This is a genomic window from Cellulosimicrobium sp. SL-1, assembly GCF_011033075.1.
GTDB classification, from domain to species: Bacteria; Actinomycetota; Actinomycetes; order Actinomycetales; family Cellulomonadaceae; genus Cellulosimicrobium; species Cellulosimicrobium funkei.
Genome location: NZ_JAACJC010000004.1, coordinates 228,199 through 397,744, shown reverse-complemented (window position 1 = coordinate 397,744; position 169,546 = coordinate 228,199). Strand labels below are relative to the sequence as shown.

Below are 169,546 nucleotides of genomic sequence, written 5' to 3'. Positions count from 1 at the left end.
GGATGGCCCAGCCGGAGCCCTGGACGCCGGCGGCGACGGCGGCGAACTGCTTCTTGAAGGCGTCGAAGGAGCCGAAGTGCTCGTCGATCGCGGCGCCGATCTCGCCGGTGGGCTCGCCGCCGCCCTCAGGGGAGAGGTTGGTCCAGAAGGCGGAGTGGTTGACGTGGCCGCCGAGGTTGAACGCGAGGTTCTTCTCGTGGAGGTTGATCGCGGCGAAGTCGCCGGACTCGCGGGCCTCGGCGAGCTTCTCCAGGGCGGTGTTCGCGCCGGTGACGTAGGCCTGGTGGTGCTTGGAGTGGTGCAGCTCCATGATCCGCCCGGAGATGTGCGGCTCGAGCGCACCGTAGTCGTAGGACAGCTCGGGGAGAGTGTAGACAGGCATGGTTCCTCAGGTTCCTTCCGTCGGTATGCAGCCACGCTAGGACCTCGACCACGGTTGAGGTCAAGGACGGCGCGCTGTGATCTTGCAGGTCGGACGGGTCGTCCCGCGCGTCGAACGGCTGCGCCGAGCACGCGGTCCGCGATCGGAAGGGCGCCTTTCCGGTCGCTCGTCCCGTGCTCGACGGACGGTGGTCGGTCAGGGGGCCGGGGTCCGAATCCGTTGGGCTGGGGGGTCCTCGTCGGGCACGATGGACGGATGCCCGACGACGCCCGCCCCGGCCTGCGCGTGACGACCGCACTGGTCGTCCCCGAGGCGGAGCTGTCGTGGCGGTTCTCGCGCTCGTCCGGCCCCGGCGGGCAGGGCGTCAACACGACGGACTCGCGCGTCGAGCTGTCGTGGGACGTCGCGCGGTCGGCGGTCCTCACCGACGCCCAGCGCGCGCGCCTGCTGGACCGGCTGGGTCGCCGCGTCGTCGGGGGCGTCGTCACGGTCGCGGCGTCCGAGCACCGGGAGCAGCGGCGCAACCGCGAGGCGGCGCGCACCCGGCTCGCCGCCCTGCTGGCCGCGGCCGTCGCGCCGCCCGGGCCGTCGCGGCGGGCGACGCGGCCCACGCGCGGGTCCGTCGAGCGGCGGATCGCCGCCAAGAAGCGGCGGACGGACGTCAAGCGCCTGCGCCGCCCGCCGCAGGACTGACCCGGCTGGCACGCCTCACCGACCACGACCCTGCGCACGGTCGAGCACGGGCCTCCTGTCGTTCTCGACGCGAGAGCGACGGCAACCTCGTGGTCGGCGGGGTCAGAGGCGGCGCGCGAGCTCCGGGTAGTCCACCACGAGGCCGTCGGCGTCGACGGTGAGGTCGGCCGTGAAGTCCCGCGTCGCGCTCGTGTACGTGACGACAGCCTGCCCGGTCGCGGGGTCGAGCGGCGTGCGGGCCGCGTAGACCTGGTCGCTGCGCAGGACGCGCAGCGACGGCACCTCGACCCAGGCCATGACGAGGTGCGTCTCGTGCGCCGGCGGGTCGTCCCCGAGCAGGCCGAGCCGCAGGATCGGCATCGTGTTCGTCACCGGGCAGAGCGCGATGTCGCAGTCCAGCGCCCCGTCGAGCGTGGCCGGGTCCTGCACCCCGGGCGCGGCGAGGCCCGACGGCGGCGTCCCCGCATCGCGCACGTCGGCCCGCCACGCGCCGTCGGGCATCCGGGCGAGGTCGAGGTGCCGCGACCACCCGAGGCCCCGCACCGACACGTCGAGGTGCTCCGTGACCCAGCCAGGCCCGGTGCGCAGCGCCCACGCCGTCGCGTAGGTGGTGGCACGCGAGGTGCCGAGCGCAGCCAGGCGGTCGCCGCGGACGGTGACCGTCGCCGCCTCGAGGCGGTCGGGGTCGTCGTCCCAGCCGGTCCATGCGACGTGCCTCGTCCGTGGGCTCACGCCGGTCAGTGTGGGCCGAAAAGCCGGTGCCCGCGCGGCGAGCGCGTGGCAGGGTCGCGCCATGACCTCTCGCATCTCCCACACCACGTTCGACGCGCGGGACGCCTACGCGCAGTCCGTCTTCTGGGCCCAGGTCCTCGGGTACACCGACGTGCCCGGCGACCCGAACCTCCCCGGCCACGAGGAGTGCATGATCGTCCCGCCGGCCGACGCGACGACGCCCGCCGAGAGCCGCGGGCACGTCCTGTTCGTCGAGGTGCCCGACGACAAGCAGCTGAAGAACCGCGTCCACCTCGACCTGCGGCCCACCGACAGGTCGCGCGAGGAAGAGGTCGAGCGCCTGCTCGCGCTCGGCGCGACCCAGGTCGCCGACCGCCGCACGCCCGACGGGATGGGCTGGGTCGTGCTCGCCGACCCGGAGGGCAACGAGTTCTGCATCCTGCGCAGCGACGCCCAGGTCGAGGCGGACGCGGCGCGCTAGCGGTCGGTCATCCGGATCCAGCCGCGCTGCGCGGCCCGGACGCCGGCCTCGAACCGGCTGGTGGCGCCGAGCCGTCCCATGAGGCCGGCGGCGTGACGGCGCACGGTGCGGGGCGAGACGCCGAGCCGGACGGCGACGGCGGTGTCGGTCTTGCCCTCGGCGAGCAGCCGCAGCAGCGTGTCCTCGCTCGGGGCGAGGGCGTCGCCGTCGGGCCGTGCGCGGTCCCACTCGGACTCGGCGAGGGCGCGGAGCGCGGCGACGGCGTCGCGGTCCGTCACCGCGCGCGTGCGCCCGGGGCGTGCCACGAGCACGACGGTGTCGTCGAGGGCGACGAGCGACACCGGGAGGGAGGTCGCGACCCGTCGCTCGACCGCGGGGGTGCCGCCGCTCGTCTCACCGGGCCGACCCGCCGCACGGTGGGGACCGCGGTCCTGCGCGGGTGCGCCGTCCGTGCCCTCGCCGCGACCCGCACCGACGGCGCCGGCGCCGAGCGTCACGACGCGGAGGCGTGCGGCGTGGCGGACGCGCTCGCGGACCCGGAGCCACAGGGGCTCCGGGCAGGCCTCGCTGCCGTCGTCGAGGACGAGGACGTCGTGCGCGCGGCGCAGCGCGAGGGCCCGCGCGGAACGGCGGGCCCCGAGGACCGGGTCCCGCTCCGTCGAGGTCACGCCGTGTGACTGTAGTCGACCCCGGCAACGGTCCCGGGCCGTCCCGCGGTGCGGACCGATGTGACGGGTTGCGGTCGAGAGAAGGCATTTGTCCTCTTCCGGCCACGTGAATTTGTTTACACCGCGAGCAACCGCTGCGAGGCTTCCCCCGGACCGCCGGGGTGGGGCGTGTGCTTCCTGGCGTCCGCGTGCGTCGGGACGGTCCCGGCGCCGGCGAGCAGGGGGCGACGTGGGCGTGCTGCCGGACGACCGGACTCTCGTGGACCTCGTCCGCGACCACGTGCGCGAGCGCCCGGACCACCCCGCGGTCGTCGTCGTGCCGGAGGTGGGGGAGCGGCGGACGCTCACCTACGCCGAGCTCGACGCGCAGGCGGCGGCGCTCGCAGCCCGCCTCGCCGCCCGCCACGAGCCCGGCGACCGCGCGCTGGTGCTCTACTCGGCCACCGCGTCGTTCGTCGTCGGGCTCCTCGCGTGCTTCTCCGCCGGGCTGGTGCCCGTCCCGTCCCCCCTCCCGGGCGGGCAGGCGTACCAGCGCGAGCGCGTGCGCGGCATGCTCGCGGACTGCGACGCCGCCGTCGTCCTCGTCGACCCGACCGCCGCGATCGAGACGACGGAGTGGGCCGTGCCGCTGCGGCGCGCCGACGGCGGACCGGTCGCCGTCACCGTGGTCGACGGCGCGACGGACGGCCTGGCGCGGCGGGACCGCCCGGACCCGCAGGACGTCGCGTTCCTCCAGTACACCTCCGGGTCCACGAGCAGCCCCAAGGGCGTCGTCGTCACGCACGCGAACGTGCTGCACCACCACGACACCTTCACCACGACGCTCGGCCTCGTCCCGGACGACGTCTTCTGCAGCTGGCTCCCGGGGTACCACGACTTCGGCCTCGTCGGGATGCTGCTCGTGCCGCTCGGCCTCGGGGCGACGGCGGTCGTCGTGCCCTCGACGTCGTTCCTCAAGCGCCCCGTCCGCTGGCTCTCCGCCATCACCGAGACGGGTGCGACGGTCACGGCGTCGCCGAACTTCGGCTACGACCAGTGCGCGCGGCGCGTGCGCGACGACCAGCTCGCCGAGCTCGACCTGTCCCGCCTGCGGTGGGCGCTCGGCGGCGCCGAGCCGGTCGACCCGGCCGTCCTCGACGCGTTCACGCGCCGGTTCGAGCCCGTGGGCTTCCGGGGGTCCGCGCACGGCCCGGGGTACGGCCTCGCGGAGGCGACGCTGACGGCCACGTACCCCGACAGGCGGCTCCCGCTCGTCGTCACGGCGGACGAGACGGCGCTCGCCGACGGCCGCCTGGTCGTGACGGAGGAGGCTTCCTATCTGTCCGCCCTCCCCGACGCCGCGGCGGTCGAGGGGCCGGGGGCGCGCCTCGTGTGCTGCGGCGTGCCGAGCGGGGTGGAGCTGCGGGTCGTGGACGGCGAGGGCGCCACCGTGCCGGACGGCGCGGTCGGCGAGGTCTGGCTGCGCGGCGACAGCGTCGCGGCCGGGTACTGGGGCGAGGCGGCGGCGACCGCGACGGCGGAGACCTTCGGCGCCGTCGCCGCGGACGGCACGGGACCGTGGCTGCGGACCGGCGACCTGGGGGCCCTGCACGGCGGCCAGCTCGTCGTCACGGGCCGCATCAAGGAGCTGCTCATCGTCGCGGGCCGCAACCTCTACCCGTACGACCTGGAGCGCGAGCTGCGCCGCCTGCACCCCGGGGCCGAGGGCCGCCCGGGCGCGGTGTTCGAGGCGGACGGCCGACCGGGAGCGCTGTGCGCGGTCCAGGAGTTCCGCCCCACGCGGGGCGCCCGGGCGGGCGGGGCGGCGAGCGCCGAGGAGGAGCTGGACGCCGTCGTCCGGCAGATGGCGGCCCACCTCGCGACGGTCTCGGGCGCCGCGGTGCACGACGTCGTCCTCGTGCGTCCCGGCCAGGTGCCGCGGACCACGAGCGGCAAGATCCAGCGCGGCCGGGCGCGCGACCTGCACGGCCGGGGCGACCTGGCTGCGCTCCACTCCCTGCGCGCTGCCCGGGACCGCGCGCACCCCGAGCTCGCAGGGACCCGACCATGACCGCACCCCGCCCCGACGCCTTCGACGACCTCGTGCTGCGCCACGTCGCCACCGCGCTCGGCGTCGCCCCCGCCGACGTGGACGCGGGGGCCGACCTCGCCGGGCTCGGCCTCGGCTCGGTCCAGGTGCTGGCGCTGCTCGGCGACCTGGAGGACGCGCTCGGCGTCGACCTCGACCCGGAGGCCGTCGTCGACAACCCGACGCCGCGCGCGCTCGCGGCGCACCTGCGCAGCGTCGTCGACGTCCCAGGGACGGCGGCATGACGACCCTCGTCGACGTCGGCGCGCACGTGCCCGCGACGCGCGTGCCGATCCGGGACCTCGCCGACGAGCTCGGCCTCGACCACCTCGAGCTCGGCGTGTTCGAGCGGTTCTTCGGGCTGCGCGAGGTGTGCACGGCGCCGGGGCAGACCCTCACCGACCTGCTCGTCGCCGCGGCGCGCGCGGTGCCCGGGCTCGCGGGCAACGAGCACCGCGTCCGGTACGTGCTGGGGGCGCGGACCATCGCGACGGTCGCCCCGGTCGGGGTGAACCCCCTGCACGACGCCGCGACGCGCCTCGGCCTGGACCACGCGGTCGTGTGGACGCTCACCCAGCACGCGTGCGCGTCGGCGCTGCTCGCGGTCGACCTCGCGGGGCGTCTCCTCGCGTCGGACGGCGACCCGGACGCGCTCGCGCTGGTGCTCACGGGGGAGAAGGCGTTCAGCCCGGGCTCCCGGCTCATCGAGGGCACGACGATCATGGGCGAGGGCACGGCGGCGTGCCTCGTCGCGGCGTCGCGCCCCGCAGGCTCGTGCGCCGACGGGGCCGCGCCGGGCAGCCCCGTCCTCGCCTACGCGACCCGCACGCTGGGCGAGTACCACCAGGTGCCGCTCCCCGAGGACCTCGCAGGCCCCTTCGGCGTCGCGTACACCGAGGTGCTCGCCGAGGTCGTGCTGGAGGCCGTCGGGCGCGCGGGCCTCACGCTGGACGACCTCGCGCTCGTCCTGCCGCACAACGTCAACCGCGTGTCCTGGCGTCGGCTGTGCACGCGCCTCGGCCTCCCGCTCGCGCGCGTCCGGCTCGACGACGTCCCGGTGACCGGCCACTGCTTCGGGGCGGACTCGTTCATCGGCTACGCCGCCGCGCGCGCCGAGGGTCGGCTGCGGCCCGGCGACCCGTTCCTCATGGTCGCCGTCGGGCTGGGCGCGACGTTCTCCGCCATGGTCCTGCGCCACGAGGGCTCCGAAGGCGCCACGGTCCACGACACGAAGGAGCAGGCATGACGGTCGAGCAGGTGACGGGGACCGCCCCGCACACCACCACGACGGCCGGCCGCGAGCCGTTCCTCGCGCGGACGAAGCGCGCGCTCGCGGGCGCGCCCGACGCGCCGCTCGTGCTGCTGGGGAACGTCGAGGTCGAGGACGCGTGGGCGGCCGGGGAGGTCAGCCTGCCCGCCGTCGGCGGCGCGTCGGCGACGGCCGCGCTCGTCCACCGCATGGACGAGCTCGCGCTGCTCCTGGCGGGCCCGCGCGACCACGTCGTGCTCAAGGCCGAGCCGGACCCCGACCACCTCGCGCACCTGGACGCGCTGGGCGTCGGGCTGCCCACGGTGCACGTCGTCGGGTCGAGCGACCCGCTGCGCACGGTGACGCTCGACGCGCTCGACTCGCCCGCGCTGCTCGCGCGCCTGGGGGAGCTCGCGGCGGACGGCGTGCGGCTCCTCGCGCACGGGACGTCGTCGGCCGAGGAGGACCTCGCGACGGCGACGGGCCTGCGCTCGGTGCTCCCCGACGCGGCGACGACCAAGACCGTCAACAGCAAGGTCTACAGCCGCGGTCTGTGCGACGAGCTGGGCGTCGAGCAGGCGCGCGGCTGGGCGTGCCGCACCGTCGAGGACTTCGAGCGCGCGTGCGCCGAGGCCGCGCGGCTCGTCGCGGACGGCGCGACCGTCGGCGTCAAGGACGCGTACGGCGTCTCCGGGAAGGGGATCCTCGTCGTCGACGACCCGCGCCGGCTCGACCAGCTCGTGCGCATGGTCGCGCGCCGGGCCGCGCGCTCGGGCGACGACCGTCTCGCCGTCGTGGTGGAGGTGTGGGCCGACAAGGCGACGGACCTCAACTACCACTTCACCGTCGCGCGGGACGGCTCGGTCGCGTTCGACTTCGTCAAGGAGGCGATCACGGAGGGCGGCGTCCACAAGGGCCACCGCATCCCGTCGCGCCTGCCCGCGGACCAGGTCGACGCGCTGGCCGAGCTGTCGGGCCGCCTCGGCGCGCGGCTCGCGGCCGACGGCTTCCACGGCCTCGTCGGGGTCGACGCGCTCGTGCGCACCGACGGCCGGCTCCTGCCCGTTCTCGAGATCAACGCGCGCAGCAACATGTCGACGTACACCGTCCCGCTCCAGGAGCGGTTCCAGCCCGACGGGTGGGTCGCGCTCGCGCGCCAGTACCCCCTGGTGCTCGACGCGCCGCTCCCGTTCGCGGCGCTCCACGACCTGCTCGGCGACCTGCTGCCCGGCGCCCCCGGCGAGGCGGGCCTCGTGGTCCAGGGGACCGGCACGGTCAACGCGGGGGCGTCGGGCGCGTCCGGGCCGACGCCGGGCACGACGTTCGCGGGCCGGCTCCACGGCCTCCTCGTCGCGCCCGACGAGGACACCCTGACCCGCCTCGACCGCGCCGTGACGGAGCGGCTGGCCTCGCGGCCCACCGGCCGCCCCAGCGAAGGAGACGCCCGATGACCACGACCCCGACCCGGCCGACGACGCCCGGGAGCGCCGACCTCGCCGCGGTCGCGGAGCGGTACGGGACCCCCGTGTACGTGTACGACGGCGACGTGCTCGCCGCGAACTACCGGGCGCTGCGCGAGCGGCTGCACCCCGCGCTGGGGATCTTCTACTCGCTCAAGGCGAACCCCAACGTCAGCGTCTGCGGGCTGCTGCACGCGCTCGGCGCGAACGCCGAGGTGTCGTCCCTCGCCGAGCTGCGCACCGCGCTCGCCGCGGGCGTCGCACCGCAGGACGTCCTGTTCCTCGGCCCCGGCAAGAGCCGGGACGAGCTCGTCTCGTGCCTCAACACGGGCGTGCGCGCGATCATCGTCGAGTCGCTCCCCGAGCTCGCGCTCGTGGACGAGCTCGCGCAGGCGGTGGGACGGCCCGCGCGCGTCGTGCTGCGCGTCAACCCGTCGTTCTCGGTCAAGGGCTCCGGGCTCACCATGGGCGGCAAGCCGCGCCAGTTCGGCATCGACGAGCAGCAGCTCCTCGACGCGCCCGACCTGTGCGACGGCCTCACCGCGGCCCGCGTCGTGGGCGTCCAGGTGTACATGGGGACGCGGATCCTCGACGAGGGCACGATCGTCGAGAACACGACGCGGATCTTCGAGCTCGCCGAACGGCTCGCGGAGCGCCTGCGGTTCCCGCTGGAGCTCGTCGACGTCGGCGGCGGCCTGGGCGTCGCGTACTTCGAGCGCGAGCGCGACCTCGACGTCGAGGTCCTCACCGCGGCGCTCAACCCCGTCGTCGAGGTGTTCGTGCAGCGCCACCCCCGGACCGACCTCGTCATGGAGCTCGGCCGCTACCTCGTGGCGCTGTGCGGCACGTACGTCGCGCGCGTGCGGTACGTCAAGGAGTCGATGGGCGAGCGGTTCGCGGTGGCCGACGGGGGCACGAACCACCACATGGCGGCCGTCGGCATCGGGTCGTTCGTCAAGCGCAACTTCCCGATGCGCCGCGTGGGGCCCGCCTCGACCGCCGAGGACGTCGCGTGGAACGTGACGGGCCCGCTCTGCACCCCCAACGACACGATCGGCAAGGCCGTGTCGCTCCCGGCCGACCTCGCGCCGGGCGACCTCGTCGCGGTGGATCGCTCCGGCGCGTACGGCGCGACGGCGTCGCCGGTGCACTTCCTCAGCCACGGGTACCCGGCCGAGGTGCTCACCCTGGGCGACGAGACGTTCCTCGTCCGGCACGCGGACACGCCCGACGACCTCCTCGCGCGACAGGTGTTCCACGACCTCGGCGCGCGGGTCGAGCCCGTCGCCGTCGGCGCCGTCCCCTGACCCACCGCCCGTCCGCCGTCGTCCAGCCACCGCCCGCCCCGCGGGCGCCGACCCACCACCCGGAGGAACCATCGTGAGCACCAGCACCGAGCCGCAGGAGGCCCTCGGCCGCGAGCGCGTCGTCGGGGCCGTCGTCGAGGCCCTGTCGAGCGTCCTCGGGCGACCGCTGCCTGACGTGACTGCGGCGACGCGCCTGTTCGACGACCTCGACCTCGACTCCACGAGCGTCCTCGGCCTGCTCATGGCCCTCGAGGACTCGCTCGACATGGAGGTCGACCCGGAGTCGCTCGAGCAGCACCACCTCGAGACGGTCGGCTCGCTGACGGACTTCGTCGTCGAGCACTCGACCCGGAACTGACGTGCCGCTCGGGGGCAGCGGTGCGGGGCCCGGAGCCTCGCCGGTGTCGGGTCCGCGCGAGGACGCGCTGCGGGTGCGGGCCGTCGTGGACGTGCCGGTCGACGACCTCGCGCCCGTCGGGGACGGGATGCGGCGGTCGGTCGCGGAGGACCTGCGGTACGTCTACGGCGAGGACCAGCCGACGGACTGGCTCGAGGACGGGCCGGGCCGCGACTACCCGACGATGATCCGCGCGGCGCGCGCGGCGCTCGACGGGCGTGGGCTGCTCGACGACGTGCGCCTCGTCGTGCTCGTCGTGACGACTCCCGACCTCCAGCACGAACGGCTCCTCGGCGGGTTCGTCGCGGACCTGTTCGACGGCGGCCCGTCCACCTTCTGCGTCACGGAGCAGGGGCTCGCGGGCCCGTTCACCGCGCTGCGCCTCGCGGGCGAGCTGCTCGCCGACGGCGGGCCGGGTGTCGGGCCAGCCGGCCGGCCGGGGGATGCCGGGCGCGCGGGGACGGCCGTCGTGCTCGTCCTCGAGCAGTGCACGCTCCCGCCCACGGCGACGCGCGTCCCGGCGCGGGACCGCGTGGTGGCGCTCGTCGTCGCGCGCGACGGCGCGGGGCGGCCCGTCGAGGACCTGTCGGTCGCGCGCGCCCCGCGGGGTCCGCGCCCCGCGGGCCCTGGCGCGTCGGCGAGGTCGTCCGACGCGCCCCGCGAGGCGGGCCCGGACGTCCGGCGCGTCGTCCTCGGTGTCGACGTGGACCCGGCCGACGTGCCCCTGCTCGACGGCGACGTCGTGCGGCACGCCGACCCCGGGGCCGCGGCGACGGGCGTCTGGGAGGTGCTCGCGGACGACGACGCCCCGGACGCACCCGTCGTGCTGCACGAGCGGTGCGTCGAGCTCGGCTACCGCTGCTCGCTCGCCCTCGGTCCGCGGTCGGCCGCGACGGCGCCGGAGGCCGGCGGCCGCGCCCGCGAGGCGGTGCTCGCATGAGCGCGGGGATCGTCTCGCGGGGCGCGGGCACGGTGGGTGTCGACGTCGTGGCGACCGGGGTCCCCGGGGTGCGCGACGTCGCGCGCGAGCAGGGCGCGGTCGCGGCGCTCGTCGCGCTCGCCGCGGTGCTGCCTGTCGCGGTGCTGCCGGGGGAGTGCGTCCTGCTTCCCGACGACGTCGCCCCGCCGCCCGGGTCGGCGCTGCTGGGCGAGGTGCTGTCGGACGCGGGCCCGCTGCTCGCCTGGCGCGCGGCGGCGTCCGGGCCGGTGGACGACCGGCGCGACCGTGCCGCGGACGCCGCGTGGCGCGTGGGGGTGGCGTGGGCGCGGACGGGCCTGTGCGAACGGCTGGCCGACCGTGCGGTCGACCGGCTGCGCGGCCGGAGCGTCGGCGGCACGGCGACGGTGAACCTGCCGCCGGTCCGCCTCGTCCTCGCGGACGCCGCGCTCGCGCACCTGGAGGCGCAAGCGCTGCTGGCGCGCGTGACCGCGGAACCCGGGGAGCGGGCGGACGACCGACCGGTGCCCGCCACGACGCTCGCGCGCGTCACCGCGGTGCTCGACCGCACGTCGCGCACCGTCCACAACCTGTTCGGCGCCTCCGGGTTCGTCGACGGCGACGCGGCCCGGCTGGCCCGCACGATCGACCTGCTCGGCCATGCGAGCGGGACGCTGCCGACCGGGGCGACCCGCGGCGGGGAAGGGCAGGACGCATGACCACCGTCGACCTCCTCGCGCTGCGGGACCACCTGCGCCCCGTGGCCGTCGCGCTCCGCGAGCGCGCGCTCGCGGTCGACGCCGACCCGGGCGCCCTGCACACGCTCCTCGACGCCGGCGTGCTGCCGTACCGGCAGCTGGGCGGCTTCCCGCCGGGCTATCTCGACGACCCGCTGCGCGTGCGGGGCGTGCCCGTGCTCGTGCGGACGTGCGTCGAGCGCGCCGTCGTCGCGGAGACGCTCGCGTGGGGCGACGCGTCCGTCGTCGTCGGGGCGCCGGGGCCGTCGATGTCCGGGGTCGTCGTGGACGACCTCGCGGACGACGAGCAGCGCGACCGCTTCTACCGGCACGTCGCGCAGCCGCGCACCTGGACGTTCTTCGGGCTCACCGAGCCCGACCGCGGCTCGGACGCCGCCGCGCTCGAGACCGCGGTGGTCGCGGGAGGCGTGCCCACGGGCGGCGCGACGGCGGATGGCGCGACCGAGGGCGGTGCAGCTGCGGACGACGGGAGCCCGGGCGCCGTTCTGCGCGGCCACAAGAAGTACGTCGGCAACGTCGCCCGGGCGAGCCTCGGCGTCGTGTTCGCACGGCACCGCCCGGGCCCGCTCGGGGTCGGGGTCTACCTCGTCGACACCGCGCGCCCGGGCTTCGACGCCGCGCCGCTCGTGACGACGGGCATGCGGGCCGTGCAGCTCGGCGAGGTCCGGCTCCGCGACGTGCCGCTCCGCCCGGAGGACACCCTGGGCCGGCACCTCTCGCCGTCGCGCCGTGGCCTCCTCGGGGCGGTCCGCACGTTCAACCGGCTGCGGCCCGTCGTCGCGGCGCTCGCCGTGGGTGTCACGCAGGCGGCCCTCGACTACGTGCGGGCCGCGCGGTCGTCGTTCCTGGCCGACGAGCGCCTGCTGTTCGAGACGTTCGACGACCGTCTCCACGCGGCCCGGGCCCTCGTGCTCCAGGCGGCGCGCGGCGCCGACGCCGACCCGGCGGACGGGACGCTGCCCGCGGCGGCGAAGGCCACGGCGCTGGACCTCGCGGAGGAGGTCACGCGCGCGGTGCCCGCGCTGCTCGGCCCCGGCGCGCGGTGGGAGCACCCGTACCTCGACAAGCTCGTCCGCGACGTGCCCGGCCTGGAGATGATGGAGGGCACGCGGACCGTCCAGCGGCTCACGCTCGCCCAGGGCTGGCTGCAGGGCAGGGCACGGCATGTCGAGCTCGTCTAGGGAGGCAGGAACGGCACCGGCCCTGCCCGTCCCCGGGCCCGATCCTGACGCCGCGCCGCCGGGCGGGTCGGGGCTGCCGGGCGCGTCGGCGCCGTCGGTCGCGGAGCTGCGCCGACGCGTCCTGCGGCTCGCGGGCCCGATCTGCGCCGCGCTCGTCGTCGGAGCGCTCGCGCAGCTCGTCGTCGCGGCGCTCCTCGGGCACATGGGTGACGACGCCCTGTACGTGCGCTCGCTGTTCATCCCCGTGACGTTCCTCGTCCTCGCCGTCCAGGAGGGTCTCGACGTCTCGACGCAGGTCGGGTTCGCGCGACTGCGCGGCGCGCGCGGCCGGGACGACGTACCGGCGTCCGCGACGACGGCGCTCCTGGGGCGGTTCGTCGCCGCGGGCGGTGCGGTGCTCGGCGCCGTGGCGCTCCTCGTCGTCCTCGCCGCCCCGGCGCTCGCGACCGTGCTCTCCGTGCCGGGCCCGCTCGTCGCGGAGTTCGTGGCGTTCGCGCGCTGGACGGTGCTCGCGAGCGTCCTGTCCGTGCCGACGGCGGTGGCGGCCGCCGCGCTGCGCGGCTGGGGCCGCACGGGCGCGTCGGCGACCGTGGCGCTGCTCGTCGCGGGGCTCCAGGTGCTCGTCGTGTGGCTCGTCGGGCTGGTCGGCGGGTTCGGCGTCCTCGCCGTCCCGGTCGCGATCGCCGGGTCGACGCTCGTCGGCGCGGGCGTCGCGTGGGCCCTCCTCGTGCGCGCGCGCCTTCTCCCGCGCCCGGGGCGGCCGACGCGCGGCGCCTCGCGACCGGGCGCGGGGGACGGCCGGGGCGTCGACGTGCGCGCGCTCCTCCTCGGCGTCGGCCTGCCGGTGGGTCTGTCCTACCTCCTGCTCACCGTGACGAACCTCGTGATGGTGTGGGTGCTCGGGCCGTCGGGGACCGACGTCGTCGCCGGGTTCGGCGGCGCCGCGACGGTGCAGACGCTCGTCGTCGTGCCGGCCATCGGCCTCGCGGCCGCGGTGAGCATCGTCATGAACCAGCAGTGGGGCGCAGGTGCGCTCGGCCTCCTCCCGCGCACGTTCCGTGCCGGGACGGTCGTGGTCGCGGGGACGTACGTCGTCGTGGGCGCCCTCGTCCTCGCGGCGGCGCCCTTGCTCGCAGGGCAGCTCTCCGCCGACCCGGAGGTCGCCGCGCAGGCGGCGCTGTACCTGCGGGTCGTCGGGCCGTCGTACGCGGGGGTCGGCCTCGTGCTGTACCTCGTGACGCTGCTGGAGCAGCTCGGGTACGGGCGCGTGGCGGTGACGCTCAACGTGCTGTACCACGCGGTGTCGCTCGGGGTCGGCGGGGCGCTCGCCCGGGCGGGCGGCGGGCCGACCGCGCTGTACGCGACGATCGCGGTGGCGAACGTCGTCGGGCTGGCCGTCCTGCTCCCCGTCGCGGTGCGTCTCGTGCGACGACGCGCGGGCGGCGGCCGGGCGCGGCAGGTCGCGTCGTGACGGCCGGACCGGTGGTCGTGCGCGCCGGGGAGCCCGGGCCGGGGCGGGTGGCCGCGCGGGGCGAGGTCCGCGACCCGGTGCTGAGCGTCGTCGTCATGCACCACCCGGCGCGGGGCGACGTGTCCGCCCTCGTGCGCGCGTGCGCGCCGCTGGACGTCCGCGTCGTGGAGGACCCCGACCCGGACGGTCCGCCCAGCCCGCTGCGCACCGCGAAGCGCGCCTGGGCCGCCGTCGCGCCCGGTGCGACGCACCACCTCGTGCTCCAGGACGACGTCACGCCCGTCGCGGGCTTCGCGGAGCTCGTCCGGCGCGCGGTGCGGGCCCGGCCGCGGCACGCCGTCGCGCTGTACTCGAACTGGAACAGCCCGCGCAACGCCTACCTCGTGCGCGCCGCCGCGGCGGCGGGCCAGGCCTGGGCGCCGCTCGGTCACGACGAGTGGGTGCCGACGCTCGGCCTCGTGCTCCCCGCCGACGGCGCCCGACGGCTCGCCGCGCACCTCGCGACCCTGCCCGACGACGCGCGCGACGACGACGAGGCCGTCGTGACCTTCTGCGCGCGCGAGCGGTACCCCGTCGTCGCGACGCTGCCACACCTGCTCGAGCACGGCGACGGCCCCAGCCTCGCGGGCAACGACGCGCACGGCGCCCGGCACGCCACCGTCCCGGCGGACGACGTCGTCGACCCGGACGCGTGGGACCGGCCCGGGCCGGAGCGCACGCCGGCGCGCGTCCCGGCGACCCTGCGGCCGGTCGCCGTCACGCTCGAGCGGTCGCGCTGCACGCTGCGCGTCCTGCGGCCCGCCGCGGGCGAGCCGCTCGAGCACCCCTTCGGGTGGGCCTGGGACGCCTGGGCGGGGTGGCTCGGCGTCGACCCGGCGGTCGTCGCGCACGACGTCGCGGCGCTCGCCGCGGGCGTCTGCCCGCGGCTGGGGGGCGTCGCGCCCGCCGCGCTCGTCGAGCTCGGCGCGGCGTGCTGGCTGCTCGGGTCCGACGTCGCGCGGACCGCCTGGCCACCGGCTGCCGGCCCCGGCACGACGGCGCACCGGGCGGCCGCGGTGCGGACGTGGGTGCTCTCGGGGCTGCTCCCCGCCGACCGCCCCGAGGACCGCGTCGACGAGCTCGTCGCGTTCGGTCTCGACGCGCTCGCCGCGGGCGCGGCCTGGGCGACCACGGCGCAGGATGCCACGGCGGGCGGCGCGTACCCCGCGGGGCCCGCCCGGCCGGATCTGGCCGCGCACGACGACCGGCTCGACCCGGCCACGCTCGACACGGTGCGACTCCTGGCCGAGCGGGACGCGGCCGTCGTCTGCCGCGCGGCCGGTCCCGCGGTGCCGGTGCGGGTCGTCGTGCACGACTGCGCGTCGTGCGGCGCGCAGGCCGCGGACGCCGTCGCCGACCTCGCCGCGCACGGCGACCTCGACGGCGCGGCCGAGCACCTCGTGGCGGACGAGCAGGACGTCGTGGACGAGCGCGGCGTAGCGGCGACCGCCGTCGGGTCGGACGACACCGCGTCCCCCGCGGTCGACGGGACGGGTCGCCCTCACACGGCGCCTGGCGGCCCCGCGCCCGCGCACGGCGACGGGCGGACAGCGGCCGCCCGGGCGACGGTGGAGGTCCTCGCGTGCGAGCGGTTGGAGGTGCGCGGGTTCCTCCGCCTCGTGCCGGGCGGACGGCACGTCTCGCGCGGGCTGTGGGCGGCACGCCGCGCATCGACCGCGGGCGGGGAGCGGCTCGACGCTGCCGACCTCCTCGTGGCGCTCGCGGACGAGGCGGCCGGCCTGCCCGTCGTGGCCCGCGCGGTGGGCGAGCCGCTCGGCCGCCCGAGCCGCGCGCCGCTCGGCCTCCAGCATGCGACGGGTGCCGCGCAGGAGTACGCCGACCGGTACGCCGCGGCGCGGTCCGCGCGCGCGGCGGAGCTGCTGTGAGCGGCGGCCCTGCGGGCGTGTGGCGGTGGCGCGGCGACGCGCTGCTGCTCGACCTCGACGGCACGCTCGTCGACTCGTCCGCCGCGATCGAGCGCCACACGCTCGCGTGGGCCGCCCGCCTCGGGCTCGACGGCGAGGCCGTCGTCGCCGCGTCGCACGGACGGCGTGACGTCGAGGTCGTCCGCCTCGTCGCGCCGGGTGCCGACGTCGTGCGCGAGGTCGCGTGGCTGCATCGCCTCTCGTGCGACGACACCGAGGGCGTCGTCGCCGTGCCGGGCGCGGCCGAGCTGCTCGCCGGTCTGGACCCGCGCACGTGGACCGTCGTGACGTCGGCGGCGCGCGAGGTCGCGCTCGCGCGCCTCACCGCGGCGGGGCTGCCGGTGCCGGGGCGCCTCGTGTGCTCGGAGGACGTGACGCGCGGGAAGCCCGACCCCGAGGGCTTCCGCGCCGGGGCCCGGCTGCTCGGCGTCGACCCGCGGCGGTGCCTCGTGCTCGAGGACTCGGCGGCGGGCGTCGCGGCGGGGCGCGAGGCGACGGCGGCCGTGCTCGCCGTCGGGCCCGAGCCCGTGCCGGGGGCGCACCACCGCGTGCCGGACCTGCGGCCGGTGGCGGCACGACCGCTGCGCGGCGGGCTGGAGGTCATCGTGCGGGCCGACCGCCCCCTGCGCGTCGCGAGCCTGGAGGTCGTGGCATGAGCGGAGTCCTCGACGTCGAGGCCTGGTACGTCGACACGACGGTCCCCGTGCTCGGCGGGGACGCCCTGCTGGGCGCGGCGGAACGGGCGCGGTCCCGGCGGTTCGCGGTCGCCGCCGACGCCTCCCGGTACGTGCACGCCCACGTCGCCGCCCGGGTGATCCTCGCGCGACGCGCGGGCCTGGCGCCCACGGACGTCGGGTGGGAGGTGGGGCCGCACGGGAAGCCGGGGCCCGTCGTCGGGCAGCGGTGGAACCTCAGCCGGAGCGGGGGGCACGCGCTCGTCGCGCTCGCGGCCGACGACGTGGGCGTCGACGTGCAGGTGCGCGACCCCCGCGTGGACGTCGCCCGCGTCGCGGCGCGCTATCTCGCCCCTGCGGCACGGACCGCGGGAGCCGCCGACGACTGGCGTCGCCTCGCGCGCCTGGAGGCGTGTGCCAAGGCGGTCGGCGGGCGCCTGCTCGACGTGCTCGGGCTCGACGTCACCACCCCCGGGGTCGTGCGGGCCGACGACGGCGCGTGGCGCGGGCAGGAGTGGTGGGTGTCCGACGTGCCGGCCCCGGACGGAGCCGTCGCCGCGTGCGCGACGCCGGGCGCGCGCCCGCACGTGTGCCGCGTCCGGGCGTGGCCGGGGGAGCAGCGCGACCGCCCGGTCCGCGTGCCACGACCGGTCGTCGCAGGGGAGGGGGCCCGATGAGGGTCGTGCACCGGGTCGAGGTCCGCGGCAGCGCGGGCGAGGGGCCCGCCACGTGGGGGCAGACCGCCATCCGGCGGGCCCTCGTGGCGCTCGCGCCGCAGGACCACCAGTTCAACCTCGTGTGGGGAGGTCCTCTCGACCGTCCTCTGCCCACCGCCGCGGCGGTCGAGGTGGTGCGCGCGCTCGTCGAGCGCCACGACTCCCTGCGGACGCGGATCCACGCGCGGGGCGACGGCTTCGCCCAGGAGCTCTGCGGCGCCGGGACGGTCGAGGTGGTCGAGGAGCGCGTCGACGACCTCGCCGCCGTCGCCGTGCGCGGCGCACGGATGCGTCACGAGCTCTGGGGCCGGGCGTTCGACTACGCGACGGACCTGCCCGTGCGCGCCGGTCTGGTGACCGTCGACGGCGCGGTGCACCACACCGTGCTCGTCGTCGCGCACACGGCCCTCGACGGCTGGGGCCTGCCCGTGCTCGACGCCGACCTCACGGCCCTCGCCGCGGGGAGCGCCCCGCCGGAGCGGGCCGCATGGACGCCGCTCGACGAGGCGGCCTGGCAGACGTCGCACGACGGCCGCCGGCACGACGCCGCCGCCCGAGCCCGCACCCTGCGCACGATGCGGGCGGCGCCCGTCGTCGTCTTCCCGCGAGGGAGCGCCGAGGGCCCGGACGGCGGTGCGGCGGGAGAGGCGGTGGCCGCCGCGCGGCCGCGCTACCGGCAGACCGTCCTGCGCTCGCTCCGCCTCGGGCCCGCCGCGGAGCGCGTGGCGGCCCGGTGGCGCACGAGCACGTCCGGGGTGCTGCTCGCGGCGTCGTGCCGAGCGCTGGCCGCCGCCGCGGGCCGCGACGACCTCGCCCTCCAGGTCATGGTGAGCAACCGGTTCCGGCCGGCGCTCGCGGACGCCGTCGTGACGACGGCGATGGAGGGGCTGCTCCACGTCGACGGCCTCGACGCCCCGTTCGAGGAGGTCGGGCCGCGCGTCTGGCGGGCCGCGATGACCGCGTACCGCTCGGCGTACTACGACAAGGACCTGCTCCGACGCGAGGCCGCCGCCGACCCGACGACCGTGCACGACGGGACGTGCTGGTACAACGACCGGCGCGGCACCGGGCCCGACCGGACGCTGCGCGCACGACCCACGCGGTCGCGGCGGCTGGCGTGCGCCGACGCGTCCGACGAGCAGGGCGGCGTCACGCTCACGCTGCACCTCGTGGACGCGCCGGACGGCGGCGTCGACGTCGTGCTCACGGCGGACGCGGCGCGCCTCGACGACGCGACCGCGGCGTCCGTGGTGCGGGACGTCGAGCGCACGGTCCTGGCGGCATCCCGGGCCCCGACCCCGTCGTCGCCCCGACGCGGCCCTCGGCCTACCGCCCCCTGACCGGCGCAGCGAGGGCCACGCCCGCGCGTCGGGCGGTGTGACGTCCGCAACGGGGTGCGGGTGAGACGGCGCCAGCGCGTGCGAGGAGTGCCGGAGCCTGGGAGTGTTCACGTCCGCAGGGAAACCGACGTATCGGAGGAGTACTCATGGGTTGGATCGCGTACATCGTCCTCGGCCTCGTGGCCGGTCTCATCGCCCGTGCCGTCCTGCCGGGCAAGCAGACCGGTTCGGTGATCATCACCATCCTGCTGGGCATCCTGGGCGCGCTGCTCGGTGGGTGGCTCGGCTCGGTGTTCTTCGGGACCTCGCTGGGCGACCTGGGCGACTTCCGTACCTGGCTCCTCGCCATCCTGGGTTCGCTCATCACCCTCGGCGTGTACGGTGCGGTCACCCGGAACAACCGGGGCTGACCGTGCGCACGGCGCACCGTCGGTGACGTCGGGGACGGGAGCGTCGTGGGGAGCACTGGCACCGGGGGAGTCCGCGTCGAGGACGGCGGCCGTCGCTGGGTGATGTGGGGCCAGATCGACTTCGCGGTCACCCACGCCGTCAAGGCTCGGCTCGCCGCCACGATCGACGGCCGCCCCAAGACGGTCGACCTCTCGGCCGTGACGTTCATGGACTCGTCGGGGCTGCACCTGCTCCTCATGAAGGTGACCGAGGAGTCGCGACCGCGGCTCCTCGGCGTCCCGCCCCAGGTGCTCGAGATCCTGGAGTTCAGCCACGCCCTCGACCTCGTCGAGATCGTCGGCCCCGACGAGGTGCCCCCTCCCGACGAACCGGCCGGTGCGCTGGCTGGCTGACCGACGCCCGCGGCGCGCGACGTGCTATCCCAGCGCGTCGCGCGCCGCGCGTGCGACCGCCGTCGCGAGCCGGTCGAGCGAGGCGGAGTGCAGCCGCCACTGCTGCCAGTGCTGCGGCACCTCCACCGCCCGCTCGTCGTCGAAGCCGACGAGGCGCCCGGCCCGCTCGGCCCGGGCGCTCTGGAGGTCGGGCAGCATCGCCCACGCCATGCCGAGCTCGACGGCCCGGCGGAACTCGTGCGACGCGGGGACGTAGTGGCGCGGCGGGTCGAGCGCGGTGTCCGCCTCCTGCGCCCGCAGCCGCAGGTAGCGCTCCTGGAGGTCGTCCTTGCGGTCGAACGCGAGGACGGGCGCCCGGGACAGCGCGGCGGCCGTCGGGCCGTCGGGGAACCAGCGCTCGACGAACGCCGGGCTCGCGCACGGCCGGTACCGCATCCGGCCCAGGAGGGTCGACCGGCAGCCCGGCACCGCGTCCGCGACCGACGTCACGGCCGCGACCGCCGTCCCGTCGCGCAGGAGCCCGATCGAGTGCTCCTCGTCCTCGCGGAGCACCTCCAGCCGCGCCCACCCCGCCGCCTCGGCGAGCGCGGGCAGCGCCCACGTCGTCAGGGCGTCCCCGGAGACGACGAGCGTGATCTCGGGCAGCGCCGCCGGGTCGCTCGCGTCCTGCCCGTCCCGCCCGATGCCCAGCTCGGCGAGCACGTCCGCCTGCTGGAGCGCGAGGTGGCGTGCGTGCCGCACGAGCACGCGCCCGGGCGGGGTCAGCTCTGCGGGCTTGCCCCGCCGCACCAGCACCTGCCCGACGGCGGACTCCAGCGCGCGCATGCGCTGGCTCACGGCCGACGGCGTGACGCCGAGCCGGCGCGCCGCGGCGTCGAACGTGCCGGTCGCGGCGATCGCCTCGAGCGCGCGGAGCTGGTCGGGCTGCAGGTCCACCATGAGGGGATCTTACGGTTCTGCAGAATCTGTCGCTGTACTTCACTGAGCGGCGTCCCTACCGTCGAAGGGTGCTCGCCCTCCTCGCGCCCCTTGCCGCCGGCCTCGCCGCCGGGCTGTCCCTCATCGTCGCGATCGGCGCGCAGAACGCGTTCGTGCTGCGCCAGGGGCTCCGGCGCGAGCACGTGCTGCCCGTCGTCCTCGTCTGCGCGCTCTCGGACCTCGTGCTCATCGCGGCCGGGACGGCCGGCCTCGGCGCGCTCGTCACGGGTGCGCCCGTGCTCCTCACCGTCGTGCGCTGGGGTGGCGCCGCGTTCCTCCTGACGCTCGCGGCGCTCGCCGCCCGGCGGGCGCTGCGCCCCGGAGGGCTCGACCCGGCGTCGGGCGCGGGGGCGACGTCGGCGCGGTCGGCCGTGGGCACGTCGCTGGCCCTCACGTGGCTCAACCCGCACGTGTACCTCGACACGGTCCTGCTGCTGGGGTCGCTCGCCGCGGGCTACGCCGCCGCCCACGCGGGAGGGGCGGGGGCCGGAGGCGCCGACACCGCCCGGTGGCTGTTCGGCACCGGGGCGATGGTGGCGAGCGTCGTCTGGTTCACCGCGCTCGGCTTCGGCGCGCGGCTGCTCGCGCCGGTCTTCGCCCGGCCCGGGGCGTGGCGCGTGCTCGACGGCGTGATCGCCCTCGTCATGGCGACGATCGGGGTGTCCCTGCTGCTGGGTGGCTGAGAGGCTGGGGGCAGGTCACCGCGCGCGGTCACGCGGGGGTACGGGGCGGTGGGGCCGCGGCGTCAGGGCGTCGCGTCGAGCTGGTAGAACGTGCGGATGCGCTGCTGGGTCGCCGGGTCGATGCGGCGGCGAGGGCTCGTCGAGCCGCCGGCGTGCACCGCGATCCACGAGCGCAGCACCGTCGGCTGGACGTCGACGACGCGCGCGAACTCGTCGACGGTCGGCCATGCGGGCTGCGGCGTCCGGACGCGCGGGCCGCTCGCGGCGAGGTGCAGGTCGTCGCCCCAGGCCATGGCCTCGGCGGTCGACGGGAAGCCGCCGATGCGGCCCGGCGTCGGGAACGGCTTCTCGAGGCACCACTCCGTGCCGCGCGCGACGATGCGGTAGACGCCCTCGGGCGCGTGCGCCTCGTACACGTCCGGCCCGGTGTTCCCCCAGTTCAGCCCCATGGGCCACATCTTCAGCGGAAAGCGCTGTCAGCGGAAGGGACCTTCGTCAACTTCACCCGCTCCTGCTACTGGACGCTTGTCCAGTTCGCATCTAGCGTGAGGGGCAGCCGGTGCCGCATCTCTGCCCCCTGCTGGTGCGGCACCGGCAACCACCCCCTCACCCCCGCGGCAGGCGCTCGACGTCCCGGCGGTAGAGCGCGGCGTGCTCCCGCAGGTCGTCGCGGCCCGTCGTCCGGGCACGCTCCTCGGTCCAGTCCGCGAGGTCGAGCAGGCGCTCGCGCATCGTGCGGAGCACGTCGGCAGCCCCCGGCGCCGCGTCCGGCCCGTAGGCCTCCAGCAGGTGCGCTAGCCGTTCTTCGGGCCGGGCGTCCGCGGGAGCGGGCATGTCCTCGCACCACCCGCACATCCGGTAGGCCAGGTAGGCGAGGTCCCACGCGCGCGGCCCAGGTGCCGCCATGTCGACGTCGATGAACCCGACGACCCGTTCGCCGTCGTGCACCATGTTGTACGGCGCGACGTCGTTGAGGCACACGACCTCCGCGGGCTCGCGCTCCGGCGAGCGCCACACGGCTCCCGGGGGAGCGAAGCCGACCGAGGCGTCGTGCACCGCGCGCAGCATCCGGGCGGCCTGCTCGCGCGCCGCGGCTGTCCACACCCAGTCCGGGACGGGCCAGCCGCCCGTCTCGCCGGGGATCCAGCCGAGCACCTCGCGGCCCTGCTCGTCGAGCCCGAGCGGGGCGGGCACGAACGAGACGCCCTGCGCACGCACCCACGCCAGCAGCGCCTGGACCGTCGGGGTCCACGGACCCGCCGAGCGCCGCACCGTGTCCCCGCGCCGCACGACGTCGTTCACGTTGCCGCCGGTGAGCTCCTGCTCCGTCATGTCGTCCACGGCCCCGATCCTGCGCGGTGCGCGGAGCGTGGAACAGCGATTTACGGCCCGTCTCAGCACGCCCCAGGTGCGGTCCCGAGGCCCCGGCGCCCACTACGATGCGGAGGTGAACGCGGACGCGAGCTGGTTTGACGAGGCGACGTCGGGCAGCGACGTCGGTCGCCTCGCTCGCGAGGTCGCGTGGGCGGACACCCCGCTGGGGGAGCCCGCGACCTGGCCGGTCGCCCTCCGCCACGCGGTGCGGCTGTGCTTCTCCACCCGGTTCCCCGCGATGATCGTGTGGGGCCCGGAGCTGACGCTCCTCTACAACGACGGGTACCGGGACCTCCTCGGCACCGACAAGCACCCGAGCGCGCTCGGCGCGCCGGTCCGTGCGGTGTGGCCGGAGATCTGGGACGACATCGAGCCGCTGTTCGACGTGGTGCTCACCGAGGGCCGGTCCACCTGGAGCGAGGACATGCCCCTCGTCATGAACCGCTCCGGCTTCGACGAGGAGACCTACTTCACCTTCTCCTACAGCCCCCTCGTCGACGACGACGGACGGATCGCCGGCGTCCTCGACATCGTGACGGAGACGACGCGCGAGGTCGTGAACCAGCGCCGTCTGCTCACGCTCGGGGAGCTGCACGCCGTCCTGCCGACGACGGCCGGCAGCCTGGCCGCGTTCGCCCGCCCGGTCGTCGAGGTGCTCGCCCGCAGCGCCGACGTCGCGCGCGTCGCGTTCTACGCCATCGACGGCCCGCGCCCGCGCGTGCTCCTCGAGGCGGGCGCCGCGGCCGACGGTACGGAGGCCGAGGCCGTCGGGCGCACGCTCACCACCGGGCAGCGCGAGGTCGCGGCGGGCCGCGTCGTGAAGCCCCTGCGGGACGCGAGCCCGCGGGGCGCCGCGGGCGTGCTGGTCCTCCAGGCTGCGCCCGGGCGTCCGTGGGACGACGACTACGCGCGCTACCTGACGGGTCTCGCCACGACCATCGGTGCGGCGCTGCGCGACGCCGCGCGGATGCGGACGACCCTGGACGAGCTGCGCCGTCGGGCCGAGCGGTCGGAGGAGGAGACGGCGCGCGCACGCGAGCTCGCGCTCGTGCTCCAGCAGGCCGTGCTCACCGAGCCGCCGCAGCCCGAGGACCTCGAGGTCGCGGTGCACTACCAGCCCGCGACCCACGACCGCGACATCGGCGGTGACTGGTACGACGCGTTCGTGGCGTCCGACGGCGTGACGACCCTCGTCATCGGGGACGTCGTCGGGCACGACCTCGGCGCCGCCGCGACGATGGGCCAGCTCCGCGGCCTGGTGCGCGCCATCGGCTGCGACAGCGGTGCGACCCCGGCCCGCCTGCTCGAGCGCGTGGACGCCGCGATCGACGGCCTCGCCCTGGGGATCAACGCCGTGGCGACCGCGGTCGTCGCCCGCATCGAGCAGAGCGACGACGAGCGCTCCCGCGGCGTGCGCACCGTCCGCTGGTCCAGCGCGGGCCACCTGCCCCCGGTCGTCGTCCGCGCGGACGGCGCGGTGGAGGTGCTCACCGTGCGCAACGACCTCCCGCTCGGGCTGCGCCCCGGTGCGGGCCGGCACGACCACACGGTCGAGCTCGGCACCGACGACACCCTCGTCCTGTACACGGACGGCCTCGTGGAGCGCCGCGGGCACAGCATCCGCGACGACGTCGCCGCGCTCGCCGACGCGCTGCGGGGCCTGGCGGGCGCGAGCCTGGACGACGTGGTGCGGACGGCGCTCTCCCAGGTCCTCCCCGGCGACGGGGAGGACGACGTCGCGCTCGTCGCGCTCCGCACCGGACCGCAGGCAGCGGTCGTGCGGCGCGAGGTGCCCGGCGCCCCGGTGACCGTCTCGGTCTGAGCCACACCCTGCCGCCGGGCCCTCCTGGCCGGGGCGCCCGGGCCGACGCGTGCGGTCAGGGGCGCACGATCTCGAACCAGAGCGGGAAGACGTCGAACAGTGCGAAGAGCTTGGCGAGCGGAGCGACGTCGCCCGTGACGGCGAGATCGCCCGCGGCGACGAGCTCGTCGACGGACCTGTCGCCGAACAGCGCCTGGGCGAGCACGACCTTCGTGGACCGGACAGCGACGTCCGGCGAGTCGTGGTGCGCACCGGCGGTGTAGACGAGCACCCCGTTGCGCACCTCGACGACGTAGTCGGTCGATCCGCCGTCGGCCTCCTCGACCGTCCACGTCACGGTGAGCGAGAGGTCCTCGGCGCGCGTCGCGTCGAGCCGGATGCCCGCGTAGTCGAGCAGCATGTCGGGCGTCATCGCGGCGAACACGTCAGGGGTGGCGAGCTGGATGCTGCCCAGGTCGCGCACTCCCTGGCGCAGCTCGAGCGCCGCCATGAGGTACTCGTTGCGCCAGGTGGCGTTCTCGGCCTGGTAGCCGAGCTGTTCGAGCGCGTCCGCCTGGAGCTCCGCGGCGGCACTGTTCCCCGCGTCGGCGAAGACGACGTGGGTCAGCACCTCGGCGACCCAGCGGTAGTCCCCGTCGTCGTACGACGCGCGCGCCTTCTCCAGCACCGCGTCGGCTCCGCCCATGTACTCGACGTAGCGCGGTCCGACCTGCGTGGGTGGGAGGGTGTGCAGGTGGGCGGGGTGCGAGTCGTACCAGCCGAGGTAGCGCTGGTACACGGCCTTGGCGTTGTGGTTGAGCGACCCGTAGTAGCCGTGGCTGTACCACTGCCGGTCGAGCGACGCCGGGAGCCGGAGCTCCTCGGCGATCTCCGTCATCGTCCCGCCGAGGTTCGCCCGCCGGAGCGTCTGGTCGTGGATGAACTTGTACAGGTCTCGCTGGTCGCGCAGGTACTCCCGCACGTCCTCCGCGCCCCACCGCGGCCAGCCGTGCTGCCCCACGACGACGTCCGTCGTGTCCCCGAAGAGCCGGACCGTCTCGTTGAGCGTCTTCCACCAGGTCGCGGCGTCGCGCACCTGCGCGCCGCGCAGCGTGTACAGGTTGTGCATGAGGTGGTTGACGTCCTCGGCCGCGCAGAGCACGCGCCGCGCGGGCAGGTGGACCAGGAACTCGGCCGGTGCCTCCGTGCCCGGAGCCATCTGGAAGACCATCTCGACGCCGTCGACCGTGCGCGTCTCGCCGGTGCGCGTGACGAGGTCCGTGGGCGGGACGAGCGTGCTGCTCCCGCCGCTCGCCAGGGCGTTCGCGAGGCCGGCGTCGACCTGCCCCTGCGGGCCGACCGGGAGCATGGGTCCGTACATGTAGATGCCGCGCCGGGTCATCGCGGTACCGGCGAAGACGTTCTCCGCGACGGCCTCGTACACCATGCCCTCGGGTGCGATGACCGGGATGTCGCCGGCGCCCTCGACCACGGCGCGCGACCCGCCGTAGTGGTCGCCGTGGCTGTGGGTGTAGACGACGCCGACGACAGGGCGGTCGCCACGGTGCGCGCGGTAGAGGCGGAGCGCGGCAGCCGCCGTCTCAGTGAACGACAGCGGGTCGACGACGACGACGCCGGTGTCACCCTCGATCAGCGTCATGTTCGCGAGGTCGAGGCCGCGTACCTGGTAGACGCCGTCCACCACCTCGAAGAGGCCGTGGTGCGCGTTGACGCGCGCATGCCGCCACAAGCTCGGGTGGACCGTGTCGGGTGCGTCCTCCGACACCCCGAGGAACGCGTGCGAGGACACGTCGATCACCGGCTGCCCGTCCGCGCGGCGGATCACCGGGTCGTCGATCGTTCCCACGAGACCGCGGGCCGCGTCCTCGACGTCCCGTCGGTCCGCGAGGGGGAGGGTGTCGCGCGCTGCGCGGTTGGCCGCCCGCGTGTGCTCCGTGGCCGGCTTCGAAGCCGGACCTGCCGTACCCGCCATCGTGGTCTCCCGTCCGGCGCGCGCAGGGGGCACGCCCTCAACGGCAACGTAGTGAGAAGACCCTCGGAGCGCACGACGACGGACGCGCGCCGGCACGGAGGCCACCCTCCGACGGTGGTCCGGCCCGGGAGGCCGGTCGCGGCAGGCGCCGTGACGACCACCGGGAGCTCGCCCTCACGGCCGCGGGTCGACCCGGCGCCACGGCTTCTCGTCGCGCCGGGCGCCGGTCCCGGCGGCGCAGCGGCGGCAGACGGACGTGACGGCGTCGGCGTCCCGCCCGGTCGCGGGCTGGACGTCGGCCCACGTCACGTGGGGGAACCGCACGAGACCCTGGCGGCTGAGCTGCAGGCGGCACACCGTCGCGTTGGTGCCGCGCTCCCACGCGTGGACCTCGCCTGCGGGCATGCGGACGCCGTCCGGGTCGACCCACGTCCCCGTCGCAGCCACCGCGGCCCCTGAGACACGTCTCGGCATCGTCGTCACCTCCGGCTCCCATCCTCGGCCGGGCCGCGCGCGGTCGCAGCCCTGGCCGGCGGTGCGGTCAGGTGAGGTGGTCGAAGTCGCCGCGGACCCAGGCGGCGTGCCGCTGCGCGGAGCGGAGCACGACCGCCCGGGCGTCGGCGGGGATCACGCCCTCGAAGTTGTTGTAGAGCCGCTCGAACGGGCGCCGCGCCACACGCTCGGCGACGCGCAGCACGACGGCCGCCGAGAGCGGGATGCGGTTCGGGTAGGACCGCATGAAGCTCACGGACGTGCGGTCGGGGTTGGCGAAGATCGTGTCGCCCGAGAGCAGCACGCCCCGCCCGTCGGCGCCTGCGGCCCAGTGCACGACGGCGCTCCCGGGGAAGTGGCCGCCCGGCTGCGAGAGCACGACGCCGGGCAGCACCTCGCGCTCGCCGGTCCAGGTCTCGATGACCGGGTCCGGTCGCGCGACCCAGTGCGCGTCCGCCTCGGCGACGAGCACGGGGACGTCGCCGAGCGCACGGCTCCACTCGACCTGGACGCCGAACATGTGGGGGTGGCTCGCGGCGACCGCGACGACCGGGCCGAGCGCGCGCACCTGCTCGACGGCGGCGTCGTCCACGTAGCCCGGCGGGTCCCACAGCAGGGTGCCTGCCGGGGTGCGCACGATCTTGGCCTGCTGCCCGATGCCGACGGTCGGCTCGCTCGTCAGGCCGAACAGGTCGGGCTCGAGCTCCTCCAGCACGAGGCGCTCGCCCGCCGCGGCGAGCTCGGCGAGCGTGGTCCACGCCTGGCCCGTCGCGGGCACCCACTGGCGCTCGTCGGCGCAGATCGCGCACACCGCGGGGCGCTCGGCGTGCTCGACGGCGCACGTGCGGCAGATCCACCAGCCCGCGTCCGGGGTCGGGACGGGGGAGGGCGCGGGCGTCGTCGTCATGGCACAGGTCTACCGTGCCCCGCCGACACGCGTCTCCTGAGAGACTGTCGCCCCCATGATCTCCACGCTCCTCGTCGCGCACCCCTGGATGTCGCCGCTCGCGCTCGCGGCCCTCGTCGTCGTCGGCCCGCTCGCGGGCGCGTGGCTCGTCGGGCGCCGTCGGCTCACCGGCGCGCTGCTCGCCCTGTCCCTCGTGCCGCTGCTCCTGCTGACGCTCGTGCCGGTCGACCGCGAGCTGTACGCCGTCTGCACGGTGGGGTGGGCCGTGCCGACGCCGGCCCGGGTCGAGCTGTTCGCGAACGTCGTGCTGTTCGTGCCGCCGGTCCTCCTCGCGGCACTGCTGCTCCGCCGCCCGCTCGTCGCGCTGCTGGGCGGGGTCGTCGCGTCGGCGCTCGTCGAGGCGTTCCAGGCGCTCGTCCCGGCGCTGGGACGGTCGTGCGACACGAACGACTGGCTGTCCAACTCGATCGGCGCGCTCGTCGGCGCGGGGATCGCCGTCGTCGCGCTGCGCCTCGCCGCCCGGCGGGTACGCACGACGGACGGCGACCGCGTGGCCGCGAGCCGCGCCTCCTGACGACGCGGTCGCGCGCCCGACCGCGGCCGGGGAACTCCAGCGCGGACACGGTGTGGGAACGCTTCCACGGAGCGCGGTCCCCGGGTTAGCGTGGTGCTCCGGGCGCGTCGCCCGTCACCGCCGACACGACCCCGCCCAGGAGAACGCCATGCCGACCACCACGCTCGACGACGTCGCGGCCGCCGCGCGCGTGTCGCGGTCGACGGCGTCGCGCGTCGTGCGCGGGGCGGGCCGCGTGTCGGACGAGGCGCGCCGCGCCGTCCTTGCCGCGGTCGACGAGCTGGGCTACGTGCCGCACCCGGGCGCGCGGGCGCTCGCGAGCGGGCGGGGCGAGCGCGTCGTGGTCGCGGTCGGGTCGCCGTCGGCGGACCTGCTCGCCGATCCCTACGTCGCGCGCGTCGTCGCGGCGGCGAGCCGCACCGCGGACACCCAGGGCGTCGGGGTGGCGCTGCGCTGGCTCGGCCGCGATCCCGGCGAGGAGCTGCGACGCCTCGCGCGCGACCCCGGCGTGGGCGGCGTGCTGCTCGTCGACTACACGGCCGACGTGCTCGCGAGCGTGCCGCGCGAGCTCGTCGCGCGCGTCGCGGCGATCGGTCCCGCGGACGGCCGCGTCCCCTCGTACGACGTCGACGCTGCCGCCGGGATCGCCGCGCTCGTCGAGCACGTGCTCGCGGCCGGGCGGCGCGACGTCGTCATGCTCACCGGTCCGGGCTGGCTGCCCGGCTCGCGGCGCGCCGTCGAGGCGTACGAGGACGTGGTCCGGGAGGCGGGGGTCCCGGCGCGCGTCGTCGCGGCCGACCTGTCGTGGCTCGCGGGCGCCGAGGCCGCGCGCGAGGCGCGGCGGCGCTGGCCCGGCGTCGACGCGCTCGTCGCGATGAGCGACACCCTCGCCGTGGGCGCGATGCGCGCGCTCGCGGAGGACGGCGTCCGCGTGCCCGACGACGTCGCGGTCACCGGGTTCGACGACCAGCCGTTCGCGGAGCAGGCCGGGCCCGGCCTGACGACGGCCACGCACCCGGTGGAGCGCATCGCGGCCGCCGCGACCACGGCCCTGCTCGGGCGGCGGCACGACGACGAGCGAACGTTCCCGTCCGTCGTCGTGCGGCGCACGAGCGCCTGACCCGGCCGTCGGGACTGCGCTCGCCCGCTCGCCAGGGGGTGGCGCCTCAGGCGGGGAGGTCGTGCGCGAGCAGGTCCTCGCGCAGGTGCCGGGCGTACCCGCCGGGCGTGCGTCCGACGAGTCGCGCCGACGTCAGGACCTCCCCGGCCGCGTCGGCGACGACGCGCGCCCCCGCGGCCCGGGCGCGCTCCACGAGCCCTACGTCCTCGTGCTCCGCGACGGGCGCGAACCCGCCCGCGGCGTCGTACGCCGTGAGGCGGACGCCCAGGTTGGCGCCGTGCACGTGCCCGTTGGCCGTGCCCGGCCGGTGCGTCGCGAGCCATGCGCGCGCCCGGTCCGGCGAGAGCGCGGCCAGCTCGGGGCGGACCGTGCCGACCACGACGTCCGCGCCGGCGTCGGCCAGGTCGAGCTGACGCGTCAGCCAGTGCTCGGGCACCGCGGAGTCGGCGTCGGTGCACGCGAGCCACGTGCGCGACGCGGCGCCGTCCCGGCGCACCTGCAGGTCGGCCACGCCGGCGCGCACCCCCGCCCGACGGGCGCGCCCGACGTTGCCGTACGCGACCTCCACCACGCGCACGCCCGCGGCCCGGGCGACGCGCGCGCTCCCGTCCGTGCAGCCGTCGAGCACGACGACGACCCCGACCCGCACGTCCGGCCGGTCCCGCGCGACGACGGCCGTCGCCCGCCCGAGCGCCGCCAGGCAGCGGGGCAGCAGCTCTTCCTCGTCGCGGGCGGGGACGACCACGACGACGCGCTCGACGGCACCCGCCGACCCGCCCGGGGTGCTCACAGCAGCCCCGTCGCGTGCGCGACCGACACCGCCGGACGGCGGACGAGCACGTCGAGGACGAAGTCCTCCTCGACGTGGTGCGCGAGCCGGTCGAGCTCCGGGCGGGCGGCGAGACGCGCGTGCACCTCGTCGCCGCCCAGCGGGTACTCGACGACGTCGTGGCGCCAGTGGCACGCGACGAGCACGCCGTCGGCGGCGAGCGACGCCGTCGCCCGGTCCAGCGCACGGTCGAGGTCGTCGCGACCGTAGTAGTAGAGGACCTCCGAGAGCACGACGAGGTCGAACGTGCCGTCGGGCCACTCGTCCGGGGTGTCGAGACGCAGCAGCTCGACCTCCGGCCCGAGGCGGCGCCGCGCCTGCGCCAGCGGAGCCTCGGCGACGTCCACGCCGACCACGCGGTCGCAGCGCGCGGCGAGCTCGGCCGTGAGCACGCCCGTCGAGCACCCGAGCTCGAGCGCGGCCCGGAACCGCGGCCGCGGGAGGCTCGCGAGGAGGACGGCCCGCTTGCGCTGCTCGTACCAGCGCGTCTCGAACCCCCACGGGTCGCGCCGGCCCGCGTAGAAGCGCTCGAAGAACCCCGCGCCGAGGCTCGCGCCCGGGTCCGCGGGCTCCTTCGCGACCCGGCGGCCCGACGCGTCGACGAGCACCTCGACCCCGCGGTCCGCGTGCCGGAGCATCTCCGGGCCGAGCGTCGCCTCGTCGCCGGGCGCCGCCGACAGCGGCTCGACCTGCGTCACGTGGGCGGCGAGGGCGCGTCGCTTGGCCTCCCTGGCCTCCGCGCCCAGCGGCAGCGCGCGCAGGGTCGGCCACGGCACCGCGTCGTCGCCCGGGTCCGCCCAGTGCCACAGCCACACGGGGTACTCCAGGAGGCGCAGACCGAGGCGGTCGGCGACCTCCGCCGCCACCTCGCCCGCGATCCGGTGGTCGCGGTGCCCGTCGCCGCGCCACGGCGCGCACAGCACCACCGACGACGGCGGCACGCCCTCGCCGCGCGCCCCGGCCAGCACGTCGTCCAGCACGTCGCCGAGCACCCGGGCGAGGTCGTCGCGGTGCTCGCGCAGGCCGCCGTCGGGCAGGCCGGGCAGCACGACCCGGGCCACGGGCGCCAGGACGGCCACCGCGTCGGCCACCTCCGCGCGGCGGACGGCGCGGAGCCGCTCGGGCGAGATCGTCGCGGAGCCCGCGTGCGACGCCTCGCCGTCCGTCGCGACCACCACGGTGACCGCGGCGCCGCGAGCGGCCAGCTCGTGCACGAGTCCCGCCGCACCGAACGACTCGTCGTCGGGATGCGCGGCGAGCACCACGAGGTGCGCGACCTCGCCCACGTCGAGGCGCGGGACGTCCAGGATCCCGGCGCGCACCCAGGCGTCCTCCGACGTGCCGGGCTCGCGGTGGTCGAACGTCACCACGCCGTCGTCCCGTGCGCGAGGAGGGCGCGGCCGAGCGACGCGTCGTCGCGCTCCGCGTGGTGCTGGCGCACGTACAGGCCGAGGTCCGCGACGCGTCGCGCGAAGCGCTCGTCCGTGGTCAGCGGGCCCGGGCCGAGCGCGTGGGCGCAGCGGCGCTGCACCTCCTCGACGACCTCCGCGACGACCCCGCGCACGCGGCGCGCCAGCAGGGAGGCGTCAGAGCCCTCGACGCCCGCGTCGACGGCGCTCGCGGCCTCCGCGAGGACCGCCCGGCCGGCGGCGAGCGCGCGGTCCGTCGCGCCGAGGTGCGCGAGCGCGAGCTGGTCGGGCTCGCGCGCGGCGAGCGCGTCGCGCTGCGTCCGCGCCAGCCCGACGGCGCCGCCCCACCAGCACGCCGCGACGCCGATGCCGCCCCACGCGAACCCCGGCCGCTCCAGGTACCAGCCGGGCGCCCCGACCGGTACGGCCGGGACGTCGTCGAACCGGACCGCGGCGCTCACGACCTGGGCGAGCCCGCGCGCGACCCACGGCCCGTCGGCGGGGACGACGCCCGGCGACCGCAGCCCGACCGCGAACAGCCGCCGACCGGCGTCGGTCCACGCGGTGACGAGCGCGTGCGAGAGGTCGGCGGCGAGGGAGCACCACGGCTTCGTGCCCGACAGCACCCACGCACCGTCGTGCTCGTGCGCCTCCAGCCGGACCCCGGGACCCTCGGCCGCGTACACGCCCCACGTGCTGTCCGGACCCGCCCCCACGGCGTCGAGCGCCACGGGGACCGGGACCTGCCCGAGGATCGCGAGGGCGTCGAGGTGCGGCTCGACGACGCGCGCGGCACCCACGTCCGCCGCGGCGAGCGAGGCCAGCGCGCCCCAGAGCTCGGCCGTCCGCCCGTCGCCGGGGAACGGTGCCCGGGCGCCGATCGTCCGCGCGAGGTCGAGGAGGGCCGCGACGTCGGTCCCGGCCGCGTCGATCGCGGCGAGCTCGTCGGACCCGACGAGCGCGGGTCGGCCGGCGAGCGGGGTCGACGGCGGGCCCAGGTACAGCGGGACGAGGCCGGAGGTGGTGGGTCGAGCGAGGTCGGGCATGTCGCGGCTCCCGGGGGTGGAGGACGGGCCTCGTCTCGACCCGCCACGACCGTAACCGCGGGCGCGTCGCCGGGCGCGCCCAACCCGGGTCGGGCCGTGTGGGAAGACGAACAGGGCGCGCAGGCAGCCGGGCGGAGCGGGCGGACGACGGGCCGCCGGGCGCGGCGGCCCGTCGTCGCCGGTGAGCTCAGTCGCGGCGCGGCGTCGTGCCCGGGTCGGTGGCGTCGTCGTCGGCGCTCGTGCGCCCGGTGCCGGGAGAGTCGGTGTCGGTGTCCGTCGACCGGCCGTTCGACTCGCGGAGGGCGCGCGCCTGCTCGACGGCCTCCTCGCGCTTGGCGGCCTTCTTCTCGCTCGCGCGCGTGTCGCGCGGCGGGAGCTGGATGCGCTCCTCCGCGGGCATGCCGCTCTGCAGCTCGCGGCTGCGCTCGACCTCCGCGTCGAGCTCGGCGCCGAGCAGGAGCGCGAGGTTCGTCAGCCAGAGCCACAGGAGGAAGATGATGACGCCCGCGAGGGTGCCGTAGGTCGCGCCGTAGTTGCTCAGCCCGCTGCCGAGGTAGAGGCCGAACGCCGCCGAGGCGACGACCCAGACGAGGATCGCCAGGATCGCGCCCGGGCTGACCCAGCGGAACTTCGGCTGCTTGATGTTCGGCGTGAGGTGGTAGAGCAGCGCGACGAGGACGACGACGAGCAGGAGCGCGACCGGCCACTTCGCGACCTGCCAGACGGCGATCGCGGTGTCCCCGAGGCCGACGAGCTCGCCCACCTGGCGCGCGATCGGCCCGGACAGGACGAGGCTCCCGACGACCAGGCCCGCAAGCAGCACGGTGATGACGGTGACACCGAGCATCACGGGGCGCAGCTTCCAGATCGGGCGCCCCTCCTCGATCTCGTAGATGCGGTTCATCGACCGGGAGAACGCGCCCACGTAGCCGGACGCCGACCACAGGGCCAGCACGACACCGATGACGAGCGCGAACCCGGCCTTGTCCGTGTTGGCGGCGTTCTCGACGAGCGGCTTGATCATGTCGAGGGTGGTCTGCGGCACGACGCCCTCGACGCTCTTGAGCACCGACTCGACGGCCTTCTCGCCGTCGCCCACGAGCCCGAGGATCGACACGAGCGCCAGCAGCGCGGGCGCCGACGCCAGCACCGCGTAGTACGTCAGCGCGGCGGCCAGGTCGGTGCACTGGTCGTCCATGAACTCGCGCACCGCGCCCTTGACGGCGAAGCCCCACGACGGCTTGCGCAGGTCCGTGGGGGAGTCGGGCTTGTGGTCGGCGTCGGGGGCGGGCCGCGACTCCTCGTCCCGTGCGGTGCCGGACGCGTGGCGTCCGCTGCTGTCGGTCATGGCGGCCTCCTCGGTGGGCGTCGCCTCGGCGCACGACGCTCGCGTCGGTGGACGGCCTCACGGCGCGTCCCGGACGAGCACCACGCTCCGTGCGCCGGGCTCCACCCGCAAGCGGAGGGGCCTGGGGCCGGCGGCTACTCGAGCCCGAGGTCCTGCTGCGCGGCGTGCAGGGCGTCGGCGGACGCGCGGAGCTGGCGCTCCTCGGCCGCCGACATCGTGAGGTCGAGGACCTGCTGGACGCCGCCGGAGCTGATGACGCTCGGTACGGAGAACGCCACGTCGCCGATGCCGCGGTAGTCGTCGTGCACGGTGCCGACGGGCAGCACGGCGTGCTGGTCGCTGACGACCGCCTCGACGATCCGGGCCCCCGCGAGCCCGATCGCGTAGTTCGTCGCGCCCTTGCCCTCGATCACCCGGTACGCGGCCTGGCGCACCTGGTCGGTGATCTCGTCGAGCTCGCCGTGCGTGAAGTGGTGGCCGTCGGGGGAGACCCAGTCGAGGATCGGGACCGGCCCGATGCGCGCCTGCGACCACAGCGCGAACCCGGTGTCGCCGTGCTCGCCCACGATGTCCGCGTGCACGCTCGTCGCCGCGACCCGGGCCTTGTCGGCGATCAGGCGCCGCAGCCGGGAGGTGTCGAGCACCGTGCCGGACGAGAACACGCGCGACGTCGGCAGGCCGCTGATCTGCTGCGCGGCGACGGTCAGCACGTCGCACGGGTTGGTGACGATGCAGTAGACGGCGTCCGGCGCGTGCTCGAGGAGCTGCGGCAGCAGCGTCTCGAGGATGCGGACGTTCGTGCCCGCGAGGTCCAGGCGGCTCTGGCCCGGGTCCTGCTTCGCGCCGGCCGTGATGACGACGACGTGCGACCCCTCCGCGACTGACGGGTCCGCACCGCCGACGACCTGGCTCGCCCCCGTGAACTGCGTGCCGTGGGCGAGGTCGAGCACCTCGGCCTCGACCTTCGCGCGGTTGATGTCGTAGAGCGCCACCGTCCGTGCGGAGCCACGGATCAGCGCGGCGTACGCCAGGCTGGTCCCCACGCTCCCGGCGCCCACCACCGTGACCTTCGAGCTCTCGACGCGTGTCATGGGCACCACGCTACGCAGACGGCGCCGCCGCGGCTCGTGCGCGGCGTCCGGGGGCGGTGCCGGAGGGCCTGGGGCATCATCGGCAGTGCTCCTCGGCCCGCCCGGGGAGGCCCGACCGCCAGGCCGGGCAGGGTGCGAGGCGAGGACGGTCATGAGAGCTCTGCGGTCCCGGGTCGCGGCGGTCGCCGCGGCGGGTGTGGTGCTGGTGTCGGTCGGGGCCTGCTCGGCGGACGAGCCGAGCTTCTGCGACGCCGCCCGGTCGTACGAAGCGACCGTCAGGGCCAGCACGGAGTCGCTCACGCGCGACGAGGCCGCGGACGCGTTCGCGCAGGACGCGGAGGCGATGCGCGAGGTCACCGCGCCCGACGCCCTCAGCACGGACTGGGAGCGCGTGACGACGACGGCCTCGGACGTCGCGGAATCCCTCGCCGACGGCGGCGACGGGACCGAGCTCCTGCTCGACGACGACTACCAGGACTCGTTCAGCGTGGTCACCGAGCACGTCGAGAACAGCTGTAGCTGAGACGGCTCGCGCGCGAAGGTCGGTAAGGGTGGTCGTGGCTCTGGGCTGACGCCAACGAGTGCCGCAGAACCCGGGAGCGACGAGCCCCGACCGGCTCAGGGGGCAGCGACAGAGGCGTCGTCGTGCCGTACCCCTGCTCCTGGGGCTCGCGATCGCTCGACCGCGACAGACGCGTGCGTGGGTCGTCGCGACGGTCGGAGCGGCGCTCGCGCTCTTCGTCGTCCTGCTGGTCGTGACCTGAACCACCCCGACTCGCCGCCGGACGATGTGTCTCAACCTCTCGGCGGGCTCGTGCGTTGTCGTGGGTGGCAGGAGGGTCGATGGCGGAGGTGCGGGTGGAGCAGGGGGTCGGGTCGAGCGGCGTCGAGGTCGAGGCGTCGCTCCCGCTCGCGGTGGGCGACCGGTCGTCGTCGGTCGAGTTCGAGGCGTTCGTGCGCGACTCGGCGAGAGCGCTGGCCACGACGGCCTACCTGCTGGTCGGCGAGCGGCACCGGGCCGAGGAGCTGACGCAGCATGCGTACGAGCGCGTGTGGCGGGCGTGGCCGCGGGCACGCCAGGACCCGCTGCCGTACGCGCGACGCGTGCTGGTGAACCTCCGGGTCGACCACTGGCGCCGACGGCGGCGCGAACGGCTCGTCGACGTCGTCCCCGAGCGCGCGCACGCGGCGGGCGACGACGCGGTGGTGCTCCGTGACGAGCTCGTGCGCGCGTTGATGACCCTGCCACCACGTCAGCGCCGGGTCGTCGTGCTGCGTCACCTGCTGGACCTGTCGGTCGAGCAGGTGAGCGTCGAGCTGGGCGTCACGCCCGGCACCGTCAAGGCTTCCGCGTCGCGCGGCCTCGCCGCGTTGCGCGTCGTGCTGGGAGAGGAGCACCCGTGAACGACGACGACCTCGCCGCCGCACTGCGCGACCGGTTGCGCGCCGCGCCGTGGGACCCCGACCTCGACCCTGCTGACGTCCTGACCCGCGCGCGGCGGGCCCGCACGCGCCGTCGTCTCGGCGCCGTCGCCGGGTCCGCGGTCGCGTTGGTCGCCGTGGTGGCGTTCGCGGTCCCGGCCGCGCTCGGGACGGCGGGCACCGAGCCCAGCACCCGGCTGGACCGGCTCGTGCCGGCAGGTCCGAGCGACGCGCCGCACACCGACCCCACGACGAGCGCGCCGGAACCGTCCACGCCCGCGCGCGACACGAACGGCGTCCGGGTCTGCGCGAGCTACGTGGCGCAACCGAGCGGGAACACGGTGACCCAGTACCAGCCCGACGGCACGACGTACGAGATCGGCGGGCTCGAGGGCTGGTGGAACGCGATCCCCGCCGACCCCGACGGCGGCTACCTCCCCGTCGAGAAGTGGCCCCAGCAGGTCCTCGACCACCCCGCGACCGCCACGGTCGAGACCGTCAGCGGCACCGTCCTGGAGTCCTTCGACCGGCGCACCTGCGGTCCCGTCGAGGGCTACGTGCCCCCGCCGCCCGAGACGCTGCCCGCCGACGCGATCGTCGTCCTCGACGCCCGGACCGGTGAGGTCCTGGCCGAGCAGGTGCTCAACACCCCCACCACGCCCTAGACCGACGCCGGGGGGAAGCGGGGTCCGATCCGTGAACTCACGATGGCCCGTCACAGGCACTCGTCCTGCCTCGACCCGCCGCGAACCAGGGCGGCGACAAAGAACAACATCATTCGATTGGCCCAACCGTGAAGGGTGGGCCATTTGGAGTATCCCTCGGGGCTCAAAAAATGCACTAGGATAAGATGCCTCGGTGGCGCCAGTTTCTCTAGCCGGTCCATGTTCACATGGAGCGCGCCAAGGCAGGGGTTGCGTGGAACCCAAGCGGAAGAGACGAGCGATTGTGGGGAGGCTGTAAGGCTCCAAAATGAACACGTCTGATGCCATTAGAGAACTAGCTCTCTTCGAGGGTGAGTTTGGCGATCTCTCGCGGGAGTTGGGACAGAAGGGTGACGCGGCATACCTATTGGTTCGTGATCCACAACAGCCTGGTCGCTGGGCTGTGATCGCGACCCCCGGCGACCGATGGTTCTCTCTCGAGGTCGCCGGCGGCTATTCAATCGACCAATTCGAGGAGGATGTTACGGACGAAGACATGCGTTGCACCATAAAGAAGTACGTGCAGGTCGCTCTTGCATATTTCCGGGACAGTCCCGCTCCAGTTCGTGGGCGCCTCACTGGCCGTTCATCCTTGAGGGTTGAGACAAAGTCCGGCGATGTCATGCTTCGAAAGTCGCTCGCCGACGACCTGCGGGATCGACTACGTCGGCGTCGCTCCTCGTGAACTCGGCTGACGTTCACCCGAATGCAGCTCGTGCGGGGGCCCGAACGCTGCTCGTTCGACCAGTAGCGGGTGGCTCGCGATGTTCGCGGTCGTCACCGTGTCGGCCGCAGGCATCGGCTAGTACGACCCGCTCGTCCATCCTGACGGCGACTGCGCGCCGTAGTGCGGATCGACCGGTGGCGGCGGGATCGTCTCGCCGGAACGTCAGCAGCAAGTCGACGATAAGGGCGACGGCGAGGACGCCTGGAAGATACTGAATCGGAGTCCGTCCGCACGGAGTGGAATCCAGAGGCTGGCGTTGCCCACGTCTTGGTAGATTCTGTCTTTTCAAGAGTGCAGAACGTCGTCGACGGACCAGTGGGCATCGCCATTCACGAGGCTAGTGTTGGAGTCCTTGACAAGACTGGGTTATCCAGTGTGGCCGATGTCGTCCTCGAGTCGATGGACGAGCGGTTGCGCCTCCACGGCCCCAACGATTCTGTGTCTTTGGTGGTCCAGTCGGCCGAGTCTGACTTGTTGCGCGTGCACGTCTTCGTGGATGACGAGGAGTATGGCGAACGGGCAATCGTGCTTCTCGGATGGTTGTCTGTGACTCACTGACCCGCTCAGATCTCCGTGGCGCTCGACCGGGCCCATCTTGTATCGCAGCCATATGTGACTGCAATGCGCGCGACGCCGTAGACCGACACGCGCGCGGGTCCGGCCGGGATGACACCGACCTCTGCCAGACTCCTCAGGCATGGACGACGGACGAGGCTGGACGTGGGGCTTTCGCGCTGCGCGCCCGGCCGTCGAGCTGTTCGCGATCGCGACCGTCCTGCTCTGCGTCGCCGGCGCGCTGCCCGGCCTGGTCGTCGCCGCGGCGGTGACGGAGTACCGCGACGAGGCGCCCCGTGCGGCAGCGGCGTCACCGGAGCTCCTCGCGGAAGTGCAGCAGCTCTCCGCGTTCGTAGGTGGTGTCGGGGCGGTCCTCGCCCTGGCGTGCGGGGTCCTCGGCTGGCGCCTGGTCCGGGGCTGGGCCCGCGGCTCGTCCGACGTCGAGGCGCCCCGGGCCGCCGCGACAGCGGCGACCCTGAGCGCCGCCGCGATCGTGGGGGCGTTCTTCACCGCTGCGAGCGGGTCGGGCGTGGCTGAGGTGTGCGCGGCCGGGGCGGCTCTGCTCGTCGTCACGTCGCTCGCCGTGCTCGGGTCCACGCAGGTGCGCGCTGCACGGCGCGAGCCGGCTGGCTGATCGGCCGGCGGCAGGGCACGCGGACGACGCTCGGGCCCTACGGGTGGGTCGTCGACGGCCGGTCCGTGCTCGGAGGTGATCAGAGCGTCCAGCCCACCCGGGCTTCCATCGGGCCGCCGCACGCTTCCGACCCTCCGACGCGGACCCAGTCGACGGACTTCTCGGTCTCGGTGAGGACGGTTCCGGTCTCGTCGAGGGCGCGCAGCCCGACCGGGTTCGTCTGCAAGAAGAGACTGAAGGACCAGGTGTCGCCCTCCCGCGAGGTCGCGACGGCCGGCTCCTGGGCGTCGGGACCCGTCGGCAGCGGTGGTTGCCACACCTCGCCTCCGCCGTCGCGCACCTGAAGATGGTGCACCTCCTCGGTGTCGCCGGTCAGCACCACCTCGAGAAGATCGGCGTACCCGATCGCGGGGCAGACCTCGGCGCCGCCGGAGAGCCGCGAGACGAGGAGCGCCACGACGACCAGCGCCCCGACGACCACGAGGCTCGTCCCCGCCCAGACGGGCAGGCGCACGCGCCGAGGTCTCGTCGGCCGGTGCGCCCGGTCGACGTCCTGCTCCTCCATGAGTGCCCCCCTCGTCGCGGGACCGGTCCCGGTACCGTGCACGTCGCGGAGGACGACCCTGGCCGCGCGCGACATCGAGGACCATCATGGCCGATCCGCCGCCCGGTCAGGCGGTGCGCACCCGTCCCCGCAGGTCCGCGTCTCCTCGCGGAGCCGGGTGTGGCGGCGTGGACCCCACCCGGTTCGCCCGCCGCGGGTGATGCCGCGCCTCGCTCGTCGTCCGTACGGTCGAGCCGATGCCCTCCGCCGCGCCGTCCTGCTGCGCGCCGGTCGGCGACGACGTCGCACCCGCCCACCGCACCTCGGCAGGTCCGCACCCGAGGCGGGCCACGGCGTCGGTCCGCACGGCCCAGGAGAGACGGGAGAGCGTGGATGAGCACCGAGCCCCGCCGGACGGTCGTCGGACCGCCGCTGCCCACGGAGCGGTCGTTGCCGTTCCCGCCCCGCCGCTCCGGCAGCGTCGCGGGCCGGACGATCCAGGAGTCGACGTACTCCCCGCGCCCGCCGGAACGCCACCTGCCCCCCGGCACGCCGAACGTCGTCGTGATCCTCATCGACGACGCGGGGCCGGCGCTCCCGACGACGCTCGGGGGCGCCGTCCGGACCCCCACGCTCGACCGGGTGCGCGCGAACGGCATCGGGTACAACCGCTTCCACACGACCGCGATGTGCTCCCCGACGCGCGCGTCCCTGCTCACCGGGCGCAACCACCACCGCGTGGGCAACGGCCAGATCGCGGAGCTCGCGAACGACTGGGACGGCTACTCGGGGCACATCCCGAAGAGCAGCGCCACGATCGCGGAGGTGCTGCGCCAGTACGGGTACGCGACCGGCGCGTGGGGCAAGTGGCACAACACCCCGGCGGAGGAGACGACGACGGCCGGCCCGTTCGACCGCTGGCCCACCGGGTACGGGTTCGAGTACTTCTACGGCTTCCTCGCGGGCGAGGCGTCGCAGTACGAGCCGCACCTCGTGCGCAACACGACCCCGACCCTGCCGCCGAGGACCCCGGAGGAGGGCTACCACCTCAGCGAGGACATCGCCGACGACGCGATGCGGTGGCTGCGCGACCACAAGGCGAACGCGCCGGACAAGCCGTTCTTCGTCTACTGGGCCACCGGCGCGCTGCACGGGCCGCACCACGTCATGAAGGAGTGGGCGGACAGGTACGCCGGCGCGTTCGACGACGGGTGGGACGCCTACCGGGAGCGGGCCCTCGCGGGAGCGAAGGCGGCGGGCTGGGTGCCCGACGACGCGGAGCTCACCCCGCGCCCGGAGAGCCTCGCCGCCTGGGACGACATCCCCGACGACCAGAAGGCGTTCCAGGCGCGGCTCATGGAGGTCGCCGCGGGGTTCGGCGAGCACGCGGACGTGCAGGCCGGGCGCCTGCTCGACGAGGTGGAGCGGCTCGGTTACGCGGACGACACGATCGTCGTCTACATCTGGGGTGACAACGGCTCGTCGGGGGAGGGGCAGAACGGGACGATCAGCGAGCTGCTCGCCCAGAACGGCATCCCCTCGACGGTCGAGCAGCACATCGCAGCCCTGGAGGAGCTCGGGGGCCTCGACGCGCTCGGCACCCCCGCGACGGACAACCAGTACCACGCCGCGTGGGCGTGGGCCGGGTCGTCGCCGTACCAGGGCATGAAGCTGCTCGCGTCCCACCTCGGCGGCACGCGGAACCCGATGTTCGTGAGCTGGCCCGGGCACATCGAGCCCGACCCCGTGCCGCGCACCCAGTTCCACCACGTCGTGGACCTGGTGCCGACGATCTACGAGATCCTCGGCATCTCCCACCCGGAGACGGTGAACGGCGTCCCGCAGGACCCGATCGACGGGACGAGCCTCGCGTACTCGATCGACGACGCCGGGGCCGAGGGCCGCCGTCGGACGCAGTACTTCGAGATCATGGGCAGCCGGTCGATCTACTCCGACGGCTGGATGGCGTCGGCGACCGGCCCACGCCTGCCGTGGGTCCAGGGGATGCCGGCCGGGATCCAGACGTGGACCCCGGACCAGGACCGGTGGGAGCTCTACCACCTCGACGAGGACTGGAGCCAGGCGCACGACCTCGCCGCGGAGCACCCCGAGAAGCTCGCCGAGCTCAAGGAGCTCTTCGCGATCGAGGCGGCGCGCAACGACGCGCTCCCGGTGGGCGGCGGGCTGTGGGTGCCGGTCATGCACCCCGAGGACCGGATCAGCCCCCCGTACACCGCGTGGGACCTCTCGGGGGACACCGTGCGCATCCCGGAGTTCTGCGCGCCGGCGCTGGGCAACCGCCCGAACCGGGTCGAGATCCGGCTCTCCGTCCCCGACGCCGCGAACGGCGTGCTCTACAAGCTCGGGGGCGCGGGCGGCGGGCTGACCTGCTTCCTGCTCGACGGCGTCCTCACCTACGAGTACAACCTCTTCCTCGTCCAGCGGACCGTGGTGCGGTCGGCCGCGCCGCTCGCGGCCGGCGACCACACGGTCGAGATCGTCACGACGTACGTCGAGCCGCGGCCGGGCGGCCCGCTCGACGTCGTGCTGCGGGTGGACGGCGAGGAGGTCAGTTCCGGCACGGTGCCCGTGAGCGCGCCCCTGCTGTTCTCCGCGAACGACTGCCTCGACGTCGGGCGCGCGTACGGGGGCGCGGTGTCGCGCGCGTACGCGGACCGGATGCCGTTCGCGCTCGACGGGCGCATCGACGGCATGCACGTCGCGTACCTGTGACGCGACTTCACACTTCCCGGGTGAGGACGGGGACGGGGCCCGGGGGCCAGCCTGGGGGTCGAGCCCGTGCGCCGCGCGGGACGGACGCGGGGAGGACGCGACGATGACGCAGGAACTCAGCGACGGGCCTGGTGCAGGGCTCGACGACCTCCGGGAGAGCGGGCCCGTCGACTTCCTCGTCGTCGAGCTCCCCACCGACCGCGCGACGGGTGACCGCGCGTTCCCCTACCTCGTCGACCTCGTGGACCGCGGCATCATCCGCGTGCTCGACCTGGTGGTCGTGCGCCGCGAGGACGACGGCGGCGTGACGGCCGTCGGGCTCGAGGAGCTCGACGACGGGTCGACGGAGCTCGCGGTGTTCGAGGGCGCGCGGTCGGGGTTGCTCGACGACGACGACCTCGCGCAGGCGGTGGACGCCGTCGAGCCCGGCATGACGGCCGTCGTGCTGGTGTACGAGAACGTGTGGGCGGCGCCCTTCGCGACCGCGCTGCGCCGCAACGGTGCCCAGCTCGTCGCGAGCGGGCGCATCCCGGTCCAGGCGCTCATCGCGTCGCTGGACGCCACCGAGCCGGTCGGCTGACCGGCGCCAGGAAGGAGACCACCGTGCCAGGACTGCTCCGCGGCGTCGCCCGCACCGCCGTCGTCGCCGGGACGGCGACCGCCGTCTCGAACCGTGTCTCGCGCCGCCAGGCGGGCCGCTGGGCCGCCCAGGAGTCGGCGCAGGAGCCGCAGTACGCGGCCCCGCCGCCGCAGTACGCCGCGCCGGCACCCGCCCCGGCGGCCACGGACGCGCGCATCGAGCAGCTCACGCAGCTCGCCGCGCTCCGAGACCAGGGCGTGCTCACCCCGGCAGAGTTCGAGGCCCAGAAGGCCCGCATCCTCGCCTGACACGGCCGGTCCGCCGTCGCGCGGGCCGGCCCGGCACGGCGGAAGGACGAGCATGACCCGGACCCGCACCGCCGACCCGGGGCGTCGTCTGCGGCGCGAGGCCTGGGGGTTCGCGGCCGGGTCGCTGTGCTTCCTCGTCGGCGCGCTCCCGCCGTACGCGGGCGCGGTGGGCGCCGTGGCGACCGGGGTGACGTTCGTCGTCGGCTCGGTGTTCTTCACGGCCGCGGCGTTCGTCCAGCTCGGCCTGAGCGGGCGCCGCCCGCCCCGCACGGGCACGCCGCCCGCCGACCGCTGGGACTGGTGGTCCGCGGCCGTGCAGCTCGTCGGGACGCTGTGCTTCAACGTGAGCACGACGGCGGCCCTCGTCGCGGCCGTGAAGGCCCCGACCGCGCTGTGGGTGGGGTGGAGGCCGGACGCCTACGGCTCGGTCGCGTTCCTCGTGTCGTCGGCGCTCGCGGTCCTCGCGACGCGCGACCGGGGCCACCTGTGGGACGCCGACGCGCGCACGTGGCACGGCACGTGGCTGAACATGATCGGTTCCGTCGCCTTCGCGGCGTCCGCCGTCGGGGCGTACGTCGACCCGTCCACGGGCACGTACCTGAGCGCGTGGTGGGACGACGCCGGGACGCTCTTCGGCGCCGTCTGCTTCCTCGCCGCCGCGCTGCTCTCGCGCCGGTCGGCCGGTGCTCCCGCCCGCACCGACGCCGTCCCGGCCGGGTGACGCCCCCGCGTCACCCGGCCGGGCGCTCCCTGGGTCAGGAGCAGTCGGCCGCCGCGTAGTCGGCGTCCACGGCCGCCGTGGCCGTCCCGGCGCTCGCACTCCCGGCGTCGACCGACGCCGCGCGGACCGCGAACGACTGGTACGCCGCCCGGCCCGGCTGGACGCCCGCCACCGTGCGCTCGCCGTACGGCGTGCGCAGCGTGACGTCGGCGGGCTCGTCGCCGGTGTTGCGCGCCGTGACCGCGACGTACGCGCTGCCGGCGAGGCAGCGGCTGGTCGCCTGGACGGCGAGCGCGGCCGGGGCGGCGGCGAGCTCGACCGTCGGACCGTCGAGCTCGACGACCGTCACGCTCGACCCGGAGGTCGAGGTCCACGTCGTGGCGGGCGTGAACGACCCGCGGTCGAGGTCGGCCTGCGTGACGACGTGGTGCGCGAACGTGCACGTGTACGACCCCTCGGCCGGAAGGTTCCGGTACCGGCAGTTCTGCGCGGCGTTCGCGGGGTCGAGCCCGGCGAGGTTGCCCGTCGGCACGACCTGGGTCGCGGCCGTCGAGAGGTTGCGCACGTCGAACGTGAAGCTCAGGCGGTCGCCCACGGCGTACGACGGCTGCGGGTTCGCGTGCGTCCCGCGCACGCTGATGTTCCCGGGCGCCCCGAAGTACACGCCGGGACCCTCGTGCTCCACGGTGGTGACGGTCGTGCCGGACGTCGACGTCCACGCGGTGCGCGGGGCGAAGTAGCCCGCGTCGAGGTCGGCCTGCGTGATGGTGTGCCGGGCGGACGTGCACGTGTACGCCGCGCGCGCCCCGAGGTTGCGGTAGCGGCAGTTCGGCGCGCCCTGCGCGGGGTCGAACCGCTCGAGGTTCCCCGTCGGCGAGACGGTCGTCACGGCGTCGGACAGGTTGGTCACCGTGAACGAGTAGGTGACGACGTCGCCGACCTTCCAGCCGCCGGCCGGGGTTGCGCTCGTGACGCTCGCCGCGGTGACCTCGATCTCGCCCGGCGTGCTGCTGGGGGCCGCGAGGAGCCAGTCGTGGTCGAGCTTGGCGAACCGGATGCCGCCCCCGCCGCCGCCCGGCTCGTAGAGCAGGCCGACGGTCCCGTCCGCGAGCGTGGCGAGCGTCGAGTACGCCATGCCTCCCGGCTGGAAGACGCGCGCGACGGGCCACGTCTCGCCGTCGTCGTAGCTGACGCGGACGGTGCCGTTGACGCGCCCGGTCTGCGACGCGGCGTTCGAGAAGAGCAACACCTTCGCCTCGGCCGACCCCTGGGGCGCGTTCGGGTACGCGCGCACGATCGACGCGTTGTTGGTCGGGTCGGGCAGCTCGGTGTCGAGGGTGACCGGCCCGTACGTCACGCCGCCGTCGGTCGAGTACGCGACCTTGCGGTACTTCGACCCGGCGGAGTCGCGCGAGTTGAGCATGACGCGCCCGTCCGAGAGCTCTACGGTCTTGTTCTCGTCCATGCCCGTGCCGACGGGCTGCCCGACCTGCCACGTGGCGCCGTGGTCGTCGGAGTAGACGGACACGGCCTGGAACTGCCCGGACCCGTTGATGATCGTGTACTGCTGCACGAGCCGTCCCGCGTGGGGGCCGTACCGGAGCTGGATGCCCTGGCCCGACGCGGCGAAGCGCGAGCGCCACCCGAGGTCCGCCGTGACGTCGGCGGTGATGGTGCGGTGGGTCCAGGTGCGGCCGTCGTCCGTGGAGGCGGAGACGTTGGCGTGGATGACGTCGCGCGCGGTCGGGTCGACGCCCGGCCGGGACCCGCCGAAGCCCTGGTCGTACGACTTCACGTGGAAGTTGAAGATCGTCCCCGTCTCCCGGTCGACGACGTAGCTCGGGTCGGAGTAGCCCTCGATCGGCGCGGTGGTCTTCCCGGCGGCGACGACCTCCTGCGGCCCCCACGTGACGCCGTCGTCGGTGGAGCGGCGCTGGAGGATCGAGTTCGGCCCGGGGGAGTCGGCCGCGGTGGGGCGGCCGTCGTACGAGGCGAGGACGTCGCCGTTCGGCGCCACGGTGAGCGCGGGGATGCGGTAGTTGGGGAAGCCGCCCTGGCCGTTCGTCGCGAGCTGCTGCTCGGTGTACGAGCCCGGTCCGCCGGTGGCGGGCGCGAGGTCGAAGTCGGGGGCGAGGGTCGTGTGGTGGGCCGACGCCGTCGTGACGGGGGCGACGACGCCGCCCACCGCGAGCGCGAGCGTCGCGGCGACGGTCACCGCGCGGTGCGCGGGTCTGCGGAGGTGTCCGATCATGCCGTTCCTTCCGGTCGGTGCTCGGCGCGGGCGGACGGTCACGGGGGAACGCGGCGACGCTGCCGAGAACGCTTGAACAGATGATGTCAGATGTCTGACGTCAGGAAGGTATCCCGGCGGGTCGGCAGGGTCAAGGGCGGCGCGCGGACAGCACGACGCCCGCCGGCCGCGCGGGGTGCGCGGCCGACGGGCGTCGGGGTGGGTCGGAGCTCTCCGGCGGCTCAGCCGCGGCGGGTCCGGCGGGACGCGATCACGACGGCGGTGCCCGCGGCGGCGAGCACCGCGGCGATCCCGGCGTACAGGGCGGCGCTCACGCCGGTCTCCGCGAGGCCCGGGTTCGCCGCGGAGGCGCTGACCGTGCTCGAGACGGGGACGACGCCGGCCGGGTCGCCCAGCCCGGGCGGGTTCGTCGCGCAGTCGGGGGACGCCGGCGGGTAGACGGTCGTCACGACGACGTGGGGGTTGACCTCGAAGCGGACGTCGACGGAGGGGCGCACCCAATCGTACTCGTCGCCCTCGACCCACCGGCCGTCCTCGAGGCGCCAGCCGGGCCAGTCGACCCCGCGGCCGGAGTCGTCGACGACCGCACCGGGCCACAGGAGGCGGCCCGAGAGCGGGAGCCCGCTCTGCACGACGCTCTCGCCGTCGGGGTTGATCCACGTGACCGTCGCGGTGTCGTGGTCCGTGCCCTCCACCTCGATCGCGTAGTCGAGGTACGCGGCGTCGCTCTCGCACACGGGCGCGAGGGTCGTGAGGCGCATCGACGGCTCGGTCGGCACGTAGGTGTCGCCCTCCGCCGCGTGGGCCGGCCCCGCGAGGAGCGCGGCGGTGGCGGCGAGAGCGGCGGCGGCGGTGGCCCGCCCGGCGGCGCGGCGCCCGGTCGAGGTGCTCATGGTGGTTCCCGTCGGGTCGTGGTCGGTCGGGTCTCGGCGGGCGTCGTCCACGGGCGCCGCCGTACCCCCGCGGACCAGCGGGACCGGAGCAGCAGGGGCACGGGCGTGTCGGACACGAGAGGCGGCACCGCCGTCGTCGCCGATGCCCGCACCTGCAGGGGGCTGTGGTGCGGGCATCGGCTGGGCCTCAACCTAGACACCCAACTGGACAGGCGTCCAGTTCTCGAGCGGGTGAAGTCCGGGCGGTGTCGAGCCGCCCGGGCGGCGGGCTAGAGGCCCTGCCAGTCGGGCTTGGACGCGTACGTCTGGCGGTAGTAGTCGCCGAGCTGCAGGCGCGAGGCCGCCGCGTCGTCGACCAGGACCGTGGCGTGCGGATGCATCTGCATGATCGTCGCGGGCCACATCGCGCTCACCGGGCCCTCCACCAGCTGGTGCACCGCCTCCGCCTTGCCCTTGCCCGTGGCCAGCAGCACCAGGTGCCGCGCCGACATGATCGTCGCCAGACCCTGCGTCAGACAGTGCCGCGGCACCCGCTCCACGTCATCCCCGAAGAACCGCGCGTTGTCCTCGCGCGTCTGCGCCGTCAACGTCTTGATCCGCGTCCGCGACGCCAACGACGACCCCGGCTCGTTGAACGCGATGTGCCCGTCCGTCCCGATCCCCAGGATCTGCAGGTCCACACCCCCCGCCCCCGCGATCGACTCCTCGTACGCCGCGCACGCCGCCACCAGGTCCGCCGCGTTGCCGTCCGGACCCTGCACCGCACCCGGAGCGAAGTCCACCCGCGAGGCGATCTCCGTCTCGATCACGTTGCGGTACCGCTGCGGATGATCGACCGGCAACCCCACGTACTCGTCCAGCATGAACGCCCGCACCCCCGCGAACGACAACCCCTCCTGCACATGACGCCGCACCAGCTCGTCATACACCTTCAACGGCGACGACCCCGTCGCCAACCCCAGCACCGCCCCCGGCCCCGACCGCACCACCGCCTCCACGGCATCCGCAGCCAGCACCGCCAACCGCTCCGCCGGAGCGATCACGACCTCCATCAGACCCTCGCCTCCTCGGGCACCGTCCGGTGCTCCACCGCGACCACGTCGCCCGTCTCGACCGAGCGGTACGCCGCGTCGATCACGGCGAGCGATGCGCGCGCCTCCTCGATCCCGTAGTCCGGCCGTCCGCCGGCCAGCACCGCCCCGACCACGTGCCGCAGGTACGCCGCCGCGGCGACCTGGCCCGCGTCGGCGGCGATCGCCGTGCGCCCGTCCGCGCCGAACCGCGCGACGGCCGGGGCGTCGTCGTCCGCGACGGCGTGGCCGTGCGACCCGAGCAGCCGCACCGACGACGTGGTGGGCGTCCCGCCGGGCGCGAACGGGACGCGCCCGAGGGTGATCGTCGCGGTCACGCCGCGCTCCAGCTCGAGCGTGACGACCGCCGTGTCCTCGACCCCGGCCTCGCGGTGCGGCTCCAGGAACAGCGACCCCGCGAACGCGTGCACCTCGACGGTGCGCAGCCCGGTGAGGTGGTGCGCCGCGTCGGCGCAGTAGCCGAGGAAGTTCAGCAGCTCGCCGCCCCCGGAGAGCGCGCGGTCCACGACGAGGCCCGGGCGCTCGACCGACGTCGCGAAGTGGGCGCCGGACGCGAGGAACTCGAGGTCCAGGTGGCGCGGCAGGCCCACGTGGCCGGCGTCGACCCACGCGCGCAGGCGGCGCAGCGCGGGCGCGTGCGTGCGGTTCACGACGGCGCACGTCCGGCCCGTGCGGGCGGCGAGCGCGACGAGGTGGTCGGCGTCGGCGAGGGTCGTCGCGACGGGCTTGTCGACGAGCACGTCGAGGCCCGCCTCCAGCAGCGCGGCGGCGAGGCGGGCGTGCCGGGTCGGCTCGGCGCACACGACGACGAGGTCCACCGCGCCGCCCAGGGTCTCCGCGACGGACGCGACGTCGGTCACCTCGGCGTACGGCATCCCGGTGCGCTCGGCGACGGCGCGCGAGTCGTCGCGCACCCAGCCGGGCGCGTCCGCCTCCTCGACGACGCCGACGAGCTCGACGCGGTCGTCGGTGGCGAGGAGGCGCAGGTAGTCGGCCGCGTGGCGCACGGCCGACGCGAACGCGACGCGCAGGACGGTGCTCATGCGGCCACCCCCGTGGTCGCGTAGCCAGGGACGTCGGCGACGCGCTCGCGCCGCCCGGAGACGAGCGAGCGCTGCGCGGCGAGCGCGGTCGCGAGCGCGGCCCGCACCTGCGGCGTGGTGACGACGGGCGCCGCGTCGCCGCGCACCACGTCGAGCCAGTGCGCGAGCTGGAGCCCCAGCGCGCCCTCGACGGAGACCGGCGGGGCGGTCGTGGCGTCGGAGTGCAGGCCGTCCTCCTCGGTGGTGGAGTGCGCGAGCGTCCCCTCGGTCCCCACGAGCACGACCCGGCGCACGAGCTCGCCGCGGCGGCGCAGCGCGTAGCAGAGCTCGAGCGTCGCGAGCGCGCCCGACGCCGTGCGGAGCTGCACGTGGAACGAGTCGGGCGACTCCATGTCGGGCGAGAACGTGCGGAAGCCGCGCGCGAAGACCTCGACCGGCTCGTCGTCGAGCAGCCACGTCGCGGCGTCCATGATGTGGGTGCCGTTGTGCACGGGGTGCCCGCCCGAGAGCTCCGGGTCGAGCTGCCAGCCGCGCCACCCGGCGGGCCACGCGTGGCCCGTGTACCAGGAGATGTGCGCGAGCCGCGGGGTGCCGATCTCGCCCCGGCGGGCCGCGGCGGCGAGCGCCGTCACGGCGGGCTGGAAGCGCACGGTCTGCCCGACGACGAGCGTCGTGCCCCGGCCGTCGGTCGCCGCGACCATCGCGTCGAGCTCGGGCAGCGACAGCGCCGCCGGCTTCTCGACCTGGACGTGCTTGCCGGCCTCGCCCGCGGCGATCGTGTCGCGCGCGTGCGTGGGCGTCGCGGTGACGACGTCCACGGCGTGCACGGCGTCGTCCGCGAGCGCCTCGTCGAGGGCGGTCGTCGCCCGGGCACCGGGGACGAGCGCCGCGAGCGCACGGGTGCGCTCCAGGTCGTGCCCGACGACCCAGCGCACGTCCGCGCCGTCGAGCGCCGCGAGGGCCGTCAGGTGCTCGCGCGCGAACGCCCCGATGCCCACGACGGCGATCCCGACGGGGCGGCGGCTCGACGGTCGCCCGGCCGGGGGGAGGTGCTGGGGTCTCACGCGGTCGTCACCCCGAGGGCCCGGTCGATCGGCTGGTAGTGCGAGGCGACGGCGGCCCGGAACGCGTCGACGTCGCCGGCCTCGGCGGCGTCGAGCATCGCGCCGTGCGCGCGGGCGGTCTGGTCGAGGTCGGCGGCGACGGAGAGCCCGAGCTTGGGGATCACGGCGGTGTGCACGTCCCAGAACGCGGCGACGAGCTGCCCGACGAGCGAGTTGTCGAGCCGCGCGAGCAGGCCGGTGTGGAAGGCCCGGTCCTGGGTGGGGAACGACTGGCCCCGCGACGCCGCGGCGACCATCTCGTCGACGAGGGCGTGCAGGTCGGGGTTCGACGTCCCGGTGAGGCTCGCGACGATGCGCTCGGCCATGGCGAGGTCGAGGGACTGGCGCACCTCGACGACGTCGCGCAGCGCCCGCAGGTCGTCGCCCGGGGACAGGACGCCGCGGAAGACGAGCGCCTCGACGAGCGCGTCGAGCGACATGCTCCCGACGAACGTGCCGTGCCCGTGGCGGACCTCGACGATGTCGAGGGTCGACAGGGTGCGGATCGCCTCACGCACGCTCGACCGGGAGACGCCGAGGTGCTCGCACAGCTCGGCCTCGGTGGGGAGCGGGTCCCCGGGCCGCAGCCCTTCGCCGAGGATGAAGTCCTTGATCCGGTCGGCGGTGGTGGTCCGCCGCGGTGCGGTCGCACCGGTGCTGCCGGCTCTGGAGGCGTCGAGCGTCGCGAAGCTCCTCCGCCGTGGTGTCGCCATCTTGACCCCTTCGGTTTCTGGTCCTAGTGTCATGCTACACAACGTCAGACATCAGACATCTTCTCTCCGGAAGAGTGTCGGTCTCATGTCAGGAGAACCAATGAAGCTTCACGTCAGCTCACCTCCCCGTCGCCGGGGAGTCGCTGCGGTCGCCGCGGGCGTCGTGCTCGCGCTCGGCCTCGCGGCGTGCTCGGGTGGCGACGCCGCGCAGGACGACCCGACCGAGGGCACCGCCGCCCAGGGCGAGATCGACCAGGACGCCGTGATCGAGGCGGGCATCTCGTACTCCCTCTCCGGTGGTTTCGACCCGATGATCACCACCGGTGCCGTGACAGTAGCCGCGAACTGGCACGTGTTCGAGGGACTCACCGAGCTCGACCCCGCGACGCGCGAGGTCTACGCGGCGCTCGGCACCGACCTCCCGGCGCAGGTCGACGACACCCACTACGAGGTGGACATCCGCGAGGGCGCGGTCTTCCACGACGGCACGCCCGTCACCGTCGACGACGTCGTCTTCAGCTTCGCGCGCGTCCTCGACCCGGCGAGCGAGTCGCTCTACGCCGGCTTCATCGACTTTATCGAGTCCGTCACCCCCGTCGACGAGGACACGGTCTCGATCAACCTCAAGTACCCGTTCAGCCTCGTCCCCGAGCGCGTGTCGGTCGTCAAGATCGTCCCGAAGGCGCTCGTGGAGTCCGACTACGAGTCGTTCAACGCCCTGCCCGTCGGCACCGGCCCGTTCAAGATGACCCAGGCGACGCCCGACGACAAGATCACGTTCGAGCGCTTCGACGACTACAACGGCCGTCGTCCCGCGCTCGCCGCCGGTCTCGTGTGGAACCTGCTGTCCGACCCCGCGGCGCGCGTCACCGCGATGAGCTCCGGCACGGTCAGCGCGATCGAGGACGTCCCCTACATCGACGTCCCGACGCTCGAGGGCGCCGTGGACGTCGAGTCGGTCCAGTCGTTCGGCACGCTCTTCATGATGTTCAACACCGACCTGCCGCCGTTCGACGACGTCCGCGTGCGCCAGGCGTTCTTCTACGCGCTCGACATGGACAAGATCATCGACAACGGGCTCCTCGGCAACGGTGCCGCGGCCACGAGCTTCCTGCCGCAGAGCCACCCGAACTACCACGAGGCGTCGACCGTCTACTCGTACGACCCGGAGAAGGCGAAGTCGCTGCTCGCCGAGGCCGGCGTGAGCGACCTGTCCATCACGCTCCTCACCACCGACACCGGCTGGGTCGCGGACATCGCGCCGCTCATCAAGGAGAACCTCGACGCGATCGGCGTCGACACGACGCTCGACATCGGCCAGTCCGGCGGCCAGTACACCAAGGTCGACAACGGCGACCTGCAGGTCATGGTGGCGCCCGGCGACCCGTCCGTCTTCGGCAACGACCCCGACCTGCTCATGCGCTGGTGGTACGGCGACAACGTGTGGTCGCAGTCGCGCTACCGCTGGAACGACGACCCGAAGTTCGCCGAGCTCCAGTCGATCCTCGACGCCGCCGTCCGCACGTCGGGCGACGAGCAGCAGGAGCTGTGGGACCAGGCGTTCGACCTGATCTCCACCGAGGTGCCGCTCTACCCGCTGCTGCACCGCAAGCTGCCGACCGCGTGGGACGGCGACACGCTCTCCGGCTTCAAGCCGCTGCCCATCACGGGCCTGTCGTTCCTCGACGCCGGCCTCGTCAAGTAGCCGCGGGCGCGTAGCCCTCGGCGCCGACCGACCCCGGGCCCCTCGCCCGCCCCGGCGAGGGGCCCGGTACCCGCCCGGCACCCAGAACGGACAGACCATGCACCGCACCCCCGACGCACCAGGAGGTCGACCATGAGCGCGCTGCTGCGACTCGTCGGACGCCGTCTCCTGCAGCTGCCGATCATGATCCTCGGCATCACGTTCCTCGTGTTCCTCGTGATGTCGTTCTCGCAGGTCGACCCCGCGATCCAGGCCCTCGGCGAGGGCGCCTCGGTCGAGGCGCGCGAGGCGTACCGCGAGGCGAACGGGCTCAACGACCCGCTCCTCGTCCGGTACGTCGCGTTCCTCGGCGGCCTCCTGCACGGGGACCTCGGCACGTTCAGCGCACGCCAGGTGCCCGTGGCCGACGAGGTCGCGCGCGCCCTGCCGATCACCCTGCAGCTCACGCTCATGGGCCTCGTCATCGCCGTCGTGGCGGCGCTCGTCATGGGCATCCTCGCCGCGCTCTACCGCGACCGCTGGCCCGACAAGGCGATCCGCGTCGTGTCCGTCGCGTCCCTCGCGACGCCGTCGTTCTGGCTCGCGGTGCTGCTCATCCAGGTCGTCACGCTGAGCGCCGGGTGGCTGCCCGCGAGCGGCCCCCTGCCCGACCCGTCCGAGGACCTCGGCGGCTACCTCGCGCGCATGACGCTGCCCGCGCTCGCGCTCGCGATCCCCGTCGTCGGCCAGCTCACGCGCGTCGTGCGCACGTCCGTCGTCGAGGAGCTCGACAAGGACTACGTCCGCACCGCGATCGGCGCGGGCATCCCGCGCCACGTCGTCGTGGGGCGCAACGTGCTGCGCAACGCGCTCATCACCCCGATCACGGTCCTCGGCCTGCGCGTCGGCTACCTCATCGGCGGCGCCGTCGTCATCGAGATCATCTTCGCGCTGCCCGGCATGGGCACGCTCATCCTCAACGGCGTCACCAACAACGAGCCCAACCTCGTGCAGGGCGTGACCCTCACCGTGGCGCTCGCCTTCGTGCTCATCAACATCGTGGTCGACATGCTCTACGTGCTCGTCAACCCGCGGATCAGGACGGTGTGACGTGCGTCGACAGCTCACCGAACGACTCTCGACCCCCGGGCTGCGCCTGCGCGCGCTGCCCCTCGGGTCCAAGATCTCCCTCGCGTTCGTGCTCCTCGTGGCGCTCGCGGCCGTCTTCGCGCCGCTCGTCGCGAGCCACGACCCGCTCGCCACCGGCACGCCCGTCCAGCCCCCGAGCGCGGAGAACTGGTTCGGCACCGACCGCCAGGGGCGCGACATCTTCTCCCGCGTCGTCTACGGCGCGCGGTACTCGCTCGTCATCGGCCTCGGGGCCACCGCCATCGCGCTCGCCGCGGCCGCCGTGCTCGGCGCCGTCGCCGCGACTGCCCGCAAGAGCGTCTCCGAGACGCTCATGCGCGTGCTCGACATCGTCATGTCGTTCCCCGGCATCGCGCTGGCCGCCGTGTTCGTCTCGGTCTTCGGCCGCTCGCTGCCCGTGCTCGTGCTGACGATCGCGTTCCTCTACACGCCGCAGCTCACGCGCGTCGTGCGGGCCAACATCCTCGACCAGTACGGCGAGGACTACGTCGCCGCGACCCGCGTCATGGGCGCCCGCACGGCCTGGATCCTCGCGAAGCACGTCGCCCGCAACTGCGCGGCGCCCGTGCTGGTGTTCACCACCGTGCTCGTGGCCGACGCGATCGTCTTCGAGGCGTCGCTCTCCTTCATCCAGGCGGGCGTGCCCGACCCGGAGCCCTCGTGGGGCAACATCATCGCCGCCGGCCGCGACCTCGTCATGGGCGGCTACTGGTGGGCGACGTTCTTCCCGGGCCTGGCCATCATGCTCACCGTCCTGTGTCTCAACATCCTGTCCGAGGGCATGACGGACGCGATGGTCGCCGCCCCGCGGGCGACGCGCGCCACCCCGGCGAAGGCCGTCGCGACCCACTCCGACGACGCGGCCGTCGCCGCGGAGCTCACCGCGATGGACGCCGACGAGCCGGTCGAGACGGCGGACGAGGCGCGCCTCGCCGAGTCCGAGCCGGTCGTGCCGGACGTCGAGCCGCAGGTCGCGCACGTCGGGCGCGCCGTGCCCCTCGCCTCGCGCCTCGCCACGCTGCGCGCCGCCGAGTCGGCCCGCACGGACCGGCCCGTGTACGACGGCGACGCCGAGCCCCTGCTCGAGGTGCGCAACCTGTCCATCCGGTTCCCGCGCCACGGCGACGTCGCGGTCGTGGACGACGTGTCGTTCTCCGTGCGGCCCGGCGAGACGATGGCGCTGGTCGGCGAGTCCGGCTGCGGCAAGTCGATCACCTCGCTCGCCGTCATGGGCCTGCTGGACCCCTCCGCGCAGATCAGCGGCGAGATCCGCTACGGCGGCAAGGACCTGCTCGCGATGGGCAACCGCGAGCGCGCGGCGCTGCGCGGCACCGAGATCGCGATGATCTACCAGGACGCGCTGAGCTCGCTCAACCCGTCGATGCTCGTCCGGGCGCAGATGAAGCAGCTCACGCGCCGCGGCGGGACCCGCACGGCCGAGGAGCTCCTCGAGCTCGTGGGCCTCGACCCGGAGCGCACGCTCAAGAGCTACCCGCACGAGCTCTCCGGCGGGCAGCGCCAGCGCGTGCTCATCGCCATGGCCCTCACGCGCGACCCGAAGCTGGTCATCGCGGACGAGCCGACGACGGCGCTCGACGTCACCGTCCAGGCCCAGGTCGTCGCGCTGCTCGACGAGCTGCGCGTCAAGCTCGGCTTCGCGATGGTGTTCGTCAGCCACGACCTCGCGCTCGTCGCGCAGATCGCGCACCGCATCACGGTCATGTACGCGGGCCAGGTCGTCGAGCAGGCGCCGACGAGCGAGCTGCTCACCGACCCCCGCCACGAGTACACGCAGGGCCTGCTCGGCGCGGTGCTCTCGATCGAGCAGCGCTCCACGCGCCTGCACCAGATCCCCGGCACCGTCCCGTCGCCGCGTGACTTCCCGACGGGCGACCGGTTCGCGCCGCGCTCGTCGCGCCCCGACCGTGGCCTCGACGTGCGGCCCGTGCTGCGCGCCGTGGACGCGGACGGGCAGCACCTCGTCGCGATGCCGCCGGACGAGCCGCTCGGCGCCGTCGCGGGCGGTGGCCCCGCCCCGATCACCACCGGAGGGACGCGATGAGCGCCACCGACCAGACCCCGACCGCCGCGGAGCGGGGGTCCGTGACCGACCACGACACCCCCGTCGTCGAGCTGCGCGGCGTGCACGTCGTCTTCAAGGCCCGCACGGGCACGCTCTTCAAGGCCAACCGGGTGCACGCGGTGAACGACGTCAGCGTCGCGGTCCGCCGCGGCAGCACGCTCGGGATCGTCGGCGAGTCCGGCTCGGGCAAGTCGACCATGGCGAAGGTGCTCGTCGGGCTGCAGGCGCCGACGTCCGGCGAGATCCGCTTCCGCGGGCAGCCGGTCGACAAGTACACGACGCGCGTGCGGCGCGACGTCGGGCGGGTCGTGTCCGTCGTCTTCCAGGACCCGGCCACCGCGCTCAACGCCCGCATGCGCGTGCGGGACGCCCTGCGGGACCCGCTCGACGTGCACCGCGTCGGCGACGCCGCGTCGCGCGAGGCGCGCGTCCGCGAGCTCGTGCACCTCGTCGGGCTGCCCGAGTCGGCGCTCGACGCGCTGCCCGGCCAGCTCTCCGGCGGGCAGCGGCAGCGCGTCGCGATCGCGCGCGCCCTCGCGCTCTCGCCCGACGTGATCGTCGCCGACGAGCCCACGTCCGCGCTCGACGTGTCCGTGCGCGCCCAGATCCTCAACCTGCTCGCCGACCTCAAGGCCACGCTCGACCTGGGGATGGTCTTCATCTCGCACGACATCCAGACGGTGCGCCACGTCTCCGACGAGATCGTCGTCATGCAGGGCGGCCGCATCGTCGAGTCGGGCCCGGCCGCGCGCGTGCTCGACGACCCCCAGGACGACTACACCCGCACGCTGCTCGCGGCGGCGCCCGCCCTCCTGTGAGCGGCGCCGCGCCCCTCGCGACGCGGGGCACCACCCAGACCGAACCATCGCTGAACCCAGAACCGGAGCTCCTCGTGACCACCCCCTTCCGCGGGATCGTCCCGCCCGTCCTCACCCCGCTCACGACCGAGGGCGAGGTCGACGTCGCGTCCCTCGAGCGTCTCGTGGACCACCTCGTCACCGAGGGCGTGCACGGCCTGTTCGTGCTCGGGTCGACCGGCGAGGTCGCCTACCTCACCGACGCGCAGCGCGACGTCGTCGTGCGAACCGTCGTGCGCGCTGCCGCCGGTCGCGTGCCCGTCATGGGCGGCGCCATCGACCTGACGACGGCGCGCGTCGTCGAGCAGGCGAAGGCGCTCGTGGCGGGCGGGGTGGACGCGGTCGTCGCCACGGCCCCCGTCTACGCGCTCAACGACCTCGACGAGATCGAGCGCCACCTGCGCGCCGTCGCGGCCGCCGTCGACGTGCCGCTGTTCGCGTACGACATCCCGGTGCGCGTGCGGACGAAGCTCCCCGCGGACCTGCTCGTCCGGCTCGGCACCGAGGGCGTCCTCGCGGGCGTTAAGGACTCGTCGGGCGACGACGTCGGCTTCCGCCGCCTCGTCGCCGCCAACGCGGCGGCCGGCTCGCCCCTCGCGCTCTTCACGGGGCACGAGGTCGTGGTCGACGGGATGCTGCTGCTCGGCGCCGACGGCGTCGTGCCGGGCCTCGCGAACGTCGACGCGGGCGGCTACGTGCGCCTGTGGGACTTCGCCCAGGCCGGGAAGTGGGACGATGCCCGGGTGGAGCAGGACCGTATCGCCGCGCTGTTCGAGATCGTGTTCCAGGCCCGCGGCCGCTCGGGCGACGCCGCGGGCGTCGGGGCGTTCAAGGTGTCCGCGCAGCGCCAGGGGCTCATCGCGACCGAGACCCTCGCGTTCCCCGTCGAGCCGCTCGCGGACGACGTCGCCGCGCGCGTCGAGGAGATCACGCGCGCCGCGGGGCTCCTGCGTGGCTGACGCCTCCCCGGACGCCGCCGCGCCGACGGTCGTCGTCGGCGTCGACCTCGGCGGCACCAAGACGGCCGCGGCGACCGTCGCGGCCGACGGGACCCTCGGTCCCGTGCTCGCCGTGCCGACCCCGGCCGCCGGCGGCCCCGACGCGGTGCTCGACGCCGTCGCCGGGGTCGTGCGCGAGGTCGTCGCCGCGCTGCCGGGCGCGGCGCGCCTGCGCGCGCTCGGGGTCGGCACGGCCGGCGTGGTCGACGTCGGTCGCGGCGTGATCGTCTCCGCGACCGACACCCTGCCCGGCTGGCCCGGGACCGACGTCGCGGGCGGCCTGCGCCGTCGGCTCGCCGACCTCGCGGCGGACGCCGACCTGCCCGTGTTCGTCGAGAACGACGTCGACGCGCACGCCGCCGGCGAGGTGTGGCGCGGCGCCGCCGCGGGCGCGCGCAGCGCGCTGCTCGTCGCCGTCGGGACCGGGGTAGGGGGTGCCGTCGTGCTCGACGGGCGTCCCCTGCGCGGCGCGCACCACGTCGCGGGCGAGCTGGGGCACGTGCCCGTCCCCGGCGCCGAGCTCCTGCGCTGCCCGTGCGGACGCACCGGCCACCTGGAGGCCATCGGGGCGGGCCCGGCCGTCCACCGCCGCTACCTCGCGCTCGGCGGGGACGCGACCAGCCCCGACACGCGCGACGTCGTCGCCCGGGCCGACGCGGGCGACGAGCTCGCGGCCTCGGTCGTGCGCGACGCCGCCCGCGCCGTGGGCCGCGCCGTCGCCGGGGTCGTCACCGTGCTCGACCCGGAGGTGGTCGTCGTCGGAGGCGGCATGGCCGGCGCGGGCGACCTGTGGTGGTCCGCGCTCGAGGACGCGCTGCGCGCGGAGGTCGTCGACGTGCTCGCCGACCTGCCGCTGCGGCCCGCCGCGCTCGGGAACGTCGCGGCGGTCGTCGGCGCGGCGCGCGGCGCGTGGAACCTGCTGGACGACCGCACGACCGACGGAGGAGCGCGATGAGCGCGGAGCAGCACGACCGGACCCCCTGGACGCGCGACCGCGTCCTCGACGCGATGCGCGGACGCCTCACGGTGTCCTGCCAGGCCTACCCCGGCGAGCCCCTGCGCGATCCGCGCACGACGGCGCAGATGGCACGCGCCGTCGTCGCCGGGGGAGCGGCCGCCGTCCGCGTGCAGGGCCTGGACGACGTCGCGGCCGTCGTCGCGGCGGTCGACGTGCCCGTCGTCGGGTTGTGGAAGGACGGCGACGGCGGGGTCTTCATCACCCCGACCCTGCGGCACGCCGTCGCGGTCGCGGACGCGGGCGCGCACGTCGTCGCGCTCGACGGCACGCGCCGGCCGCGCCCCGACGGGCTCACGCTCGCCGAGACCGTCGCACGCCTCCGCGAGACGACCGACGCGCTCGTCATGGCGGACTGCGGGTCGCTCGACGACGCGCTCGCCGCCCAGGGCGCGGGCGTCGACCTGCTCGGCACGACCCTCTCCGGGTACACCGGCGAGCGGCCCCGGACCGACGGCCCCGACCTCGCGCTGGTCGACGAGATGGTCGCCGCCTGCACCCTCCCGGTCGTCGTCGAGGGTCGCGTGCACACCCCCGCCCAGGCCGCGGAAGCGATGGCGCACGGCGCGTTCGCCGTGTGCGTGGGGACCGCGATCACCCACCCCACGACTCTGACGTCCTGGTTCGTCGACGCCGTCGCGCCGCCCGCCTGAGGCGGTGCGGCAAGAGGTCCGCTCGAGGGGGCCGGGCAAGATCTCTGTCGAGGCGCCCTAGGCCCACGGCCGGTGTGTACGCCCGGCCAAGCCTGGTGTGTGCTGCTGTCCCGAGCGATGCGGCAGGATGTCGCGCATGACGTCCTCGGGGGGTGGGCTGGAACCAGTCGGATATGCCGAGCTCCTGGCCGAGCTGAAGGCGCGAGTCCGCGCGACGCAGTTCCGCGCAGCGCGTGCGGCGAACACCGAGGTGCTGCGTCTGTACTGGTCGGTCGGGCGCGACATCCTCGACCGACAGCGTGCGGCGGGCTGGGGGAGCAAGGTCGTGACGTCGTTGGCGGCGGACCTGCAGCGCGAGTTTCCCGACCAGCGCGGCTGGTCACGGTCGAACCTGCTCTACATGCGCCGAGCGGCGGAGGCGTGGCGGACCGAGGACGAGTTCGTCCAACAACCCGTTGGACGATTGCCGTGGGGGCACGTCACCGTCCTGCTCGATCGGCTCACGACCCGCGAGGAGCGTGACTGGTACGCCGCGCGTGCGGCCGAGTACGGCTGGTCTCGCGCGGTGCTCGAGCACCAGATCAAGGCCGACCTGCGGCGCGCCGTCGGTGCTGCGCCGACGAACTTCACCGAGGCGCTCGAGGCCCCGGACTCTGAGCTGGCGCAGCAGCTGGTCAAGGACCCGTACGTGTTCGAGCACCTCGCGATGGTCGAACGGGTGGCCGAGCGGGACGTCGAGCAGGCGCTGATGGACCGGCTGCAGGACACGATGCTCGAGCTCGGGCGGGGCATGGCGTTCGTCGGGCGCCAGGTGCGTCTGACCGTGCCGGACGACGCGAGCGATCGGGTGGACGAGTTCTACGTCGACCTGTTGTTCTTCCACGTTGAGCAGCTGCGGTACGTGGTGGTCGAGCTCAAGATCGGGCCGTTCGAGCCGGCCCATGTCGGCCAGCTCGGCACGTACGTCGCGATCGTCGACGACCAGTTCCGCCGGTCCGAGATCCATGCCCCGACGATCGGGATCCTGCTGTGTACGGGCAAGACCGGCCCGACGGTGCGGTACGCGTTGGCCGGTACCCGGGTGCCGATCGCTGTCGCGGACTACCAAGGTCTGCCCGAGGACGCCCGCGGCGTGCTGCCGAGTGCGGCCGAGCTCGAGGCGGTCATCGAGGACGAACTCGACCACCGGGGATGAGCGCCCGAAACCCCTTCTGAACAGCGCAGACGCAGCGCCGATAAGCTACCTTATGTCACGCGCCGATGTTGAACGGCTCTCTGAGAATCTCTTCGCACCCCTCACTCGATCAGCCGTAGCAGCTCTCGAACACCACGGCGGGTCGGGCCAGGCTCTCGACGGCATGCCGAGCTACTGGCGACTGGCTCCGGGGACCGGTGCACAGACGATCAACCAGGACGTGTAGTGCTCGACGACGCGCCCTCCGAGGTCCGCGACGGCCGCCGCGACCTCGTCGACCTCGTCCCGGCTCCAGTCGCTGAACGTGCTGAAGAGCCCGTGAATCTGGTCGGCGTCGAGCTCGATGCTCCAGCGGTACTTACCGATGTCCTCGACGGCGAACAGCCCGGAGGCAGTCAGCCGTGCTGCGGTCGACCTGACGTCCTCGGGGCTCCCGGCGCGCGGCGGCCTGCTCCGCCGCGCGACGATCCGCGCGACCCGGTCACGGAACGCGGTCGGTTCCGCCGCGGGGTCACCGAAGACGTGCCGCCAGACGAGGAACCGCCCGGCTGGCACCAGGGCGCGATGGAGCCGGGGCAGGAGCGCGTCGAGGTCCATCCAGTGGATCGAGGTCGCGGCGACCGCCAGGTCGAACGCGGCTCGTCCGAGCTCGGCGTCCTCGGCCCGTGCGACGACCACCTCCGCCGTCGGGTGACGGGCGGCGAGCACGGCGGCGAGCTGCGTGCCCGGTTCGACGGCGACCACGTCGACCCCCGCTGCGAGCAGCGGCCCGGTCGCCTCCCCGGTGCCCGCGCCGAGGTCGACCGCTCGCCGGCCCGGCGCGACCAGGCCGGTCCGACGCACCCGCTCCCACAGCTCGGCCGGATACGGCGGACGGGCGGACCCGTAGGAGTCCGCCAGCGCGTCGAAGTGCGTCGGGTTCCCCATCGTCCGACCCTACGACCGCAGATCCTGGCGCTCGGTCGCGCCTCGCTCGGCGATCCCGCGCTGCGTCAGGCGCGGCCGGCGCGGCCGGTGCGCTCGAGCACCCCTCGGAGGTAGGCGGCCTGGCCGGCGTGCTCGAGGGCGTCCACCGCGACGCTCACGAGCCGGACGCCCAGCGTCACGGGCGGGTCCCACGCCTCGTCGACGACCCGGTGGAGGTCGCGGGCGGTGAGGGACGCGAGCACGTCGCGGGACTCGACCTGGACCGCGTGGACGTAGCCGAGCAGCAGGTCGTCGCGCGCGCGGACGCGCGCGACGTCGTCGGCCGACTGCCCGTAGCCGGTCGCGCCGTCGTCGAACGGCAGGTCGAACCGGCGGGCCCACCCGTCGCGCGTCCACACCTGGTCCCGCCCGACGGCGCCCGCGACCTGGGCGTCCTGCCCGCGCGCGAGGTGCCACGCGAGCCACGCGATCGTGTTGGCGCCCGGGTCGACGCGCGCGGTGAGCGCGTCCTCGCCGAGGCCGTCGACCGCGCGCGTCGCGGTCGGCCCGATCCTCCCGAACAGGTCCTCCAGCACGGTGATCGCGTCCACGGTCCTCCCTCTCCTCGGGTGCCCGGCGGTTCGTCGCCTCTGGCAGCGTCTCCGGACCGCGGGCCGCTCGCGACCGGAGCGGCTCCACCCCGAGACGCACCGCGGCAGGCACGGGCGAAGGTCCAGGTCCGGGACGTGCGGACCGTCTCCTGCCCCTGCGACGCGCAGCACTCCGTGATAGATGTCGGGAGGTCGCGTCACGACGGAGAGGCACGAGCAGGGGGAAGAGACTTTGACGACGACCGACGCGCTCCAGGACGAACGCACGCGGGTCCTGGCGCTCCAGCGGCTCGGGGTGCTCGACAGCTCGCCCGAGGAACGGTTCGACCGCGTGACGCGGCTCGCGCAGCGCCTGTTCGGCGTCCCGACGGTGAGCATCACGCTCGTGGACACGGACCGGCAGTGGCGCAAGGCGTTCGTCGGCCTCGACGGCCCGGTCGCGCAGCGCGAGGGTGCGTTCTGCGACGTGACGATCCGTGCGGACCGCACGCTCGTCGTCGAGGACGCGGCGCAGGACGCCACGTTCGCCGACAACCCGTTCGTCGTGGGCGACCCGCACCTGCGGTTCTATGCCGGGCACCCCATCGCGGCGCCGGGCGGCGAGCTGGTCGGCACGCTGTGCGTCATCGACACCCGGCCGCGCCGGTTCGACGACGCCGACCGCTCCCTGCTGCGCGACCTCGCGCTGTGGGTCCAGGGGGAGCTTCAGCACGACGTCGAGCTCGACCGGGCGGGCGCGGTGCAGCGCGGGCTCCTCCCGCGCCGCGCCCCGGAGCTCGACGGCTACCGGGTGGCCGCGCGGTGCCTGCCGGCCCGCGGCGTCGGGGGCGACTTCTACGACTGGACGACGACGGCCGACGGCGCCGGGTTCGTCGTCGCGGACGTCATGGGCAAGGGCATGCCTGCCGCGATCGTGGCGGCGTCGGCACGCGCCGCGCTGCGGCCCGCGCTCCGGTCGCCGTCGCTCGCGGCGGGCGTCGAGACGGCCGACGACCTGCTCGCCCCGGACCTGGAGGAGGTCGGGTCGTTCGTCACGGCCTGGTGCGCCACGGTCGAGCGGGACAGCGGCCGGCTGGCGTACGTCGACGCGGGCCACGGCCTGGCGAGCGTGCTGCGGCCCGACGGCGGCATCCACCGCCTGGAGGCGGACGGCCTGCCGCTCGGCGTCGCGCCGGGCACCGCGCGGGTCGTCCACCACGTGACCCTCGACCCGGGCGACCGCCTCGTCGTCGTGAGCGACGGGCTCGTCGACCTGCTCGCCGACCTCGGGGTCCCGGGCGGGGACCCGCGCCTCCTCGACCCGGACGTCCCGCTGCCCGTCCCGGACGGGCCCGCCCTCGCGCGTGCGGCCCGCGAGGTCCGGCAGGCCGGGGACGCCGCGGCGACGCTCGAGGTCCTGGTCGGGCTCGCGGAGGGGCGGTACGTCGGGGACGACCTCACGGTCCTCGTCGTCGAGCGGGTCGCGGCATGAGGGGCTCCGCGCGGCGGCTCGTGCTGATCCGCGTGCTCGTCGTGCTGGCGCTGGTCACGGGCGTCAACTACGTCGCGTGGCGGTGGCTCGACTCCGTGGCGTGGTCGCACTGGTGGATCGCCGTCCCGCTCGTGCTGGCCGAGACGTACAGCCTCGTGGACACCGCCCTCTTCGGCGTGACGATGTGGCGCCTGCGCGAGCGGGGCGAGCCGCCGCCCGCCCCGGAGGGCGTCACGGTCGACGTCTTCGTCACGACGTACGACGAGCCCGAGGAGCTCGTCCTCGCGACCGCCCGCGCGGCCCGCGCCATCCGGTACCCGCACCGCACGTGGATCCTCGACGACGGCGCGCGCGAGAGCATGCGGGCTGCCGCCGCGGAGGCGGGCGTCGGGTACCTCACGCGCAGCGCGAGCTGGGCGGGCAAGCCGCGGCACGCGAAGGCGGGAAACCTCAACAACGCGCTGTTCCAGACGGACGGCGAGCTGCTGCTCGTGCTCGACGCCGACCAGGTGCCCGACCCGGCGATCCTCGACCGCACGGTCGGGTACTTCACCGCGGACGAGCGCGTCGCGATCGTCCAGACCCCGCAGTGGTTCGTCAACGTCGACGACGCCGACCCCCTCGGGAGCCAGGCGCCGCTCTTCTACGGGCCGATCCAGCAGGGGAAGGACGGGTGGAACGCCGCGTTCTTCTGCGGCTCCAACGCCGTGCTGCGGCGCGAGGCGCTCATGCAGCTGGGCGTCGTCGGGTACGTGCGGGGCGTGACGGTCGGCGTGCGGCGCGCGCTGCGCACCGCGGGCTCGGTGCTGGCCCGGGCGGCGCGCTCGCCGGAGGCGGCCGACCCGGCGGTGCGGACCGCCGTCGAGCGGCTGCGCGCGGAGGCCGACGAGGCCCGCCGCGCCCTCGCGGCGGGGGAGCCCGCGGCCGACGTCACCTACCGGTTCCAGCGCCGCGTCGACGAGGCGTCGCGCAGCGTCGTCGCCGGCCAGGTGGAGGCGCTGCGGGCGGAGCTGGCGACTGTGGAGCCCGAGCTCGTGTCCGGCGGCCCGCTCCAGGTCGACGAGGAGATCGGCCAGCTCGTCGTCGACGAGGAGGCGCTCGACCGGCTCGCGCGGCGCGACCTCTCGCCCCTCGTCGCGGTCGAGGCGGTGCGTCGCCTCGCGGACGCGGTCGACGTCGGGCGCAGCGACGAGGCGCAGGCCGTCATGCCGATGGCGACGATCTCCGTCACCGAGGACATGGCCACCGCGATGCGGCTGCACGCGCTCGGCTGGCGGTCGGTCTACCACCACGAGGTCCTGGCCCACGGGCTCGCCCCCGAGGACATGCCGACGATGCTCCAGCAGCGCCTGCGCTGGGCGCAGGGCACGGTGCAGGTGATGCTCCGGGAGAACCCGCTCACGGTGCGCGGGCTGCGCGTGGGGCAGCGGCTCATGTACTTCGCGACGATGTGGAGCTACCTCGCGGGCTTCGCCGCCCTCGCGTACCTCGCGGCGCCCATGGTGTACCTGTGCTTCGGCATCCTCCCGGTCCAGGCGTTCGGGACGGACTTCTTCGTGCGCTTCGTGCCGTACTTCGTGCTCAACCAGCTCTTGTTCCTCGTCGTGGCGCGCGGGGTGCGGACCTGGCGGGGGCAGCAGTACTCGCTCGCGCTCTTCCCGGTGTGGATCCGGGCCTGCTGGACGGCGTTCGCGAACGTCGTCCTCGGCCGCCCGCTCGGGTTCGTCGTGACGCCCAAGACGCGGACCGGGGAGCACCGGCCGGCCTGGCGCACCATCTGGCCCCAGCTCACGGCCATGGTGCTGCTCGTGGTCTCGGCCGTCGTCGGGACGGTGCGCCTCGTCGCGTTCGACGCCGACCTCGGCGCGACCCTCGTCACCCTCGCCTGGGTGGCGTACGACCTCGCGGTGCTCGGGGTGCTCGTCCCCGCCGCGCGGTACTCCGGCCCGCGCCCGCCGCGCGAGCCCGTGCCGGAGACGACGATGACCGGACGACGGACGGAGGACCAGTGAAGCTCGACGTGACACCGCTCGAGGAGACGGGGGCGGTGATCGTGCCGCGGGGGCGGCTCACGCTCACCACGGCACCCCAGCTGCGCGACGCGGTCACTGACCTCGTCGAGGCGGGCCGGACCCGGCTCGTCGTCGACCTCGGGAGCCTCGAGTTCGTCGACTCCTCGGGCCTCGGCGCCCTCGTCGGCGGGCTGCGCACGACGCGCGCGGCCGGCGGAGACCTGCGGCTCGCGAACGCCGCGCCCTCCGTGGCGACGGTCCTGCGACTCACGAACCTCGACCGCGTGCTGCGCGTGCACGACGACGCGGCGAGCGCGTTCGCCGACGGGTGACCCCCGCGTGACCCCGCCGGACGACGCCCCGCTCGTCGTGCTGAGCGCGACCGCGTCCCCGCCGTGGCTCGACGCCCTCCCGGACGCGTTCGCCGCGCTCTGGGGCCAGGCGCCGTGGGTGCCCGCCGACGACCGGCTCGCCGTCGAGCTCGCCACGACGGAGATCGCCGCGAACATCGTGCGGCACTCGCCCGCACCCGAGACGGTCGAGGTCCGGGCCGAGCTCGACGCCGGGGCGGGACGCGTCGTCGTCGTGCTGCGCGACACCGCGCCCGCCGCCGACGTCGACCTCGACCGCACCATGCCGCCCCCCGAGGCCGAGTCCGGGCGCGGGCTCGCGCTCGCGCGGGCGTGCGTCGACCGGCTCGAGCACCGCTGGGTCGCGGGGACCTCCGGCAACGAGTGGCGCCTCGAACGCCGCGTGCGCACCGCCGGGGGCGGCCCCGGCGGCTAGCGTGGGGGCGTCCCGCGCGCGCCGACCCGGGCGCGGCGCCGGTAGCCGGAGGTGCAGATGGAGTTCCCGTTCAGCCTGACCGAGGAGCAGATCCTCTCCCTCATCGTCGTCGGGACGCTCGCGGTCGTCGCGATCGTCGGGGTCAACGCCTTGGCGCCGAAGGCGGGCGTGGCCGCGCCTCTCGTGCTCGTCGCGGTCGGCGTCGTCGTGAGCTTCGTGCCCGCCGTCCCCGAGATCGAGTTCGAGCCCGAGTGGATCCTCGCCGGGATCCTGCCGCCGCTGCTCTACTCGGCGGCCGTCGGCCTGCCCACGATGGACTTCCGGCGGGACTTCACCGCGATCAGCGGTCTGTCGGTCGTGCTCGTCCTGCTCAGCACCGCGCTCCTCGGCTACCTCTTCACGTGGCTCATCCCCGGCATCCCGCTCGCGGCGGGCTTCGCGCTCGGCGCCATCGTCAGCCCGACCGACGCCGTCGCGACGTCCATCGTCAAACGGCTCGGCGCGTCACCCCGCGTCGTCACGCTGCTCGAGGGCGAGAGCCTGCTCAACGACGCGTCCGCCCTCGTCCTCCTGCGCTCCGCCATCGCCGGGATCGGGATCGCCGTCGCGACCGGGGAGTCCGCCACCCGCGTGTCGCTGTGGTCGGTCGCGGGCGACTTCGTGTTCGCCGTCGTCGTGGCCGTGCTCGTCGGGTTCCTCGTCGGGTTCCTCGGCCTCTTCGTCCGGCGCCGCCTCGCCAACCCCGCGCTGAGCACCGCGGTGTCCTTCGTCGTGCCGTTCCTCGCCTACCTGCCGTCGGAGGAGCTCGGCGCGTCGGGCCTCGTCGCCGTCGTCACCGCGGGCCTCGTCACCGGCAACGGCGCCGCGAAGTACCTGCGCCCCCAGCACCGGCTCGCCGAGGAGTCGAACTGGCGGACCGTCGAGCTCCTGCTCGAGGGCACCGTCTTCCTCCTCATGGGGCTCGAGCTGTTCGCGCTCGTCACCGACGTGCAGGAGGCCCACGGCAGCCTGTGGCGCGCGGTCGGTGTGGCGGCGCTCGCGGCCGTCGTCATCCTCGTCGTGCGCTCCGCGTACGTCGCGACGCTCCTGCGGTCGCTCGCGCGACGCGCGCGGCGAGGAGAGTCGATGCGCGGCGTCATCGCGGGCATGCAGGAGAAGCTCGACGCGCGCTTCGCGGCCGACGGGACGCCCGTCGCGCCGACCGTGCCCGCCCCGGCCAGGCCGGCGCCCGGGACCGCGGAGCGACGGGGCGCCGAGATGGTCGCCAAGGCGCCCCCTGAGCGGGTGGGCCGGCTGCGGTCGTCGCTGCGGCGTCGTGCCGCCGACATCGACTACCTGACGGCCGAGCGGCTCGGGTGGCGCGAGGGCACGCTCCTCGTGTGGGCGGGCATGCGCGGCGTCGTGACGCTTGCCGCGGCGCAGACCCTGCCGCTCGACACCCCGCAGCGCTCGTTCCTCGTGCTCGTCGCGTTCGGGGTCGCGGCCGGGACGCTCGTCGTGCAGGGCGGCACGCTCCCGTGGGTCGTGCGCCGGCTCGGCCTCTCGGGCGGGTCCACGCGCGCCGACGAGGACCGCGGCGCCGTGCGCGCCGAGCTCGACGGCGCGGCCGTGGCCGTGATCGACGCGCCCGACCTCCGCCGCGCCGACGGCACCACCTACGACGGTGCCGTCGTCGCCCGCGTGCGCCGCGACGTCGTGCGCGAGCTGGAGAACCGCGACACCGACGCCGCGACGTCGGCCGACCTGTTCGCGCAGTACAAGGAGCTGCGGCTCCGGGCGATCGCCGCGCAGCGCGTCGCGCTGCTCGACGCGCGCACGTCCGGCGCGTACAGCTCGCAGGCGCTGCGGCACGCGCTCGACCTGCTGGACGCCGAGCAGATCGACCTCGAGCTCCGCCGCGGGCCCTACGTGCCCGGCGACGACGACTGAGCCGCCCCCTTGCGGCTGTCCCAGGGGAAGGCCCTAGCGTCGCGGGCATGGACGAGTACACGACGGGTCAGGTGGCGCGCGCCACGGGGCTGAGCGAGAAGGCCGTCCGGATGTACGTCGACCGCGGGCTCCTCGACGCGCGCCGCACCTCCGCGGACGGCCCGCGGCTGCTCGACGGCGGCCAGGTGGAGCGCGCCCGCCTCGTCCGGCTCCTGCGGGGCGTCGGGCTGTCGCTCGCCGAGGTGGGCGACGTGCTCGCCGCCCCCGACCCGGTCCCCGCGTTCGACGCCGTGTGGAGCGACCGCCGCTCGGCGCTCGCGGCGTCGCTGACGGCGGCGGAGTACGTCCGGTCCGCGCTCGTCGGCGCGCCACGGCTGGACGTCGTGGTGCACCGACGGCACGTGCCGGAGCGGCTCGTGCTCGGGACGGAGCGCCGCGCGACGCTCGCCGAGCTGCCGTCCGTGCTCCCCGAGGCGACCGGAGCGGTCTTTGCCGTGCTGCGCGCCGCCGACGTGCCCCTCGCCGGCCACCCCTACGTCGAGCTCCACGAGCGCGCGACCGAGGGGTACGCCGCCCGCCTCACGCTCCGGGTGCCCGTCCCCGCGCCCGTGCGGCCGCCGTCGGGCTTCGCCCTCACGACGGACGACGCGCACGAGGAGGCGTACGTCGCGCTCACGGCCGCGGAGGCCCGCGACCAGGAGCGTCTCGTTCTCGTGCACGACTACCTGGCGTCCGGGCGGGCGCTCGCGGGCGGTGTGCCCGCAGGGGACGACCGGGAGGTCTACCTGCCGACCTGGGAGGCAGGCGGTCCCGGCCCGGTGATGGAGGTCGCCGTGCCGGTCGCGGCTCGCCGACCCGGGGCGTAGCGCCGCTCTGACCGCCCGACGGCCTTCCCCCGGGCTGCGGCGAGGATCCCGGCCTCCTGCGCGACGGCGACGGCCTCGCGCCGGCTCGACACGCCGAGCTTGCGGTACAGCGTGCGGATCTGGGTGCGGATGGTGTTCACCGACACGTTGAACCGTGCCGCCGTCTGCTCCGCCGTGTAGCCTTCGCTGAGCGAGCGCAGCACCTTCCTCTCGCGCGGGGAGAGCCGGCTCGCGAGCGTGACCGGGGGTGTGTTGCGGGCCTCGACGGCGCCCCGGGGCAGCACGTCCGCGGTGTCCGCGAGCTCGGCGAGCGTGCGCCGCTCGTCCGGCTCGAGCGCGAGGAACGGGGCGGCGTGCTCGGGAGACGACCGCAGCCGCAGGGCCTTCTGGAACCAGCTCCGCGCGCGGTCCTCGCGCCCGGCGCGGAGGTGGGCGACCGCGAGGACGACGTGGAGGTCGAGCGCGTCGGTCGGTGACAGGGACGTCTGGTGGATGGCGGACGAGGCGAGGCCGATCGCCTCGTAGTGCTCGCCCACCGACAGGTGCGCCCAGGCGTGGTGGTTCGCGAGCCACTCGGTCGTGTCCTCCTCGGAGCCGTGCGCCAGGTGCAGCACGCGGCCCGCGCCGCCGGCGCGCAGGAGCAGCTTCGCCTCGGCCCGCAGGAGCACCCGCCCGACGAACGACCCCGGGTCGGGGTCGATCGTCCCGTGCACGAGGCGCACCTCGTCCAGCTCCCGCAGACCCTGGAGGGGGTCGCCGTAGAAGGCGGCGTGGCTTGCGCGCGCTGACGCGAGGAACGCCCACAGCTCGCCCGCGGCCGGGGAGGTCGGGTCCATCGCCTTCAGGATCCGCTGCGCCGTCGCCGGGTCGCCCTCGTGGATCGCGAGGTGCGCCCGCGCGAGCGCCTCGCCGCGCAGGTGCGCTCCGGCGATCCACCGGGGGAACGGTGCGGCGTCGCGGACCACGGCGAGCTGCTCGCGCGCGAGGTCGTGGTGGCCGCGGTAGGCGGACAGGAGCGCGAGGTTCGACGCCGCGCTCACCCGAGCGAAGTGGCCGTGGGGCTCGTCGCCCGCCTCGTCGGCCGCGCGGCGCAGGTGCTGGGTCGCCAGGTCGGTCGCACCCGCCAGCATCGCGGTGATCCCGCGCTGCGCGCTCAGCCAGCCCGGCCGCGCGTCCGGGCGCCCCGCGGTCCAGGGGAGCGGGCCTCCGGTCATGAGGAGCGTCGTCCGCTGCTCGACCCACGCGCCGACCCGCGTCGAGGCGTCGTGGTCGCGCCGGTGCCGCAGGCCCACGACGGCCGCGGTGCCGGCCGAGAGGACGTCGTGCAGGCGGGTGAACCCGTTGAGCCGCCTGCTGTGGCGCAGACCGGCCCGCGAGTAGTGCCGCACGAGCCGGGACATGCTGCGTTCGTCGTCGTGCTCGTGGTCGCGTCGTCTCTGGGCCAGCAGCACGAGGTGGCCGAGGCGCGGGCGACGGTCGAGCACCTCGGGAGGAACCCGTGCGAGCGCTGTCAGGAGCTCGCGCGCGAAGCGGTCGGGGAGGTCGTACCAGAGCCTGTCGAACACGGTCTCCAGGCCGTCGAGGTCGCCGGCGTCGAGCGTCCGGAGGATCTTCTCCCGGCTCCGTGGGACGTCTCTGGCGCCTGTCATAGCCGTGATCCTGGCGGACGTCCCGGGTTCTGCAAGCGTGTCTCGCAGGCCGGGTGAATTCCTTCACGGAACTGGTGATGGGACAGGTGATTTCCCAGGTCACGGTCGTCATAGGTCTCGGTGGCACGGGTCCTATGGGGTGACGACCGTGCACGCGAGGGGCGCGTGCGCACGACGAAGGGGACCCCATGCAAGGTTTCGAGCGAGACGCCGCGGCCGCGGCAGGCGGGCGACCCGCCAGGCACGCGGCACCCCGCGGCGCCCGGCACGCCCGCACCGGTTCGTGGTGGCGAGGAGCGCGTGCACGTCGCCTGATCGGTGGCGTCACGGCCCTGGTCCTGGGAGGCGCGGGGCTCACGGCTGCGGCGCTGCCCGCGACGGCGGCGACCGTGTACGAGCTCGAGGGGTCCTGGGCCGACTCCACGCCCGCGACGCTCGAGACCGGTGACGCGGTCTCGGCGGAGTGGTGGTTCAACCTCAACGACGACGCGGCGGCCCCCGGCAACGCGCCGGTGGAGAACGTCACGGTGACGATCACGGCGCAGGGCGCGGTGTTCGACGCGCTCCCGCCCGCGTGCCTCGTGGACGGCGTGGACCCCGCGTCGAGCGTCTCCGAAGACGGTTCGACGCTCGTCTGCAACGTCGGGACGCAGACCGAGGGCACGGCGTTCTCGCTGACGACGCCGATGCGCGTGACGGCCGTGACCGGAGAGACCGTGAGCGCGGGCGCGACGATCGCCGACCAGCAGACGTCGCTGCCCGAGCTGCCCGTGCAGAACGGGTTCGTGCAGGACATCCACTGGGTGGAGAGCGTCTCCGGGAGCACGCGAAACGACACCTCCCGCGACTTCCTGTTCAACTGGACGCTGTTCCACGGGACGAACAGCCCCGCGGGTCAGGACCCCGTCTCCTACAACCTCACGGTGTCCAACAGCCTCGGCGCGGTCACGCAGGTCGGGCCGCAGGCGTGCTCGGCGTTCACGAGCGGGGCGGCGACCGGCCACCCGTGGTCGGGCGGGACGCACGACGCGAGCCAGGTGGCGCCGTCGGTCGGGTCCTGCACGCTCACGCGCAACAGCTCGACGTCGTACACGCTGACGCTGGCCGGGATCGACTACAGCCACGCGCAGGTGCCGACGACGGACTCGGCCGGGAACCCGCTGCCGACGGACCGCTTCGCGGTCGCGTCCGGGCAGATCCAGCTGCGGGTCGTCACGACGGCGGGCGCAGGGCAGATCTCGGTCACGTCCAGTGCGCCGACCTACACCGCGGTCGACGGGCAGACAGCGAACGACGACCCCGCGAACAACACCACGGCGAAGAACTGGACGACGGGTGTCTGGTCGCACGCGTGGCAGCCTTCCTACACGGGGTCGAGCGCGAGCGTGTGGAGCGACACCTACCGGGTCGCCCCGGAGTCGGAGCTCGGCTCGGCGGTCCGCGTGCTCTACCCGAACGTCCAGAACCAGAGCTCCACCCAGGGCGGCCTGTGCCAGGTGCTGGACACGCGGTACGTCGAGTTCACGGGCGCACTCACCCGCTTCGACGACGGGACGACGGGTGAGCCGGCCGGCCTGCCCGTGGCCTACTACGTCGGCACCTCGGCGCTCGTGGACCCGGCGAGCGGGTCCTACAACCCGAACGCGTTCACGTGCGACGGGACGACCGGCTGGACCACCACCCGCCCCGCGGACCTGTCGACCGTCAAGGCGGTCCGGGCCACCTACTCGATGACGGCCGCTCGATGGCAGCGCACTCTCGTCCTGCAGGTGACGCAGCAGCTCCTGCCCACCGCCGCCGTCGGCCAGGACGTGTGGAGCTGGGGGTCGTACATCAACCCCTCGTCCGCGACGAACGCCTGGGTGAACCCGGCCCGTTCGACCTCACCGGCCGACGCCGGGCCGTCCGCGACGCTGACCCCGGACGCGCGCTACCCGTACACGGTGGGCGGTCGTGACATCGTGCGGATCGTCGGCGTCACGCCGGACGTGGCGAAGTCGGTCCTGCCGACGACCGTCGACCCGGGCGGGCAGGCGACCTACACGCTGAGCTACGCCGCGAACGGGACGGGCGCGGTCGCGCCCACCGTGGACGACTACCAGCTCGTGGACACGCTGCCGCTCGGCACGACGTACGTCCCGGGCTCGTCGAGCCCTGAACCGGTCGCTACGACGAACGGCTCCGGTCAGCAGGTCCTCACGTGGACCCTCGACGGGGTGCCCACGAACACTCCGCAGTCGCTGTCCTACCAGGTGACGTACCCCGACGACGTCGCCGGCGGTGAGCGGCTGGTCAACACCGTCACCGCCTCGGCCGAGGGCGTGCAGTCGGACTCCGCGACCGCGACGGTCGTGGTCAACGAGTCCGGGCTGACCAGGATCATCAAGACGGCGGACCAGGCGTTCATCCCCAACCTCGCCGGCGACGGCGCGGGCGCGGGCTCGTGGACCGTGCTGGTGCGCTCCGAGGATCCCCTCCCGCAGGAGTTCGTCGACGTGATCGACATCCTCCCGTACGTGGGTGACGGCCGCGGGACCGCGTTCTCGGGCTCGTACCGGCTCGACGGCCCGGTGACCTCCTCGGTCGGGGGGACCGTCTACTACACGACCGCCGACCCGGCGACGCTCACCGACGACCCGGCCGACGCCACGAACGGCTCGGCGGGCAGCACCACCGGCAACACCGTCGGGTGGAGCACCACGTACACCCCCGACGCCACCGCGGTGCGCGTCATCACCGGCGCCCTCGCGGCGCGGGGCGAGCTGACGCTCGACGTCCCGGTCGTGACCGACGGCATGGTCGGTGGCGACGTCCTCGTGAACCGCGCGCAGGGCCGTGCGGAGAACACGCGCCTCGTCATGCGCACGTCGGCGTCGACCTCCATCGCGAACTACTACTCGGCGTCGCTGAAGAAGTACGTGCAGGACGCGGACGGCGAGTGGCGCGACGCGAACGACCCGCTGGACTACCCGCGGTTCCGCGTCGGCGACACGGTCCGCTACCGGATCGTCGTGGAGAACACGGGTCAGGGGACGCTGACGAACGTCGCGGTCTCCGACGACCTGCAGCCCGAGCTGGGGTCGTTCACGATCGAGTCCCTCGCCCCGGGAGCGACCGAGAGCCACGAGTTCGAGATCGAGCTCACCGAGCCCGTCGCCGACTCCGTCGTGAACACGGCGTGCGCGGACGCGGACGTGCCGGCGGACTCGGGCGTCGAGCCCACGATCAACTGCGACCCGGCCGGGTTCGTCGTCGTCGGTACGCCGACGCACACCAAGGAGGTCGTCTCGGCCACCCCGGTCGGCGACGGCCGGTGGGAGGTCGTGTACGAGGTCGTCGTGTCGAACACGCAGACCCCGTCGACCACCTACTCCCTGACGGACGCGCTGCACTTCACGGACCAGGCGACGATCGTCTCCGCGACGGTGACGCAGGCGCCCGACGGCGTCGTCCTCGCCGACCCGGCGTGGGACGGCCAGGGCAACACCCTGGTCGCGGCAGACGTGCCGCTGGCCGGGAACGACGACGAGGGCTACGCCCCGCACGTCTACCGCGTCACCGTCCTCGCCGACGTGCCGCTGCAGCTCGACGGCGCCGGCTCCGGCGCTGACGCACCGACCGCCTGCCCCGCTGAGGGGTCCGACGCGGACCAGGGGTTCAACAACACCTCCGGGCTGACCGGCCCGGAGGGCGAGACGGAGGAGGACCAGGCGTGCGCGCCGATCCCGTCGATCGACATCGCGAAGACGGTCTCCGCCGGCCCGACGCCGAACGGTGACGGGACGTGGACGGTGACCTACGACGTCGTCGCGACGAACGCGGGCGCTGCGGACGGCACCTACGAGGTGACGGACCGGATGACGGCCGACGGTGACCTCGAGGTCCGCTCGGGCGCCGTCGTCACCGCCCCGGACGGTGTGACGCCGAACGCGGCGTGGACGGGCCTGGGTGCCGAGGGCGCCCCGGAGAACGTCATCGCCTCCGGCGTCGTCCTGCCCGCGGGCGGGACGCACACCTACCAGGTCGAGGTCGTGCTGGGGATCGCCGAGGGCGTCGAGGGCGCGCCGGTGATCACGCCGTGCTCGGCCGAGCCCGGAGCTTCTCCGGGCGGCCTGTCGAACGCGGCGACGGTCGAGCACAACGACCTGACCGACGACGCGACGGCGTGCGTGGCGATCGCGTACATCGTCGTGGACAAGTCGATCAGCGCGGGCCCGACACCGAACGGCGACGGGACCTGGACGATCGTCTACGACGTCGTGGCCGAGAACGTCGGCGGCGAGTCGGGCGAGTACGACGTGTTCGACCGCCTGCACTACGGCGACGGCATCGAGATCGTCGACGCCGCGGTCACCGCGGCCCCGGACGGGGTCGAGACGAACGCGGGGTGGACCGGCCTGGGTGCGGAGAACGCCGCACCGGAGAACCTCGTGGCGTCCGGCGTCGAGCTCGCCGCGGGCGCGTCGCACACCTACCAGGTCGAGGTCACGGTCCAGATGGACGAGGCCACGATCGACCCGGCAGACCTGCAGTGCCCGCCGCCCGGGTCGGGTGCGGACGGTGGTCTGGCGAACTCGGCGAGCCTGGACCACAACGGGATCGTGGCCGAGGACGGCGTGTGCGCGTCGCTGCCGCTGATCGGCATCGAGAAGTCGATCTCGGCGGGCCCGACGGGCAACGGTGACGGGACGTGGACCATCACCTACGACCTGGTCGCCACCAACACCGGCCAGACCGCGGGCGACTACGACCTCGTGGACCAGCTGCTCTACGGCGAGGGCATCGTCGTCGAGTCGGCGGCGGTCGCCACGGCGCCGGAGGGCGTCGAGCCGAACGCGGGCTGGACCGGTCAGGGCGAGGCAGGCTCGGAGGAGAACGTGGTCGCCACGGCGGCCACGCTCGAGGCCGGTGCGACGCACACCTATCAGGTGCAGGTCGTGGTCTCGCTCGATGCCGCGACGGTCACGCCGGACACGCTCGCGTGCCCCGAGCCGGGGTCCGGTGAGACCGGTGGTCTCGCCAACGCCGGCACGCTGACGCACAACGGCGAGACGCAGGACGACGACGTGTGCGCCACCCTCCCGCTCCTCGACATCACCAAGTCCCTCTCGGGTGCGGTGACGCCGGTCGAGGGCGAGGACGGCGTGTACGACGTGGTGTACGAGGTCACGGTGACCAACCGGGGCCCGGGTGCCGGGGTCTACGACCTGGACGACACGCTCGCGCCGGGCGAGGGCGTGACGGTCGTCGGTGTCCAGGGTGTCGTCACCGACGCGCCGGAGTCTGTGGGCGTCAACGAGGGCTTCGACGGCCTCGAGGACGTCCGGATCGTGACCGGTCAGCCCATCGCGGGTGCCGGCACGGGCCCGGTCGTGCACACCTACACGGTCACGGTGCGGTACGCGGCGGACCTGTCCGATGTCGAGATCCCGGACACGGACGTGTGCACCACGGACGGTGGCACGGTGCCCGGCGGGCTGAACAACGTCGCGGCCGTGGACTGGAACGGCATCCCAGGGCAGGACGAGGAGTGCGTGCGTCCGGGCAAGCCCACCCTCGACAAGGCGCTGGTCTCCGCTCGACCGACCGGCGACGGGACGTGGGAGGTCGTCTACGACCTCACCGTCGGCAACGTCGGCGGGGAGGCCACGACCTACGACCTGGACGACGAGCTGCTCTTCGCCCCGGTCATCACCGTCGACTCGGTCGCGGTGACCGGTCCGGACGGCGTCACCCTGAACGACGGGTTCGACGGCGACACCGACCGGCGGATCGCCACCGACGTCGTGATCGGCGGCCTGGACGACGAGGGGTACGCCCCGCACGTCTACCGCGTCACCGTGGTCGCCGGCGTGCCGCTGCACTTCACGGACGTGGAGGACGACGGCACGGGCTCGCCCGCGTGCACCGCGGCTCCCGGGGGCGACCTCACCGAGCAGGGGCTGAACAACGCGGCGACGCTCACGGACGAGACGGGCGGGACGCAGACCGACACCGACTGCGCCCCCGTGCCCTCCGTCGACATCACCAAGTCGACGGACGGCGCGCCGGTCAAGGGTCCCGACGGGTCGTGGACGGTGGCCTACACCGTCACCGCCACGAACGACGGCGCCGCCGCCGGGGTCTACGACCTCACCGACCGCCTGCGCTACGGCGCCGGCATCGAGGTCCGCAGCGCGACGGTCACCTCGGCGCCCGACGGCGTCACGCCGTCGGGCTCGTGGACGGGCCAGGGCGCGCCGGGCGACCCGGCCAACGTCGTGGCGACCGGTGTGAGCCTCGCCGCGGGCGCGGTCCACACCTACCGGGTGGAGGTCGTCGCGACCCTCGACACGGAGCAGGTGGACGACACGACGTTCACCTGCCCCGAGCCGGGCTCCGACGGCAGCGGCGGGTTCGCGAACACCGCCGGGATCGGGCACAACGGGCTGACCGACGCCGCCCAGGCGTGCGCGACGCCTGACCGACCCGGCGACCCGGGCACGCCGGGCAAGCCCGGCGGGTCGCTGGCCACGACCGGCGCGACGCTGGCGTGGGTCGCCGGCGCGGCAGCGCTCCTGCTGCTCCTCGGCCTCCTGGCCCTGGCCGCGGCCCGGCGCCGGAACGCCGTCGGCTGACGGCGCGACGAGGAAGGCCCTGCCCACGACCGTCCCCACCGGTCGTGGGCAGGGCTGTTCGTCAGCCGTCTCTCAGCGCTGCGCGCGGGCGGCGGCCCGACGGCGCAGGACGCGCGCCGTCGTGACGAGCGCGAGGCCCGCGACGAGGAGCGTCCAGGCCGCGACGACGTGGAACGCGGTCGCGACGCCGGTGACGGCGAGGACGGGGGCGGTCTGGGCGAGGGTCGAGTTGTACATGGCTGCTGTCCTTCCGGGACGGGTGAGGGCATGCCGAGGACGTCCCGGTCGCGTGCGCGGCGGGCGGGTCGGCGAGGGGAGGGGAGGGGTGAGGGTCAGGCGGTGGCGGCGACGTGGTTCCACGTCGTCTGGCGCCGCGTGACGAACAGCGCTGCGGCGTGCAGGAACGCGCGCTGCAGGGCGAGGTCGTAGAGGAGCTCCGGCAGCACGAGCGCGGCCAGCAGCCGCGCGCGCCGCCCGGCGCCCCAGACGGTGACGAGGCGCTCCGCGGCGAACACGAGCCCGACGGCCGCCCACAGCGGGGACAGCGTGAAGGTCCCCGTCACGAGGGTGACGGCCGTGAGGAGCAGGTAGGCCGCCATCATGAGCGTGCCGACGGCGAGCATCACCTGCTGGCCGACGTAGCGCCACGTGGTGCGCGTGAGCCCGTACTCGGCGAGGTTGTCGAGCATCCCCTTGTACCAGCGGACGCGCTGCCGGTGCAGATCGCCGGCCGTCGGCATGAGCTCGGTCGTGCAGCTCATGGTGACGGGGGAGCGCAGCTCGTGGCCGAGCGTGCGCAGCGCGAGGGTGAGCTCGGAGTCCTCGGTGATCGCGTGCCGGTCGTACACGTCGCCGCGCTCGCCGGGCAGGACCGAGCCGCGGGCGTCGGCCACCTCCTGGAGCGCGGTGCGGCGCACGAGCGCGGCGGTCCCGGTGAGCACGGCCGTGCGGCCGGTGAGGTCCACCTGCACGCCGTAGCGCGTGTACTCGTTGGCCTGGCAGTGCTGCAGGTAGCCCTGCGGCGGCCGCCCGCGGAACACGCCGCCGACCGCGGCGACCTCGGGCGCCGAGGCGAGGACGGCGAACCCTTCCTCGACGAACGTCGGGGCGATCGTGGTGTCCGCGTCGAGGACCATGACGACGTCCTCCGTCGTGGTCGCGATCGCCTGGTTGAGCGCCCCCGCCTTGCGGGCCGTGTTGCCCACGGTCTCCATGACGTCCGCGCCGGCGGCGCGGGCGACCGCGACGGTCGCGTCCGTGCTGTTGTCCGAGACGACGAGCACCCGGTCGGGGCGGCGCGTCTGGGCCGCGAGCGAGGCGACGGTGGCGGGGAGCGCCTGCTCCTCGTCGTGGGCGGGGATGACGACGACGACGCGCACGGCGGGCCCGTCCGCGGGACGGGCGGCCGCCTCGGCGCGGTGGCGGGGGGTGTGCGGGGCAGTGGTGTTCACCGGAGGCTCCAGGTCGACGAGTGCTGTCGACAAGGAGCCTCGGGCGGTCGCCTCAGCGTTCCCCCGGGGGTGGCGCAGCGGTCGGCGAGGTCTGGCTCAGCGTTCCGGAAATCTGATTGAGAGTTCAAGCAGAGGAATTCCTGAGGTTCGCGCCGCCCTCGCGGCGCGGACGCGGTCAGACGTCGGCGGCCGCGAGCGCGCCGTCCACCCCCACGACCCCGAGCTCGAGCCGCGCGATCCCGTCCACCGGCACCGCCGACGACGCGCCCAGGCCCGACGAGCTCCCCGCCTCCGTCGAGGACCACGTGGCCACGACCGAGCGCGTGCCGTCGTCGTCCACGAGCACGAGCTCGTACGTCGCGCCGTCCTCCCAGACCCCGGCCGGGTACGAGCACGACCAGTCGAGGCGCGTGCCCCACGAGGCCGGGGTGAGCGTGAGCTCGGCGCGCACGTCCGCACCCCCGACCGGCTCGAGCGCGACCTGGGTCGTGCCGGACGTCGCGGGGGGCGGGACGTCGTCGGACCGCGTTACCGCCGCGCCGCCCGCGGCGCCCGCGACGACCAGACCCACCGCCGCCACGGACAGGAGCGACCGCCGTCGGGTGCGGCGGCGCCGGGCGCTCGCGGCCACCACCGCGAGCGGCACGACGGCGCCCCCCGCCCCGCCGGACGCCTCGGCCGGGTGGTCGGTGCGCGCGTCGTCCACGAGCGCGTCCGCGTGCTCGGCCGTGAGCATGCCGAGGATGCCCGGCATGCCCGCGAGCTCCGCGACGGCCTCGCGGCACGCCGCGCACGTCGCGAGGTGCTGCTCGAACGCGCGCCGGTCGCGCGGGCTGAGCGCGCCCAGCACGTAGGCGGCGTCCCACTCGCGGTACGGGTCCGGGGTAGCGGTCATGACGAGACTCCCTTCTCCTGCAGCGCGAGCCTCAGCGCGCGGAGCGCGTAGTGCATGCGGGACTTCACCGTCCCGGGCGGGACGCCGTGCGCCGACGCCATCTCGGCCACGGAGCGCCCGTGGTAGTACGCGTCGACGACGACCGCCCGGTGCTCCGGCGAGAGCGAGACCAGCGCGTCCGCGACGAGCCACGCGTCGAGCACGGCCTGGGTCGCGTCCGCCTCGCCGCGGTCGGGCACGTCGGCGCTCGCGAGCTCGCGGCGGTGGTGGGCGCTGCGCAGCTCGTCGACGACGAGGTTGCGCGCCACCGTGAAGAGCCACGCGCGCACCGACCCCTCCGGCCGCTCCAGCACCTCGGGGTGGCGCCACGCGCGCAGCAGCGTCTCCTGCACCACGTCCTGCGCCTGCGCCGGGTCGTCGGTGAGGCGCGCGACGTAGCGCTCCAGCGCCGGCCCGTGCGCGGCGTGGACCGCCCGCAGCAGGTCGTCGGCGTCGGCGCGCACGCGCGGCACCTCCCCGTCGGTCACGACCCGGCCGACCGCACGAGTTCGAGGCCGAACTCGACGCTGCCCGCGTCGTCGACCGTGACGAACCCGAGGCTCGGCGCCTCCACGTCGAAGTCGGAGAACGTGATCGGCACGCTCCCGACGACCTGGACGCCGTCGGCGGTTGGGCCGACCTGCGCCTCGACCGTGACGGCCTGCGTCACGCCGTGGATCGTCAGGTCGCCCGCGAGCTCGACGTCGCCCGACCCGGTCGGCAGGTCCACGGGGCTCGTCAGCTCGAACGTCGCGGTCGGGTACGTCCCGACCTCGAGCGCGTCGCCCCGGAAGTACGCGTCGCGCGGCGGCTCGTCGGTCGCGACGCTCGCCATGTCGACCTCGATCGTCGCCGCGGTGAGCGCGCCGTCCGCGACGGTGAACGACCCCGTGACCTCGTCGGTCCGGCCGGTCACCGTGACGTCCTCGCCCTGCAGCACCTCGTGCACGCGGTACCCCGCGTACGAGCCGTCCCCGACCGTCCACGCGCCGGCCAGGTCCGCCGGGTCGAGCGCGGCGCCGTCGCCCGACGACGCGTCGAGCGTCGGCTCCTCGGCCGCCGCGCGGTTGGACCAGTCCGCGTACAGGCCCGGGCCGAACGCGACGGCCGCACCGCCGAGCACCACGACACCGACCCCGACCCCTACGAGCACCTTCGTCCTCCTGCGCACGTCTGCCCCTTCCGATCATCCTCTGCGACTCCGTCACCTGGGAGACGAGGCAGCGGCCCGATCGGTTCACCCGCGCCCGTCGACGCTACGCGGCCGGGCGGTGGGCCCGACGGTCGGACGGGCCGCCGGACGGGCGTGCGGGCCGACGCGCGGGCGGGCCGGTGAACCTCGCGGCGCGCCGCGCCGTCGTGAGAGTAGGGGCCGTGCTCGCGACCCCGACCGTCCTTCCGAGGAGTCGACATGCGACGCACCCTGACCACCGGTGTCCCGGCCGCCACCACCTGGGCCCTCACCGCCCTGCTCGCCGCCACCCTCGCCGGGTGCTCCGGCGGGGGAGGCGGACTGTACGGGGGCGGTGGCTCCAGCCCGTCGGGCTCGACCTCCGACGGCTCGGCGGGCGACGGCTCGTCGGACGTCGCGCTCGGCACGGCGGACTCCTCGCTCGGGACCGTCGTGGTCGACGGCCAGGGCATGACCGTCTACTACTACGACAAGGACACGAAGGGCTCGGGCACGAGCGCGTGCGAGGGCGAGTGCGCCGCCGCGTGGCCCGCCGTCCACGCGGCGAGCGCGGACCCCGAGGTCGACGGCGTGACGGGCGAGGTCGGCACCATCACCGGGGTCGACGGCGAGCTCCAGGTGACCGTCGACGGCCGCCCGGTCTACACGTACGCGGCCGACACCGGCCCCGGCGACGTCACCGGCCAGGGGGTGAACGGCGTCTGGCACGTCGTGGCTCCCGACGGGACCGAGATCATGGACGCGGCCCCCGGCGCCGGGTCGGGCTACTGACCGGTGCGCCGGCGGGACGCGCGCGGGCTGGTCGTGCGGGGACCGGCCTCGCGCGGGTCGGCCCTGCGCAGGCCCCTCACGGGTGGTCGAGCGGCGGCGAGCTCAGGCAGAACGGGTGGCCCTCCGGGTCCGCGTAGACGCGGAACAGGTCGTCGGGGTGGCCCTCGTCCACCGGCGTGCCCGTGAGCGGGCGCGCGCCGCAGGCGAGCGCGTGCTCGTGCGCCGCGTCGAGGTCGGGGACGTCGAGGTCGACGTGCACGCGCGCCCCGCCGGGCCAGGGTCGTACCTCGGCGTCGGACCGCTGGAACGCGAGGCGCGACGCGCCGCCCGGGACCTGGAGCGAGAGCCAGTCGTCGCCCGCCGGGTCGGCGACCTCGTGGCCCGGCGTGTACGCCCAGCCGGTCAGGCGCCGGTAGAACTCCGCGAGCGCGCGCGGGTCGCGCGCGTCGACGGTGACGTTGCGGAGCCGCAGCGGGCGCGGGTCTCCCACGGCTCAGCCGACCTGCTCGCGCAGCCACGCGACGTCGGCCGGGACGTCGGCGTGCGTCTCGCAGACGACCGACGTGCCCGCGGCGCGCACGACCCCGAGCAGGAGCTCCGGGTCGATCGTCCCGGCCGTGAGGCCGGCGTGGCGGTCGGCGCCGGAGCCCGCGGTGTCGCGGCTGTTGTTGAGGTGCACGAGGTCGACGCGACCGGTGATCGCGCGCACGTCGTCGACCGCCGTCGTGAGGTCGATGCCGCCCGCCCACGCGTGGCACGTGTCGAGGCAGAACCCGACGTTCTCAGCGCCGTCGGCCTGCTGCACGGCCGCCCACAGGCCCTCGATGCGGTCGAGGCGGCGGGCCATCGAGAAGTCGCCCCCGGCGGTGTTCTCGATGTACACGGTGACGTCCGTCTGGAGCGCGTCGATCGCCTTGCGCCAGTTGTCGAAGCCCTTCGCCGGGTCCTCCTTCGCGGTGACGTGCCCGCCGTGGACCACGACGCCCGTCGCGCCGACCGCCGCCGCGCCGTCCACGATCTGCTGGAGCAGCTTGCGGCTCGGGATGCGGATGCGGTTGTTGGGGCTCGCGACGTTGATGACGTACGGCGCGTGCACGACGAGCTCGAGGTCCGCCGCCGCGGCGGCGTCCTTGAGGGCCTCCGCGCCGCCCGGGAACGTGAACTCCGGGCCCTTCCAGGACTGGGGGTCGCCGAGGAAGATCTGGGCGACGTCCGCGCCGATGCTCGCTGCCTGCGCGATGACGTCCGACTGGTCGAGGTGGGCTCCGATCCGCATGGGGACCAACCTACGCGGCGCCGCCCACGCGCGCGGCCGCTCGTCACCAGCCGGTCGAGCTCCTCCGGATGACGTCGCGGCGCAGGTCGAGCAGCGCCGCGCGGGCGCGCCGACGGCGGTCGGTCGGGTCGACCGTGAGCTCGTCGCCCGGGTTCGCCCGGCGGCGCGGCTCGCCGTGGACGTTGAGGTCGGGCGCGGCGCCGTGGTCGGCCGCGCGGTGCGCCGTCGTGGTCGTCGGGCCGGCCGACGTCGGGCCGGCCGACGTCGGGGCGGGCGGTGCGGAGAAGAGCGGGCGGTTGTCCGGCACGGGAGCCTCCTCGGGGACTCCGTCGCGCGGGGCGGCGGAGGGTCGGGACGATGCTGGTGCGCCGGGCTCGCCGCCCGGCGCCCCCTCATCGTGCGACCGCGACGTTTCCCCCGTTCGCCCTCAACGTTTCGGCCATGTTGCGCCCCCACCCCGGCGCCGAGCACGGGGTTCCCGACCGCCGAAGCCCGATTCCGGTCGCCGATCCCGTGCTCGACGGCAGCGGGGGGCCAGGTCAGGAGGGGCCGCGGGCTCCGCACGTGGCGATCGTCTGCGAGCCTTCCTCGCCGTCGATGACCACCGAGGCCTCCCAGCGCCAGGCCTGCGGCAGCAGGTCGACCGTCCCCGCCGGGACGTGGACGGTGTCGAGACCGGAACCGGGCGGTGTGGGGCCGACGGCCTCCCACGACACCCCGCCGTCCGGCGTCGGCTCCACGTGGAAGGGCGAGCGGAGCTCCGCGAGCTCGTCGCCCTGCCACGTCTCGAGGCGCAGGACGAGCGCGCCGTCCAGCGGGGCCGCGAGCGTCGGGCCCGGGAGGTCCAGGCCGAACCTCGCGTCGAACCCGGCGTCCGTGCCGGTCGCAGGCGGCAGGGGCGTCGTACGGGTCACTCCCCAGCGCGTCATGGTGCCTGCCGTCGACCAGCTCGACACCTGGACGTCGTCGACGAGCAGCGGCGCGGGGGCGGTCGTGGGCGGCGTGCACGACGACGTCCACACGTCCCCGCTGGTGGACGTGGCAGGGCCGAGCATGAAGACGGCGCTGCCCACCGCCGCGAGCGTCGCCGCGCCGGTCACGACGCGCGACGGCGTCGGGCCGCCCACGCCGGTGCCCGGGCCGAGGAACGGGACGGGCGGCCGGACGCGCTGGAGCACCACCGTGCTGCACAGCGAGTCGGCGAACGTGCGGCGCTGCGCGTTCCACAGGGGCCGGAGGAAACCGATGTAGAGCAGCGCGTCGAGGAGGTGCGCCACGTCCCGCAGGACCGTGCGCACGAGACCCGCGGGGCGACCCGTGGCGTCGTGCACGACGACGATCCCCACCGTCTGCTTGCCGGGCGTCGCGCCCGTCCAGGCCTGGAGGGCGAGGAGCGCGGCCGTGGTCCCGAGGGCCCACCACGTCCCGCCGGGCGCCGGTGTCTCCGTGCTCGTGCTGAAGCTGATCGTCGGGACCCAGGCGACCTCGTAGGCCGGCCCCACGGCGAGGAACAGCACCGTCGCGGCGATCGCGGTGTCGAGCAGCGACGCGACGACCCGGCGCGACCAGCTCGCGTAGGGGCCGGGCGCGGGTCCGAGCTCCGGGAGCGCGTCGTCGAGGTTCCCGGCTCCGACGGATTCCGTCGGCCCCCTGCCGGTCGGGGCATCGATGGCCACGCGCGCATCCTGGCACACCCTGCTCCCGCTGAACACACCCTCTCGCCGAGCACGCGGAGCAGCCTCGTGCTCGGCCGTCGTCTCAGCGGAAGGAGTGCCGCCGGCCCCGGGCGACGGTCGCGAGCACCGGGACCATGAGCGCGAGGGAGACCCACGGGAGGCCGCCCGGGCCCGCGACGGCGAGCGCCGCGCCGCCGACGGCACCGCCGAGCGCGACGGACGTGTTCCACACGGTGACGAGCGCGGACTGCGCGACGTCGGCGCCGTCGCCCGCGGCCCGGGCGGCGGCGGTCGTGTAGAGCGTCCCGGCGCCACCGAACGCGGCGCCCCAGGCGGCGACGGCGAGCACGACGACGACGGTCGACGTCGGGGCGAGGCCGAGCACGAGCATCGCGAGGGCGAAGACGACGACCGACCCGAGGGTGAGGGCGCGCAGGCGGTGGTCGATGAGCGCCCCGACGAGCACGAGCGCCCCGGCGGACGCGGCGCCGAGGACGAGGAGCAGCGCGCTGGTGCGCGAGCCCTGGCCGAGGTGCGCGAGGTGGACCGCGACGTACGTGTACAGGGACGTGTTGGCGAGCACGTTGAGCCCGGCGACGAGCAGCACCGGCCGCAGGCCGGGGCGGGGGAGGACGGCGCGGATCGCGAGCTGCGCGCCGCGCGGGGTGCCCGCGGCGCCGGGGACGCCGAGCCGGATCCAGGCGAGCAGCGCGACCCCGACGACGGAGAGGACGCCGAACGTCCAGCGCCACCCGACGGCGGCGCCCAGCACGGCCCCGGCGGGGACGCCGAGCGTCAGGGCGAGCGGACCGCCTGCCATGGCGATCGTCATCGCGCGGCCGACGCGGTCCGCCGGCACGATCCGGCGCACGTACCCGGGCAGGAGCGCCCACGTCAGCCCGGCGACGAGCCCCGCGGCGAAGCGCGCGACGAGCGTCAGCGCGAACGACGACGACACCGCGGTGACGGTGTTCGCGACGACGAACCCCGCGACCGCCACGAGGAGCAGCGTGCGGCGGTCCCACCGCGCGGTGGCGCGCGTGAGCGGGATCGCGGCGACGATCGCCCCGACGGCGAACGCGGTGACGGTCTGTCCGGCCGCTCCCGCCCCGACGCCGAGGCCGGCGGCCATGGCGGGCAGCACGCCCGCGGGGAGGATCTCGGTGAGGAGCGTGAGGAACCCCGACGCCGCGAGCGCGAGGAGCGCGCCGACGGGCAGGGCGCCGGGGCTGCGGGTCACCGGGGCCGCCGGGGCTTCGGCCGAGGTGGGGCCCGGGCCGGCGGCGGCCGTGGGACCGGTGGGGGGTGTGCTCGTCGTGGACATGGGGTTAGCATCGATGTCTGACATTGATGTGAAGGTCAAGCGACACGACCCGGTGAGGAGGATCACGTGCGGATCGGCGAGCTGTCACGGCGCACCGGGACCCCGACGCGACTCCTGCGGTACTACGAGGAGCAGGGCCTGTTCACGCCCGAGCGGGCCGAGAACGGCTACCGCGAGTACGGCGAGCACCTCGTCGACCGCGTGCTCCAGATCCGCGGGCTCCTCGAGGTGGGGTTCACGACGAAGATCATCAAGGAGTTCCTGCCGTGCCTCGGCAACGCGCCGGAGATCCACCTGCACAACGCCTACCCGGACAAGATCGCGCTCCTCGAGACCGAGCTCGCGCGCCTGGAGGACCGCATCCGCATCCTCGAGAAGAACCGCGAGGCGATCGCCGACTACCTCGACCGCATCCGCCCGTTCGCCCAGCGCCCGGAGGACCGCGTCGCCGGGAGCGCCTCGTCGAGCACGACGTTGCTGTCGTCCTCCGCCGGATAGCGACGGCAACGTCGTGCACGGCGGGGGAGGGGCAGGGCGTGGGCGGGGGGCCTCGGTCACTCGGGGCGTGGGGCGTACATGATGACGGCGACGCCGGTGAGGCACAGCAGCGCACCGGTCACGTCCCAGCGGTCCGGGCGGAAGCCGTCCACGACCATGCCCCACGCGAGCGAGCCGGCGACGAACACCCCGCCGTACGCGGCGAGGATGCGCCCGAAGCTCGCGTCCGGCTGGAGCGTCGCGACGACGCCGTAGAGCCCGAGCGCGACGACGCCCGCCCCGATCCACAGCCAGCCCCGGTGCTCGCGCAGCCCCTGCCACACGAGCCACGCCCCGCCGATCTCGAGCAGGGCAGCGAGCACGAACAGCGGGATCGAGCGCGCGAGGTCCATGCGCGCCAGCGTAGGGGCGTGCTGCTCAGCGGGCGGTGCTTTCCGCGCGGTCCGCGGCGATCGCGCGGACGGGTTGGCACGGGTTCCCCACCGCGACGACGCCCGCGGGGATGTCCCGCGTGACCACGGACCCTGCCCCGATGATGCTGTCGTCGCCGATCGTCACGCCGGGCGTGAGGGTGACCGAGCCGCCGATCCACACGTTGCTCCCGATCGTGACGGGCTCGGGGCGCTCCCAGCCCTCGCGGCGACGGACGACGTCCTCGGCGTGGTTCGGCGTGTAGATCGAGCAGCGCGGGCCGATGAGGCAGTCCGGGCCGATCGTGACGAGGCCGCCGCCGATGACCATGAAGTCGGCGTTGATGAAGGTGCGCGCGCCGATCAGCAGCCGGTCGCCGTAGTCGATCGTCAGCGGCGGGCGGAAGTCGATCCCCTCCTCGGCGCCGGGGACGAGCCGGTGGAAGAGGCGGCGTGCCTCGTCGACGTCCTCGAAGTACACGCGCCCGATGCGGTCGCACGTCGCGTGCGCGTCGCGGGTCAGCTCTTGCAGCGCGGGCGACGTGCGGTAGCGCAGCCACCCGCCGGAGAGCAGGCTGCGGAGGTCCTCGTCCGTGGCGGCCAGCTCGGCCATCCTCGTCGTCGGCTCGGTCGTGCTGCTCATCGGACTCCTTCGTCGTGATTAGTATTTCGGTTGAACATATAGGCGCGCGCGAAGGGACGCAAGACTCCTCGGGCTCGACCTCTCTGGGCCGCCGTCGCCGGGCCGCCCCGGAACGCCGTGACCGGGGCGGCTCCCGGCGCCCGGTCAGGACGTGCGGTCGAGGACGCGGCGCAGGCGCGCCTTCTTCTCGTTCTCGCGCACGACCCACGCCACGTCCGGGTCCGACGACCCGCGCAGCGCCGCGAACCGCGGCACACCGGCGGCCGGGTCACCGACGACGGCGACGCTCCAGCAGTACCCGAGGGCCTGGCGCAGCGTGCGCACGTCGGGGTCGCGGCGCGCGTCGGCGGGGAGCGCGCCGATCGAGGCGGTCGCGGCCGCGCACGCGTCCAGGGCGGCGGTCGCGGTCGCCGGGTCTCGCAGGAGTCGCGGCTCGCAGATCCCGGCGACGGCGGCGCGGCGGACCAGCGGGTCGGGGTCGGCGACCCACGACGCGACGAGCGCGCGGAGCGTAGCGGGCTCGGCGTCGCCGATCCGTTGGAGCGCCATCGCGGCGGCCTCGCGGACGCGCCACGACCCGTCCGACGCGCGGGCGCGCAGCCGGTCGGTCGGCTCCGCGCGCGCGTCGGTGGGGGCCGCGACGACGAGCCGGCCCAGCCCGCACGTCCCGCAGCACCGGAGGTACTCGTCGGGGTCGTCGGCCAGGGCGCGGACGAGCTCGGCGGGCGCGACGTCGGCGAACGCGCCCAGGAGCTCGAGGTTCGCGCGCGGACCCGGCAGCCCCGACCCCGCGGTGAGGTGCGCGCGCACCGCCGCCGGGTCGCCGTCGAGCGCGCGCAGCGCGGCCCGGTGCTCCTCTCGCACGGTCATGCCGACCACGCTAGGACGCGGCGCCCCCGCCCGACAGGGTCTTTCGGGCGGGCTCGGCCGGGCTCGGCCGGCCGCGAGCCACGATCCGGGAGCCGCCCGAGAGCGCCTGCCGCCCGGCTCAGCGCAGCGGGTCGAACGCCCGGATCTCCTCGGGGGTCTCGCCGGCCGTCACGAGGTGGGCGAGCGCCCGGCCGGTCGCGGGCCCGAGCACCATGCCCCACATGCCGTGGCCGCCCGCGACGTAGACGCCGCGCGTGCGCGTCGCGCCGACGAGCGGCAGGCCGTCGGGCGTGACGGGGCGCGAGCCGACCCACTCGTCGTGCCGGTCGTCGAGGTCGACGCCCTGGAACAGGTGCCGCACGGACGCGAGGATCGCCTCGATCCTCCGGGGCTGGAGAGGCTCGTCCGGGCCGCGGAACTCCATGGTCCCCGCGATGCGGAACCGGCCCTGGTAGGGCGTGCACGCGACGCGGCGCGCGGGCAGGTAGATCGGTGTCTCGACGGGTTCGTCGGTCTTCACGGTGAACGAGTAGCCGCGGCCGGCCTGCACGCGCGTGCGCACGCCGAGCGGCGCCGCGAGCGAGGGCAGCCACGCTCCGGTCGCGAGCACGACGGCGTCGCCGCGCAGCACGACGCCCTCCTCGCGGTCGGCGGGGGACGCGGCCCGGCGCGGCGCCACGGCGTCCAGTCCGATGCCGTCGGTCACCCCGGACCCGTCGCCCGCCCCGGCGCCCACGAGGGCGGGGTGCCGGGCGGCGTCGGGGTGCACGGCGCGCGCGAAGACGCACGCGCCGAGGCGGCCGGGCTCGACGTCGAGCACGTCCAGGCCGGTGAGGATGGTGCCGCCGCGGGCGCGCACGGAGTCGGCGAGCGCGTGGACGTACGGTCCGGGCTCGAGGAAGCGCTGGCCCTCGAGGGCGTAGACGGTGGAGACGCGGTCGGTGAGCTGGTGAGCGCGCTCCCCGGCCTCGACGCGCCGGACGGGGACGGTCTGCCCGGCGGCGGCGACGTGCTCGAGCTCGCGCAGGAAGGGCCGGGCCTCGCGGACGTGCTCGAACGCGACGGTGAACGGGCCGGGGGTCGTGCCGGCCTCGACGCCGTGGCCGAGGCTGCCGCCCGCGGCGAGCTCGTCGAACGCGTCGAGCGCGACGCCGTCGATCGGGGTGAGGGCCGCCATCGCGCGGTCCCAGCGGGCCTGTGTCGCGTGCGCCATGAAGCGCGCGAAGAACGTCCACAGGCGCGGGTCGAACCGCAGCGGGACGTGCAGGGGAGCGGCCGGGTCGAGGAGGGCGCGCGGCCCGTACGTCCACAGGGACGGGTCGGCGAGCGGCATCGCCATACCGGGGGTGAGCCACCCGGCGTTGCCCCACGAGGAGCCCGCGGCGACGCCCTCGCGGTCGACGACGGTCACCTCGACGCCCTGCTCCTGGAGGTGCCACGCGGTCGCGAGCCCCACCATGCCGGCGCCGACGACGACGGCTGTGCGAGGGGCGCGGCCGGGGGGTGCCGACCGGGCGTCGCGAGAACGGGGACGGGGACGAGAGGTCGTGCTCACGCCGGGCTCCTTCGACCGACGCCCGCCCCGCGGGTGGCGAGGCGGGCGCGTGGCTGGTGTGCGGCGGGATGGTGCCGCACGACTCACAGCGTGGTGGATCCTTCGGCGTGCGGCAAGATGTGCCGAAGGATCATCGTCCCGGGCTGCTGCCGCCGCCGCGACGTTCGCCCGCTGACCAGGGGAGGCCCACCGTGCCGAAGGATCTTCGACCGTCCGCGCTGGACGACGTCGACCGCCGCATCCTCGACGTCCTCGCGACCGACGCGCGCGCCACGAACGCGGCGGTCGCTGCCCGCGTCGGCATCGCCGCCTCGACGTGCCACGCGCGCGTCCGGGCCCTCGTGGACCGCGGCGTGATCCGAGGCTTCCGGGCCGACGTCGACCCCGCGGCGCTCGGCCGGGGGCTCGAGGCGCTCATCGCGATCCGCCTCCAGGCCGGGGCGCGCAAGGGCCTGGAGGCGTTCCGCGACTACCTGCTGACGCTGCCCGACGTCGAGGGCGTCTTCTTCGTCACGGGCGACCGCGACTTCCTGCTGCACGTCGCGGTCGCCGACTCGGACGCGCTGCGCGACCTGGTGTCCCGGACGCTCAGCGTGCGCCCCGAGGTGGCCGGGACGAGCACGACGGTGATCTTCGAGCACGCGCGCCCCTGAGGCCGTCCGCCCCTGCGGTCGCCCGCCCCGGTGCCGTCCGCGCCCGGGCCGTGCGCCCGGGGGGAGTGGCGCCCCGGACTCACGCCACCGTCGTCCCCTCCCGCACGCGCGACCGCAGGACGTGCTTGGTGAGCTTGCCGGAGGGGTTGCGGGGGAGCTCCGTCACGAGCGCGACGTCGCGCGGCACCTTGTAGCGCGCGAGCCGGTCGGCGAGGAACGCGCGCAGCGAGTCGAGCGTCGGCTCGGCGCCGGGGGCGGGGACGACGAACGCGACGACCGTCTCGCCCCAGTCGGCGTGCGGCCGCCCGACGACGGCGACGTCCGCGACCTCCGGGGAGCCGCGCAGCGCCTCCTCGACCTCCTGGGAGTAGACGTTCTCGCCGCCCGTGATGATGACGTCCTTGAGCCGGTCGACGATGAACAGGTACCCGTCCTCGTCGACGCGCACGACGTCGCCGGTGCGGTACCAGTCGCCGACGAGCACGGCCTCGGTCGCCTCCGGGTCGTCGAGGTAGCCGACCATCCGGGTGTCCGACCGCAGCCAGATCTCCCCGGTCCCGCCCGGGCCGACGTCGTTCCCGTCGAGGTCCACGACCCGCACGTCGACGCCGGGCATGCCCGCGTGCCCGATCGAGCCCGCCTTGCGCTCCTGGTCGGCCGGGCCGAGCGCGGTGCCGACCGGCCCCATCTCGCTCATGCCGTAGACCTGGTGCAGCTCGCCCGGGTAGGCGGCGCGGATCGCCCGCACGGTGTCGGCGCCGACGGGCGCGCCGCCGGCGAGCCACAGCCGTGCGCTCGACAGGTCGAACGTCGACAGGTCGATGCCCTGCGCGGCGGCGACCTGGAGCGGCGCGACGTACGCGATGGGCGCGCCGAAGAACGCGGTCGTGCGCTCGGCCTCGACCGTCCGCAGCATCTCGATCGGGTGGTACTCGCGCAGCAGCACGGTCGTCCCGCCGAGGAACACCATCGACAGGAACCAGTTGTTGAGCGGCGAGGCGTGCCAGATCGGCATCGCGAGGAGGAAGCGGTCGTCCGCGCGCAGCCCGACGGCTGCCGTCGTGTAGGCCGCGACCGAGCTCAGCCCGCGGTGGGTGTGCTCGCAGCCCTTGGGGGCCGCCGTCGTGCCGGACGTGTAGAGCACCTGGGCGATCGCGTCCTGGTCCGGCGGCACGCCGTCCCACGGCGCGGCGGCCGCGACGAGCGCGTCGAAGTCGTCGCGCCCCGGCGTCCCCTCCGCGTCCTGCCCGACGGCGTCCGCCTCCGTCCACAGCCAGCGCACCGCGGGCGCGGCGGCGGTCGCGACGGGGGCCAGGCTCGCGTCCGCGACGCCCAGCACGGCGCCGCTGTGGGCGACGAGCCGCGCGACCTCGGGCGCCTGGAGCTTGTGGTTGACGGGGACGAGCACGGCGCCCGCGCGCCACAGGCCGAACGCCGCGACGACGAACCCCGGCGTGTTGTAGGTCATGACCGTGACGCGGTCGCCGGGGCGCACGCCGGCGTCCCGGAAGACGGCCGCGGCGCGGCGCGCGGCCGCGTCGAGCTCGGCGTACGTGAGCCGGCGCTCGCCCAGCACGAGCGCCTCCTTGGTCGGGACCTTGCGTGCCGTGCTCTCGAGCATGCTGCCCAGGTGCATGTCGTCCTCCTCGACGTCGTGCGCGGCGTCGTCCTCGACGCCTCCGGCCCGGCGGCCGGTACCGCGATGAATTGAATCATGCTTCAATTCTTCGTGGAAGCCGCCCCGAGGCGGTTCACCCGACGACGACGGAGGACCCGTGCCCTACCGCGAGACCCCGGCGACGCGCGCCGCCCGCGAGCGCAAGCGCGACGCCCTGCTCGACGCAGCGCGGACGATCGTCGCCGAGCACGGGTTCGCCGGCGCGAGCGTGCAGGCGCTCGCGGCGCGCGCCGGGGTGAGCACCGGCGGCGTCTACTCCTACTTCCCGACGAAGGCCGACCTGCTCGTCGCGGTGTTCCGCCAAGCGGCCGACGTCGAGCTCGACGCGGTGCGCGCGGCCGCCGCCGCGCGCCCGGACGACCCGCCCGGCGGCGGCACCGCGGCGCGCCTCGGCCGCGCCGTCGACACGTTCGCGCGGCGCGCGCTGCGCGGCCCGACGCTCGCGTGGGCGCTCCTGCTCGAGCCCGTCGACCCGGCCGTCGACGCCGCGCGGCTCGAGTACCGCCGCGCGTACGCGACGACGTTCGCGGACGTCGTGCGCGACGGCGTCGCGGCGGGCGAGATCCCCGACCAGGACGTCGCAGTCGTCGCGACCGCGCTCGTCGGGGCGATCGGCGAGTCGCTCACCGGTCCGCTGTCGCCGCTCGCCGCGGCCCGCGACGGCGGGTCCACGGGCCCGGCGCCGATCCCCGGCGAGCGGGACGCCGTCGTCACCACGATCCAGCGCTTCTGCCTGGGTGCCGTGGGCGCCGCCCGGGCGGTGGCGCCCGCTCCCGCCTGACCTGCCCGCCCGACCCACCCGACTGACCCGCCCGTCCGGGCTGCACCCGAGCACCGCCGCACCGACCCCGAGCCACCCGCAGAGCCGCAGGAGGACACCGTGACCCCGACCGACACCCGCAGCGACACTCCCACCCGGACCGCCGGCGCCACCGGGACCGCAGGCGTCACCGACGCCGCGACCGCCGTCCCGCACCCGGCCCCGCGCACGACCCACCGCGTGACCAACCAGCCGCCGGAGCGCGAGGGGGTCAACGAGTACCTCGACCACCCCGTGCTGCGCGAGGCGGTGCACGCGTACGGCGGGGCGTGGGGCGAGGGCCGGCTCGTCGAGGTCGGCGCGCTCGTCGGGACGGGGGACTTCCAGCGCGCGGCCGAGCTCGCGAACGTCCACGAGCCCGTGCTGCGCACGCACGACCGCCGGGGCCACCGCATCGACGAGGTGGAGTACCACCCGGCGTACCACGAGGTGATCGGGGCGGCCGTCGCGCACGGCGCGCACACGAGCGCGTGGGCAGAGCCCGGGCCGGGGGCGAACGTCGTGCGGGGTGCGGTCTTCTCGCTGTTCGCGCAGGTCGAGCCGGGCCACGCGTGCCCGGTCTCCATGACGCACGCGGCGGTGCCCTCGCTGCGGCACGCGCCGTCGCTCGCCGCCATGTGGGAGCCGCGCCTGCTCTCCCGCGGGTACGACGGCGCCCTCGCGGCCCCGGGCAGCAAGCCCGGCGTGCTCGTCGGCATGGCGATGACGGAGAAGCAGGGCGGCTCGGACGTGCGCGCGAACGCGACGACGGCCGTGCCCGCCGGGGCCGACGGCGCCTACCTGCTGACCGGGCACAAGTGGTTCTGCTCGGCGCCGATGTCCGACGCGTTCCTCGTGCTCGCGCAGGTGCCGGGCGCACCCGGTGAGGGGGCGCCGTCGTGCTTCCTCGTGCCGCGCGTGCTGGAGGACGGCACGCGCAACGTGTTCCGCATCCAGCGACTCAAGGAGAAGCTGGGCAACCGGTCGAACCCGTCGTCGGAGATCGAGCTCGACGGCACCGTCGGGTTCCTCGTCGGGGAGCCGGGCCGCGGCGTGCGGACGATCATCGAGATGGTGTCGCGCACGCGGCTCGACTGCGTGCACGGCTCGGCCGCGGGCATGCGCCAGGCGGTCACCGAGGCGCTGTGGCACGCGCGGCACCGCACCGCGTTCGGCGCGGCGCTCGTGGACCAGCCCGCGATGACCGCGGTGCTCGCCGACCTCGCGCTCGAGTCCGAGGCCGCGACGCTCACGTCGGTGCGCCTCGCCGCCGCGCACGACGGCGAGTCCGAGCACGACCGCGCGTTCCGCCGCCTCGCGACCGCCGTGAGCAAGTACTGGGTGTGCAAGCGCGGGCCGCACCACGCGTACGAGGCGATGGAGTGCCTGGGCGGGAACGGGTACACGGAGGCGTTCCCGCTCGCGCGCCGCTACCGCGAGCAGCCGGTCATGGCGATCTGGGAGGGGTCGGGCAACGTCATCGCGCTCGACGTGCTCCGCGCCATGGGCCGCGAGCCCGCGTCCGTCGCGGCGTTCGAGGCGGAGCTCGCCACGACGGCGGGCGCGCACCCCGTCCTCGACGCGCACGTCGCGCGCACGCGCCGTCTGCTCGCGGAGGTCGCGGGGGCCGACGCCGGGGCGAAGCAGGCGCAGGCCCGTCGCGTCGTGGAGTCGCTCGCCCTCACGCTCCAGGCGTCGCTCGTGGTGCGGCACGCGCCGTCGGGCACGGCCGACGCGTTCGTCGCCGCCCGGCTCGGCGAGGACCGCGGCCACGGGTACGGCGTCCTGCCGCGGGGCACCGACGCGCACGCGATCCTCGCGCGGCACGCGGGGGCATGACCGGCGGCCGGCTCGCGTCTGGAGCACCACTCCCGTCCTGCTCGGCTACGGTCTCGGAGAGCGGTGGCCCGCGATCGAGGCCGTGATCGGGCCGTACCAGAGGGGGTCCTCGCGTCGGTGAGCGCCCTCGTCGGCGAGGAGGGGCACGTGGGTTCGTGGGAACGGGGCGACGGCGTCCTCGAGCTGCCCGACGGACGGCGCGTGCGGGGTCGCGGGCTGCGCGCGGGGCTGCCCGGGCCGGGCGACGAGCCGGAGCTCGGCGTCTACCTCACCGGAGGGCGGCCGCCGTCGCAGCCCTGGGAGTCGTGCTGGGTCCGGTGGCCGGACTTCGCGCTGCCGCGGTCCACGCCGGACGCCGTCGCGGTGCTGCGCGAGGCGTACGAGCGGGCCCCCGACGAGCGCGTGGAGGTCGCCTGCGGGGGTGGGACCGGCCGCACCGGCACGGCGCTCGCGCTCCTCGCCGTCTGGGGTGGCGTCCGTCCCGACGACGCCGTCGCCTGGGTTCGCGCGCACTACCGGCCTCGCGCCGTCGAGACGCCGTGGCAGCGCCGCTGGGTCCGCCGCACCGGGGCCAGCACGGTCCCGTAGATCCGGCTCCGGGACAGTGGCGTGCCAGGGAGCGATCGTCCGTGGGTGCCTGGTCGTACCGTCCGGTGCATGGATCGAGAGACCTTCTGGGAGATCGTCGACGCCGCGCGTGACCGGGCGGGCGCGGGTGCCGACGACCGCGGCGCCGAGGACGACCCGCTGCCCGGCGTCCTGACCGACCTGCTCGTCGAGCGGCTGAGCCCTGACGAGATCCTCGCGTTCGCCGAGGTCGCCGGTGCCGTGGCGCGCGACGCCTACGCGTGGCCGGTGTGGGGAGCGGCGTACCTCGTCGAGGGCGGGTGCAGCGACGACGGGTTCAGGGACTTCCGCGACGGGCTCGTCCTCGCGGGTCGTGCGACGTTCGAGCGTGCGGTCGCCGACCCGGACTCGCTCGCCGACCATCCCGTGGTCGCCGCGATGGCCGACGGCGGCTCGCCGTGGTTCGGGTACGAGTCCCTCGAGTGGCTCGTCGGCGGTGCCTGGTCGCGCGCGACGGGTGAGGACGACGAGGCGTACCACGCGGCGCGCGAGCGGACGTCGTCCGGGCACTCCCACCGCGAGCCCGCCGGCGAGCAGTGGGACTTCGACGACGACGAGGAGAACGCGCGTCGCCTCCCGCGGCTCACCGCCCTCTTCGCGGTGTGACCGGAACGGGCCGGGGCGCCTCCCCCGGGCGCCGGGGGAGGCGGCGAGGTCAAACCCGCCAGGCGAACAGGCCCGTCGGGTCGTACGCCGCGCGCACCGACGCGAGGCGTGCCGCGGTCTCGGGCGACCAGGCCCGGGCGAGCGCGTCGTCCGTCCAGGGCCCGGGCAGGAAGTTGATGTTCGTCTCCGTCGCGGCCCACGGCTGCGACCACTGCGCGAACGAGGAGGCGGCGGCGACCATGTCCGGCAGCCGCGGCGGGTTGACGCCCACGAGGCTCAGCAGGAACCCGGCGGTGCGGCCGCCCGCGGCGGACCCGCCCTCGACGTCGCGCGCCCCGGCGCCGCCGACGTGCCGCAGCTCGGCCGCGACGAACGGCGACCCGCTGCCCGGCCCGAGCGCGGCGAGGAACCGGTCGAGGAACTCCTCGTCCACCTCCCGCAGGCCCGCGCCGTAGACCCACGACGGCCCGGCGTCCTCCGGGTCCGCGTGGATCGTCGCGACGGCCGTCACGGGCAGCTCGCCCACCGTGTCGGCGAGGGCGGGCGCGAGCGCCCGCAGCGGCGCGGCGAGGCGCTCGCCCTCCGCGGGGTCGCCCGGGTAGGCGAAGCGCAGGGCGAGCACCGTGCGGCCGCGCAGGTGCTCCGGGACGAACGGCAGGTCCGGGAGGGCGAGCACCGCGACCGAGGTCGTGACGTCGTCGGGCGCGGTCGCGGTCCACGACGCCCAGCCGCGCAGGACCTCCTCGACGTGCGGGGCGTCGAACGTGAGCGAGCCCGCGTACAGCGTGCGCAGCGGCACGAGCTCGAGGTCGAGCCGCGTCACGACGCCGAGCCCGCCCTTGCCGCCGCGCAGCGCCCAGAACAGGTCCGGCTCCGTGTCCGGGCCCGCCTCGACGACCGACCCGTCGGCGAGCACGACCCGGAACCCGCGCACCCGGTCCGACGTCAGGCCGTGGCTGCGCGTCAGGGGCCCGTACCCACCGCCGAGCGTGTACCCGACGACCCCGACGGACGTCGACGAGCCCGTGACGGGCGCGAGCCCGTGCTCCGCGGCCGCGTCGACGACCGCGTTCCAGCGCGTCCCGGCACCGATGCGTGCGACGCGCGACGCCGGGTCGACCTCGACGCCCGCGAGGCCGCTCGTCCCGAGGACGACGCCGTCCGTGATCGGCGACGACTCGCCGTGGCCCGTCGCGTGCGACCGTACGCGCAGCCCGTGGTGGGCCGCGAACCGCACGGCCTCCACGACGTCGGCCTCCGTCTCCGCGAGCACCGCGACGTCGGGGTCGTGCGTGACGAGCGTGCTGTGCGCGGCGACGGCCTCCGCGGCGGTCGGGCCGCCGTCGGGCAGGTCGCCCCGCGCGAGGACGCGACCCGTGACGCGGTCCCGCAGCGCGGCGACGTCGGTGGGCGAGAGCGTGGTGGAGGCGGTCATGGTGCTGGTCCCCTTCGTCGGTGTGCGCGCTGCACGGCCGGAGGTGCGGTCAGGTCACCTGGACGACGACGCGCGGGCACGGTCTGTGACATGCCCGAGGGGTAGGGAGGGCGCCGCCTCAGGTTCGTGGCGTCCCGGCCAGCGGCAGCCAGTCGAGGACGTGCTGGATGGTGCGGTCCCAGAAGCCCCACTCGTGCGTCCCGGGCGAGAACTCCGACCGCAGCGCCACGCCGGACTCATCGGCCACCCGCTCGAACGCCCGGTTGCCGTCGACGAGGAAGTCCTCCGTCCCGCACGCGAGGAACAGCGCGGGGAGATCGGCCGTGCGACCCTCGGCCGCGGCGCGCCGCAGCAGGGCGAGCAGGTCGTCGTCCGAGCCCGCGATCTCGCGGTCGCCGAACACGCGCTCGATGTCCGGCAGGCGCCGCTCGCGGTACGACTCGTCGGCGAGGTCGAGCACCCCGGACAGGCTCGCCGCCGCCGCGAACCGCTCGGGGTGCCGCAGCGCCCAGCGGAACGCGCCGTACCCGCCCATCGACAGCCCCGCGACGAACGTGTCCTCGCGGCGCGTCGACACGCGGAAGAACTGGTCGACGAGGCTCGGCAGCTCCTCGGACAGGAACGTCCAGTAGCGGTGCCCGTGCACCTCGTCGGCGTAGAAGCTGCGCTCCACGCGCGGCATGACGACGGCCAGCCCGCGGTCGGCGACGTACCGCTCGATCGACGTCCGGCGCGTCCAGATCGTCTCGTCGTCGCTCATGCCGTGGAGCAGGTAGAGCACCGGGGCGCCCTCGGCGCGGGCGCTCGCCGACCCGGCCATGCCGATCTGGGTCGTCGTGGCCTGGGGGAGCACGACGGTCATCGACGTGCTCACCTCGAGCACGTCGGAGTAGAAGCTGCAGCGGACGAGAGCCACGGGTCGCCTCCCGGCGGGGTCGGACGGGCCGCCGGCGGTCCGCGGCGGCGGACCCAGTCTGCCCTCCGGACGGGCGGCGGCCGCTCAGCCGCGCAGCGCGTCCAGGAGGCGCTGCACGGACGACCCCAGACCCCAGCGCTCGCCGAGCTCGGCGAGCGCGTCCGGGTCGGCCGGGGCGGTGGGCAGCGCGTCGTCGACGTCGCCCAGCGGGGCGTCGGGCGCGACGCGCACGACGAGCGGGGCGACCTCCAGGTACGGGGCCGCCTCGGTCAGCCGGCGCCGCTGGGTCGCCGTCAGACCCGGGTCGCCCGCGTCGCGCGCCGCGAGCACGCCCGCGAGGTCGCCGTACCTCCCGAGGAGCGCGACCGCCGTCTTCTCGCCGATGCCGGGGACGCCCGGCAGGCCGTCGCTCGGGTCGCCGCGCAGCACCGCCATGTCCGCGTAGGCCGCCCCCGTCGCGACGCCGTACCGCTCGCGCAGGCGCGCCTGGTCGACGACGTCGAGGTTCTTCACGCCCTTCGTCGGGTAGAGCACGCGCACGCCCGCGGCGTCGTCGACGAGCTGGAACAGGTCGCGGTCGCCCGTGACGACCTCGACCGCCGCCCGGCCCGACGGGTCCGGCGTCGCGCCCGCCGCCGCACGGCGCGCGACCTCGCGCGCGGTGAGGGTGCCGATGACGTCGTCCGCCTCGTAGCCCGCCGCCCCGACGCGCGCGATGCCCAGCGCCGCGAGCACGTCGACGATGACCGGGACCTGCGCGACGAGCTTCTCCGGGACCTCCTCGACGCCCGTCGTGCCCGGGACGACCTCCGCGACGCGGTGCGCCTTGTACGAGGGGATCGCCTCCACCCGGAAGGCCGGGCGCCAGTCCACGTCCCAGCACGCGACGAGGCGCGTCGGACGACGGTCCGTCACGAGCGTCGCGATCATGTCGAGCAGGCCGCGCACCGCGTTGACGGGCGTGCCGTCCGGCGCCTTGATCGAGTCCGGCACCCCGAAGAACGCCCGGAAGTACAGGCTCGCGGTGTCGAGCAGCATGAGCTCCCCGCCGGGGGTGGCGTCGCTGCTCGCGGGGGCGCCGTCGTCCGTGCTCTGCGTCATGCGGTCATCCTGCCGCACGGCCCCGACACCGGTCTCCCCGGGGCGTCGCGCGGGCCGGCCTGGCCGTCGGGCGGCGCGAGCGGTTCACTGGTGCCCGGAGGTGAGCGACATGTCCACGACGACACGACGAGCAGCCGGCACGACCGCCGCCCTCGCGGTGCTCCTGCTCCTGGGGGCGTGCGCGGCCGGGCCGAACGTCGCCGCGAACCCCGGGGGCTACGGGTTCTGGTGGGGTCTGTGGCAGGGCGCGATCCTGCCGGTGACGTTCATCGTGTCCCTCTTCACGGACACGGTGAGCATCTACGAGGTCGACAACAACGGGACCTGGTACGACGTCGGGTTCGTGCTCGGCATCGCGCTGTTCTCCGGCCCCGCGATCGCGCTGCGCGGCCGACGGTCCTGACGAGCGGGAGTCATCCCTCGGCCGGGGCGGTGCCCCGCGCACGGCCGGAGACGAGGAAGATCGCGAGGATCCCGACGAGGACGAACACGACGTTGAAGGTGCCCGCGATCGCGTTCAGCGCCTCGGAGCCGGAGCTCGCGCCGTGCGCGTCGACGCCGTCCGTCGCGAGGAACGTCGTCGGGTCGGTGGCCGCGTGCAGGAGGATCGCGGGCACGATGCTGCCGGTGACACGCATGGAGAGGTACATCATCGTGCCGAAGCCGAACGCGTAGACCACCGTCGTGCCCACGAGCAGGAGGTTCTGCCCCGAGACGAGGTTCGTCGTGTGCAGGAGGCCGAACAGCAGGGACGACAGCACCATCACCGCCTTCTCGCCGTACCCGGCCCGGCGGAGCATTGTGACGGCGACGCCACGCGTCAGGACCTCCTCGGCGAACCCGACGCACAGGCCGAGCGCGAGGACGGTGAGGACCACCCTGACGTCGTAGGCGCCCCAGTCCGTCGCCGCGAGATGGAGCGCGACCGGCACGAGCACGAGGACGACCGCGACCCACATCCACGGGCGGCCCGCGACCGGCTGCGGCCCGAACACCTCGCGCCGCCAGCGCACGGTCCGCAGGAAGACGACGAGCAGCAGGCCCATGACGAGGATCGGCAGCATCAGCCCGAAGAACACGGTGCCGGACGAGTCGAGGAGCTCCTCGCCGCTGCCCGGCCCCAGCCGGGTGAGCCCGACGAGCCACCCGACCCCCAGGTACACCGCGATGTAGAGGACCGCGAACAGGAAGGCCCGCCACCAGCCGCCGCGGTCCCAGAACCGTTGCCAGCCGGACCGGGGGCCGGCCTCCTCGATCGATCCGGTCAGCTCGGTCATCGTGTGCCTCGCTCGTCGTCGGACGACCGTCGCCGACGGCCGGTCGGTGCGGACGGCGTCACCGACAGGGGCGAGCGTAGGGACAGGAGAACGGGAACGCGCGGCGAAGCGGCGCTCAGCGCCCCGCGATCTCCGTGAGCGACTCCGCGACGCGGGCGAGAGCGCCCGGGACGAGCGAGTAGTACGCCCAGCGGCCGCGCTGCTCGCGGCTCAGCAGACCGGCGTCGACCAGGATCTTGAGGTGGTGGCTGACGGTCGGCTGGGAGAGGCCGACCGGCCCGGTGAGGTCGCACACGCACGCCTCGTGCCCCTCCTGGGCGGCGACGATCGCGAGGAGCTGGACCCGCGTCGGGTCCGCCAGGGCCTTGAAGGTGCGCGCGAGCTCGCGCGCGGCATCGGGGTCTGCCGCCCCGGTGGCGGCCGGGCCGCAGCAGCCGGGTGCGCCGCGCGGGGGCGCCGGGGGCAGCGTGGCCGTCGTCATGCGGCCATCCTGCCACACATTGACACTCATCGATGGGTGGTCCACGATGCTCGCATCGATAACCTTCAATACGAGGAGTGGTCATGGTCGAGGTGGGGCGGGACGAGCTCCCGGTCGTGGTGATCGGTGCAGGTCCGGTGGGTCTGGCCGCGGCGGCGCACCTGCTGGAGCGCGGGCTGGAGACGATCGTGCTCGAGGCCGGAGACGGGCCGGGTGCGGCCGTGGCGTCGTGGGGCCACGTGCGGTTGTTCTCGCCGTGGCGCTACGACGTCGACGCCGCCGCGCGGCGCCTGCTGGAGGCGACGGGGTGGGTGGAACCGGATCCGGACGCGCTGCCCACCGGCGGGGAGCTCGTGGGGCGCTACCTGGCTCCGCTGGCCGCGACGCCGCAGATCGCGCCCCGACTGCGTACCAGCACGCGAGTGGTGTCGGTCGCCCGCGACGGTGCGGACAAGACACGCTCCCTCGGCCGGGAGCGGCGCGGGTACCGGGTGCGGACGGTGGATGCCGGCGGCACGGTGACCGACGTGCTGGCCCGCGCGGTGATCGACGCGTCGGGGACGTTCTCGACGTCGAACCCGCTGGGGGTCTCGGGACTTCCGGCCGTGGGCGAGCGGGAGTCGGCGGCGTTCGTCACCGGACCTCTCCCGGACGTGCTCGGCACCCGGCGCGACCGGTTCGCAGGCAGGGACACCCTCGTCGTCGGGATGGGCCACTCCGCGGCGAACACGCTCCTGAACCTCGTCGAGCTCTCCGAGTCCGAGCCGGGCACCACGATCACGTGGGCGATCCGCGGTGGGTCCGCGCGTCGCCTCTTCGGCGGTGGAGCCGACGACGAGCTCCCTGCGCGAGGCCTGCTCGGCACGCGCCTGCGGGCCGCCGTGGAGGCTGGGCGGCTGACGCTGCTCACGCGCGTCTCGATCGAGCGGCTCGTCCCCGGGGCAGGAACCGTCCAGGTGCTGGGGACCGCGCGCGACGGGGCGCTGAGCCTCGAGGTGCACCAGATCGTCGACGCGACCGGCTTCCGCCCGGACCTGGACATGCTGCGCGAGGTGCGCCTCGACCTGGACCCGGTCGTGGAGGCACCCACGGCGCTCGCTCCGCTCATCGACCCGAACCAGCACTCCTGCGGCACCGTGCCGCCGCACGGCGAGCAGGTCCTGTCCCACCCGGACGACGGGTTCTACCTCGCGGGCATGAAGTCCTACGGACGTGCGCCGACGTTCCTGCTCGCCACGGGCTACGAGCAGGTGCGCTCGATCGCGGCGGCGCTGGCAGGGGACCGGGCTGCGGCCGACGCGGTCGAGCTGGCCCTCCCCGCGACCGGGGTCTGCTCGACCGACCTCGCTCTGGAGGCGGACGGCGCGGGGGCGAGCGGGTCGTGCTGCGGCACCGCGCCGGCGGCGCCGCAGCCGGTCACCCTCGGGGTCGGGGCACCGGCCGGGGTCGGGTTCGCGACCGGCGTCGTGCACGGACGCTCGGGCGACGCGGACCACGGCTGAGCGCCCGGCCGCGCGTCGGGTCCGGGTGAGACCGGCGCGCGGCCGGCCCCTCAGCCGCGCGGGAGAGCGACCGGGGCGACGCCGAGCTCGTCGAGGAGCGACAGTACGCGGGTGCGGATCTGGTCGCGGATGGGGCGCACGGCGTCGATGCCCTGGCCGGCCGGGTCCTCCAGGGCCCAGTCCTCGTACCGCTTGCCGGGGAAGATCGGGCAGGCGTCCCCGCAGCCCATGGTGATCACGACGTCGGACGCCTGCACCGCCTCGGCGGTCAGGACCTTGGGCTGCTCGGCACGGAGGTCGATGCCCTCCTCCAGCATGGCCTCGACGGCGACGGGGTTGATCTGGTCGGCCGGGGCGGACCCGGCAGAGCGGACCTCCACGGCTCCGCCGGACAGGGCGCGCAGGTACCCGGCGGCCATCTGGGAGCGGCCGGCGTTGTGCACGCAGACGAACAGGGCGGACGGCTTCGCGGTGGCGTTCTCGGTCATGGTGATGTCTCCCGGGGTCAGGCTGGGGGCAGGTCGAGTTCGGGCAGGAGGTCGGCGAGCAGGGCGCGCACGCGGGCGTCGAGCTCGTCGCGGATCGCGGCGACCCCGGCCGGGGAGGCCAGCGCCGGGTCGCCCACGAGCCAGTCCTCGTACCGCGTGCCGGGCAGGACCGGGCACACGTCTCCGCAGCCCATCGTGACGACGACGTCCGCGGCGCGGACGGCGTCGTCGGTCAACGGCTTGGGGAACGCGTCGTCGGCGGTGATGCCGAGCGCGGTCAGGCTCTCGCGCACGCCCTCGTGGATGTCGGACGCGGGCGCCGACCCTGCGGACCGGACGACGACCCGGTCGCCGGCGTAGCGGCGCAGCAGGGCGGCGGCGAGCTGGGAGCGTCCGGCGTTGGCGACGCAGACGAACAGCACCTGCGGTCCCGCGTCCGCGGGGCGGGTCAGGTCGCTCAGCCGCTGGCGGGCGAACCGTTCCGTGAGCGGCACCAGGTGGGCCGAGACCTTCGCCGAGCGGGCCAGGTCGGTGTACGACTCGCGGACCACGCGCTGCACGACGTCGAACCGCACGTCGGCGAAGGTCCCGGCCAGGTCCTCGGCCAGGTGGTCGAGGGCGGCGTCGACGTCGTCGAGCCCGGCGAGGACGGTCGCACCGTGGCTGGCGCCGAGCGCCGCCGGGGCGAAGGAGTCCAGCAGCGTCGTGACCGCGGTCGTGTACCCCGGCGCGACGCGGTACCAGACCCAGGTGCCGCGTCGCTCGGACGTCAGCACCCCGACGTCGCGCAGCACCTTCAGGTGGTGCGAGACGGTCGGCTGCGAGACGTCCGTGAGCGAGGCGAGGTCGCACACGCACGCCTCACCGGCCGTGGAGGTCGCGATGAAGGAGAGCATGCGCAGCCGCAGCGGCTCGGCGAGGGCCTTGAGCGTCGTGGCGACGGCGCCCGCGACCTCGGTCCCGATCGCGTGCGCCTCGACCTGCGGCGTGCAGTCGGTGTCCGTGACGGTCATCGGCAGGGGAGCGGTGGTCATGACCTCACCTCTTCCAGCTCTCGTGCTCGGGTCGGGTCAGCGTAGGGGTCGATGGCGAACCAGCGGCGTGCGAGCCACAAGGAGACGTAGACGAGACCGACCAGGACGGGGACCTCGATGAGCGGACCGACGACTCCGGCCAGGGCCTGGCCGGAGGTCGCACCGAACGTGGCGATGGCGACGGCGATCGCGAGCTCGAAGTTGTTGCCCGCCGCGGTGAACGCGAGCGTCGTGGAGCGCGCGTAGCCGAGCGCGAGCGTCTTGCCGGCGACGATGCCGATGCCCCACATGGCAGCGAAGTACACCAGCAGCGGCAGGGCGATCCGGGCGACGTCGAGCGGGTGGGAGGTGACGGCCTCGCCCTGCAGGGCGAACAGCAGCACGATCGTGAACAGCAGCCCGTACAACGCCCAGGGTCCGATCACCGGCAGGAACCGGTCCTCGTACCAGGCACGGCCCCGGGCGCGTTCCCCGACCAGGCGCGAGGCGAACCCGGCGACCAGCGGGACGCCGAGGAACACGAGCACGTTGAGCGCGATCTGCCCCACCGACACGTCCAGGCCCTGGGTGTCCAGGCCCAGCCACGCGGGCAGCACCGTGAGGTAGAAGTAGCCGAGCAACGAGAAGGCGACGACCTGGAACACGGAGTTGATGGCGACGAGCACCGCCGCGGCCTCCCGGTCCCCGCACGCCAGGTCGTTCCAGATCACGACCATGGCGATGCACCGGGCCAGGCCGACGACGATCAGCCCGGTGCGGTACTCGGGCAGGTCGGGCAGGAAGGCCCACGCCAGGGCGAACATCAGCGCAGGCCCGACCAGCCAGTTCAGGACCAGCGAGGAGGCCAGGAGCCGCTTGTCGCCGGTGACCGCACCCACCCGGTCGTAGCGGACCTTGGCCAGCACCGGGTACATCATCACGAGCAGGCCGAGGGCGATCGGCACGGAGATCCCGCCGACCTCCAGCGCGGCGAGCACGTCGGACAGGGCAGGGACGAACCGGCCCAGGACGAGCCCGGCGACCATCGCGAGCCCGATCCACAGCGGCAGCCACCGGTCGAGCGCCGACAGTCGTGGACCCGGTGCGGCGCTGGGTGTGCTCACGGGAGGCCCGGCCCGTCGGTGGCGACGACCCAGGAAAGCGCGGAGTGCATCGACATGCTTCTATATTGACAGGTCTCGATGCAGTCGCCAAGTGCTGGTGCCCCTCCTGTGCGGGAGTGCCCGTGACCTCTCGGGGCCACCGCGTGGCCGTGGCATGCTCGTGCCGTGACCGATCCCGTGCTCCGACCCGCCCGCCCCGACGACACGGACGCGCTGGTCGACGTCTGGCGGCGCGCCGTCGAGGCCACGCACGACTTCCTCGCCCCCGACGACGTGCGCGAGCTGGAGGCCGCCGTCCGGGACGAGTACCTCGGCACCGTCGACCTCACCGTCGCGGAGGTCGACGGCCGGGTGGCGGGGTTCGCCGGGACGGTCGGGCACCGGGTCGAGATGCTGTTCGTGGACCCCGCGCTGCACGGGCGCGGGATCGGCCGCGCGCTGCTCGACGCGGTCGGGCGCGGTCACCCGGTCGTCGAGCTCGACGTCAACGAGCAGAACCCGGGCGCGCTGGGCTTCTACCGGGCGCTCGGGTTCGAGGTGACCGGGCGGTCGGAGACGGACGACCAGGGCCGCCCGTTCCCGCTGCTGCACCTGCGCCGCGAGGCCTGACGCCGCGCGACCGATGAGCCGGTGGCCTGCGGCCGGTCGACCCTGGGGAGAGCGGGCACCGGCTCGCGCGACCTCAGGAGGAGACATGCTCGACACGGCGTTCAGCGGGTTCTCGGTCGACGACGTCGACGCGGCGCGGCGGTTCTACGCGGACGACCTCGGCCTCACCGTCAGCGGGGACGACATGCTCTGGCTCGAGATCGGCGGCGGTGCGCGCGTGCTCGTCTACCCGAAGGGCGAGGCACACGCCCCGGCGTCGTTCACGGTGCTGAACTTCCCGGTCGCCGACGTGCCGGGCATGGTCGCCGCGCTCCGCGAGCGCGGCGTGGCGTTCGAGCGCTACGCGGGCACGCCCGTCGAGACGGACGACGACTTCGTCTTCCGCGGGGGCGGCCCGCTCATCGCGTGGTTCACCGACCCGGCGGGGAACGTGCTGTCGGTCATCCAGGACGACGACGCCTGACGCGTCAGCCGCCCAGCCCTTCCTCGCGCGCCCGCACGATCGCGGCGGCGCGGTCGCGGACGGCGAGCTTGGCGAGCACGTTCGCGACGTGGTTGCGCACCGTCTTGGGGCTCAGCACGAGCCGCCGGGAGATCGACGCGTTGTCGAGACCGGCCGCGACGAGGTCGAGCACCTCGCGCTCGCGGTCGGTGAGCTGGGGGAACGGCGCGCGCACGGCGGAGCGCCCGCCCACGACGTACGCCATCGCCCGGTCGGCGACGGACGGGGAGAGGATCATCGCGCCGTCGGCCACCGCGCGGACGGCGCGCTCGACCTCCGCGGGGCTCGCGGACTTCACGAGGAACCCGCGCGCCCCCGCGCGCACGGCCGCGACGACGGCGTCCTCGTCCTCGTGCATCGTCACGACGAGCACGCGCGCGGCCGGGTCCGCACGCACGAGGTCGCGCGTCACGTCCACGCCCGACCCGTCGCCGAGGTCGAGGTCCAGGAGCACGACGTCGGCCCGCGCCCCGGCGCCCGCATCCTCGCCGGGGTCGAGGTCGAGGTGGGTGCCGAGGCCGAGCAATGCGCGCGCCTCCGTGGCCGACGCCGCGCTCCCGACGACGCGCACGCCGTCGAACGAGTCCAGCAGCGCGGCCATGCCGAGCCGGAACACCGGGTGGTCGTCGACGACCGCGACCCGGATCACGACGCCGACCCGCGCGCGAGCGCCCCGGCCGGGACCAGCGGGAGCGTGGCGCGCACGCGCGTGCCCGGGCGCTCGCCGTCGGGCCGCACCGCGGCGACCTCGAGCCGGCCGCCGAGCTCGTCGGCCCGCTCGCGCAGCGACCGGGAGCCGACGCCGGCCACCGCGTCCGGCGCGACGCCCCGGCCGTCGTCCTCGCACGTGACGACGAGCGCGCCGTCCCCGAGCCGGACCGTCAGGCGGCACTCCGGCGCCCCGGAGTGCCGGGCGGCGTTGACGACGCTCTCGCTCGCGATCGCGTACGCGGCCGCGGCGACGCGCGGGTCGAGGCCCCCGCACGGGTCGCAGCGCACGTCCACGACGAACCCGCCGAGCGCCTGCCGCCCCGCGAGCTCGCCGAGCGCGACCTCCAGACCGTGCTCGTCGAGCGACGGCGGCAGGAGGCTGCGCGACAGCGCGCGCACGTCCTCGACGCGCTGCGCCACCTCCACCCCCAGGGCGTCCAGCACCGCGGCCGCGGCCTCGGGGTCGGTCCGCAGCGTGTTCCGCGCGCCCTGGAGCCCCAGGCGCAGGCCCACGAGCCACGGCCCGACGCCGTCGTGCAGCTCCCGGCGGATCACGCGCCGCTCGGCGAGGCGCGCGCGGGTCGTGGCGTCGCGCGCCTCCTCGAGCTCGTGCGCGCCCCGCGCGAGCGCGAGACCGGCGCCGAGCACGGGCAGGAGCTGCTCGAGCGCGTCCCGCGTCCGGGCGTCGAGCCGCTCGCCGGCCCGCGCAACGACGTGGACCCGGCCGAGCACGCGGCCGCCGTGCTCGACGGGGAGCGTGACGGCGTCCCCCACCGGATGGCTGCCGGGACCCGCCCAGGGTGCCGGGCCCGCGGGGCTGGCGGACGCCGTCGGGCCGGGTGCGGACCGCTCGATCGTCACACTCTCCAGGCGGAGCGCCTCGCGCACGCCGACGGCGAGGCTCACGACGAGGTCGTCGGCCGTCGACGCGGACGACAGGTGGCGGCCGACGCTCAGGGCCGCCCGGCCCGGATCGTTGCCCTCCCCGTAGACGAGCGTGCGCACGCGGTGCCGCAGCCACGTGTGCAGGGGCTGCACCGCGAGCGCGACCCCGACCGCCGCGACGACCTGCGCGGCGGGACCGTCGACGACGGTCGTCGCGAGGACGACGACCACGGCGTAGACGACGGCGAGGCCCACGGCCAGCATCGCGGCCACGGTCGCGCGCGAGAGGACGAGGTCGATGCCCCACAAACGGTTGCGCAGCACGCACACGAGGATCGCGGCGGGGAACAGCGCCTGGCACGCGAGGTGCGTGAGGGGGAGCGCGAGGAGCACGTCCGGGTCGGCCCACGTGCCGAGCAGCGGGAGGAACGACAGCGCCATGAGCGCCGTCCCGAGCGCGAGGAGGCCCAGCCCGCGCCGCTCCTCGACCGGCCCGCGGAACCGACGCCACGCCGTCGCGCCCGCGGTGACGAGCCCCATGACGACGACGCCGACGATCGCAGGGCGCGGGTCGTCGGAGGGAGCGAGGAAGAAGAAGGTGATGGACGCGACGCCGCCCGCGACCCCGCACCACGCGCCCGCGCCGAGCCGCCCGCCGCGCACGAACCACGGGACGAGGACGAAGAGCCCGACCGTGCCCGGCACCCACGCCCACCCGTAGGCGTCCGCGAGCGGCGTGAGCGGGGGCAGGCCGGGGTGGGTCGACGCGTAGCTGCGCCACCCGCCGCCCAGGGCCGCGACCCCGCCGCCGATCGCGGCGAGGGCCACGAGCCAACCCACGACGTGCGGCCGCCGCACCAGGATCACCGCCGCAACCGTGCCGTAGACGAGCGCGACCGTCGCGTCCACGACGACGAACAGCAGGTCGCCCAGCAGGAGCGGCACGCCGGACGTGAGCTGGAGCGCGAGCGCGGACACGCCGAGCACCCAGGCGAGGACGCCGATCGTCCAGCCCGTGCGGGGCATCCCGGCGCGGCCGGGCCCGGGCTCGGCCACGGGCCCACGGTAGGGCCGCGGCACGCGCGGCGAGAAGGGCCCGGGCGGGAGATCACCCGGCCGTGGACGACGGCGAGATCGGCGGTCCGGTGTGGGGTCGGCGGTCCAGACCGCCGATCCCGACCGGACCCGCCGATCTCGTCGCGCGTCGCTGATCTCGCGCGTCGCGCTCAGCGCCGGTCCCCGAGGGCGAAGCCGAGCGCGGTGACGAGCAGCCAGATCGGTCCGACGAACCCCGCCATGTACTGCAGCGGCGACACGCCCGTGAGGAGCGCGAGCCCGCCGAGCACGAACCCGACGACGCCGAGCCAGCGCGGCGCGGCCGCGTGCCGCAGCGCCGCGACGCCGAGCGCGACGCCCGCGACGCCCGCCCCGACCCACAGCCACGGGATCGTCGCGACCCAGTCGCTGTAGAACGCGCCCGACTCCGGGACGATGAGCGCCGTGTCGCCGAGGCCGAACAGGAACTGCGTGTCGAGGCCCGAACCCAGCAGCCCGGCGACGGAGACGAGCACGAGCCCCCAGCCCGCGACCGTCGGGAGGATCGACCCGGCGGGCGCCTGCCCGTCGAGCCGTCGCTTGAGCCCGGCGGCGAAGACGAGCACGAGCAGCGCGCACGCGATCGTCGCGGTGTGGAACACGATCTGCGTGCCCGTGCGGCCGGAGAGGTCGGCGACGATCGCCTCCGCGTCGCCCGCGGTCTCCTCCCAGTTGATGCCGAGCGCCATCGAGGACTGGATCGAGACCAGGCCGAGGACACCGGCGACGACCCCGGTCCAGGCCCACGCGCGGGGCGTCGTGCCGCGGGCGCGGCGGGGCGTGCCGTCGGCGACCGCCGACGGCGTGGTGAGCGAGCTGTCCTGCATGGGACGACCTTCCGTTCGAGGCCGCCTCCCGCGGCCGGGGCCCGTCACGCGGTGCGACGGCCCCCGCAGCGTCGGCCGGGCGGCGTCCCGGGTCCCAGGGGCAGGTGTCCCGACCTCCCGGGCAGGTCGCACGGGGCGGGCTCCCGCGCCGCACCAGCGGTTGCGGAACCTCCCGCGCGGCGGGACGGTTGCGGCATGATCCGGTTCCTGCTGAGCTTCGCGATCAACGTGGTCCTCGCCGCCGTGGGCCTCCTCGTCGCCGCGAACGTCTTCGACGGCGTCACGGTGCACGCCTCCGGGTTCACGGTCGCCGTCCTCGTGTTCGCGGTGGCCCAGGGGGTGCTCGCGCCCTTCGTGTTCAACGTCGCGCGCAAGTACGCGTCCGCGGTGCTCGGCGGCATCGGCCTCGTGTCGACGTTCCTCGCGCTGTGGATCGCGACGCTCGTGGGCGACGGCCTGGAGATCTCCGGGGCCTCCACGTGGATCGGGGTGACGGTCGTCGTCTGGCTGATCAGCGCGCTCGGCGGCTGGCTCCTCGGGTGGCTCGTCCTCACCCGCTGGTGGGACCGCCGCCAGGAGGACAAGCGCATCCGCGAGGCGACGGCGCGCGGCTGACGAGCCGCCGACCAGCCGGGTCTCCTAGGCCGACCCGGCGTCCTCCCGGCGCGCCCAGCGCTCGGCGTCGCGGAACCCGGCCTCCAGCGCTCCCAGGACCTCGTCGGTCGCGTCGACGACGGCGTCGGCGCCCAGCTCGCCCACGGTGCCGGTCCGCTCCAGGAGGTTGCGCATCGCGGGGGTCACCCCGACGAGGACGAGCCGGTTCCCCTGCGCGGCGAGCCGTCGGGCGGTGCGGTGGAACAGGTCGATCACCGCCGAGGAGGGGATGTCGGGGAGCGTCCGGAGCACGAGGACGAGCACGGCTCGCTCGGCGCCGGAGCCGTCGGGGAACTGGTCCTCGATGCGGGGGAGCGACGCGAAGAACGACGTCCCCGCGAACTCGAGCACGGTGACCTCGCCGGAGCGCAGCCGGGCGGGCGTCCGTCGCGACGTCCGCCAGCGCCCGTCGGGCTCGCGGGTGAGGAGGACGAGGCGGGACTGGCGCGCCGCCTGGACGCAGTACAGCAGGAGCGACAGGACCGCGCCGAGGACGATGGCCTGCTGGAGGGGGAGCTGGGTCGTCGCGGCGAACGTGACGACCATCGCGAGCGACGACAGGGGCGACGTCCGCAGCACGAGGAGGATCTCGTGGCGCTTGCCCCAGACGAGCTCGCCGCCGACGACGAGGATGAGCCCCCCGATCACCGGCATGGGGATGAGCTCGGCCAGGCCGCCGAGGAGCAGCACGACGAGCGCGAGGAACACGCCGCTCACGACGCCCGCCCAGCGGGTCCGGGCGCCCGCCTCGGCGGCGACGCCCGTGCGCGACATCGAGCCGCCGCTGGGCAGCGCCTGGAAGAGGCCGCCGGCCACGTTGGCCCAGCCCTGCGAGCGGAAGTCGGCGTCGGTGTCCGAGCGGGAGCCGTCGGGGTTGGGCATCGACGGCGCGATGGACGCGGCCTGCGCGAGGGCGACGAGCGCGACGGCGACGGCGCCCCCGACGAGCGCGGGCGCGACCGAGAGGTCGGGGAGCGACAGGCCCGGGAGGGCGGACGGGATCGAGGCGATGTCGGCGACCTGGCGCACGTCGATGCCTGCCGCGACCACGACGACGGTCACGACGACGAGGGACACGAGGAGCGCCACGGGCACGAGGCGGCGGACCGACCGGGCCAGCGCCCACACGAGGACGGTCACTGCCGCGACGAGCGTGGACGCGAGGTCCCACGACGTCACGTGGACGAGCCAGTCGCCGAGCTGGTACAGCCGGTTGTCGCCGCGCGGGTCGTACCCGGTCGCGTCGCCGAGGACCCCCGTGATGATCTGGAGCGCGATGCCGGTCGAGAAGCCCACCATGACGGCGTTGGACACGAAGCTCATCACGGCGCCGAGGCGCAGCGCGCCGAGCACGAGCATCACCAGGCCGACCATGATCGTCAGCGTCGCGACGTTGGCGGGGTCGGTCGGCTCGAGGCCGGCGGACGCGAGCACGCTCTGCGACGTGAGCGCGATGGCGCTCGTGAGCGTCGTGATCATGAGGACGGTCCGCGCGGTGAGCGAGCCGACGATCGCGGGCACGATGCCCGCGTAGAGGCCCGCGACCGGGTTGAACCCGGCGATGGAGGCGTACGCCATGCCCTCGGGGATGGAGAAGAGCCCGGTCACCATGCCCGAGACGACGTCGGAGCGGGTCGGTCGCCCCGCGCGGCGCAGCAGCCCGGCCGCCCCGCGCCGCCCGGGCGGTGGCGCGGCCGGGGCGTCGGCCGCGGCGCCGGTGTCGGTCGCCGCGTCGTCGTCACCGCGCTCCGCCACGACCACCGCCCTCCGCCGTGCGTGCCGGGCCGGGGGCGGTGGCGAGCGCGGGGAACTCGGGGGTTCCCGGGGGGAGGTCGACGCGCAGCGGGGGCATGGAGCGGGCGACGAGCCACAGCGGCAGGACGGCCACGCAGAGCACCGGGAGCAGGTGGACGTCGCCGACGGTCACGGCCGCCATGAAGAGGGCGAGCCAGCCGTCGCGCGCCACGACGAGGACGGCGCCGAGGACGGCGGCAGAGACGGCGATCGCGGGTGGCACGGCGGGGACGAGGGACGACGCCGAGAGGCCCAGGGCGACGCCGATGAACACCGCGGGGAAGATGCGGCCGCCTCGGAACCCGGCAGCAGCCGCGACGACGAGCGCCGCGACCTTGACGACCGCCATGAGCAGGATCGTGGACCAGGCGTACGTGTCGGCCTGCTGCGCGAGCTCCTTCATCTCGTCGAGGCCCTTGAACAGCGTGAGCGGCCCGCCGAGGAGCCCGAGCAGACCGAGGACGAGGCCGCCCGCACCGAGCGCGAGCACCGGGCTGCGGAGGCGGTGGAACAGCCTGTGCACGACCGGGAGGGCGACCACCGCGAGCGCCGTCACGAGAGCCGCGACGGCGCCGATCAGCACGCTGCTCGCGACGTCGCCGAGGGCCGGTCCGGGGTAGTCGGGCAGGTCGACGGAGAACGTCGGGGCCCCGACCGCCGTCATGGTGACGGCCCCCGCACCGGCCGCGGCCAGGGGCGCGAACAGCCGGTCGAACAGGGGGCCGCTCTGCCCGCCGCGCTCCGCGAAGCTCTCCGTGATGACGAGCGCCGCCGCGACGGGGGTGGCGAACATCGCGCCGATGGTCCCGGCCATCGCGAGCGCCACGGCGCCCGGGACGGGGACGCCGAACCGGGGGCGGCAGAGGAACCACGCGGCGAGCGCGACGTTGAGGGCGATGATCGGGTTCTCGGGCCCGAGGCTCACGCCGCCGGCGAGGCCGAGGACGAGGGCGAGGGCGAGGCCGGGCAGGGCGCGCAGGGGGAGCGGCTCGGAGACCAGCTCGGTCGTCGCGGGGTCGACGCCCGCGTGCCCCGGTGCCCACCGGACCGTGGCGCCCACGAGCAGCCCGGTGACGGTGAGCACGAGGACGGTCCACCACGTCCGCGTGCTCGCGACCCCCCAGGCCTCCGGCAGCCGGTCCCACACGAGGTGCTGGATCCAGGTCGCGAGCTCGGAGAGCGCGAGGAGCGTCAGGGCGCTGACGATCCCGACGACGAGGGCCGGCACCACGGAGCGCAGGAGGCGACCCGACGTCGTCCCGGCAGCCGGTGCGTCGGACACACGGGAAGAGAACCACGGGGGTGGTCGCAGCGCATCCGGAGCCTCGGCATCCCCCACCTCGCGGCCGCGCGGGACGCGGATGCTCGCCGCGCGCGACCCGGGACGCGGGGATACGTTCGACGCGTCACGGGGCGCGACGGCGCGCCCCCGCCGAACGAACGATCCGGAACGAGGTCTGACGTGGCAACGCTCACCGTGTGGAAGTTCGACACCCCCGAGGGCGCCCAGCGCGCCGAGGACGCGCTCCTCGCCCTCCAGAAGCAGGAGCTCATCCAGGTCCAGGACGCGGCCACCGTGTCCTGGGAGGAGGGCAAGAAGAAGCCGAAGACGCGCCAGGGGAACAACACGACGGCGATCGGCGCGCTCGGCGGCACGTTCTGGGGCCTGCTGTTCGGGCTCCTGTTCTTCGTCCCGCTCCTGGGCGCAGCGATCGGTGCGGCGTCCGGCGCCATCGCCGGCGCGCTGACGGACGTCGGCATCGACGACGACTTCATCGACTCCGTGCGCAGCAAGGTCACGCCGGGCACGTCCGCGCTGTTCGTCCTCACGTCGGGCGCCGTCGTCGACCGCGTGCACGAGGCGCTCCAGGCCGAGGGCATCCACGGCGAGCTCATCCAGACGAACCTCTCCGCCGACGAGGAGGCCAAGCTCCGCGCGGCCTTCGACGAGAACGCCTGAGCGGTCCAGGGCCCGCGGCGAGGCCGCACGGGTGAGGTGCCCGACGGCGGTGCGTGACGCCGTCGGGCACCTCGCCCGCTCGCGCGCCTCCGTCCGCGCGCCGTCGTTCCCGTAGCTCCCGCCGTCCCGCCCGGGACCGGACCACGAAGGAGGCCGCCCGTGGGCGCGGCGATCGGCCAGTCCCTCCCCGTCGCGGTCGGCGTGCTCGTGAGCCCGCTGCCGATCGTCGCCGTCGTGCTCATGCTCGTGAGCGGGCGCGCGAAGGCCAACGCCTTCGCGTTCCTCGTCGGCTGGTTCGTCGCGGTCGGTGCGGTGACGCTCGTCGTCGCCCTGGTGGCGGGGTCCGCCGTCCCGCAGGACGGCGAACCGCCGCTCTGGGCGGCGATCCTCAAGCTCGTCCTCGGCGTGCTGCTGCTCCTGCTCGCGCTCAAGCAGTGGCGGGGGCGCCCGCGCGACGGCGTCGACCCGCCCGCGCCCCGCTGGATGACCGCGATCGACGCGTTCACGCCCGCCAAGGCCGCCGGGCTCGCCGTGCTCCTCGGCGCGGTCAACCCGAAGAACCTGCTGCTCGTCGTCTCGGGCGGCGCCGCGATCGCGTCGGCCGCGCCGGACGACACGAACGCCCAGGTCGTCGCGGCCGTCGTGTTCGCCGTCGTGGCGAGCATCGGGGTGGCGGCGCCCGTCTTCATCTACCTCTTCATGGGCTCCCGCGCGGCCGCGATGCTCGACGCGCTCAAGGCCTGGATGACCCACAACAACGCGGTGATCATGGCCGTCCTGCTGCTCGTCCTCGGGGCGAAGCTGCTCGGCGACGGCATCGCGGCGCTCTGACCACGCCGGACCGTCCCGCTAGTCGATGCCCTCGGCGCGCCGTTCGTCGACCGTGCGCTCGGCCTCGAGGTTCGCCTCGCGGTTGCGGCGTCGGCGGCGGGCGGTGCGCCCGTCGCCGTCCTTGCCGTCGCCCTTCCCGTCCCCCTTGCCCCGGCCCGGGCCGTGGCCCTCGGCGTCCGGGTCGTGGAGCATGTGCGACTCGATGAGCTCGTGCCGCTGGAGGTAGGTGTTCCCGACTGCCTGGATCGTCGCGGCGATGGGCAGGGCGAGGAACGCGCCCAGCGCGCCGAACACCGCACCGAACGCGAGCACGACGACGAAGCTCACCGCCGGGTTCATCTCCAGCGCCCGGGCGGAGACCTTGGGCGAGAAGTACAGGTTCTCGAGCTGCTGGTACCCGATGATGAACGCGAGCACGCCCAGGGCCTGCGGCAGCCCCTGCGACGTGAGCGCGACGGCGACGGGCAGCGCGCCGCCGATGTACGTGCCGATCGTGGGGACGAACTGCGAGACGACGCCCGTGAACACCGCGAGCGGCAGGGCGTACGGCGTCTGGAGGATCAGCAGGAAGACGAACGTGAAGACGCTCGACAGCGCGGCGAGCACGATGCGCGAGTTGATGAAGTCCGACACCTTGACCTGGGTGATCTCCCAGAGGCGCAGCACCTCCTCCTGCCGGTTCGGCGTGAGCCAGCGGCACACGGCCGCCCGGAACCGCGGTCCCGCCGCGAGGAGGTAGTAGGTGACGAGGAGGATCGTCAGGCTCGCGAAGACCCCGCCGACGATCGTGGTCGTCACGACGATCGCGCCGGACGCGACGTCGTCGCCGAAGTCGTTGATGACCTGCTTGAGGAGGTCGTCGGAGTCCGGGATGACGACGTCGAAGCGGTCCGCGACGAAGTCCTGGATGCTCGCGTACAGCGCGGGGATCGACTGGACGAGCTGCACGAGCTGCTGGACGAACAGGTTCCCGAACAGCGCGAGCACGACGAGGATCCCGACGAGCGACCCCAGGAGCGCCACGGCGGCGGCCGCGCCCCGCCGCCAGCCGTGTCGCACGAGCCAGACGACGATCGGCTCGAGCGCGAGCGCGACGAAGAACGCGATGAGGATGTTGACGCCCAGTGCCTTGAGCTGACCGAGGGCGTACCAGGCGAAGATGCCGACGAACACCGCGACGACGGCCATCGCGAGCGCGCGGGGCACCCAGCGCGGCGGGCGCCGCGAGTCGTGCTGGACCGGGCGCGTGCCGGCGTCCGGGACGCCCGACCACGGGTCGTCGGTGGGGGGCGGGGTCGTCATGGCCACGAACCTAGCGGGGCCGCCGGGCAGCGGCCCCGGGACGCGCCGACCCTCCGGATGCCGAACCGGACGGCCGGTGCCACGATCGATCCGCACGCTCGTCCGGTCGGGGCTCCACGGTTCTCAGGAGGATGGCATGGCACGCTCGTCACAGGTGACGGCATGGGTCGGCTGGGTCTGGTTCGCCGGCATCGTGCTCGTCACGATCGGCTTCTTCAACGCCATCAGCGGCCTGGTCGCGGTGTTCTCCCCGAACAGCCTCGTCGGCGTCTCCGACGCGGGCATCGTCGTGCTCGACGTGTCGACCTGGGGGTGGATCCACCTCGTCATCGGGGTGCTGCTCGTCCTCACCGGCTTCGCCCTGCTCTCGGGCAAGGGATGGGCCCGCATGGTCGCCATCGTCCTGGTGGTGATCAACGCGATCGCCCAGTTCACGACGTTGCAGGTGACGCCCTGGTGGTCGCTGATCACCATCGTGCTCGACGTCTTCGTCCTGTGGGCGCTCGTCGTGCACGGCGACGAGGCCGAGCGCGCCGCACGCTGACCGCCGGCCCGGCACCGTCCTCGCCCCACGACCCGCTGACAGGAGCACCGTCCATGGCCACGTCCACCTTCGGCCCGGTCGAGATCGTCGCGGTCGCGTTCCCCACCGAGCGCATCCCCGACGGCATCCGTGCGGCCGTCCTCGAGGTGCTCGCGCAGGGCACCGTCACGCTCCTCGACCTCGCCGTGGTCCGGCGCTCGCGCGACGGCGACGTCGAGGTGCTCGAGGTGACCGACCTCGGCGACGAGCTCGCGATCACCGACGTCGAGCTCACCGCGGCCGGTCTCGCCGCCGAGGAGGACCTCGACCACGTCGCGGCCGGTCTCGCGCCGGGCACGTCCGCGGTCGTGCTCGTCGTCGAGCACACGTGGGCGCGCGCCCTGGTGGCCGCGACCCGCAGCGCCGACGGCGTCGTGCTCCTCAGCGAGCGCGTCCCCGCCGAGGTGGTCAACGAGGTCGCCGACCTCGCGCTCGCCGACGGCTGACCCGCTCGGCCCGGGCGTCCCGGCCCAGGCGCAAACCCGTCCGACAGACAGGAGTGACCACATGCTCGTCCGACGATTCGGGCGCCCCGGGCTCATCGGGACCGCCGCCCGCACCGCCGTCATCGCGGGCACGGCCTCCGCGACCGCGGGAGCCGTGAGGCGCCACCAGGCGAACCGCGCCCAGGAGTCGTGGGAGGCCCAGCGGGCCGCGGCCGCGCAGGACCAGGCGAGGGTCGAGGCGGCCGCGCAGCAGGCCGCGGCGCAGTACGCGCAGCCCGCTCCCGCGTCGGTGCAGGACGACCTCCTCGACCAGCTCGAGCGGCTCGGTCAGCTCCACTCCTCGGGCGTCCTGAACGACGCCGAGTTCGCCGCCGCCAAGGCCAAGCTGCTCGGCTGAGAGAAACGGAGAGAACGATGGCCACCTTCACCGTCTGGAAGTTCGACTCCCCCGAGGGCGCCGACGCGGCGTCCCGGATCCTCCACGACTCGGCGTCCGAGCACGCCGTCAAGATCGTCGACACCGCCGTCGTGTCGTGGCCCGAGGGCGCGGCCAAGCCGACGACGCGCCACGGCCACCAGGACGAGTGGCGCGGCACGGGCTGGGGCGCCTTCTGGGGCCTGCTGCTCGGGTCGCTGTTCTTCGCGCCCGTGCTGGGCGCCGCGGCCGGTGCGGCGATCGGCGCGTCGACGAAGGCGATGGAGGCCGTGGGGATCGACAAGGACCAGCTCGACCGCATCCGCGAGGGCGTGACGCCCGGGACGTCGGCGCTGTTCGTCGTCACCGAGGACGGCGACCTCGACCGCGTCGGCGAGCGGTTCCACGGGGTCCACGGCACGCTCGTCGCCACGAACCTCACGGACGCCGAGCGGAGCACGCTCCTCGAGACGTTCGGCTGACCCGCGGCGCGTCAGTCGTCGAGGCGCTCCGGGAGCCCGAACAGGGGAAACCACGAGGCCGTGTCGAGGAACGCGTTGATGGCCGTGACGCGGCCGCCCTCCGTCTCGACGACCTGGAGCGCCCACGGCTCGTGACCGCCGCCGGCCGCGCGGCGGTACTGGCCGAACCCGAACGTGCCGTTCACCGCGACCGGGACCATGCGCGAGCCCTCGCACTCGTACCCCGGGCCCGTCATCCACGCGACGATGTCCGCCTGGCCGCGCATCCACAGCGGGTACGGCGGCATCGACAGCGTCGCGTCCTCGTGCAGGATCGCGACCAGCGCGTCCATGTCGTAGCGCTCGAACGCGTCGAGGTAGCGCTCGAGCAGGAGCTTCTCCTCGTCGCCGAGGCCCGCGTTCGCCGCGACCGGCGCGGCGGACCCCGTCTCGTCGCCCAGCCCCGAGCTGTCCCAGTGCGCGCGCGCCGCGAGCGTGGCACGGGCGCGCTGCAGCGCGCTGTTCACCGACGCGACCGTCGTGTCGAGGAGCTCCGCGACCTCGCTCGCCTGCCAGCGCAGCACCTCGCGCAGCAGCAGCACCGCGCGCTGGCGGGGCGGCAGGAACTGGAGGGCGGCGACGAAGGCGAGGCGGATGGTCTCGCGCCCCACCGCGACCTGCGCCGGGTCGCCGTCGTGCGGGAGCACCCGGTCGTCGGGCACGGGCTCGACCCACGTCTCCTCCGGCAGCACCTGGCCCAGGTTCTCCAGCTCCGGGGCCTGCGGTCCGCCCAGGCCCATCGGGCGCTCGCGCCGCTTGCGCGCGCCGAGCGCGTCGAAGCACACGTTCGTCGCGATGCGGTAGAGCCACGAGCGCAGGGCCGAGCGGCCCTCGAAGCGGTCGTAGGACCGCCACGCGCGCAGGAACGTCTCCTGCACCGCGTCGTCGGCCTCGAACGACGACCCGAGCATGCGGTAGCAGTAGCCGGTGAGCTCGCGCCGGTGGCCGTCGAGGACGGCGTCGAGGTGCTCGCGGTCGGGCAGCGGGGCAGGGGCGTCGACGGGGGCGGCGGCGGTCGCGGTGGCGTCGCCGCGCAGGGTCGCGGGGGTGGCGAGGTCGGTCATGGTGCTGCCTCTCAGGACTCGGTCGTCTCGACGTGCACGAGGGGTCACGGGATCGCGCGCGGTGCCCGGGGGGAGTGGCCCACCTCACACACGCTACCGCCGCCCTCCGACACCGCACAGGGGCACCGGACGAGCGCACGGGTCAGCCGTCGAGGTCCAGCTCGAACCACACGGTCTTGGCCGCCCTGCCGTCGGCCGCACCGCCGTCGGCCGCACCGCCGTCGGCCGCACCGCCGTCGGCCGGGTCGCCGTGGGCTGCACCGCCGTCCGCGGGGCCGCCGTCGGCAGCGCTGTCGTCGGCCGGGTCGTCGTGGAGGTCGACGCCCCAGCGCGACGCGCACCGTTCCAGGAACTGCACGCCCCGGCCGCCCGTCTCCTCCGGCCGCGGCGAGCGCAGCCTCGGCAGCGCCGTCGACCCGTCCTCGACGCCGACCCGCACCACCCGGTGCCCGACCTCGAGCTCCGCCCGGACCGGCGTCGTGCCGTGCTGCACCGCGTTCGTGAGGATCTCGCTCGTCAGGAGCATCGCGACGCGGCGGACCGCGGGCGACACGTCGCAGCTCTCGAGCACGTCGTCGACCCACCGCCGTGCGGGGCCGATCGCCGTCGACGTGTGCTCGACCGGCCGCGTCAGCACCGACGGGCGCCCGGGCGCCGGCGCCCGCGGGACCGTGTGCCGCACGCGCAGGGCGAGGACCGCGACGTCGTCCCGCTGGTCGGCGACGAGGCGGCGGACGAGCGCGTCCGGGACGGCCGACGTCGCGGTGCCCGCGTGCTCGCCGAGGACGGACCGCAGGCCGGCGAGGCGCTCGGCGAACGAGGTGCCGCGGCGCTCGACGAGACCGTCGGTGTAGAGGAGCAGCGTGTCGCCCGGCGCGAGGCGCGTGCGGTGGTCGTGCCGCTGCGTGCTCGGCAGCACCCCCAGCATGAGGTCGGGCGCGGACTCGAGCGGGTCGACCGTCCCGTCGGCGCGCAGCACGAGGGGTGGGGGGTGCCCGGCGTTGGACCACGTGAGGTCGAACCCCTGCGGGGTGCGGTCGAGCCGCACGACGACGGCCGTCGCGCTGGAGTGCAGCGCCAGCCCGCGGTTCGCGCGGTCGAGCAGGCGCAGCAGCACGGCGGGCGGCTCGTCCTGGCACCAGGCGAACGTCCGCAGCATCGACCGGAGCTGGCCCATCTGCGCCGCGGCACGCATGTCGTGCCCGGTGACGTCCCCGATCATGAGCACGCACGCGTCGTCGTCGAGCACCACCGCGTCGTACCAGTCGCCGCCGACCTGGTCCGTGCGGGTCGCGGACGCGTACGTCGCCGCGAGCTCCGCGCCGCGCACCGGCGGTAGCTCGGTGAGCATCGCGGCCTGGAGGGTCGCCGCGACGCGGTGGCGCTCCTCGAGCAGACGGACGCGCTCGACGGCGTGCGCGACGTACGACGCGATCGTCGTCTCCGTCTTCACGGCGTCGTCGTCGAACTCGCGGACCGTGTCCCACGCGAGCGCCACCACGCCCAGGAGGCGGTCGTCCGCGAGCACGGGCACGAACGAGCGCGCCTCGACCGTGTCGGGCGCGATGAGCGACGCGGCCTCGGGGAACCGCTCGCCGTACTGCACGTGGTCACGGAAGAACAGGGGCTCGCGCGTCCGTGCCGCGGTCGACGCGGCCCGCTCCGCGTCCACGCGCATGCGGCGGAACGACGCCGGGACCCCCGGCTCCAGGTGGTCCAGCGTCGTGAACTCGAGGCGGGTGCCGGCGCCGTCGAGCAGCGCGAGCCCGGCGTAGCGCGCGCCGATGGCCGCCCCCACGGCGGCCAGCCGCTCGGCGACGTCGCGGACGGACGTCGCGGCGGCGAACGACTCGGACAGCTCCAGGAGCAGACGCGACCGCTTGTTCGCCGCGAGCGCGACGCGCTGCATGCGCTTCGCGCGGGCCTGCGCCAGGCGCAGCCGGAGCTCGGACGTGCACGCGGACGCCAGGTCCGCGAGCGTCGCCAGCTCGTCGTCCGACCAGGTGCGGGGCCGCGCGTCGAACGCGCACAGCGACCCGACCGCCCGGCCCTGCGGGTCGAAGATCGGGAAGCCTGCGTAGGCGACGACCCCGATGTCGTCGACGGCCCGCAGCGTGGCCAGGTGGGGGACGGTGCGCGCGTCCTCGACCACGAGCGGGCGCGCCTCGTTCGCCACGAACTGGCAGAACGTGTGGCTGCGGGGGGTGCGGCGGGCCGACTGGTACGGCTCGGGCACGCCGTGCGCGCCGGGCAGCACCGCCTCGTCGTCGAGGACCAGCGTGACGAGCGCCGACGACACCCCGAGCTGCCGGTGCACGAGCCGCGCGAAGCGGTCGAACGACTCGTCCGCCGCGGGCTCGGCGAGCCCCGCCTGGACGAGCTCGTGGATCGCCTGGGCGTCGGTCATGGTCCAGTATCACCGGGACGAGCCTGGTCAAACAGCGCAACCCGCCCAGCGCGGCGCGGCGCCGGGGGTGAAATCGGACAGAAGGGAACGTCGCGGGCAGGTGCTGCGTGTTCCGCTCGTGAGACGACGACACGACGACGGCCGCCCGCCGAGCAGGGCGGCACGGTGAGCGCGCGGGACCGCCCCGGGCGGTACGAGCTCGTGCTCGAGCAGGGGGACGGGGTGGTGGGGGACGAGGAGCGAGGGCCCGACGACGAGTGGCCGCCCGAGGCGCCGCTCGAGGTCGACGTGGTCGCCCGCCGCACGCGCGACGAGGAGTTCACCGCGTTCGTGCGCGAGGCCCGCGACCCGCTGCACCGCATGGCGTACCTCCTGTGCGGGGACCGGCACCGCGCGGAAGAGCTCACGCAGCACGCCCTGGAGCGCACCTACCGCGCCTGGCCCCGCGCGGCGCAGCACGACCCGCTCGCCTACGCGCGCCGGGTCCTCGCGAACCTGCGGATCGACACGTGGCGCCGCACCCGGCGCGAGGTGCTCGCCGGGCCGGACGAGCTGTCGTCCGCCGAGCGAGCGGCCCGTCCGGTGGGGCGCGACGGCGGGGCGGTCACCGCCGCGGTCGACGACCGGGACGCCGTCGTGCGCGCGCTCCTCGCGCTCCCCGTCCGGCAGCGGCGCGTCGTCGTGCTGCGCCACCTGCTCGACCTCAGCGAGAACGAGGTCGCGGCCGAGCTCGGCATGCCCGTCGGCACCGTGAAGTCGACGGCGTCGCGCGGCCTCGCCCGGCTCCGCACGCTCCTCGACGCCCCCGACGGCGGTGCCCCCACGACCAGCGGAAGGACAGCCCGATGAGCCGCGAGACCGGTTCGACGCCCACCCCGCCCGACGACGACTTCCTCCTGCGGCTGCGACGCTCGGCCGACGACGCCGTCCCGCCCTCCACGCTCGACCTCGACGTGGTCCTGCGGTCGAGCCGGCGCGGTGCGCAGCGGCGCCGGTCCCTCGCGGGGGTCGCGGGCGTCGTCGCGCTGGGGCTCGTCGGGACGGGCGTCGTCACGGCGGGCGGCCCCGGCGGCGTGCGCGAGCTCGCGCGCGAGGTCGTCACCGGCTCTCCGGGGTACGAGGTGCTCGTCGACGAGCCGACCACGGTCGACGTCGCGCCCGGCGTCGTCGCCGTCACCGAGCCCGCGACGTACCTGCGCGACGACGGCACGTACGTCCTCGACCTCGGCCTCGGCGCGTGGCGCGACGGCGAGCGGTTCCTCGTCGAGTACGACCCGGGCGCCGAGGCGGAGGGGTCCGCGCCGGCCATGCGTGTGGTGGCTGGCGACAGCGGCGACCTCCGACGCCTCCGGCGGGGTGAGGATGCCGGCACCGTCGTGCGCTCCGGTCACGCGAAGATGGCCGTCGTGGAGCGCGCCGCGAGCGACGAGCGGCTCGTTCTCGGGTTGTCACCGTTCGACGGCGACGGGGAGCTCTGGGCCGTGCTCGCGGGCGAGGTCACGGACGCGGCGGGGGCGTCCGTGACCAGCCTCGTGGTGCCGACCAGCGTCCACGGCGGACGCGTCCTCTACGCGATGCTGCTCGGCACCTCGGGCGCTCCCGGTCCGGAGATCCGCGGTCTGACCTCGTACGACACCGAGGTGTGGAGCACCGAGACGTGCGAGAGCGCCGGACAGGGCGAGGACGGGTTCTCCGCCTGTCGTACCGAGTACGACCCGCGGACGGGCAGGTCCGACGCGCTGCTGCGCGTGCCTCCGACAGGTGACCCAGCAGTCCTGGGCGCGCTGCGCTCCGTCGTGGAGGAGCGCGGCGACCCGGACGTGTACGCGCTCCTGGGCGCGTGCCTGGACGCGCGGGGCGAGCCCCGGTCCACGCCGGCCACCGGAGGGTCCCTCGACGTCCCGCCGGGGGTGCGGGGTGACACCTGGCGGCAGTGCCTCATGGACGCCGCGCTCGTGCGCGACGAGTTCTGGCGGGACCACCGAGACGCTCAGTCGGCGGGATGACGACCCGTCAGGTGCCCCCGCGGGCCCGGAGGTCCGTGACCGCGTGCTCGGCGCCCTGCGCGTCGAGGTAGGTGCCGCCGCGGACCTCGGGGACGAGCGCGCCGTCGGGCCCGGCCGTGAAGCGGTGCACGAGCGGGTGCCCGGTGGGCACGTCGAGGTCCTGGACCTCCTCGGGCGTGAGGTCGTCGACGAGCACGGACAGGGCGCGCAGCGAGTTGCCGTGCCCGACGACGAGCACCGCCTCCCCGTGCACGAGCCGTGTGCGGGTGGCGGCCCAGAAGGGGCGCAGGCGCTCGACGACGTCCGCGAGGGACTCGGCGTCCGGCCGCAGGGTGGCGCGCGCGGCGTCGGGCAGGCGCAGGAGCGTGTCGTCGACGAGGGCGCGCGCCGGGTCGTCGTCGGCGAGCGGTGGCGGCCGGTGCAGGTACGACCGGCGGTAGCGCCAGTAGGCGGCCTCGCCGTAGTCGCGGCGGACGACGTCGCGCAGCTTGTCGGTGAACGCGCCGTAGTGCCGCTCGACGAGCCGCCACTCGACCGCGAGCGGCGGCGGCCCGGGCAGGGCCTCGGCCACGACGGCGGCCGTCGCGGACGCGCGCACGAGCGGCGAGGTCACGACGCGCCGCGGGGCGAGCGCGGGCTCGCGCGCGACGGCGTCCGCGAGGAGCCGCGCCGCGCGGCGCGCCTCGGCGACCCCGACGTCGGAGAGCGGCACGTCGAGCAGCCCGGTGAAGCGGTCGCCCGCGTTGAACGTGCTCTGCCCGTGCCGCACGAGCACGAGCACCCCGGGCGACGGGTCCACGCGTCAGACCTCGAGCAGGCCGCGCTGGTGCGCGAGCGAGACGGCCTCGGCGCGCCCCGACGCCCCGAGCTTGGCGAGGACGTTCGACACGTGCACGCTCACGGTCTTCCCGGAGATGAACAGGCGCTCGCCGATCTGCCGGTTGGTCAGGCCCTGCGCGACGAGCAGCAGGACCTCCTCCTCGCGCTCGGTGAGGACGGCCGTCGTGGACCGGCGGACGCCGGGCAGGTCCAGGCGACCGCGCCGCCCGAGCGCGCGGACCGCCTCGGCGAGCGGCGCCGCGCCCATGGCCTCGGCCTCCTCGAGCGCCTGCGCCGCCTCGATCTCGGCGGCGTTGCGGTCGCCCGCCCCGAGCAGCGCCTGGGCCCACCGGAACCGGGACCGCGCGACCTCGTACCGGTAGCCGTAGTCGAAGAGGCGCGTCGTCTCCTCCCACAGCGCGGGGTCGTCCGTGCCGGTGAGGCGCGAGTGCTCGGCCGCGGCGCGCGCGAGCCATGCGCGGCCCTCCGGCCCGAGCCGCCCCCCGCGGGGGCGGCCGCGCTCGGCGGTCGTGCGGGCGGCGTCGAGCAGCTCGGCCCCGCGGGCGACGAGCTCGCGGACCGTGGCGGCCCCGGCCGCGCCCTGGAGGCGGGCGGCGTCCGCGGCGTCGGCGAGCGCGGCGAGCGCGAGGGCGGAGATCCAGATGCGGCCCAGGAAGTAGTCGCTCCACGTGCGGCCCAGGTGGTCGACGAGCTCGACGGCGAGCGCCACCGCCTCGTCGCGGCGCCCGGCCCACGTGAGGGCGTCGATCGAGCAGCCGCCCGAGATGAGCGCGATCTGCCCGTCCCGGAACCAGTCGCGCCGCAGCGCGGTGCCCCGCGCGATCGCGTCCGCGTCGCCGCGCGCGACGGCGGCGTAGAGCTGGACGCACGAGAGCTGCGGCGCGGAGCCCTCGGGCATGGTCTCGCCCGCGGTGTCCGTGGGGGTGAGGTCGCCGAGCACGTACCGGACGAGGTCGCGGAACAGGCGCAGCTCGACGCCGTACGCGCTCCACCCGAGGCCGGTCGCCCGCGCGCGGTCGAGGCCGTCCTCCGTGACCTGGAGGGCCTCGTCGATGCGGCCCGCGTAGTAGCGGTTCGCGGCGATGTTGTACCAGCAGCGCAGCTCGGTGAGGATGTCGCCCGCCTCGACCGCGCGCTCGCGGGCCTGGGCCAGCAGCACCGCGGCGCGGTCGTCGTCCGCGACCTCGAGGATCGCCATCGTGGTCAGCACGTCGGCCTCCACGTCGGGCGCGTCGAGGCGGTGCGCGACGTCGATCGCCTCCGCCGCGACCTCGGCGGCGAGCTCGTCGAGGTCGGCGTTCATCGCGGCGCGCGCCCGCATGGCCAGCGTCCACGCGCGGTCGAGCGACGGCGGCTCGACGGGCAGGACGGCGAGCGCCGCCTCGGTGTGCGCGAGGGTCTCCTCGACCTCCTCCGTGCCGAGCAGGTACCGGGACAGCACGTGCCGCAGCGACGCCTGCCGCATCGGGTCGTCGGCGGTGCCCTCGACGACGCGTCGTGCGAGCGCGACGGCGCGGTCCGGCTCGCCCGCGCGGCTCGCGGCCCCGGCGGCGGCGAGCGCGACGGTGACGCGGTCTTCGCCGAGGAGGGTCGCGGCGTCGGGCACGGCCTGCCACAGCGCGAGCACCTGCTCGAGGTGCCGGAGCTCCTCCGCGGGCGCGAGCACGCGCGCCGCCTTGCGCGCCGCGGCGCGCGACGCGGTGAGCGCGGCCGGGAGGTCGTGCGCGGCGAGCGCGTGGTGGGCCCGCAGGGCGGGGGAGCCGAGCGCCGGGTCGTCGTCGAGCGCCGCGAGGTACGCGCGGTGCACGCCGACGCGCTCGCCCGGGAGCAGGTCGGAGGCGACCGCCTCGGCGAGCAGCGCGTGCCGGAACACGACCGTGTCGCGCGCGCCGTCGCCCTCGACTGCGAGGACGTGGTGCGCGATGGCCTCGCGCAGGGCGGCGTCGAACGGACGCCCGGACGACCGGTCCGCGGGCTCGCCCGCGTCGGTGTCCCGCGCCAGCGCGGCCCGCAGGAGCGGCTCGCTCACCTGGCGTCCCGAGACCGACGCGACGCGCACGAGGTGCTGGACGGCCGGGTCGAGCCCCTCCAGGCGGGCGCGCAGCACGTCCGCGAGCGACCACGGCAGCTCGTCGCCCAGGCCCGACTCGACGAGCTCCTCGGCGAAGTAGGCGTTCCCCTCGGAGCGCGTGCGCACGGACTCGAACGCCGCGGGCGGCAGCGGGCTGCCGGCGAGCGCCGTCGTGAACTCCCGCAGCTCGCGCTCGGTGAACGGCGAGAGCTGCACGTGCTCGACGCGCGGGTGGCGCAGCAGCTCCGCGAGCACCGGGCGCAGGGGGTGGCGGCGGTGCAGGTCGTCCGCGCGGTAGCTCGCGACGACCAGGACGTGCTCCGCGCGCAGGCGTGCGACGACGAAGCGCAGGACGTCGCGGCTCGACGGGTCCGCCCAGTGCAGGTCCTCGACGACGAGCACGAGCGGCGCCTCGGGCGTCCCGGACGCCGCGATCGCGGCGGCGACGCTCTCGAAGAGCTGGAGGCGCTCGCCCTGGCTCTGCTCGTCGTCGGCCGGGGTGCCGGCGTCGAGCAGGCGTGCGAGCGCGGGCCGGGCCGCGACCGTCTCGTCGACGGCGGGGTGCTGGGCGCGCAGGGTCGTGAGCGCCTCGGAGAAGGGGAGGTAGGGGAGGCCGACCTCGCCGAGGTCGACGCAGTGGCTCCACACCACCGTCGCGCCCGTCCCGGCCGCGAGCTCCGCCGCGCGCGTGAGCAGGCGCGTCTTGCCCACCCCCGCGTCCGCACCGACGAGCACGACGCCCGGCTCGCCGCGGCGCGCGCGCTCGACCGCCGCGGCGAGCACGTCGAGCTCGGCCGCGCGGGCCACGAAGGGCGCGCGCGTGGAGGGTCGGGGCACGGTCCCCATACTCGCAGCGGGCACCGACACGTGACCAGCCGATCGGCCGCCAACGGCCGGGCGGGACCCCTCGTCGGACACGACGACGCCGCCGGCGAGAGGTGCCTCGTCGGCGGCGTCGGGCGGCGCGGTCACCGCGCCGGGTGGTCGTGGCGACGACGCCGGCCGCGCCACCAGTGCAGCAGCGCGGGCTCGTCGTGCCGCAGGTCCGCCCGCAGGCGCTCGGCGCGGTACTCGAGGTCCGCGTCGAACGTCGGATCGATGTGCGTGCTCATGGTCGTCCCCGTCTCCCAGGCTCCCTGCCTGTCCGAGACTCACAGTCGTCCTGAGCACCGGGCCGTCGCATCGGTCGACCGCGCACCGTTCGTCCGGGGGTGCCTTAGGCCGGGCGTCGCCCGTGGCCTGAGGCGTCTGAGGTGGGCTCCCGCGTCTAAGGCATCGGCGCGTCCGTCCGTGTCCGGTCCTGGGGCGGTCGCGGTGCTCCCCGCCCTGAGATGCGGGTGCCGGGGTCGCGCGCACGCTGGGAGACCAGCCGAGCACCGAGGAGCCACCATGCGAGCGATGACGTACCGCGGGCCGTACAAGGTCCGGGTCGAGGAGAAGCCGGAGCCGGTGATCGAGCACCCGAACGACGCCGTCGTCCGGGTCACGCGGGCGGCGATCTGCGGCTCCGACCTGCACCTCTACCACGGGATGATGCCCGACACGCGGGTCGGCCACACGTTCGGCCACGAGATCGTCGGGGTCGTGGAGGAGGTCGGCCCGTCGGTGCGGAACCTCAGCGTGGGGGACCGCGTGATGGTGCCGTTCAACATCTACTGCGGCTCGTGCTTCTTCTGCGCGCGGGGCCTCTACTCGAACTGCCACAACGTCAACCCCAACGCGACGGCGGTGGGCGGCATCTACGGCTACTCGCACACGACCGGCGGGTACGACGGCGGCCAGGCGCAGTACGTCCGCGTCCCCTTCGCGGACGTCGGGCCGTCGGTGATCCCGGACTGGCTCCACCCCGAGGACGCGCTCCTGTGCACCGACGCGCTCGCGACCGGGTACTTCGGCGCGCAGCTCGCCGAGATCGCCGAGGGGGACGTCGTCGTCGTCCTGGGTGCCGGCCCGGTCGGGCTCTTCGCGGCCCGCACGGCGTGGCTGCTCGGCGCGGCGCGCGTCATCGTCGTCGACCACCTCGACTACCGGCTCGCCAAGGCCCGCGAGTTCGCGCTCGCGGAGACGGTGAACTTCACCGAGGTCGACGACGTCGTCGTGCACCTCAAGAAGGAGACGGACTGGCTCGGTGCCGACCGCGTGATCGACGCCGTCGGGGCCGAGGCCGACGGCAACCTGCTCCAGCACGTCACGAGCGCGAAGCTCAAGCTCCAGGCCGGTTCGCCGGTCGCGCTCAACTGGGCGATCGACGCCGTGCGCAAGGGCGGCACCGTCTCCGTCATGGGCGCCTACGGCCCGCTGTTCACGTCGGTGAAGTTCGGCGACGCGATGAACAAGGGGCTCACGCTCCGCATGAACCAGGCCCCCGTGAAGCGGCAGTGGCCCCGGCTCCTGGAGCACGTCCGCGCGGGCTACCTCACGCCGCGCGACGTCATCACCCACCACGTGCCGCTCGAGCACATCGCCGAGGGCTACCACATCTTCTCCGCCAAGCTCGACGGGTGCATCAAGCCCGTCGTCGTCGTGGACGAGGACTGAGGAGGAGCACCATGACGCACGCCGCACCGCTCGACCCGACCACCGCGACCCGGCCCCCGGCCACCGAGACGCCGTACGTCGCCGGCCCCGCACGGCGACCCGTGGACGCCGACGCGCTCCGCGCCCGCGTCCCCGGCTGGGGCGTCGACCTGGACCCGAGGGACCGGCCGTCGTACCCGCGCGAGGTCTACGACCCCGCGGCCACGGGTGCCCACTGGGACGTCCCGGAGCAGCAGCCCGAGCTCCGGCCGCGCGAGCGGTCGGTCGAGCACGCGCACCTCACCCCGGTGTTCGGCACGTCCGTGCCGCTGCACGGGGCGTCCGGTGCGGTGCGACGCTACGCGTACCGCCGGTTCAGCGAGGGCCGGGCGGCCCACTGGCTGCTGCTGCTGGCGGGCGACCGCGTCGACGCCGTCGAGAGCCACCTGCGGTCGTTCGCCTCCCTGCACCCGGACGACCCGGTGACCGAGACCGGCGTCGTCGGCGAGCTCCACGGGCACGGGATCCGCTCGCGGCGCGGGCGCGTCGACACCCGGCACCAGGTCCTCGACCCGATCCTCGTGGTGGGGCCGTGGGTCGCGGCGGCCGGGGTCGGGGTGTGGGCCCTCCGGGCGCTCGCGCGCCGTGCCCGGCACTGAGACCGGCACCGAGACCGGCACTGAGACCGGCACTGAGACCGGTACTGAGACCGGCACCGAGACCGGCGGCGCGGGACACGGCGACGCGACCCGCGGTCAGTCCGTCTCCAGCTCCGTCTCCAGCTCCGTCGCGTGGACCGGTCGTCCGCCGAGCGGCTGGACCGGGCGCGCGTTGCCCCGGGGGAACTCGGGCCCGTCGAAGAGCTCCTCCAGCCCGCTCACCTGTCCCGACGAGAGCGGGCGGACGTCCTTCGCCACGAACCACGTGACGGTCTCGGAGCAGGGCGGCGTCGTGAGCGACCCCGCGTAGGAGTAGACGTCCAGGTCGTCCGGGACGACGCGGTCGAGGGCGAGCGTGACCCGGCGCGCGTCGTCCTGCGGGGAGCCCGGCAGGTCCGACAGGACCGGGTGCAGCGCCGCGTCCGCCGCACGTTCGCGGTAGAGCAGGCCCACGACCGCCAGGCTGCCGTCCGGCGCGGCATGGACCAGGTGCAGCTCCACGGGCTGCGCCACCCCGGAGAGACGGTGCTCGCTCGGCGTGTGGAAGTGGAGCTGACGCAGCTCGTAGGCGGTGCCGCCCGCGTCGAGCGAGCCCGCGCCGGCCGGCACGTCGACCTGGACCGTGTGCCCGGTGTGCCGCACCGTCACCTCGCTCGACCGCGCGTAGTCCAGCGTGACGCCCTCGACGGGAGTGCCGTCGGCGTCGACGGCGGACCCCCGACGGATGTCGACCGGCGACTGCGCGGCGCCCTCGCAGGTCGGGTAGTGGTCGCGCCAGGTCTCCGGTCCTCGCTCGGCGTAGTCCCAGCCGCCCGAGGCGGACGCCGGGACCAGGAAGCCCGTCGCCACGACGGCGACGCCCACGGCGGTCGCCCGTACTCCGGTCCTGCGCACGGCACGAGTCATCCTCGACGCCTCCCCTTGTCGTTCCGACGCGGCCGGGCGGTCGCTCGGTCGCGTCCAGGACGCTAGGAGCGTCCCGAGACGTCGGACAACACCCCTACGTGCTCTCCGTACGCGGCCGCGCGCGGGGGTACGGGACGACCCGTACGGATCGTGGTGTGTCGTGCGTCACTCCTCCCGTTGCCAACGGCGGGACCGCGGCGCAGACTGGACGAAGGACCGGACCCGCTGTGGGGGTGACCTCGTGACCGACACCTACGACATGCTGCCGATGCTGGGCCGTGGCAAGCACCGCAACCCGAAGAAGGGTGCGTGCTTCATGGAGCTCGCGTCGTATCTCGCGGGAGAGCGCTGGAGCGACCATCCACGGTGCACGCACCCGCTGCTCGCGATGCTCGCGCGCGCCGTGAACGACCTCACGGTCGACCCGGAGCGCCCGAGGCTCGCGCCGCTCATCCCGTCCGTCATCGGGTTGACGAGCGACGACCCGCACTGGGACGTGCGCATCGCGCTGCGCGCCGCCGTGACGGCGCTGCCGATCGCCCCGGCGGACCGGCAGCAGACGCTCGCGGTGGCGATCATCGGTGCCGAGAAGATGCTCGACGTCCTCGACGACCGCCCCGCGGGCACGCTGAGCGCCGAGTCGGCCGACGCGCTCGCGAGCTGCCCGCGTACCGCGCGGTGGGCGCAGCGGTTCTGCGAGGGCGCGCGACTGCGGCCCACGCGGTTCGTGCGCGACGCCGCACCGAGCATCATCTCCGCGGCGGTGCAGGGCATCGCCGAGGCGTGCGTGAGCGACCCGGACGAGCGCCTGCGCGCGCTGCTCTCCGCGACGATCGACGACTGCCGTGCCTGGGCTGCGGCAGAACCCGCGCCTGCTCTCGACCCCGAGGCGTGGGCGCCGGTCGTCCGGGCCGCCGGGGCGGGGGCGCGGTGACGACGGACCGCGCGCCGAACGTCAACGGCGAGGGTCTCGACGACCCTGCGCTCGCGGCCGCCCTCGCCACCGCGGTACGTGTCGAGGTGCCGCCGAGCGGCACCGGGTGCGCCGAGTGCGACGAGGCCGGCGGCTGGTGGGTGCACCTGCGCCGGTGCGCGACGTGCGGGCACGTCGGCTGCTGCGACACGTCCCCCGCGCAGCACGCGACCGCGCACTACGACGAGACCGGCCACCGGCTCATGCGCTCGTTCGAGCCGGGTGAAGAGTGGTACTGGGACTTCGAGACCGAGCAGGTGCTCGAGGGCCCGCACCTCGCCGCGCCGCTGTCCCGGCCGCCCGAGCAGGGGTCGCCCGGCCCCGCCGACCGCGTGCCGCCCGACTGGACGTCGCTCATCCACCGCTGACGGAGCGCCCGTTGCCGCCGCGCATCGGGGCGCGTAGCCTGGTGGTGCAGGACCCCATTAGGCCGAGTGCCGAACACGGGGCCCTGCCTCCGCAGCCCTCGGCCTCTGGCCGAGGGTTTTTGCGTGCGAGGGCCTCTACCCGAGCCAGTAGATGCCGTTGTCGCTGTCGACGGGCCAGTGCTTCGCGAGGCGCATGTAGGCCTGGATCGCTGCCTTCCACGGTTCTCCGGGCCCCCACAGCTCGGGATGATCCTGCCGGTGGCGCTGATACGCGCCGTAAGCGATGAGATCGGCAGCCTGGATGAGCTGGCTGAACTGGCTGTCCTGCATCACCACGTCTTCGACGACGCGTCGAGTCGTGAGGTCGAGGGCGCGATGAACCTTGCGATACGGCGCGGCGTTCCGCACCGCGGTCGTCCACAGCGCTGAGAGCTCCGCGGGGGACGGTTCCGCGTCAGGCTGCGCCAGACCTTGCTGGCCGTCGTAGAAGACGATCAGGAAGGTGTCACGCTCGACGGCCCAGTCCTCGAGCGTGGCGATGAATCGCGCGTAGACCTCGGGCTTCCTGACCTCGCTGGAGCCGACGGTCACGACGTGGAAGTGCTCGAAGCTCGAGAGGCTCGCAAGGAGGGTGCGCCCGGCGACTCCGCGCTCCACCCTGGTGAACGCGCTGTTCTGTTCCGGTGTCTCGCAGAGCGGCGATCGCCTCTTGTAGAACTCGACAGCGTGGATCTCGCGGCTCTTGGGGACCCCGAACTGGGCGTGGATCTTTCGCCGACCTGTGAGCCAGGCGTCCAGCAGCGCAGACCAGTACCGGTCTTCGACGATGAGGGCCGAGAGCGTGACGCCGCGCTTCGAGTCCCCTGAGTCGTCGACGTAGGCGAGGTGCACGGCGGGAGTATCGCAGCCCGCGTGCCATACGAGGCGCTTGTCCACAGCCCGGCGCCGACACCTCGTGTCGCCCGGCCCGTTGTTCTGTGCTGTGCCCTGTTGTCTTTTTCTGGTGGAAGTTGTTTGATTCTGGGGAGACGTTGTGCGGTGCGCCAAGGACGGCGACCGCCGGAGCATCGGTGCCCGGTTCGCCGCCGCGTCGTGCAGTCCCTGGATTCACTCGACGAGGAGGAAGCACGGATGCAGTCCATGACAGCGGTAGCACCCCCACGGGGCAGACCGGCGAGGATCCTGGCGGCGGCACTGGCCGCCGCGCTCACGGTGCCCCTGGCCGTGGCGACGGCGGCGGGGGCGACCGCGACGCCGTCGGCCCCGACCGACGAGGCCACGCAGGACGTCGCGGCCCAGGACCTCGCCCTCGACAACGGGCTCAAGGGCGAGTACTTCCTGTCCGGCGGACCCGGCTGGCCGCTCACCGACCTCAAGGCCACGATCCCCGACCAGCGGATCGAGTTCCCCAACCTGGTCCCGACGTTCGCCGAGCTCACCGGCCGCGGCGAGCGCACGTCCGCGCGCTGGACGGGGCAGATCACGCCCGACTACAGCGAGGCGTACACGTTCTCCGCGATCGGCGACAACGGGTTCCGGCTGTGGATCGACGACCGGCTCGTCATCGACCACTGGGTCGACGACTGGGACGTCGAGCAGACGTCCGCGCCGGTGCAGCTCCAGGCGGGCCAGGAGTACGCGTTCCGCATGGAGATGTTCCAGAACACCGGCGGGTCGCACCTCCGGTTGCGGTGGCAGAGCCCTTCGCAGCAACGTGAGATCGTGCCGACCGACGCCTTCACGTACCCCGACGACTTCGTCGTCTTCCCCGCGCAGGCCGCGCTCGAGAGCGACGGCACGAGCCTCAACGTGGCGTTCGAGGGCGCCGCGGGCGGCGTCGACGAGAGCCTCGTCGACCACCTCAAGGTCCAGGTCGACCAGCTCGCGTGGCCCGTCGCGCAGGTCGCGGCGCAGGGCGACGTCCTCGGCATCACGCTGGCCGAGCCCGTCGACCGCGCGTCGACCGCACGCCTCGTCTACGACGGCGAGGGCGACCTGACGGTCGGCGGCGAGAAGGTCGGGCCGCTCAACCTGCCGGTCACCAACGGTTCCGAGTTCCGGATCCAGACCCCGTGGGCCGACGACTTCGACCCGACGAACCCGCTGCCGGAGTACCCGCGTCCCCAGCTCACGCGCGACGCGTGGCAGAACCTCAACGGCGTGTGGCAGTTCGAGGCGGCGGAGTCCGACGACGCCGTGCCGAGCGGCCGCGACCTCGACGAGGAGATCGTCGTCCCGTACGCGGTCGAGTCCGCGCTCTCGGGCATCGAGCGGCGTGAGGACGACATGTTCTACCGCCGCACGTTCGAGGTACCGCAGGACTGGGCGGTCGGGAGCGACAACCGCCTGCGCCTGAACTTCGGCGCGGTCGACTACGTCGCGACGGCGTACGTGAACGGCCAGGAGGTCGGCACGCACCGCGGCGGCTACGACGCGTTCTCGTTCGACGTCACCGACGCGCTCGTCGCGGGCGCGGAGCAGGAGCTCGTCGTGCGCGTCGTCGACACGACGGACGGCAGCAACCAGGCCGTCGGCAAGCAGACGCTCAACCCGGGCGGCATCTTCTACACCCCGACGTCGGGCATCTGGCAGACGGTGTGGATGGAGCCCGTCCCGGCCGCGGCGATCGACGCCGTCGTCACGACGCCCGACGTCGAGGCCGGCGTCCTGGCGGTGACCGCGCAGTCGGCCTCCGCGTCCGACGCGGCCGAGGTCACCGCCGTCGTGCGGGACGCGGACGGCACCGAGGTCGGCACCGCGACCGGCGCCGCGAACGAGCTGCTCGCGGTGGAGATCCCGGACGCGCACCTGTGGTCGCCCGACGACCCGTACCTCTACGACGTCGACGTCACGCTCACCGACGGGGACTCGACCGACACCGTGGCGTCGTACGCGGGCATGCGCTCGATCGAGGTCTCCGAGGTGGACGGCGTCCAGCGCATCCTGCTGAACGGCGAGAGGACCTTCCTCATGTCGACTCTCGACCAGGGCTACTGGCCGGACGGCATCTACACGCCGGCGTCCGACGAGGCGTACGTGTTCGACCTCCAGGCGCACAAGGACCTGGGCTTCAACACGGTGCGCAAGCACATCAAGGTGGAGCCGGCCCGCTGGTACCACCACGCCGACACGCTGGGCCTCATGGTCTGGCAGGACATCCCGAGCGGGTGGTTCGACAACGGCGACACGGACCCGGCGTCGCGCGTCTTCTGGGAGCAGGAGATGAAGACGATCATCGACCAGCACCGCTCGGTGCCGTCGATCGTCGGCTGGGTGACGTTCAACGAGGGCTGGGGCGAGTGGAACCTGGCCGACACGGCGCGGATCGGGAACACGATCGACGCCTACGACCCGAGCCGGATCCTCAACACGCACTCCGGCTACAACTGCTGCGCGTCCAAGGGTGACTCGAAGACGGGCGACATCATCGACTGGCACCAGTACACCGGCCCGGCCCTGCCGAAGCCGGACGCCACGCGCGCCGCGATCGACGGCGAGCACGGCGGCTTCTCGATGAGCGTCCCGGGCCACATGTGGCCGGGCGTGTCCGCCAACCCGTACGGCGGCGTCGCGAACAGCGAGGCCCTGACCGACGCGTACGTGCAGAACACCGAGAAGCTCGTGCGGCCGGCGCAGTGCTACCTGTCCGGCTCGGTGTACACGGAGATCTCCGACGTCGAGAACGAGCTGAACGGCTTTTACACGTACGACCGGCGCGTCCTCAAGATGGACGCCGCGCGCGTCAAGGACGTCAACGAGCGGGTCGTCGCGGCGGCCGTGCAGGGCTCCGCGCCCGTCGACCCGGGCACCCCGGGGCTGACCGGCACGGGCCGCTGGTCGTTCGACGAGGGCCAGGGCACGACGGCGGCCGACGGCGTCGGCGACCACGCGGCGTCGGGCACGGGCACGTGGGTCGCCGGTCACGGCGACAGCGGGTCCGCGATCAGGCTCGACGGCACGAACCAGTCGTTCGCGACCGAGGGTCCCGTGGTCGACACGACCGGCTCGTACACGGTGTCCGCGTGGGTCCAGCTCGACAAGACGCCCGGTGGCGCGTGGTCGACGATCGTCGGCCAGGACTCGGTCACGGGCTCGAGCGCGTTCTACCTCCAGTACGGCGGGGGCGGCCGGTGGGCCTTCTCCTACGACGGCGAGCCGCGCGCGGAGTACGTCGTGCAGCCCGTGCTGGGCGACTGGTACCACGTCGTGGGCGTCCGCGACGCGGCCGACCAGAAGCTCAAGCTCTACGTCAACGGCGAGCTCGTCGGCCAGTCCGACGTGTGCGGCGGCACCACGCCGTCCGGTCCGCTGACGATCGGGCGCGGGCAGTGGAGCGGCAACCCGGTCGACTACTGGCCGGGCACGATCGACGACGTGCGCGTCTTCGACCGCGCGCTGTCCGACGCCGAGGTCGCCCAGGTCTACGCCGGCGACGACGGCGAGGAGCCGACGCTCGACGTGACGGTCACGGCCGAGACCCGCTGCCTCGCGGGCAAGGCCTACGTGGCCGTGCGCGCGACGAACGGCGAGGACGTCCCCGTGGACGTCACGCTCGCCACGCCGTTCGGGACCAAGGCGGTCACCGCCGTGGCCCCGGGGGCGAACGCGTACCAGTCGTTCGCGGTGCGCGCCCCGTCCGCCGAGGCGGGCGAGGCGACCGTCACCGCCACGGCGACGGTCGACGGCGAGCAGGTCAGCACGGAGGTCGTCGCGCCGTACGCCGCGACCACCTGCGGCTGACGGCCGACCGGCGCCGCCGAGCGGCGCCGGCTCGGGGTCGTCCCCCGCCCGTCACGGGCGGGGGACGACCCCTCGTCGTACTCCCGTGCGACCGCAGCACCCCGTCGTGAGACCCCGGGAGCCCGTGGTCGCGCCGGTCAGGCCACGGGCGCGCCGCGCTCGGACGGCAGCTCGGCGGACGTGTCGCCCGGCATCTCGGCGGTGCCGGGCACCGGGGCGTCCTCCGGGCCGGTCCGGAGCACGACGAGCGCGACGTCGTCCTCGCCCGGCCCCGGCAGCATCCGCGTGAGCGCCGCCTCGACGACCTCCTCGATGGGCCCGCGGTGCGTGCCCTCCAGCGCGCGGGCGAGGTCGGCCAGGTCGTCGCGCAGGTTGTGGCCGCGACGCTCCACGAGCCCGTCGGTGTACAGCACGAGCGTGTCGTCCGGGTAGAGCTCGACCGTGTGCTCGGTCCGCACGGTGCCCGACGAGAGGCCGAGCGGCAGGTCGTTCCGCCGCGTGAGCGTGTCGACGCGGCCGTCCGCCCGGACGAGCATCGGCGGCAGGTGCCCCGCGCTCGACCACCGCACCGTCCGGGCCCCGCGGCGACGCTGCTCCGGGCTCTGCTCGATGCGCGCGAGGATCACCGTCGCGATCGCGCCGCTCCCGAGCGCGAGCCCCTGCACGGCCGCGTCGACGCGCTCGAGGACGCGCGCGGGCGACGCGCCGCTGTCGTAGCCGATCGCCCGCACCAGCCCGCGCAGCTGCCCCATCATCACGGCCGCCGCCAGGTCGTGGCCGACGACGTCGCCCACCACGAGGGTCGTCGCGCCGTCGGGCGTCACGAACCCGTCGTACCAGTCGCCGCCGATGTCGCGGTCGAGCGCGGCGGGCTGGTAGTGCACCGCGACCTGGAGGTGGTCGGGGTCGGGCGGCTCCGTGAGCACCGCCTGCTGGAGCGCGAGCGCGACCTCGCGCATCTGCGCCGTCTGCTCCTCCGAGCGCTCGACCCGCAGCCGCAGCGCGTCCATCGTCGTGCGCAGGCGGACCGCGTCGCGCAGCGCGGCCCCGACCGTCGCGGCCAGGCCGGCGAGGTACCGCGCGTAGTCGCGGTCCCAGGGGCGCAGCGGGCTCGCTCGGAGCACGAGGATCCCGGCCACGCCGCCGCGCACCGCGTCGCGCAGCGGCTTGACGACGAGACCCTGCGAGACGATGCGCTGGCGGGTCCGGAACACGCGCTCGACGAGGCGGGTCTCCGCCGGCTCCGCCTCCGGGCCGACCGACCCGACCACGCGGGGGCGCGCGCCGCGCACGTCGTAGAACGCGGCGCGCGCGACGTCGGGGCTCCCGGCGAGGACGTCGAGCACCGGGCGGCCGAACGTCGCCAGGTCGGTGAACGTCGTCGGGAGCGCGCCCTGGAGCTCCCCGAGCATCGCGAGGCGGCGTTGGTTGACGACCGCCAGGGTCGTCTCCGTCGAGATGTCGAGCACGCCCGCGATACGGCCGTCGTCGTCCCGCAGCGGGCTGTAGGAGAAGGTGAAGAACGTCTCCTCGTCGTAGCCGGAGCGGTTCATCACGAGGTGCAGGTCCCGGTCGGACGACGCGCGCCCGGTGCGCAGGACCTCGTCGAACAGCGGCCCGACCTCGTCCCAGATCTCCGCCCACACCACTGCCGCCGGGGCGCCCAGCGCGCCCGCGTGCTTGGCGGTGCCGAGCATCTCCTCGTAGCCGTCGTTGTAGATCAGCGTGAGGTCCGGCCCCCAGACCAGCATGACGGGGAACTGCGTCGAGAAGCACAGGCGGACGGCGTGGCGCAGCGCCTCGGGCCACTCGTCGGGCGGGCCCAGGGGCGTCCGCTCCCACGCGACCTCGCGCGCCTGCCGACCCACGGCGCACTGCGCCGTGGCGTCGACGAACCACTCGGCATCCATCCGCGCATCGTAGGCGAACGGCCGTCGCCCGCTCCCTGGACGGGGTCCGCCCGTGCGGACGGGCGGCCGGTCTCGCGCGGCGGGTCCGCCCGTCGGTCGACGCCGCAGGTCGGCTAGGGTGTGCCCGGCCCGACGGCGGCCACCGGACCGCGGGCCGCTCGCCCGCGCCGGCCGGCAGGACCGAGACCGACAGGGGCGTGGACGTGCAGCGCAACCTCGTCCACGTGTTCGACGTGACGGGCGCGGACCCGGCGCTGCTCGACGACGAGCCGACCGTCCGCCGCTGCCTCGACGCGATCGTCCGCGAGGCCGGGATGACGCCGCTCGGGGAGGTATCCCACCGCTTCGAGCCGCAGGGCACCAGCGTCGTGCTGCTGCTCGCGGAGTCGCACCTCGCCGTGCACACCTGGCCCGAGGACGGCACGGCCTACGTGACCCTCACGACGTGCCGCGCCCCGGCGTCGGCCACGTTCACGGACGACGTGCGCGCGCTCCTCGCCGCGGAGCTCGGGGCCGCCGACGTCGCCGTGCGGAGCCTCGTGTGAGCAGGACGCCCCGCCCGCGGCTCGCGATGCGCGTCGGCGAGGACCTCGTCGGCGCCCCGCCGCAGCGCGCGACGCCGCGCGCCGTCGCCGTGCTCTCGACCGTGCACGGCGGCTCCACGTTCACGTGGGAGGAGTGGCAGCTCCTCGCCCACGACGGCTCCGACGTGTGGGTCGAGTACGACCACGACACGCGCGACGTGACGCTCCTGCACCCGACCGAGCCGTGGCCGCCCGTCGTCGACCTCTCGGGCCTGCAGACCGGCCGGACCCTCGGGCTGACCCTCGAGGGGCGCCAGCACACGCTCACGGTGCGCGAGCACGGGACGGGGCGCGTCGAGCACGTCGAGGGGCAGTTCGCCGAGCCGTTCGCCGTCGGGCAGGAGGTCGAGTACGTCGACCTCTCGGCCCACGGGACGATCGTGTCGATCGAGCGCACGACCGGACCGCTCGGCCCCGTCACCTCCGTCTACCACGGGCGCCGTCTCGACGTCGCCGAGCAGCAGCGCCTGTTCGGCCGTCGCGTCGCGCCGCGCACGGTCCCCGGCGGGCGGTTCGTCGCCTTCGCGGTCGCGGCGGTCGTGCTGCTCGGTCTCGGGTCGTGCGCCGCCCGCGCCGCCTCGGGCAGCGCGTCGTGCACGCCCCGGTCCGTCGTCACGACGTCGCCCACCACCGGCCAGGTCGCCACGACCGACGACGGCACGTGCGTGCGGCGCACCGTCTACGGCGGGGGCGGCGGAGGGCTCGGCAAGTGACCCGACCCGCGCCCGCCCGTCCCGGCCCCGAACCCCTGCACCCGTCCGCCCGTCCCACGACCCGAACCCGGGAGACCCCGTGATCTCAGCCGCCGCCCCGCTGGCGTTCCTCTGGTCCTTCTTCTCGACCGTCCTCTACTCGGTGCTCGGCATCGTGCTGCTGCTCGTCACGCTCGTGGTCGCGAACAAGGTGTTCCGGCTCAACCTGCACCGCGAGCTCGTCGACGAGCACAACGTCGCGTTCGGCGTGATGATCGCGGGCCTCGCCGTGGCGATCGGCCTCATCATCGCGGGGACGATCAGCTCCTGACCGTGCTCGACCAGCAGGAGGTCCCGCCCGGCGGCCCGCCCGGGGCGGACGCGGCCGCGGACCGCGACGCGCCCGCCGGGCGCTCGGGGGCGCGCCACCTCGACCGACCGACCGTGTTCGCCGCCGCGCTGCTCGTCGCCGTCGGCGGGCTCGTCTACGAGCTCATCCTCGGGACGGCGGCGTCGTACCTGTTCGGCGACTCGGTCGTCGCGTTCTCCGTCGCGACGGGGCTCACGCTGTTCGGCATGGGCCTCGGCTCGCTCCTCGCGCCGCGTCTGCAGCGCACCGCGGGGCTGAGCTTCGTGCGCAACGAGCTCGTGCTCTCGCTCCTCGGCGGGACGTCGGTGCTCGCGCTGTTCTGGGCGTACGCGGCGACGGAGCTCGCGTGGGTCGTGTTCGTCGTGCTGTCGCTCGCGATCGGGACGGCGATCGGCGTCGAGATCCCGCTCCTCGTGGCGGTGCTCAAGGAGCGGGGGAGCGAGGGCTCCGTCTCGCTGCTGTCGAAGGTGCTCGCGCTCGACTACTTCGGCGCGCTCGCCGCGTCGCTGCTGTTCCCGTTCCTGCTGCTCCCGTACCTCGGCCTCGTGCGCACCGCGTTCGCGGTCGCGGTGCTCAACGTCGCCGTCGCGGGGTTCATGCTCGCGCGCATGGGCCACCCGCCGCGGTGGTCGGTGCTCGCGGGCGTCACGCTCGTCGTGCTCGTCGCCGGGTTCGCGGCGTCGTCGTGGCTCGAGGCGCGCATCAGCGCGGGGATGTACCAGGACCCGGTCGTCGCGCAGGAGCGCAGCGCCTACCAGCAGGTCGTCGTCACCGAGTACCAGGGGGATACGCGCCTCTACCTCGACAACCAGCTCCAGTTCTCCTCCGTCGACGAGGCGCGGTACCACGAGACGCTCGCGCACGCGGCGATGACGTCGGTCGCGGCGCCCGCGTCCGTCGCGATCCTCGGCGGCGGCGACGGCCTCCTCGCGCGCGAGGTCCTGCGCTACGGCTCGGTCCAGGAGGTCACGCTCGTCGACCTCGACCCCGCCGTCACCGACCTCGCGCGCGAGAACCGGCTCCTCACCGCCGTGAACGAGCACGCGCTCGACGACCCCCGCGTCACGGTCGTCAACGCCGACGCGTTCCGCTGGGTCGAGGACACGCCGCAGACGTTCGACGTCGTGCTCGTCGACCTCGTCGACCCCTCGTCCGAGCGTGTCGCCAAGCTCTACTCGCAGGAGTTCTACGGCATGGTCGCCGCGCACCTGCGGCCCGGCGGCGCGTTCGCGACGCAGGCGACGTCGTCGTACTTCACGCCCGACGCGTTCTGGCAGGTGGTCTCGACCGTCCGCGCCGCGGCGCCCGGGCGCACCGTCGTGCCGCTCACCGTCAACGTGCCCTCCTTCGGGGAGTGGGGCTTCGCGCTCTCGCTCCCGGGCGGACCGGCCGACGTCGTGCCCGGCCCCTTCGCGCGCACGCCCCTCCCGGACGGGCTGCGCTTCCACGACGCCGCGTCCCTCGCGGCGGCCACGCGCCTCCCGGCCGACAACCCGCCGCGGGACCTGCCGCCGTCGACCCTGCTGTCCCCGACGGTCCAGCGCACGTACCAGGAGGACATGCGCGCCTGGCGCTACTGATGCGGCGGCGCCGACGGGACGACGTCGGTCGTCAGAGCACGGACGGGAGCTGGTCGCGCGAGGTGATGCCCAGCTTCCGGAAGATCCGGTAGACGTGGTTGTCGACGGTGCGGTCGCTGAGCACGAGCTCGCGCGCGACGTCCTTGTTGCTCAGCCCGCGCGCGACGAGCCGGGCGACCTCGCGCTCGCGCGGGCTCAGGGTGTCCACGGGCGCGACCGGCGGCACGAGCAGGTCCAGCTCCTCGCCCGCGGTCGCCACGAGGGCGCGGAGCCGGTGCGCCTCGTCGGTGGCGAGGGCCGTGCGACCGTCGTCGCGCAGCAGCCGGACGGCGGTCGCGTGGGCCTGGGTGCCGTGCAGCACGAGGCCGCGGGCGCGCAGGTCGTCGGCGGCCGCGAGGAGCGCCTCGGGCGAGCGGTCGGCGGCGGCGGTGACGTAGCGGCCGAGGGCGGGCAGGAGCGTGCCCTGCGCGGCGGCCGCGTGCTCCGCGACCCGCCGGGCGCGACGCGCGTCGGGCCAGAGGGTCACGAGCCAGGCCGCGTCGAAGAGTGCGGCGAGCAGGTAACCGCGGCGGTCCATCGCCTCGACGAGATCCCACGCCGCGCGCGTCGCGGCCTCGGGCCCGGCCTGGCCGGTCGCGAGCGCGAGCTCCGCGGCGAGCGGGTGCGGCCGGGCGAGCGGGGTGGACGCCGCGAGGAGCTGCAGCGCGTCGAGCTGGTGCGCGAGCGAGCGCGCGCTCGTGACGTTCCCCTCCCGGAGCGAGAGCTCGGCGCCGAGGCAGCGCAGTCCCGCGCGGGTGTTCGGGCGCAGGGGCGCGTGCGCGCCGGCGGCGAAGACGCTCGTCAGGTGCTCGCGCAGGGTCGTGAACCGGCCCTGGAGGTAGAGGCCGAGGGCGACCACGTAGCCGTGCGGCTCGAACTCCCAGACCGCGAACCGGTCCCGTGCCTGGTCCAGGAGGCGGCGCGAGCGCTCGACGGCCGCCTCGACCTCTCCGGCGCACAGCAGCGTGAACGAGCGCCACGAGGCGCCGTCCTGGCGGTCGGCGGCCTGCGGCACGACGAGGTCGTCGAGCATCTCGGCCGCGTCGTCGCACCGACCCCGGGCGAGCAGCACCTCGGCACGGACGAGCCCCACCACGTCACCGGGCCCGACGAGCAACGACGCGGTCGACGGCGGCTCCGCGCTCTCGTCGGTCGCGGGACGGGGGAGCGGGGGCGGGAGCTCGGCGGACGGTCCCGTGCCCTCGACGTCGCCGACCGCGAGCAGGACGTGCTGGGCGACCGCGATCAGGACGGCGTCGTCGGCCTCCGTGGTCCCGGCCGGCTCCAGCAGCGCGAGGGCCGCGTCGCGCTCGTGGCGCACGACCGCGCGGTAGACGGCCTCCCACGCGACGAGGAAGCTCTCGCGACCGGGCTCCTCGGGGACGAGGTCGTGCGCGCGCGAGAGCACGTGCTCCACCACGTCGGGCGCGGCGTCGTCGTTGACGAGCGCCTCGAGGTACCGGACGGTGTTCCGTGTGGTCGGGGTGCGCTCCCACGCGTCCCGGCTCGCGAGCAGCTGGGCGGCGGCATGCCGCCGCAGGGCGCGACCGAGGATGGCCGCCGACTCGCGCGACGCGGCCCAGCCGGTCGGGACGGCGGCGTCGGCGGTGCGCGCGAGGGGGTCCCACTCGTCCGCCCGGCCGCTGCCGAGCGCGTCGGCGACCTGCTCCGCCGCGCGCAGCGCTCGTGCGCCCCCCGACTGCCGGAGGAGCTCCCCGACGAGCGGCGGGTAGAGCGTCACCGTCGTGCGACCTTCGGCCTCGACGAAGCGGACCAGGCCGTGGTCGTCGAGCGCGACGAGCACGGGCCAGGGCAGGAACCGGTGCACCGTCCCGAGCTCCGCGGCGCCGGTCGCCGCGAGCGCCCAGACGCCGTCCACCTCCTCGGGCGACAGCCCGCTGACCAGGCGGCCGACGTCGCCGGCGAGCGCCGAGGTCACGAGGTCCCGGCGCGCGACCCAGGTCCCCGACTCCTCGACGAGGCGGCCGGCGCGCCGGGCCTCGGTGGCGACGGACCGGACCAGGCCGGGCAGGCCGCCGGACAGGCCGTACAGGCGACCGGCGACACCGGCGTCGAGGTCGCCGCCGAGCAGCGCGCTCGCGGTGGCGTGCATCTCCTCGAAGGCGAGGGGCGGCATCGGCAGCGCGGTCGCGGGTCGGCCGCCGAGCACGGTCTCGACCGGGGCCGCGGGGTAGGGCGGGCGCTGGCTCAGCACGACGGTGGCGTCCTGGCGGGCGGAGACCGCCCCGAGGACCGCGGCGGAGGTGTCGTCGAGCGCGTCGGCGTCGTCCGCGAGGAGGACCGCCGGCCCGGTGCCGAGCGCCCGCTCGACGGCGTCGACCGCGCGCCCGAGCGACACGGGCTGGCCGGGGGCGGCGTCGAGCACCCCGGCGAGGACGAGCGACTCGAGCGGACGCGGGGCGCCGGGGCCGACGCCCACGAGGGACAGGACGTGCCGGTCGTCGTCGAGGACGGCGGCCCGGACGCGCGCGAGGAGCGTGGACCGGCCGGAGCCCGGGAGCCCGGAGACCACGACCGACGTGCCCTCGCGCACCGCGCCGAGCACGGTGTCGACGAGGGACGCGCGTGGCCCCGGGGCGCTCATGGGGCGGTCAGGCGCGTGTCCGCTGCCGTTGTGCGCGGGCCTGCGCGTCGCGGTAGACCCGCAGCCGCTCGACCTGGACCTCGCCGAGCGTGGGGGCGTCCACCTCGTCGGCGAACGCCTCGGAGAGCTGGCGGAGGATGTCGGTCTCGAGGTCGTCGAGCTCCTCGAGCCGACGGCGGTCTCCCGGGCTCAGCAGGGGCCAGGTCTCGGTGTAGGTCGGTGCGTGCTCGCTCACCTGCCCATGGTCGGCTCTCCGGCGCGGTCTCGCAGGTCGACGGCCGCCGTCAGACGGCGGGGCGGGTCACCGCGGCGAGCGCGTCGAGCGCGCTGAACGGGTCGTCCGGCCGGGCAGGGTCGGCTGTCGTGGCGACGAGGACGACGCTGGACACCCCGCCGGCGCCGAGCTCGGCGAGCCGCGCGCGGAAGGCTTCGGGCGACCCGACGACGGCGAGCGCGTCGACCCACGCGTCGGGCATCGCGGCGGCGAAGTCGTCGGGGGTGGCGCTCGCGTCGCGCAGGGCGCGGAAGTCGGCGGCGAAGGGCAGCGGGTCGATCTGGGCGGACCAGTCGGCCTCGCCGAGGACCGCGAGGTAGGGGCGGACGATCTCGCGGGCCGTCGCGACGTCGTCGTGCACGGCGCCGACGGAGAACGCGACGACGCGGTGCGCGGGCGGGGCCGCGTCCCCGGCGCTCGCGCGCCCGGCGTCGATCGCGGCGCGCGCGACGGCGAGGTACTCGGGGGTCACGGGCATGTCGAGGATGGTCCCGTCCGCGACGCGGCCCGAGACCTCGAGCGACCGCGGGCCGCGCACCCCGGCGAGCACGGGCGGCGGCGAGGCGGGCGGGGCGTGGAGGGCGACGTCGTCGACGGACACGTAGCGGCCCGCGACGCTGACGCGCTCGCCGTGCAGCAGCGCGCGCACGGTCGCGGTGGTCTCCTCGAGCATCGCGAGCGGGCTCGCGGGCCACACGCCGATCTGCCGCATCCACGCCGGCATGCCGTGCCCGAGGCCGAGGTGCAGGCGGCCGGGGTGCAGGGCGGCGAGCGTGCCGGCCTCCATCGCGGCGGTCGACGGCGCACGCGTGGCGGCGGGCAGGATCCCGATGCCGACGGTGAGGCGCTGGGTCGCGGCGAGGACCGTCGCGGCCTGCGCGATCCCGCCGTGGAAGGTGAGGTCCTCGACGACCCACAGCTCGTCGAGGCCGACCTCCTCCGCGCGGCGCGCGAACGGCACGATGAGGTCGGCGGGGAGCTCGCGCGGGAGGATCACACCGAGCGCGGGGGTCGTCGTCGAGGTCGCCATGCGGCGACCGTACCGTGATAGCGCTCCCACCCGTGACGACGTGCGGCTCTCCGGGACAAAAGTCCTGGCCGGGAGCGCCCCGGCCCGCCTACGGTCGGGCCATGACCGCGCTCGACGACGCCGCTCTCGCCGCCCTCGACACGCACCTGCGCTCCGCCGCGGATGCCGACGACTTCTCCGGCGTCGTGCGGGTCGAACGCCACGGCGAGGTGCTCCTCGAACGCGCCTACGGCGTCGCGTCGCGCCGCTGGGGCGTCCCGGTCCGCACGAGCACGCGGTTCGACGTCGCGTCCGTCACCAAGCTCTTCACCGCCGTCGCGGTGCTCCAGCTCGTGGGCGACGGCCGGCTCGGGCTCGACGACCGCGTCCACGACCACGTGGACCTCGCGGGCACGACCATCCCGCGCGAGGTGACGATCCGGCACCTGCTCACCCACACGTCGGGCATCGCGGACGACGCCGACGAGGAGGCGGGGGAGTCGTACGAGGAGCTGTGGGCGGACCGGCCCAACTACTCCGTGACGCGCACGGCGGACTTCCTGCCCGGGTTCGTCCACAAGGAGCCGAACTTCGCGCCCGGCGAGGGGTGTCGCTACTGCAACGTCGGCTACGTCCTCGCCGGCCTCGCGCTGGAGTCCGTCACCGGGACGACGTACCGCGACCACGTCCGCGAGCACGTGTTCGCGCGCGCGGGCATGGACCGCTCCGGATTCTTCCGCATGGACGAGGCCGAGCCGGACGTCGCGGAGGGCTGGGAGCCCGTGCGCGAGGGCCCGGACGACGACGGCCCCGTCACCGGGTGGCGGCAGAACGTCTACTCCTACCCGCCCGTCGGCTCGCCCGACGGCGGCGCGCACGTCACGGCGCGCGACCTCGCCCGGTTCTGGGCGGCGGTGCGCGGCGGCGAGCTCCTGCCGCCCGACCTCACGCGCGCGTTCCTCACCCCGCAGGTGCTGCACGACGACGGCGCGGACGACACGGACGGGGCCGAGCCCGCCCCGAGCGTGCACTACGGCTTCGGGCTCGAGTTCGAGCTGCTCGCCGACGGGTCGGTGCGCTCGGCGTACAAGGACGGCATCAACACCGGGGCGAGCGCGATCCTGCGCCACTACCCGGACCCGGTGGGCCCTGAGGAAGGCCCGGACGCGCTCCCGCAGGCCGGGGCGCCGGGCGTGACGGTCGTCGTGCTGTCGAACAGCGAGGCGGGCGCCTGGGACCCGATCCGTCGCCTCGACGAGCTCGTCCGCGGCTGAGCGGGCCGGTCCCCCGCGCGTCCCGCGCCTCCGCACGAGACCTCCACACCCTCCCGGCCGCATCGGCGCTCGCGCCACCGACCGCTCGCCTAGGCTCGTGTCCCATGCCCTCCGGACTCTCCGCCGCCCTGACGGCCGCCGTGCCCGCCGCCACGACGGCGGAGCCCGCTCTCGACGGCGTCGCCGGCTGGGCGGTCAACCTCATGGAGACGCTGGGCCCGGTCGGGGCCGCGATCGCCATCGCCCTCGAGAACCTGTTCCCGCCGCTGCCGAGCGAGATCATCCTGCCGCTCGCGGGCTTCACGGCGAGCCAGGGGAGCTTCGGGCTCGTCGAGGCGATCCTGTGGACGACGGCGGGGTCCGTCGTCGGCGCCCTCGCGCTCTACACGGTCGGGGCGATCATCGGGCGCGAGCGCACGCGGTGGATCGCGGAGCGCCTGCCGCTCGTCAAGGTCGAGGACGTCGACCGCACCGAGCAGTTCTTCCTCCGGCACGGCAGCGCGACGGTCTTCTTCGGCCGCTTCATCCCCATCTTCCGCAGCCTCATCTCGATCCCCGCCGGGGTCGAGCGCATGCCCCTGTGGAAGTTCACCGCGCTCACCACCGCCGGCAGCGCCGTGTGGAACACGATCTTCGTCTACGCCGGGTACGCGCTCGGCGAGCAGTGGCACGTCGTCGAGGAGTACGCGGGCGTCCTGCAGAAGGTCGTCATCGCGGTCGTCGCCGCGGCGGTCGTGTGGTTCGTCGTGACGCGCGTCTGGCGCTGGGTGCACGACGACGAGCGCCCCGCCCACGCGCGCGGCCGTCGGGACGCGGCGCCCGCGCGCGACGAGGCCTGACCACCGCGACCACGCGCGACGGCGCCTGACCGCCTCGCCCGGACGTCCGGAGCCGTAGGCCCGCCCGCGCGGTGCGCGCCGCGGTGGCGGATGATCGGAACGTGCCCGCCCCGACCGAACGGCCCAGCGTGCCCGTGCGCGCGGCCCACGTCGCGCCCGCCGCGGGCGACGGCCTCGGGGTCGCGTCGTGATCCTCTCGCTGCTCGCCGCCGTGGCCGCGAGCCTCCTGTACGCGGTGAGCACGATCATGCAGGCCGTCGCGACGCGCCGGGCCCACGGCCTCGCGGCCGTGGCCCAGCCGCTCGTCGTCGGCGGGCTCGTGGTCGACGGCGTCGGCTGGCTCCTCTCCCTCCTCGCCCTGGACCACCTGCCGCTCTTCGTGGTGCAGGCGGTCGTCGCGGCGTCGCTCGTCGCCGTCGTGCTGCTCGCCCGCCTCGTGCTCGGCGCGACGCTGCGTCGCACGGACGTCGTGTCGATCGGCGTCGTCGTCGCGGGGCTCGTGGTGCTGGCGCTCGCGGCGGGGGAGCAGCCCGCGACGCACCCGCCGGCCGGGTTCACGACCTGGGTCAACGTCGCCGGGGTGGCCGTGGCGGTCGGCACCGCCGCCGCGTACCGGCGCGGGCACCCCGTGCTGCTCGCCGTCCTGGGCGGCCTCGGCTACTCGGTCGCCGCCGTCGCGGCGCGCGGCGCGCACGCGTCCGGGGACCTGCTCGACACCGTGCTCCAGCCGCTCGCCCTCGCGATCGTGCTCGGCGGCGTCGCGGGCGCGCTCGCCTACCTGCGCGCCCTGGAGCGGGGCGCCGTGGGGACGGTCGCCGCGACGGTCTCCGTGATCGAGGTGCTCGCCCCGGGGATCGTCGGCCTCGCCGTGCTCGGCGACGTCGTGCGGTCGGGCTGGGCGGCGCCCGCCGTCGTGGCGACGCTGGCCGCCGTCGGGGGGTGCGTCGTGCTCGCGACGAGCCCGGCGAACGCCGCGGCTGAGGAGGGTGCGCCCGCGGCGACGGAGCCCGAGCCCGCCTAGGGTGGGCCGGGTCGGCCGACCGGGGCAGGCCCGCCGACCGGTGCCGGGCAGACGCTCGGCCCGCACCGAGGAGGGGCACGATGCGCACACCGTTGGACGTCCTCACGCTCGACGAGCTGCGCCGTCGGACGTCGGCGAAGTGGTGCACCTACCCGCCCGACGTGCTGCCGCTGTTCGTCGCCGAGATGGACGTCGCGCCGTGCGACGCGGTCGTGGACGCCGTGACGGCCGCACTGCGCTCGGGCGACACCGGGTACGACGTCGGCACCGCGTACGGCGAGGCGTACGCGCGCTTCGCCCGGCGCCGCTGGGGCTGGACGCCCGACGCGGCGACGTCGCGCACGCTGCCCGACGTCATGGTCGCGATCGTCGAGGTGCTGCGCGTCCTCACGTCCCCGGGCGACGCGGTCGTCGTCAACCCGCCCGTGTACCCGCCGTTCTACGGCTTCACCGCGAACGAGGGGCGCCGCGTCGTCGACGCGCCGCTGGGCACCGACGGGCGTCTCGACCTCGACACCCTGGAGCGGGCGTTCGCCGACGCGACCGGTGCCGCCGCGAACGGTGACGGCCCGGGGAGCGGGCGCCGCGCCGTCTGGCTCGTGTGCAACCCGCAGAACCCGACGGGGACCGCGCACACGCGCGCGGAGCTGGCGGACGGCCTGGCGCTCGCCGCGCGGTACGGGGTGCGCGTCGTGGCGGACGAGATCCACGCGCCCCTCACGCGGCCCGGGCTCGACGGGCGCCCCGCGACGACCCACACGCCGCTCCTCACCGTCCCCGGGGCGGGATCGGCCGTCGCGATCGTCTCCGCGTCGAAGGCGTGGAACCTGCCGGGCCTCAAGGCGGCGGCGGCCGTCGCCGGCCCGGACGCCGCCGACGACCTGCGGCGCATCCCCGAGGAGGCGAGCCACGGCGTCCAGCACGTGGCCGTGCTCGCGCACGTCGCGGCGCTCGACCACGGCGAGGCGTGGCTCGACGACGTCCTCGCGGGCGTCGAGCGCAACGCGTGGCTCCTCGCCGACCTGCTCGCGGAGCACCTGCCCGCGGTGCGCTACCGGCCCGGCGAGGCGACGTACCTCGCGTGGCTCGACGCGCGCGGGCTGCCCGGCCCGGAGGGTGCGGACCCCCGGTCGTGGTTCCTCGACCGCGCACGCGTCGCGCTGGAGGACGGGCGCCGGTTCGGCCCCGGCGGGCAGGGGCACGTCCGCCTCAACCTCGCGACGGGCGTCGACGTGCTCACCGAGGCGGTCGAGCGCATGGGCACGTCGGTGCGGGACGCCTGAACGTCGCTCGACCACGACCGACGAGTTCTCGGCCCTCGGCCGGTCAGACCCCCCGACCACGACCGCACGACCCACCGGAGCACTCCCATGCCGTTCGAGCCCGTCCTCCTCGACCACACGTTCACCGCGCCCGTCGGCGTCGACGTCAAGGGCGACACGTGGCCCTGCGTGGAGGTGCCCGGGGCGCGCGAGCTCTTCGGGTCGCTGCGCGCGGTCCGCGTGGACGCGACCGTCGACGACGTCGCGCTGCGCAACGTGGGGCTCATGCCGACCGGGTCGGGCGGGCTGATGCTGTCGCTCAACGCCGGCGTGCGCAAGCGCCTCGGCAAGGACGTCGGTGACACGGTGGTGGTGCGGCTGGAGCGCCGCCTGAGCTGAGGCGCGCCGCCGCGCCCGCCCTGTCCGGGCATGGGCAGTTGTCCCCATCGCGGCGGCCGACCCGGCCGCGTACCGTCGGCGTGCGACCGTCGAGGACGAAGGCGTCGACGCGTGCGCGTGAGGGGACGCGCAGGGGCGGGAGGGGACGGCATGAGCGGGATGTGGGGCGCCGACGTCCGTGCGCTGCGCGCGCTCGCGTCCGGCCTGCGCTCCGGCGCCGACGCGCTGCGGACCCATCGCGCGCAGGTGGCGGCCGTCGTCGAGGCCGCGACCCGGTGGGACGGGCCCGACGCCGCGCAGTTCCGCAGCGCGTGGGCCAGCACGCTCGGGCCCTCGCTCACCGGCACCGCGAGCCTCCTCGACGCCGCGGCCGACCGCCTCGCCACGGACGCCGACCAGCAGGAGTCGGCGAGCGCCGACGGCGGCGCCCTCGCGGGCCCGGGCGGCGCACCCACGTCCGGCCCGGGCGGGCCGCAGCAGACCGTCCCCACGCCGACGCCTGGCGAGTACGCCGCGATGGACGCGGGCGAGCGCGCCGCGTGGCTCGAGAACGCGACGGACGCGCAGGTCGCGGCGCTCTACGACCAGATGGTGCGCCTCGGCGTCGACCCCGACTCCCCGGGGTTCGCGGAGCTCGCCGTCACGCACTGGACGCGCGTCGCGGCGGGCGAGGCGGGGTTCGACTTCGCCGACTGGGACCCGTCCGCGGGGGCGTCCGCCAACCGGGAGATCATCGAGAGCGTCTACACGTACTACGGCGAGCTCTACCTGGACAACCCGTGGATGCAGTGGGCAGGCATGGCCGCGATGATCGGGCCGTCGTTCGCCGCCGGGTTCTTCGACCTCGACATGATGCGGCAGCTCGCGCAGGGCGTCGCGAGCGGCGCCCGGGCGCTGCCGCCCGGCGTCGACCGGGCGGCGCTCGAGGCGATCGCGACGATGTCGGACGCCGAGCTCGGCTTCTACGAGAACCAGTTCCTGTCGATGCAGCGCGAGATCTTCGTGGACCAGGCCGTCATGCACGAGGCGTACCTGAACGGTGGTCTGGAGGAGATGGAGCGGCTGCTCGAGGCCGGCGTCATCGACGGCGCCGCGTACCAGGCGTGGGCGGACGTCGAGGCCGGCCGGGCGGGCGACGCGCAGGCGCTCGCGGACGGCAACACCGCCCTGCTGTGGCGCGAGCAGAACCAGATCATCGCCGACGACTGGCAGACCATGCGCGACCACCCGGTCACGGGCGAGGCGTTCACGTACCTCATGACGCTCGTCGGCGAGCCGTCGATCCCCGGCGCGGGCACGTACGCGCAGCACGACCCCTTCACGGTGAGCGTCGAGACGCCCGGCCCGGAGAACCTCGGGATCCCGTTCACGGGCATCACGTTCGACAACCCGGTGCAGGGCACCGTGACCGTGGAGACGCCGCTGCCGGGCGGGAACATCGCCGACCAGGCGACCCGCTGGGAGTACATCTCGAACGACACGCTGCCCGCCTACCAGCAGCTCGTCACGCAGCACCCGGACCAGGCGGCGCAGATCATCGGCACCGACGTCTCGGACCGGATCGCCGACTACCGGCTCACCAACCCCGCCCGCATCGGGCGCATCCTTGACAGACTGACCGAGTGGGACGTGGACGTGGACCAGTGAGCCGGGGGTTCCGTCGCGCGCACGGGACGGCGCCGAGGGCCGGCGTCGCCGCGGTCCTGCTCGCGGGGGCGCTCGCCGGGTCTCTCGTGCTGACGGGGTGCACCGTGACGTTCGGCGACCCGGACGACGCGGCCACCGGACCGGGCGGGACGACGGCCCCGGGCGGCCCGACGTCGTCGGGCGGCGGGGGCGCGACGGGCGCGACGACGATCGACGACATCGAGAGGGGCGAGACCGTGCGCTGGGACGTGAGCAGGCCGATCACCGCGGAGTCCGTCGGGCTGGGCGAGTCGATGGCCGTCGTGCAGGTGCCGGACGGCGCGGCCGAGGTCGAGCTGACGCTCCCCGACGGCACGTGGACCACGACGGCCGAGGAGCTGACGATCCAGCCCCGCCGCGGGTACGTGAGCGCGATCAACGTGTTCCGCACGCTCTCCGGCGGGCAGGCCGTGCACGACCAGCTCGTGGCCGACGCGCAGGTGCTGGGCTTCCCCCGGTCGCAGGTCGACCGGTGGCTCGACGAGCTGCCTGCGTCGCTCGACGCGTCGCGCGCGGGCGGGACGCGGGCCCGCACGGGCATCAACGGGTCGAACGGCGACGTCGAGACGTCCGTGCAGATCAGCCACGAGCCCGGGCCGGGGGGCGACGCGTCGGTGCGCCTCTGGTACGTCATCAGCCCGGTCACGCCGGACTGACGTCCACGGCGGACGCGCGTCACGGGCAGGCCGACGTGCCCCCGCCGCCCTGCTCGGCGACCTGGAAGTAGATCGGGTTCTGCCAGTCGGCGCCCTCCCCGCGCACGCGCGGCAGGTCGGCGCAGGTCCAGCCCTGCTGCGGGGTGAACTGGCCCCCGGCGACGACGTGGGCGCCGCTCCACCGCCACGAGGTCTCCTGGCCGGTCGCGGCCCGGAGGTCGACGTCGAAGGACACCGACCGCGTGCCCGCGGGCACGGTGAAGGCCACGTAGTAGTTGCGGACCTGGCTCCCCGGCTCGCCCCACGTCTCGAACGAGATCGAGCGGACCGTGCAGCCGGAGAGGACGGTGCGTCCCTCGCCGCGCGCGACGCACGTGCCGGCCGTCGTCGTCTGCCACCGGCCGGCGGAGACGGGCGCGGCGGCCTGGGCCTGGTCCGTCCACGCGGCCGTCGTGGGCTCGACGGCCGCGTGGGCGACCCCCCACCACGACACCGTCACGAGGGTCAGGACCGCGAGGAGCAGGCTCAGCGTGCGGCGCCCGGCCGTGGGACCGGCGGTCCCGCCGGCCCTCCGGCCGGTCCGGGTGCCGGTCACCGGTGGACCGGCACGCGCCGCGGTGCGGGCGGGACGAGCAGGGTGAGGCCGAGCAGGCCGAGCAGGCCGACGAGGAGGGGGACTGCCACGGCGGGGGTCGTCAGACGCACGATCGCGGTGCCCCAGCCGGCGAGCTGGACCGCGGGCTTCCAGACGTCGCCCGAGGCGGTGTAGTCCAGGGCGTCCGCGTAGGCGTTGTTGTCGCCCTTCATGCTGACCGTGTACCGGTCGTCGCCCGTCTGCTCGACGGCCTCGACGCGGTGGGTCACCAGGTCGCCGGTCAGCTCGCTGGGCAGGCTCACCACGTCGCCGACGGCCAGGTCGGCCGCCGGGACCGGCCGGGCGACCAGGAGGTCGCCCGTCATGATCCCCGGCTCCATCGATCCGGAGATCACGACGAGGGGCTTGATGAGGCCGGCCGCGGTCGCGCCCCACACCGCCCCGCACACCAGCCCGAAGGCGGCGAGGACCCACAGGACGAGGACGGCCCCGCGCCGCAGTACCTGCATCGGTGGTTCTCCTCCTCCTGCGTCCGGCGTCGGGTCAGGCCGTCGCGGTGGCGGAGACCGTGACGACGAGCGTCCCGGTGGCCCCCTGGTTCGACGGCGCCCAGTCGCTCGGCGCCGTGACGGTGAGCCGGAACTGGTCGCTGGACGTGCCGCCGGTGGCGTCGAGCGTCGTGGCGAGGCCGGAGACGGAGGCGGAGGGGTTCGTGGTGAAGGTCGAGCCCGAGGCGAAGCGGACGCTGGACGTCAGCGCGGCCTTCACCGAGCTCTCGTTGCGCACCCACAGGTCGATCGTGCGCGTCTGGCCGGGCAGGAGGTTCGTGAGCGCGTCCGACGGCACGACGAGCTCGATGGCGTCCGGGTCGGCCGAGTCCTTCCAGGTCGTCCCGTCCAGCGACCCCTGGAGGTCGAAGGTCGCGGCCGTCGCGGGCGCCGCGAAGAACGCGTTGTCGGTCCAGGCGGCGCTGGTGAGCGCCGCCCCGATGCCGCCGACGGCGAGTGCCGCCAGCCCGAAGGCGGCGAAGGCGCGGCGCTTGTCGCGGCGCGGGGCGGGGGTCGTCTCGGGGGTGTGGAGAGTCATGACTCGAAAAGTACGGAGTCCTCCTCAACTCTGGCGCACCTGTTCCTCAGGAAAAGCGCAGGATCAGCCCGGGATCGCGGCGCGCGCCCGCACACCTGCGCAAAGACCGGGCGAGCGTGCGGGGAAGGGGAGCGCGTCGCGGCTCCGCGGGACGTGGGAGAAGTTGTGGGAGGTGAAGAAGCGGCGGACGAACCGGGCCGGTCCGTCCGTCGGTGCCGACGGCGTCGGTGCCGTCGGGTAGCGTCCGTCTCGTCCCGAACGGCACGGAGCAGGGGAGCACAACGAGTGAGCAGCGTCGCGCACGGCCACGGTCGGTCCGGCACGCACGGCCGGTGGCGCGGGAGGGCCGCCCGCTGGACGACGGCCGCGGCGCTCGTCCCCGTCCTCGCCCTGCCCCTCGTGGCGTGCACGCCCGACCGCCCGGAGGCGTCCGACGCCGCGGCCGCGCTCGCCGACGCCATCCAGGCCGGCGACGTGAGCGCGCTGGAGTTCCGCAACGGCGCCGCGAAGGACGTCCAGGGCCACCTGGAGGCGGTGCTCGAGCCGCTCGCGCCGTACGAGCGCACGGTCGAGGTGAAGTCGGTGGACGTCGACGAGGAGGGCGACGACGCGGGCGACCGCGCGACGGCGACGCTCGCCTACCGCTGGGAGGTCGGGGGCGACCAGGCCTGGGAGTACACCACCACGGCGGAGCTCACGTTCGCGGAGCCGGGCGAGGGGGAGGACGGCCCGGGCGCCTGGGACGTCGTGTGGGAGCCCGACGTGCTCGTCCCCGAGCTCGGCCAGGGCGGCCGGCTCGCGGTGAGTCGCGTGCCGGCGGTCCGCGCGGGCATCCTCGGCGCCGACGGCGTCCCCATCGTCGAGGACCGTCCCGTCTACCGGATCGGCGTCGACAAGACGCGCGTGGGCTCCGCCCAGTGGGACGGCGCGGCGCGGGCGCTCGCGGGCGTCGTCGGGCTGGACCCGGAGGAGTACGCGCAGCGCGTCGCAGGCGCCGGGGAGAAGGCGTTCGTCGAGGCCATCACCGTCCGCGCGGAGGACACCGCGGGCGTCGACGTCGACGCGGCGCGCGGCATCGAGGGCGTCGCGGTGATCGACGACGCGATCCCCCTCGCCCCGACGCGCGAGTTCGCGCGTCCCCTGCTCGGGCGCGTGGGCGAGGCGACGGCGGAGATCGTCGAGGAGTCGGAGGGCGCGGTCGCCGCGGGCGACCAGGTCGGGATCTCGGGCCTCCAGCGGCAGTACGACGAGCAGCTCCGCGGCGTGCCGGGCCTGTCGATCGAGGTCGTGCCGGGCGAGGCGGACGCGGACGCGGAGCCGACGGAGGTGTTCTCGGTCGAGCCCGTGGACGGTGTGCCCCTGAGCACGACGCTGCGCCCGGACATGCAGGTCGCCGCCGAGACCGTGCTCGCCGGGCAGGGGCCGAGCGCGATCGTCGCGATCCAGCCCTCGACGGGCTCCGTCCTCGCGGCGGCGAGCTCGACCGCGGGCGAGGGGCTCTCGACCGCCACGACGGGCCAGTACGCGCCCGGGTCGACGTTCAAGGTCGCGACGACGCTCGCGATGCTGCGCGCGGGCCTCACCCCGGACACGACCGTCTCCTGCCCGCCCACGCTGACCGTCGAGGGCCGCGAGTTCCAGAACGTGCCCGGGTACCCGACGGCCGCGCTCGGCGACGTGCCGCTGCGCACGGCGTTCGCGAACTCGTGCAACACCGCGATGATCGGGCAGCGGGAGGCCGTGTCGCAGCAGGCGCTGCACGACGCCGCGGCCTCGCTCGGCCTGGGCGTCGAGTCCGAGCTCGGCGCGCCCGCGTTCTTCGGCGACGTCCCGACGGACTCGCAGGGCACCGAGCACGCCGCGTCGATGATCGGGCAGGGCAAGGTCCAGGCGTCGCCCCTCGCGATGGCGACGGTCGCCGCGAGCGTCGCCGCCGGGCGCACGGTGGCCCCGGTCCTCGTCCACCCGGACGTGCAGACCGTCGCCGAGGAGCAGCCCGCCTCGACCCTCACCGAGCAGGAGGCGGCGACGCTGCGCGAGCTCATGCGCGGCGTCGTCACGGACGGCTCGGCGTCGATCCTCCAGGACCTCCCGGGCGAGCCCGGGGCGAAGACGGGCACGGCGCAGTACGGCGACGGCAGCCAGTCCCACGCGTGGATGATCGCGACGCAGGGCGACCTCGCGGTCGCCGTGTTCGTCGAGACGGGCGAGGGCGGCGCCGTCACGGCGGGGCCGCTCATGCACGCGTTCCTCGACGCGCCGAACGCCTGACGCCCGCCGCTCCGCGGCGGCCGGAATAGGTCCGGCCGCCGGACGGTTGTCCACGAGCGGGTATGATCGGTTGCCGCGGGCGTCCGTATGCCTGCGTCCAGCGAGAACCCACCGTTCCGGGAGAACCTCCGTGTTCGTCAGCGTGCCTGCCTGGCAGCTCACCCAGCGCCGCGACGTCGACCTCCGTCGAGTCGCCAGCGCGCTGTGTCGCTGACCCCCCGTCGCCGCTGACGCCTCCCCGTCTCCGCACACCCGTCAGGACCCCGGGTCGCCTCGCGACCTGAGCCGCTGACGCGCGTGGCGCGCCCCCGTCAGGCCGCAGGCCACCTCCGTGCCTGCGTCCCTGCCCGGGCCGCGCTGCTGCCGGCGCCCCGCGACGACGTCCCGAGCCCCTCTCCCGAGAGCGGGCGCTCGTGCGCCCGCGACACCCGAAAGGTCCCCCGTGTCCTCGACCCCCTCACCGGCCTCCTCCAAGGCCGGCTCGCAGCAGGTGAGCCAGGCCCCGGCCGCCGCACCCGCCACGAAGAAGCGCCGGTTCCCCTCGTTCAGCGTCCAGATCCTGCTGGGCCTCGCGGTCGGCGTCGGCCTCGGTGCCCTCGCCCTCGCCATGGGCCCGCAGGACGCGGCCGGCGAGGTTCCCAACGGCCTGACCACGACGCTCGACACCGTCGGCTCCTCGTTCGTCACGCTGCTCAAGGCCGTCGTCCCGCCGCTCATCTTCACGGCGATCGTCGCGTCGATCGCGAACCTGCGCACCGTCACCAACGCCGCGCGCCTCGCCGGCCAGACGCTCCTGTGGTTCGCCATCACCGCGGCGATCTCCGTGGCCGTCGGCATCGGCCTGGGCCTGCTGTTCAACCCGGGCCAGAACGCCTCGGTGTCCGTCGACGACGCCTACGAGGCCGGCCGCACCGGCACGTGGCTCGACTTCCTCACCGGCCTCATCCCGGGCAACGTCCTGGGCCTCGGGGCGTCGACCCGCCTGACGACCGGGGACGACGGCGCGCTGACGGGTGCCGCCGAGACCTCGGTGAACTTCAACGTCCTGCAGATCCTCGTCGTCGCGCTCGTGATCGGCATCGCCGCGCTCAAGTCGGGCAAGAAGGCGGACCCGTTCCTCGCGTTCAACCGCTCCGCGCTCGCGATCGTGCAGAAGGTGCTGTGGTGGATCATCCGCCTCGCGCCGATCGGCACCGCCGGCCTGATCGGCTACGCCATCGCGGCGTACGGCTGGACGTCGCTCGCGTCGCTCGCGTGGTTCGCCGTCGCGATCTACGTCGGCCTCGCGGTCGTGCTGTTCGTCGTCTACCCGATCCTGCTGCGCACCAACGGCCTGAAGATCTCGAGCTACTTCCGCGGCGCGTGGCCCGCGATCCAGCTCGCGTTCGTCTCGCGCTCCTCGATCGGCACGCTGCCCGTGACGCAGCGCGTCACCGAGCGCAACCTCGGCGTGCCGAGCGAGTACGCGTCGTTCGCCGTGCCGCTGGCCGCGACCACCAAGATGGACGGTTGCGCCTCGATCTACCCGGCCATCTCGGCGATCTTCGTCGCGCAGATCTTCGGCATCGACCTGTCGATCACCGACTACCTGCTCATCGCGTTCGTGTCCGTCGTCGGCTCCGCCGCGACCGCGGGCCTCACCGGCGCGATCGTCATGCTGACCCTCACGCTCTCGACCGTGGGCCTGCCGCTCGCGGGCGTGGGCCTGCTGCTCGCGATCGACCCGATCCTCGACATGGGCCGCACCGCGGTCAACGTCGCGGGCCAGGCGCTCGTGCCCACGATCGTGGCGAAGCGCGAGGGCATCCTCGACCTCGAGCAGTACGAGGCCGCCACCGCCGAGGATCTCTTCGTGGACGAGGACGACGACGCGTCGTCCGAGGCGACCGCGGAGTCCCCGGCACCGGCCGAGACCGGGGAGGCCACGCCGTCGGGCACCAAGGAGCGCGTGGGCGCCTCCGCCTGACGCCGACCAGGCGATCCCTCGCCGTCGAGCACGACGTTGCTGCCGTTGTCCGCGGGATGACGGCAGCAACGTCGTTCTCGGCGTCAGGGGTGGGGGTGGCCCTCGCGCAGGACGGCGAGGCGCGAGCGGTACTCCTGCTCGTCGATCTCGCCGCGCGCGTACCGCTCGCCGAGGATCGCGACCGGGTCAGGGCCGGGGGCGCGCCAGCCGCCGGGACCGCCCGGGCCCCAGCCGCGCCGCGCGCGGCGGGCGAGCAGGAAGACCACGGACGCGAAGAGCAGGAACCACAGCAGGGGGAACACGAACCACCACGGCCCGGGCCCCCAGCCGGCGTGCCCCCACGACGCGACGGCGTCCGTGGGGAGCGCGCCGGCCGCCCCGGTGAGTGCGGTGAGCATGACGACCTCCGGTGTCGGTGCGCCTCGCCGGTCCCGGCAAGGGCGGCCGTCCGCCGGCCGCACCCCCAGGCTCGCGCCCGCCCGACGCCGCGTCGTCACCCGGGCGTGCCGACCTCGCTCGTCCCCCGGTGCCGCCCGCGACGGTCGGTCGGGGGCTCAGCCCGCCCAGCCCGGACGGACGACGCCCGACTCGTACGCCGCGACGACGAGCTGTGCCCGGTCCCGCGCGCCCAGCTTCGCCATGACCCGCGAGACGTGGGTCTTCACGGTCGACTCCGACAGGACGAGCGATCCGGCGATCTCCTCGTTCGACAGCCCGCCCGCGACCTCGACGAGCACCTCGCGCTCGCGCGGCGTGAGCTCCTCGACACCGCGCACGGGCCCGACGGCGCGCGTCGCGTCCGCGACCCGCGACAGCAGCCGCCGGGTCACGGTGGGCGAGAGCAGCGCGTCGCCGCGCGCCGCGACGCGCACCGCCCGGACGAGGTCGACGGGCTCGGTGTCCTTGACGAGGAAGCCGCTCGCGCCGCCGCGGATCGCGTCGGTCACGTACTCGTCGAGCTCGAACGTCGTGACGACCACGACGTGCACGTGCGACGCCGCCCGGTCTGCGACGATCCGCCGCGTCGCCTCCAGGCCGTCGAGACCGGGCATGCGGATGTCCATGAGCACGACGTCGGGCAGGTGCTCGAGCGCGAGGCGGACGGCGTCGTCGCCGGTCGCGGCCTCCGCGACGACGCGCATGTCGTCCTCGGAGTCGATGAGCGCGCGGAAGCCACCCCGCACGAGCGCCTGGTCGTCGGCCAGCACGACGTCGATCACGGTGCCTCCTCGCGCTGCGGCGGTGCGTCGTCGGCCGCGTCGGACCGTCCGGGGGTGCCCGGTCCGGGCGGGGAGCCCGGCCAGGGAAAGACTGCCCGCACGCGGAAGCCACGTCCAGAGGGGGACGGCGCCGGGCCGGCGGCGAGCGACCCGCCGACGCTCTCGACGCGCTCGCGCATGCCCCGCAGGCCGTAGCCCGGCTCCGGCTCGGCGCCCGGGGCAGCGCCGTCGTCGGTCACGGTCACGGTCACCGCGCCGTGCGGCGCGGGACGCACCGCGACCCGCGCGTCCGCCCGCGTGGCGCCGTGCGCGTGCCGGCGCACGTTGGTCAGCGACTCCTGCACCACGCGGTAGACGACGCCCGCGAGCCGGTCGGGCAGTCCCGCGGCGGCCGGGTCGATGTCGAGCGCGACCGTGAGCCCACCGCTCTCCGCCTGCCGCACGAGCCGGGGGAGCGCCGCGAGGTCCCACGTCGGCGCGAGGGGCGCGCCGTCGTCGCCCGCGTCGTCGCGCACGACGCCCAGCACGGCGCGCACCTCGTCGAGCGCCTCCGTGCTCGCGGCGCGGATCGCGATGAGCGCACCGCGGGCCTGCTCGGGGTCGCGGTCGAGCAGGTGCAGGCCGACGCCCGCCTGGACGGTGATCGCGGACAGCGAGTGCGCGAGCACGTCGTGGACCTCGCGCGCGATCCGCAGGCGCTCGTCGGCGACGGCGGTCCGCTCCCGCTCGGCGCGCGCCAGGCGCTCGGCCTCGCGAGCCGCGGCGAGGCGCGCGGACCGGTCGCGGACCGTCCCGGCGACGAGCAGCACGACGACGGTCCACGCCGTCCCGCCGAGCAGCGTCGCCGGGGGCGGCGCGTCCGGGCGGAGCGCCGCCGCCGTGACGACCGCGCCCGCCAGGAGCACCGCCCCGCCCCACGCGACCCGGCGCGCGCGCACCGCGGGTCCGCTGAGCAGCACCCCCACGAGCACGCCCACGGGACCGGCGAGCACCGGGCCCCACCCGTACCCGGCGACGAGGAACGTGCCCGCCGCACCCACGGACACGACGACGGCGACGACCGGCCACCGCACGAGGAGCACGAGGGCGAGCGGGGGCACGAGGAGGAGCGCGAGCGCCGCGGCGTCGAGCGGCCGGGCACCGGGCTGGCCGTGCGTCGCGCCCACGGAACCGACGACCGTGACCACCGCGAGCACCACGGCGAGGAACGCCCGGGGGCGGCGGCGGTCGAGCGGGCCCATGCGTCGCACGCTACGCCGCGCGCGGCCGGGCCGCGTCCGACCGGGGTGCCGCGCGACGTCGTCTCGGGGTGCCGGGTCGCGTGGCCCCGGGGTGCCGCGCGGCGGCGGACGGAGGCGCGGGCGTCAGGCGCCGTCGTGCACCGCGTCGAGCACGACCGGGTCGGCGCACCCGCGCGCGAAGCCGGCGATGCGCCGGTCGACGTCGCGCTGGAGCACCCACGACCCGACACGCTCGGCGACCGGGGCGAGCCAGCGCGGCCGGCAGCGGAAGCTGTAGCGCCACGTCGCGCGCGTGCCGCCGCCCGGGTCGGGCGCGAAGCGCCAGCCGCCCGCGAGGTTCTCGAAGAACCACGACCCGCGGACCATGCGCATGCCGACGTTGGTCGGCGGGTTGTACGAGACGTACTCGCTCACCATGGACAGCCCGCTGCGGTGCCGGGTGAAGGTCTGCACGCCCTTCGCGGGCGCGGTCGCGCCGTCGAGGAAGTGCTGGTGGCGGATGAAGGGGTCCCAGCGCAGGCGGACGGCGCCCGTCGTCTGCGAGACGGCGAACGCCGTCGCGGGGTCGACGGGGACCACGAGCGAGGACTCGACGACGGGCATGGTCGGATGCTCCCACGCCGGGCGGCGCCTCGCCGCCCGCCTCAGGTCGCGACGAGCCCGGCACCGGCGCGCCCCCGTGCTCGAGCGGCCCGGACGCGAGGACGGCCCGTCCCTCGACGAGGGACGGGCCGTCCGGACCGCGGCGCGTGGCGTCAGGACGCGAACGCGTACCCGGCCTCGACGCACTGGGCGCGGAACGCGTCGAGCGACTCCTGGAGCTTCGACGTGCTGACCGTCTCGCCCTGGACGGCTGCCTCGAAGGGGGCCTTGATCCCGTTGAGGTTCTCCTGGAGCTCCGGGTCGGCGAAGTTCTGCACCGCGGCGATGCGCTCGCGCGTCGTGTAGATCGCGGCGGCGGCGTCCTCGTCGTCCGGCGTGGCGAGCAGCGGCGTCGTCTCGGTGACGAGGCGCTCGGCGGAGTACTCGCCGCCGTAGAAGGTGCTGCACGTCGTGGTGACGGCGACGACGGTCGGCGTGACCTCGGGGGCCGCCTCGGTCGTGGTCTCGGTCGCGGGGGTGGTCGCCGCGTCGTCGCTCGCCGGGTCGGTCGGCGAGGCGCAGGACGCCAGCAGGAGGGCACAGGAGAGCGCCGCGGTGGCGGCAAGAAGCTTACGCATGCTAACGATTCCACACTCTGGCGCACGCGGGGCGCAAGAAGATTGAGCGGGCGCCGGGGCGGGAGCCGCGGAATCTCGCGGCTCGTGCGGCGAGCTTGTGCTCAGCGTCACAAAGGAGCGCGTCGCGTCACACGACGTCGAGGACGACCTTCCCGCGCACGTGCCCCTCGGCGACGAGGCGCAGCGCCTCCGCGGCCTCGGCGAGCGGGAACCGGGCCGAGATCTCCGCCCGGAGCCGCCCGTCCTCCGCGAGCGCGAGCATCTCGTCGAGGGCGCCCTTCGCGTCGACCTTGTCGGCGATCCCGGCGGCGCGCGAGGCGTCCGTCCCGACGACGGTCACGGCGCTCGGCGCGTTGTCGGCGTCGGCGGGGGAGAGGTGCTCGCCCAGCAGCGCGACGGTCGCGGCCACGGTCTCCTCCGTACCGACGAGGTCGACGACGACGCTCACCTCGTCGAGCCCGTCGGGCAGCGCGCGGACCGCGTCGACGAGCCCCGGGCCGTACGCGACGGGCGTCGCACCGAGGTCGCGCACGTAGTCGTGGTTCGCGGGCGAGGCCGTCCCGACGACGCGGGCACCGAGCGCGGTCGCGATCTGCACCGCTGCGGACCCGACGCCCCCGCTCGCGCCGTGCACGAGCACGACGTCCCCCTCGCCGGTGTCGGCCTGCACGAGCGCGGAGAACGCGGTCGCCGCCGCGACGGGCAGGACCGCGGCCTGGTCGAACGGGACGGACGACGGCTTGCGCCGCACGTGGTCGGCGCGGACGAGGGAGAGCTCGCGCTGCGCCCCCGTGCCGTGCCACACGACCTCGTCGCCCGGGGCGAGGTCCGGGACGTCTGGCCCGACGGCGTCGACCACCCCGGCCGCCTCGAACCCCAGCACGCCGGGGACGCGGCCACCGAACGCGCCGGCGAGCCGCTTGAGGTCCGCGGGGTTGACGCCGACGACGCGGTTCGCGACGCGCACCTGGCCGGGGCCGGGAGCGCCGACCTCCTCGTCGTCGACCCGCAGGCCCTCGGGCCCGCCGAACTCCTCGAAGACGACGACCGTGCTCATGCCGACCCCCGTGGTCTCGCCGTCGGTCGCCCACCGCGAGGGCGAGTCCGCGCGGTGGCCCCGGGGTGGCCGGGCGGTTCCACTCTTCCATCGCGGACCGCCGCTGTCATGCGGCGGACGTGGGCAGGAGTCCCCGTCCGGGACGGTTTCACCCCGTCCCGAGCGTTGGGGAGGGTGATGACGACACTGTTCGAGAGCTCCGACCACCCGCTCGACCCGCGGCCCGCGCGCGAGCGGCTGCTCGCCGTGCGTGCGGAGGCGTCGGAGCGCCTGCGGGCGCTGCGCGCCGACGTCGCGGGCATCGTCGAGGCGTCGCGCGACTCCAACGCGGACGACGAGCACGACCCCGACGGCGCGACGATCGCGTTCGAGCGCGCCCAGGTGGACGCGCTCGCGCGCGACGCGGCCGCGCGGGTCGAGGAGGTCGACGCCGCCCTCGCCCGCCTGGACGCAGGGACCTACGGCGTCTGCGCGGGGTGCGGGCAGCAGATCGCCGCCGGGCGCCTGGAGGCGCGCCCGACGGCGCGGACCTGCGTCGCGTGCGCGGCCGCGGTGCACTGAGCGACCGGGCCCGCCGCGACCGGGGCCGCCGCGACCGGGCCTGCCGCGACCGGGCCCGCCGCGGCGGGGTCAGAGCTGGCCGTGGCCCTTCTTCGACGGGACGCCGGCGATGAGGCCGCCGTCCACGACGAACTCCGAGCCCGTCGAGTACGACGCCTCGTCGCTCGCGAGGAAGACGATCATGCGCGAGACCTCCTCGGGCGCCGCGGGGCGGCCGAGCGGGATGAGGAGGTCGTCCGGGTTGAGCGACGCGGTCATGGGCGTCGAGATGAACCCGGGGTGCACCGAGTTGACGCGCACGCCGTACGGGCCGAGGTCGAGCGCGACGGACTTCGTCAGCCCGCGGACGCCGAACTTCGACGCGACGTAGCCGTGCAGGCCCGCGCTCCCGCGCATGCCCTCGACCGACGAGATGTTGATGATCGACCCCGCGCCGGCCTTCGCCATGATCGGCGACACCGCGCGGATCCCGAGGAACGTGCCGGTGAGGTTGATGTCGATGATCCGGCGCCAGTCGGCGACGTCGAACTCCGTGATGGGACCGCCGTTGGCGATGCCCGCGTTGTTGACGAGCACGTCGACGCGCCCGAACGCGTCGAGCGTGGCCGCGACGGCGGCCGCCCACTCGTCCTCGCTCGTCACGTCGAGGTGCACGTAGCGGGCGTCGGGGCCGAGCTCGCGCGCGAGCGCCTCGCCCTTCGCGTCGTCGAGGTCCGCGACCACGACCTTCGCGCCCTCGGCGACGAGCGCGCGCGCGTTCGTGACGCCCATGCCGCCGGTGCCGCCGGTGACGATCGCGACCTTGTTCTGCACCCTTCCGGGAGTGCTGCCCATGGTGGGGCTCCTTTCCTTGCGGGGGCACGGCGGCGTCGGCCCGCCTCGTGAGCGGGGGCGTCGTCGCGCGGGTGGTGCGCACCTGCCCGCCGGGGACCGCGGTCGACCGGCGGAGGGGACGGCTCGTCAGGGCGACGGCGTGGTCCACCAGGCGGGCAGGGCGTCTCGGGCGACCCGCGGGAAGAGCCCGGGGTCACGGGGAGGGGGCGTGGCGAGCCACACCTCGAGCGCGCCGACCGTGCCGAAGCCGACGTACGTCGCGAACGCGCGCGCCGCGACGTCGGCCGTCGCGGTGGTCGTGGCTCCCGCCGACGGCTCGGCCGGGAGTCCCGCCGAGGTGCCGGCCGGGGCCGACGGCAGGAGGCCCGGGTGGGCGTGCAGGTGCTCGACGAGCGTGCCGGTGACGTGGCTGGCGAGCAGCCGGAACAGCGGCGCGCTGAGGCCGCCCTCCAGCGCGCGCTCGTAGACGGGGAGGTGGGCCTCGACGTGCACGACGAGCGCGCGGCTCCAGTGGTCGACGACCTCGCGGGAGCGGGCGGCGACGTCGTCGGCCGTCTCGGCGGCCCGGACGTCGGCGAAGAAACGGTCGCGGATCGCGTCGAGCTCGGCGCCGAGCACGCGCGCGAGGAGCTCGGACGGGCTCGACGCGTGGTCGTAGAACGTCACGCGGTTGATCCCCGCCCGGGCCGCGACGGCGGACACCGTGAGCCGGGTGACGTCCTGCTCCGCGGCGAGCGCGAGGATCGCGGTCCGCAGGGCCGCGGCGGTGCGGGCGGTGCGCTTGTCCACGGCCACCTCCTCCGCGTCGTGCCGTGCGCTGCGTCGTCCTCGACGTTACGCCGAGGCAATCACTTAAGCAACAGGTGTTGCCTATCTCACCCGCCCAGAGGCGGTCCCGGGATCACGGTCGTACCGTCGAGAGAGCGGCCGCAGGTCCGCGGCCACACCAACCCGAGGGGGCGGACATGGTCACGAACACGCGCCGGGCCGAGAGGCACACCGGAGAACCTGACGTCGTCGAGCTCAACCCGATCTTCGCCAGACCGGGGGAGGCGACGGCGCTGCCCAAGTTCCGGTTCCCTGAGGACGAGTCCCTCCAGGAGACGGCGTACCAGATCGTCCACGACGAGGCGATGCTCGACGGGAACGCGCGGCTCAACCTCGCGACGTTCGTCGGCACGTGGATGGACGAGCACGCTGCGCGGCTGTACCTCGAGGCCGCCGACAAGAACATGATCGACAAGGACGAGTACCCGCAGACGGCGGCCGTCGAGACGCGGTGCTGGACGATGCTCGCCGACCTGTGGCACGCGCCCGACCCGGAGCACACCATCGGGACGTCGACCATCGGCTCCTCCGAGGCCTGCATGCTCGGCGGTCTCGCCCTCAAGCGGCGCTGGCAGCACGCGCGCCGCGCCGCCGGCAAGCCGACCGACCGCCCGAACCTCGTGCTCTCGAGCGCGGTCCAGGTGTGCTGGGAGAAGTTCTGCAACTACTTCGAGGTCGAGGCGCGCTACGTCCCGATCTCCGAGGACCACAAGGTCCTCGACGGCCACGACCTCGAGACGTACGTGGACGAGAACACGATCGGCGTCGTCGCCATCATGGGCGTGACCTACACCGGCATGTACGAGCCGGTCGCCGAGATCGCGGCGGCCCTCGACCGGATCCAGGAGTCCACCGGCCTGGACGTGCCCATCCACGTCGACGGCGCGTCGGGCGCGATGATCGCCCCGTTCCTCCAGCCCGACCTCGAGTGGGACTTCCGCGTCCCCCGCGTCGCGTCGATCAACACCTCCGGCCACAAGTACGGCCTGGTCTACCCGGGCCTCGGGTGGGTCGTCTGGCGCGACACGGAGTCGCTGCCGGAGGACCTCGTGTTCCGCGTGAGCTACCTCGGCGGGGACATGCCGACGTTCGCCCTCAACTTCTCGCGCCCCGGCGCGCAGGTGCTCCTCCAGTACTACCTCTTCCTGCGGCTCGGGCGCACCGGCTACGAGGCCGTGCAGCGCACGTCGCGCGACGTCGCGCTCTACCTGTCGGGCGAGATCGCGAAGATGCCCGCGTTCGAGCTGTGGAACGACGGCTCGGACATCCCCGTGTTCGCGTGGCGCCTGCGCGAGGGCCACACGAAGAACTGGGACCTCTACCACCTGTCGGAGCGGCTGCGCACCAAGGGCTGGCTCGTGCCCGCGTACCCCATGCCCGACGACCTCACGGACCTCACCGTCCAGCGCGTCGTCGTGCGCAACGGCTTCAGCCACGACCTGGCGTCCGCGTTCCTCGCGGACCTGCGCGACGAGGTCGAGCTCCTCGACGCCCTCACCGGCCCGATGCCGACCGAGGGCCAGCGCTCCAACTTCCACCACTGACCCGGACGACCGCGGGAAGGACGGACCATGGCACAGGGGGCAGCACAGGATCCGCCCGGAGGCTCGGGACCGCACGTCCGGGCCGACGGCACGCACGCGCCGACGGCGGCGCACGTCAAGCCGCACCCGTACGGGTCGCCCGGCTCCCGGCAGCCGCCGGGCCACGCGGGGCCCGCCATCGGGGCGCCCGCCGCGGGCGCGACGACGTACATGTCGGTCGTGCAGCTCGCGATGCTCACCGTGGTGGTGGTCGCGTCGCTGCGCTCGCTGCCGGCGATGGCGTCGTACGGGCTCGGCTCGGTGACGCTCTTCATCGTCCCGGCGATCCTCTTCCTCGTCCCGACGGCGCTCGTCGCGGCCGAGCTCGCGACCGGCTGGAAGGGCGGCGTCTTCACGTGGGTGCGCGAGGCGTTCGGCGAGCGGGCCGGGTTCGTCGCGATCTGGCTCCAGTGGATCCAGAACGTCGTCTGGTACCCCACGCAGATCGCGTTCATCGCGGCGAGCCTGTCGTTCGTCGTGGGCGACCCGGGCCTCACGCAGAACGGCCTCTACACGGCCGTCGTGATCCTCGTCCTGTACTGGGGGTCGACGCTCATCACGCTCGCCGGCGGCAACCTGTTCGCCAAGGTCGGCTCGTGGAGCGGCATCTTCGGCACGATCCTGCCCGCCGTCCTGCTCATCGTGCTCGGCGCGGTCTGGCTCGGCACCGGCGAGCGCTCGGAGACGACGCTCGAGGCGTCCGCCGTCATCCCGCCGTGGACCGGGATCGCGTCCATCGTGCTCATCGTCTCGAACGTGCTCGCGTACGCGGGCATGGAGGTCAACGCGGTGCACGCGAACGACCTGCGCAACCCCGGTCGGGGCTTCCCGCGCTCGATCGCCATCGCGACCGTGCTGATCCTCGGTGTCTTCATCCTCCCGACGCTCGCGATCTCCGTGGCCGTCCCGAAGTCCGCGCTCGGCGTGACCGACGGGATCAACCTCGCGTTCAAGGCGTTCTTCGACCACTGGGGCATGAGCTGGGGCACCCCGGTCATCTCGCTCCTCATCGCCCTCGGGGCGTTCGCGTCGGTCGTCACGTGGATCGCCGGGCCGTCGCGCGGCCTGCTCGCCGCGGCCAGGACCGGCCTGCTCCCGCCCGCGCTCCAGCGTCGCAACAAGGCCGGGGTCCAGGTCGGGATCCTCGCGGTGCAGGGCGGGATCGTCACGCTGCTCGCGCTGCTGTTCGTCCTCGTGCCGAACGGCAACACGGCGTTCATCGCGCTGGTCGACATGGCAGCGGCGCTCTACCTCGTCATGTACATGCTCATGTTCGCCGCGGCGATCCGGCTGCGGCGCACCAAGCCCGACGTGGTGCGGACCTACCGCACGCCCGCGATGCGGTTCGTCGCGGGTCTGGGGTTCGTCGCGTGCGCGGCCGCGTTCGTGCTCGCGTTCGTCCGGCCGTCCGGCTTCAGCGGCCTCTCCGAGACCGCCTACCCGATCGTGGTCGCCGGGGTCGTCGTCGTGCTCGGCGGCCCGCCGCTCCTCTTCTACGCGCTGCGGCGCCCCACGTGGGACCGTCGTACCGCGGCGGAGCGGCAGACCGCCGACGACGTCCTCGTCAACCCGCCGACGCAGCCCGCGCCGGCGCCCGCCCGCACACCGCGCGACCCGGAGGAGACCACGT

164 protein-coding genes (2 of these 164 running past the window's edge) are annotated in these 169,546 nt (G+C 75.1%); 89 read left to right on the top strand and 75 right to left on the bottom strand.

The window, feature by feature from the left end; all coding sequences use genetic code 11:
* Window positions 1-382 (bottom strand): superoxide dismutase (locus tag GWJ10_RS08475; protein ID WP_163186805.1); only part of this gene is annotated, 382 nt, incomplete at its 3' end.
* A 255-nt stretch (window positions 383-637) separates the two neighbouring features.
* On the opposite strand from GWJ10_RS08475, the gene arfB reads away from it, so the two are divergent.
* Window positions 638-1,075: an alternative ribosome rescue aminoacyl-tRNA hydrolase ArfB gene (arfB, locus tag GWJ10_RS08470; protein ID WP_076406737.1), complete on the top strand. Its 438-nt coding sequence runs from the start codon at window positions 638-640 to the stop codon at window positions 1,073-1,075.
* 102 nt (window positions 1,076-1,177) lie between these two features.
* Here arfB and GWJ10_RS08465 read toward each other — a convergent pair whose 3' ends face one another.
* Window positions 1,178-1,807, bottom strand: a complete 630-nt coding sequence (locus tag GWJ10_RS08465; protein ID WP_241005719.1) for a putative glycolipid-binding domain-containing protein — start codon at window positions 1,805-1,807, stop codon at window positions 1,178-1,180.
* Between the two features lie 61 nt (window positions 1,808-1,868).
* Between GWJ10_RS08465 and GWJ10_RS08460 the strand changes: the two genes are divergently transcribed.
* On the top strand, window positions 1,869-2,288 hold the full coding sequence (locus tag GWJ10_RS08460) for a VOC family protein (protein ID WP_163186801.1): 420 nt from the start codon (window positions 1,869-1,871) through the stop codon (window positions 2,286-2,288).
* On the opposite strand, the gene GWJ10_RS08455 is transcribed toward GWJ10_RS08460, so the two are convergent.
* Window positions 2,285-2,956, bottom strand: coding sequence for a LuxR C-terminal-related transcriptional regulator (locus tag GWJ10_RS08455; protein ID WP_206154387.1), 672 nt, complete (start codon window positions 2,954-2,956; stop codon window positions 2,285-2,287). The genes GWJ10_RS08460 and GWJ10_RS08455 overlap by 4 nt on opposite strands.
* A 229-nt stretch (window positions 2,957-3,185) precedes the next feature.
* Here GWJ10_RS08455 and GWJ10_RS08450 point away from each other — a divergent pair, with 229 nt between their 5' ends.
* The 16 genes from GWJ10_RS08450 to GWJ10_RS08375 all read left to right on the top strand — a co-directional run bounded on the left by GWJ10_RS08450 (window position 3,186) and on the right by GWJ10_RS08375 (window position 19,281).
* Entirely contained in the window at window positions 3,186-5,006 is a 1,821-nt protein-coding gene (locus GWJ10_RS08450; protein WP_163186799.1) for a fatty acyl-AMP ligase, read from the top strand.
* The gene (locus GWJ10_RS08445) at window positions 5,003-5,269 is read left to right on the top strand and encodes an acyl carrier protein (RefSeq protein WP_051028423.1); all 267 of its coding nucleotides are present in this window, start codon (window positions 5,003-5,005) and stop codon (window positions 5,267-5,269) included. Before GWJ10_RS08450 ends, GWJ10_RS08445 begins: the two co-directional genes overlap by 4 nt.
* Window positions 5,266-6,270, top strand: coding sequence for a 3-oxoacyl-[acyl-carrier-protein] synthase III C-terminal domain-containing protein (locus tag GWJ10_RS08440; protein WP_076406744.1), 1,005 nt, complete (start codon window positions 5,266-5,268; stop codon window positions 6,268-6,270). The genes GWJ10_RS08445 and GWJ10_RS08440 overlap by 4 nt, the downstream gene beginning before the upstream one ends.
* The gene (locus tag GWJ10_RS08435; RefSeq protein ID WP_163186797.1) at window positions 6,267-7,724 is read left to right on the top strand and encodes an ATP-grasp domain-containing protein; all 1,458 of its coding nucleotides are present in this window, start codon (window positions 6,267-6,269) and stop codon (window positions 7,722-7,724) included. The genes GWJ10_RS08440 and GWJ10_RS08435 overlap by 4 nt, the downstream gene beginning before the upstream one ends.
* Window positions 7,721-9,040: a type III PLP-dependent enzyme gene (locus GWJ10_RS08430; RefSeq protein ID WP_163186795.1), complete on the top strand. Its 1,320-nt coding sequence runs from the start codon at window positions 7,721-7,723 to the stop codon at window positions 9,038-9,040. The genes GWJ10_RS08435 and GWJ10_RS08430 overlap by 4 nt, the downstream gene beginning before the upstream one ends.
* A gap of 73 nt (window positions 9,041-9,113) precedes the next feature.
* A complete protein-coding gene (locus GWJ10_RS08425) occupies window positions 9,114-9,398 on the top strand; it encodes an acyl carrier protein (protein WP_061268877.1) in 285 nt (94 codons plus the stop codon).
* Window positions 9,399-9,441: 43 nt separating this feature from the next.
* Entirely contained in the window at window positions 9,442-10,377 is a 936-nt protein-coding gene (locus GWJ10_RS08420; protein WP_163186793.1) for a hypothetical protein, read from the top strand.
* A complete protein-coding gene (locus tag GWJ10_RS08415; RefSeq protein ID WP_163186791.1) occupies window positions 10,374-11,093 on the top strand; it encodes an acyl-CoA dehydrogenase family protein in 720 nt (239 codons plus the stop codon). Before GWJ10_RS08420 ends, GWJ10_RS08415 begins: the two co-directional genes overlap by 4 nt.
* Window positions 11,090-12,313, top strand: coding sequence for an acyl-CoA dehydrogenase family protein (locus tag GWJ10_RS08410; protein ID WP_163186789.1), 1,224 nt, complete (start codon window positions 11,090-11,092; stop codon window positions 12,311-12,313). Before GWJ10_RS08415 ends, GWJ10_RS08410 begins: the two co-directional genes overlap by 4 nt.
* Window positions 12,297-13,784, top strand: coding sequence for an MATE family efflux transporter (locus tag GWJ10_RS08405; RefSeq protein ID WP_163186787.1), 1,488 nt, complete (start codon window positions 12,297-12,299; stop codon window positions 13,782-13,784). Before GWJ10_RS08410 ends, GWJ10_RS08405 begins: the two co-directional genes overlap by 17 nt.
* Window positions 13,781-15,709 (top strand): hypothetical protein, encoded by a 1,929-nt coding sequence (locus GWJ10_RS08400; RefSeq protein ID WP_163186785.1) that lies wholly within the window; start codon window positions 13,781-13,783, stop codon window positions 15,707-15,709. The genes GWJ10_RS08405 and GWJ10_RS08400 overlap by 4 nt, the downstream gene beginning before the upstream one ends.
* The gene (locus GWJ10_RS08395; RefSeq protein WP_163186783.1) at window positions 15,706-16,404 is read left to right on the top strand and encodes an HAD-IA family hydrolase; all 699 of its coding nucleotides are present in this window, start codon (window positions 15,706-15,708) and stop codon (window positions 16,402-16,404) included. The genes GWJ10_RS08400 and GWJ10_RS08395 overlap by 4 nt, the downstream gene beginning before the upstream one ends.
* Window positions 16,401-17,099, top strand: coding sequence for a hypothetical protein (locus tag GWJ10_RS08390; RefSeq protein ID WP_163186781.1), 699 nt, complete (start codon window positions 16,401-16,403; stop codon window positions 17,097-17,099). Before GWJ10_RS08395 ends, GWJ10_RS08390 begins: the two co-directional genes overlap by 4 nt.
* Window positions 17,096-18,478, top strand: a complete 1,383-nt coding sequence (locus tag GWJ10_RS08385; protein ID WP_163186779.1) for a condensation domain-containing protein — start codon at window positions 17,096-17,098, stop codon at window positions 18,476-18,478. Before GWJ10_RS08390 ends, GWJ10_RS08385 begins: the two co-directional genes overlap by 4 nt.
* Window positions 18,479-18,624: 146 nt before the next feature.
* Window positions 18,625-18,888: a GlsB/YeaQ/YmgE family stress response membrane protein gene (locus tag GWJ10_RS08380; RefSeq protein WP_009863124.1), complete on the top strand. Its 264-nt coding sequence runs from the start codon at window positions 18,625-18,627 to the stop codon at window positions 18,886-18,888.
* Window positions 18,889-18,933: 45 nt separating this feature from the next.
* Complete coding sequence (locus GWJ10_RS08375) at window positions 18,934-19,281, top strand: STAS domain-containing protein (RefSeq protein ID WP_128082767.1); 348 nt, start codon at window positions 18,934-18,936, stop codon at window positions 19,279-19,281.
* Window positions 19,282-19,305: 24 nt separating this feature from the next.
* Here the strand turns inward: GWJ10_RS08375 and GWJ10_RS08370 are convergent, their stop codons facing one another.
* A complete protein-coding gene (locus GWJ10_RS08370; RefSeq protein WP_163186777.1) occupies window positions 19,306-20,220 on the bottom strand; it encodes a LysR family transcriptional regulator ArgP in 915 nt (304 codons plus the stop codon).
* Window positions 20,221-20,288: 68 nt separating this feature from the next.
* On the opposite strand from GWJ10_RS08370, the gene GWJ10_RS08365 reads away from it, so the two are divergent.
* Entirely contained in the window at window positions 20,289-20,942 is a 654-nt protein-coding gene (locus GWJ10_RS08365; RefSeq protein ID WP_163186775.1) for a LysE family transporter, read from the top strand.
* Between the two features lie 62 nt (window positions 20,943-21,004).
* Here the strand turns inward: GWJ10_RS08365 and GWJ10_RS08360 are convergent, their stop codons facing one another.
* Both GWJ10_RS08360 and GWJ10_RS08355 read right to left on the bottom strand, forming a co-directional pair.
* A complete protein-coding gene (locus tag GWJ10_RS08360) occupies window positions 21,005-21,391 on the bottom strand; it encodes a hypothetical protein (RefSeq protein WP_021482779.1) in 387 nt (128 codons plus the stop codon).
* A gap of 157 nt (window positions 21,392-21,548) precedes the next feature.
* Window positions 21,549-22,274, bottom strand: coding sequence for an aminoglycoside phosphotransferase family protein (locus GWJ10_RS08355; RefSeq protein WP_163186859.1), 726 nt, complete (start codon window positions 22,272-22,274; stop codon window positions 21,549-21,551).
* Window positions 22,275-22,389: 115 nt separating this feature from the next.
* On the opposite strand from GWJ10_RS08355, the gene GWJ10_RS08350 reads away from it, so the two are divergent.
* Window positions 22,390-24,138: a SpoIIE family protein phosphatase gene (locus GWJ10_RS08350; protein ID WP_163186773.1), complete on the top strand. Its 1,749-nt coding sequence runs from the start codon at window positions 22,390-22,392 to the stop codon at window positions 24,136-24,138.
* Window positions 24,139-24,193: 55 nt separating this feature from the next.
* Here the strand turns inward: GWJ10_RS08350 and GWJ10_RS08345 are convergent, their stop codons facing one another.
* The 3 genes from GWJ10_RS08345 to GWJ10_RS08335 all read right to left on the bottom strand — a co-directional run bounded on the left by GWJ10_RS08345 (window position 24,194) and on the right by GWJ10_RS08335 (window position 27,509).
* Window positions 24,194-26,110, bottom strand: coding sequence for an alkyl sulfatase dimerization domain-containing protein (locus GWJ10_RS08345; protein ID WP_163186771.1), 1,917 nt, complete (start codon window positions 26,108-26,110; stop codon window positions 24,194-24,196).
* A gap of 174 nt (window positions 26,111-26,284) precedes the next feature.
* Window positions 26,285-26,557 (bottom strand): hypothetical protein, encoded by a 273-nt coding sequence (locus tag GWJ10_RS08340; protein ID WP_144681188.1) that lies wholly within the window; start codon window positions 26,555-26,557, stop codon window positions 26,285-26,287.
* 94 nt (window positions 26,558-26,651) lie between these two features.
* The gene (locus GWJ10_RS08335) at window positions 26,652-27,509 is read right to left on the bottom strand and encodes an MBL fold metallo-hydrolase (RefSeq protein WP_163186769.1); all 858 of its coding nucleotides are present in this window, start codon (window positions 27,507-27,509) and stop codon (window positions 26,652-26,654) included.
* A 55-nt stretch (window positions 27,510-27,564) separates the two neighbouring features.
* Here GWJ10_RS08335 and GWJ10_RS08330 point away from each other — a divergent pair, with 55 nt between their 5' ends.
* The gene (locus GWJ10_RS08330; RefSeq protein WP_163186767.1) at window positions 27,565-28,083 is read left to right on the top strand and encodes a VanZ family protein; all 519 of its coding nucleotides are present in this window, start codon (window positions 27,565-27,567) and stop codon (window positions 28,081-28,083) included.
* 148 nt (window positions 28,084-28,231) lie between these two features.
* Entirely contained in the window at window positions 28,232-29,203 is a 972-nt protein-coding gene (locus GWJ10_RS08325; protein ID WP_163186765.1) for a LacI family DNA-binding transcriptional regulator, read from the top strand.
* A 46-nt stretch (window positions 29,204-29,249) separates the two neighbouring features.
* On the opposite strand, the gene GWJ10_RS08320 is transcribed toward GWJ10_RS08325, so the two are convergent.
* The 5 genes from GWJ10_RS08320 to GWJ10_RS08300 all read right to left on the bottom strand — a co-directional run bounded on the left by GWJ10_RS08320 (window position 29,250) and on the right by GWJ10_RS08300 (window position 34,926).
* Window positions 29,250-29,993: a glycosyltransferase gene (locus GWJ10_RS08320; protein ID WP_163186763.1), complete on the bottom strand. Its 744-nt coding sequence runs from the start codon at window positions 29,991-29,993 to the stop codon at window positions 29,250-29,252.
* The gene (locus tag GWJ10_RS08315) at window positions 29,990-31,399 is read right to left on the bottom strand and encodes a PIG-L family deacetylase (RefSeq protein WP_241005718.1); all 1,410 of its coding nucleotides are present in this window, start codon (window positions 31,397-31,399) and stop codon (window positions 29,990-29,992) included. Before GWJ10_RS08315 ends, GWJ10_RS08320 begins: the two co-directional genes overlap by 4 nt.
* Window positions 31,396-32,487: an acyl-CoA dehydrogenase gene (locus tag GWJ10_RS08310; protein WP_241005717.1), complete on the bottom strand. Its 1,092-nt coding sequence runs from the start codon at window positions 32,485-32,487 to the stop codon at window positions 31,396-31,398. The genes GWJ10_RS08315 and GWJ10_RS08310 overlap by 4 nt, the downstream gene beginning before the upstream one ends.
* Window positions 32,488-32,674: 187 nt before the next feature.
* A complete protein-coding gene (locus tag GWJ10_RS08305; protein WP_163186760.1) occupies window positions 32,675-33,835 on the bottom strand; it encodes a YihY/virulence factor BrkB family protein in 1,161 nt (386 codons plus the stop codon).
* 134 nt (window positions 33,836-33,969) lie between these two features.
* Window positions 33,970-34,926 carry an L-lactate dehydrogenase gene (locus tag GWJ10_RS08300; protein ID WP_163186758.1) on the bottom strand — a complete coding sequence of 319 codons (957 nt, stop codon included), beginning with the start codon at window positions 34,924-34,926 and terminating at the stop codon, window positions 33,970-33,972.
* A gap of 151 nt (window positions 34,927-35,077) precedes the next feature.
* Between GWJ10_RS08300 and GWJ10_RS08295 the strand changes: the two genes are divergently transcribed.
* The 6 genes from GWJ10_RS08295 to GWJ10_RS08270 all read left to right on the top strand — a co-directional run bounded on the left by GWJ10_RS08295 (window position 35,078) and on the right by GWJ10_RS08270 (window position 38,968).
* Entirely contained in the window at window positions 35,078-35,449 is a 372-nt protein-coding gene (locus GWJ10_RS08295; RefSeq protein WP_163186756.1) for a hypothetical protein, read from the top strand.
* 320 nt (window positions 35,450-35,769) lie between these two features.
* Window positions 35,770-36,330 (top strand): SigE family RNA polymerase sigma factor, encoded by a 561-nt coding sequence (locus GWJ10_RS08290; RefSeq protein WP_163186754.1) that lies wholly within the window; start codon window positions 35,770-35,772, stop codon window positions 36,328-36,330.
* Window positions 36,327-37,013, top strand: a complete 687-nt coding sequence (locus GWJ10_RS08285) for a hypothetical protein (RefSeq protein WP_163186752.1) — start codon at window positions 36,327-36,329, stop codon at window positions 37,011-37,013. The genes GWJ10_RS08290 and GWJ10_RS08285 overlap by 4 nt, the downstream gene beginning before the upstream one ends.
* A gap of 307 nt (window positions 37,014-37,320) precedes the next feature.
* Window positions 37,321-37,737 carry a hypothetical protein gene (locus GWJ10_RS08280; protein ID WP_163186751.1) on the top strand — a complete coding sequence of 139 codons (417 nt, stop codon included), beginning with the start codon at window positions 37,321-37,323 and terminating at the stop codon, window positions 37,735-37,737.
* A 333-nt stretch (window positions 37,738-38,070) separates the two neighbouring features.
* Window positions 38,071-38,337, top strand: a complete 267-nt coding sequence (locus tag GWJ10_RS08275; RefSeq protein WP_163186749.1) for a hypothetical protein — start codon at window positions 38,071-38,073, stop codon at window positions 38,335-38,337.
* 139 nt (window positions 38,338-38,476) lie between these two features.
* Entirely contained in the window at window positions 38,477-38,968 is a 492-nt protein-coding gene (locus GWJ10_RS08270) for a hypothetical protein (protein WP_163186747.1), read from the top strand.
* Between the two features lie 79 nt (window positions 38,969-39,047).
* Here the strand turns inward: GWJ10_RS08270 and GWJ10_RS08265 are convergent, their stop codons facing one another.
* Window positions 39,048-39,533 carry a hypothetical protein gene (locus GWJ10_RS08265; RefSeq protein WP_163186745.1) on the bottom strand — a complete coding sequence of 162 codons (486 nt, stop codon included), beginning with the start codon at window positions 39,531-39,533 and terminating at the stop codon, window positions 39,048-39,050.
* A gap of 372 nt (window positions 39,534-39,905) precedes the next feature.
* Between GWJ10_RS08265 and GWJ10_RS08260 the strand changes: the two genes are divergently transcribed.
* The 4 genes from GWJ10_RS08260 to GWJ10_RS08245 all read left to right on the top strand — a co-directional run bounded on the left by GWJ10_RS08260 (window position 39,906) and on the right by GWJ10_RS08245 (window position 43,854).
* Entirely contained in the window at window positions 39,906-42,245 is a 2,340-nt protein-coding gene (locus GWJ10_RS08260; protein ID WP_163186743.1) for an arylsulfatase, read from the top strand.
* Between the two features lie 103 nt (window positions 42,246-42,348).
* On the top strand, window positions 42,349-42,825 hold the full coding sequence (locus GWJ10_RS08255) for a DUF6325 family protein (protein ID WP_061268853.1): 477 nt from the start codon (window positions 42,349-42,351) through the stop codon (window positions 42,823-42,825).
* A gap of 23 nt (window positions 42,826-42,848) precedes the next feature.
* Window positions 42,849-43,133, top strand: a complete 285-nt coding sequence (locus GWJ10_RS08250; protein ID WP_043653548.1) for an SHOCT domain-containing protein — start codon at window positions 42,849-42,851, stop codon at window positions 43,131-43,133.
* 52 nt (window positions 43,134-43,185) lie between these two features.
* Complete coding sequence (locus tag GWJ10_RS08245) at window positions 43,186-43,854, top strand: YrhK family protein (protein ID WP_163186741.1); 669 nt, start codon at window positions 43,186-43,188, stop codon at window positions 43,852-43,854.
* A 34-nt stretch (window positions 43,855-43,888) separates the two neighbouring features.
* Here GWJ10_RS08245 and GWJ10_RS08240 read toward each other — a convergent pair whose 3' ends face one another.
* From GWJ10_RS08240 to GWJ10_RS08215, 6 genes are all read right to left on the bottom strand, one after another.
* Window positions 43,889-46,105 carry a sialidase family protein gene (locus tag GWJ10_RS08240; protein WP_163186739.1) on the bottom strand — a complete coding sequence of 739 codons (2,217 nt, stop codon included), beginning with the start codon at window positions 46,103-46,105 and terminating at the stop codon, window positions 43,889-43,891.
* A 221-nt stretch (window positions 46,106-46,326) separates the two neighbouring features.
* Window positions 46,327-46,998 (bottom strand): hypothetical protein, encoded by a 672-nt coding sequence (locus GWJ10_RS08235; RefSeq protein ID WP_076406800.1) that lies wholly within the window; start codon window positions 46,996-46,998, stop codon window positions 46,327-46,329.
* 269 nt (window positions 46,999-47,267) lie between these two features.
* Complete coding sequence (gene nagB / locus GWJ10_RS08230) at window positions 47,268-48,050, bottom strand: glucosamine-6-phosphate deaminase (protein ID WP_043653555.1); 783 nt, start codon at window positions 48,048-48,050, stop codon at window positions 47,268-47,270.
* Window positions 48,050-49,132, bottom strand: coding sequence for a Gfo/Idh/MocA family oxidoreductase (locus GWJ10_RS08225; protein ID WP_163186737.1), 1,083 nt, complete (start codon window positions 49,130-49,132; stop codon window positions 48,050-48,052). The genes nagB and GWJ10_RS08225 overlap by 1 nt, the downstream gene beginning before the upstream one ends.
* Window positions 49,129-50,196, bottom strand: coding sequence for a Gfo/Idh/MocA family oxidoreductase (locus GWJ10_RS08220; protein ID WP_163186735.1), 1,068 nt, complete (start codon window positions 50,194-50,196; stop codon window positions 49,129-49,131). Before GWJ10_RS08220 ends, GWJ10_RS08225 begins: the two co-directional genes overlap by 4 nt.
* Window positions 50,193-50,948, bottom strand: a complete 756-nt coding sequence (locus GWJ10_RS08215) for a GntR family transcriptional regulator (protein ID WP_163186733.1) — start codon at window positions 50,946-50,948, stop codon at window positions 50,193-50,195. The genes GWJ10_RS08220 and GWJ10_RS08215 overlap by 4 nt, the downstream gene beginning before the upstream one ends.
* Before the next feature lie 100 nt (window positions 50,949-51,048).
* On the opposite strand from GWJ10_RS08215, the gene GWJ10_RS08210 reads away from it, so the two are divergent.
* The 8 genes from GWJ10_RS08210 to GWJ10_RS08175 all read left to right on the top strand — a co-directional run bounded on the left by GWJ10_RS08210 (window position 51,049) and on the right by GWJ10_RS08175 (window position 60,582).
* Window positions 51,049-52,653: an ABC transporter substrate-binding protein gene (locus tag GWJ10_RS08210; protein WP_144681225.1), complete on the top strand. Its 1,605-nt coding sequence runs from the start codon at window positions 51,049-51,051 to the stop codon at window positions 52,651-52,653.
* Window positions 52,654-52,785: 132 nt separating this feature from the next.
* Entirely contained in the window at window positions 52,786-53,742 is a 957-nt protein-coding gene (locus GWJ10_RS08205) for an ABC transporter permease (RefSeq protein ID WP_021481963.1), read from the top strand.
* A 1-nt stretch (window position 53,743) separates the two neighbouring features.
* Entirely contained in the window at window positions 53,744-55,843 is a 2,100-nt protein-coding gene (locus GWJ10_RS08200; protein ID WP_163186731.1) for a dipeptide/oligopeptide/nickel ABC transporter permease/ATP-binding protein, read from the top strand.
* The gene (locus GWJ10_RS08195; protein ID WP_163186729.1) at window positions 55,840-56,682 is read left to right on the top strand and encodes a dipeptide/oligopeptide/nickel ABC transporter ATP-binding protein; all 843 of its coding nucleotides are present in this window, start codon (window positions 55,840-55,842) and stop codon (window positions 56,680-56,682) included. The genes GWJ10_RS08200 and GWJ10_RS08195 overlap by 4 nt, the downstream gene beginning before the upstream one ends.
* A gap of 74 nt (window positions 56,683-56,756) precedes the next feature.
* Window positions 56,757-57,680 carry a dihydrodipicolinate synthase family protein gene (locus GWJ10_RS08190; protein ID WP_163186727.1) on the top strand — a complete coding sequence of 308 codons (924 nt, stop codon included), beginning with the start codon at window positions 56,757-56,759 and terminating at the stop codon, window positions 57,678-57,680.
* Entirely contained in the window at window positions 57,673-58,674 is a 1,002-nt protein-coding gene (locus GWJ10_RS08185) for an ROK family protein (protein ID WP_163186725.1), read from the top strand. Before GWJ10_RS08190 ends, GWJ10_RS08185 begins: the two co-directional genes overlap by 8 nt.
* Entirely contained in the window at window positions 58,671-59,387 is a 717-nt protein-coding gene (locus GWJ10_RS08180; protein ID WP_163186723.1) for an N-acetylmannosamine-6-phosphate 2-epimerase, read from the top strand. The genes GWJ10_RS08185 and GWJ10_RS08180 overlap by 4 nt, the downstream gene beginning before the upstream one ends.
* A 136-nt stretch (window positions 59,388-59,523) precedes the next feature.
* Window positions 59,524-60,582 (top strand): PDDEXK nuclease domain-containing protein, encoded by a 1,059-nt coding sequence (locus tag GWJ10_RS08175; RefSeq protein ID WP_163186855.1) that lies wholly within the window; start codon window positions 59,524-59,526, stop codon window positions 60,580-60,582.
* Between the two features lie 171 nt (window positions 60,583-60,753).
* On the opposite strand, the gene GWJ10_RS08170 is transcribed toward GWJ10_RS08175, so the two are convergent.
* Window positions 60,754-61,509: a methyltransferase domain-containing protein gene (locus GWJ10_RS08170; RefSeq protein ID WP_163186721.1), complete on the bottom strand. Its 756-nt coding sequence runs from the start codon at window positions 61,507-61,509 to the stop codon at window positions 60,754-60,756.
* A gap of 65 nt (window positions 61,510-61,574) precedes the next feature.
* Window positions 61,575-62,099 (bottom strand): DUF664 domain-containing protein, encoded by a 525-nt coding sequence (locus GWJ10_RS19830; RefSeq protein ID WP_241005716.1) that lies wholly within the window; start codon window positions 62,097-62,099, stop codon window positions 61,575-61,577.
* Between the two features lie 232 nt (window positions 62,100-62,331).
* On the opposite strand from GWJ10_RS19830, the gene GWJ10_RS08160 reads away from it, so the two are divergent.
* The 6 genes from GWJ10_RS08160 to GWJ10_RS08135 are packed head-to-tail and all read left to right on the top strand — an operon-like array spanning window position 62,332 to window position 69,163.
* The gene (locus GWJ10_RS08160) at window positions 62,332-63,570 is read left to right on the top strand and encodes a SpoIIE family protein phosphatase (protein ID WP_241005715.1); all 1,239 of its coding nucleotides are present in this window, start codon (window positions 62,332-62,334) and stop codon (window positions 63,568-63,570) included.
* Entirely contained in the window at window positions 63,567-65,582 is a 2,016-nt protein-coding gene (locus GWJ10_RS08155) for a glycosyltransferase family 2 protein (protein WP_163186717.1), read from the top strand. The genes GWJ10_RS08160 and GWJ10_RS08155 overlap by 4 nt, the downstream gene beginning before the upstream one ends.
* A complete protein-coding gene (locus tag GWJ10_RS08150) occupies window positions 65,579-65,914 on the top strand; it encodes an STAS domain-containing protein (RefSeq protein WP_051028350.1) in 336 nt (111 codons plus the stop codon). Before GWJ10_RS08155 ends, GWJ10_RS08150 begins: the two co-directional genes overlap by 4 nt.
* A gap of 7 nt (window positions 65,915-65,921) precedes the next feature.
* Window positions 65,922-66,368, top strand: coding sequence for an ATP-binding protein (locus GWJ10_RS08145; RefSeq protein WP_061268410.1), 447 nt, complete (start codon window positions 65,922-65,924; stop codon window positions 66,366-66,368).
* 57 nt (window positions 66,369-66,425) lie between these two features.
* The gene (locus tag GWJ10_RS08140) at window positions 66,426-68,297 is read left to right on the top strand and encodes a sodium:proton antiporter (protein ID WP_163186715.1); all 1,872 of its coding nucleotides are present in this window, start codon (window positions 66,426-66,428) and stop codon (window positions 68,295-68,297) included.
* A 47-nt stretch (window positions 68,298-68,344) separates the two neighbouring features.
* Window positions 68,345-69,163 (top strand): MerR family transcriptional regulator, encoded by an 819-nt coding sequence (locus GWJ10_RS08135; protein WP_163186713.1) that lies wholly within the window; start codon window positions 68,345-68,347, stop codon window positions 69,161-69,163.
* Here the strand turns inward: GWJ10_RS08135 and GWJ10_RS08130 are convergent.
* Window positions 69,079-70,812, bottom strand: coding sequence for a helix-turn-helix transcriptional regulator (locus tag GWJ10_RS08130; RefSeq protein WP_163186712.1), 1,734 nt, complete (start codon window positions 70,810-70,812; stop codon window positions 69,079-69,081). The two genes, GWJ10_RS08135 and GWJ10_RS08130, sit on opposite strands and share 85 nt — an antisense overlap.
* A 389-nt stretch (window positions 70,813-71,201) precedes the next feature.
* On the opposite strand from GWJ10_RS08130, the gene GWJ10_RS08125 reads away from it, so the two are divergent.
* On the top strand, window positions 71,202-77,429 hold the full coding sequence (locus GWJ10_RS08125) for a DUF11 domain-containing protein (RefSeq protein WP_163186710.1): 6,228 nt from the start codon (window positions 71,202-71,204) through the stop codon (window positions 77,427-77,429).
* Between the two features lie 72 nt (window positions 77,430-77,501).
* Here the strand turns inward: GWJ10_RS08125 and GWJ10_RS08120 are convergent, their stop codons facing one another.
* From GWJ10_RS08120 to GWJ10_RS19820, 5 genes are all read right to left on the bottom strand, one after another.
* The gene (locus GWJ10_RS08120; protein ID WP_158097153.1) at window positions 77,502-77,666 is read right to left on the bottom strand and encodes a hypothetical protein; all 165 of its coding nucleotides are present in this window, start codon (window positions 77,664-77,666) and stop codon (window positions 77,502-77,504) included.
* 95 nt (window positions 77,667-77,761) lie between these two features.
* A complete protein-coding gene (locus GWJ10_RS08115; protein ID WP_163186708.1) occupies window positions 77,762-78,880 on the bottom strand; it encodes a glycosyltransferase family 2 protein in 1,119 nt (372 codons plus the stop codon).
* Between the two features lie 175 nt (window positions 78,881-79,055).
* On the bottom strand, window positions 79,056-79,775 hold the full coding sequence (locus GWJ10_RS08110; protein WP_163186706.1) for a zf-HC2 domain-containing protein: 720 nt from the start codon (window positions 79,773-79,775) through the stop codon (window positions 79,056-79,058).
* Window positions 79,772-80,278 carry a sigma-70 family RNA polymerase sigma factor gene (locus tag GWJ10_RS19825; RefSeq protein WP_269467723.1) on the bottom strand — a complete coding sequence of 169 codons (507 nt, stop codon included), beginning with the start codon at window positions 80,276-80,278 and terminating at the stop codon, window positions 79,772-79,774. Before GWJ10_RS19825 ends, GWJ10_RS08110 begins: the two co-directional genes overlap by 4 nt.
* 20 nt (window positions 80,279-80,298) lie before the next feature.
* Window positions 80,299-80,985, bottom strand: a complete 687-nt coding sequence (locus GWJ10_RS19820; protein WP_241005714.1) for a YceI family protein — start codon at window positions 80,983-80,985, stop codon at window positions 80,299-80,301.
* 240 nt (window positions 80,986-81,225) lie between these two features.
* On the opposite strand from GWJ10_RS19820, the gene GWJ10_RS08100 reads away from it, so the two are divergent.
* Window positions 81,226-81,777 (top strand): hypothetical protein, encoded by a 552-nt coding sequence (locus tag GWJ10_RS08100; RefSeq protein WP_163186704.1) that lies wholly within the window; start codon window positions 81,226-81,228, stop codon window positions 81,775-81,777.
* A gap of 76 nt (window positions 81,778-81,853) precedes the next feature.
* On the opposite strand, the gene GWJ10_RS08095 is transcribed toward GWJ10_RS08100, so the two are convergent.
* From GWJ10_RS08095 to GWJ10_RS08075, 5 genes are all read right to left on the bottom strand, one after another.
* On the bottom strand, window positions 81,854-82,267 hold the full coding sequence (locus tag GWJ10_RS08095; protein ID WP_206158371.1) for a VOC family protein: 414 nt from the start codon (window positions 82,265-82,267) through the stop codon (window positions 81,854-81,856).
* A gap of 3 nt (window positions 82,268-82,270) precedes the next feature.
* On the bottom strand, window positions 82,271-83,053 hold the full coding sequence (locus GWJ10_RS08090; RefSeq protein WP_074804546.1) for a deoxyribonuclease IV: 783 nt from the start codon (window positions 83,051-83,053) through the stop codon (window positions 82,271-82,273).
* 43 nt (window positions 83,054-83,096) lie between these two features.
* Window positions 83,097-83,360 carry a hypothetical protein gene (locus GWJ10_RS08085; protein ID WP_163186702.1) on the bottom strand — a complete coding sequence of 88 codons (264 nt, stop codon included), beginning with the start codon at window positions 83,358-83,360 and terminating at the stop codon, window positions 83,097-83,099.
* Between the two features lie 232 nt (window positions 83,361-83,592).
* Window positions 83,593-84,729 carry an RDD family protein gene (locus tag GWJ10_RS08080; RefSeq protein WP_163186700.1) on the bottom strand — a complete coding sequence of 379 codons (1,137 nt, stop codon included), beginning with the start codon at window positions 84,727-84,729 and terminating at the stop codon, window positions 83,593-83,595.
* Between the two features lie 82 nt (window positions 84,730-84,811).
* The gene (locus GWJ10_RS08075; RefSeq protein WP_163186698.1) at window positions 84,812-86,053 is read right to left on the bottom strand and encodes an MFS transporter; all 1,242 of its coding nucleotides are present in this window, start codon (window positions 86,051-86,053) and stop codon (window positions 84,812-84,814) included.
* Window positions 86,054-86,119: 66 nt separating this feature from the next.
* On the opposite strand from GWJ10_RS08075, the gene GWJ10_RS08070 reads away from it, so the two are divergent.
* Complete coding sequence (locus GWJ10_RS08070) at window positions 86,120-86,551, top strand: MerR family transcriptional regulator (protein WP_021483088.1); 432 nt, start codon at window positions 86,120-86,122, stop codon at window positions 86,549-86,551.
* A gap of 56 nt (window positions 86,552-86,607) precedes the next feature.
* Here GWJ10_RS08070 and GWJ10_RS08065 read toward each other — a convergent pair whose 3' ends face one another.
* The 4 genes from GWJ10_RS08065 to GWJ10_RS08050 all read right to left on the bottom strand — a co-directional run bounded on the left by GWJ10_RS08065 (window position 86,608) and on the right by GWJ10_RS08050 (window position 90,029).
* A complete protein-coding gene (locus GWJ10_RS08065) occupies window positions 86,608-86,943 on the bottom strand; it encodes a YnfA family protein (RefSeq protein ID WP_163186696.1) in 336 nt (111 codons plus the stop codon).
* Between the two features lie 25 nt (window positions 86,944-86,968).
* Window positions 86,969-87,604, bottom strand: a complete 636-nt coding sequence (locus GWJ10_RS08060) for a sugar O-acetyltransferase (RefSeq protein WP_163186694.1) — start codon at window positions 87,602-87,604, stop codon at window positions 86,969-86,971.
* Between the two features lie 144 nt (window positions 87,605-87,748).
* Window positions 87,749-88,474, bottom strand: coding sequence for a HEAT repeat domain-containing protein (locus GWJ10_RS08055; RefSeq protein WP_163186692.1), 726 nt, complete (start codon window positions 88,472-88,474; stop codon window positions 87,749-87,751).
* A gap of 118 nt (window positions 88,475-88,592) precedes the next feature.
* On the bottom strand, window positions 88,593-90,029 hold the full coding sequence (locus GWJ10_RS08050) for an FAD-dependent oxidoreductase (RefSeq protein WP_163186690.1): 1,437 nt from the start codon (window positions 90,027-90,029) through the stop codon (window positions 88,593-88,595).
* A 191-nt stretch (window positions 90,030-90,220) separates the two neighbouring features.
* Here GWJ10_RS08050 and GWJ10_RS08045 point away from each other — a divergent pair, with 191 nt between their 5' ends.
* Window positions 90,221-90,682 carry an Lrp/AsnC family transcriptional regulator gene (locus GWJ10_RS08045; protein ID WP_061268397.1) on the top strand — a complete coding sequence of 154 codons (462 nt, stop codon included), beginning with the start codon at window positions 90,221-90,223 and terminating at the stop codon, window positions 90,680-90,682.
* A 79-nt stretch (window positions 90,683-90,761) separates the two neighbouring features.
* Here GWJ10_RS08045 and GWJ10_RS08040 read toward each other — a convergent pair whose 3' ends face one another.
* Window positions 90,762-92,318: an AMP-binding protein gene (locus GWJ10_RS08040; protein WP_163186688.1), complete on the bottom strand. Its 1,557-nt coding sequence runs from the start codon at window positions 92,316-92,318 to the stop codon at window positions 90,762-90,764.
* Between the two features lie 139 nt (window positions 92,319-92,457).
* On the opposite strand from GWJ10_RS08040, the gene GWJ10_RS08035 reads away from it, so the two are divergent.
* From GWJ10_RS08035 to GWJ10_RS08020, 4 genes are all read left to right on the top strand, one after another.
* Window positions 92,458-93,141, top strand: coding sequence for a TetR/AcrR family transcriptional regulator (locus GWJ10_RS08035; RefSeq protein ID WP_163186686.1), 684 nt, complete (start codon window positions 92,458-92,460; stop codon window positions 93,139-93,141).
* Between the two features lie 99 nt (window positions 93,142-93,240).
* Complete coding sequence (locus GWJ10_RS08030) at window positions 93,241-94,998, top strand: acyl-CoA dehydrogenase family protein (protein WP_163186684.1); 1,758 nt, start codon at window positions 93,241-93,243, stop codon at window positions 94,996-94,998.
* A gap of 147 nt (window positions 94,999-95,145) precedes the next feature.
* Window positions 95,146-95,586 carry a protein-tyrosine phosphatase family protein gene (locus GWJ10_RS08025; RefSeq protein WP_163186682.1) on the top strand — a complete coding sequence of 147 codons (441 nt, stop codon included), beginning with the start codon at window positions 95,146-95,148 and terminating at the stop codon, window positions 95,584-95,586.
* Window positions 95,587-95,655: 69 nt separating this feature from the next.
* Entirely contained in the window at window positions 95,656-96,231 is a 576-nt protein-coding gene (locus GWJ10_RS08020) for a DUF4240 domain-containing protein (RefSeq protein ID WP_163186679.1), read from the top strand.
* A 49-nt stretch (window positions 96,232-96,280) separates the two neighbouring features.
* Here the strand turns inward: GWJ10_RS08020 and GWJ10_RS08015 are convergent, their stop codons facing one another.
* From GWJ10_RS08015 to GWJ10_RS08005, 3 genes are all read right to left on the bottom strand, one after another.
* Window positions 96,281-97,666, bottom strand: a complete 1,386-nt coding sequence (locus GWJ10_RS08015) for an FAD-binding oxidoreductase (protein WP_163186677.1) — start codon at window positions 97,664-97,666, stop codon at window positions 96,281-96,283.
* A 118-nt stretch (window positions 97,667-97,784) separates the two neighbouring features.
* Window positions 97,785-98,582, bottom strand: coding sequence for an alpha/beta hydrolase family protein (locus GWJ10_RS08010; protein WP_061268392.1), 798 nt, complete (start codon window positions 98,580-98,582; stop codon window positions 97,785-97,787).
* An 84-nt stretch (window positions 98,583-98,666) separates the two neighbouring features.
* Entirely contained in the window at window positions 98,667-99,683 is a 1,017-nt protein-coding gene (locus tag GWJ10_RS08005) for a 5'-3' exonuclease (protein ID WP_163186675.1), read from the bottom strand.
* 109 nt (window positions 99,684-99,792) lie between these two features.
* Between GWJ10_RS08005 and GWJ10_RS08000 the strand changes: the two genes are divergently transcribed.
* Complete coding sequence (locus GWJ10_RS08000) at window positions 99,793-100,086, top strand: hypothetical protein (protein WP_163186673.1); 294 nt, start codon at window positions 99,793-99,795, stop codon at window positions 100,084-100,086.
* Between the two features lie 10 nt (window positions 100,087-100,096).
* Here GWJ10_RS08000 and GWJ10_RS07995 read toward each other — a convergent pair whose 3' ends face one another.
* Window positions 100,097-100,960, bottom strand: coding sequence for a CPBP family intramembrane glutamic endopeptidase (locus GWJ10_RS07995; protein WP_163186671.1), 864 nt, complete (start codon window positions 100,958-100,960; stop codon window positions 100,097-100,099).
* Between the two features lie 115 nt (window positions 100,961-101,075).
* Window positions 101,076-101,441, bottom strand: a complete 366-nt coding sequence (locus GWJ10_RS07990) for a metalloregulator ArsR/SmtB family transcription factor (RefSeq protein ID WP_163186669.1) — start codon at window positions 101,439-101,441, stop codon at window positions 101,076-101,078.
* 83 nt (window positions 101,442-101,524) lie between these two features.
* Between GWJ10_RS07990 and GWJ10_RS07985 the strand changes: the two genes are divergently transcribed.
* Window positions 101,525-102,943 (top strand): FAD-dependent oxidoreductase, encoded by a 1,419-nt coding sequence (locus GWJ10_RS07985; RefSeq protein WP_163186667.1) that lies wholly within the window; start codon window positions 101,525-101,527, stop codon window positions 102,941-102,943.
* Between the two features lie 50 nt (window positions 102,944-102,993).
* Here the strand turns inward: GWJ10_RS07985 and GWJ10_RS07980 are convergent, their stop codons facing one another.
* The 3 genes from GWJ10_RS07980 to arsB are packed head-to-tail and all read right to left on the bottom strand — an operon-like array spanning window position 102,994 to window position 105,568.
* Complete coding sequence (locus GWJ10_RS07980; protein ID WP_163186665.1) at window positions 102,994-103,431, bottom strand: arsenate reductase ArsC; 438 nt, start codon at window positions 103,429-103,431, stop codon at window positions 102,994-102,996.
* A 17-nt stretch (window positions 103,432-103,448) separates the two neighbouring features.
* Window positions 103,449-104,465 carry a metalloregulator ArsR/SmtB family transcription factor gene (locus GWJ10_RS07975; RefSeq protein ID WP_163186663.1) on the bottom strand — a complete coding sequence of 339 codons (1,017 nt, stop codon included), beginning with the start codon at window positions 104,463-104,465 and terminating at the stop codon, window positions 103,449-103,451.
* Entirely contained in the window at window positions 104,462-105,568 is a 1,107-nt protein-coding gene (arsB, locus tag GWJ10_RS07970) for an ACR3 family arsenite efflux transporter (RefSeq protein ID WP_163186661.1), read from the bottom strand. Before arsB ends, GWJ10_RS07975 begins: the two co-directional genes overlap by 4 nt.
* 165 nt (window positions 105,569-105,733) lie before the next feature.
* Between arsB and GWJ10_RS07965 the strand changes: the two genes are divergently transcribed.
* The gene (locus GWJ10_RS07965; protein ID WP_241005713.1) at window positions 105,734-106,177 is read left to right on the top strand and encodes an acetyltransferase; all 444 of its coding nucleotides are present in this window, start codon (window positions 105,734-105,736) and stop codon (window positions 106,175-106,177) included.
* A gap of 85 nt (window positions 106,178-106,262) precedes the next feature.
* Entirely contained in the window at window positions 106,263-106,640 is a 378-nt protein-coding gene (locus GWJ10_RS07960) for a VOC family protein (protein WP_163186659.1), read from the top strand.
* Between the two features lie 4 nt (window positions 106,641-106,644).
* Here GWJ10_RS07960 and GWJ10_RS07955 read toward each other — a convergent pair whose 3' ends face one another.
* From GWJ10_RS07955 to GWJ10_RS07945, 3 genes are all read right to left on the bottom strand, one after another.
* Entirely contained in the window at window positions 106,645-107,328 is a 684-nt protein-coding gene (locus tag GWJ10_RS07955; RefSeq protein WP_163186657.1) for a response regulator transcription factor, read from the bottom strand.
* Complete coding sequence (locus GWJ10_RS07950) at window positions 107,325-109,331, bottom strand: histidine kinase (RefSeq protein WP_241005712.1); 2,007 nt, start codon at window positions 109,329-109,331, stop codon at window positions 107,325-107,327. Before GWJ10_RS07950 ends, GWJ10_RS07955 begins: the two co-directional genes overlap by 4 nt.
* Before the next feature lie 170 nt (window positions 109,332-109,501).
* Complete coding sequence (locus GWJ10_RS07945; protein ID WP_061268382.1) at window positions 109,502-110,197, bottom strand: hypothetical protein; 696 nt, start codon at window positions 110,195-110,197, stop codon at window positions 109,502-109,504.
* Window positions 110,198-110,392: 195 nt separating this feature from the next.
* Between GWJ10_RS07945 and GWJ10_RS07940 the strand changes: the two genes are divergently transcribed.
* Window positions 110,393-110,812, top strand: a complete 420-nt coding sequence (locus GWJ10_RS07940; RefSeq protein WP_021483470.1) for a phage holin family protein — start codon at window positions 110,393-110,395, stop codon at window positions 110,810-110,812.
* A gap of 24 nt (window positions 110,813-110,836) precedes the next feature.
* Here the strand turns inward: GWJ10_RS07940 and GWJ10_RS07935 are convergent, their stop codons facing one another.
* Entirely contained in the window at window positions 110,837-112,606 is a 1,770-nt protein-coding gene (locus tag GWJ10_RS07935; protein WP_206158370.1) for a SulP family inorganic anion transporter, read from the bottom strand.
* Window positions 112,590-113,927, bottom strand: coding sequence for an ion channel protein (locus GWJ10_RS07930; RefSeq protein WP_206158369.1), 1,338 nt, complete (start codon window positions 113,925-113,927; stop codon window positions 112,590-112,592). Before GWJ10_RS07930 ends, GWJ10_RS07935 begins: the two co-directional genes overlap by 17 nt.
* A 180-nt stretch (window positions 113,928-114,107) precedes the next feature.
* Between GWJ10_RS07930 and GWJ10_RS07925 the strand changes: the two genes are divergently transcribed.
* Both GWJ10_RS07925 and GWJ10_RS07920 read left to right on the top strand, forming a co-directional pair.
* The gene (locus GWJ10_RS07925) at window positions 114,108-114,605 is read left to right on the top strand and encodes a DUF1269 domain-containing protein (protein WP_061268380.1); all 498 of its coding nucleotides are present in this window, start codon (window positions 114,108-114,110) and stop codon (window positions 114,603-114,605) included.
* Window positions 114,606-114,764: 159 nt separating this feature from the next.
* Entirely contained in the window at window positions 114,765-115,436 is a 672-nt protein-coding gene (locus GWJ10_RS07920; RefSeq protein ID WP_163186656.1) for a GAP family protein, read from the top strand.
* 18 nt (window positions 115,437-115,454) lie between these two features.
* Here GWJ10_RS07920 and GWJ10_RS07915 read toward each other — a convergent pair whose 3' ends face one another.
* Window positions 115,455-116,738: an AI-2E family transporter gene (locus tag GWJ10_RS07915; protein ID WP_241005711.1), complete on the bottom strand. Its 1,284-nt coding sequence runs from the start codon at window positions 116,736-116,738 to the stop codon at window positions 115,455-115,457.
* Between the two features lie 136 nt (window positions 116,739-116,874).
* Between GWJ10_RS07915 and GWJ10_RS07910 the strand changes: the two genes are divergently transcribed.
* The 4 genes from GWJ10_RS07910 (at window position 116,875) to GWJ10_RS07895 (ending at window position 118,664) form a co-directional block, all read left to right on the top strand.
* A complete protein-coding gene (locus GWJ10_RS07910; RefSeq protein WP_061268379.1) occupies window positions 116,875-117,282 on the top strand; it encodes a hypothetical protein in 408 nt (135 codons plus the stop codon).
* Between the two features lie 53 nt (window positions 117,283-117,335).
* Window positions 117,336-117,767 (top strand): DUF6325 family protein, encoded by a 432-nt coding sequence (locus GWJ10_RS07905; RefSeq protein ID WP_061268378.1) that lies wholly within the window; start codon window positions 117,336-117,338, stop codon window positions 117,765-117,767.
* Window positions 117,768-117,828: 61 nt separating this feature from the next.
* Window positions 117,829-118,164 carry an SHOCT domain-containing protein gene (locus GWJ10_RS07900; protein ID WP_061268377.1) on the top strand — a complete coding sequence of 112 codons (336 nt, stop codon included), beginning with the start codon at window positions 117,829-117,831 and terminating at the stop codon, window positions 118,162-118,164.
* Window positions 118,165-118,181: 17 nt separating this feature from the next.
* The gene (locus GWJ10_RS07895; RefSeq protein ID WP_021479816.1) at window positions 118,182-118,664 is read left to right on the top strand and encodes a DUF1269 domain-containing protein; all 483 of its coding nucleotides are present in this window, start codon (window positions 118,182-118,184) and stop codon (window positions 118,662-118,664) included.
* Window positions 118,665-118,675: 11 nt separating this feature from the next.
* Here the strand turns inward: GWJ10_RS07895 and GWJ10_RS07890 are convergent, their stop codons facing one another.
* Window positions 118,676-119,767, bottom strand: coding sequence for a sigma-70 family RNA polymerase sigma factor (locus GWJ10_RS07890; RefSeq protein ID WP_083711369.1), 1,092 nt, complete (start codon window positions 119,765-119,767; stop codon window positions 118,676-118,678).
* Window positions 119,768-119,909: 142 nt separating this feature from the next.
* The gene (locus tag GWJ10_RS07885; protein ID WP_163186654.1) at window positions 119,910-122,174 is read right to left on the bottom strand and encodes a SpoIIE family protein phosphatase; all 2,265 of its coding nucleotides are present in this window, start codon (window positions 122,172-122,174) and stop codon (window positions 119,910-119,912) included.
* Window positions 122,175-122,462: 288 nt separating this feature from the next.
* Here GWJ10_RS07885 and GWJ10_RS07880 point away from each other — a divergent pair, with 288 nt between their 5' ends.
* Both GWJ10_RS07880 and GWJ10_RS07875 read left to right on the top strand, forming a co-directional pair.
* Window positions 122,463-123,023, top strand: coding sequence for a SigE family RNA polymerase sigma factor (locus GWJ10_RS07880; protein ID WP_241005724.1), 561 nt, complete (start codon window positions 122,463-122,465; stop codon window positions 123,021-123,023).
* A complete protein-coding gene (locus GWJ10_RS07875) occupies window positions 123,020-124,180 on the top strand; it encodes a hypothetical protein (protein ID WP_163186652.1) in 1,161 nt (386 codons plus the stop codon). Before GWJ10_RS07880 ends, GWJ10_RS07875 begins: the two co-directional genes overlap by 4 nt.
* A gap of 7 nt (window positions 124,181-124,187) precedes the next feature.
* On the opposite strand, the gene GWJ10_RS07870 is transcribed toward GWJ10_RS07875, so the two are convergent.
* From GWJ10_RS07870 to GWJ10_RS07860, 3 genes are all read right to left on the bottom strand, one after another.
* Window positions 124,188-124,979 carry a 2,3-bisphosphoglycerate-dependent phosphoglycerate mutase gene (locus tag GWJ10_RS07870; protein WP_144681340.1) on the bottom strand — a complete coding sequence of 264 codons (792 nt, stop codon included), beginning with the start codon at window positions 124,977-124,979 and terminating at the stop codon, window positions 124,188-124,190.
* Window positions 124,980-124,982: 3 nt separating this feature from the next.
* Entirely contained in the window at window positions 124,983-127,928 is a 2,946-nt protein-coding gene (locus GWJ10_RS19995; RefSeq protein WP_277394946.1) for a helix-turn-helix transcriptional regulator, read from the bottom strand.
* A 131-nt stretch (window positions 127,929-128,059) separates the two neighbouring features.
* Entirely contained in the window at window positions 128,060-128,203 is a 144-nt protein-coding gene (locus tag GWJ10_RS07860; RefSeq protein WP_158097151.1) for a hypothetical protein, read from the bottom strand.
* Between the two features lie 277 nt (window positions 128,204-128,480).
* Between GWJ10_RS07860 and GWJ10_RS07855 the strand changes: the two genes are divergently transcribed.
* Both GWJ10_RS07855 and GWJ10_RS07850 read left to right on the top strand, forming a co-directional pair.
* Complete coding sequence (locus GWJ10_RS07855; protein WP_163186648.1) at window positions 128,481-129,629, top strand: zinc-dependent alcohol dehydrogenase; 1,149 nt, start codon at window positions 128,481-128,483, stop codon at window positions 129,627-129,629.
* A gap of 11 nt (window positions 129,630-129,640) precedes the next feature.
* A complete protein-coding gene (locus tag GWJ10_RS07850; protein WP_241005710.1) occupies window positions 129,641-130,267 on the top strand; it encodes a hypothetical protein in 627 nt (208 codons plus the stop codon).
* Between the two features lie 96 nt (window positions 130,268-130,363).
* On the opposite strand, the gene GWJ10_RS07845 is transcribed toward GWJ10_RS07850, so the two are convergent.
* The gene (locus tag GWJ10_RS07845; protein WP_163186646.1) at window positions 130,364-131,161 is read right to left on the bottom strand and encodes a carbonic anhydrase family protein; all 798 of its coding nucleotides are present in this window, start codon (window positions 131,159-131,161) and stop codon (window positions 130,364-130,366) included.
* 253 nt (window positions 131,162-131,414) lie between these two features.
* On the opposite strand from GWJ10_RS07845, the gene GWJ10_RS07840 reads away from it, so the two are divergent.
* A complete protein-coding gene (locus GWJ10_RS07840; protein ID WP_021480893.1) occupies window positions 131,415-132,107 on the top strand; it encodes a hypothetical protein in 693 nt (230 codons plus the stop codon).
* A gap of 86 nt (window positions 132,108-132,193) precedes the next feature.
* The gene (locus GWJ10_RS07835; RefSeq protein WP_076404117.1) at window positions 132,194-132,514 is read left to right on the top strand and encodes a UBP-type zinc finger domain-containing protein; all 321 of its coding nucleotides are present in this window, start codon (window positions 132,194-132,196) and stop codon (window positions 132,512-132,514) included.
* 135 nt (window positions 132,515-132,649) lie between these two features.
* On the opposite strand, the gene GWJ10_RS07830 is transcribed toward GWJ10_RS07835, so the two are convergent.
* Window positions 132,650-133,405: a DUF3800 domain-containing protein gene (locus GWJ10_RS07830; RefSeq protein ID WP_206158368.1), complete on the bottom strand. Its 756-nt coding sequence runs from the start codon at window positions 133,403-133,405 to the stop codon at window positions 132,650-132,652.
* 333 nt (window positions 133,406-133,738) lie between these two features.
* Between GWJ10_RS07830 and GWJ10_RS07825 the strand changes: the two genes are divergently transcribed.
* Window positions 133,739-137,254: a LamG-like jellyroll fold domain-containing protein gene (locus tag GWJ10_RS07825; RefSeq protein ID WP_206158367.1), complete on the top strand. Its 3,516-nt coding sequence runs from the start codon at window positions 133,739-133,741 to the stop codon at window positions 137,252-137,254.
* 137 nt (window positions 137,255-137,391) lie between these two features.
* Here the strand turns inward: GWJ10_RS07825 and GWJ10_RS07820 are convergent, their stop codons facing one another.
* Window positions 137,392-139,164 carry a SpoIIE family protein phosphatase gene (locus tag GWJ10_RS07820; RefSeq protein WP_163186642.1) on the bottom strand — a complete coding sequence of 591 codons (1,773 nt, stop codon included), beginning with the start codon at window positions 139,162-139,164 and terminating at the stop codon, window positions 137,392-137,394.
* 197 nt (window positions 139,165-139,361) lie between these two features.
* Here GWJ10_RS07820 and GWJ10_RS07815 point away from each other — a divergent pair, with 197 nt between their 5' ends.
* The 4 genes from GWJ10_RS07815 to GWJ10_RS07800 all read left to right on the top strand — a co-directional run bounded on the left by GWJ10_RS07815 (window position 139,362) and on the right by GWJ10_RS07800 (window position 142,390).
* Entirely contained in the window at window positions 139,362-139,709 is a 348-nt protein-coding gene (locus GWJ10_RS07815) for an S-adenosylmethionine decarboxylase (RefSeq protein WP_163186640.1), read from the top strand.
* Entirely contained in the window at window positions 139,706-140,461 is a 756-nt protein-coding gene (locus GWJ10_RS07810; protein ID WP_163186638.1) for a DUF4178 domain-containing protein, read from the top strand. The genes GWJ10_RS07815 and GWJ10_RS07810 overlap by 4 nt, the downstream gene beginning before the upstream one ends.
* A gap of 79 nt (window positions 140,462-140,540) precedes the next feature.
* Window positions 140,541-140,771 (top strand): DUF350 domain-containing protein, encoded by a 231-nt coding sequence (locus GWJ10_RS07805; protein WP_034656213.1) that lies wholly within the window; start codon window positions 140,541-140,543, stop codon window positions 140,769-140,771.
* A 2-nt stretch (window positions 140,772-140,773) separates the two neighbouring features.
* Window positions 140,774-142,390, top strand: coding sequence for a polyamine aminopropyltransferase (locus GWJ10_RS07800; protein WP_163186636.1), 1,617 nt, complete (start codon window positions 140,774-140,776; stop codon window positions 142,388-142,390).
* Between the two features lie 31 nt (window positions 142,391-142,421).
* Here the strand turns inward: GWJ10_RS07800 and GWJ10_RS07795 are convergent, their stop codons facing one another.
* From GWJ10_RS07795 to GWJ10_RS07785, 3 genes are read right to left on the bottom strand one after another with little or no spacing between them, the layout of a single operon-like run.
* Window positions 142,422-145,034, bottom strand: a complete 2,613-nt coding sequence (locus tag GWJ10_RS07795; protein ID WP_163186634.1) for a LuxR C-terminal-related transcriptional regulator — start codon at window positions 145,032-145,034, stop codon at window positions 142,422-142,424.
* 7 nt (window positions 145,035-145,041) lie between these two features.
* Complete coding sequence (locus tag GWJ10_RS07790) at window positions 145,042-145,269, bottom strand: hypothetical protein (RefSeq protein WP_043652196.1); 228 nt, start codon at window positions 145,267-145,269, stop codon at window positions 145,042-145,044.
* 49 nt (window positions 145,270-145,318) lie between these two features.
* The gene (locus GWJ10_RS07785; RefSeq protein WP_163186632.1) at window positions 145,319-146,338 is read right to left on the bottom strand and encodes an LLM class flavin-dependent oxidoreductase; all 1,020 of its coding nucleotides are present in this window, start codon (window positions 146,336-146,338) and stop codon (window positions 145,319-145,321) included.
* Between the two features lie 101 nt (window positions 146,339-146,439).
* Between GWJ10_RS07785 and GWJ10_RS07780 the strand changes: the two genes are divergently transcribed.
* The 7 genes from GWJ10_RS07780 (at window position 146,440) to GWJ10_RS07750 (ending at window position 153,454) form a co-directional block, all read left to right on the top strand.
* Window positions 146,440-147,591: a serine hydrolase domain-containing protein gene (locus tag GWJ10_RS07780; protein WP_163186630.1), complete on the top strand. Its 1,152-nt coding sequence runs from the start codon at window positions 146,440-146,442 to the stop codon at window positions 147,589-147,591.
* Window positions 147,592-147,794: 203 nt separating this feature from the next.
* Complete coding sequence (locus GWJ10_RS07775; protein WP_240696643.1) at window positions 147,795-148,430, top strand: DedA family protein; 636 nt, start codon at window positions 147,795-147,797, stop codon at window positions 148,428-148,430.
* Between the two features lie 187 nt (window positions 148,431-148,617).
* Window positions 148,618-149,451 (top strand): hypothetical protein, encoded by an 834-nt coding sequence (locus GWJ10_RS07770; RefSeq protein ID WP_061268369.1) that lies wholly within the window; start codon window positions 148,618-148,620, stop codon window positions 149,449-149,451.
* An 80-nt stretch (window positions 149,452-149,531) separates the two neighbouring features.
* On the top strand, window positions 149,532-150,734 hold the full coding sequence (locus GWJ10_RS07765) for an aminotransferase class I/II-fold pyridoxal phosphate-dependent enzyme (RefSeq protein WP_163186628.1): 1,203 nt from the start codon (window positions 149,532-149,534) through the stop codon (window positions 150,732-150,734).
* Between the two features lie 87 nt (window positions 150,735-150,821).
* Window positions 150,822-151,112 (top strand): DUF1905 domain-containing protein, encoded by a 291-nt coding sequence (locus GWJ10_RS07760; protein WP_043652182.1) that lies wholly within the window; start codon window positions 150,822-150,824, stop codon window positions 151,110-151,112.
* Between the two features lie 150 nt (window positions 151,113-151,262).
* Window positions 151,263-152,759 carry a WXG100 family type VII secretion target gene (locus tag GWJ10_RS07755; RefSeq protein ID WP_163186626.1) on the top strand — a complete coding sequence of 499 codons (1,497 nt, stop codon included), beginning with the start codon at window positions 151,263-151,265 and terminating at the stop codon, window positions 152,757-152,759.
* On the top strand, window positions 152,756-153,454 hold the full coding sequence (locus tag GWJ10_RS07750) for a hypothetical protein (protein WP_143311023.1): 699 nt from the start codon (window positions 152,756-152,758) through the stop codon (window positions 153,452-153,454). The genes GWJ10_RS07755 and GWJ10_RS07750 overlap by 4 nt, the downstream gene beginning before the upstream one ends.
* A 19-nt stretch (window positions 153,455-153,473) precedes the next feature.
* Here the strand turns inward: GWJ10_RS07750 and GWJ10_RS07745 are convergent, their stop codons facing one another.
* From GWJ10_RS07745 to GWJ10_RS19805, 3 genes are read right to left on the bottom strand one after another with little or no spacing between them, the layout of a single operon-like run.
* A complete protein-coding gene (locus tag GWJ10_RS07745) occupies window positions 153,474-154,049 on the bottom strand; it encodes a hypothetical protein (RefSeq protein WP_163186624.1) in 576 nt (191 codons plus the stop codon).
* On the bottom strand, window positions 154,046-154,558 hold the full coding sequence (locus GWJ10_RS07740; RefSeq protein WP_163186622.1) for a signal peptidase I: 513 nt from the start codon (window positions 154,556-154,558) through the stop codon (window positions 154,046-154,048). The genes GWJ10_RS07745 and GWJ10_RS07740 overlap by 4 nt, the downstream gene beginning before the upstream one ends.
* A gap of 34 nt (window positions 154,559-154,592) precedes the next feature.
* Complete coding sequence (locus GWJ10_RS19805; RefSeq protein ID WP_241005709.1) at window positions 154,593-155,135, bottom strand: hypothetical protein; 543 nt, start codon at window positions 155,133-155,135, stop codon at window positions 154,593-154,595.
* 285 nt (window positions 155,136-155,420) lie between these two features.
* Between GWJ10_RS19805 and GWJ10_RS07735 the strand changes: the two genes are divergently transcribed.
* A complete protein-coding gene (locus tag GWJ10_RS07735) occupies window positions 155,421-157,406 on the top strand; it encodes a penicillin-binding transpeptidase domain-containing protein (protein ID WP_241005708.1) in 1,986 nt (661 codons plus the stop codon).
* 490 nt (window positions 157,407-157,896) lie between these two features.
* A complete protein-coding gene (locus tag GWJ10_RS07730) occupies window positions 157,897-159,372 on the top strand; it encodes a dicarboxylate/amino acid:cation symporter (protein ID WP_061268413.1) in 1,476 nt (491 codons plus the stop codon).
* Window positions 159,373-159,455: 83 nt separating this feature from the next.
* On the opposite strand, the gene GWJ10_RS07725 is transcribed toward GWJ10_RS07730, so the two are convergent.
* The 6 genes from GWJ10_RS07725 to GWJ10_RS07700 all read right to left on the bottom strand — a co-directional run bounded on the left by GWJ10_RS07725 (window position 159,456) and on the right by GWJ10_RS07700 (window position 164,110).
* Window positions 159,456-159,770, bottom strand: a complete 315-nt coding sequence (locus tag GWJ10_RS07725) for an SHOCT domain-containing protein (protein ID WP_163186618.1) — start codon at window positions 159,768-159,770, stop codon at window positions 159,456-159,458.
* A gap of 156 nt (window positions 159,771-159,926) precedes the next feature.
* Complete coding sequence (locus GWJ10_RS07720; protein WP_163186616.1) at window positions 159,927-160,592, bottom strand: response regulator transcription factor; 666 nt, start codon at window positions 160,590-160,592, stop codon at window positions 159,927-159,929.
* On the bottom strand, window positions 160,589-161,833 hold the full coding sequence (locus tag GWJ10_RS07715; protein ID WP_163186614.1) for a histidine kinase: 1,245 nt from the start codon (window positions 161,831-161,833) through the stop codon (window positions 160,589-160,591). Before GWJ10_RS07715 ends, GWJ10_RS07720 begins: the two co-directional genes overlap by 4 nt.
* Before the next feature lie 123 nt (window positions 161,834-161,956).
* Window positions 161,957-162,436 carry an SRPBCC family protein gene (locus tag GWJ10_RS07710; RefSeq protein ID WP_076403944.1) on the bottom strand — a complete coding sequence of 160 codons (480 nt, stop codon included), beginning with the start codon at window positions 162,434-162,436 and terminating at the stop codon, window positions 161,957-161,959.
* 152 nt (window positions 162,437-162,588) lie between these two features.
* Window positions 162,589-163,053, bottom strand: coding sequence for a hypothetical protein (locus GWJ10_RS07705; RefSeq protein ID WP_034655328.1), 465 nt, complete (start codon window positions 163,051-163,053; stop codon window positions 162,589-162,591).
* A gap of 127 nt (window positions 163,054-163,180) precedes the next feature.
* Window positions 163,181-164,110, bottom strand: a complete 930-nt coding sequence (locus tag GWJ10_RS07700) for an NADP-dependent oxidoreductase (protein WP_163186612.1) — start codon at window positions 164,108-164,110, stop codon at window positions 163,181-163,183.
* 177 nt (window positions 164,111-164,287) lie between these two features.
* Here GWJ10_RS07700 and GWJ10_RS07695 point away from each other — a divergent pair, with 177 nt between their 5' ends.
* On the top strand, window positions 164,288-164,671 hold the full coding sequence (locus tag GWJ10_RS07695; RefSeq protein ID WP_163186610.1) for a TraR/DksA C4-type zinc finger protein: 384 nt from the start codon (window positions 164,288-164,290) through the stop codon (window positions 164,669-164,671).
* A 69-nt stretch (window positions 164,672-164,740) separates the two neighbouring features.
* Here GWJ10_RS07695 and GWJ10_RS07690 read toward each other — a convergent pair whose 3' ends face one another.
* Window positions 164,741-165,505, bottom strand: coding sequence for a glucose 1-dehydrogenase (locus GWJ10_RS07690; protein ID WP_163186608.1), 765 nt, complete (start codon window positions 165,503-165,505; stop codon window positions 164,741-164,743).
* Between the two features lie 126 nt (window positions 165,506-165,631).
* Window positions 165,632-166,294, bottom strand: coding sequence for a TetR family transcriptional regulator (locus GWJ10_RS07685; RefSeq protein WP_163186606.1), 663 nt, complete (start codon window positions 166,292-166,294; stop codon window positions 165,632-165,634).
* A gap of 176 nt (window positions 166,295-166,470) precedes the next feature.
* Here GWJ10_RS07685 and GWJ10_RS07680 point away from each other — a divergent pair, with 176 nt between their 5' ends.
* A complete protein-coding gene (locus GWJ10_RS07680; protein WP_085386818.1) occupies window positions 166,471-167,877 on the top strand; it encodes a glutamate decarboxylase in 1,407 nt (468 codons plus the stop codon).
* Between the two features lie 27 nt (window positions 167,878-167,904).
* Window positions 167,905-169,546 carry the 5' portion of an APC family permease gene (locus GWJ10_RS07675; RefSeq protein WP_163186604.1) on the top strand. The gene runs 2 nt beyond the window's last position, so the window shows 1,642 of its 1,644 coding nt (coding positions 1-1,642); the start codon lies at window positions 167,905-167,907; its stop codon straddles the right edge of the window (only 1 of its three bases is visible, at window position 169,546).
* Window positions 169,545-169,546, top strand: a 2-nt sliver of a protein-coding gene (lysX, locus tag GWJ10_RS07670) for a bifunctional lysylphosphatidylglycerol synthetase/lysine--tRNA ligase LysX (RefSeq protein WP_163186602.1). 3,340 nt of this gene lie beyond the right edge of the window; a 2-nt sliver of its 3,342-nt coding sequence is all that appears in the window; only part of the start codon is in view: it crosses the right edge, with 2 bases visible at window positions 169,545-169,546; its stop codon lies off the right edge, out of view. Before GWJ10_RS07675 ends, lysX begins: the two co-directional genes overlap by 4 nt.

Excerpts from the sequence above, each read along its gene's own strand:
- arfB (WP_076406737.1), top strand. The coding sequence starts at position 638 with ATGCCCGACGACGCCCGCCCCGGCCTGCGCGTGACGACCGCACTGGTC.
- GWJ10_RS08460 (WP_163186801.1), top strand. The coding sequence starts at position 1,869 with ATGACCTCTCGCATCTCCCACACCACGTTCGACGCGCGGGACGCCTAC.
- GWJ10_RS08445 (WP_051028423.1), top strand. The coding sequence starts at position 5,003 with ATGACCGCACCCCGCCCCGACGCCTTCGACGACCTCGTGCTGCGCCAC.
- GWJ10_RS08440 (WP_076406744.1), top strand. The coding sequence starts at position 5,266 with ATGACGACCCTCGTCGACGTCGGCGCGCACGTGCCCGCGACGCGCGTG.
- GWJ10_RS08435 (WP_163186797.1), top strand. The coding sequence starts at position 6,267 with ATGACGGTCGAGCAGGTGACGGGGACCGCCCCGCACACCACCACGACG.
- GWJ10_RS08430 (WP_163186795.1), top strand. The coding sequence starts at position 7,721 with ATGACCACGACCCCGACCCGGCCGACGACGCCCGGGAGCGCCGACCTC.
- GWJ10_RS08415 (WP_163186791.1), top strand. The coding sequence starts at position 10,374 with ATGAGCGCGGGGATCGTCTCGCGGGGCGCGGGCACGGTGGGTGTCGAC.
- GWJ10_RS08410 (WP_163186789.1), top strand. The coding sequence starts at position 11,090 with ATGACCACCGTCGACCTCCTCGCGCTGCGGGACCACCTGCGCCCCGTG.
- GWJ10_RS08405 (WP_163186787.1), top strand. The coding sequence starts at position 12,297 with ATGTCGAGCTCGTCTAGGGAGGCAGGAACGGCACCGGCCCTGCCCGTC.
- GWJ10_RS08390 (WP_163186781.1), top strand. The coding sequence starts at position 16,401 with ATGAGCGGAGTCCTCGACGTCGAGGCCTGGTACGTCGACACGACGGTC.
- GWJ10_RS08385 (WP_163186779.1), top strand. The coding sequence starts at position 17,096 with ATGAGGGTCGTGCACCGGGTCGAGGTCCGCGGCAGCGCGGGCGAGGGG.
- GWJ10_RS08380 (WP_009863124.1), top strand. The coding sequence starts at position 18,625 with ATGGGTTGGATCGCGTACATCGTCCTCGGCCTCGTGGCCGGTCTCATC.
- GWJ10_RS08370 (WP_163186777.1), bottom strand. The coding sequence starts at position 20,220 with ATGGTGGACCTGCAGCCCGACCAGCTCCGCGCGCTCGAGGCGATCGCC.
- GWJ10_RS08360 (WP_021482779.1), bottom strand. The coding sequence starts at position 21,391 with ATGGGGCTGAACTGGGGGAACACCGGGCCGGACGTGTACGAGGCGCAC.
- GWJ10_RS08355 (WP_163186859.1), bottom strand. The coding sequence starts at position 22,274 with ATGACGGAGCAGGAGCTCACCGGCGGCAACGTGAACGACGTCGTGCGG.
- GWJ10_RS08345 (WP_163186771.1), bottom strand. The coding sequence starts at position 26,110 with ATGGCGGGTACGGCAGGTCCGGCTTCGAAGCCGGCCACGGAGCACACG.
- GWJ10_RS08335 (WP_163186769.1), bottom strand. The coding sequence starts at position 27,509 with ATGACGACGACGCCCGCGCCCTCCCCCGTCCCGACCCCGGACGCGGGC.
- GWJ10_RS08330 (WP_163186767.1), top strand. The coding sequence starts at position 27,565 with ATGATCTCCACGCTCCTCGTCGCGCACCCCTGGATGTCGCCGCTCGCG.
- GWJ10_RS08325 (WP_163186765.1), top strand. The coding sequence starts at position 28,232 with ATGCCGACCACCACGCTCGACGACGTCGCGGCCGCCGCGCGCGTGTCG.
- GWJ10_RS08310 (WP_241005717.1), bottom strand. The coding sequence starts at position 32,487 with ATGCCCGACCTCGCTCGACCCACCACCTCCGGCCTCGTCCCGCTGTAC.
- GWJ10_RS08305 (WP_163186760.1), bottom strand. The coding sequence starts at position 33,835 with ATGACCGACAGCAGCGGACGCCACGCGTCCGGCACCGCACGGGACGAG.
- GWJ10_RS08300 (WP_163186758.1), bottom strand. The coding sequence starts at position 34,926 with ATGACACGCGTCGAGAGCTCGAAGGTCACGGTGGTGGGCGCCGGGAGC.
- GWJ10_RS08295 (WP_163186756.1), top strand. The coding sequence starts at position 35,078 with ATGAGAGCTCTGCGGTCCCGGGTCGCGGCGGTCGCCGCGGCGGGTGTG.
- GWJ10_RS08290 (WP_163186754.1), top strand. The coding sequence starts at position 35,770 with ATGGCGGAGGTGCGGGTGGAGCAGGGGGTCGGGTCGAGCGGCGTCGAG.
- GWJ10_RS08280 (WP_163186751.1), top strand. The coding sequence starts at position 37,321 with ATGAACACGTCTGATGCCATTAGAGAACTAGCTCTCTTCGAGGGTGAG.
- GWJ10_RS08270 (WP_163186747.1), top strand. The coding sequence starts at position 38,477 with ATGGACGACGGACGAGGCTGGACGTGGGGCTTTCGCGCTGCGCGCCCG.
- GWJ10_RS08265 (WP_163186745.1), bottom strand. The coding sequence starts at position 39,533 with ATGGAGGAGCAGGACGTCGACCGGGCGCACCGGCCGACGAGACCTCGG.
- GWJ10_RS08260 (WP_163186743.1), top strand. The coding sequence starts at position 39,906 with ATGAGCACCGAGCCCCGCCGGACGGTCGTCGGACCGCCGCTGCCCACG.
- GWJ10_RS08255 (WP_061268853.1), top strand. The coding sequence starts at position 42,349 with ATGACGCAGGAACTCAGCGACGGGCCTGGTGCAGGGCTCGACGACCTC.
- GWJ10_RS08245 (WP_163186741.1), top strand. The coding sequence starts at position 43,186 with ATGACCCGGACCCGCACCGCCGACCCGGGGCGTCGTCTGCGGCGCGAG.
- GWJ10_RS08240 (WP_163186739.1), bottom strand. The coding sequence starts at position 46,105 with ATGATCGGACACCTCCGCAGACCCGCGCACCGCGCGGTGACCGTCGCC.
- GWJ10_RS08235 (WP_076406800.1), bottom strand. The coding sequence starts at position 46,998 with ATGAGCACCTCGACCGGGCGCCGCGCCGCCGGGCGGGCCACCGCCGCC.
- nagB (WP_043653555.1), bottom strand. The coding sequence starts at position 48,050 with ATGGAGGTCGTGATCGCTCCGGCGGAGCGGTTGGCGGTGCTGGCTGCG.
- GWJ10_RS08225 (WP_163186737.1), bottom strand. The coding sequence starts at position 49,132 with ATGAGCACCGTCCTGCGCGTCGCGTTCGCGTCGGCCGTGCGCCACGCG.
- GWJ10_RS08215 (WP_163186733.1), bottom strand. The coding sequence starts at position 50,948 with ATGGCGACACCACGGCGGAGGAGCTTCGCGACGCTCGACGCCTCCAGA.
- GWJ10_RS08210 (WP_144681225.1), top strand. The coding sequence starts at position 51,049 with ATGAAGCTTCACGTCAGCTCACCTCCCCGTCGCCGGGGAGTCGCTGCG.
- GWJ10_RS08205 (WP_021481963.1), top strand. The coding sequence starts at position 52,786 with ATGAGCGCGCTGCTGCGACTCGTCGGACGCCGTCTCCTGCAGCTGCCG.
- GWJ10_RS08195 (WP_163186729.1), top strand. The coding sequence starts at position 55,840 with ATGAGCGCCACCGACCAGACCCCGACCGCCGCGGAGCGGGGGTCCGTG.
- GWJ10_RS08180 (WP_163186723.1), top strand. The coding sequence starts at position 58,671 with ATGAGCGCGGAGCAGCACGACCGGACCCCCTGGACGCGCGACCGCGTC.
- GWJ10_RS08175 (WP_163186855.1), top strand. The coding sequence starts at position 59,524 with ATGACGTCCTCGGGGGGTGGGCTGGAACCAGTCGGATATGCCGAGCTC.
- GWJ10_RS08170 (WP_163186721.1), bottom strand. The coding sequence starts at position 61,509 with ATGGGGAACCCGACGCACTTCGACGCGCTGGCGGACTCCTACGGGTCC.
- GWJ10_RS08155 (WP_163186717.1), top strand. The coding sequence starts at position 63,567 with ATGAGGGGCTCCGCGCGGCGGCTCGTGCTGATCCGCGTGCTCGTCGTG.
- GWJ10_RS08140 (WP_163186715.1), top strand. The coding sequence starts at position 66,426 with ATGGAGTTCCCGTTCAGCCTGACCGAGGAGCAGATCCTCTCCCTCATC.
- GWJ10_RS08135 (WP_163186713.1), top strand. The coding sequence starts at position 68,345 with ATGGACGAGTACACGACGGGTCAGGTGGCGCGCGCCACGGGGCTGAGC.
- GWJ10_RS08130 (WP_163186712.1), bottom strand. The coding sequence starts at position 70,812 with ATGACAGGCGCCAGAGACGTCCCACGGAGCCGGGAGAAGATCCTCCGG.
- GWJ10_RS08120 (WP_158097153.1), bottom strand. The coding sequence starts at position 77,666 with ATGTACAACTCGACCCTCGCCCAGACCGCCCCCGTCCTCGCCGTCACC.
- GWJ10_RS08110 (WP_163186706.1), bottom strand. The coding sequence starts at position 79,775 with ATGACCGCTACCCCGGACCCGTACCGCGAGTGGGACGCCGCCTACGTG.
- GWJ10_RS08100 (WP_163186704.1), top strand. The coding sequence starts at position 81,226 with ATGCGACGCACCCTGACCACCGGTGTCCCGGCCGCCACCACCTGGGCC.
- GWJ10_RS08090 (WP_074804546.1), bottom strand. The coding sequence starts at position 83,053 with ATGCGGATCGGAGCCCACCTCGACCAGTCGGACGTCATCGCGCAGGCA.
- GWJ10_RS08075 (WP_163186698.1), bottom strand. The coding sequence starts at position 86,053 with ATGTCCACGACGAGCACACCCCCCACCGGTCCCACGGCCGCCGCCGGC.
- GWJ10_RS08065 (WP_163186696.1), bottom strand. The coding sequence starts at position 86,943 with ATGGACCTCGCGCGCTCGATCCCGCTGTTCGTGCTCGCTGCCCTGCTC.
- GWJ10_RS08060 (WP_163186694.1), bottom strand. The coding sequence starts at position 87,604 with ATGAGCAGCACGACCGAGCCGACGACGAGGATGGCCGAGCTGGCCGCC.
- GWJ10_RS08055 (WP_163186692.1), bottom strand. The coding sequence starts at position 88,474 with ATGACCGTGCGAGAGGAGCACCGGGCCGCGCTGCGCGCGCTCGACGGC.
- GWJ10_RS08040 (WP_163186688.1), bottom strand. The coding sequence starts at position 92,318 with ATGCACCTGGGCAGCATGCTCGAGAGCACGGCACGCAAGGTCCCGACC.
- GWJ10_RS08020 (WP_163186679.1), top strand. The coding sequence starts at position 95,656 with ATGGATCGAGAGACCTTCTGGGAGATCGTCGACGCCGCGCGTGACCGG.
- GWJ10_RS08015 (WP_163186677.1), bottom strand. The coding sequence starts at position 97,666 with ATGACCGCCTCCACCACGCTCTCGCCCACCGACGTCGCCGCGCTGCGG.
- GWJ10_RS08005 (WP_163186675.1), bottom strand. The coding sequence starts at position 99,683 with ATGACGCAGAGCACGGACGACGGCGCCCCCGCGAGCAGCGACGCCACC.
- GWJ10_RS08000 (WP_163186673.1), top strand. The coding sequence starts at position 99,793 with ATGTCCACGACGACACGACGAGCAGCCGGCACGACCGCCGCCCTCGCG.
- GWJ10_RS07995 (WP_163186671.1), bottom strand. The coding sequence starts at position 100,960 with ATGACCGAGCTGACCGGATCGATCGAGGAGGCCGGCCCCCGGTCCGGC.
- GWJ10_RS07990 (WP_163186669.1), bottom strand. The coding sequence starts at position 101,441 with ATGACGACGGCCACGCTGCCCCCGGCGCCCCCGCGCGGCGCACCCGGC.
- GWJ10_RS07985 (WP_163186667.1), top strand. The coding sequence starts at position 101,525 with ATGGTCGAGGTGGGGCGGGACGAGCTCCCGGTCGTGGTGATCGGTGCA.
- GWJ10_RS07980 (WP_163186665.1), bottom strand. The coding sequence starts at position 103,431 with ATGACCGAGAACGCCACCGCGAAGCCGTCCGCCCTGTTCGTCTGCGTG.
- GWJ10_RS07975 (WP_163186663.1), bottom strand. The coding sequence starts at position 104,465 with ATGACCACCGCTCCCCTGCCGATGACCGTCACGGACACCGACTGCACG.
- GWJ10_RS07960 (WP_163186659.1), top strand. The coding sequence starts at position 106,263 with ATGCTCGACACGGCGTTCAGCGGGTTCTCGGTCGACGACGTCGACGCG.
- GWJ10_RS07945 (WP_061268382.1), bottom strand. The coding sequence starts at position 110,197 with ATGCAGGACAGCTCGCTCACCACGCCGTCGGCGGTCGCCGACGGCACG.
- GWJ10_RS07940 (WP_021483470.1), top strand. The coding sequence starts at position 110,393 with ATGATCCGGTTCCTGCTGAGCTTCGCGATCAACGTGGTCCTCGCCGCC.
- GWJ10_RS07915 (WP_241005711.1), bottom strand. The coding sequence starts at position 116,738 with ATGACGACCCCGCCCCCCACCGACGACCCGTGGTCGGGCGTCCCGGAC.
- GWJ10_RS07910 (WP_061268379.1), top strand. The coding sequence starts at position 116,875 with ATGGCACGCTCGTCACAGGTGACGGCATGGGTCGGCTGGGTCTGGTTC.
- GWJ10_RS07905 (WP_061268378.1), top strand. The coding sequence starts at position 117,336 with ATGGCCACGTCCACCTTCGGCCCGGTCGAGATCGTCGCGGTCGCGTTC.
- GWJ10_RS07900 (WP_061268377.1), top strand. The coding sequence starts at position 117,829 with ATGCTCGTCCGACGATTCGGGCGCCCCGGGCTCATCGGGACCGCCGCC.
- GWJ10_RS07895 (WP_021479816.1), top strand. The coding sequence starts at position 118,182 with ATGGCCACCTTCACCGTCTGGAAGTTCGACTCCCCCGAGGGCGCCGAC.
- GWJ10_RS07890 (WP_083711369.1), bottom strand. The coding sequence starts at position 119,767 with ATGACCGACCTCGCCACCCCCGCGACCCTGCGCGGCGACGCCACCGCG.
- GWJ10_RS07885 (WP_163186654.1), bottom strand. The coding sequence starts at position 122,174 with ATGACCGACGCCCAGGCGATCCACGAGCTCGTCCAGGCGGGGCTCGCC.
- GWJ10_RS07875 (WP_163186652.1), top strand. The coding sequence starts at position 123,020 with ATGAGCCGCGAGACCGGTTCGACGCCCACCCCGCCCGACGACGACTTC.
- GWJ10_RS07860 (WP_158097151.1), bottom strand. The coding sequence starts at position 128,203 with ATGAGCACGCACATCGATCCGACGTTCGACGCGGACCTCGAGTACCGC.
- GWJ10_RS07855 (WP_163186648.1), top strand. The coding sequence starts at position 128,481 with ATGCGAGCGATGACGTACCGCGGGCCGTACAAGGTCCGGGTCGAGGAG.
- GWJ10_RS07850 (WP_241005710.1), top strand. The coding sequence starts at position 129,641 with ATGACGCACGCCGCACCGCTCGACCCGACCACCGCGACCCGGCCCCCG.
- GWJ10_RS07820 (WP_163186642.1), bottom strand. The coding sequence starts at position 139,164 with ATGGATGCCGAGTGGTTCGTCGACGCCACGGCGCAGTGCGCCGTGGGT.
- GWJ10_RS07795 (WP_163186634.1), bottom strand. The coding sequence starts at position 145,034 with ATGAGCGCCCCGGGGCCACGCGCGTCCCTCGTCGACACCGTGCTCGGC.
- GWJ10_RS07785 (WP_163186632.1), bottom strand. The coding sequence starts at position 146,338 with ATGGCGACCTCGACGACGACCCCCGCGCTCGGTGTGATCCTCCCGCGC.
- GWJ10_RS07780 (WP_163186630.1), top strand. The coding sequence starts at position 146,440 with ATGACCGCGCTCGACGACGCCGCTCTCGCCGCCCTCGACACGCACCTG.
- GWJ10_RS07775 (WP_240696643.1), top strand. The coding sequence starts at position 147,795 with ATGGAGACGCTGGGCCCGGTCGGGGCCGCGATCGCCATCGCCCTCGAG.
- GWJ10_RS07765 (WP_163186628.1), top strand. The coding sequence starts at position 149,532 with ATGCGCACACCGTTGGACGTCCTCACGCTCGACGAGCTGCGCCGTCGG.
- GWJ10_RS07760 (WP_043652182.1), top strand. The coding sequence starts at position 150,822 with ATGCCGTTCGAGCCCGTCCTCCTCGACCACACGTTCACCGCGCCCGTC.
- GWJ10_RS07755 (WP_163186626.1), top strand. The coding sequence starts at position 151,263 with ATGAGCGGGATGTGGGGCGCCGACGTCCGTGCGCTGCGCGCGCTCGCG.
- GWJ10_RS07740 (WP_163186622.1), bottom strand. The coding sequence starts at position 154,558 with ATGCAGGTACTGCGGCGCGGGGCCGTCCTCGTCCTGTGGGTCCTCGCC.
- GWJ10_RS19805 (WP_241005709.1), bottom strand. The coding sequence starts at position 155,135 with ATGACTCTCCACACCCCCGAGACGACCCCCGCCCCGCGCCGCGACAAG.
- GWJ10_RS07725 (WP_163186618.1), bottom strand. The coding sequence starts at position 159,770 with ATGCTCACCGCACTCACCGGGGCGGCCGGCGCGCTCCCCACGGACGCC.
- GWJ10_RS07715 (WP_163186614.1), bottom strand. The coding sequence starts at position 161,833 with ATGGGCCCGCTCGACCGCCGCCGCCCCCGGGCGTTCCTCGCCGTGGTG.
- GWJ10_RS07710 (WP_076403944.1), bottom strand. The coding sequence starts at position 162,436 with ATGCCCGTCGTCGAGTCCTCGCTCGTGGTCCCCGTCGACCCCGCGACG.
- GWJ10_RS07705 (WP_034655328.1), bottom strand. The coding sequence starts at position 163,053 with ATGCGTAAGCTTCTTGCCGCCACCGCGGCGCTCTCCTGTGCCCTCCTG.
- GWJ10_RS07700 (WP_163186612.1), bottom strand. The coding sequence starts at position 164,110 with ATGAGCACGGTCGTCGTCTTCGAGGAGTTCGGCGGGCCCGAGGGCCTG.
- GWJ10_RS07695 (WP_163186610.1), top strand. The coding sequence starts at position 164,288 with ATGACGACACTGTTCGAGAGCTCCGACCACCCGCTCGACCCGCGGCCC.
- GWJ10_RS07690 (WP_163186608.1), bottom strand. The coding sequence starts at position 165,505 with ATGGGCAGCACTCCCGGAAGGGTGCAGAACAAGGTCGCGATCGTCACC.
- GWJ10_RS07680 (WP_085386818.1), top strand. The coding sequence starts at position 166,471 with ATGGTCACGAACACGCGCCGGGCCGAGAGGCACACCGGAGAACCTGAC.